Annotated in this window: 210 protein-coding genes and 3 tRNA genes; 34 read left to right on the forward strand and 179 right to left on the reverse strand. The window is 39.2% G+C overall.

Going from position 1 to position 230,686, the window contains the following annotated elements; all coding sequences use genetic code 11:
• Positions 1–42 precede the first annotated feature (42 nt).
• From VNN39_RS01430 to VNN39_RS01555, 26 genes are all read right to left on the reverse strand, one after another.
• On the reverse strand, positions 43–447 hold the full coding sequence (locus tag VNN39_RS01430; RefSeq protein ID WP_096368618.1) for a hypothetical protein: 405 nt from the start codon (positions 445–447) through the stop codon (positions 43–45).
• Between the two features lie 33 nt (positions 448–480).
• Positions 481–1,266, reverse strand: coding sequence for a M15 family metallopeptidase (locus tag VNN39_RS01435; RefSeq protein ID WP_338997734.1), 786 nt, complete (start codon positions 1,264–1,266; stop codon positions 481–483).
• Positions 1,250–1,954, reverse strand: a complete 705-nt coding sequence (locus VNN39_RS01440) for a histidine phosphatase family protein (RefSeq protein WP_165713165.1) — start codon at positions 1,952–1,954, stop codon at positions 1,250–1,252. Before VNN39_RS01440 ends, VNN39_RS01435 begins: the two co-directional genes overlap by 17 nt.
• Positions 1,955–2,067: 113 nt before the next feature.
• Positions 2,068–2,985: a lactate/malate family dehydrogenase gene (locus tag VNN39_RS01445; RefSeq protein ID WP_339007164.1), complete on the reverse strand. Its 918-nt coding sequence runs from the start codon at positions 2,983–2,985 to the stop codon at positions 2,068–2,070.
• An 87-nt stretch (positions 2,986–3,072) separates the two neighbouring features.
• Positions 3,073–3,861 carry a hypothetical protein gene (locus tag VNN39_RS01450; protein ID WP_338997736.1) on the reverse strand — a complete coding sequence of 263 codons (789 nt, stop codon included), beginning with the start codon at positions 3,859–3,861 and terminating at the stop codon, positions 3,073–3,075.
• 29 nt (positions 3,862–3,890) lie between these two features.
• Positions 3,891–4,562, reverse strand: coding sequence for a hypothetical protein (locus VNN39_RS01455; RefSeq protein WP_213495738.1), 672 nt, complete (start codon positions 4,560–4,562; stop codon positions 3,891–3,893).
• A gap of 183 nt (positions 4,563–4,745) precedes the next feature.
• A complete protein-coding gene (locus VNN39_RS01460; RefSeq protein WP_017368857.1) occupies positions 4,746–5,171 on the reverse strand; it encodes a F0F1 ATP synthase subunit epsilon in 426 nt (141 codons plus the stop codon).
• Positions 5,172–5,188: 17 nt separating this feature from the next.
• Positions 5,189–6,598, reverse strand: coding sequence for a F0F1 ATP synthase subunit beta (gene atpD, locus VNN39_RS01465; protein ID WP_004259151.1), 1,410 nt, complete (start codon positions 6,596–6,598; stop codon positions 5,189–5,191).
• A 59-nt stretch (positions 6,599–6,657) separates the two neighbouring features.
• Positions 6,658–7,539 carry a F0F1 ATP synthase subunit gamma gene (locus VNN39_RS01470; protein WP_017368856.1) on the reverse strand — a complete coding sequence of 294 codons (882 nt, stop codon included), beginning with the start codon at positions 7,537–7,539 and terminating at the stop codon, positions 6,658–6,660.
• A gap of 11 nt (positions 7,540–7,550) precedes the next feature.
• Positions 7,551–9,059, reverse strand: coding sequence for a F0F1 ATP synthase subunit alpha (gene atpA / locus VNN39_RS01475; protein ID WP_004259170.1), 1,509 nt, complete (start codon positions 9,057–9,059; stop codon positions 7,551–7,553).
• 65 nt (positions 9,060–9,124) lie between these two features.
• Positions 9,125–9,652, reverse strand: coding sequence for a F0F1 ATP synthase subunit delta (locus VNN39_RS01480; protein WP_017368855.1), 528 nt, complete (start codon positions 9,650–9,652; stop codon positions 9,125–9,127).
• 14 nt (positions 9,653–9,666) lie between these two features.
• A complete protein-coding gene (gene atpF / locus VNN39_RS01485) occupies positions 9,667–10,173 on the reverse strand; it encodes a F0F1 ATP synthase subunit B (RefSeq protein ID WP_017368854.1) in 507 nt (168 codons plus the stop codon).
• A 13-nt stretch (positions 10,174–10,186) separates the two neighbouring features.
• Positions 10,187–10,900 carry a F0F1 ATP synthase subunit A gene (gene atpB, locus VNN39_RS01490; RefSeq protein WP_339007166.1) on the reverse strand — a complete coding sequence of 238 codons (714 nt, stop codon included), beginning with the start codon at positions 10,898–10,900 and terminating at the stop codon, positions 10,187–10,189.
• 54 nt (positions 10,901–10,954) lie between these two features.
• Positions 10,955–11,170, reverse strand: a complete 216-nt coding sequence (locus VNN39_RS01495; RefSeq protein WP_003135074.1) for a F0F1 ATP synthase subunit C — start codon at positions 11,168–11,170, stop codon at positions 10,955–10,957.
• A 195-nt stretch (positions 11,171–11,365) separates the two neighbouring features.
• On the reverse strand, positions 11,366–12,142 hold the full coding sequence (locus tag VNN39_RS01500) for an alpha/beta hydrolase (RefSeq protein WP_185767510.1): 777 nt from the start codon (positions 12,140–12,142) through the stop codon (positions 11,366–11,368).
• A gap of 154 nt (positions 12,143–12,296) precedes the next feature.
• On the reverse strand, positions 12,297–14,507 hold the full coding sequence (locus VNN39_RS01505; RefSeq protein WP_338997738.1) for a DNA internalization-related competence protein ComEC/Rec2: 2,211 nt from the start codon (positions 14,505–14,507) through the stop codon (positions 12,297–12,299).
• 19 nt (positions 14,508–14,526) lie between these two features.
• Entirely contained in the window at positions 14,527–15,168 is a 642-nt protein-coding gene (locus VNN39_RS01510; RefSeq protein WP_165711419.1) for a helix-hairpin-helix domain-containing protein, read from the reverse strand.
• A gap of 57 nt (positions 15,169–15,225) precedes the next feature.
• Complete coding sequence (locus VNN39_RS01515) at positions 15,226–16,401, reverse strand: SLC13 family permease (RefSeq protein WP_017368849.1); 1,176 nt, start codon at positions 16,399–16,401, stop codon at positions 15,226–15,228.
• A 164-nt stretch (positions 16,402–16,565) separates the two neighbouring features.
• Positions 16,566–18,122 (reverse strand): ABC-F family ATP-binding cassette domain-containing protein, encoded by a 1,557-nt coding sequence (locus tag VNN39_RS01520; protein WP_017368848.1) that lies wholly within the window; start codon positions 18,120–18,122, stop codon positions 16,566–16,568.
• 298 nt (positions 18,123–18,420) lie between these two features.
• Positions 18,421–19,818 carry a Fe-S cluster assembly protein SufB gene (gene sufB / locus VNN39_RS01525; protein WP_165711421.1) on the reverse strand — a complete coding sequence of 466 codons (1,398 nt, stop codon included), beginning with the start codon at positions 19,816–19,818 and terminating at the stop codon, positions 18,421–18,423.
• Positions 19,819–19,842: 24 nt separating this feature from the next.
• The gene (gene sufU, locus VNN39_RS01530; RefSeq protein ID WP_096368628.1) at positions 19,843–20,298 is read right to left on the reverse strand and encodes a Fe-S cluster assembly sulfur transfer protein SufU; all 456 of its coding nucleotides are present in this window, start codon (positions 20,296–20,298) and stop codon (positions 19,843–19,845) included.
• A gap of 24 nt (positions 20,299–20,322) precedes the next feature.
• A complete protein-coding gene (locus tag VNN39_RS01535; protein ID WP_338997740.1) occupies positions 20,323–21,534 on the reverse strand; it encodes a cysteine desulfurase in 1,212 nt (403 codons plus the stop codon).
• Positions 21,534–22,790: a Fe-S cluster assembly protein SufD gene (gene sufD / locus VNN39_RS01540; RefSeq protein WP_165713159.1), complete on the reverse strand. Its 1,257-nt coding sequence runs from the start codon at positions 22,788–22,790 to the stop codon at positions 21,534–21,536. The genes VNN39_RS01535 and sufD overlap by 1 nt, the downstream gene beginning before the upstream one ends.
• Before the next feature lie 69 nt (positions 22,791–22,859).
• Positions 22,860–23,630, reverse strand: a complete 771-nt coding sequence (sufC, locus tag VNN39_RS01545; protein ID WP_017368843.1) for a Fe-S cluster assembly ATPase SufC — start codon at positions 23,628–23,630, stop codon at positions 22,860–22,862.
• A gap of 77 nt (positions 23,631–23,707) precedes the next feature.
• Positions 23,708–24,964 (reverse strand): glycosyltransferase family 4 protein, encoded by a 1,257-nt coding sequence (locus VNN39_RS01550; RefSeq protein ID WP_096368631.1) that lies wholly within the window; start codon positions 24,962–24,964, stop codon positions 23,708–23,710.
• Between the two features lie 3 nt (positions 24,965–24,967).
• On the reverse strand, positions 24,968–25,651 hold the full coding sequence (locus VNN39_RS01555) for an adaptor protein MecA (RefSeq protein WP_165714337.1): 684 nt from the start codon (positions 25,649–25,651) through the stop codon (positions 24,968–24,970).
• 247 nt (positions 25,652–25,898) lie between these two features.
• Between VNN39_RS01555 and VNN39_RS01560 the strand changes: the two genes are divergently transcribed.
• Complete coding sequence (locus VNN39_RS01560) at positions 25,899–26,807, forward strand: diacylglycerol/lipid kinase family protein (RefSeq protein WP_096368633.1); 909 nt, start codon at positions 25,899–25,901, stop codon at positions 26,805–26,807.
• 91 nt (positions 26,808–26,898) lie between these two features.
• On the opposite strand, the gene rpoC is transcribed toward VNN39_RS01560, so the two are convergent.
• From rpoC to VNN39_RS01595, 7 genes are all read right to left on the reverse strand, one after another.
• Positions 26,899–30,546 carry a DNA-directed RNA polymerase subunit beta' gene (rpoC, locus tag VNN39_RS01565; protein ID WP_339007170.1) on the reverse strand — a complete coding sequence of 1,216 codons (3,648 nt, stop codon included), beginning with the start codon at positions 30,544–30,546 and terminating at the stop codon, positions 26,899–26,901.
• A 319-nt stretch (positions 30,547–30,865) separates the two neighbouring features.
• Positions 30,866–34,456 carry a DNA-directed RNA polymerase subunit beta gene (rpoB, locus tag VNN39_RS01570; protein ID WP_339007172.1) on the reverse strand — a complete coding sequence of 1,197 codons (3,591 nt, stop codon included), beginning with the start codon at positions 34,454–34,456 and terminating at the stop codon, positions 30,866–30,868.
• 268 nt (positions 34,457–34,724) lie between these two features.
• Positions 34,725–35,051, reverse strand: a complete 327-nt coding sequence (locus tag VNN39_RS01575; RefSeq protein ID WP_165711426.1) for an MGMT family protein — start codon at positions 35,049–35,051, stop codon at positions 34,725–34,727.
• Positions 35,045–36,928: a M13-type metalloendopeptidase gene (locus VNN39_RS01580; protein ID WP_338997742.1), complete on the reverse strand. Its 1,884-nt coding sequence runs from the start codon at positions 36,926–36,928 to the stop codon at positions 35,045–35,047. The genes VNN39_RS01575 and VNN39_RS01580 overlap by 7 nt, the downstream gene beginning before the upstream one ends.
• A gap of 98 nt (positions 36,929–37,026) precedes the next feature.
• A complete protein-coding gene (locus VNN39_RS01585; protein ID WP_017368835.1) occupies positions 37,027–38,745 on the reverse strand; it encodes a putative polysaccharide biosynthesis protein in 1,719 nt (572 codons plus the stop codon).
• A gap of 111 nt (positions 38,746–38,856) precedes the next feature.
• The gene (locus tag VNN39_RS01590) at positions 38,857–39,435 is read right to left on the reverse strand and encodes a hypothetical protein (protein ID WP_338997743.1); all 579 of its coding nucleotides are present in this window, start codon (positions 39,433–39,435) and stop codon (positions 38,857–38,859) included.
• Between the two features lie 8 nt (positions 39,436–39,443).
• Complete coding sequence (locus VNN39_RS01595) at positions 39,444–39,944, reverse strand: hypothetical protein (RefSeq protein ID WP_165711430.1); 501 nt, start codon at positions 39,942–39,944, stop codon at positions 39,444–39,446.
• A gap of 280 nt (positions 39,945–40,224) precedes the next feature.
• Between VNN39_RS01595 and VNN39_RS01600 the strand changes: the two genes are divergently transcribed.
• Both VNN39_RS01600 and VNN39_RS01605 read left to right on the forward strand, forming a co-directional pair.
• Positions 40,225–41,112 carry an Rgg/GadR/MutR family transcriptional regulator gene (locus VNN39_RS01600; RefSeq protein WP_338997744.1) on the forward strand — a complete coding sequence of 296 codons (888 nt, stop codon included), beginning with the start codon at positions 40,225–40,227 and terminating at the stop codon, positions 41,110–41,112.
• A gap of 193 nt (positions 41,113–41,305) precedes the next feature.
• Positions 41,306–42,757, forward strand: a complete 1,452-nt coding sequence (locus tag VNN39_RS01605) for a UDP-N-acetylmuramoyl-L-alanyl-D-glutamate--L-lysine ligase (RefSeq protein WP_165711432.1) — start codon at positions 41,306–41,308, stop codon at positions 42,755–42,757.
• Between the two features lie 62 nt (positions 42,758–42,819).
• Here VNN39_RS01605 and yjeM read toward each other — a convergent pair whose 3' ends face one another.
• The 8 genes from yjeM to VNN39_RS01645 form a co-directional block, all read right to left on the reverse strand.
• On the reverse strand, positions 42,820–44,421 hold the full coding sequence (yjeM, locus tag VNN39_RS01610; protein WP_165711433.1) for a glutamate/gamma-aminobutyrate family transporter YjeM: 1,602 nt from the start codon (positions 44,419–44,421) through the stop codon (positions 42,820–42,822).
• A 337-nt stretch (positions 44,422–44,758) separates the two neighbouring features.
• Positions 44,759–46,000 (reverse strand): peptidase T, encoded by a 1,242-nt coding sequence (gene pepT, locus VNN39_RS01615; RefSeq protein ID WP_339007174.1) that lies wholly within the window; start codon positions 45,998–46,000, stop codon positions 44,759–44,761.
• Positions 46,001–46,002: 2 nt separating this feature from the next.
• Complete coding sequence (locus VNN39_RS01620) at positions 46,003–46,767, reverse strand: DUF1803 domain-containing protein (RefSeq protein WP_338997746.1); 765 nt, start codon at positions 46,765–46,767, stop codon at positions 46,003–46,005.
• Positions 46,767–47,711 carry a manganese-dependent inorganic pyrophosphatase gene (locus VNN39_RS01625; protein WP_014024319.1) on the reverse strand — a complete coding sequence of 315 codons (945 nt, stop codon included), beginning with the start codon at positions 47,709–47,711 and terminating at the stop codon, positions 46,767–46,769. The genes VNN39_RS01620 and VNN39_RS01625 overlap by 1 nt, the downstream gene beginning before the upstream one ends.
• 145 nt (positions 47,712–47,856) lie before the next feature.
• Entirely contained in the window at positions 47,857–48,651 is a 795-nt protein-coding gene (gene pflA, locus VNN39_RS01630) for a pyruvate formate-lyase-activating protein (RefSeq protein ID WP_017368825.1), read from the reverse strand.
• 66 nt (positions 48,652–48,717) lie between these two features.
• Positions 48,718–50,178, reverse strand: coding sequence for a DHA2 family efflux MFS transporter permease subunit (locus tag VNN39_RS01635; protein ID WP_270740631.1), 1,461 nt, complete (start codon positions 50,176–50,178; stop codon positions 48,718–48,720).
• A gap of 113 nt (positions 50,179–50,291) precedes the next feature.
• Positions 50,292–51,620: a hemolysin family protein gene (locus tag VNN39_RS01640; protein ID WP_338997747.1), complete on the reverse strand. Its 1,329-nt coding sequence runs from the start codon at positions 51,618–51,620 to the stop codon at positions 50,292–50,294.
• Between the two features lie 45 nt (positions 51,621–51,665).
• Complete coding sequence (locus VNN39_RS01645; RefSeq protein WP_252175594.1) at positions 51,666–52,787, reverse strand: AI-2E family transporter; 1,122 nt, start codon at positions 52,785–52,787, stop codon at positions 51,666–51,668.
• A gap of 109 nt (positions 52,788–52,896) precedes the next feature.
• Between VNN39_RS01645 and VNN39_RS01650 the strand changes: the two genes are divergently transcribed.
• Positions 52,897–53,343 (forward strand): GNAT family N-acetyltransferase, encoded by a 447-nt coding sequence (locus VNN39_RS01650; protein WP_338997748.1) that lies wholly within the window; start codon positions 52,897–52,899, stop codon positions 53,341–53,343.
• Positions 53,344–53,439: 96 nt separating this feature from the next.
• Here VNN39_RS01650 and VNN39_RS01655 read toward each other — a convergent pair whose 3' ends face one another.
• The 9 genes from VNN39_RS01655 to VNN39_RS01695 form a co-directional block, all read right to left on the reverse strand.
• Complete coding sequence (locus tag VNN39_RS01655; protein ID WP_165713143.1) at positions 53,440–54,021, reverse strand: uracil-DNA glycosylase family protein; 582 nt, start codon at positions 54,019–54,021, stop codon at positions 53,440–53,442.
• 5 nt (positions 54,022–54,026) lie between these two features.
• Entirely contained in the window at positions 54,027–54,917 is an 891-nt protein-coding gene (gene rsmA / locus VNN39_RS01660) for a 16S rRNA (adenine(1518)-N(6)/adenine(1519)-N(6))-dimethyltransferase RsmA (protein ID WP_338997750.1), read from the reverse strand.
• A 184-nt stretch (positions 54,918–55,101) separates the two neighbouring features.
• Positions 55,102–55,872 (reverse strand): ABC transporter permease, encoded by a 771-nt coding sequence (locus VNN39_RS01665; RefSeq protein WP_003134031.1) that lies wholly within the window; start codon positions 55,870–55,872, stop codon positions 55,102–55,104.
• Positions 55,865–56,788 carry an ABC transporter ATP-binding protein gene (locus VNN39_RS01670; protein WP_017368817.1) on the reverse strand — a complete coding sequence of 308 codons (924 nt, stop codon included), beginning with the start codon at positions 56,786–56,788 and terminating at the stop codon, positions 55,865–55,867. The genes VNN39_RS01665 and VNN39_RS01670 overlap by 8 nt, the downstream gene beginning before the upstream one ends.
• Positions 56,785–57,330: a ribonuclease M5 gene (gene rnmV, locus VNN39_RS01675; RefSeq protein ID WP_338997751.1), complete on the reverse strand. Its 546-nt coding sequence runs from the start codon at positions 57,328–57,330 to the stop codon at positions 56,785–56,787. Before rnmV ends, VNN39_RS01670 begins: the two co-directional genes overlap by 4 nt.
• Positions 57,327–58,100 (reverse strand): TatD family hydrolase, encoded by a 774-nt coding sequence (locus VNN39_RS01680; RefSeq protein WP_338997752.1) that lies wholly within the window; start codon positions 58,098–58,100, stop codon positions 57,327–57,329. Before VNN39_RS01680 ends, rnmV begins: the two co-directional genes overlap by 4 nt.
• A 135-nt stretch (positions 58,101–58,235) precedes the next feature.
• A complete protein-coding gene (spx, locus tag VNN39_RS01685) occupies positions 58,236–58,634 on the reverse strand; it encodes a transcriptional regulator Spx (RefSeq protein WP_003134024.1) in 399 nt (132 codons plus the stop codon).
• 160 nt (positions 58,635–58,794) lie between these two features.
• Positions 58,795–59,325 carry a hypothetical protein gene (locus VNN39_RS01690; protein WP_017368814.1) on the reverse strand — a complete coding sequence of 177 codons (531 nt, stop codon included), beginning with the start codon at positions 59,323–59,325 and terminating at the stop codon, positions 58,795–58,797.
• Positions 59,326–59,384: 59 nt separating this feature from the next.
• On the reverse strand, positions 59,385–59,762 hold the full coding sequence (locus tag VNN39_RS01695; protein ID WP_017368813.1) for a VOC family protein: 378 nt from the start codon (positions 59,760–59,762) through the stop codon (positions 59,385–59,387).
• Between the two features lie 178 nt (positions 59,763–59,940).
• Between VNN39_RS01695 and VNN39_RS01700 the strand changes: the two genes are divergently transcribed.
• On the forward strand, positions 59,941–60,540 hold the full coding sequence (locus tag VNN39_RS01700; RefSeq protein WP_338997753.1) for an ATP-dependent Clp protease proteolytic subunit: 600 nt from the start codon (positions 59,941–59,943) through the stop codon (positions 60,538–60,540).
• A gap of 100 nt (positions 60,541–60,640) precedes the next feature.
• Here VNN39_RS01700 and VNN39_RS01705 read toward each other — a convergent pair whose 3' ends face one another.
• The 28 genes from VNN39_RS01705 to VNN39_RS01840 form a co-directional block, all read right to left on the reverse strand.
• Entirely contained in the window at positions 60,641–64,060 is a 3,420-nt protein-coding gene (locus VNN39_RS01705; RefSeq protein WP_339007177.1) for a pyruvate carboxylase, read from the reverse strand.
• Between the two features lie 200 nt (positions 64,061–64,260).
• Positions 64,261–65,484, reverse strand: a complete 1,224-nt coding sequence (locus VNN39_RS01710; protein WP_165711446.1) for an FtsW/RodA/SpoVE family cell cycle protein — start codon at positions 65,482–65,484, stop codon at positions 64,261–64,263.
• 132 nt (positions 65,485–65,616) lie between these two features.
• Positions 65,617–65,763, reverse strand: a complete 147-nt coding sequence (rpmG, locus tag VNN39_RS01715; RefSeq protein WP_165713136.1) for a 50S ribosomal protein L33 — start codon at positions 65,761–65,763, stop codon at positions 65,617–65,619.
• Positions 65,760–66,950: a multidrug efflux MFS transporter gene (locus VNN39_RS01720; RefSeq protein ID WP_096368655.1), complete on the reverse strand. Its 1,191-nt coding sequence runs from the start codon at positions 66,948–66,950 to the stop codon at positions 65,760–65,762. The genes rpmG and VNN39_RS01720 overlap by 4 nt, the downstream gene beginning before the upstream one ends.
• 46 nt (positions 66,951–66,996) lie before the next feature.
• Positions 66,997–67,602, reverse strand: coding sequence for a dephospho-CoA kinase (coaE, locus tag VNN39_RS01725; RefSeq protein WP_338997755.1), 606 nt, complete (start codon positions 67,600–67,602; stop codon positions 66,997–66,999).
• Between the two features lie 460 nt (positions 67,603–68,062).
• Complete coding sequence (gene pflB, locus VNN39_RS01730) at positions 68,063–70,396, reverse strand: formate C-acetyltransferase (RefSeq protein ID WP_338997756.1); 2,334 nt, start codon at positions 70,394–70,396, stop codon at positions 68,063–68,065.
• Between the two features lie 247 nt (positions 70,397–70,643).
• Complete coding sequence (gene hpf, locus VNN39_RS01735; RefSeq protein ID WP_003134010.1) at positions 70,644–71,201, reverse strand: ribosome hibernation-promoting factor, HPF/YfiA family; 558 nt, start codon at positions 71,199–71,201, stop codon at positions 70,644–70,646.
• 123 nt (positions 71,202–71,324) lie between these two features.
• Positions 71,325–73,775: an ATP-dependent Clp protease ATP-binding subunit gene (locus VNN39_RS01740; protein WP_213495742.1), complete on the reverse strand. Its 2,451-nt coding sequence runs from the start codon at positions 73,773–73,775 to the stop codon at positions 71,325–71,327.
• A complete protein-coding gene (locus tag VNN39_RS01745) occupies positions 73,765–74,217 on the reverse strand; it encodes a CtsR family transcriptional regulator (protein WP_165711882.1) in 453 nt (150 codons plus the stop codon). Before VNN39_RS01745 ends, VNN39_RS01740 begins: the two co-directional genes overlap by 11 nt.
• A gap of 118 nt (positions 74,218–74,335) precedes the next feature.
• Positions 74,336–74,809 (reverse strand): transcription elongation factor GreA, encoded by a 474-nt coding sequence (gene greA, locus VNN39_RS01750; protein ID WP_338997757.1) that lies wholly within the window; start codon positions 74,807–74,809, stop codon positions 74,336–74,338.
• A gap of 25 nt (positions 74,810–74,834) precedes the next feature.
• Positions 74,835–76,547 carry an endolytic transglycosylase MltG gene (gene mltG, locus VNN39_RS01755; RefSeq protein ID WP_338997758.1) on the reverse strand — a complete coding sequence of 571 codons (1,713 nt, stop codon included), beginning with the start codon at positions 76,545–76,547 and terminating at the stop codon, positions 74,835–74,837.
• 104 nt (positions 76,548–76,651) lie between these two features.
• On the reverse strand, positions 76,652–77,212 hold the full coding sequence (gene rpoE, locus VNN39_RS01760; protein WP_096368662.1) for a DNA-directed RNA polymerase subunit delta: 561 nt from the start codon (positions 77,210–77,212) through the stop codon (positions 76,652–76,654).
• 126 nt (positions 77,213–77,338) lie between these two features.
• Positions 77,339–77,851: an adenine phosphoribosyltransferase gene (locus tag VNN39_RS01765; RefSeq protein ID WP_003135164.1), complete on the reverse strand. Its 513-nt coding sequence runs from the start codon at positions 77,849–77,851 to the stop codon at positions 77,339–77,341.
• Entirely contained in the window at positions 77,841–80,075 is a 2,235-nt protein-coding gene (recJ, locus tag VNN39_RS01770; RefSeq protein WP_213495581.1) for a single-stranded-DNA-specific exonuclease RecJ, read from the reverse strand. The genes VNN39_RS01765 and recJ overlap by 11 nt, the downstream gene beginning before the upstream one ends.
• 32 nt (positions 80,076–80,107) lie before the next feature.
• Entirely contained in the window at positions 80,108–80,755 is a 648-nt protein-coding gene (locus VNN39_RS01775; RefSeq protein ID WP_017369381.1) for an SDR family NAD(P)-dependent oxidoreductase, read from the reverse strand.
• Positions 80,736–81,668 (reverse strand): ribonuclease Z, encoded by a 933-nt coding sequence (gene rnz, locus VNN39_RS01780; protein WP_338997759.1) that lies wholly within the window; start codon positions 81,666–81,668, stop codon positions 80,736–80,738. The genes VNN39_RS01775 and rnz overlap by 20 nt, the downstream gene beginning before the upstream one ends.
• A 185-nt stretch (positions 81,669–81,853) precedes the next feature.
• Positions 81,854–81,925 (reverse strand) — tRNA-Arg (locus tag VNN39_RS01785).
• A 51-nt stretch (positions 81,926–81,976) separates the two neighbouring features.
• Complete coding sequence (locus tag VNN39_RS01790; protein WP_017369383.1) at positions 81,977–82,666, reverse strand: HAD family hydrolase; 690 nt, start codon at positions 82,664–82,666, stop codon at positions 81,977–81,979.
• A gap of 91 nt (positions 82,667–82,757) precedes the next feature.
• Positions 82,758–83,678 (reverse strand): NAD-dependent epimerase/dehydratase family protein, encoded by a 921-nt coding sequence (locus VNN39_RS01795; RefSeq protein WP_270231273.1) that lies wholly within the window; start codon positions 83,676–83,678, stop codon positions 82,758–82,760.
• Positions 83,678–84,355 carry a type 1 glutamine amidotransferase domain-containing protein gene (locus tag VNN39_RS01800; RefSeq protein ID WP_270264504.1) on the reverse strand — a complete coding sequence of 226 codons (678 nt, stop codon included), beginning with the start codon at positions 84,353–84,355 and terminating at the stop codon, positions 83,678–83,680. Before VNN39_RS01800 ends, VNN39_RS01795 begins: the two co-directional genes overlap by 1 nt.
• Entirely contained in the window at positions 84,352–84,684 is a 333-nt protein-coding gene (locus VNN39_RS01805) for a metalloregulator ArsR/SmtB family transcription factor (protein ID WP_339007179.1), read from the reverse strand. Before VNN39_RS01805 ends, VNN39_RS01800 begins: the two co-directional genes overlap by 4 nt.
• 157 nt (positions 84,685–84,841) lie before the next feature.
• Positions 84,842–86,125: a trigger factor gene (gene tig, locus VNN39_RS01810; protein WP_017369387.1), complete on the reverse strand. Its 1,284-nt coding sequence runs from the start codon at positions 86,123–86,125 to the stop codon at positions 84,842–84,844.
• A 154-nt stretch (positions 86,126–86,279) separates the two neighbouring features.
• Complete coding sequence (locus tag VNN39_RS01815; RefSeq protein WP_017370713.1) at positions 86,280–86,465, reverse strand: DNA-directed RNA polymerase subunit beta; 186 nt, start codon at positions 86,463–86,465, stop codon at positions 86,280–86,282.
• Positions 86,458–87,741: a UDP-N-acetylglucosamine 1-carboxyvinyltransferase gene (gene murA / locus VNN39_RS01820; RefSeq protein WP_338997762.1), complete on the reverse strand. Its 1,284-nt coding sequence runs from the start codon at positions 87,739–87,741 to the stop codon at positions 86,458–86,460. The genes VNN39_RS01815 and murA overlap by 8 nt, the downstream gene beginning before the upstream one ends.
• 72 nt (positions 87,742–87,813) lie before the next feature.
• Positions 87,814–88,602, reverse strand: a complete 789-nt coding sequence (locus VNN39_RS01825; protein WP_096368671.1) for an inositol monophosphatase family protein — start codon at positions 88,600–88,602, stop codon at positions 87,814–87,816.
• Positions 88,568–88,849 (reverse strand): UPF0223 family protein, encoded by a 282-nt coding sequence (locus VNN39_RS01830; RefSeq protein WP_096368672.1) that lies wholly within the window; start codon positions 88,847–88,849, stop codon positions 88,568–88,570. Before VNN39_RS01830 ends, VNN39_RS01825 begins: the two co-directional genes overlap by 35 nt.
• Before the next feature lie 23 nt (positions 88,850–88,872).
• Positions 88,873–89,265, reverse strand: coding sequence for a transcriptional regulator Spx (gene spx, locus VNN39_RS01835; protein ID WP_003133982.1), 393 nt, complete (start codon positions 89,263–89,265; stop codon positions 88,873–88,875).
• 136 nt (positions 89,266–89,401) lie between these two features.
• Positions 89,402–89,929 carry a DUF1273 domain-containing protein gene (locus VNN39_RS01840; RefSeq protein WP_165714304.1) on the reverse strand — a complete coding sequence of 176 codons (528 nt, stop codon included), beginning with the start codon at positions 89,927–89,929 and terminating at the stop codon, positions 89,402–89,404.
• A 258-nt stretch (positions 89,930–90,187) separates the two neighbouring features.
• On the opposite strand from VNN39_RS01840, the gene recU reads away from it, so the two are divergent.
• The 3 genes from recU to VNN39_RS01855 are packed head-to-tail and all read left to right on the forward strand — an operon-like array spanning position 90,188 to position 93,584.
• Positions 90,188–90,838, forward strand: coding sequence for a Holliday junction resolvase RecU (recU, locus tag VNN39_RS01845; RefSeq protein WP_017369393.1), 651 nt, complete (start codon positions 90,188–90,190; stop codon positions 90,836–90,838).
• Positions 90,839–90,869: 31 nt separating this feature from the next.
• A complete protein-coding gene (locus VNN39_RS01850) occupies positions 90,870–92,954 on the forward strand; it encodes a transglycosylase domain-containing protein (RefSeq protein WP_165711871.1) in 2,085 nt (694 codons plus the stop codon).
• 3 nt (positions 92,955–92,957) lie between these two features.
• Positions 92,958–93,584 (forward strand): MBL fold metallo-hydrolase, encoded by a 627-nt coding sequence (locus tag VNN39_RS01855; protein WP_096368675.1) that lies wholly within the window; start codon positions 92,958–92,960, stop codon positions 93,582–93,584.
• 97 nt (positions 93,585–93,681) lie between these two features.
• On the opposite strand, the gene VNN39_RS01860 is transcribed toward VNN39_RS01855, so the two are convergent.
• A complete protein-coding gene (locus VNN39_RS01860) occupies positions 93,682–94,608 on the reverse strand; it encodes a glucosaminidase domain-containing protein (RefSeq protein ID WP_165711870.1) in 927 nt (308 codons plus the stop codon).
• 182 nt (positions 94,609–94,790) lie between these two features.
• Here VNN39_RS01860 and cysK point away from each other — a divergent pair, with 182 nt between their 5' ends.
• Entirely contained in the window at positions 94,791–95,711 is a 921-nt protein-coding gene (gene cysK, locus VNN39_RS01865; RefSeq protein ID WP_165713119.1) for a cysteine synthase A, read from the forward strand.
• Positions 95,712–95,822: 111 nt separating this feature from the next.
• Here the strand turns inward: cysK and VNN39_RS01870 are convergent, their stop codons facing one another.
• The 5 genes from VNN39_RS01870 to VNN39_RS01890 form a co-directional block, all read right to left on the reverse strand.
• The gene (locus VNN39_RS01870) at positions 95,823–96,968 is read right to left on the reverse strand and encodes a cysteine desulfurase family protein (protein WP_338998078.1); all 1,146 of its coding nucleotides are present in this window, start codon (positions 96,966–96,968) and stop codon (positions 95,823–95,825) included.
• Between the two features lie 246 nt (positions 96,969–97,214).
• Positions 97,215–97,490: an HU family DNA-binding protein gene (locus tag VNN39_RS01875; protein ID WP_003133973.1), complete on the reverse strand. Its 276-nt coding sequence runs from the start codon at positions 97,488–97,490 to the stop codon at positions 97,215–97,217.
• A gap of 117 nt (positions 97,491–97,607) precedes the next feature.
• Positions 97,608–98,192 carry a YpmS family protein gene (locus VNN39_RS01880; protein WP_096368679.1) on the reverse strand — a complete coding sequence of 195 codons (585 nt, stop codon included), beginning with the start codon at positions 98,190–98,192 and terminating at the stop codon, positions 97,608–97,610.
• The gene (locus VNN39_RS01885) at positions 98,182–99,006 is read right to left on the reverse strand and encodes an SGNH/GDSL hydrolase family protein (protein ID WP_308003517.1); all 825 of its coding nucleotides are present in this window, start codon (positions 99,004–99,006) and stop codon (positions 98,182–98,184) included. The genes VNN39_RS01880 and VNN39_RS01885 overlap by 11 nt, the downstream gene beginning before the upstream one ends.
• A complete protein-coding gene (locus VNN39_RS01890; RefSeq protein WP_003133969.1) occupies positions 98,999–99,835 on the reverse strand; it encodes a DegV family protein in 837 nt (278 codons plus the stop codon). Before VNN39_RS01890 ends, VNN39_RS01885 begins: the two co-directional genes overlap by 8 nt.
• A 167-nt stretch (positions 99,836–100,002) precedes the next feature.
• Here VNN39_RS01890 and trhA point away from each other — a divergent pair, with 167 nt between their 5' ends.
• Complete coding sequence (gene trhA, locus VNN39_RS01895; protein WP_338997768.1) at positions 100,003–100,656, forward strand: PAQR family membrane homeostasis protein TrhA; 654 nt, start codon at positions 100,003–100,005, stop codon at positions 100,654–100,656.
• Between the two features lie 8 nt (positions 100,657–100,664).
• Here trhA and VNN39_RS01900 read toward each other — a convergent pair whose 3' ends face one another.
• On the reverse strand, positions 100,665–103,781 hold the full coding sequence (locus tag VNN39_RS01900) for a DNA polymerase III subunit alpha (protein WP_338997769.1): 3,117 nt from the start codon (positions 103,779–103,781) through the stop codon (positions 100,665–100,667).
• Positions 103,782–103,887: 106 nt separating this feature from the next.
• Here VNN39_RS01900 and VNN39_RS01905 point away from each other — a divergent pair, with 106 nt between their 5' ends.
• On the forward strand, positions 103,888–104,064 hold the full coding sequence (locus tag VNN39_RS01905; protein ID WP_017369403.1) for a DUF2929 family protein: 177 nt from the start codon (positions 103,888–103,890) through the stop codon (positions 104,062–104,064).
• A gap of 36 nt (positions 104,065–104,100) precedes the next feature.
• Here VNN39_RS01905 and VNN39_RS01910 read toward each other — a convergent pair whose 3' ends face one another.
• The 17 genes from VNN39_RS01910 to ligA form a co-directional block, all read right to left on the reverse strand.
• The gene (locus tag VNN39_RS01910) at positions 104,101–104,718 is read right to left on the reverse strand and encodes a sugar O-acetyltransferase (protein WP_213495666.1); all 618 of its coding nucleotides are present in this window, start codon (positions 104,716–104,718) and stop codon (positions 104,101–104,103) included.
• Between the two features lie 102 nt (positions 104,719–104,820).
• Positions 104,821–106,425: a CTP synthase gene (locus VNN39_RS01915; protein ID WP_017369405.1), complete on the reverse strand. Its 1,605-nt coding sequence runs from the start codon at positions 106,423–106,425 to the stop codon at positions 104,821–104,823.
• A 483-nt stretch (positions 106,426–106,908) separates the two neighbouring features.
• Positions 106,909–107,451 carry a TIGR01440 family protein gene (locus VNN39_RS01920; protein ID WP_338997771.1) on the reverse strand — a complete coding sequence of 181 codons (543 nt, stop codon included), beginning with the start codon at positions 107,449–107,451 and terminating at the stop codon, positions 106,909–106,911.
• Complete coding sequence (locus tag VNN39_RS01925) at positions 107,432–107,914, reverse strand: ECF transporter S component (RefSeq protein ID WP_165711861.1); 483 nt, start codon at positions 107,912–107,914, stop codon at positions 107,432–107,434. Before VNN39_RS01925 ends, VNN39_RS01920 begins: the two co-directional genes overlap by 20 nt.
• On the reverse strand, positions 107,911–108,744 hold the full coding sequence (locus tag VNN39_RS01930) for a pyridoxamine kinase (protein WP_338997772.1): 834 nt from the start codon (positions 108,742–108,744) through the stop codon (positions 107,911–107,913). The genes VNN39_RS01925 and VNN39_RS01930 overlap by 4 nt, the downstream gene beginning before the upstream one ends.
• Positions 108,737–109,483 carry a tRNA pseudouridine(38-40) synthase TruA gene (gene truA / locus VNN39_RS01935; RefSeq protein ID WP_017369409.1) on the reverse strand — a complete coding sequence of 249 codons (747 nt, stop codon included), beginning with the start codon at positions 109,481–109,483 and terminating at the stop codon, positions 108,737–108,739. Before truA ends, VNN39_RS01930 begins: the two co-directional genes overlap by 8 nt.
• Before the next feature lie 349 nt (positions 109,484–109,832).
• Positions 109,833–109,906: transfer RNA gene (locus tag VNN39_RS01940), tRNA-Arg, on the reverse strand.
• Between the two features lie 63 nt (positions 109,907–109,969).
• A complete protein-coding gene (locus tag VNN39_RS01945; protein ID WP_096368688.1) occupies positions 109,970–111,343 on the reverse strand; it encodes an LCP family protein in 1,374 nt (457 codons plus the stop codon).
• 94 nt (positions 111,344–111,437) lie between these two features.
• Positions 111,438–111,953, reverse strand: coding sequence for a GNAT family N-acetyltransferase (locus tag VNN39_RS01950; RefSeq protein WP_338997773.1), 516 nt, complete (start codon positions 111,951–111,953; stop codon positions 111,438–111,440).
• Positions 111,950–112,405, reverse strand: coding sequence for a tRNA (adenosine(37)-N6)-threonylcarbamoyltransferase complex ATPase subunit type 1 TsaE (gene tsaE / locus VNN39_RS01955; protein ID WP_096369373.1), 456 nt, complete (start codon positions 112,403–112,405; stop codon positions 111,950–111,952). The genes VNN39_RS01950 and tsaE overlap by 4 nt, the downstream gene beginning before the upstream one ends.
• 107 nt (positions 112,406–112,512) lie before the next feature.
• Positions 112,513–113,874 (reverse strand): phosphoglucosamine mutase, encoded by a 1,362-nt coding sequence (gene glmM / locus VNN39_RS01960; RefSeq protein ID WP_017369413.1) that lies wholly within the window; start codon positions 113,872–113,874, stop codon positions 112,513–112,515.
• 37 nt (positions 113,875–113,911) lie between these two features.
• On the reverse strand, positions 113,912–114,865 hold the full coding sequence (locus VNN39_RS01965) for a CdaR family protein (RefSeq protein WP_017369414.1): 954 nt from the start codon (positions 114,863–114,865) through the stop codon (positions 113,912–113,914).
• A complete protein-coding gene (gene cdaA, locus VNN39_RS01970) occupies positions 114,865–115,692 on the reverse strand; it encodes a diadenylate cyclase CdaA (protein WP_096368690.1) in 828 nt (275 codons plus the stop codon). The genes VNN39_RS01965 and cdaA overlap by 1 nt, the downstream gene beginning before the upstream one ends.
• A 114-nt stretch (positions 115,693–115,806) precedes the next feature.
• The gene (nifJ, locus tag VNN39_RS01975; protein ID WP_339007183.1) at positions 115,807–119,457 is read right to left on the reverse strand and encodes a pyruvate:ferredoxin (flavodoxin) oxidoreductase; all 3,651 of its coding nucleotides are present in this window, start codon (positions 119,455–119,457) and stop codon (positions 115,807–115,809) included.
• 253 nt (positions 119,458–119,710) lie between these two features.
• Positions 119,711–120,847, reverse strand: a complete 1,137-nt coding sequence (locus tag VNN39_RS01980; protein WP_339007185.1) for a sn-glycerol-3-phosphate ABC transporter ATP-binding protein UgpC — start codon at positions 120,845–120,847, stop codon at positions 119,711–119,713.
• Between the two features lie 112 nt (positions 120,848–120,959).
• Positions 120,960–121,961, reverse strand: a complete 1,002-nt coding sequence (locus VNN39_RS01985) for a diacylglycerol kinase (RefSeq protein WP_017369419.1) — start codon at positions 121,959–121,961, stop codon at positions 120,960–120,962.
• A complete protein-coding gene (gene ligA / locus VNN39_RS01990) occupies positions 121,958–123,925 on the reverse strand; it encodes an NAD-dependent DNA ligase LigA (RefSeq protein ID WP_165711858.1) in 1,968 nt (655 codons plus the stop codon). Before ligA ends, VNN39_RS01985 begins: the two co-directional genes overlap by 4 nt.
• 103 nt (positions 123,926–124,028) lie before the next feature.
• On the opposite strand from ligA, the gene VNN39_RS01995 reads away from it, so the two are divergent.
• The gene (locus VNN39_RS01995; RefSeq protein ID WP_165713110.1) at positions 124,029–125,150 is read left to right on the forward strand and encodes a PASTA domain-containing protein; all 1,122 of its coding nucleotides are present in this window, start codon (positions 124,029–124,031) and stop codon (positions 125,148–125,150) included.
• Positions 125,150–127,291, forward strand: a complete 2,142-nt coding sequence (locus tag VNN39_RS02000; RefSeq protein WP_165711856.1) for a transglycosylase domain-containing protein — start codon at positions 125,150–125,152, stop codon at positions 127,289–127,291. Before VNN39_RS01995 ends, VNN39_RS02000 begins: the two co-directional genes overlap by 1 nt.
• A gap of 39 nt (positions 127,292–127,330) precedes the next feature.
• On the opposite strand, the gene VNN39_RS02005 is transcribed toward VNN39_RS02000, so the two are convergent.
• From VNN39_RS02005 to mvk, 17 genes are all read right to left on the reverse strand, one after another.
• Positions 127,331–129,076 carry an ABC transporter ATP-binding protein gene (locus tag VNN39_RS02005; RefSeq protein WP_213495681.1) on the reverse strand — a complete coding sequence of 582 codons (1,746 nt, stop codon included), beginning with the start codon at positions 129,074–129,076 and terminating at the stop codon, positions 127,331–127,333.
• 308 nt (positions 129,077–129,384) lie between these two features.
• Positions 129,385–129,455: transfer RNA gene (locus VNN39_RS02010), tRNA-Cys, on the reverse strand.
• A 141-nt stretch (positions 129,456–129,596) separates the two neighbouring features.
• A complete protein-coding gene (locus VNN39_RS02015) occupies positions 129,597–129,929 on the reverse strand; it encodes a PTS lactose/cellobiose transporter subunit IIA (protein WP_017369424.1) in 333 nt (110 codons plus the stop codon).
• A gap of 35 nt (positions 129,930–129,964) precedes the next feature.
• Positions 129,965–130,285 carry a PTS sugar transporter subunit IIB gene (locus tag VNN39_RS02020; protein ID WP_017369425.1) on the reverse strand — a complete coding sequence of 107 codons (321 nt, stop codon included), beginning with the start codon at positions 130,283–130,285 and terminating at the stop codon, positions 129,965–129,967.
• Between the two features lie 91 nt (positions 130,286–130,376).
• Complete coding sequence (locus VNN39_RS02025) at positions 130,377–131,813, reverse strand: glycoside hydrolase family 1 protein (protein WP_339007187.1); 1,437 nt, start codon at positions 131,811–131,813, stop codon at positions 130,377–130,379.
• Positions 131,813–133,315: a 6-phospho-beta-glucosidase gene (locus tag VNN39_RS02030; protein ID WP_338997778.1), complete on the reverse strand. Its 1,503-nt coding sequence runs from the start codon at positions 133,313–133,315 to the stop codon at positions 131,813–131,815. The genes VNN39_RS02025 and VNN39_RS02030 overlap by 1 nt, the downstream gene beginning before the upstream one ends.
• Positions 133,316–133,515: 200 nt before the next feature.
• Positions 133,516–134,856 (reverse strand): PTS sugar transporter subunit IIC, encoded by a 1,341-nt coding sequence (locus VNN39_RS02035; protein WP_017369428.1) that lies wholly within the window; start codon positions 134,854–134,856, stop codon positions 133,516–133,518.
• Between the two features lie 24 nt (positions 134,857–134,880).
• On the reverse strand, positions 134,881–135,207 hold the full coding sequence (locus VNN39_RS02040; RefSeq protein WP_213495686.1) for a PTS sugar transporter subunit IIB: 327 nt from the start codon (positions 135,205–135,207) through the stop codon (positions 134,881–134,883).
• Positions 135,208–135,421: 214 nt separating this feature from the next.
• Positions 135,422–136,162: a MurR/RpiR family transcriptional regulator gene (locus VNN39_RS02045; RefSeq protein ID WP_017369431.1), complete on the reverse strand. Its 741-nt coding sequence runs from the start codon at positions 136,160–136,162 to the stop codon at positions 135,422–135,424.
• Between the two features lie 19 nt (positions 136,163–136,181).
• Positions 136,182–136,766, reverse strand: coding sequence for a YdcF family protein (locus tag VNN39_RS02050; protein WP_270264527.1), 585 nt, complete (start codon positions 136,764–136,766; stop codon positions 136,182–136,184).
• The gene (locus tag VNN39_RS02055; RefSeq protein ID WP_165713066.1) at positions 136,766–138,106 is read right to left on the reverse strand and encodes a DEAD/DEAH box helicase; all 1,341 of its coding nucleotides are present in this window, start codon (positions 138,104–138,106) and stop codon (positions 136,766–136,768) included. The genes VNN39_RS02050 and VNN39_RS02055 overlap by 1 nt, the downstream gene beginning before the upstream one ends.
• A gap of 117 nt (positions 138,107–138,223) precedes the next feature.
• A complete protein-coding gene (locus VNN39_RS02060) occupies positions 138,224–138,832 on the reverse strand; it encodes a superoxide dismutase (protein ID WP_339007189.1) in 609 nt (202 codons plus the stop codon).
• 52 nt (positions 138,833–138,884) lie between these two features.
• Entirely contained in the window at positions 138,885–139,940 is a 1,056-nt protein-coding gene (fni, locus tag VNN39_RS02065) for a type 2 isopentenyl-diphosphate Delta-isomerase (RefSeq protein WP_165711849.1), read from the reverse strand.
• The gene (locus tag VNN39_RS02070) at positions 139,933–140,874 is read right to left on the reverse strand and encodes a phosphomevalonate kinase (protein ID WP_338997780.1); all 942 of its coding nucleotides are present in this window, start codon (positions 140,872–140,874) and stop codon (positions 139,933–139,935) included. The genes fni and VNN39_RS02070 overlap by 8 nt, the downstream gene beginning before the upstream one ends.
• Positions 140,861–141,808: a diphosphomevalonate decarboxylase gene (gene mvaD / locus VNN39_RS02075; protein ID WP_338997781.1), complete on the reverse strand. Its 948-nt coding sequence runs from the start codon at positions 141,806–141,808 to the stop codon at positions 140,861–140,863. The genes VNN39_RS02070 and mvaD overlap by 14 nt, the downstream gene beginning before the upstream one ends.
• A 182-nt stretch (positions 141,809–141,990) precedes the next feature.
• Complete coding sequence (locus VNN39_RS02080; protein WP_165713064.1) at positions 141,991–142,404, reverse strand: universal stress protein; 414 nt, start codon at positions 142,402–142,404, stop codon at positions 141,991–141,993.
• Between the two features lie 153 nt (positions 142,405–142,557).
• Entirely contained in the window at positions 142,558–143,490 is a 933-nt protein-coding gene (gene mvk / locus VNN39_RS02085) for a mevalonate kinase (RefSeq protein ID WP_213495694.1), read from the reverse strand.
• Positions 143,491–143,654: 164 nt separating this feature from the next.
• Here mvk and VNN39_RS02090 point away from each other — a divergent pair, with 164 nt between their 5' ends.
• Positions 143,655–143,834 carry a hypothetical protein gene (locus tag VNN39_RS02090; protein ID WP_029343527.1) on the forward strand — a complete coding sequence of 60 codons (180 nt, stop codon included), beginning with the start codon at positions 143,655–143,657 and terminating at the stop codon, positions 143,832–143,834.
• A 29-nt stretch (positions 143,835–143,863) separates the two neighbouring features.
• Here VNN39_RS02090 and VNN39_RS02095 read toward each other — a convergent pair whose 3' ends face one another.
• The 6 genes from VNN39_RS02095 to tmk form a co-directional block, all read right to left on the reverse strand.
• Positions 143,864–144,706, reverse strand: coding sequence for a transporter substrate-binding domain-containing protein (locus VNN39_RS02095; RefSeq protein ID WP_338997783.1), 843 nt, complete (start codon positions 144,704–144,706; stop codon positions 143,864–143,866).
• 131 nt (positions 144,707–144,837) lie between these two features.
• Entirely contained in the window at positions 144,838–145,704 is an 867-nt protein-coding gene (gene rsmI, locus VNN39_RS02100; protein WP_338997784.1) for a 16S rRNA (cytidine(1402)-2'-O)-methyltransferase, read from the reverse strand.
• Positions 145,701–146,042, reverse strand: coding sequence for a DNA replication initiation control protein YabA (locus tag VNN39_RS02105; protein WP_016171014.1), 342 nt, complete (start codon positions 146,040–146,042; stop codon positions 145,701–145,703). Before VNN39_RS02105 ends, rsmI begins: the two co-directional genes overlap by 4 nt.
• A gap of 24 nt (positions 146,043–146,066) precedes the next feature.
• Positions 146,067–146,840 (reverse strand): PSP1 domain-containing protein, encoded by a 774-nt coding sequence (gene ricT / locus VNN39_RS02110; protein WP_096368710.1) that lies wholly within the window; start codon positions 146,838–146,840, stop codon positions 146,067–146,069.
• Positions 146,841–146,852: 12 nt separating this feature from the next.
• Positions 146,853–147,716, reverse strand: coding sequence for a DNA polymerase III subunit delta' (locus VNN39_RS02115; protein WP_270264533.1), 864 nt, complete (start codon positions 147,714–147,716; stop codon positions 146,853–146,855).
• Positions 147,717–147,742: 26 nt separating this feature from the next.
• Positions 147,743–148,372, reverse strand: coding sequence for a dTMP kinase (gene tmk, locus VNN39_RS02120; protein WP_017369445.1), 630 nt, complete (start codon positions 148,370–148,372; stop codon positions 147,743–147,745).
• Positions 148,373–148,582: 210 nt separating this feature from the next.
• Between tmk and yycF the strand changes: the two genes are divergently transcribed.
• From yycF to VNN39_RS02135, 3 genes are read left to right on the forward strand one after another with little or no spacing between them, the layout of a single operon-like run.
• Positions 148,583–149,284 (forward strand): response regulator YycF, encoded by a 702-nt coding sequence (gene yycF / locus VNN39_RS02125; RefSeq protein WP_003133894.1) that lies wholly within the window; start codon positions 148,583–148,585, stop codon positions 149,282–149,284.
• The gene (locus VNN39_RS02130) at positions 149,277–150,695 is read left to right on the forward strand and encodes an ATP-binding protein (protein WP_213495700.1); all 1,419 of its coding nucleotides are present in this window, start codon (positions 149,277–149,279) and stop codon (positions 150,693–150,695) included. Before yycF ends, VNN39_RS02130 begins: the two co-directional genes overlap by 8 nt.
• Positions 150,692–151,504 carry an MBL fold metallo-hydrolase gene (locus VNN39_RS02135; RefSeq protein ID WP_338997785.1) on the forward strand — a complete coding sequence of 271 codons (813 nt, stop codon included), beginning with the start codon at positions 150,692–150,694 and terminating at the stop codon, positions 151,502–151,504. The genes VNN39_RS02130 and VNN39_RS02135 overlap by 4 nt, the downstream gene beginning before the upstream one ends.
• 49 nt (positions 151,505–151,553) lie before the next feature.
• Here the strand turns inward: VNN39_RS02135 and groL are convergent, their stop codons facing one another.
• The 7 genes from groL to VNN39_RS02170 form a co-directional block, all read right to left on the reverse strand.
• The gene (gene groL / locus VNN39_RS02140) at positions 151,554–153,179 is read right to left on the reverse strand and encodes a chaperonin GroEL (RefSeq protein WP_003133890.1); all 1,626 of its coding nucleotides are present in this window, start codon (positions 153,177–153,179) and stop codon (positions 151,554–151,556) included.
• A gap of 28 nt (positions 153,180–153,207) precedes the next feature.
• Positions 153,208–153,489 (reverse strand): co-chaperone GroES, encoded by a 282-nt coding sequence (gene groES / locus VNN39_RS02145; RefSeq protein ID WP_003133888.1) that lies wholly within the window; start codon positions 153,487–153,489, stop codon positions 153,208–153,210.
• Between the two features lie 115 nt (positions 153,490–153,604).
• The gene (locus VNN39_RS02150) at positions 153,605–154,135 is read right to left on the reverse strand and encodes a ClbS/DfsB family four-helix bundle protein (protein WP_165711841.1); all 531 of its coding nucleotides are present in this window, start codon (positions 154,133–154,135) and stop codon (positions 153,605–153,607) included.
• A gap of 57 nt (positions 154,136–154,192) precedes the next feature.
• The gene (locus tag VNN39_RS02155) at positions 154,193–154,582 is read right to left on the reverse strand and encodes a single-stranded DNA-binding protein (protein ID WP_165711840.1); all 390 of its coding nucleotides are present in this window, start codon (positions 154,580–154,582) and stop codon (positions 154,193–154,195) included.
• A 69-nt stretch (positions 154,583–154,651) separates the two neighbouring features.
• Positions 154,652–155,275 (reverse strand): YtpR family tRNA-binding protein, encoded by a 624-nt coding sequence (gene ytpR, locus VNN39_RS02160; RefSeq protein WP_165714288.1) that lies wholly within the window; start codon positions 155,273–155,275, stop codon positions 154,652–154,654.
• A gap of 1 nt (position 155,276) precedes the next feature.
• On the reverse strand, positions 155,277–155,597 hold the full coding sequence (locus tag VNN39_RS02165; protein ID WP_017369452.1) for a thioredoxin family protein: 321 nt from the start codon (positions 155,595–155,597) through the stop codon (positions 155,277–155,279).
• Positions 155,594–155,881: a hypothetical protein gene (locus tag VNN39_RS02170; RefSeq protein ID WP_165711838.1), complete on the reverse strand. Its 288-nt coding sequence runs from the start codon at positions 155,879–155,881 to the stop codon at positions 155,594–155,596. Before VNN39_RS02170 ends, VNN39_RS02165 begins: the two co-directional genes overlap by 4 nt.
• A 199-nt stretch (positions 155,882–156,080) precedes the next feature.
• On the opposite strand from VNN39_RS02170, the gene pepA reads away from it, so the two are divergent.
• On the forward strand, positions 156,081–157,148 hold the full coding sequence (pepA, locus tag VNN39_RS02175; RefSeq protein ID WP_165711837.1) for a glutamyl aminopeptidase: 1,068 nt from the start codon (positions 156,081–156,083) through the stop codon (positions 157,146–157,148).
• A gap of 110 nt (positions 157,149–157,258) precedes the next feature.
• Positions 157,259–157,942, forward strand: a complete 684-nt coding sequence (locus VNN39_RS02180; protein ID WP_165711836.1) for a phosphatase PAP2 family protein — start codon at positions 157,259–157,261, stop codon at positions 157,940–157,942.
• Positions 157,943–157,958: 16 nt separating this feature from the next.
• On the opposite strand, the gene VNN39_RS02185 is transcribed toward VNN39_RS02180, so the two are convergent.
• From VNN39_RS02185 to VNN39_RS02195, 3 genes are all read right to left on the reverse strand, one after another.
• Positions 157,959–158,363, reverse strand: a complete 405-nt coding sequence (locus VNN39_RS02185) for a methylated-DNA--[protein]-cysteine S-methyltransferase (protein ID WP_096368722.1) — start codon at positions 158,361–158,363, stop codon at positions 157,959–157,961.
• On the reverse strand, positions 158,353–158,862 hold the full coding sequence (locus tag VNN39_RS02190; protein WP_165714286.1) for a methylated-DNA--[protein]-cysteine S-methyltransferase: 510 nt from the start codon (positions 158,860–158,862) through the stop codon (positions 158,353–158,355). Before VNN39_RS02190 ends, VNN39_RS02185 begins: the two co-directional genes overlap by 11 nt.
• A gap of 81 nt (positions 158,863–158,943) precedes the next feature.
• Positions 158,944–161,367 carry a transglycosylase domain-containing protein gene (locus VNN39_RS02195; RefSeq protein ID WP_339007191.1) on the reverse strand — a complete coding sequence of 808 codons (2,424 nt, stop codon included), beginning with the start codon at positions 161,365–161,367 and terminating at the stop codon, positions 158,944–158,946.
• A 136-nt stretch (positions 161,368–161,503) separates the two neighbouring features.
• Here VNN39_RS02195 and tyrS point away from each other — a divergent pair, with 136 nt between their 5' ends.
• The 3 genes from tyrS (at position 161,504) to VNN39_RS02210 (ending at position 165,524) form a co-directional block, all read left to right on the forward strand.
• Positions 161,504–162,763, forward strand: coding sequence for a tyrosine--tRNA ligase (gene tyrS, locus VNN39_RS02200; protein WP_339007193.1), 1,260 nt, complete (start codon positions 161,504–161,506; stop codon positions 162,761–162,763).
• A gap of 124 nt (positions 162,764–162,887) precedes the next feature.
• On the forward strand, positions 162,888–163,355 hold the full coding sequence (locus VNN39_RS02205; RefSeq protein WP_338997790.1) for a hypothetical protein: 468 nt from the start codon (positions 162,888–162,890) through the stop codon (positions 163,353–163,355).
• Between the two features lie 78 nt (positions 163,356–163,433).
• Complete coding sequence (locus tag VNN39_RS02210) at positions 163,434–165,524, forward strand: cation:proton antiporter (RefSeq protein ID WP_165711830.1); 2,091 nt, start codon at positions 163,434–163,436, stop codon at positions 165,522–165,524.
• Between the two features lie 20 nt (positions 165,525–165,544).
• On the opposite strand, the gene VNN39_RS02215 is transcribed toward VNN39_RS02210, so the two are convergent.
• The 3 genes from VNN39_RS02215 to VNN39_RS02225 all read right to left on the reverse strand — a co-directional run bounded on the left by VNN39_RS02215 (position 165,545) and on the right by VNN39_RS02225 (position 169,337).
• On the reverse strand, positions 165,545–166,972 hold the full coding sequence (locus VNN39_RS02215; RefSeq protein ID WP_017369462.1) for an MFS transporter: 1,428 nt from the start codon (positions 166,970–166,972) through the stop codon (positions 165,545–165,547).
• A 65-nt stretch (positions 166,973–167,037) separates the two neighbouring features.
• Entirely contained in the window at positions 167,038–168,258 is a 1,221-nt protein-coding gene (gene thiI, locus VNN39_RS02220; RefSeq protein ID WP_339007195.1) for a tRNA uracil 4-sulfurtransferase ThiI, read from the reverse strand.
• Between the two features lie 89 nt (positions 168,259–168,347).
• Positions 168,348–169,337: a YeiH family protein gene (locus tag VNN39_RS02225; RefSeq protein WP_165713292.1), complete on the reverse strand. Its 990-nt coding sequence runs from the start codon at positions 169,335–169,337 to the stop codon at positions 168,348–168,350.
• A 368-nt stretch (positions 169,338–169,705) separates the two neighbouring features.
• On the opposite strand from VNN39_RS02225, the gene VNN39_RS02230 reads away from it, so the two are divergent.
• Positions 169,706–170,392 (forward strand): hypothetical protein, encoded by a 687-nt coding sequence (locus VNN39_RS02230; protein WP_338997791.1) that lies wholly within the window; start codon positions 169,706–169,708, stop codon positions 170,390–170,392.
• Positions 170,393–170,514: 122 nt separating this feature from the next.
• Positions 170,515–171,003, forward strand: coding sequence for a hypothetical protein (locus VNN39_RS02235; protein WP_165711828.1), 489 nt, complete (start codon positions 170,515–170,517; stop codon positions 171,001–171,003).
• A 14-nt stretch (positions 171,004–171,017) separates the two neighbouring features.
• On the opposite strand, the gene VNN39_RS02240 is transcribed toward VNN39_RS02235, so the two are convergent.
• The gene (locus tag VNN39_RS02240; RefSeq protein ID WP_019294216.1) at positions 171,018–172,856 is read right to left on the reverse strand and encodes an APC family permease; all 1,839 of its coding nucleotides are present in this window, start codon (positions 172,854–172,856) and stop codon (positions 171,018–171,020) included.
• Between the two features lie 381 nt (positions 172,857–173,237).
• Between VNN39_RS02240 and lysS the strand changes: the two genes are divergently transcribed.
• Positions 173,238–174,761 (forward strand): lysine--tRNA ligase, encoded by a 1,524-nt coding sequence (gene lysS / locus VNN39_RS02245; RefSeq protein ID WP_207781118.1) that lies wholly within the window; start codon positions 173,238–173,240, stop codon positions 174,759–174,761.
• Between the two features lie 95 nt (positions 174,762–174,856).
• Positions 174,857–176,455, forward strand: coding sequence for an NAD(P)/FAD-dependent oxidoreductase (locus tag VNN39_RS02250; protein WP_270740710.1), 1,599 nt, complete (start codon positions 174,857–174,859; stop codon positions 176,453–176,455).
• 20 nt (positions 176,456–176,475) lie between these two features.
• On the opposite strand, the gene VNN39_RS02255 is transcribed toward VNN39_RS02250, so the two are convergent.
• Genes VNN39_RS02255 through VNN39_RS02270 form a run of 4 tightly spaced genes read right to left on the reverse strand, consistent with a single transcriptional unit; the run spans position 176,476 to position 180,327 of the window.
• Positions 176,476–177,459 (reverse strand): FAD:protein FMN transferase, encoded by a 984-nt coding sequence (locus tag VNN39_RS02255; protein ID WP_338997792.1) that lies wholly within the window; start codon positions 177,457–177,459, stop codon positions 176,476–176,478.
• Positions 177,428–178,024 (reverse strand): NADPH-dependent FMN reductase, encoded by a 597-nt coding sequence (locus tag VNN39_RS02260; RefSeq protein WP_338997793.1) that lies wholly within the window; start codon positions 178,022–178,024, stop codon positions 177,428–177,430. Before VNN39_RS02260 ends, VNN39_RS02255 begins: the two co-directional genes overlap by 32 nt.
• 56 nt (positions 178,025–178,080) lie before the next feature.
• Positions 178,081–178,884 (reverse strand): transporter substrate-binding domain-containing protein, encoded by an 804-nt coding sequence (locus VNN39_RS02265; protein ID WP_165711824.1) that lies wholly within the window; start codon positions 178,882–178,884, stop codon positions 178,081–178,083.
• A 12-nt stretch (positions 178,885–178,896) separates the two neighbouring features.
• Complete coding sequence (locus VNN39_RS02270) at positions 178,897–180,327, reverse strand: amino acid permease (RefSeq protein WP_017369473.1); 1,431 nt, start codon at positions 180,325–180,327, stop codon at positions 178,897–178,899.
• A 324-nt stretch (positions 180,328–180,651) separates the two neighbouring features.
• Between VNN39_RS02270 and VNN39_RS02275 the strand changes: the two genes are divergently transcribed.
• Positions 180,652–181,410 carry a peptidylprolyl isomerase gene (locus VNN39_RS02275; protein WP_338997794.1) on the forward strand — a complete coding sequence of 253 codons (759 nt, stop codon included), beginning with the start codon at positions 180,652–180,654 and terminating at the stop codon, positions 181,408–181,410.
• A 191-nt stretch (positions 181,411–181,601) separates the two neighbouring features.
• Here the strand turns inward: VNN39_RS02275 and VNN39_RS02280 are convergent, their stop codons facing one another.
• The 4 genes from VNN39_RS02280 to VNN39_RS02295 form a co-directional block, all read right to left on the reverse strand.
• On the reverse strand, positions 181,602–181,685 hold the full coding sequence (locus VNN39_RS02280; protein ID WP_255566451.1) for a putative holin-like toxin: 84 nt from the start codon (positions 181,683–181,685) through the stop codon (positions 181,602–181,604).
• Positions 181,686–181,933: 248 nt separating this feature from the next.
• A complete protein-coding gene (locus VNN39_RS02285) occupies positions 181,934–182,815 on the reverse strand; it encodes an RluA family pseudouridine synthase (protein ID WP_338997795.1) in 882 nt (293 codons plus the stop codon).
• 213 nt (positions 182,816–183,028) lie between these two features.
• On the reverse strand, positions 183,029–183,841 hold the full coding sequence (locus tag VNN39_RS02290) for an NAD kinase (RefSeq protein WP_026063808.1): 813 nt from the start codon (positions 183,839–183,841) through the stop codon (positions 183,029–183,031).
• Positions 183,828–184,508, reverse strand: coding sequence for a GTP pyrophosphokinase family protein (locus VNN39_RS02295; protein ID WP_338997796.1), 681 nt, complete (start codon positions 184,506–184,508; stop codon positions 183,828–183,830). The genes VNN39_RS02290 and VNN39_RS02295 overlap by 14 nt, the downstream gene beginning before the upstream one ends.
• Positions 184,509–184,824: 316 nt before the next feature.
• On the opposite strand from VNN39_RS02295, the gene VNN39_RS02300 reads away from it, so the two are divergent.
• The gene (locus VNN39_RS02300; RefSeq protein ID WP_017369478.1) at positions 184,825–185,421 is read left to right on the forward strand and encodes a CYTH domain-containing protein; all 597 of its coding nucleotides are present in this window, start codon (positions 184,825–184,827) and stop codon (positions 185,419–185,421) included.
• Between the two features lie 129 nt (positions 185,422–185,550).
• Complete coding sequence (locus VNN39_RS02305; RefSeq protein ID WP_017369479.1) at positions 185,551–186,069, forward strand: hypothetical protein; 519 nt, start codon at positions 185,551–185,553, stop codon at positions 186,067–186,069.
• 58 nt (positions 186,070–186,127) lie between these two features.
• On the opposite strand, the gene VNN39_RS02310 is transcribed toward VNN39_RS02305, so the two are convergent.
• Both VNN39_RS02310 and VNN39_RS02315 read right to left on the reverse strand, forming a co-directional pair.
• Positions 186,128–186,484 (reverse strand): YlbG family protein, encoded by a 357-nt coding sequence (locus VNN39_RS02310; protein ID WP_338997797.1) that lies wholly within the window; start codon positions 186,482–186,484, stop codon positions 186,128–186,130.
• On the reverse strand, positions 186,468–186,842 hold the full coding sequence (locus VNN39_RS02315) for a YlbF family regulator (RefSeq protein ID WP_017369481.1): 375 nt from the start codon (positions 186,840–186,842) through the stop codon (positions 186,468–186,470). Before VNN39_RS02315 ends, VNN39_RS02310 begins: the two co-directional genes overlap by 17 nt.
• A 204-nt stretch (positions 186,843–187,046) precedes the next feature.
• Here VNN39_RS02315 and VNN39_RS02320 point away from each other — a divergent pair, with 204 nt between their 5' ends.
• Complete coding sequence (locus VNN39_RS02320; RefSeq protein WP_165711820.1) at positions 187,047–188,411, forward strand: amino acid permease; 1,365 nt, start codon at positions 187,047–187,049, stop codon at positions 188,409–188,411.
• 34 nt (positions 188,412–188,445) lie between these two features.
• Here VNN39_RS02320 and recA read toward each other — a convergent pair whose 3' ends face one another.
• From recA to VNN39_RS02335, 3 genes are all read right to left on the reverse strand, one after another.
• Positions 188,446–189,597, reverse strand: coding sequence for a recombinase RecA (gene recA, locus VNN39_RS02325; RefSeq protein ID WP_339007198.1), 1,152 nt, complete (start codon positions 189,595–189,597; stop codon positions 188,446–188,448).
• Between the two features lie 100 nt (positions 189,598–189,697).
• A complete protein-coding gene (gene mutM, locus VNN39_RS02330; RefSeq protein WP_096368741.1) occupies positions 189,698–190,522 on the reverse strand; it encodes a DNA-formamidopyrimidine glycosylase in 825 nt (274 codons plus the stop codon).
• A 187-nt stretch (positions 190,523–190,709) separates the two neighbouring features.
• The gene (locus tag VNN39_RS02335) at positions 190,710–191,453 is read right to left on the reverse strand and encodes a MurR/RpiR family transcriptional regulator (protein ID WP_213495719.1); all 744 of its coding nucleotides are present in this window, start codon (positions 191,451–191,453) and stop codon (positions 190,710–190,712) included.
• Positions 191,454–191,787: 334 nt separating this feature from the next.
• Here VNN39_RS02335 and VNN39_RS02340 point away from each other — a divergent pair, with 334 nt between their 5' ends.
• Positions 191,788–192,585: a tyrosine-protein phosphatase gene (locus VNN39_RS02340; protein WP_338997799.1), complete on the forward strand. Its 798-nt coding sequence runs from the start codon at positions 191,788–191,790 to the stop codon at positions 192,583–192,585.
• Between the two features lie 2 nt (positions 192,586–192,587).
• A complete protein-coding gene (locus VNN39_RS02345) occupies positions 192,588–193,895 on the forward strand; it encodes a PTS sugar transporter subunit IIC (protein WP_213495724.1) in 1,308 nt (435 codons plus the stop codon).
• 24 nt (positions 193,896–193,919) lie between these two features.
• Here VNN39_RS02345 and era read toward each other — a convergent pair whose 3' ends face one another.
• From era to recR, 18 genes are all read right to left on the reverse strand, one after another.
• On the reverse strand, positions 193,920–194,831 hold the full coding sequence (era, locus tag VNN39_RS02350; protein ID WP_338997800.1) for a GTPase Era: 912 nt from the start codon (positions 194,829–194,831) through the stop codon (positions 193,920–193,922).
• Positions 194,832–194,997: 166 nt separating this feature from the next.
• Positions 194,998–197,976, reverse strand: a complete 2,979-nt coding sequence (locus tag VNN39_RS02355) for a DUF7601 domain-containing protein (RefSeq protein WP_338997801.1) — start codon at positions 197,974–197,976, stop codon at positions 194,998–195,000.
• Between the two features lie 65 nt (positions 197,977–198,041).
• Positions 198,042–199,028 (reverse strand): hypothetical protein, encoded by a 987-nt coding sequence (locus VNN39_RS02360; RefSeq protein ID WP_339007200.1) that lies wholly within the window; start codon positions 199,026–199,028, stop codon positions 198,042–198,044.
• 136 nt (positions 199,029–199,164) lie between these two features.
• Positions 199,165–200,103 carry a hypothetical protein gene (locus VNN39_RS02365; RefSeq protein ID WP_338997803.1) on the reverse strand — a complete coding sequence of 313 codons (939 nt, stop codon included), beginning with the start codon at positions 200,101–200,103 and terminating at the stop codon, positions 199,165–199,167.
• 67 nt (positions 200,104–200,170) lie between these two features.
• The gene (locus VNN39_RS02370) at positions 200,171–201,331 is read right to left on the reverse strand and encodes a signal peptidase I (protein WP_338997804.1); all 1,161 of its coding nucleotides are present in this window, start codon (positions 201,329–201,331) and stop codon (positions 200,171–200,173) included.
• 361 nt (positions 201,332–201,692) lie between these two features.
• Positions 201,693–203,303 (reverse strand): DEAD/DEAH box helicase, encoded by a 1,611-nt coding sequence (locus VNN39_RS02375; protein ID WP_338997805.1) that lies wholly within the window; start codon positions 203,301–203,303, stop codon positions 201,693–201,695.
• 251 nt (positions 203,304–203,554) lie between these two features.
• Positions 203,555–206,113, reverse strand: coding sequence for an LTA synthase family protein (locus VNN39_RS02380; protein WP_338997806.1), 2,559 nt, complete (start codon positions 206,111–206,113; stop codon positions 203,555–203,557).
• A 199-nt stretch (positions 206,114–206,312) separates the two neighbouring features.
• Entirely contained in the window at positions 206,313–207,884 is a 1,572-nt protein-coding gene (locus VNN39_RS02385) for a peptide chain release factor 3 (RefSeq protein WP_338997807.1), read from the reverse strand.
• Positions 207,885–207,991: 107 nt separating this feature from the next.
• Positions 207,992–208,435 (reverse strand): divergent PAP2 family protein, encoded by a 444-nt coding sequence (locus VNN39_RS02390; RefSeq protein WP_165711807.1) that lies wholly within the window; start codon positions 208,433–208,435, stop codon positions 207,992–207,994.
• Between the two features lie 151 nt (positions 208,436–208,586).
• Positions 208,587–209,522 (reverse strand): ABC transporter ATP-binding protein, encoded by a 936-nt coding sequence (locus VNN39_RS02395; RefSeq protein WP_017368800.1) that lies wholly within the window; start codon positions 209,520–209,522, stop codon positions 208,587–208,589.
• Positions 209,522–210,583: an ABC transporter ATP-binding protein gene (locus tag VNN39_RS02400; protein WP_338997808.1), complete on the reverse strand. Its 1,062-nt coding sequence runs from the start codon at positions 210,581–210,583 to the stop codon at positions 209,522–209,524. Before VNN39_RS02400 ends, VNN39_RS02395 begins: the two co-directional genes overlap by 1 nt.
• Positions 210,584–210,599: 16 nt before the next feature.
• Positions 210,600–211,634, reverse strand: coding sequence for an ABC transporter permease (locus tag VNN39_RS02405; protein WP_165711806.1), 1,035 nt, complete (start codon positions 211,632–211,634; stop codon positions 210,600–210,602).
• 15 nt (positions 211,635–211,649) lie between these two features.
• Positions 211,650–212,567, reverse strand: coding sequence for an ABC transporter permease (locus VNN39_RS02410; RefSeq protein ID WP_003133819.1), 918 nt, complete (start codon positions 212,565–212,567; stop codon positions 211,650–211,652).
• A gap of 73 nt (positions 212,568–212,640) precedes the next feature.
• On the reverse strand, positions 212,641–214,314 hold the full coding sequence (locus tag VNN39_RS02415) for a peptide ABC transporter substrate-binding protein (RefSeq protein WP_338997809.1): 1,674 nt from the start codon (positions 214,312–214,314) through the stop codon (positions 212,641–212,643).
• A gap of 526 nt (positions 214,315–214,840) precedes the next feature.
• Positions 214,841–216,172: a UDP-N-acetylmuramoyl-tripeptide--D-alanyl-D-alanine ligase gene (locus VNN39_RS02420; protein WP_270740721.1), complete on the reverse strand. Its 1,332-nt coding sequence runs from the start codon at positions 216,170–216,172 to the stop codon at positions 214,841–214,843.
• A gap of 104 nt (positions 216,173–216,276) precedes the next feature.
• Positions 216,277–216,543 (reverse strand): metal-sensitive transcriptional regulator, encoded by a 267-nt coding sequence (locus tag VNN39_RS02425; RefSeq protein WP_019294199.1) that lies wholly within the window; start codon positions 216,541–216,543, stop codon positions 216,277–216,279.
• Between the two features lie 237 nt (positions 216,544–216,780).
• On the reverse strand, positions 216,781–217,830 hold the full coding sequence (locus VNN39_RS02430; protein ID WP_165711804.1) for a D-alanine--D-alanine ligase: 1,050 nt from the start codon (positions 217,828–217,830) through the stop codon (positions 216,781–216,783).
• 12 nt (positions 217,831–217,842) lie between these two features.
• Positions 217,843–218,445: a recombination mediator RecR gene (gene recR / locus VNN39_RS02435; protein ID WP_017368792.1), complete on the reverse strand. Its 603-nt coding sequence runs from the start codon at positions 218,443–218,445 to the stop codon at positions 217,843–217,845.
• Between the two features lie 267 nt (positions 218,446–218,712).
• On the opposite strand from recR, the gene VNN39_RS02440 reads away from it, so the two are divergent.
• Positions 218,713–219,630, forward strand: a complete 918-nt coding sequence (locus VNN39_RS02440) for an alpha/beta hydrolase (RefSeq protein WP_338997810.1) — start codon at positions 218,713–218,715, stop codon at positions 219,628–219,630.
• Here VNN39_RS02440 and VNN39_RS02445 read toward each other — a convergent pair.
• Positions 219,593–220,435, reverse strand: a complete 843-nt coding sequence (locus VNN39_RS02445; protein ID WP_338997811.1) for a LysR family transcriptional regulator — start codon at positions 220,433–220,435, stop codon at positions 219,593–219,595. The genes VNN39_RS02440 and VNN39_RS02445 overlap by 38 nt on opposite strands.
• A gap of 157 nt (positions 220,436–220,592) precedes the next feature.
• On the opposite strand from VNN39_RS02445, the gene VNN39_RS02450 reads away from it, so the two are divergent.
• Positions 220,593–221,525 carry a TDT family transporter gene (locus VNN39_RS02450; protein ID WP_338997812.1) on the forward strand — a complete coding sequence of 311 codons (933 nt, stop codon included), beginning with the start codon at positions 220,593–220,595 and terminating at the stop codon, positions 221,523–221,525.
• 35 nt (positions 221,526–221,560) lie between these two features.
• Here VNN39_RS02450 and VNN39_RS02455 read toward each other — a convergent pair whose 3' ends face one another.
• From VNN39_RS02455 to VNN39_RS02490, 8 genes are all read right to left on the reverse strand, one after another.
• Positions 221,561–223,702, reverse strand: a complete 2,142-nt coding sequence (locus tag VNN39_RS02455; protein ID WP_270264564.1) for a penicillin-binding transpeptidase domain-containing protein — start codon at positions 223,700–223,702, stop codon at positions 221,561–221,563.
• A gap of 126 nt (positions 223,703–223,828) precedes the next feature.
• Complete coding sequence (locus VNN39_RS02460) at positions 223,829–224,530, reverse strand: phosphoglycerate mutase (RefSeq protein WP_003133801.1); 702 nt, start codon at positions 224,528–224,530, stop codon at positions 223,829–223,831.
• A gap of 97 nt (positions 224,531–224,627) precedes the next feature.
• A complete protein-coding gene (locus VNN39_RS02465; RefSeq protein WP_017368787.1) occupies positions 224,628–225,533 on the reverse strand; it encodes a LysR family transcriptional regulator in 906 nt (301 codons plus the stop codon).
• A 171-nt stretch (positions 225,534–225,704) separates the two neighbouring features.
• Entirely contained in the window at positions 225,705–225,992 is a 288-nt protein-coding gene (locus VNN39_RS02470; protein WP_017368786.1) for a helix-turn-helix transcriptional regulator, read from the reverse strand.
• Positions 225,993–226,090: 98 nt separating this feature from the next.
• Positions 226,091–227,512, reverse strand: a complete 1,422-nt coding sequence (gene pepV / locus VNN39_RS02475; RefSeq protein WP_338997813.1) for a dipeptidase PepV — start codon at positions 227,510–227,512, stop codon at positions 226,091–226,093.
• A gap of 20 nt (positions 227,513–227,532) precedes the next feature.
• On the reverse strand, positions 227,533–228,228 hold the full coding sequence (locus VNN39_RS02480) for a methionine ABC transporter permease (protein WP_213495766.1): 696 nt from the start codon (positions 228,226–228,228) through the stop codon (positions 227,533–227,535).
• The gene (locus tag VNN39_RS02485) at positions 228,229–229,305 is read right to left on the reverse strand and encodes a methionine ABC transporter ATP-binding protein (protein ID WP_165713383.1); all 1,077 of its coding nucleotides are present in this window, start codon (positions 229,303–229,305) and stop codon (positions 228,229–228,231) included.
• 21 nt (positions 229,306–229,326) lie between these two features.
• Positions 229,327–230,178 (reverse strand): MetQ/NlpA family ABC transporter substrate-binding protein, encoded by an 852-nt coding sequence (locus tag VNN39_RS02490; RefSeq protein WP_096368767.1) that lies wholly within the window; start codon positions 230,176–230,178, stop codon positions 229,327–229,329.
• Positions 230,179–230,686 lie beyond the last annotated feature (508 nt).

The following is a 230,686-nucleotide window of genomic DNA, read 5'->3' on the forward strand; positions in this document are numbered from 1 at the left end:
AAATTAGCACTCTTTTTTATAGAGTGCTAATTTTTGATCCTTTTAAATAAATCCCACTTCTTTTGCAATGAAACGAATGCTAAAGAGGCTAACAAGCATGACCGCTAGGGGAAATAATAGTGTTAAATTTTGCTGATGTATGAGATATTGATAACCCCAATCAATGAATACCAGGACAGCTGCTATCTCTAAAACCCACAACCCCACATTGAAAAAGCGAAGTATGAGTAAGATAAGGAGGAACACTAAGAGTATTTCTATTATATTCTGCCATTGGGCTACGGGAGCCAGAGTTTTATTGATAAAACCTGTTACTGTACGGCTTGTATTTTGAAAAACAGTCGTAAAAGTATTGGGTGATGCTAAAAGTCGCTGTGTAGTAATCATCAAAGTGTAGAGAAACAAGGCAATATTAGCATATAAAATCAAGTAAGCTTTATTCAACATTTGTGTGTGACTCCTTTTAAGTCCCTTTATTTTTTACTGGGGTAATAACTTCAAGTATTCTTCGAGGGTAAGGTTATGTTTCGCCATATACTTGGCATTATCCACACCTACATAGCGAAAATGCCAATCCTCATAATCGACACCGGTGGATGATTTTCCACCTTCTGGGAAACGAAGTACAAAACCATATTCGGGCGCGATTTTCTTCACTTGTGCAACTATGTCTTCAGGACTTTGGTTTAAAGCGTCCACTGTCGACATATCCACAGCTAACCCTGTTTGGTGTTCTGAGCTACCCGCGGGCTGTGAATAAGTTTTAACATTAGTTTCAGCTTCTTCACGAGATATGGGTTGCCCAGTGTTATTCACTGATCCTGCAGCTCCAATCATTTCATTTTCCACATAAGTGTTAAAAAGTTGCTCTTGATAAGCTACAGAGCGATACGCTGAAATCAAGTGTTCTGAGGGATCAATAGCTTGCGCTACTGCCAAAAATTTAACAAGAGCATCTGCAATACGTTGATCAACCTGTACACTGCCAACAGTCGTAAGTTCTGGGGAGAGTTCCTCTTTTGGATTTTCCCTATTTACTAGAACCAAATTCCAGTCAGAACGATGAGCTTTAGGTAAATCGGTGGTTTTACTTTCAGCTGTCGAACTTGAAGATGAAGTCTGGCTTGATTCAGCTGTTTGCTTCGTCCCTTGTGGTTTAAGCTTACTCACAGCAAGTACACATAGTCCAATGAGAGCCATGAGAATGATAAAACTTCCAATGACTCTTCCTTTTTTTAGTTTTCTTTTTTTAGTTCTTCTTTGCATGTTCTACAATCTCTGCTCCAAGTTTACGATACTCCATTGACCCGATATCTCCCACTTCAAAATTGCCATTTTCAAAAGTAAGATGTGTCACGGAACCATTATCCAAATTATGGGGGCGTTCTTTATCTGGTTGAAGCATCTTGATATAGCTTGCGATAGTCATACCATGACTGACTATGACGATATTCTTAGCTCCTGCAGCTTCTGCTTCAGTGGCCATATCAGAAAAGCCATTCATGATGCGGCCAGAGAGCTCTTCCCATGTCTCTGCCCATCCAGCTGTATCTACTTCATAGATTGCACGCGCCAGTTCTTCATCTGAAGGAAATTTCCCTGACTCTTGCATACCTTTTTCAGCAAATATAATAGGAAGAACGCCATCAAAAAGTTCTCCATCATAGCCCCCATCAAAAGAACCAAAGCACCATTCCCGAATACGTTTATCCATCTTATAAGGAATATCCTTATTCTCAGAGTATTCCAAGATAAAGCCCATCGTTTGTATCGTTCTCCCAGAGTCAGAAGAATATGCACGATCAAACTTCAAACCTTTGGATTTGAAACCCAGTCCCAACTCCATAGCGCCGCGCTCACCTTCTGCAGTGAGGGGCGTATCCGACCAACCTTGGGCTCTACCGATTGTATTAAACATTGTTTTTCCGTGTCTTACCAAATAAATCTCAACCATGAACTCACCTTGTCTTCTATTATATATATCCTTAATTATACTTTATTTCAAAGCAATTGAACAGAGAAAAAAACCTCTTCCTACGGAAGAGATTTTCTATCTATGTAGTATCCTTAGCTAAATTTTTTAATCTTCTCTTGAATCTCACGTGCTGAGTCTTTCAGCTTATCAGCTTCTTCTTTGCTGATACTCTCGATAAATCCTGGGTAAGCTTGTGCTCCATCACGCCCAACAAGTGCTGGCGTTGACAAATACGCATCCAATTCAGCATCGTAGTGTGAGCAGACTACAGCTGCTTTAGCATCAGATAAAATGAGATTCATCAGACTCACTGAAGCTGCAGCAATAGCGAAGTTCGTATAGCCTTTTCCTTCATAAACAATGAAGCCGCCATGACGTGCTGAATTTTCAATTTTTTCAAGGTCAAAATTGTTTGTTGCTGCAGTTTTTTCAAAGGGTACACCGCCAATGTTTACTGTTGACCATGCTGCAAACTGTGAATCCCCATGCTGACCGAGCATATAACCATTCACACTTCTCGCATCTACGCCAGCTTCTTCAGCAATATAGCGGTGCAAACGTGCAGAATCCAGATATGTTCCTGTTCCAAAAACTTGGTTTTTTGGTAAGTTAAGAGCTTGTGAATAAAGCTGTGCAATCACGTCGTTAGGGTTGGTTACGATTAAGAAAACACCATTAAAGCCTGAAGCATTGATTTCATCTGCAACTGCTTTAACCATGGGTGTATTAATTTTCAACTCTTGGAAACGATCTTGAGCATCGAGAGCTTTGATGTGACCCAAGGCAGAAATAACGACTTCTGCATCAGAAAGATCTGGATAATCACCGACTGTAATCTTAGTATGACTGTTGAGTAGACTAGCTGCATCAAGCATATCAAAAGCTTCAGCTTTAGACTTGGCAGTATTTTTATCAATAAGGACTAATTCATCAACATAGCCTGCTTGAACAATCATTTGAGCGATCATTGCTCCGACATTCCCTAACCCAATTATACCTACTTTACGCATCTGAATCTCCTTTAAATTATAGAGGGTTCTCCTCATTGTTTGTTTCATTGTATCAAAAAAAATCCCTTTTTTCAGAGATTTTTTCTTTTACTTACCCAAGAACTGTTTTAGCCAACTTGCTTTTTTTAAGATTCCTAAAAGTAATACAGATGTTGCAACTCCTGTTACTACACCTCCCGTCCCAGCTGCATGCACAGCTATAGTATGTTTACGCTCTTCGGCCTCTTTATCAGCATTTGCTGCTGAATTAGTAGAAAAATACTGTGGTGTCCATGAAACATTAGTTTCTATCCCTGTGTGCGGAAGGCGAAGAACTTCCTCTTGAGCAGAAGTTTTAACTACTGTATCTCTAGCCTCTGTCGTGGCAGTTTCTGTTTCCACCTTTTTATCATGGCTATTTGTTTTCCGATTATTTGTATCCTGAGATTTTGCTGAAGTCTCTTCTGTTTCTGGTGTTGGGAGTGACACTGTAGGAAGGCTAATATCCGGCTGCTCTGGTATTATTGGTGGTGCTGTAGGGATAATAGGAACGGGTTCGCCCACAGTTACCAAGGGAAGAGTATTGTCTGGCTTAATTGGCACTGTCGGCGTAATAGCAACAGGCTCGCCTATCGTTACTGGCGGAAGCGTGATATCTGGTTTTTCTGGCACAAGCGGAGGCATCGTTGGCGTAATGGGCTGTGGATTTTCAGGCGTTGTTGGTACTACATCTGTATTTGATCCTTCAGTTATAGAACTCCCAATATTATTATCCTGCAGCATCTGAGATTGCACACGTGCCACTGAAGCAGAATATACTTTACTCGGATTAGGAATGATGATTTGCCCTAATAATATCATGGTTGCTAAGAGCATGCAATATCTTTTCTTTCTCATTATCTTTTCCTCCTCTCTCATTATTTTTGTTAAACACCCTTTTCAAACTCCTGCTGATTTGCAATCGCTTTTTGCGCTCGAAGGGTGCTTGGTTCAGCAAGCAAGCTCTGCTCCACACGAGCATTTTTTATCTCTAACTCCAACAGCTTAACTGCTTCATATAAAGTTCGAGCATCCTCTACACTTAAAGCTTCAATAATATACCCCAAGCTCTTGGCGTTCAGATACTTTTCAGGAACATCAGTACTTGTTAATGTCTCACATGCTAACGCCTCTTTTAAGCTTTCAATCAATAATTGCCTTTTTTCATTGTATTTAGGGAAAAGTTGCTTAACTAAAGCTTTTCGACCGATAGGAAGAGTATTACTTCCGAATATTTTTTTAAAAATATCATTTAAGAAAATCCCAAGTGCACACAATGCAAAGCTTAGCATGAATGTGATTAAAAACGTCTCTAAAACCGAACGTCCTAACTGTTCATGCCCCTGTACAAATGAGAAATCATTTATAATATAAAAAGCCAAGATAAGGACAGGGAAGCTAAAAGACAATAATGCCGAGCGATGATTAATTTTGTTCTGAATTTCTTGATGAAATTCAATGTTTATAACTTCAAGCTGATGGAGCTTTTCTTCGATTGTTTCGATTGTTTCCATCAATTCTTGACAATGATCCAGCGCCACACTCTCCTCCTTTCCCATAGTTCCCTTTCTCTCTGTCATTAGATTTCCAAAACATTCCAATTTTCTATCTCGTGTAACCTTTTGTACACCAAAAAGTAAAAAAAGACTTATTGTTTACATTTTAACATTTTAATTTGCTGTTTTTTGTTACATTTATGTTAAATAAACAAAAAAAACATCCAAAGGATGTTTTTTGATTTATTAATTATGTTTCGATACATTCAATCGGTTAATCGCACGATGAAGCGCAACTTCTGCACGTTTAGCTTCATCAGTCCTATGGGCTGCTTTAGCTTCTTCAAGCTCTTTTTCAGCTCGAAGTTTTGCACGTTCCGCACGTGGAACATCGATATCACGATTACGCTCAGCAGAATCTGCAATCACTGTAATCATGCTATCTTTTACTTCGATGATACCGCCATTGACAGCAATATAATCAACGTGCTTCACATCATCAGGACGGCGCACTTTAAGTTCACTAATTTGTAAACCAGCAATTGTAGAAATCATGTTGGGTAAAATCCCCATGTCCCCACCAATCGTATGCGCAAGAATGTAGGTTGCATGGTGATCATAAATAACACCCGCGGGAGTGATGACTTGAATAGCCATGACATTTTCACTCATTTCAGCAACCTCCTATCTTAGTAACCCATTTTTTTAGCTTTTTCGAGAACGTCTTCGATTGGCCCTACACCACGGAAAGCATCTTCTGGGATTGAATCGTATTTACCATCAAGAATCGCTTTGAAATCTTCAACAGTTTTTTCGATTGGTACATATGATCCAGGTACACCAGTAAATGTTTCAGCAACGTTAAAGTTTTGTGAGAGGAAGAATTGGATACGACGTGCGCGATTAACCAATACTTTTTCATCATCAGATAATTCATCCATACCAAGGATAGCAATGATATCTTGTAATTCTTTATAACGTTGGAGCACACGTTGTACCTCCATAGCTACTGCATAGTGTTCTTCACCAACAATTTCAGGTGTAAGAGCACGAGATGAAGAAGCCAATGGGTCAACGGCTGGATAGATACCCATTTGTGTCAAACGACGTTCCAAGTTTGTTGTTGCATCCAAGTGAGCGAAGGCTGTTGCTGGCGCAGGGTCAGTATAGTCATCGGCTGGGACATAAATCGCTTGGATAGATGTTACAGAACCTTGTTTTGTAGAAGTGATACGTTCTTGAAGTTGACCCATTTCAGTTGCCAATGTAGGTTGGTAACCAACAGCTGATGGCATACGTCCTAAGAGGGCAGATACTTCTGAACCAGCTTGGGTGAAACGGAAGATATTATCAATGAAAAGCAAAACGTCTTGTTTTTCCACATCACGGAAGTATTCAGCAATTGTCAAACCAGTAAGAGCAACACGCATACGTGCTCCAGGTGGTTCATTCATTTGACCAAAGACCATGGCTGTTTTTTCAATAACGCCTGATTCTTTCATTTCCCAATAAAGGTCATTACCTTCACGTGTACGTTCCCCAACACCAGTAAATACTGAAATACCACCGTGTTCTTGGGCAATGTTGTGAATCAATTCTTGGATAAGGACGGTTTTACCAACTCCGGCACCACCGAACAATCCAATCTTACCACCTTTAAGGTATGGAGCAAGCAAGTCAATGACTTTAATCCCTGTAACGAGGATTTCATTTGCTGTTGAAAGTTCATCAAAAGATGGGGCTTTTTTATGGATCGGGCTACGTTCTGCATTTTCAGCAAATGCTTCGCCTCCATCAATAGCATCTCCAAGTACATTGAAGACACGTCCAAGTGTTTCTTGACCTACAGGAACGCTGATAGCTTTACCTGTATCGAGAACTTCAAGTCCACGTGTCAAGCCATCAGTTGATTCCATAGCGATAGTACGTACAGCACCATCACCAAGTTCCAAAGCAACTTCAAGGACGATTTTAGTTTTAACGCCGTCTACATCTTTGTAAACGATAAGTGCGTTATTAATCTCAGGAAGAGTCGCGCCTGACGCAAATTCAACGTCGACAACGGGCCCAATGACCTGAGTAATTTTACCAGAACTCAATGTTTTTCCTCCTAGTTTATTTTTCTGTCTTTAATTCTTTAAGAAAGGTTACCGTGTGTTTAAAGCGCTGAAGCTCCTGCAACAATTTCTGTAATTTCTTGTGTAATTGCTGCTTGACGCGCACGGTTATATTGTATTGTCAGATCGTTAATCACTGTCTTAGCATTATCTGTAGCTGTACGCATTGCCGACATACCTGCAGCATGTTCAGCTGTTTTAGCGTCAACAATCGCACCGTAAATCATGCTTTCGGCATACTGAGGTAAAAGCTGATCTAAAATAGCTTCACGGCTTGGTTCCAGTTCGAAACTCACCAATGATACTGGTGTTTCTTCTTCTGGTTCCTCTGATTCATCAAAAGTAATCGGAAGCATTTTTTGCATGCGAGCTTCACTTGTCAATGAATTGATATGGTGATTGTAGCAAACATAGAGCTGATCAAATTCTTCATTTTGATAGCGAGATACAGCCTGACGTACAATTTCACGAACTTCTTCAAAACTTGGTTGGTCAGTCAAACCACGTAATTCATAAGATAATTCTACATTACGTGAGCGGAAAAAATCAGCTCCTGTTCCACCTAGGGCAAGAATACAATATTCATCTGGCCCTTGGTGTTTTTCACGTAATTTATTCATGACTGACTTCAAGATATTGGAGTTGTAACCTCCCACAAGGCCACGATCCGAAGTGATAACTAAATATCCTGTTTTCTTAACTGGACGTTTTGTCATCATTGGATTTTTAGAGGGGCCACGGTCTGCAGCAACCAAGTCGGTTGTCACTTGACGCACCTTATCTGCATAAACCTGATAAGTTTTCGCAATCTTTTCTGATTTTTGCAATTTCGCTGCGGATACCATTTGCATGGCACCAGTGATATGACTTGTTTTTTCTGTTGAAGCAATTTTTGATTTAATTTCGCTAAGTGAAGCGCCCATAATGAACCTCCTTATTTAACGTAATTTGTAGTTTTCTTGAAGGCTTTGATTGCATCGTCAAGTTTTGCTTCATCTGGCAAATCTTTAGTATCTGTGATGACTTGTAAAAGTTCAGCATAGTTGACATCGAAGAAATCAAACATTTTTTCTTCAAAATCAAGAATATCTTCTACAGGAACATCATCAAGGTGACCATGTGTCAATGCATAAAGAATAAGAACTTGTTTTTCAACTGCCAATGGTTTATGTAATGGCTGTTTCAAAACTTCAACTGTACGACGTCCACGGTTCAGTTTAGCTTGTGTTGCTTCGTCAAGGTCAGAACCAAATTGTGTAAATGCTTCAAGTTCACGGAATGAAGCCAAGTCCAAACGAAGAGTACCAGCAACTTTTTTCATTGCCTTGATTTGCGCTGCACCACCAACACGGGATACAGAAGATCCGGCATCAATGGCTGGACGAATACCTGAATAGAAAAGATCGTTTTCGAGGAAGATTTGTCCATCTGTGATTGAGATAACGTTTGTCGCGATATAGGCAGAGATATCTCCGGCTTGTGTTTCAATGAAAGGCAAAGCTGTCATTGAACCACCACCTAGGTCATCGCTCAATTGCGCTGCACGTTCCAAAAGACGTGAGTGGAGATAGAAGACATCCCCTGGGTAAGCTTCACGACCTGGTGGACGACGGAGCAAGAGTGAAAGTTCACGGTAAGCCACGGCTTGTTTAGATAAATCATCGTAAACAACAAGAACGTGTTTTCCGTTGTACATAAACTCTTCACCCATAGCTGCACCCGCATAAGGTGCAATATAAAGCAAAGGTGATGGTTGTGATGCTGAAGCTGTTACAACGATTGTATAATCCATAGCTCCAAGTTTACGGAGTGCTTCAACTTGTGTACGAACTGTAGATTCTTTTTGACCAATTGCAACATAGATACAGATGATGTCTTTACCTTTTTGGTTAAGAATTGCATCGATAGCTACAGATGTTTTACCTGTTTGACGGTCACCGATAATCAACTCACGTTGACCACGACCGATTGGTACAAGTGCATCAATGGCTTTTAGTCCAGTTTGAAGAGGTTCTGAAACTGATTTACGTTGCATAACACCTGAAGCTGGAGCCTCTACAGGACGCGTTTTACCTGTATTGATGTCGCCTAAGCCATCAACGGGTTGTCCGAGTGCATTTACAACACGGCCGATGAGTTCTTCACCGACTTGGATTTCCATGATTTTACCTGTACGTTTTACTGTGTCTCCTTCGCGGATGCTAAGGAAATCACCAAGTACGATAATACCAACGTCTGTACTGTCTAAGTTTTGCGCCATACCATATACGCCGTTATCAAACTCGACAAGCTCACCGCTCATCGCATTTTCAAGGCCGTAAGCACGGGCGATACCGTCACCAACATAAGTGACGACACCAGTTTCAGCAACTTCAAAATCTGGTGTAAAATTTTCAATTTGTTGTTTAATCAGTGAGCTGATTTCATTCGCTTTGATTGCCAAATGTATTTTGCTCCTTTCTGAGTTTTCATGTTAAATGGCTGAGAATTATTTCTCAAAGGAGATTCTTAGAGAATCTCTTTGGCAATTTTTGCCAATTGTGATTTGACAGAAGCATCAATGATTTTTCCACGTGAATTTACAATAAATCCACCGACAATCTTTTCATCTACTGTGTTCACGATTGTTACTTCGTTCAAATCAAATTTTGATTTAGCGAGAGCAACAAATTTTTCGATTTGTGTTTCGGTTAATTTCACGCTTGAAATGACCTCTACGTCAGCAATCCTAAACATATCGTCTGCCGTATTTTTAACTTCAGCAAGAATTTCTGATAAATCAGCTAATCGTCCGTTTGCACGAACAGTATCAAGGAAATTTTTCATCAGTGGTGATGAATTTTCTTTGATACTGTCAATAACTTCAGATTTTGCTGCTGTAGAGTATACTTCTGTTCCGAAGAAAGAAGCAAGATCATCTTCTTTAAAAAGTTGTGTCAGTTCGTTAACCTCAGAAAGAATAACTTCCAATTGAGATTGTTCTTCTGCAACTTCAAGCAAGGCTTTACTGTATTTTTGAGAATTGACTGTTGTCATTTACAACCAACCTCCTATTCGCCAAGCTTAGCAATATAGCTGTCAATAAGTTCTGATTGTGCTTGTGAATCCAAAGATTGACCGATGAGTTTTTCAGCAATTTGTACTGAAATATCAGCAACGTCCCCTTTAACTGAACTAAGCGCTTCTTTGCGTTCTTGTTCAATATCTTCTTGGGCGCGTTTTTTAACATTCGCTGCTTCTTCGTTGGCTGTGGCCAAGATGTTTGCACGATTTTGTTTAGCTGTGTCATTGGCTGTTTGGATAATGCTTGCAGCTTCTTCCTTAGAACCTGCAAGTTCATTTTCACGTTGCGCTAATAATGTTTCTGCTTCTTTTTTTGACAGTTCTGCAGTTGTAATATCGTTATTGATTTTATTTGCACGTTCTTCAAAGATACCTGTAATGGCACCCCACGCAAATTTACGAACCAAGATCAGCAAGATGATGAATGCACCGCTGACAACGATAATGTTACCAAGAACTGTATTCGGAGCAGTTTCTAATAATGTAGTAAGCATTTCTACTCCTTTCCTAGTGTTCTGCTAAAATTTTGTGGCTAATGTAAAGATTTGTCAAAAGAACAAAAACATAAGCCTGAAGAGATGAAATAAAGATTGAGAATGCTATCCAAGCCATTGCTAAAATCCATGTCACAGGAAGAATAAACCAGCCAGAATCAATCATTCCAGCAATAATTCCCAGAAGAACTTCACCAGCAAAGATATTACCATAAAGACGAAGTCCCATAGAAAGGGCATTTGTAAATTCTTCCATAATAGTCATCGGAAGCATTGCTTTAGGTTCTTTCCAAAAGGCATTTTTAAGATAGCCTTTAAAGCCAAACTGTTTCACACCAAGAGTATTGGCGAGTACAATGACCAAGACTGCTAAAGTCAAGTCAACTGTTGAGTTTGCTGTTGGAGAACGCCATAAGCTGATGTTACCCGGTGCAGTGATTTTAGTAACTAGCCCAATAATATTCGAAATCAAAAGGAAAGAAAAGAGTGTAAAACTCATGAGGGCATACTTTGGTAACTCTTTAGCACCTAGATTTTCACGTCCGATGCCGTTAATAAAGTCAACTACCCACTCAAGGACGTTTTGCTTACCTGTAGGCTTAAGCTGCATATTGCGACTTGCCCAATAAATCAAACCAAAGACAATTAAAACGGTCAATGCTGTCATATATAGGATGACACCGTCAAAAGTCACTGGTCCAACATTAAAAGTCCATGTTGATTCCATAGCTAGTCTTCCTTTCTAAATAATTGTTGAGTATAAAAGTTAAATCAACGATTTTTAGAACAAGAAAGCCATAGCTAAGGCGATGAAGAATGTACCTTCGGCAAAGGCAACACCAAGGAACATACTTCCGCGAAGTTTTCCTTCCATTTCTGGTTGGCGTGCAACAGCATTAATAAATGCTGAAACAATAAGTCCATCACCGATAGCGGCACCAAGTGCACTAATACCAATAGCTACTGCTTTAAGAGCTTCAATTGAGATTGTTGTCATTTAATGACCTCTTTCTATGTGCGATTTTTCGCAAATTTTTATTACTATGAAATTATAGTCCTATTCAATCCGTTTGTCAAAACTTAACCTAAGATTATCAAACATTTTTCTCTAAATCGTTCGGCCTTTTTAAAGCAAACGTTTTCTTTAGGATTTGTTTAAGTTTCAAGGTTTTATATTTTAATTTTAAGCTGTTTAACTTAGGCGTTCTTCTTCCTTATAATCAATAGGAAGCCATTTTAAAACGGTCTCGATTTGTTTTGTCCAATAGTACCACTCATGTGTACCTGGTGCATTCTCATAGCGCAGCTCAAAGCCTTTTTCCTCAAGAAATTGAGCCGCTCTATTATTTCCGGAAATAAGATAATCCTGTTCACCACACCAGCTGTAGAGCTTTGGCTTTTCACCTGTATGGTGTTCTGCAAGATAGAGGATACTGTTTTCGCTGTCGTTAAAGTGATCAAGATCGCCAAAAATTCCTGTCCAATAGGCTTCGTTCTCAGCGCTCTGTTCTTTTAGATCAGTCATATCCAATGCTCCTGATAAGCTTGCTGCATAACTAAATTTTTCAGTCGCCAAGGCTAGCTTAAATGCGCCATAACCTCCCATAGATAAGCCTGCGATGAAATTCTTTTCCCTCTTAGTACTTAAGTTAGGAAAGAAATTATGAACCACCTGTGGCAATTCCTTGGCAATCGCATCAAAATATCTCATCCCATAATTGGTATTCGTATAGAATCCCAAGTCAGTTGAGGGCATAACAATCGCAAGTTGGGTATGACGAATTAAACGATCAATCCCTGTTCTTATAAGCCATGAATCTTCATTTCCAGACATCCCATGCAACAAATAAAGCACTGGAATGTCATTTCCATCTTTTACTCCCGTCTTGCTGGCTTCTGGGTAAATCACGTTAAACTTACGATTCATCCCCAGTACTTCGGAGTAATATTCAATATTTATAATAGCCATCTTTCCTCCCATCCCGTTTACTTTTATGATTCAAGTAAACGTTTCCTACTATTATAACATAAGAATTATTACATATCGCCTTATTCTCATTGCTATTCAATCAAAAAGCCAGCCTGTTTTGTCATATAGTATGTAACATTTTTGTACCCCAAACTTACTTTACTGTTTGAATGTGCCAGCTGCCTTTTTTATATAGGAGACGGATCGCTCCTTGCTGGTCTGTCCGATAAATTTTTATTCCTCGTGCAGTTAATTGGTGAAGCGTCTCTTGACTCGGATGTTTATATCGATTATTTTTTCCAGCAGAAATAAGAGCAATCTTAGGCTTAATCGCTTCTAAAAAACCTTCCTTTGTAGAAGTCTTACTGCCGTGATGTCCAACTTTTAGGATATCAACCTCTAAATGTGGATATCCTTTCTGGAGTTTAGCCTCTCCGTCTTCTTCTAAGTCACCTGTAAAAAGAAATTTCTTCCCATAAAATTCACCAAATGTCACTAAAGAATTATCATTATCGCTTTTTCCTTCACCTCCTGTCGTTAAAAATCGGAGATAGCTGTTAAATATGGGAATCTTGTCTCCCTCTTGCACAATGTGAATCTGACTTTTTAAGCTGCTTAGTTTTTTCACAAAAATTTGCTTCTCTAATGCACTAGCTGAGACATAAATATTTTTTATTGGTACTTTCTGAGCTACACTCTTCAAGTCTCCAATATGATCCTCATCTGGATGTGTCACTATCAGGGCATCTATCTTACTCACTCCACGCGCTCTCAGATAAGGGAGAAGTGTACGCTCCGCATTACTTTTATAGCTTCCTTCCCTCCAGTGCTCATCAGTTCTTATCTTTAATCTACCGCCAGTATCTATTAGGATATTTTTACTGTTCCAGCTGTCCTGCAAGAGAATACTGTCTCCTTGTCCCACATCCACCATTGTAATACTTGGGTGTTTAGGATTCTTAACCAGAAAAAAAATACAGAAAAGAACAAGTATTATGACTAAATTCCAATTTCTTTTTTTATAAAAATCCAGTATAAGTCCACTCAGAATAAAAAGTAAAAGTAAAAATATAACATCTGGTTTTCCAAACACAATTGGTTTGTCGAATAAATTCCCAACCAGCTTTACTACTGATTCTAAAACAACAAAAAAAGGATTAAGTAATGTCAGATTAGTACCAAGTAAAGAAAGGAGAAAAACAAAAAGCAAACCAGGTAAGAGTAAAAAATCAAAGATCATACTGAATAGTAAAGTCAATATGATCGATAATGGCTGAAAACTATGGAAATGAAAAATCAAAAGCGGAAGGACTCCTACAGCTAAAACAGTAGAATCAAGTAAAGACTTTTTTAATCCTTTCACTTCTTTGAATTTTCGCGATATGAACGTGATTAAGAAAGAATAGAGCATCGTCAATTGTCCCCCTGTAGTCAGTAGAAAATATGGACTGAACACTATTAAAAGGAGAAAAGTGATAGAAAATCTATCGCTTGGATTTTTAAAAGGGATATTTTTTTGTAGGAGCGCACGTAAGATTGAAAGAGATAAGCCTGTAAGAAATGCATAAAATATCGAAAAGGGAATCTGGATAAAAAAGACTAACTTTCGTGATAAGCCTAGTCTTAGTAAAACATTTCGAAGGAGTTCAATAAAAAAATTCACTTGCATACCTGACAAAGCAAATAAATGGATAATACCGAGACTAGTGTAGAGCTCCTCCATTTCTTCAAAGTCTTTATCTAGACAACCAAACAGAAGTCCTGTCATATAGGAGGACATCGGTGCTGGAAAATGTTCCTGTGTCCAAAGGATAGCTCTTCTACGTATAAGACGTAAATCAAATTCATATGTTTGTTCAAAGCCATGAATTTTTTCTATTTCGAGAAGGCGATAAATACCTTGAGTTCTTAAATACTTTCTATAATCAAAGCCAGAAAAGTTTCTCTGTCCCTCTGGAATCTCCAAAGTACCTTCAAGATATAATGTCCCCTTTACGGCAAGATTTTTAAAGTATTCTTTCTCTTTTTCAGAAGACAACGTGTAAAAAGCTTGATAATCTCTTCCATCTACTTCACCTCTAAAACTGAGCCTACTTCCATTCACTTGAAGAGTATCCATGTAGGGTGTGATTTTAGAAATCTTTGCTGGTTGTTTATTTTCTTGCAATTCATCTTCTTTTTTAACCATGTGTAAGAACAAGCTAAAGCATAGTAAAAGAGCTAACAAACCATAATATTGACGATATAAAGCAACAATAATACTGAAAAGGCTAAAAACAATGATAGGCCATGAAAAACTAAAAATAAGAAAATAAACCAAAACCAAGAGATAAACTAAATAGATAAGCGAAAATTTTTGTTTCATCTGACTAACTGTCCCTCTCCTAATCTACTGTGATTGCTTCTTTCAATTTTTCTAATGTTTTAGGGCCAAATCCACTCACCTTAGTCAATTCTTCCACTGTCTGAAAGGAACCATTTTCAGAACGGTAATCCAGTATATCTTGTGCTTTTTTTGCTCCCACACCACTAAGTTGCTGCAATTCAGTTAAATCTGCTGTATTAATATTAATTTTTGCTTTTTTGGCGGTTTTGTTGGTATTTTCTGTGTTTTCTAACAAGTGATTTGTATCTGCTTCCCCTCGCAAAGGAACATAAACTTCAGCTTCATCTTGCAACTTTTTTGCCAGATTTATTCCTTTTCTCTCCGCTTCTTCCGTAAAACCACCAGCACTTGCTACTGCATCGGATACACGGTTTTTTGAAGACAATTTGTAGATACCAGGTTTTTTAACAGCGCCTTTAACATCAACAATGATTTCATCCTCATCTACCTTTTCAGTATTTTTCTTCTCTGAACCGTCTTTTTCCTTGCTTCCCTCTACCCACTCAGGTAAATCTTCTTCTTTCTTAGGCAGATCAGGAACTTTTTTATTCCAGTAAAATATACCTAAAATAGTCAATGCTAAAACAACTCCAACAATAGTTTTTAAATTTTCATTTATATATTCTGTTAGTTTTTTCATAATTCTAAGTACGAAAAAACATGCAGTTTTTCACTACATGTTTTTACAAAACTATTTTTAAATTCCAAAACTCACAATGATTAAGCCCACAACTACTAAAACAGCTAGGAAACCTGCATTTACGAGAGCAAAGTATTTTACAAATCCTGCCGTTTCACCACGTGCTTGAACGCGAATGATTTTATAGGCAATCAATGTTGCCATTGAAGCAACCATTGTGCCTATACCACCAATATCTGCACCTATAACAACAGAAACAGCATGGGGTGTAAAAGGTGATATAAGAATTGGTGCTGCGATATTAGAAATAATTTGACTCATAAATACCGTTCCTAAGAAGGACATCTGTGGGCCAACAAAGGTATTGCTAATAAAGTCCGTAAGTACTTGAATATTTGCGATATTTCCTACAATCAAGAAGAAGAAAACAAAGGTAAGAAGCAAATGGTAATCTACACCTTTAAAGAGTTCTGGACGATAGAAAAGAACAATTACAGCTACGATAGCCACAGCAAGATAAAAATTAACATAACCAAAAACAGCTGCTGCCATTAAAATCATCAAGGCAATAAAAATTGAGGTTTCTAATCGATTAAACTTATTCACCTTTGTTTCAATTACCAAAGGTTCATTGTCAATAAATTGGCAAGCCAAGTTTAAGAGTAGAAAGCCTGCAAGCCAGAGTAATCCTGTTCCTTTAAAGAATTCCAAATTTGTCAATGATTGACCCAAATGATGCACTGGATTTTGATAAAAAGAATACAAATAAAGATTGTGTGGATTTCCTTGAGGCAAAAGACTCGAACCTGTATGGCAGGCAGGTACAATCATCGCCGCTCCAATATAAACAGACTTACGATTTTTTATTTCTCGAGTAATCGTCAAGTAGAGAGGTAAAATCGTCAATATGGTGAGGTCATTGGTAAAAAATACGGCAAAAAAGAAGGCCAGCATTGTGGTAAATCGTACAAGCTGACGCGTTGTCTTACTTCTTTTAACTAATGTTTGACCCATATAGGACAAAATACCAGTAGATCGAAAACCAGCAATAACTAACATTAAACCAAAAACGGTCACTATGACTTTGTTATCAAAAAATTCAGTTTGTATGCCGCCCATGCTCACTGAAATAACGGCGATAATAAACGATACAAGAAAGACCTTATCAACAATAAAAAACTGGGTCAACTTTTTGAAAGCATTGTCTGGCTTTCTTGTGATTTGCTGTTCCATGTTTTCTCCTTAAAAAACTGATTAATTGCACTCCTACAATTATACAACTTTTTTCCATGAAATTACGAAAAAGATTATAAAAAAAACGATTTTTTTTTGGAAGTATAAATACAGCAAGGAATATCGGTTCTAAAAACTTACTTTAAACAAATAAAAAGTACTGTTTACAGTACTTTTGTAGTCCAAGATTCACAATTCCAAGTCTCAGTTGCAACATCTTGGTAGAATTCTGGTTCATGGGAAATTAAAAGAATCGTTCCCTTGTATTCTTGCAAGGCACGTTTGAGTTCATCCTTGGCATCCACATCCAAATGGTTGGTTGGTTCATCAAGGACAAGAACATTGCTTTCAGCATTCATTAATTTGCACAAACGGACCTTGGCCTTTTCGCCACCACTTAGCACAGCAACCTTACTTTCGATGTGTTTTTTAGTTAAGCCACAACGTGCCAACGCAGCACGAACTTCCGCTTGGTTCATTGCTGGAAAAGTATCCCATATCTCTTCCAAACAGGTTTTTCCATTATCGCTTTTGACTTCTTGCTCAAAGTAGCCAATCTCTAACTTTTCACCTTTTTGAACCTCACCATCAAGTGCTTGTATTTCGCCTAGGATACTCCGCAATAGTGTTGTTTTACCGATTCCGTTTGCACCAGTGAAAACAATCTTCTGTCCACGTTCAGCTCGCAAGTTAAGCGGGCGAGATAAAGGTTCAGTATAACCAATAACTAAATCCTTCGTCTCAAAAATAAGTTTGCTTGAAGTTGGACCTTTTTTAAAGTCAAATTGCGGTTTTGGTCGTTCTGCACTTAACTCAATCATATCCATTTTATCTAGCTTTTTCTGACGAGACATTGCCATGTTACGTGTAGCTACACGTGCTTTATTTCGTGCCACAAAATCTTTAAGGTCTGCAATTTCTGATTGCTGACGCTTGTAAGCAGCCAACTCTTGTTTTTTCTTCATCTCATAGACAGATTGAAAGGCCTCATAATTCCCAACATAGCGATCTAAAGAGCCATTTTCCATATGATAAATGATGTTGATAACCGAGCTTAAGAAAGGTATGTCATGCGAAATCAAGATAAAGGCATTTTCATAGTCTAAGAGATACTGCTTAAGCCATGCAATATGTTCTTCATCCAAATAGTTTGTTGGTTCATCCAGCATCAGGATTTCGGGTTTTGTCAGCAAGAGTTTTGCTAAGAGGACCTTCGTACGTTGACCGCCCGAAAGGTCTTCAACATCTCGCTCAAAACCGATTTCATGAAGACCAAGCCCACGTCCGATTTCTTCCACTTTAGAGTTAATTTGATAAAAGTCACTTTGTTCCAAAATATCTTGCAGTTCGCCGACTTCTTCCAAAAGTTGATCCATTTCTTCTGGAGTCACATCTCCCATTTTCAAATACAGATCATTAATTTCCGCTTCAATATCAAAAAGATACTGAAAGGCACTTGAGAGAACGTCACGAATCGTTTGTCCTTTTTGTAAGACTGCATGTTGATCCAGATAACCAACACGAACTTTTTTAGACCATTCCACTTTTCCTTCATCAGGTTGCAAGGCTCCTGTCACGATATTCATAAAGGTTGATTTTCCTTCACCATTCGCGCCGACAAGTCCAACGTGTTCTCCTTTAAGGAGGCGGAAAGATACATTTTCAAAAATCACGCGCTCACCAAAGCCATGGGATAAATTTTTTACATTGATAATACTCATATTACTGCTCTTTCTTTTACATACTGTTTAATAGTTTAACACAAAAAGTTAAAAGTAGGAAGTTGTGTTATTTGTTCAGGAAATCTGATACATATCTGAGTTTCTGGTTAGAATAGCCCCTTGTAATTTAAAAAGTATAAAATAAATATGCCCCTCATAAATCACAAAGGGCATATTTACACTTATAATATTTTTTCATCGGAAAACCTGTGCCATATTTATTACCCGATACAAGCGAAGATTTTCTTACGAAAATCCCTATTTACTGATTCAATCGGGAAAAAGCCTTGCTTTTTCTTTAACCGATTGAACCCTCCATGCTATAAGAAATCAATCTGTTAAGTTCTACTGCGTACTCCATTGGAAGCTCTTTTGTGAAGGGTTCAATAAAGCCCATCACAATCATATCAGTGGCTTCTTTTTCTGTTAAACCACGGCTCATCAGATAGTATAACTGTTCTTCTGAGATTTTAGATACTTTAGCTTCGTGTTCCAAGGCAACTTGTGAGTTATGAATTTCATTAAATGGAATTGTATCTGATTTTGAAATATCATCCATAATAATCGTGTCACATTCAATATGTGATTTAGAATGTGCAGAGTTTTTATTGAAGGTTACTTGTCCACGATAGTTTACGGCTCCACCAGATTTAGAAATGGATTTAGAAATAATTGATGAGCTTGTATTTGGTGCATTATGAATCATTTTGGCACCTGTATCTTGCTCTTGATTTGCGTTAGCAAAGGCGATTGAAAGCATTGTACCACGTGCGCCAGGACCGTCTAAATAGACAGCTGGATACTTCATAGAGACACGTGAGCCTAAGTTACCATCAATCCATTCCACGGTCGCATTTGCCTCTGCTTTGGCACGTTTTGTTACCAAGTTATAGACATTATCTGACCAGTTTTGAATGGTTGAATAACGCATATATCCACCCTCTTCACAGAAGATTTCCACAACAGCAGCGTGTAAGCTGGCTGATGAATATGTTGGTGCAGTACAGCCTTCCACATATTGAATAGAAGCTCCTTCATCAACAATGATTAAAGTACGTTCAAACTGTCCTGATTTTTCGTTATTGATACGGAAATAGGCTTGGATAGGAATTTCACATTTTACCCCTTTAGGCACGTAAACGAAGCTTCCTCCTGACCAAACTGCTGAATTCAAGGCGGCTAATTTATTGTCTGTTGGAGGGACAAGTTTTGCAAAGTATTTTTTGAAAAGTTCTGGATATTCCTTCAGAGCAGAATCCGTATCGGTGAAGACGATACCGAGCTTTTCAAATTCTTCTTTCATGTTGTGATAAACAACTTCTGATTCATACTGTGCCGAAGCTCCTGCCAAGTAAGCACGCTCTGCTTCTGGGATACCAATTTTTTCAAAGGTTTCCTTAATTTCATCGGGAACTTCTTCCCAAGTACGTGCTGGTTTATCGGTGGGTTTTTGGTAATACACTACATCATCAAAATCAATGTCTGATAAATCAGGTCCCCATTCTGGAAGCTCTAATTTTTTGAAAGCTTCGAAGGACTTGAGGCGGAAATCCAGCATCCATTCTGGTTCTTCTTTTGCGGCCGACATTTTACGAATCACATCTTCTGTCAGACCTGTTCCTGTAGACATAACTAACTCAGCATTATCATGAAAACCAAATTTATATTCTTCTAATACTGGAACTTCTTCTGTCATTATTTTCCTCTCTTTATATGCATTCTAGTGAGTTTCAGATACAGTAGCAGTACCATCTGTCTCAATCGCTTTTTTCAGGGCATTCCACGCCAGAGTTGAACATTTTACCCGTTGCGGAAATTTAGAAACTCCTGCAAGGAATTGAGCGTCTCCAAGGCGCTCTTGCACAGGATCTTCGTGACCCGTCACCATTTCTGAAAAAATCCGTGCCAATTCCAAAGCTTCTGCTTTTGTCTTGCCAATCACAGCTTCCGTCATCATTGAAGCAGATGCTGTTGAAATTGTACAACCGTGCCCACTAAAGGCAATATCGCTAATCTTATCTTCTGTAAACGCAACAGTCAAGCGAATGACATCACCGCAGGTTGGATTGTTCAAGTCAACAACACAAGCCTGCTGGAGTTCACCTGCATGGCGCGGAGCAGAAGAGTGATCAAGAATTACTGCACGGTATAAATTATCTAATTTTGAAAGTGCCATTCTTTTTCTCCGTTTTTCTTAATACTATAAGCCGAAAAATTCTTTTGTCTTCAAAAGAGCATCCACAAGTTTATCGCAGTCTTCTTTCGTATTATAAATATAAAAACTTGCGCGTGCTGTTGATGATTGGCCAAGGTAATTCAACAAAGGCTGTGCGCAATGATGACCAGCGCGTACAGCAACACCCTCCATATCCAAGGCCGTTGCTAAATCGTGAGGATGAAGACCTTGAATATTAAAAGCAATCACACCACTTCGCTCTTCTACTGCTTCTGGTCCATAAATTTCTAAACCGTCAATCGCTTTTAGTTTAGGCATAACATAGGCCACAAGCTCTTGCTCATAGCGATGAATAACGTCCATTCCTATTGTTTCAAGGTAATCAATGGCTGCACCGAGCGCAATAGCACCAGCAATATTTGGCGTGCCTGCCTCAAATTTCCACGGTAACTCTGTCCATGTCGAATGACTTTCATAGACAAAATCAATCATTTCCCCACCAAACTCGATAGGGTTCATTTGATCCAGTAAAGCCTCTTTTCCATAGAGAACACCAATTCCTGTTGGACCACACATTTTATGACCCGAAAAAGCAAAGAAATCCACATCCAAGTCTTGGACATCAATTTTCATATGCGGGACAGATTGGGCGCCATCGACAACAAAGTAAGCACCGTAGTGATGGACCAACTCAGCAACTTCCTTAATCGGAGTAATCGACCCTAAAACATTTGAGGCGTGGGTTAAACTTACAAACTTTGTTTTGGCAGTCAGTTTTTCCTTTAAGTCATCAATGTCCAAAGCACCGTTTTTCAGATAAACAATCTTCAAAAGAGCCCCTGTTTTTTCAGCGACTTGTTGCCAAGGGACAAAGTTTGAATGGTGCTCCGCAACAGAAATAATAATCTCATCACCTGCTATTAAGACTTGCTCTGCAAACTTTGTAACCCAGTTTAAGCTCGTTGTTGTTCCACGAGTGAACAATACTTCTTTCGTAGACGCAGCATGAATAAACTTTCGAACCTTCTCACGTGCCGCCTCATAATCTGCAGTTGCACGCTCTGCAAGGGTATGAACCCCGCGATGAACATTGGCATTATCATGCTCATAATAGTTTATCAAAACATCCAACACCTGCTGTGGCTTTTGGGTGGTGGCTGCATTGTCCAAGTAGACTAATGGTTCATCATTAACTTTTTGATTAAGAATTTTAAAGTCTTTTTTCAAGTCAATCATTAGATTGCCAACTTTCTCTCAATAATAGAGATGAATTCATCACGAACAGCTTTAATTGGAATCTCAGTCACAACTGCACCGAGGAAACCTCGAATAACAAGACGTTTGGCTGTTGTTTCATCTAAGCCTCGACTCATAAGATAGTACATATCCTCAGGATCGACCTGACCGATAGAAGCTGCGTGTCCTGCAGTTACGTCATTTTCCTCAATCAGCAAAATAGGATTGGCATCACTACGAGCACGGTCTGAAAGCATTAATACTCGGCTTTCTTGTTGCGCATCCGCCCCTTTAGCCCCGCGCATGATTTGACCTATTCCGTTAAAAGTCAATGTGCCTCGATCAAGAATAACACCATGTTGCAAGATATGTCCTACTGAATTACGGCCAAAGTTTGTCACACGAGTATCAATCCCTTGGATTTGTTTTCCCATAGATAATCCAACAACTTTGATTTGTGAATGACTGCCATCACCTTTAAGATCACTATCAAAGTCACAAATAACGTTGCCATCATTCATTGTTCCGATAGACCAATCGATTGTGGCATTATTTGCTAAATGACCGCGGCGACTGATATAAGCTGTCACATGTTCCCCTAAACGATCAATTGCAGCAAATTTTACTTGTGCACCTTCAAGGGCAATGACTTCGATAGAAATATTTCCTGTAACCTTAACGTTCCCGTCACCGATACTCTCTAAACGTTCCAAATAATCAAGCTTACTGTTGCGACCAGCAATAATTAAGATATGCTTATTGAAAGGCAAATCTGACTCAGAATCTTGATAGAATTTTGCTTCTACAGGGACATCAATTTCGACATTATCCGGAATATACAAGACTGCACCAGAATTAAAACTGGCAACATTACTTGCTGCTAAGCGATCTTCTTTATAACTCACAGCCTTGCCGAAATAAGTTTCGACTATCTCAGGAATTTCTTCCATTGCTGAAGCAAAATCAGTGAAAATAACACCTTTTTCAGCCAAATCTGGGCGCATTTGTTCCATAACATTTTGGCTTCCCACTTGTACCAAAAGTGGATGGTTAGGCAATTCTGTAAAGCTTGGTACGTTTCCACTTGGCTCAGAATCCCCTATCTCTGTATTATCCAAGCCCCAACGATTGAATTTCACGCGCTCAATATTAGGCATCTCTAACTCTGTCATAGCTTCAAAAGCTGTTTGACGGAGTTCTGATAACCAATTTGGTTCAGCATGCATGAGCGAGAAATTTTTTATTTTTTCATTCATTTAATTGTATCTCCATGATGTGTTTGGTCATTTAAGACTTTCTGTCCTAATGACTTACACGACCTCAACTTATGCTTCTTCCTTATATTCAATCCCTAATTCTTCAGAGATTTTAGCATAACCTTCTTTTTCAAGACGTTTCGCAAGTTCGGCTCCACCTGTCATAACGACACGGCCTTCCATCATGATGTGGACAACATCTGGAGTAATATAGTCGAGTAAACGTTGATAGTGGGTGATGATAAGAGCACCAAAGCTATCACCACGCATAGCATTCACACCTTTTGAGACTACTTTAAGGGCATCAATATCAAGCCCAGAGTCAATTTCATCCAAAATAGCAAAAGTTGGTTCTAACATCAAGAGTTGGAGAATCTCATTTCGTTTTTTCTCTCCACCAGAGAAGCCTTCATTGAGGTAACGCTCCGCCATCTCTTCTTTCATGTTAAGTAATTCCATATTTTTATCCAATTTTTTAATGAAATCCATTACAGAAATCTTGTCATCTTCTGCACGTTTAGCATTGATGGCTGCACGCATAAATTCAGCGTTTGTAATACCTGGGATTTCTGACGGGTATTGCATCGCAAGAAATAACCCGAGACGTGCTCGTTCATCGACTTCTAGTTCAAGGACATTTTCGCCATCAAAGAGAATTTCTCCTTCAGTAACCGTGTAACTTGGATTTCCCATAATTGCAGCCGATAAGGTTGACTTACCTGTACCATTTGGGCCCATGATTGCATGTACTTCATTAGTGTTAATTGTAAGGTTTACACCTTTAAGGATTTCTTTGTCTTCAATACTTACATGAAGATTTTTAATTTCTAAAGTTGCCATTCTAACTCCTTCAATTCATAAGTAAAATATCTTTTACACTTCACCCTCCATTATAACAAAAAAAACAGACGAAAAGCTCATTTCCGTTCTGTTTTGTCATGTTTATATTTTCTTTTACGTTTCTTGCTTATAACTTGCTCTCGATACTCCGAACTCCCAATAAACCTCAAAACATTAAGAAAAGGTTGCCGGTCTTTACCAAGTATACCAACCAAGTCAATAAAGAGGCCTAATCCAAGCAGTAATGCAATAATTAAGAATATTCCACCAATCCGACTTGAAACTTGTAGAATCAATGAAATAAAGGCGAAAATCCCAGCTATGCCATAAATGACTAATACGGCACCACGGTGCGTAAAGCCAATGTACATCAAGCGATGATGCAGGTGCATTTTATCAGCACTGGAAATTCTTTGATTGTTCAATTTTCGACGAACCATTGCCACGATAGTGTCTGTTAATGGTACTCCTAAAATCAAAAGTGGGGTCAAGATAGCTACAGCTGTCGCATTTTTTAAACCTTGCAGCGACACAACCGATATCATGAAACCAAGAAATAAAGCTCCAGTATCTCCCAGATAGATAATCGCTGGATGATAGTTATAGGGAAAGAATCCCATAATGGCGGCTACTAAGGTAAAAATGGTAATGGGTAAGAAGATGCTTGATCCTGGTAAAAAGAAGTAAGACACAATACCCATGGTAAACAGTGAAATCACGGAGACACCACTGGCTAAGCCATCTAGTCCATCAATCAAATTAACCGCATTTGTAATCGAAACAATCCAGAAAACCGTAAAAATAAAGGATAGCCAAGTAGGAAACTCAAGAAAGGGCCCTCCAAAAGGGATTTTAAGATTATCAAAGCGTGCATGGGTAAAAAACCATGTGATTGACGCAGCGAGAAGCAACCCAGCCATCTTCATCTTAGGAGAAATTTCTTTGATGTCATCAATGAGTCCTGTTAAGACGACAATCCCGCCAGCTACAATAAAAGGTGCAATGTAGCTAATATAGGTCACTAAATGGGGCTTGATTCCTTCTGTCACCTGTTTGGGACTCATTAGCGGAAGCTGCGGGTAAACAATCATCGGAAGGATAAAAAGAGTCGCAATTGCAAAGGATGCAAAAATAGCTAAGCCACCTGCTGAGGGCATTATTTTCGTATTGACACGTCGCTTATTGGGCTTATCTACTGCTCCTATCCGGCGTGAAACAAAGGTCATTAATGGGGTAAAAACCAGGGACATTCCGAATGTCACGAAGAGCACAATGAAGAACTCAACTGTGAAGGGAATTCCCTTAATCGGGATTTCTTTTATGGTATCTATCATATCTTAAATTTTTGAGAGAACTTCCAAAGCACGAGTGTTGATCAATATCTCGCCATATTCTTGTAGTGTTTCGCGACTGTTGGCCGTTTCCTGTCCGTACTCTAACATTCGGGCACGCATGGAACTTACAGCTGTCTTTCCTTTTGATTTTTGATTATCTAAAATAATCAAGTAAAACTTGTCTTGATAGCTATAAAGTTCAGACTCTTCTGCATCGATTTTAACATTTTTTACTGCCATCAATAGTTGAGACATATTTTCAAATTCTAGGGAATAGAAGACAAAATCTGGGTCTGGTTTGTTTTCTACTTGTGTTTCTTTAGTTTCAGTTGTACTTGTATCTGCCATTGCTCCGCCATTTTGTTTTAAATCTTCCACACGTCCAAAGAAATCCGTCATGAGCTGCTCAAATTCTTCAGGATCATCTGGAAGATTATTGGGATCAATATCGATGTTTTCTTCAGTAACAATAATATTCACCCCTTTAGGGAAAGGTTGAATTTGGAAGGTTAAAAGTCCTGACGAGAACCGTTCCTCAAGTCCTAGCTCTTCTACCAACTCATAAAAAAGATTTTCCACCATTGATTGGTTCGTAAAAAAATCAGAGAGTTTGACATCATGATCAACCAAATCTTGGAAGGTTAGGCTAATCTTTATTGTTTTTTCGTTTATTTCTTCGTATTGCATATTTTTTAACCTATTATTCTTAATTCTTCCCAATGAAAACCATAACCTTTAATTTTCATTGCAGAATTATTTTTACTTATATTTAACTGTTTCTTCTAATTATAACATATAAAAGGCTGTTCGCGTTTTTTGCCATTTCATCAGAAAATTTTTTCTTCCCCTTTGTTACTCTTACGAAACTTTTTGTATCATTGGAAATTATTATGTTATTTACCTCTAAAATATATTTTTTTGATAAAATAGTGATATGATTTATTACATTCTTGCCAATCCCAATGCCGGCTCACGCAAAGGGGAGCGTTCATTGAAACTTTTATTGCCCTTTCTCGAAAAAGAGGGCCTCTCTTACAAACTCTTTGCGACCGAACATACTGGGCAAGAAGCAGCTTTTATCCAAAAAATCCTGGAAGAGAAAACAACAGATGACCAACTTATCATCTTAGGGGGTGATGGTACCATTTCTTTGGCTCTCAATGCTTTACCTGATGACCTCTCCTTTGGCTATATCCCTTCAGGTTCAGGTAATGACTTTGCCAGAAGCTTAGGGCTTTCTTTTGATCCTATTCAAGCCTTCAAGAATATTCGCCATAACAAGACTAGAGACTTTTACGTTATGCACTATAAGTCTCAATCATTCTCCGGTTATGCGCTTAATAATGTAGGAATCGGTTTAGATGCAGCCATTGTCAAGGCGACTAACGAGGGACGTATGAAAACCATCTTGAACTCCCTTAAGCTCGGTAGACTTTCTTACTTTCTGACTGCCCTTCATGTTTTGTTTACCAAGAAACCCTTTGAAATTAGTGTTTATAACATGAAAAATGCTTTTAAATTTGATAATGCTTTTCTCCTGACTTTTACTAAGCACCCTTATTTTGGTGGCGGTATTCAAATTGCACCAGAAGCAACTAATCTTAGTCAAGAAATTCATTTGGTCGAGTTGGACAGATACAGTATTCCCAAAATATTTACGCTAATCCCTAGTGTGCTTAAAGGCAAACACTTAGAGAATAATCTTTTTCACCATAGTGTTTCCACAGTAGCCGCAGTAACCTCACAGTCCGTTCAGCCTGTTCAAATTGACGGAGAGTCCTTCACGATTCAAGCCAACGACACTTTGACTCTAACTTCTGAAAAACGCAAGATTATTTGTTAATAATGAAACGGAAAATTCCCTCTTTAAAAGAGTTTCTCTTCCGTTTTTCTTTACAAAAAAAATAGCGATATCATCATCGCTATTTTTTATTTTATTTTACTTCTTCAATTTCAGTTTCTGAGACAGTTACTTCAGGAGCATTTGACAAATCTGACAACGGTTCAAGATTACGGTAACGGAACATACCTGTACCAGCAGGAATAATCTTACCGATAATAACATTTTCCTTAAGACCGAGTAAGTGATCTTCTTTACCATGGATTGCAGCATCAGTCAAGACACGTGTAGTTTCTTGGAAAGATGCGGCAGACAAGAATGAATTTGTTTCCAATGATGCTTTAGTAATACCCATAAGTACAGGACGCGCTGTAGCTGGTGTTTTACCTGAAAGGAGAGCTTCTTCATTGATTTTTTCAAAGTCAGAAATATCCATAAGTCCACCAGGTAAGATATCAACATCACCAGTATCCATTACGCGGACTTTACGAAGCATTTGGCGAACCATAACTTCGATGTGTTTATCCCCGATTTCAACCCCTTGTGAACGGTAAGTTTTTTGAACTTCACCGAGCAAGTAAGTTTCAACAGATAAAGCATCACGTACTTGGAGCAAGTGCTTAGGTTCAATTGAACCTTGGATCAATTGGTGACCACGATGGATAAATTCACCTTCTTCAACCATAAGTACATCGGCCATTGATACTGTGTATGAACGTGTATCTGTTTTACCTTTAACTGTAATTTCACGTGTACGTGTCGCAGCGTCTTCCACAATAGATTCAACCGTACCAGTAACTTCGGTAATGATTGCTTCCCCTTTAGGATTACGTGCTTCAAAGATTTCTTGTACACGAGGCAAACCTTGAGTGATATCTGAGCTTGACGCAACACCACCCGTGTGGAATGTACGCATTGTCAACTGTGTACCAGGTTCACCGATTGATTGAGCGGCGATTGTACCAACAGCTTCACCAACTTCAACGGCTTCACCTGTTGCCAAGTTTTTACCGTAACAGTGTTTACATACACCATGTGGTGTTTTACATGTAAATACTGAACGGATTGTAACTTCTTTGATACCCGCAGCAACGATTTGCTTCGCGATATCTTCTGTAATCAATTGATCATCGCCAATAATTACTTCACCAGTTTCTGGATGTACAACTGTTTTACGTGTGTAACGTCCTTCAAGACGTTCAACCAATGGTTCTACCATTTCTTTACCAGTAGCAATATCAGAAATCAAGAGTCCACGGTCTGTACCACAGTCGACTTCACGGATGATAACGTCTTGAGCGACGTCAACCAAACGACGTGTAAGGTAACCAGAGTCGGCAGTCTTAAGGGCTGTATCGGTCATACCTTTACGCGCACCGTGAGTTGAGAAGAACATTTCCAAGACAGAAAGACCTTCGCGGAAGTTAGAAATGATAGGCAATTCCATGATACGTCCGTTAGGAGCAGCCATCAAACCACGCATACCGGCCAATTGTGAGAAGTTGGAAATGTTACCACGGGCACCAGAGTCCATCATCATAACGATTGGGTTAGTCAAATCTTGTTCTTCAATCAAGCGTTTTTCAAGTGTATCTTTTGCACCACGCCAAACATCAGTAACCGCATTGTAGCGCTCATCATCAGTAATCAAACCACGACGGAATTGTTTAGTAATTTGTTCTACACGTTTGTGTGCTGCACCAATGATTTCTGCTTTTTCAGGAACCACTGGGATATCCGCAATACCAACTGTTAAACCAGCCAATGTTGATTGGTGGTAACCTAAGTTCTTGAGCAAGTCAAGGAACTCAGATGTTGTTGTTGTACGATAACGTTTGAAGACTTCAGCGATAATATTACCCAAGTGTTTTTTCTTGAATGGCAATACTGTGTCAATCTCAGCTAAACGTTTGTGAATATCTTCACCAGGTTCCATAAAGAAACGGTCATCCGTTTGAGTAGTGATATTCTCGTCGGTATTTTCGTTCAAGTAAGGCATACCCTCTGGATAAATTTCATTCCCTTCTGGCATGATTGCGTTAAACATTACTTTACCAACCGTTGTAATCAAGATTTTACCTTTTTGGAACTCTGTCCAAGGTTTATTCATTGATTGAGTTGCAATACCGATACGTGTATGTAAGTGAACATAACCATTACGCATTGCAATTTCAACTTCTTCAGGATTAGAGAAGATCATACCTTCTCCTTCACGTCCTTTTGCTTCCATTGTCAAGTAGTAGTTACCCAAGACCATATCTTGAGAAGGTGTAACGACTGGTTTACCATCTTTAGGGTTAAGGATGTGTTCAGCAGCAAGCATCAGCAAACGTGCTTCAGCTTGCGCTTCTTCTGACAATGGCACGTGAATCGCCATTTGGTCACCGTCAAAGTCGGCATTGTAGGCTTCACAAGCCAGCGGGTGCAAACGCATTGCACGACCATCAATAAGTACTGGCTCAAAGGCTTGAATACCTAAACGGTAAAGCGTAGGTGCGCGGTTAAGGAGAACAGGGTGTTCTTTAACAACTTCTTCAAGGACATCCCAAACTTCAGCATCTTGGCGTTCAACTTTACGTTTAGCCGCACGGATGTTGGCAGCCATTTCACGTTTAACCAGTTCAGACATTACGAATGGTTTGAAGAGTTCGATCGCCATTTCACGTGGGACACCACATTGGTACATTTTAAGTGTTGGACCAACTGCAATAACTGAACGACCAGAGTAGTCGACACGTTTACCCAACAAGTTTTGACGGAAACGTCCTTGTTTACCTTTCAGCATATGGCTGAGAGATTTAAGTGGACGGTTACCGGCACCTGTGATTGGACGACCACGACGACCATTGTCAATCAATGTATCAACAGCTTCTTGCAACATACGTTTTTCATTTTGGACGATAATATTAGGGGCATTAAGCTCCATCAAACGTTTCAAACGATTGTTACGGTTGATAACACGACGGTAAAGATCATTCAAATCAGATGTGGCAAAACGTCCACCATCCAATTGAACCATTGGACGAAGATCTGGTGGAATAACTGGAAGGACATTGAGCACCATCCATGCTAATTTGTTACCAGATTTTTTGAAGGCTGTTAAAACATCCAAGCGACGGATGATTTTCACACGTCGTTGTCCGCTAACATTTTTCAATTCTTCTTTAAGTTCAGCAACTTCTGCGTCAATATCAACATCGTTAAGCAAATCTTGAATAGCTTCTGCACCCATTTTTGCAACAAATGAACCAAAACCATTTTTCAAAAGTTGTTCACGATATTCACGTTCTGTCAAAAGTTGTTTCTTTTCAAGATCTGTTTCTTTAGGATCAATAACGACATAGCTTGCGAAGTAAATAACTTCTTCAAGAGCACGTGGACTCATATCAAGTGCTAGCCCCATACGTGATGGAATCCCTTTGAAATACCAGATGTGTGAAGTTGGTGCTGCCAACTCGATGTGTCCCATACGTTCACGACGTGATTTAGCTGTCGTTACTTGAACACCACAGAGTTCACAGACTTGGTTTTTGTAGAAAACGCCTTTAAGCTTACCACAAGCACATTCCCAGTCCTTTTGTGGACCAAAGATACGCTCATCGAAGAGACCTTCGCGTTCAGGTTTTTGCGTACGATAGTTGATGGTTTCTGGTTTTTTGACTTCACCAAATGACCAGTAACGAATTTTTTGTGGAGATGCGATACCAATTCGCATGCTCTCAAATTTATTTACATCGACCAATGTTTTCTCCACTTTCTTTGTATTTATTTCTTTTCTGTTGAATGTTTGTCCGTTGACATAACATTCCTGTGAAGACCGCTAGCTGTGTCTTTTTCAACACAACTTTGCCCGCAAATCTTGAATTAGCAGACAGAAACTCGTGCATTAGGCAGCAATGTAGAACTTATTTTTAAAATAGAAGTTATCCATCAAAATACAGTTCTACATTACCGCCTAGCACACTTGCACAGCGGTTTACCTTAAAAGGCTTTTATCTTAAATTTATTCTGAAAAGCTATTTCTTATTCCAAATAAACTTCGTATTCACAGAAAAGAACAATTATTTTTCTTCTTTTGCTTCGCTAATCAATGCTTGTTCAGTTTCCACTGCTTCAGTAACAATTTGCTCCTGAGCTTCAAGCATTTCTGGCGTAATGTCAATATTTTCTTGACGAACTTCAATTTCATCATCAAGTTCACGAAGATCAAGGACATTTTTCTCACCATCAAGGACTTTAAGATCCATACCAAGCGCTTGTAATTCTTTTACAAGGACACGGAATGATTCAGGAAGACCTGGTTTGGGAATACGTTCACCCTTAACAATAGCTTCATAAGCACGTGTACGTCCAATAACATCATCTGACTTGTATGTCAAGATTTCTTGGAGGACATTTGCCGCACCATAAGCTTCAAGGGCCCAAACTTCCATTTCCCCGAAACGTTGTCCACCGAACTGTGCTTTACCACCGAGCGGTTGTTGTGTAACAAGTGAGTAAGGACCAACGCTACGTGCGTGAAGTTTATCATCAACCATGTGGTAAAGTTTGATCATGTACATGACACCGACAGAAATACGGTTATCAAAGGCTTCACCCGTACGGCCATCGTAAAGGACTGTTTTGGCATCATCAGCCATTCCAGCTTCTTTAACTGTATCCCAGATATCTTCATCACTCGCACCGTCGAAGACTGGTGATGCAATGTGTATACCTAATGTACGGGCAGCCATACCCAAGTGGAGCTCCATAACTTGTCCGATATTCATACGAGAAGGGACACCAAGTGGATTCAACATGATGTCGATTGGTGTACCATCTGGTAAGTAAGGCATATCTTCCATAGGAACGATATTTGAAACGACACCTTTGTTACCGTGACGACCGGCCATCTTATCCCCAACGTGGATTTTACGTTTTTGTGAGATGAAGACACGAACCAACTTGTTCACACCTGATGGCAATTCATCACCATTTTCACGTGTGAATACACGTACATCGTGAACGATACCGCCACCACCGTGAGGCACACGGAGTGATGTATCACGAACTTCACGTGCTTTTTCACCAAAGATAGCACGAAGAAGGCGTTCTTCAGGAGTTGGATCAGTTTCACCTTTTGGTGTTACTTTACCGACGAGCAAGTCCCCATCTTCAACCTCAGCACCGATGCGGATAATACCGTCTTCGTCCAAGTTTTTAAGGGCTTCATCACCAATATTTGGAATTTCGCGTGTGATTTCTTCAGGGCCAAGCTTTGTATCGCGTGTTTCTGACTCGTACTCTTCAATCGCAATAGATGTATAAACGTCATCTTTGATCAAACGTTCAGACATGATGATGGCATCCTCGAAGTTATAACCTTCCCAAGTCATATACGCCACAAGTGGGTTTTGACCGAGCGCCATTTCTCCATTTTCCATTGATGGGCCATCACCAATGATATCGCCAGCTTCAACCTTATCCCCAAGTTCAGCAAGTGGACGTTGGTTATATGAAGTCCCTGAGTTTGAACGACGGTATTTCATGATGTTATAGATATCAAGCTCACCTGATGTACGACGTACACGGATCTCGTCAGCATCTACATATTCAACAGTACCATCATGTTTAGCAATCACAGCAGCACCAGAGTCACGGGCTGTTTGATGTTCCATACCTGTACCAATCCAAGGTGCATGCGGATCAATCAATGGAACGGCTTGACGTTGCATGTTGGCACCCATGAGGGCACGGTTGGAGTCATCGTTTTCCAAGAAAGGAATACAAGCTGCAGCTACGGCAATAACTTGCTTAGGTGAAACGTCCATGTAATCTGCAGTTGAAGCATCAACTTCGATATTGTTACCAACGTGACGGGCCATTACTGTTTCGTTGACAAATTTATTGTCATCAGTCAATGGTGAGTTAGCTTGGGCAACTGTATAGTTGTCTTCTTCGTCAGCTGTTAAGTATTCAACTTCATCTGTAACAGTCCCTGTTGCGCGATCAATACGACGGTATGGTAACATGATGAAACCATATTCATTGATTTTGGCATAAGAAGACAGGTTATTGATCAACCCGATATTTGGTCCCTCAGGTGTTTCAATCGGACACATACGGCCATAGTGAGTGTAGTGAACGTCACGTACTTCATATGAAGCACGGTCACGTGAGATACCACCAGGACCTAAGGCAGAGAAACGACGTTTGTGTGAAAGCTCTGACAAAGGATTGTGTTGGTCCATAAATTGTGACAACTGTGAAGAACCAAAGAATTCTTTAATTGCAGCTGTTACAGGACGAATGTTAATCAATCCTTGAGGTGTCATATTTTCATTTTCAGAAGATGACATACGTTCACGGATAACACGTTCCATACGTGAAAGACCGATACGTACTTGGTTTTGAAGCAATTCACCAACTGAACGGATACGACGGTTTCCTAAGTGGTCAATATCGTCAACCTTACCAATACCTTCAGAAAGACCTAACCAGTAGTTGATATTAGCAATCACATCTGCTGGCATCAACACACGGTTTTCAGCAGGAATTTGACCGTTAGAAATCAATGTCACGACACGTTCTGGATCTTTTGGAGAGTAAACTTTCAATGTTTGAAGTTCAATTGGTTCAGGGATAACAGCATCGTCAGATGGTTGATAAACTGTTGTATTGAGACCATTATCCAAAAGATTTTCGATAGAATCCAATACATCACGTGTTACGAGAGTATCAGATTCAACAAGAATTTCGCCTGTTTCAGGATCAACGATTGGTTCTGCCAATGTCAAACCAAGGATACGGTTTTTAAGGGCAAGTTTTTTATTAAATTTATAACGACCTACAGGTGCAAAGTCGTAACGACGTGGGTCGAAGAAACGTGCAATTAAAAGTCCACGAGAGCTGTCCGCTGTTTTAGGTTCACCAGGACGGAGGCGATCATAGATGTCTTTAAGCGCTTCTTCAACACGAGTGTCTGATGGGTTTTTGTGAACATCTTTACCCAATGTTGTATTGAGGAGTTCACTTGGTCCCATAAGTTCAAGGATTTCATCGTCACTACCAAAACCAAGTGCACGCAACATTGTTGTAAATGTCAACTTACGTGTACGGTCAATACGTACATAACCAACACCTTTAGCGTCTGTATCTAATTCAAACCACGCACCACGGTTAGGAATAGTTGTATGACCATAAGATTCCAAACCATTTTTATCTGTTTTAAGGTGGAAGTATGAACCTGGGCTACGTACCAACTGGCTGACGATCAAACGTTCAGAACCGTTGTTGATGAATGTACCCATTTCAGTCATAAGTGGGAAATCACCGAAGAAAACTTCTTGTGTTTTCAATTCGCCTGTTTCTTTATTTACAAGGCGGAAAGTCACATGGATTGGTGCAGAATAGTTTGCATCGTGAGCACGGGCTTCATCCACAGTGTATTTAGGGGCTTTCATTTCATATCCAACAAATTCAAGCTCCATTGTGCCCGCAAAGTTGTCAATTGGAAACATTTCTTTGAAGACGTTAGCCAAACCTTCGTCAAGGAAGTTTTGATAACTTGCTGTTTGAACTTCGATCAAGTTCGGCAAACCAATTACTTCTTTGATTCGTGAAAAACTGCGTCTTGTACGGTGTTTACCGTATTTTACGTCATGTCCTGCCAAGTTGATTCTCCTCATTCTATTTTTCCAGTTTTTCTGGATGTGTTATACAAGATTTGTCGTTTTTAAGTTTCTTATGAAAAATTCTGAAAAGTCAGTAGTTTGTCTTTTTCATTACTTTTTAGATTTTTTACAGTTCAGAAACGGCAAAAAAGCAACGAAAACTTGACGTTTCGTTGCTTACAAAACCCGTGGGGACAATATTTCCCACAGAATTTGTCGACAAACCATTACCCTATATTATATCATTTATCGACTGTATTTACAAGGTCTAAACACCTTTGAAATACTTTTCTTTCGGTCTAACTTTGCCTTTGTCCGACACTTCAACACCTTCTAATTTTAACAAACGAATTTGTTCTAGACGTCCCTCACCGTGCAAGCCTATAGTGCCATCCGATCTGATGATTCGCCACCAGGGTAAACGATGTCTCTCTGATAAACCATGAAGCACTCTTGCAACTTGCCGCGCACCATTTATAAGGCCTGCCCGCAGTGCGATATCTCTGTAGGAGCTCACTTGCCCGTAGGGAACTGCTTTGATTTCCCGAAGTATCCGCTGGGTTTCTGGCTTAAGATCTGCAAATTCTTTTACCATATTTTCACACGTTGGTCAGGTGCGCGGTACATCCCATCACTTTCTTGCACATCAAATGTCTGATAAAATTCTTCTAAGTTTGTCGGTGGAATATTTGCACGCAATTTCGCTGGAGCATGGACATCCATTGAAAGAAGCATTTGTTGAAATTCTATACTGGCTTTCATACGCCATATCTTACCCCATTGGCTAAAGAAATCTGTAAGATTAACATCTTCTTCTTTTTGCGCAGCAGTCATCGCTGCCGTGATTCCTCCTTGGTCGGCAATATTTTCTGAAACAATCAACTTACCGTTTGCTGGGCCAGCTTCGGTCGCCACGCCATCAAAAGCTGCAATCATTTCTTCTTGTTTCTTTTCAAAAGCCTCATAATCTTTGTCTGTCCACCATTTGTTGAGGTTACCATACTTGTCAAACTGCGCCCCGTTATTATCAAAAGCATGCGAAATTTCATGTGCAATTACTGCACCAATACCGCCATAGTTTTGACTGGATGATTGTTCAAGACTATAGAAGGGTGCCTGTAAGATAGCTGCTGGAAAAACAATCGTATTGCTGTCGGGACTATAATAAGCATTAACCATATGAGCCGGCATATGCCACAAGCTCTTATCAACTTCTTCGCTAAATTTTTCATAGTGACGCGCAGTGAGTAATTCATCAAAATGACAGGCGTCTTCGTAGAGACTCCCATTTCCAACTTTAAAACGACTATATATTTCTGGAAGTTTGTCCGGGTAGCCTATGAACACAGTAATTGCACTCAATTTTTCAATAGCCTTATCAATCGTTGCACGACTAAGCCATTCATTTTTATCTAAGCGTTCTTGGTAAACTTTAATCATCTCAGAAGTCATGTGCTTAACGTCTGACTTAGCTTCTTCTCCAAAATATTTTAGACCGTAATAAAGGCCAATCACTTGACTGAAATAATTCTCCGTTATATCGAGTTGATGTTTTTCTTGACTCCTTGCCTCTGATACATTCGATAAAAAACGTCCATATGCAGACCCTAAAAGTCGTAATTCATCTGAAAGTAAGCCGGTTGCCTTACGCGCGATTTTCACCAGCATCCAAGCTTTAATCAGGGGCCAATTTTCTTCGTTAATAATCTCGTCAAAAGAATCATAAAAACGATTTTCAAAGACAACTATTTTATCAGGTTCTGTGTTGACTAAACCTTTGATAAATGAATAAAAATCTATATTTTTTAAATGCTTTACAAATTCTTTAAAAGGAATTGGATTGTATAGCTCCGCATATTTAGCCCATTCTTCTGCTGTATTTGCTGATTCCACCAAAAGACTATCAAAAGCTACAGCTTTAGCTGCGATTTCTTGTGCATTTTTTTGCCCAAAATGCTCTAGTATTTCTTTGGAGTTCTCTTGCCAAAAGTTCAACAGTTCTGCTTTACGAGGATGATTTTCTTCATAGTAAGTAGTATCAGGCAAAATAAGCCCAGGACCAGTGAAGCCCAAAGAGTGATGCACTGCATCCTTCATATCTGCATCAACGCTGATTGAGAAAGGCAAAGGGGCTTGTGAATGGAAGATTAAATCAAGTAAATGTGTGCGAAAATCCTCGAACGAATCAAGACTTGTTATCTTATCCATTTCTCTAATAACGGCAGAGAAATCATTTTTATTACGACTTTCCCAATCCCCCGCTTTATTGTAAAACTTTATAGCTTCTAACAGTTCAGGATTATCTTCTGGAAGATCTACAGACATGTGCTGCAAATCAGCTGTTAAGTTTTTTTCATTTTCTAATACCAATTCATCAAAAGCAGAGATACGTGGTTTATCAGTTGGTATCTGCGCCTTTTCAAGCCATTCGGCATTTACTGTTGCAAATAAATCATCTTGTATTCGTGTCATTATAACCTCCTGAAAACGTTTTTTATATTATAACATAAAAGAAAAAGCAAACTTCCGAACAGCTCTGCATTCTGAAATTTGCTTTATTTAGATTTTTATTAAATATGAAGTTTTTGACGAAGTCTTGTACCTCGGCTCCCCATTAACTTTTCAAGTAAACCTGCCTTGGCTGCAATATAAATGTAGGTGAAGAAACCACCGCCTCCAGCTATAGCTACTACAAGTAAAGCTTTGAAATGCCCAGGAGCAAGAGGAAGTAAGATTAACGACATCAATCCATAAAGGACGAATGTAACAACAGCCATGATTGCTGTAATAATCGAGATTCCAATGATTCCTTTTAATGTACTTTTCACACGGAAACCTGTAACTTCATGAATCTTACGAATGATAATCCATGTTCCATAACCAAAAGCAATCGTTGTTGCCACAAGTGGACCATAAGAGTGGAAAATCATAATTGATGGTATTTGCAAAATCAATTTAATTACCAATGTGATAATGAAATAACGCATCGCTACCTTAGAATAATGCAAAGCTTGCAAGATTGGGGCAACCATCGTGTACAGGGCCAATAAGAAACTTTGGAGGACGGCCCAGATAAAGAGTGCAAGCTGTAAACTGTTTACCGAACCATAGAAAAGTGTATAGATTGGGGCAGCCAAAATCGTCATCCCTAAGACCGCAGGCAACATAAAGGCCACAAACAGTTGAAAATCATAAGAAATCAAATGCGCTGTTTCTTTGTAGTTTTTCTTTACAAAGTTAGAAGCAATAAGTGGTAAGGCCACAGCGCCTAAAGTCATCGCTTCACCAATGAGAATCATTGTCAACTTATCGGTATTAGCAGAAAAGTATGAGAAGAAAACCAAAAGCTGTGTATCACTATAGTCTGATACCCAACGCATTACCGTAACAAAGGTCGCTTGGTCAATAATTTTAAAGATTTGAATGGCTGAGCCAATAACAACAAACGGAATAGCTTGATAGATTGTTTGTGAAAGCAGGCGCCAAGCACTAATCTTTGTAATACTTGGGCCCGGATTAATGATCTTACCGATCATATTGTTTTTGATCAAATACCAAAGCAAGACAGCACAAGAACCGAGCATACCGATAAAGGCCGCTGTTGTAGACTGGACAACTGCTTGTGTCCAATCTCCACCTGAAAAGCCAAGCTTCATAATCATAAAGGTAAATACCAACATCCAGATTACACGGACGACTTGCTCATAAATCTGACTCAATGCTATCGGCTTCATGTCGTTTAAACCTTGGAAGTATCCCCGAATGACCGACATAGCCGGGAAAATAAGAATGGCTAGAGAAAGTGAGCGCATCACCTCTGTCAGGTTTTCTCCCCCACCAGACATGACTGCTAATGCGGGCGCACCAATATACATCACACCAGCTGCTACAACACCAAGCCCAACCATGAAAATAAAGATTTGACGAACTAAGCGGTTACTCAGATTTTCATCTCCCATCGCGTTATAGTGAGCTACTTCACGCGCAATAGCTACAGGCAAACCAGCAGTTGAAATCAAAAGAAAAAGTGCATAAATATTATACCCCATTGAGAAAAGGGCATTCGCTTCATTATTATGTTCTCCCATCCATGCAAACCACGGAATGATGTAAATTGCACCTAAAAGACGAGATAAAATATCTGCTAGTGTAAACCATAAGGTCCCACGCATCATTGTATCTTGCTGTGCTGCTTTATTGTCTCGAATCTCTTTACGCTTGGTTTCTGCATCCATTTGCTGGAGCTTTTCTTCCATGCTGAGATTATCAGTCATTTCTGTACTATTCATTTTTCTATTTTACCATGAAGTAGGCTTTTTTGACAATAAAAGTTTATAACATATCTAGGATAGACAAGCTCTATACCACGGGAAAATTTCAGATAGAGTAGTTGTGTACGTTTATTTACTTGAATCGTGATCTACAATTCGTTTAAAATTCCAGAATGTTCGACTCAAAAGAAGCATTGAAAAAAATGCCACAGTATAACGATTAAAGCAAGTTGTCAGAAGAATGAAGGCAAAACCCAAAATTCCTTCAAAAAGATAATCCTTTATCTGTCGTTCGACCTCCATTAACTTTAATATGCGAGCACTGGCAAAATAAGCCCGGATTACAGCATTCGTCACTATCAAGAAGACCGTTGTCAGGACTACAGTTAAATCCATGGACAAAGCTACAGTTAAATCCATGGACAAAGCTACAGTAAAAAAAGATAAAGCCATCAGGTAAGAAAGAGTCTGAATTTTTGGCAGTTGTTTTTTGTAATAGCTTAACTCCGCTGTTCTTTCCATGAATGCCACGTTTTGGAAGATGAAGATACCAATGTAATTCAGAATGAAACTGCTCTGAATTATCAAAAGAAGCCCTAAAAGCGAATCCAAATTCGTGAATACACTTTCCTCTGAAACAATGATAAGAAAACTAGCACCAAGGAAAATTAGAGCGCTAAAAATATAAGTTTGGTTATTTTTATTCATAAGGATGATTAATAAAAAAGCCGGAAATTCCCCATTGTATAGATAGCTGCACCTGCTGAAACACCTATCACAGCACCAAGTGCCCAATTCCATGCTGCAACAGTCGCTATTTTAGACGCAATTGCGCCATAACTATAGACATAAACACCACGCGCGAGAGCCTTAATCTGTGTCCAACCAAACCCTACCGCCGTTAAAGCCCTGCGCATCCCTGATGAACGATGCCACAAGCCTTCCAAATTCCTTCCAACCATTCGGATAGAAAAAGCACGCGGTGCCAATAATGGCACGTTTTGACTTGCCATCAATTCTTTTTCTTTTTGTTGTAAAAAAGCCAAGTCAGATTCGTCAAAGGTAATCTGTTCAAGCGAATCCCAAATTTCACTTTGTTGTTGACTTACTTGAATATCATTCGCTTGTACTAGCCCTGTCACAGACGGTCCAACTGTCGAAAATAAGAGAGTGAGCGCAATCATACCAACTATCGCTTTTTTAGTTTGTCTTTTCATTAAATTTTCCTTTCTGTGGCTATGATATTTTATGTGTGAATTTTTCAGCAAAGATACGAATAATAGTTGAAGCACTTAATCAATCCTATCCATTTATATCGCTTATAGTTAGTCTATAACAACATTACAGCTAAAGACAGTTATAACTTAGGCTTAAATTACTATATATTGACAGTTCTTTGTTAACTTAGTTAATGGAGAAATTGCCATAACCAAGCGTTTTATTGTTAATTTACCTCAGTTTTAAAGCATAAAAATATTAAAATTCTAGGAGTCATTTATGAAAAAAACATTACCCATAGGAGAAACATATCGCTATTTTCGTACTTCTAAAAATTTCGCACTTAAGGAAGCGGCGAAGGACTGCATCTCCATTTCTCAACTTTCTAATTTTGAAAACGGACGGAGCCATGTTTCCTGTCTTGTTTTGCTCTATCTCTTGAATAACATAAACGTTTCTCCTCATGAATTTTTCCATCATCTCAATGTCCAACTCAATCCCTGGGACTGGTTTGAAGAACGTCATATGGCTCACCTAAACAGTAATATGCTCCATCTTCAAAAAATTATCCAAAGATATGAAAAATCACTTATACAAAGCTCGCCTTCCACTCAAAGATTAGAATTTGATAAATTCCGATTAGAGGCGACCATGAAGCAGCTAGATTCCCATTACCACCTCTCTCCTAAAAGTCTTACTGTTATTAAACACTACTTAAAGAACATCAAAATATGGGGCGAATATGAATTTGATTTGTTGAGTGACATAGCTGTATTTCTTGACTTAGGTACCTTATCAAAGTTTAGCCATAAAATACTTAAAACAGCGCGATGCAGAAACATTTACCCTCTCACTCAAAAAGCACAATTAAGGTCCGTAATAAACGTCCTCGAGATTTTTATAAAAAAGAGGCAGAAATACTTAGCGGAAGAACTACTGTATTTTATTAGCACTTTAAATATTCCAGAAGATGATCTTTTTGATAGAGTAAATTTCATATATCAAAAAGCGTTTTTTGAAGTAAGTTTTGGAGATACAAGCGCTGTAAAAACAATGAAAAAATGTCAATATTTTTTTGAACTGTGCGGATCCTATCAAATTGCTCAGAAGCTAGAACAAGAAATTAAAAGCTTAGAGACTTTAATAAAATCAAGAAAGCCAAGATAAATACCTCCTGTTAGGGTATAGTCCCCTGTAATAGAAAATACTAAAACGTCTACCAAGTGAGAAAAACACAAGTGAAAATGGTATAATTAAGCCTACGTATAAGAAAAAGCACCTAACCACACTTAAGTGAAGTACCTTAAAATTTAGCTCTCTCCAGAGTTAAATGGTGTAAATAAAGGAGGCAGAAAAGTCCATGATCAAAATACATGATGTTTTAGAAATTCTGAAAAAAGATGATAACTTTCACGAAATCGTCTTCGAAAAAGAATATTACTATAACTGGGAGGAAGAATTAACCTTCGATCAACTAAGCTATGATAGCCGAAATACTTCTGCATCAACCCTGTTTTTTGCAAAAGGGTTAAATTTTAAAGCGGAATATTTAGAAAACTTAGCGGCACCGTTCTACATTTCAGAAACAGACTATGAAGTGGAGATTCCTGCAATCATTGTTTCCAATGTCAAACGCGCAATGAGTCTCCTCGCCCAATCCTTTTATGATTATCCACAAAATGAACTCAAAATTTTAGCTTTAACTGGTACGAAAGGAAAAACAACTTCTGCTTACTTCGCTAAATCAATCTTAGATGAAATGAACGGGCAAAAAACAGCTTTGCTTTCTACAGCAGAAACAACTCTTGATGGGAAAAATTTCTTCAAATCTGAGTTGACTACACCCGAAAGTCTTGATTTACTCAAAATGATGCGCCAAGCTGTGGATAATGGAATGACACATCTTGTGATGGAAGTAAGTTCACAAGCTTATAAAACCGAACGTGTCTATGCTATTAACTTCGATGTTGGCGTCTTCCTTAATATCTCTCCCGACCATATTGGCCCCGTGGAACATCCTACACTCGAAGATTATTTTTACTGCAAGCGACAACTTTTACATCATTCGGATTACTTTGTGGCCAACAGTGAAATGACCCACTTCAATGTGATTAAACAAGAATTAGAAGAACTCGAAATCCCGCATGATTTTTACGGCGAAATGTCTGACAATCAAATCATCGCTTCTCATGCACACGATTTTACAACAAGTGGTAAAATAGCTGACCATTTTGACATTCGTTTGCTTGGAAAATTTAACCAAGAAAACGCCTTAGCTACAGCTTTAGCAACCCAACATCTAGGAGCAACAATCGAACAAATTAAAAACGGCTTAGCGAAAGCCGTTGTACCTGGACGCATGGAGATGTTAACTACAAAAAGCGGTGCAAGAATTTATGTCGATTATGCTCACAATGGCATTAGTTTGAAAAACTTAGTATCTGTTGTTGAACCACATCATAGCGGTAAAATCGTCTTGGTTTTAGGAGCTACAGGTAATAAAGGTGAAAGTCGCCGTAAAGATTTTGGCCAAGTTATCGAAGCACATGAACGTTTAGAAGTGATCCTCACGCAGGATGATTCTAACCACGAAGATCCTAAAGCTATTGCTGATGAAATCGCAAGTTATGTTTCTCGTTCTTGTGATTTCGAAAGAGACCGAGCAGAAGCTATAAAACAGGCTATTCAACGTGTAACAGATAAAGATGATGCTGTTATTATTGCCGGAAAGGGTGCGGACAAGTTCCAGTTAGTCAATGATAAGCGAGTACCTTATCCTGGTGATAGAGCCGTAGCTGAACAATTTCTTTAAAAAAATGCCTCATCGGCATTTTTATGTTTTCCAATAAAAAAAGCAGCTTAAGCTGCTCTTTTTTATTTGGCATTATGTAATTCATCTTCAGAAAGATCTGTTAATGAAGCATATTCTGCAGGGTAACGTTTTTTGTAGCGGTTCATCATGAAGAAGGCTACCAAACCAAAGATAACTGGACCAGCAATCATTGATACCACTGTTTGGATTGTATCGCCAAGAACTGCTGAACGTTCAGCAACTGGCAAAGCAAAGTAATCTGTGATTGGTTGGATTACTGTGAAGGCATTTGCAAAAGCAACAACTAGAAATGTTACCGTTACAGCCGCCATCGCTACACCTTTAGATTTGTAAAGTGTGAATGGTTTTTCGATGTTGTCATTGAGTTTGAATTTTGCATAGGCAATGACGATAAAGAGGTAAGGTAATGTCATTGCAACATTGGCCATGTTTGTCAAGATTGCAAAGAATTTCGCTGCTGCTTCTGCACCACCACCAAGGTTAATAAGCATATTCAATAAGATGATGACAAAGACGATGACAAATTGGATAACCATCGCAAATTTAGGCATACCTGATTCTTTATCAAGTTGTCCATAACGACCTGGCCAAAGTTTATCTGGTGTACCAGAAATAATTTGTTTAACAGGGCTGTAGATCAATGTAAAGAAAGCACCCATCAATGAAAGCAACATTGCAAGACCCATGTAACGGGCAAGGATTGAACCGATAACTACCGCACCTGAATGGCTCATACCAAAGGCAGCTCCAAGCGCTTCACCAAGATATTGCATTGTTACATAACCCGCATTACCAAGGTTGATTGTTCCAGCTTTTACGCCTTCATAGAATGCGCCGCCTGTTTGGTAGTTCATGAAGAAACCAACACAGAGAATCATTACAGAATAACCAATGGCAATGATAAGTGCTGATGTTACAACACCACGAGGGAAGTTTTTCTCAGGTTGGTCTGTTTCATCAACCAAACCACCAACAGCTTCAACACCACCATAAGCAAAGATGGCAAATACCATGAAGGCAATAAAGCCAATCGCTGAACTGTTATTGAAGTTAGGGTTAAGGCTGGTTACAAAAGCTTCAGCAGTAATTGGTGTTGTTGGATGTCCATTAAGAACAAGAACTAACAGAGCACAAATCAGGAGGATCGCATTCAATGAAAGAACAGCTATACCACCAAGGGTAGCGAATTTTTTAACCGCATCCAAACCACGAAGTGCAAAGAAAGTGATTGCAGCAACCCAAATCATAGCAATGATTGAGAGAATCCATGGATCTGGTACATGAAGCGAGTTACCAAAAATCATGTTTGTGATGGGTACCATGATACCATTTGAAACGTTGACCATCCACACCAAATATGAAGCGTACCACATAAATGTTCCGACGAAGGCGAAAGTTGGACCAACTGCTTTCTCCATCCAAGAATAGATCCCACCTTTTTCTTCTTTGAACGCTGAACCAAGTTCAGTTACCATGAAGGCAAAGGGCAGGAAGAAGAATAATCCTCCTACGATATACCATGGAATCGCAGCATAACCCATCATGTAGAATGCACGTGGGATGTTGTTAAATCCATATACTGACGTGAAGATCATCAGGCATAAGCCGACAAGAGAAAGTTTCCCTTTTGCTTTATCAGACATCAAATGTCCTCCTTTTTTTATAATCAGATTGACTGATTGAAAATATTTGTAAATCAAGTAGCTTAAAGCACTTGTATAATTACCATAAGTAAAGGCGAGCTAGTCATTCTACCATAAATCTCAACAGTGAATTATACTGTCTTTTATAAAAGATAGAATAGAACAATCATAACTAGAATTCGTTATAATTGTGCGACAATTTTAAGAAAAACCTAAAACAGGCCGCCAGAAGGCGACTTGTTCATAGATTTATTTATTAGAAAACTGTAGTGCTCAAAAATTAACTTGTGGAAAGATAACCCTTCCAACCTTAAGAACTATTTTAGCTTATTATGCCTTATTTTTCAACTTTATTATTGAGTTTGAGCATTTCGAGAAGTACGTCAACTGCTTTTTCCATAGTTTGTAAGCTTACAAACTCAAAACGGCCATGCATGTTTTCACCACCCGCAAAGATGTTTGGTGTTGGCAAGCCCATGAAGGAAATTTTAGAACCATCTGTACCACCACGAACAGGTTCAATTTTTGGTTCAATATCCAAGTTTTTCATTGCTTCTTCGGCAAGATCAATGATGGACATGTCTTTCTCGATAACTTGAGCCATGTTGTAATATTGATCTTTGATTGTCGCTTTTACGCGTTCAGAACCAAGTTCAGCATTCATTTTATCAGCGATTTCTTGCATCAATGCTTTACGTTCATTAAACTTGTCTTCTGCATGGTCACGAATGATGTATTGCGCACGCGCTTCTTCGACAGTACCGTCTAATTTCAAAAGGTGGAAGAAACCTTCACGTCCCTCTGTTTTTTCTGGACGATCAAATTCTGGTAATTGTGCATGATAATCCATTGCTAATTGCAAAGCGTTAACCATTGTATTTTTGGCTGTACCTGGGTAAACATTTTTACCTTGGAATTCCAAAACAGCACCAGCAGCTGAGAATGTTTCATATTCCAATTCGCCAAGTGGTCCACCATCAACAGTATAAGCAAAGTCAACATTGAAGTCTTCAACATCGAAACGATCAGCCCCTGTACCGATTTCTTCATCAGGACCAAAACCAATCCGGATTTCTCCATGTTCAAACTCAGGATTAATATTGATTAAATAATCAGCCAAAGTCATGATTTCAGCGATACCAGACTTGTCATCAGCACCCAAAAGTGTTGTGCCGTCTGTATGGATTAATGTTTGACCTTTGTAATTTTTCAAGTTTGGGAATTCTGCTGGATCAAGACTGAAACCAGAATCACCAAGTTTAATAACAGACTCTCCATCATAGTTTTCAAGGATTTGAGGATTGATACCTTCTGCATTAAAGTCTGCTGTATCCATGTGAGAAATCAAACCAATTTTACGGACATTTTTATCTGTTGTTGCTGGGATAGTTCCTACAACATAACCGTTTGATTCAAGATAGTGTACATCTTGGATACCAATTTCGCGCATCTCATCCGCCATTTTATGAGCAAAATCGACAAGAGCAGGGACAGATGGAACTGTTGTTGAATTTTCATCTGAACGTGTGTTTACTTTGACGTAATCAAGGAAACGGGGTAACAATTTTTCGTATTTCATTTTTATCCTCCTATGGAAATGAAGTTATTTAATACCTTTGTTTGTTGGATTTGAGCAGTGATGAAGTCTTGAGGGAAATCAAAATAAATTTCTTCTAGTTGGAGTGTGTCGTCAAACGCAAGATTTGACGCAAACTCTCGTTTACCTACTGCGGAGATATAGCCGTATTTTTCTAAAGCCCTGATAAAAATATCTGGTCGCGCTTTAACAACATCTTTACGTGTAAACTTGAGCAAAAAGCTAGTCATGTATTTCAGAGCATACTCCGGATCAACATCGCCCATAAGCTGATAGACTTCCTGTTCAAGCATTGTGAGAGGCAAATGATGCGCTACCTTGTAAAAATAATTAAATAAGCTATCTGTGGACAAATCATACCGACTTGAAAAATGTAACGTAATAGCGTTGGTTTTATTTTTCAGCTTTTGCTGGACAATTGACTGTTCAAGCCTCTGCTCCACTTGACTTCCAGCTGCCACAAAAAATGGCGCTTCATAGATATTAACAGATATAGGCATTATTTTTGAAGAAAGATCAAAGTCAGCATCAGTAAAAACCTTAAAATTATTGCCATAACGTTTATCTTTACGCCAGATAAAGCCAGCAGCTATGAAGCTGTCAAGCTGGCGATCTAAGTTTCTCTCTTGCTCAAATACCTTATGAATTTGACGCAACGTTACATCTTCATGTACTTGCAGATAATTAATCAGTTTTAAGAAAAAAGGCTGACAGGTCAGCCTATTTTCATTAAAAACGCGAATAGGCATTATTTGTTAAACTCTTCAGTAAGTTGTGGTACAACTTGCTTTTTACGTGAAACGGCACCAGCTAAGAAAGCATGGTCGTCTTCCAACGTAAAGTGGAAAGCTGCTTCAACTTTATCTTTGTGACTCCCGATTTCGACAATTTCTGAGTTAGAATTTACGATATCTGTAATCATGAAGACAAAGTCATCATAATGTTCAACTTCCATTGCTTTCTTGATGGCAACTTTGACATCATGTAAGCGAGAAAGTACATCTTGAATTTCAACTGTGTTTACTTGAGCGATACGGATACGGCTGCCATTAAGTTCAAATGTTTTTGCATCAATATCAATGAGTTCATCTGCTGACTTGTTGTCCAAGTTTGTACCAGCTTTAAGCATAGCCATACCATATTCTTGGAGGTCAACACCAGCAATTTTTGCCAATTCTTCTGCAACTTTGTGGTCAGTTGCATGTGTTGTTGGTGATTTCAAAAGCAATGTATCTGAAATCAAACCTGAAAGTAAGAGTCCAGCCACTTCACGTGGAATCTCAACACCTGCTTCAAGGAATTTGCGGTAAACAATTGATGAAGCTGATCCAACAGGTTCAATTGTCATAAACAAAGGAGAAGCAGTGTTGAAGTTTGCCACACGGTGGTGATCCACAACGCCAAAGATATTTAATGAAGCGATATCTGCGATTGATTGTTGGAATTCATTGTGATCCGTCAAGATAACTGTATCCACGCCTTCAGCTGCTGCTGATGTTACGACACGTGGTGCTTCCACACCAAAATAGTCCAAAGCAAATTGTGTTTCTTCATTAGGTGTACCTAATGCAACACACTCTGTATTCAAAGCGCCAACTGGACGATGGTTGCTCAAATATGAGAAACCATAAGATGATGCGATTGCATCTGTATCTGGTTTTTGATGACCAAAGACAAAAATTTTATCTGACATTTCTTTTACCTCATTTATATATTTATATTCGCTTCATTATATCAAAAAAAGAGGATTTACGCACGCTTTCAATCTATTACTGGAAGTGTTCTTGCCTTAATCTTGGCACTGAAAAAACTTGAAAGCCAAATGTGGCCTTCAAGTTTTATCTAATTCTCTCTAAATATTCTTGATAAGTTTCTGTACCCATGATTGATTTTGCATTGGACACACGTTCTTTTGTCGGTGGTTTAACACCAGCAAGTGGATATTTCCAGCCTAGTTCGCGCCATTTGAATTCCCCCATCGTATGATAAGGTAAGATTTCAAATTTCAATACATTATCCAAGGTCTTAACAAATTCCCCTAACTTTTCTAAATCTTCGTCAATATCCGTTTCACCTGGTACAAGCACGTGACGGATCCACATGGCTTGTCCTTTATCAGAAAGGTAGCGGGCAAATTCTAAAATATTTTCATTAGGATGTCCCGTCAAAACCTTATGACGTTTTGAATCAATTTCTTTCAAATCCAGCAAGACAAGATCTGTAACATCAAGAAGCTCATCAATACGAGAAGTAATATATTCGTCTGTTCTAAATGGACGAGCCGAAGTATCTAAAGTAGTATGAATACCTAAACTTTTAGCATATTGGAAAAGAGCGATGACGAAGTCAATTTGCAACATGGCTTCACCACCCGATACAGTAATTCCACCTTTTTCACCCCAAAACCCCCGGAAACGAAGTGCTTCGTCCATCACATCTTCTACCGTACGTGTCGTTGCTTTTTCGTTTTTCAACGCCCACGTGTCTGGGTTATGACAGTATTTGCAACGCATTTGACAACCTTGCATAAAAACAATAAAACGTACGCCTGGACCATCTACAGAACCAAAGGATTCTGTGGAATGAATTAGGCCGGTTACTTTTTTGGCTTCTTCAATATTTGTATCAGTCATAAGCTTTTCCTCTTCTTCAGTATGCTTTTATCATACCTCAAATCTTACTTATTATCAACTTCTTTTCTAAGCTCTTAATTTTCCATCATCAAACAGATTTACCACAAAAGTGATTATGCAAAGAAGTAAAGCTAAGAAGAAAACATTGTGTAGAGCCCCCAGAACGATTTGTTCTAATTGCCCATGAATTTTATCTGGAACAACTGCATTCGAAGCTGTACTGATAAACTCGTTAACATTTTTAAAACTTACTTCAGGAAATTTACTTAGTCCTGCATTAATGCCTAAGGAAAATGCTAGCCCCAATATCCCGGTCATCATTGCCTGACCTAAAGTTCGTCCTAACACAACGAGAGAACTTGCTTGACCAACCATTTCAGCAGGCACCATTTTTTGCGCCAAAAGTGTTGTTGTTGAGAGTATAACACCCATGACACTTCCTGTGAAAGCTGAAATAATGTAAAAACCTTCGATTGGGAAAGCAACACTTGAAAGAACTAGGGGAATGTAGACAAGGATAAGAATACCTACTAAAACTGTATAAAGTCTCTTCGGCGCAAAACGTCGTAAAAGAAAACCAACAAAGAAACTGGTTACCATCCAAAACAATGATGTAGGTGTTAATGCAAGACCTGCAACAAAGGCTGGAACGCGGTAAATGGCTTGTAGCCAAATAGGAAAATAAATATTGAAAGCAATCAAGCAACCACTTAAAAGCATTGAAATAATAATCTGAATACTGAAAGTCCTTGTTTTAAACATTTCTAAATTAAATAAAGGATCGACTGCTTTTTTCTCTGTGCGAATAAAAATGATGCTGGCCGCAACAATCAAAAGGAGGAGCACAAGCTCTAATAGCCAATTGATTGTGGAAGCTGACATTTCTTGAAACATCAGTAATAATGAAACTAAAAGTACAGATAGAGAGACAATACCTGCCCAGTCCATCGGTTGTTTTGCTGTTTTTTCGTGTACATCCTTATAACCAAAAATTGTAAGCAAAAGTGTGATCAATCCCAAGGGCACATTGATGAAGAAAACCCAGTGCCAACCCAACGTATCAACAATCCATCCGCCAAGTAACGGGCCTACTAAAGCTGAAATCGCCCAAGCTGTATTATTCAACGCCATAATTTTTGCACGCTCTTCAAAATCAAATAAATCAGCTATAATTGTGAATGTCAGAGGCATAACCGCTCCGGCCCCCACACCTTGAAGCGCTCGAAAAATAATAAGGAATAGCATATTGGGTGCGATACCACAAAGTACCGAACCGATCACAAAAGAAACAAGTCCAAAGATAAAAATATTTTTCCGCCCCAGATTATCCGCCAACTTTCCATAGATTGGTGTGGCAATAGCTGAAATCAGTAAATAAATAGCAAAAACCCAACTTTGTAATTCTAGACCTTTCAACTGTGAAATAATCGTTGGCATGGCTGTGGTCACAATTGTAACCTCAACAGATGTCATAAATGTTGCAATAAAAATAGCTATAACAATAGCCAGATGTTCTTTTCTTTTCATATCTCCTCCTCTGTTCTATATCTTTATTTCTTTTACATTTTATCATAGTTTTTTTGAGAAAGTCAGGACAGTAAAAACAAAAAGATAGATTAAAGCTAATCTATCTTTGTTTTTTATTCAGGAAGCTCTACATCGAACTCCACACGAAGTTTTAATATACGATTTCCATCTACTTCTAAACTTGTGAGCGAGAAATGATCTTCTAAGTTATCAATCTTACACATCACTTGTTGACCTTTTTCTGGTATTTGCCCTGTTTCTGAAAGGAAGAAACCAGCCATTGTGTCTACATCTTTGTTGACCAAATGTGTGCCAAATTCATCATTAAAGTCATTGATGGTCATTTTACCTTGAACCACATACATGTTCTCACCAATCTTATGAACTTCTGCTTCTGCGATATCAGTTTCGTCTTCAATCTCTCCAACGATTTCTTCAATCAAGTCTTCAAGTGTGACGATACCTTCAACGCCCCCATATTCGTTCAACAAAATAGCCATTTGATTTTGGGTATTACGCATCTGAAGCATCAAGTCATCGACGAAGACGGTTTCTGGAACAAAGAGAGGTTCTTGCAACATCTCACGGAAATCAATATTATCGAAACCGTCAGCAAAGCCTCGAGCTAAGATACGTTTGGTGTGAATAATCCCTAAAATATTGTCTTTGTCGTCGTCATAAACAGGAACACGAGAGTAAGACTCGCTGAGCATTTTCTCAATATTTTCTCGTGGATCATCATTGATATCAATCATGAAGGCATCCGTACGTGGAACCATAATTTCCCGTGCTACAAGTTCATCAAGACTGAAAACACCTGTAATCATTTCACGTTCAGAATCATCCAAGGCAGTTTCATCGGTATGCACGAGATACTCAATCTCATCACGTGTCATGTCATCATCACTGCTGTCAAACTTGATTGGGAAGATTCTTGCAAGCCCATTTATTGTAATGGTCAACAACCAAATGAACGGTTTTAAAACCACACCAATCGCCATCAGAGGACGAACCATTTTCAAGGCCGCTTTTTCTTTAAGTGCCTGTGCGATACGTTTAGGAAAAAGCTTACCAAATACAATAGTAAAGAAAGTCAAAATAACCAAGATAATGATTTTACTTAAGGTTTGAGCAAAGCTTGTGTTACCAAATAGCGGTGCAAGCTGAACAGCTAAAGTATCAGCCAGACTTGCACCCGCCACGATATTCAAGAAGGTAATACCAACTTGAACAGTTGACAGGAAGTGTGTCGGATTATCGATTACACTTAGCAAGTATTGATACTGCTCATCGCCTTCACTCGCTTTTTGCTCTACACGCGATCGCGATAGAGAAACGAGTGCCATCTCACTTGCTGAGAAGAATGCGTTCAAAGCAGTAAGAAAAACAAGTAATAAAATCTGTAAAATTATCGAGGTGCTCTCGGGGTCAGGGTGTGCCATTTTTACTCCTATTTTTTAGTAATATGAAAACTATTATATCATAGTTTAATCGTTTTGAAATATTTTTTTCTTTTCTTGCTCACGATGATTGTGCCATAGCCCAGCAAGGAACTTCACAATTTCTTTAACCAATGAGTAGACAGGTACGGCAATAATCATACCTAGAATCCCATACAAACTTCCTGAAACCAGCATTAAAACCATGACTGTCACAGGATGGACGCGAACAGCATTCCCTACAATCTTAGGATAAACTAGATTGCCATCAATCTGTTGTAGAATCAAAACATAAGCGACAGCAAGTACAGCTGTCCAAGGTTGTGTAAACGCCAGAGTGAAAATTACTGGTAAAACGCCAATATAAGGTCCCGCATAAGGAATCAAGTTGGTAATAGCTGAAAAGCTAGCAAATAAGAAGGCATAAGGAATACCGAACAGCATATAACCTACAAAGACAAAGATGAAGACCAAAAGTGAGTCCAAAGCAACGCCCGAAATATAACGAGAAATTGTCGCATTCATCTTCTCAAGAAGTTCAACGAATCCAAGTGGATCTTCACGAAAAATCGTGCGTTTCAAAGAAGGAAGTAACTTTTCACCATCTTTTAGCATATAGTAAAGTAGGATAGGAACTAAGATAGCAACCATAACTACCGAGGAAATGATACCTACGATACTTCCAACACTGTCCGTCAAATTTTTAAGCAAGTTGTTCAGGATATCGGTATAAGATACATTAATATTGCTAATCATACTATTAATATCCAACTGGTGGTAAATGTGAGCAAATCGTGGATCGTTTTGCAACGATTCAATCCAATGGCGAAACTCAGGAAAAGCTTTTGTGCTGGCATCAATCAAGCTGCTTAACTGAGAAACGACATTAGGAATAATGGACGCAATACTCCAAACCACCAGCCCGAACAAGGTAAATAGGACAATCAAAATCGCAAAGAAACGTTTAATTTTCCAACGGGTTTCCATATAAGTCACTACGGGTTTGAAGATGTAGTAAAGAAAACCCGCGATGATGAAGGGAATAAAGAGCAGGGCCAAAAGAGTTTTGACCGGTTGGAAGAGAAATTCCAGTTGCATGAGCATAAAAATAAGCAGGGTCGCTGCTAAAATTTCTACTGTCCAAAAAAATAATTTACTGTTTTTAAACATAATATCCTACTAATAAGGGCAAAAGGCGCCCTTTCTTTTTTTTTAAAGCTATTTATATTATAATTGAAATAAGATTTTTACGCAAATTCAAGATTTCGGGAGGAAATTTATGCAAGTCAAGCAAACCCGCGACACCATGTCGGAAATATACTGTGATGCATTACGTATTCGTAATACTGTTTTTGTGAAGGAGCAAGGTGTTCCTTTTGATTTAGAAGTCGGCAGTCCTATTGATGAGGCACATTCCGTGCACTTTGTAGGTTACGAGGATAGTAAAGCCTTAGCAACTGTTCGTCTTTTGGTAGATAGCGAGGATAAGAAACACGCTGTTGTCCAACGAATGGCCATTCTAAAAGAGGAACGTGGCAAAGGCTATGCAAATGTCCTCTTACAAAGTCTTCTTGACTTTTGTAATCAAGCTGGGTTTACACTTTTAACTTTGCATGCGCAACTCAGTGCCAAAGGTCTCTATGAAAAATTCGGCTTTCAAGCACAAGGCGATACCTTCACAGAAGCTGGAATCGATCATGTCACCATGTCTTTTGAAATTAAATAAAAAAATAAGCGCTCACCTATTCACCGTCGGAGAGCGCTTTCCTTTATTTATATGCATTATATTAACAATTCCTTAAACAAAACTAAACTCCTTGCTTCAATCAAGGAGGTTGTTCACTCTTATTTTCAACTCTGGCAATACTTCCGTTTCAAACCATGGATTTTTACGCAACCAAATATTATTTCGTGGTGAAGGATGTACCAGAGGAAAATATTCCGGTAGATACTGCTCGAAATTACGAACAACATCAGTAATTCGCGTCTGTTTCGGGACATTAAGGTAGTAAGGAATAGCGTAAGAACCAATGAGGATAATCAGCTCTAGCTGAGGCATCTCTGCAATCAATAAAGGATGCCATTTTTCCGCAAAGCCTTTTCTTGGCGGTAAATCACCAGACTTTCCTTTTCCTGGAAAGTAAAAGTCCATAGGTAAGATGGCAAGCTTGGATGAGCTGTAAAATTCTTCATAAGAAATCCCAAGCCACTCACGGAGACGATCCCCAGAAGGGTCATTCCAAAAAAGGCGAGTCTCCTGTGCCCGAATTCCTGGTGCTTGACCTACAATAAGTATTTTTGCTTCTTGATGTACGGCGTAAAGTGGGTCAATACCTTGTGCCGTATATAGAGTATTTTGCGGATCTTCTTTTATCGCTTGAAAAATTTTTGACAGCTTATCCATTTTATTTATTCTCCTTCTTTGAGAGGAAGTAAAGCATCTGCTAAGCGTGCAAATTCTGGGATTGAGAGTGCTTCTGCACGTATGGTTGGCGAAATCTCAGCTCGAGCCAAAAGTTCAGTAATTTGTGGTTTTTTATCCTTACCAAAGGCAGATTGTAAGTTGTTCATCAAAGTTTTACGGCGGTAAACAAAAGTTGAGTGCATGGTTTTAAAGAAGAAATCTTCATCTTTCACAGTAACCAACGGCTGATCACGGCGTGTCATCTTCAAGATAGCAGAGTCTACATTAGGCGCTGGCACGAACACTGTGCGAGGTACAGTGAAAGCGACCTGTGCTTCCATATAATATTGCACCGCTATCGAAAGCGAGCCATAAGCCTTTGTGCTTGGTTTAGCTGCTATACGATCAGCGACTTCTTTTTGCATCATCACTACAAACTCTGTAAAAGGAATCTTGGATTCAATCAAGTGCATGAGGATAGGCGTAGTAATGTAATAAGGAAGGTTCGCTACAACTTTTATAGGTAAGTTAGGATTTTTGAAGTTCTTGATATGCTCACGCATATCAACTTTCAAAACATCAGCATTCACAAGTTGAAAATTATCATAAGGTGCCAAAGTCTCTTCCAAAATCGGAATCAAGGTTTTGTCAATTTCAAAAGCCATTACTTCTGCTGCCTCTTCAAGCAAATACTGCGTGAGCGAACCGATACCTGGTCCAATCTCGATCACATTGACTTGATCTGAAAGTTCTGCAGTAGCTGTAATCTTTGTCAAAATATTATGGTCTGTCAAAAAGTTTTGACCAAATTTTTTCTTAAAGTTAAAGTCATGCCGACGTAGAATATCCTGCGTGCGGATGACGTTTGATATACGATCTATATTTGAAGTTGTCATAGCTTTATTATAGCAGAATTACTGGAGCAACTCTAGGTTAACCTTATCTACTGAAAATATATGTTGACAGGACAATTTCTCTCCTTTAACTCCTCCCTCTGTATTCTGCTGAACTTTTATGATATTAACAAAACTTCTTAACTAAAAAGAAGCTAGCTTTCAAGAACTAGCTTCTTTTTAATTTTCAAGACCTCAAACCACGGCCACGCTCGATAAAGTAATAACAAATTGCATAGAGCACAATGACAAAACCAAGTAGCACAAGTAAGCTAATCCAAAGTGCCACATCTTGGACGCCTAAAAAACCATAACGAAAGCCCGAAATCATATAGACGATAGGATTGACTTTAGAGATATCCTGCCAGATCGGTGGCAACATAGAGATAGCGTAGAAGACGCCACCAAGATAAGTCAAAGGCTGCAAAACAAATGTTGGCACGATTGAGACATCATCAAAAGAACGCGCAAAGACACCGTTAAGAAGCCCAGCCAATGAAAAGAGAAATGCTGTCAACAATAAAGTTACAATAATCACGAGCCAAGATTTCACGACTAAAGGAACAAAGAGTAGCGAAATGATCGTCACCAATGTTCCGACAAAAATACCTCGAAGACTTCCGCCAGCTACAAACCCTAAAATAATCACATGCGTTGGTACTGGGGCAACAAGCAGTTCTTCAATATTTTTTTGGAATTTTTGCGAAAAGAAACTTGAAGAAACATTGGCGTAAGAGCTGGTGATAACAGACATCATGATGAGACCAGGCACGATAAATTGCATATAAGAAAATCCGTGCATATCACCAATTCGTGAACCAATCATTTTACCAAAGATAATAAAATAAAGTGTTGTCGTAATCACTGGTGGAACAAGAGTTTGCACCCAAATACGCATAAAACGTGTGACTTCCTTAATAGCAAGAGATTTTCCTGCGGTCCAGTAGAGTTTAAACATTTTTTTCCTCCTCATGAGTAAGCTTAACAAAAAGCTCTTCTAGACGATTTGATTTATTGCGCATGGAAAGAACTTGAATGCCTTGGGCAGTCAGTTGCTCAAAAGCAGCATTGATGCCCTGATTGCGTTCAATCTTAAGCTCCAAGGTCTGTGGGTCCACCAAGTTCATCTCGTATCCAGCAAGTTCTGGCGTTTGTCCTTCAGCTTTAATATCAAGAATAAATGTTTCCGATTGTAATTTTGATAATAGGTTTTTCATACTTGTATCTTCAATCACTTGTCCAGACTGGATAATTCCAATATTTCGGCAAAGCATTTCAGCTTCTTCCAAGTAGTGCGTTGTCAGAATAATCGTTGTGCCTGAGGCATTGAGCTGTGCGAGAAATTCCCACATTGAGCGGCGCACATCAATATCAACACCCGCTGTCGGCTCATCCAAAATCAAGAGCTTAGGTTCGTGCATCAAAGCACGCGCAATCATCAAGCGACGTTTCATCCCACCAGAAAGACGTCCGGCACGGTCATTACGCTTTTCCCAAAGCTCCAACTGCGTGAGATATTTTTCAGAACGCTTGAGTGCTTCCTTACGAGGCACACCATAGTATCCTGCCTGATTGACTAAGATTTGTTGAACTGTTTCAAACTGATTGAAGTTAAACTCTTGCGGCACAAGTCCGAGTTGTTGTTTGGCCTGTACCAGATTTTTATCAATATCGTAGTCAAAAACTTTAACTGTTCCAGACGTTTTATTCACTAACGAAGTAATGATACCAATAGTTGTTGATTTCCCTGCTCCATTAGGACCAAGTAAAGCATAAAAATCCCCTTCTTCAACCGCTAAATCAATACCTTTTAAGGCTTCTGTGCCAGAATCATAGACTTTTCTTAAATTTTTTATTTCAAGTGCTTTTTTCATTTATAGCCCTTCATTATTTCTTCTATTTGTTGGAGCTCAATTCCAAACATATTGAGTCTTTTGAGGATTTGTTTGCCATTAGCATAACCTATCCGAAGTTCTTCACAGAGATATTCACGACGTTGGCGGCTGTCTGAGCAAAGAATAAGACCAAAAGCGATAAGATCTGCTTGCGTGACAGTCGGCTCGATATTTTTACCTCCTGTCAAATGCCCTAAAGCTTTTTTCAAGTCTTCATATTTTGCATGCTCTACTCCGAGAGAACCTTTCCCTTTAGGACGTGCTTCTTCTCGCTTCAAAAAAGCATGCTGCGCCTCGGGAATAGCTTGCATAATAATCTTACGGATGCGCTCCCCTTGAAAATCTGGGTCCGTAAAAACAACAAGTCCACGTTTCTCTTGAAGGACCTTTAACCGCTCGATATCGGTCTCGTCTATACTGCTTCCTCCAGTTTCGTAGGTGTCCAAATCATAAAAATGTTTCAGGTTTCTTGTATCATCTCGTCCTTCAACGACGATGACTTTTTCGATTTTTTCTTTCATGAGGACAGACCAAACACTTTCAGTGCATTCGCATAGGTTTGCTCAGCAACTTCTTCCAAGCTAATTCCACGGAGTTCCGCGATTTTTTCTGCTGTGTAACGTGTATAACCTGGCTGATTCTCCTTACCTCGATAAGGCACTGGCGAAAGATAAGGGGCATCAGTTTCAACAAGAATACGGTCTAAAGGTAACTTAGCAGCTGCTTCTTGAACATCGAGAGCCTTTTTGAATGTCACAACACCCGAGAAAGAAAGCATCAGACCAAGCTCCATAAACTGTTGTGCTTCTGCATAAGTCCCAGAAAAGCTATGCATGATTCCTCCACGAGGGCCGACACCTTCTGACTTTATAATCTTATAAGTATCAGCTAAAGCATCACGCGTGTGTACCACAAACGGAACATTTGCTTCTTTCGAAATTTGAATCTGACGACGAAAACTTTGCTCTTGCAATTCTTTTGATTCGACCATCCAATGGTAGTCTAAACCAATCTCACCGACTGCTAACACCTTATCCTTATGCAAATTTTCTAAAAGATACTGCTCTGCAGCTTGATCAAAGCTTCCACATTCATCAGGATGCCAACCAATCGTGGCATAGCATTCTGTAAATTCTGCAGCGATTTTCATTGCCCAATCATTTGTCTTACGATCCACTCCGACAATATTCATGCGGTGAACACCTTGCTCATGTGCCTGAGTGATAATTTCCTTTTCTCTACCTATGAATTCATCTGAATTGAGGTGTGTATGCGTGTCAAAAATATCCATTCTTCTATTATAACCCAAAACAAAGTAAATCTTCTCTTAGAAAAACCGCTCTATTTTAAAAAGAAAAATTTTCTTTGCTAAAGCTAGATAGCAAAAAACACCCACTCGGGGTGTTTATAATAATTGCATTTGATTTTAGATGGCATTACGCAAACGAGCGCCGCCATTTTCTAAAATACGTACTGTACGTGGTAAGAAAGCACGGATTTCTTCTTCGTTGTATCCCACATGTAGACGTTTCTCATCCATGATGATTGGACGGCGCATGATTTGCGGATTTTCTGAAATGATTTTGATAGCTGCTGAAAGCGATAAGTCTTCAAAATCAACGCCCAATGTTTTCACAAAGCGATTACGGCTAGAAATAAGCCCTTCCACTCCATCATCGCACTTTTCGAGAATGCGACTTATTTCTTCTGCTGAAAGTGGGTCGCCAATGAGATTACGTTCTTGAAATGGAATATTGTGATAAGTAAGCCAAGTTTTAGCTTTTTTACAACTCGTACAAGATGGGGCCGTATAAATAGTAAGCATCCCTCTCTCCTTTATATTTATGGAACAATCCATGATCTTATTTATAATACCTAGCGGTATTAGCATTTGCTATTATAGCACAATTGACAGACAAAAAAAAGACCCTTTCTCCTTTTATTCTAAAAAATTCTGTCCTCTTGGACAGAATAAAAAAAAGTATTTAAATGTTGTAATACTGGCGTTTTAGCATAGATGGATAAATGTTCTTTGCTTCTTCCAACTCTTTTTTCTTGTTCTCAATATCTTCCGTAATTTCAACGGAAAAATTCTCAAAAATAGGACGTGCTTCCTTGAAAATATATCCTCCATTTTTCAAATCCTGCTCGTCTTCGAAAACAGCCAAGTGGTGAGAAAGATTTTTGAAGAAAGTACTTAAGAAATAAGCTGGGATGTACAAATTATACATGGAAGTGTAATTTTTCAAAAAGTTATAGTCATAAAACGGCACTTTTACATCACTCCGAGGATTAACGATTTCTTCATCATCTCCAATAATCGGGCGGTTCAAGATTTCGATAATTTTTTGATTTAAAGTATTTCGGACTTCAATTTCCCGTAACAGTTTCTCAACAGCTAAGCGTTTCTTATAGCGATTTTCGTCATAGCGTTTGTAAATATACATGCCGGCGATAAAAAGCCAAGCACCTGCAATCATAGCAATAATCATAGAAATAATAAGTTCTGAATTCATACCATTATTATAACAAAATGACTAATATTTTAAAACTCATTTCTCCAAAATTTTTATCTCTAAGCGGTTATTTCAATCTTGTTCCCCTCGGGATCGAGAATAACTGCTTCATAATAACCATCCCCAGTCCTCCGCGGTCCAGATAAAACTTGGAAGCCTTGGTCTAAGAAATCTTGAGTACGTTTGTCTACTTCAGACTCATCTCCCACCTGTAATGCAAGATGGGCAAGTCCCAGACCTTCTGGCAGGACTTTTTCAATATCTGCACGGTGCATGAGCTCGATACGTGCCCCTTCTTCAAAACGCAAAAAATAAGAGGTGAAGCCTGTTTTCGCGTTGTGATATTTTTGACCAGCTTTTGCTGAAAAAAATGTTTCATAAAATCTTTTCATCTTCTCTAGGTCGCTTACCCAAATTCCGATATGTTCAACTTTCATCTGTTTATCTCCTTACCTTTATTATAGTATACTCCGACAGATAAAGGTGTTCCTTTCTTTGAAACATTTTACTTTTAAAAGATATCTCTATTTCCTCCTTTTTAATCGTACTTATTTTTTGACCTTTTTTGACCTTTGATTTATAATAGAATAAAACATTGAAAAAGGAGACTTATCTATGGGATATTTAGTACCTACTGTCATCGAGCAATCAAGCCGTGGTGAACGCGCATATGACATTTACAGCCGTCTACTGAAAGACCGTATCATCATGTTGACAGGCCAAGTTGAGGATGGTATGGCCAACTCAATCATCGCACAACTCCTCTTCTTGGATGCCCAAGACAGCACAAAGGACATTTACCTCTATATTAATACACCTGGTGGTTCTGTATCTGCTGGACTTGCGATTGTAGATACCATGAACTTCATCAAGTCTGATGTTCAAACAATCGTTATGGGTATCGCTGCATCTATGGGTACAATCATTGCTTCTAGTGGTACAAAAGGTAAACGTTTCATGTTGCCACATGCAGAATACATGATTTACCAACCTATGGGAGGTACTGGTGGCGGCACACAGCAAACAGATATGGCTATTGCTGCGGAACATTTGCTTAAAACACGTCGTACTTTAGAAAAGATTTTGGCAGAAAACTCTGGTCAATCTATGGAAAAAGTACATGCCGATGCAGAACGTGATAACTGGATGACTGCACAAGAAACATTAGACTATGGTTTCATTGATGAAATCATGGAAGCCAACAGCTTGAAATAAAAATAAAAAAAAACACCTGATTGTGAGCAGAACTGCTCTCTGGGTGTTTTTTTCGTTCTATCTAAAAAAGCGTCCAACCTAAGAGTTGAACGTTTTTCTTTTATTGCTCACGTATCTCGATAAGGAGGTCTTTCGTCTGAATAGCTTCTCCTGCTACCACATGGATATCTTCAATCCTTGCATCAAACGGTGCTTCAATCGTTGTCTCCATCTTCATCGCTTCTGTAACCATTAGAGCCTGTCCTTTTTTAACCTGATCTCCTTTTTTCACTAGGATATCTAAAATAGAACCTGGCATGGTTGCACCGATTTGTTGAGGATCTGTGCTATCAGCTTTGCGTTTCGCAACAACTTGCGTTTTTATCGACTGATCTTTTACACTAATTTCACGTCTTTGACCATTTAGGTTAAAGAAGAGAACACGATTTCCTAAAACATCTGGCTCACCAATCTCATCAAGACGAATGATCAAAGTTTTACCTTTTTCAATCTGCACCTCGATTTGCTTACCCATTCGCATACCGTGGAGAAACGTTTCCGTATCTAGCAAAGTCACTGAGCCAAAAGCATCTTGCATTTTTTGATAATCCAAGAAAACTTGCGGGTACATAATATAACTTAAAACTTCATGTTCTTCAGCTGGGTAACCTAATATATCTGAAAGTTCCTTTTCCACTTGTGCAAAGTCAACGGCTGGCGCGTGAAGCCCTGGACGGTCCGTTAAAGCTTGTTTACCTTTGAGAACTAGCTCTTGGAGTTTCTCAGGAAAACCACCTACAGGTTGCCCCAAATCTCCTTGGAAGAAAGAAACAACTGACTCAGGGAAGTTTAATTCTGAACCTTTTGCATAAACATCTTCTTCTGTGAGATCATTTTGCACCATAAAGAGTGCCATATCACCCACAACTTTCGAACTTGGTGTCACTTTAATAATGTCACCAAACATCATGTTCACTTTGCTATACATGGCTTTGACTTCATCAAAACGAGCATCTAAGCCAACTGCAGCAGATTGTGCTTTAAGATTGGTATATTGTCCACCTGGCATCTCATGTCTGTAAACTTCTGTTTGCGGGCTTGTAATCCCAGCTTCAAAAGGTGCATAATATCGACGTGTATCTTCCCAATAATGGTCAATTTGTTCTGCATTAGTAATGTTCAAGGCTGCATGACGTCCGCCATGTTCCAGAGCATAATAGAGGGACTGCATAGAAGGTTGCGAAGTTCCACCAGCAAGTGACGCTGTCGCCACATCAACGATATCTACACCTGCCTTGATCGCACCCGAATAAGTGATAATACCGTTACCGGCCGTATCATGTGTATGCAAATGAATCGGTAAATCAACAGTCTCTTTCAGTGCGGTTATCAGTACATAGGCCGCTTGGGGTTTCAAAAGACCAGCCATATCCTTAATCGCAAGAATATGAGCGCCGCTAGCTTCTAGTTCCTTAGCAAGATTTTTATAATACTCCAGGTCATATTTTTGACGCGTTTTATCTAAGATATCGCCAGTATAACAAATGGTTGCTTCAGCAATTTTCCCTGTGTCACGCACAGTTTGGATAGACTTTTCCATTTGTGGCAGCCAGTTAAGACTATCAAAAATACGGAAAACATCAATACCTTCAGCTGCTGCTTTTTGAATAAACTCTTGAATGACATTATCAGGATAATTTTGATAACCCACTGCATTTGAACCACGGAATAGCATTTGGAAAAGTGTATTTGGCATCTGTTCACGTAATTTTCTTAAACGATACCAAGGTGATTCATTTAGGAAACGATAGGCAACATCGAAAGTTGCACCACCCCACATCTCCACAGAGAACAGGTCTGAAAGTCCTTGGTCTACAGATGTTGCAATCCCCTTCATGTCTTGTAGGCGTAAACGTGTAGCTAACAGACTTTGGTGTGCATCACGGAAAGTTGTATCTGTGAGTAGGACTTCATGTGATTCCTTAACAAAGTCTACTACAGCTGCAGCACCTTCTTGATCAAGGATATTCTTTGTTGTTTTTTTCTGAGTGATCTCAATTTCAGGTTGACGAGCAGGCTCAAAGTAACGCTTCTCTGTTTTATCAATACCTGGGAAACCATTTACGGTAATATTCGAAATGTATTTCAACATCTTTGTACCGCGATTACGTTTACGAGAAAATTTGAAGAGTTGCGGCGTATTGTCAATAAATGTTGTCGTTGCTTGACCACTGGTAAACTGCTCATCATCGATAACATTTTCCAAAAATGGGATATTGGTTTTAACCCCACGAATACGGAATTCACGCAAGACACGCTGCATCTTATGAACTGCCTCTTCAAAATCTGTCGCATGTGTACAAACCTTAACTAAAAGGCTGTCAAAGTAAGGTGTCACTTCGTACCCTGCATAAGCATTACCTACATCGAGACGTACTCCAAATCCACCTGGAGAGCGGTAGGTGTTAATTTTTCCTGTATCTGGAAGGAAATTATTTTCGGGATCTTCAGTGGTGATACGGCACTGAATTGCCGCACCTAAACATGGAATTTCATCCTGTGCAGGGATTTTGATATCTTGGTGCAAGTCCTTACCTTGCGCAATAAGAATTTGTGCTGTAACAATATCGACACCGGTAACCATTTCTGTAATCGTATGTTCTACTTGAACCCGTGGGTTAACCTCGATAAAGTAAAATTGATGATCTTTAACTAAGAACTCAACTGTCCCTGCATTAACATAACCCACAGCTTGGCAGAGTTGGACAGCTGCTTGACAGATTTCATTTCTAAATTCTGGATCTAAGCCTACAGCTGGTGCAATTTCAATAACTTTTTGATTGCGGCGTTGCACAGAACAATCGCGTTCATGGAGATGGACAATATTGCCGTGTGTATCCCCTAAAATCTGCACTTCGATATGCTTGGGGTTTTCAATATATTTTTCAACATAAATTTCTGCTGATCCAAATGCTGTTTGTGCTTCTGATTTCGCACGTGCATAGCCATCACGCATTTCTTCGTCATTACGTGCAACACGCATTCCACGTCCACCGCCACCGAGTGCTGCTTTTATCATGACAGGATAACCGTATGTTTCAGCAAAGGCAAGAGCCCCCTCTAAATCAACAGCGCCATCAGTTCCTGGTATACCCTGAATTTGCGCTAAATCCGCTGCTTTCTTGGCTTTAATCTTGTCGCCAAAAATATCCAAATGTTCTAAATCTGGCCCTACAAAAACTAAGCCAGCTTCACGGACCTTAGTCGCAAATTCTAAGTTTTCAGAAAGTAAACCATATCCTGGGTAAATTGCATCTGCTCCCGCATCTAGAGCAATGCGAATAATATCATCCACATCAAGATAAGCATCTATCGGTTTTTTACCTTGTCCGACTAAATATGCCTCATCTGCTTTGAAACGGTGTACAGAGTACTCATCTTCTTTTGCATAGATGGCCACAGTGGACAAACCAAGTTCATTACAGGCACGAAAAACACGAATGGCAATTTCACCACGGTTGGCAACGAGCAGTTTTTTCATACAATCCCCTATCTTTATTCCCTAATATGTTGTGTAATATGGTTGACGATACCTTATAATTCAATGCTCTTTTCGCTTCAGCCAAATAGAGACATTGAGTATTAGAAAGCATCAGCAACCAAATTACGAATTTTCACAACATACAAACTTTATAAAAAAAGCTAATTTGATTAGCTTTTTCTTAACTTTAGCATTTAATATTAAACATTTCTAGCATACGTACTTGAAAGCTCTCTGACTTCTCTACGCTTCTCATCTGCGGAAATGTTGAGTACAAAAGCAATTCCCAGTGATAACACAAGGAAAGATGACCCTCCTTGTGATAGGAACGGGAATGTTACCCCTGTTTCAGGAATAATTCCAAATGCCCCACCAATATTAATAAATACTGAAATCAGGAGGGTTGAACCAATCCCGATACAGATCATCGAATTAAATGCATTTTTTGCACGGATACCGACCATTAAGATACGCACAATCATAAAGAACAATACGCCCAGAACGATAATTCCTCCAATTAGTCCCAGCTCCTCTATAACAATCGAGAAGATAAAGTCCGTATGCGCTTCGGGCAGAAAGCCATTTTTCTCAATAGAATTCCCAAGACCACGCCCGAACCATCCACCGTTACTGACAGCGTAATATGAGTTTGCCATTTGGTGGCCATATGTTGACAAGCCTTCGAAAGGATTAACCATTGCTTTAAAACGTGCGTTGACATAGTGTCCAGGGATAACATCCCCATCTACAGCATAAAGATAGACGATAAAAGCAATCATTGCTCCCAAAATCATCTTACCGTACCCACTAAACCAACGCCATGAGATTCCACTAGAAGCAATCATCACTCCTGTAATCATCGCCATAATCGATGCATTACCCAAATCTGGCATAATGACCAGAATACCTAACATCAATAAAATCGAAAAGCGCCATCCACCAAATAGTTTTTGCCCAAGGGTTTTACCTTTGAAAATTGCTGCGATATCTTTTTCATATATTTCATCCTGTTTTTCAGAAAAGACAGAAGCCAGATACCATACAACGAAAAACTTTGCGTATTCAGCAGGTTGAATTGTACCTACACCTGGGATAGGAATCCAACCGTGAGCACCATTGGCTGAAGTGTTTGGTCCAAAGCGTGAATAAAGCATGGCTAAAACCAAAAGACCCAGAACCCAACCAATCATTTTTTTACTCTTAAATGCACGGAGCTTCATTCGGTAAATCACAGCAATCGCAACAAAACTGAGCAACATGAATGCGCCTTGGTTGATTGCCATTTTATAAGGTGAGAGTCCCTTTGCCAGCTGATATGGGACCGTTGCTGAAAAAACCATAACGATACCTACGGCTGACATTATCAGGTAGGGGATCAAAATGGAATAGTTCAGGAAGTTTGCTTTCTTCAATCCGTCTTTCATTTTAAGTTATCATTTCATTTCTATTATTTTTTAACATTTTTTATTATACCATTTTTTCAGATTCATTTTTACAGATGTGCAATTATTTTAAAAATAAATGGTTATTCTCAAATGAAAAATTCGTTCTAACACTTAAACTTCTCGGTGTAATGTAACCCTACGCTCTTTAGGACAAAATTTCATTGTTTCAACTTTATCAGGATTGCTGCTTTTATTTTTACTACTAATATAGTTTTTGCTCTTACAACTTGTGCAAGCTAAAGTTATTTTCACTCTCATTCTACGATGCTCCGTTTTCTTAGATATTTTCGGAAATTGACTAGGGACCAGAAGAAATTAACAACCACGAAAAGACTTGTCACAATAAACGCCATGCGATAAGAAATCCAACCTGCAATTGCTGAGCCAACTATCGGACCTACGACAACGCCAAAGTTAGAAAACATTTGGTTATAGGCGAAAATCCGTGACACACCTTCTTTAGGCGTAATTTTTGCTAAAAGAGAATTAACTGATGGCATCAAAGCTCCTGTACCGAATCCCAGCATAAATCTTAAGAGTCCTAATTGGAGAGGTGTTTTTACAAAAGCCATCGGTAAATACATAGCGAAACTAAAGGCTAAACCGATTAAAATCAACCGATGAGCGCCGTATTTATCTCCCAATTTCCCTAACGTACTTGAAGACATCATGGCAGACAAACCAACAGCAGAGACAATAAGCCCTGAGATAAACATTAAATTATTAGTACTTGTTGTTAATGTTTTGATATAGAGCGTAACAAAAGGTTCTATTGATTGTGTCGTTACTTGGATAATAAAGCTAGTCACCAATAAGCCAAAAAGAATTTGCTTATTACTTACGCGGTTGACAATTTCTTTTGTAGACAACATTTTATCTTTTGCCACCGGTTCAAAGTTTTCATGAACAAAAAAGACTGTCAAAATCGTTGCCAGAGCAAGTAAGCTTCCAACGATAAGGAAGACGTTTGCCATCCCGAACCACTGCGCCAATAAACCACCGATAGAAGGTCCAATCAAAGTCCCTGTAATCATCGCGGTGGATAGGACACCTAGAGCATAACCCGAGCGTTCTTTAGGCGCTTGAGAAGCAATCATTGCTGTCGAGTTAGGGATAAATCCTGAAAAGAAGCCCATGAGACTTCGCATAAGTAAAAGCCACCAATAGCCACCCATTTGGTGTGAAAAAGCAATTGCAGACATGGTAAAGGTCATGGCAAAAGAAGCCCTCACCATCATTGGTTTTCGGCCGTATTTATCCGCCAATTTTCCCCACATAGGAGCAACTAATCCTGAGACTAAAGCTGTTGAAGCAAAAGCAATACCAGAAAACAGCTCTACATTTGAGCCCGTCACCCCTAGACTTTGAATATAAAGGGGCAAAAATGGCATTACAAGTGAAAAAGATGAGCCTACAATAAAACAGCCAATCCATGTGATCCACAAATTTTGTTTCCAATTAACTTTTCTTTCTTTTGTTGATTTACTCGTTTTAATCCCTCTTTTCTACTGCTTTTAACAATTCTTTGATTTTTTCATACGTTTCAAGAATTGTTCCTGAACTGTCAATAATACGTGTTGCATACTTCTTCTTTTCTGACAAAGGCATCTGCGCTTTGATACGCGCTTCCGCCTCTTCTCTGGTCATGTTATCTCTGCTCATGATACGCTCAATTTGGATACTTTCTGGAGCAGCGACGAGCCATATCTCATCAAAGCCATCATAAGCTTGCTCGATGAGTAAAGGAATATCCATAATTATCGCCTTTTGAACCCTATCATCCTCCAAAAGTGCTTCACGTCTCTTATAGAGTTCTTGGCGAATAATATGATTTTGGAGTGATGCTAGTTTTTCTCGCGCTTCATCATCTGAGAAAATCAAGTCGCCCAATTTCCGCCGAATCAAAAGTCCTTTATCATCAAAGTACGCAGGGCCAAATTCTTGTAGAATTGCCTGATATAAGGAGCCGCCTGGGGCTTGTAATTCACGAACCACTTGGTCCGCATCAATGATCGGATAGCCCTGAGAACGCAAAAAATCAACCGCCGTTGATTTCCCAGAAGCTATTCCACCTGTCAAACCGATTACTTTCTTCATAGCTTTATTATAGCACAACTCGTGACACAATATTCAGTAATTACGACCTTGCAAAACGAACACGATTTTTCTTCCTAGCAAAAAAACGCATGATATTAGATGTAAAGCACATCAATTCATACGTTTTTACCCTATCATTCTGCCAGCTAAAGCAGATTCTCAAATTCCTCTTCGATAGTTTTTACAAGCTTAGAGCGTCCATTGTCTCCAATTAAACCATCTACAGAGAACTAAGACACGCTGGCCGTTAGAGCGGTCAATTTTTTCGTGTTGTTCTGTATAGAGTGATTATAACAAAAGTCAAATAGGAAGGTAAATTGGGAAACAATTCGTAACAATTTGACTTACGGTTTAGACGATACATACAGTTCACTTTATGACAAAAATCAAAAATACGGCTTTTAATATAAGAGCAAGAAAAAAACAACCCATCCTAAGGATAGATTGTTTCTGCATTTCATTAGATATTAGATGTGTGCATTACTTCATCATCATCTTGTGAAAGAACTTCGTGGAACACACGTTCAGTCAATTCTTGTTTTTGTTCTGGTGTGAGGTATTTAGTGTTTACACAGTAACCAGAGATACGTACGATAACGTCTTCGCCAGCCATAATTTTGCTGTAAACGTCTTTAAGGTCCATAACGTTAAGGTTAACGTGTTGTCCACCTTGTCCGAAGTAGCCGTCAAGGATTTGAACCAAGTTATCTACTTGTTCGTCACGTGTTTTACCAAGTGCACGTGGTGAAACTTGAGTTGTCAATGAAATACCATCATTTGCATGAGCAAATTCAAGTTTCGCCAAAGAATTCAAGTTTTGGAGCCATCCACCGCGCGCTTTGTTTGATGGGTTAGCACCTGGTGAGAAGAATTCTACTTTAGATTTGTTCACTGAACCATCTTCATTGAGGAATACACCTTTATGAACTGGTGAGTTACCTGTTTGTTTAGAGTAAGCCACGTTTGAAGTGATTGTCAAGAGTGAAACTGTAGCTTCAGCATTTTTGTAAAGTTTGTGTGAAGCGAGTTTTTCGTAGTACATCTTCATCAAAAGTTTAGCGATATCGTCTACACGGTCATCATCTTCACCGTAACGTGGGAAGTCGCCTTCAACTTCGTAGTCATAGATGTAACCATTTTCATCACGAATTGTTTTAACTTTTGCATATTTGATTGCTGAAAGTGAGTCAACTGTATTGGCAAAACCACAGATACCGAAGCCCATGTTCGCACGAACACGTGTTGGCAAGAAGGCCATTTGTACAGCTTCATAGTTGTATTTATCAGTCATATAGTGGATGATGTTCATTGCATCCACATAAGTATCAGTCAACCAAGTCAATGATTTGTCAAAGTTTTCCATAACTGTATCATAGTCAAGAACTTCGTCAGTTACAGGTTCGATGTCGAACACTTTGTAGTCTTTATGAACATCGTCATATCCACCGTTCAAACCAGTAAGCATTGCTTTCAGAACGTTAACACGCGCTCCGAAGTATTGGAGGTTGTGACGTTCGTTTTCATTTTCTGGATCAAGTGGTGATACACAACATGAGATACAAGACATTTCGCCGTAGCCTTCTTTAGCCATTGTTTCTACACCTTCGTATTGGATAGAAGAGTGTTTATGAGACATTGACATTGCATAGCGTTTGAAGGCATGTGGCAATTTGTCAGACCAAAGTACTGTCAAGTTTGGTTCTGGAGCGTTACCGATTGTATCCAATGTGTTAAGGAAACGGTAGTCCATTTTTGTAACACGGTGACGACCGTCATTACCCATACCAGCCATAGATGTTGTGATGAAAGTTGGGTTACCAGAGTAAAGTTCATCATAAGCAGCAGCACGCGCGAATTTCATTGTACGGAGTTTCAGTACGAAATCATCAACGAATTCTTGAATTTCTTGTTCAGTGAATGTACCACGTTCGAGGTCACGTTCAGCAAAGATATCAAGAACGATTGGCACACGTCCAAGTGAAGTTGCCGCACCGTTGATAACACGACATACAGCCATGTAAGCAATATTGATCCATTGGATAGCTTCTTTAGTGTTCAAGGCTGGACGACGAACGTCAAGTCCATAAAGATCACCAAATTTAGCAACTTGATCAAGTGCTTGGTATTGCATATTGATTTCTTCTTTAAGACGGATAGTTTCTTCTGTGATTTCAGTGATTGCATCCCATTCGCGTGCTTTTTCTTTCATCAAGTAGTCTGCACCATAAAGCGCAAGACGTGCGTAAACACCGATGATACGTCCACGTGAATAAGCATCTGGCAAACCAGTTACTGTGTGTGCGTGACGTGCTTTACGGATAGCTGATGTATAAGCACGGAAGATACCATCATTTACAGAAGTCATTGTTGTATCCAACACTTCGTGCAATTCAGGATCAACGCTGAGTCCGTGTTCTGTCAAGATTTTTTCTGCTACACGAAGACCACCTTTTGGCATGAAGTTCAAACGGAAAAGTTCGCTGTTTTGCATACCGTAGATTAATTCAAGATCTTTGTTTTCAGGATCGATATAACCAGCAGGAATTTTGTGAATAGAAGTCACACGATCTGTATCGAATGGGAATCCTACCTCTTCATAGTGCGCTTTTGTTGTTTCGATGATATCTTTTACTTTAAGCGTACGTTCTGTTGGTCCTTCGAGGAAACTTTCGTCTCCATCATAAGGTTTGTAGTTGGCTTGAACAAAGCGCGTAACGCTTGCTTTATCTTGCCAGTCTGATCCTTTGAAACCTTCCCAGGCTTGCTCAAAGATTTCTTTAGTTTCTGTTTTCATGTAGAAAATCTCCTTTGGTCTTTCTGTTTCAGATTACGCTTTTATTATATCATACAGTTTACTAATTTCAAGGGATATATGGGAATGTTTGCACTTTCTTTACTAGTACAGTTTGAATTTTAAGTTAAACTGTTATATTTATGGTAAACGATTACAGATGTAAAATGTCACAGAAGTACAGAGATAACAAAAAAAGCCAAGCTTTTTTGCTTGACTTTTTTCTTGATACAGTTTCTGTACTTAAATCTTATTTGGTTTCGATTAAACCAATGTTGCCATCTTCACGACGGTAAACGACATTAGTACTATCTGTATCTGCATCTGTAAAGATATAGAAATCATGTCCTAACATGTCCATCTGAAGGACTGCTTCTTCAGCGTCCATCGGTTTCAAGGAAACATGCTTTGTACGGACGATCTTTACTTGATCTTCATTTACTTCTTCAGCTTCATCAAGTGGTGCAAACTCGTCTCCGAAAGCTTGTCCAGTAGGAACATTAATCTTAGATTTACGGTTTACACGAGTCTTATACTTGCGAATTTGACGTTCTAGTTTTTCTTCAACAAAGTCAATAGCTGCGTACATGTCAGCTGCTGTATCTTCTGCACGCAAAGTTACATTTTTAGCAGGAACGGTAACTTCTGCTTTGTAACGTTTGTCGGAGTAAACTTTAAGATTTACATAGGCTGTTACTTCATGACCATCGTTAAAGTATTTTTCAAGTTTTCCAACCTTATCTTCAACATATGAGCGGATTGAATCTGTTAACTCAAAATTTTCACCACGGATATTATATTTGATCATAGAGTCTACCTTAACGGCTCTTGTGTTGAACCTTCACTGTTTTGCAAGGCGCTGGACAGTCAAGTTTTAAGAACCGTCCTTTCTTTATTTCTAATTTAATTATAATATATAATCGCTTACAAGTCAATCAATAACACTTATTCTAATCTTTTTATTAGAAGAACCAATAGAAATCGTATCCCCCGGATGAATTTCGCCGGCAAGCAATTGCTCACTAAGCGTGTCTTCAACCTCACGTTGCAGAGCTTTACGTAACGGACGGGCACCATATTCAGGATCAAATCCTTTATCAGCAATAACTTTCAAAGCAGCAGGTGTAAATTTCACTTTGATATTTTGATCTTTCAAGCGTGATACGAGAGATTTACTCATAATTTTCACGACTTGTTCAATCTCTTTTTCTGTCAGTGAATGGAAAACGATAGTTTCATCGATACGATTGAGAAATTCTGGACGGTACTGTTTCTTCAGTTCTTCCATGATTCTCGCTTTCATAGCTGCATAGTCTGTTGAGATTGATTTGGCACCAAAACCAACTGTTTTATCATCACGAATAGCTGTTGCACCAAGGTTAGATGTCATAATGATAATCGTATTTCTGAAATCAACTTTACGACCCTTCGTGTCTGTAACGAAACCATCATCTAGAATTTGTAACATGATATTGAAAATATCAGGATGGGCCTTTTCGACTTCATCAAGAAGGATAACAGAATAAGGCTTATTACGGACTTGCTCTGTTAGTTGTCCCCCTTCATCATAACCTACGTAGCCTGGAGGCGCTCCAATCAGGCGAGATGTCGAGAATTTTTCCATAAATTCACTCATGTCTACGCGAATCATGTTTTCTTCACTTCCAAAAACACTTTCCGCTAAAGCCTTAGCAAGCTCTGTCTTCCCAACCCCTGTCGGACCAAGGAACATAAATGAACCCAAAGGACGTCTCGTATCGGCGATACCTGAGCGTGCACGTCTTATGGCACGAGAAACAGCCGATATCGCTTCTTCCTGACCAACTACACGCTTATGTAACTCTTTTTCTAGATTAATCAGACGTTCACTTTCAGTTTTCGTCATCTGTTGGAGCGGGATTCCTGTAAGGTTGGAAACGACAGCATAAACATCGCTTTCCTCAACCAAAGGATTATCATTTTCCGATACTGTAAAGTTATCAATTTTATGCGTTAACTTTTCAATATCTTTTTCAATCTCCTGTGCTTCAACAATATCAAGTGCTACAACTGCTTTTTGTAATCTCAGCTCTTCTGCTTTTAACTCTGCTTTTAATTCGTCAAGCTTGGTGTAATTTGTTTTACTCGTAATTTTAACTTTGGCTGCGGCTTCATCAAGGAGATCAATTGCTTTATCTGGCAGACGACGACTTGGCATATAACGATTGCTCAGGCTGACGGCACGTTCCAAAGTTCCCTCTTCAAATTTGACCGCATGGTAAGCTTCAAATTTTTCTTTTAACCCTTGTAAGATTGCAACTGTTTCATCTTCTGATGGTTCTTCAACATTAACACGGGCAAAACGACGTTCTAGGGCCTCATCTTTTTCAATATATTTTTGATATTCTTGATAAGTTGTTGCCCCAATAAGTTGAAACTCACCACGTGCTAATGCCGGTTTTAAGATGTTGGAAGCATCATTAACAGAATCCATTCCTCCACCAGCACCGATAATGGTATGAAGTTCATCGATAAAGACAATCACATCTTTATCATGTGTCACTTCATCAACGATAGCTGTCAAACGATCTTCAAATTCACCACGGAATTTTGTCCCCGCAACAACCATCGCCATATTCAAGGCCATGATACGACTGCCACGTAAACCTACAGGAACATCCCCTGCAGCCACACGCGTCGCAAAGCCTTCAATAATCGCTGACTTACCAACACCAGGTTCACCAACAAGAACAGGATTATTCTTTGTCCGACGACTCAAAATGTGGATGAGGCGTTCGACTTCTCGCTCTCTTCCAATCATTGGATCAAGCTTGCCTTCACGGGCTGCTTTTGTCAAATCTGTCGATACCGTGTCTAAAGTAGGCGTTGTCGTGGTTTCGGAAACTTTCCCTGACAAGTTTCTTTTCGAAGCTGGTGTCACCGCTTTACGGCGTTCTGGTACACGTAGATATGCTTTTTGCTCTAGCTTTTTACGGAGGTTAACGATATTGATGTTTTGCTCACGTAAAAGTTGTCCTGCAAAGCCAGCATCATTTGCTAAAAGCATATACAAGAGATGCTCTGTCCCTATGCGGTTTTTATCGTTGTTTTGAGCCAATGCACGTGCTTGTTCAATAATTGTCTCAACTCTTGGGCTAAGCTTTATTTCTGATTTCTTCGTTTTCACTTGACTTGAAAAATCTTCAATGTCGATTAACATTTCTTCCAAATCAATTTTTTCTGAATTAAGTAGCGTAAATGCCAATGAAGCCGGGACCTCAGCTAAGGCAGCCAATAAGTGCGAGCTTTCAACCCAAGCGTAGTTAAACTTATGCGCATAGTCAACAGACTTCTCAAGCACTCTTATGACTTGTGGTGTATAGTCCTTTTCATTAAATTTCATCATCACGATCCAATCTCTGTAGTATTTTTATCATCATTTGTGCTCGACAACTGTTAGAAATATCACTATCAGCCAAAAGCAAAAGGAGAAGATTGCCTTCTCGTTCAGTCAAAATGTGTTCATCAAATAAAAGTTGCAAGACATCTTGAGCCATACTTTCAGTCAAGTTAGCAGGCAACTTCTGCGCTAAATCAAGCAAGAACTCGTGCTTTGCTGAATAATGGTATTTGAATATTTTGATGTAGCCACCACCACCACGCTTTGACTCAACATCAAAACCTTTTGATGGGGTGAAACGGGTTTTAATCACATAGTTAATTTGCGAAGGAACCACGTCAAATTGACTGGCTAAATCTGCACGTTTAATCTCAATCTCACGTGCCTCTTCTAGCAGTTTTCGCAAATAAGCTTCGATAATATCTGAAGTATTTTGGGCAGACATAGAACCTCCAATCTTTGACCTTTATTGACTATTATAACGAAAATTTTTATTTTTTACCAAAAATAGTGGCTGAAACACCTCTAAAATAAAAAATCCGCTAAAAAGCAGATTTTTTATTTTATTTCACATCAACAATCTTAACTTCGATTTCACCCATAGGCAATGGAATTTTTACCACATCACCAACTTTACGACCAATCAAAGCTTGGGCAATTGGAGACTCATTTGAAATCTTACCTGAAAATGGATCAGCTTCAGCAGTACCAACGATTTCGTACTCTTCCTCTTCATCATCGCCAATTTCTTGGAAAACAACGGCTTTACCAAGCGCAACTTCATTTTTATCGATGTTAGCATTGTCGACGATCTCAGCGTAACGAATCATTGTTTCAACTGTTGAGATACGTCCTTCGATAAAGGCTTGTTCATCTTTTGCTGCTTCGTATTCTGAGTTTTCTGAAAGGTTACCATAGCTACGTGCAATCTTGATGCGCTCAATAACTTCAGGGCGTTTAACCAATTTAAGGTTATCTAATTCTTGTTCTAGTTTTTCCAGACCTTCTTTGGTCATGGGGAAAGTTTTTTCTACCATTTTTTATCCTTTTTAAATTTCTAAATTAATTACCCGACGCAATCGCATCATTAACATACTTTTGAACATTGATATTTTGTTCTTCAAGTGTTTGCGCAAAGTAAATCTTACCTTCAACGTCTGCTACAAAATACAGATAATCATTTGCAGTTGGGTTAAGCACTGCTTTGATTGACGATAAACTTGGGCTGACGATTGGGCCAGGACCAAAACCTTGATACAGGTATGTATTGAAAGGTGAGTCTAATTTTGTATTAATTGCAGCTTGTTGATCAAGCGATGTATCTTTTCCAAGCTTACCTTCAGCATAAAAGATACCTGTGTTGGAATCCATTGTCATCCCCAAGTTCAAACGGTTAAAGAAGACCTGTGCAACGTTGCGACGGTCATCATCACTGTTGGCTTCTTTTTCGACAATAGCAGCTAGACTCAGAGTTTCGTTGACCGTAAGTTGGGAGGCTTCGATTTGTTCATACAAAGGTTCCAATTGTGTATTTGTTGTTGAAAGCATTGTCTCAATTAAGCTTTCAACGGTAGTTTTTTTCGTATACTCGTAAGTGGCTGGGAAGAGATATCCTTCAAGTTGATATTTCACACCACTGTCTTTACTTGGTAAGCTACCAAGAAGTTTTGGAAACTCTTGCTTCATTTTTTCAATGAAGGCTTGATCCTGAACTGTCTTCATAAACTCATCTTTTGTAAAAGGTGTTTTTTCATTTTTATCAGCCGAGTTCACTGTAACAGCTTGAGCGATTTGTTCCAATGTGTAACCTTCTGGAATTAAAATTTTACCTAGAGTTGGTTCAACAGGATGCTCAGTTCCTCCTTGCTCCAAAAGACTCGCAATATCTGATAAGCTCATGCTTGGTGCAAGGTTGTAGTAGCCACTCTTAAAGCCGCTGAAATTTTTAAATTTAGTATAGTATTGGAAAACCATACCATTTTTGATAATACCTTCTCTTTGTAAGATATCTCCGATTTGTTTACTGCTTGCTCCAGCTGGGATATTAATGGCGCGCTTGGTTGTATTTGCAGTATTGAGCGGTTGTACCCCTTCTTTGATGAAACTGTAGCCATAAAAGCCAGTTCCAGCTGCTGCCAAAATTAGAACGGCTACGATAACAGCAATAATCTTCCCAGAAGAGACTTTCTTCTTCGGTTTTTTCGCTTTCGGCTTAGGTTGGATTTCTTCAGATTCAACTTCAGCTTTTACCGCTGAGCGTCGACTTCTTTGTCTATGCTCCGTCTCTTCGACAATAGCTTCTGCTGTATCTGTCCCTTCATCTTCAGGTGCTTCATATTCATCAGCAACTTCATCAGAATTTTTTGAGTTACGTCTAAGTCGTGAATAACTTTGCCCTTGGCTCGCTTGGAGCATTTGCTCGCGAACACTTGCAAAGTCTGGACGTTCTTCTTGTGCTGGTCCTTTTGTTTTCGCTTGATCCGAAACAGTTTTTTCAGGAAGTTCTACATCTTCTGAGATATTAGGTTGTTCCTCTGCTTCAGGTTTTTCGAGTTCTTCTGTCAACTTAAACGGTGTTGGACGTTGAATATCCGAAAAATCAGCACGTTCTCGCCGAGTATGTCTACTCGGGGTTGAAGAAAGCTCTTTGTTGGATTCACGGGCATAGTTTTCAAAAGTCCCATCCGTGTTTGCTCGATTTCCTTCTTCAAGTTCACGCAAGATTTTATCTTTGAAACTTTCTCTCGAAAACTTCTCCGTATCTTTTTCTACCAAGGTTAATCCTCCTTATCACGCTTCTCTCCCTTTTGAAAAGCGAAGCGTAAGTTTGTTGGGTAATATTCACAAAAGCGAGGCCATGGACCTCACTCTTTTAGATTTTAATTCTCTTCTGAGTCGTTGTCGTCATCATCGTCGTCCTCTTCATCGAGTTCAACGTCTTCATCCACGTTATCCAGTTCAACTTCAGCAAGTTCAGCATCATAAGCTTGAACTTCATCTTTTTCGTCATCTGGATTCTCATCATCATAAGTCATGTCATCTGCATCATTACCTTTATCGATGTGTTCATCTTCAGGATCCACTTCGTCTTCGATACCAAATGCATTAACTTTTGTACGTTTTTTCGTTGTTTTCTCTTCTTCGTCATCAATTTCATCGAGGGCAATGACTTCCTCATCGATTTCGTCAATAGCGTACCATGAGCGTAATGCCCAAACATTATTTCCCAATGGAATAAAGCTTCCATCTGTATTCATTTCTGTATAAAAACGTGCAATTGTGGCTTTGATTTCGTTATCAGACTTTTTCAAGTAGTCTTGAACGGCATTCAAGATTTCCGCAAAAGCCATTTCCTTACCATTTTGTTCCAAAATTGCATGAGCAACTTCAATCATTGAAAGTTCTTCGATATTTTGTCCTTCTAATGCTTCAATTTTCAAACTTTTTTGCTCTCTTTCAGATTTTCTTTTTCTATATTATATTAAATTCGCTTCATTGTCAATATGTAAACGGATTTAAGCTGTTTCATTATATGTCGTTTTCAGTCTTGTTTGGTGAGGCTTAAATTAATAATGCATCAAGACTTTGTAATCATAGTTACCGAGTTTTTCGCGTCCTTTAAGCTCGTCAAGCTCAATAAAGAAGGCACAACCTACAACGATACCACCCAAACGTTCAATCATCTCAATCGTAGCTTTTACTGTTCCACCTGTTGCCAGGAGATCATCTACAATCAGAACACGTTGTCCTGGTTTTATCGAGTCAGCATGCATTGTCAATGTGTCTGTACCATACTCTTTTTCATAGTCTGCTGAAATGACTTCACGTGGTAATTTTCCTGGTTTACGCACTGGTGCGAAACCTACACCAAGCGCAAAAGCAACCGGACATCCAACGATGAATCCACGCGCTTCTGGGCCAACGATTACATCGATTTCTTTATCACGTGCATATTGCACAATTTCTGTAACGGCATAGTTGTAGGCATTTCCATCCGCCATAAGTGGTGAGATATCGCGGAAAACGATACCTTCTGTTGGGTAATTTTCAATCGTTGCAATGTAATCTTTAAGTTGCATGTGCATCTTCCTCTTTTAATTTTTTATAAATTTCTTTGACAGGGGATAAGGCGAAAAGTTCTTGAAATGCAACAATTTCTCGAAGCTCTTGGTAAATGTTACTTTCAGCAATATCACGTTTTTCTGCTGCTTTATTCACACTCATCATGCCATTATCAATTGTTACAAAATTCAGTTCTTCAAATATTTGAATCATCTTTATCAGTAAGATATCTGGTATCTTCAGATAATTTGCTAAATCTTTCAATTTAAAGCGTATATCAAATTCAGGATATTGATAGATTGCTTTATAGAAACGCGCAAACTGCTCACGTGTCCCTGATCCCGTCAAATAATAATTTTGTTTGATTGTATTCTTGAAATAAATCAATTCAAAATCTTGCTCATGTATTAATTCCGTTAAAGTCGATAAGGCACCCTTATCGGTTGGGGCTTCCTCAATAATAAGCACTTCTTCTATTGTACCATTTTTCACTTCATTATGGACAAAACGTATTGTATTTTTGGGCAATTCGACTTGTCGACTTCGAATATCCAGAAGTTCAACACCATTTACTCTGGCATCAGCCACCATAAGCTGAACGGTTGTTGTACCATTCCAGGTATTGCTAGACAAGGTGCCAACAAGCTCAGTATCACTTTGTTCAAATTCCAGACTTTCTGTCCCATGACCAAAGTAAACCGCATCTAAAGGTTGCCCCTTTTGTACTAACTTAAGTTTGAGATGACTGTTATCTTTTCCCATGCTCCGAGCTTGCTCAACCTGGTAATCCGTAATAAGAAAATGAGGTTTCGGATTATCCATGCCATACGGAGACAATTTTTCTAAACTTCTAATCGTCTCTAAGCTTATCTGGTCAAACTGCAGACTTCCCTGAACTTCTAGTGTGCTCTTCCCTGACATATCAATGTCGTTGTCTTGAATAAAATCAAGCATCACTTGCTTAATTGCTTCCACATTCTCCAAGGCAAAAGTCATTCCAGCAGCTTGTTTATGACCACCAAAAGCGATAAAGAGCTCTCGATGTCCATTGAGTGCTTCAAATATATTAAAGTTTTCAATCGAACGGGCTGATCCTCGGAGAATTCCCTCTTCTTCTGCCAACATTATTATAGGTTTGTGAAATTGCTCAAGCAAACGCCCTGCAACGATCCCTAGAACACCTTTATGCCAATCCTTATGATAAAGAATTTGTACAGGTTCATCTGTCATCATTGTGAGGGCTTGATTGAAGATATTCTCGACGATTACTTTACGTTCGCTATTTTTTTCATCAATCATTTGCGCGATTTCAGAGACCACTTCTTCATCCCAGCCCGTTAATAGTTCAATTGCTGGATTTGGATCATCTAAGCGTCCTAGAGCATTCAAACGAGGTGCAATTTGAAATCCAACGGTCTCCTCGTTTACCTTTTCAAAATCAGTTCCTGAGAGACGCATGAGTTCCATCAGGCCTGCACGCTCAGTATTTGCTAGCACTTTTAGCCCATGACTTACCAAGATGCGATTTTCATCTGTGAGACTAACCATATCCGCAATTGTCCCGATTGCTACCAAGTCAAGCATATCTGAAGGAATGTAGTCCAAAAGTGCTGTTGCGACTTTAAAAGCCACTCCGACTCCAGCCAAGTACTTAAATGGATAGTCTGCTCCAGGGTGTTCAGGATGCACAATAGCAAAAGCTTCGGGTAGCTCTTCTGGCATACTATGATGATCAGTAACGATAACATCAACGTCTTGGCTTTGTGCGTAAGCTATAGCTTCATGACCAGCCACCCCATTATCCACGGTAATAATCAAATCAATGTCTTCATTTTGAATGAAATATTTATAAACATCAGGATTTGGTCCATACCCATCGGTAAAGCGGTTAGGAAGATAGACTTGTACCTCCGCTCCTAATTCATCCAGTGCCGATTTCATCACTGAACTTGCCGTCATGCCATCAGCATCATAGTCACCATATATTAAGATATTTTGCCCATTTTCAATTGCAGTCAAAATTCTTTGAACGGCTTTTTCCATATCATGCAGTAAAAACGGATCATGCAACTGCTGCAAATCAGGTTTTAAGAAGGTTTGCATTTTCTCTTCTGTCCTAATACCGCGTTGCCACAAAATTTGCGCTGCCAGTGTGTCTAATTTATATTTTTTACTTAACTTGAGAAACTCATCTGGTAAGTCTGACTCAGTTAAATTCCATATATATTTTGATTTAATCAAGTTTCCTCCACTTCGACTGCCTGTTTGAAGATTTATTTATAATTAAAAAACTTATTTCCTATATTGTCTACTAGAGCTGGAAAAAGAGCACGAACTTTCGCAACAAAAGCCAGCTGAGGGGGTAAGTTCATTTCTCTTTTATTTTTACCTAAAACCTGCTCGATTTTACCCGCAACGTAGTCTGCACTAACCGCATTTTTACCTACTTTTTCAAGATAGTCAGCATTGCCTTTATGAAATTTTGTAAGGACCGGTCCTGTATTGACTGTTGTCACGATAAGACCCGGTATTTCTAAACGTAAAGCATCTGAAAAAGCAAGAACAGCAGCTTTGGACGCTGCATACACTGTTGACTTAGCTGTAGGTAATTTTCCTGCGATAGATGCAATATTAATGACTTGCAGCTGCGGTTGTAAATCACGTGTGCGCTTAATCAAATCTAACGTATTCACCTTGAACATTTCGTCAATCTGTTCATCTGATAAGTTGGTCAACGCCGAAAACTCCCCAAATCCTGCATTGTTAATAAGAATATCCACCTTATCAGGAATGACTGGCTGGGGAAGGGAACGACTGATCAAGATAAGATTATGCCCCTCTAAACGCTGAATAAGCGCCTGTGCAATATCGCCGCTAGCACCTGTAATTACTATATTCTTTTTACTCAACTTTTTCTTCATAAAAATCTTTCGCCACATAGGAGTTAGGATGGACAGCTCGTGCTTCTTGTGCGAGCTGAGCCACGAGTGGGCCGACATATCGTGCACTGATATGTGTGAGCAGCAAGCGTTTTACACCAGCTTCTTGTGCAACATCTGCTGCTTGTTTTGAAGTCGAATGTCCATGTCGACGGGCCATTTTTGACTCTTTTGCTTCATAAGTTGCTTCATGAACTAAAAGATCTGCACCAACAGCTAAACGAACAGCACTTGGTGTCCGGCGTGTATCTCCAAGGATCGTTACCACTTTGCCAAGTTTATCTGCACCGATATAGTCTTCTGGATGAAATACCTTTCCCTCATACTCTACTGTTTCGCCACTCTTAATTTTTCCAAAGAGTGGGCCAAAAGGTAGACCATCTGCTTTCAAGGCCGCTGCATCGAGTTCTCCAGGACGCTCTTTTTCGACTACACGATAGCCCAAACAAAAAATTGTATGATCCAAGGTATCAGCATATACTTCAAAACTGTCATCTTCAAAGATTTTCCCAGGCATTTCAAGTTCATGAAAATGAACCTTATACCCAAGGCGCGACCCCGACATGCGTAAAGCTGTCATCACAAAGTCTTTCAGACCTTTTGGTCCATATAATTCCAAGTCCGTATGGTCCTCATCTTTACTTGAACCTTGGAATGAACGGCTTGATAGAAATCCTGGTAGACCAAAAATATGATCGCCATGCAAATGTGTAATAAAAATTTTGGTGATTTTTCTTGGCTTAATTGATGTTTCCAAAATTTGATGTTGAGTCGCTTCACCACAATCAAATAGCCATATTTCGTTACGTTCATCGAGTAACTTCAAAGCAATAGCTTGTGTTTTTCGCGTTCGTGACGGCTGACCTGCGCCCGTCCCTAAAAATTGAATATCCATATCTTCCTCAATATTCTAATTACGTTCTTTTCTATCCATTGGTGGAGTCAAATAAAAAACATTTTCTACTTTGGTGCCCATTTCCCATGTTTCTCACTTATTGATTAAGCAAGAAATGAGAATATCAAAATGTAAAAGACATTGTGCTTCTCACAATGTCTTACAGCGCTCAAAATAAAAAATTATCCGTCTGGAGGGAATCGAACCCCCATCGCAAGAACCGGAATCTTGCGTGATATCCATTACACTACAGACGGCACTGATAACTCTATCATTTTACAGGAAAACAGAGGAAATTTCAAGTTTCTTTATTTCAAAAAGTCCTCAAGAAAGGATTGAATACTCTTATAGTTTTCATCTGCAATTTTACTGTCGTTATATCCTATATAAGCAGTAGCTAAGCCAAGCTCTTGTGCAGGAAGGATATCGTGTTCAACCAAATCCCCGACCATGAGCGTTGCTTTACGTTCAAAGTTTTCCTTTTCCAAAATATTCCGAAAGGCTGCTTGATCAGGTTTAGCAAAGCCCGTTTCAGCTGAAATATAAACAGGAAAGAGGTTTTCAAAACCAAAACGCTTAATCTTTTCTCTTTGTTCCCAACTCTCACCATTACTTAAAATAGCTATATTGTAATTCTGGGAGAGCTCTTTTATTTTAGTCAGTAAATCGTGATCAACTTCTATTTCTTCAAGCAAGGCTGTCAAAAAGATATCAAAGAATAAACGCACAAAGTTTTCTTTATAGTGAATCGCATAGTAATCTAAAACCTGGCGCACACGCTCTTCGCGCAACTGCGCAATCGTCATTTTCCCTTCATGAACCAAGGGCCAGAGTTGCTCATCCAATTCACGGTATTTTGCCATAAAATCATCTATAGAAAATCCATCTTGGAAGTCAATCAAATCTAAAAAAACTTTACGATGCGCTATTTCCCAATATTTTTTAAAAGGAAAGAGTGTGTTATCCCAGTCAAAAATAATGTTTTTTATCTCTTCCATGTCCCCCCCTTTCCACTTCCTTTAAAAGTTTATCATTTTGCCCCTTGTATATCAAATGAATTAGGGCGAGTCCTTAGTAAGTTTTAAACTTCTATTTCTCTGAAAGAACCGCTTTGATTCCTGCTTCAAAGCTTGTAATTTCAAATTTTGGAAAACGTTTTTTAAACTTGTCTGAATTAAATACATTATCTTCTGCATAACGTGGAAGAAGTTCTTGTAATTCTTTCGCTTTTTGACTGAAAAGGCTGGCTAATTTAAATTGCCACATCTTAATTGTTGTATATCGAAGTTTTTGGCCTGTGATTTTTTCCGAAAGTGTAATGATTTCCTGATAAGTCAAACTTGGTGCGCATGGCAAATGCCAAGTTTGACCATAAGCATCGACATCATTCCCTATAAGAGCCATTGCACGGCTAGCATCGGGGGTCCAAATCAATGTTCTCAAACGAGTAGCACTCAAGGGGATTTTTATTTTTTTATTCTCTTTAATAGCGTTGAAGACCATTGTATTTGTGATACTCTGCGTATGATTTGGACCATAAAACTCCGGCGCACGGCAGATCACAGCTTCGAGCGCTTGGTTTTCCATTTCCTTAATGACCATCTCTGCTAAGTGTGCACGTACTGCTGATTTTCTTCCCTGTGGTACAAATTTAGTGTCTTCATATTGCACTTCTGAATTTTTAGGATACATGTAAGTATTATCAAAGAAAACCAGTTTGCTTTGGTGTAGTTTACAAGCTTCGATAACATTTTTCATCATAAGAGGAAATTGCTCTTCCCAAAGTTCTGAATTCATAGGTAAACCTGCTGTAAAATAAACAATTTCACTACCAGCAATCGCTGCACTGGCTTCTTCAAACTTCAATAAATCTGCTGGAAATAAGTGATCTGTTGAGTTTACTTTACGAGGTTTTCTACTCACAAGTCTAATTTCTTTTGTATATTTTTTAAAAAGTTCCTTAGCCAGTTCTTGACCAATCTGTCCATTACTTCCTAGTATTGTTTGCATTATTTAATCTCCTTTATAAGCATTTTAGCAACTGACCGTACAGAAAACGGATTTTGTCCCGTTATAAGTTGCCCATCTTGGACGGCAAAATCTTTATAGAACCTTTTTTTACACCAGATTGCACCATGGCTTTTAGCAAGTTCTTCATTGAGGAAGGGAACAACGCTCTTCTTGCCTGCAATGACTTCTTCAGCTGTTGTAAATCCCGTTATTTTTTTCCCTGAGATAATATAATGACCTTCTTGATCCTTGAGATGAAGTAAACCGGCAATACCATGACATACGGAAGTGAGGTATCCATCATGTGTATAGATATCTTGCGCAATTTTTTGTATTTCTGGATTATCTGGAAAATCCCACATCACACCATGACCACCTGTAAAATATATGGCACTATAGTCTTGTGGAGCTATCTGTTCAGGTTTTAAGGTGTTTTTTAATGCTCTTTCGACAAAGTCATAATCATCATAAGTGTTCCAGATGGCTTCATCCATATACTTCATGCTTCGCGGATCAAGCGGAACATAACCTCCATTTGGACTCACAAAATCATAAGCAATACCTTCTTTTTGTAGTTCATCAACAAACTCTGCGCTCTCTCCCAGCCAAAGCCCTGTCGCTTCATTGGTATTTTTATAACGATTAACATTTGTTTCGACAATCAAAACTTTCTTCATTTTTCTTGCTTTCCTTTCATTATCCTTGTCACTTCATCTAGAAAGTGTTGCAATTTTATAATTTCTGATGTGTCGTGTTCAAGATAATAAAAATTTTTTGTTCCTTCTGACCGATAGTTTACTATTTTTACTTGACGTAGAATCTTTAAGTGATGAGAAATCGCTGGGCGAGATAAACCTGTTGCCTCGATTAAATCGCCTACTTGTATCCCTTTACAATCACTCTCTTCGAGCAATTTAATAATGATTGCTTGTCGTTTTTCATCACCCAAGGCAATTAAAAAGTCACCGACTTCACTCAATTCATGTTTTAAATGTTCAAATTTCATTCTTATCTATTCTTTCGTTTATATTTTTAAACCATTAAACCATACCCTCTCTTAGAAGTCAAAAAATTTGATTTATAAAATGCTCATCCGTTATTTAAAGAAAATAAAAAAACTCACAGCATCATGTGCTCTGAGTTTTCATTTTTGTATAAAACGATTATTTAACTTTAACTGAATCTGTGATTGTTTCAACAGCTTTCTTCATTGCGATATCGTGTTGGAGCATATCAACTGGAAGAAGTTTTTCAACTTGTTCAACAGGCATGTTGTATTGTGCAGCCAAGTCAGCAATTTCAGCTTTAACTTCTTCATCTGTAGTTTCAAAGTTTTCAGCTGCTGCAATAGCTTCGATTACAAGGTTTGTACGTACACGTTTAGCTGCATCTGCTTGGTATTGTTCGTGCAATTGTTCTTCAGTAGTACCTGTGATTTGGAAGTACATTTCTGGTGAGATACCTTGTTGTTGCATGCCTCCAAGGAATTCGTTCATTGCGCGGTGAACTTCTTCGTGAATCATTTCTTCAGGAATTTCTTTGATTTCAGCATTTGCTACAGCTGTTTCGATAGCTGCAGTTTCAACAGCATCGTTGTAAGCTTCTGCTTTAGCATCTTCAAGTTCTTTACGGAATTTAGCTTTGAGTTCATCCAATGTTTCAACTTCTTCGTCGATATCTTTCGCCAATTCGTCGTCAAGTTCTGGAACTTCTTTTGCTTTAACTTCATTAACTTTAGTTGCAAATACTGCTTCTTTTCCTGCAAGATCTGTAGCTTGGTAGTCTTCTGGGAAAGTCACTTTCACATCGATTTCTTCACCAGCTGAAGTGCCAACAAGTTGTTCTTCAAAGCCAGGAATAAATTGACCTGAACCAAGTTCTAAACTGTGGTTCGCACCTTTTCCGCCTTCAAATTCAACGCCATCGATAGAACCAACGAAGTCGATAACTACTGTATCTCCGTTTTCAGCTTTACCTTCTTTAACAGTTAATTCAGCAAGATTGTTTTGTTCTTGTGACAAACGTGCTTCAACTTCATCATCAGCAACATCTTTAGTTGCTTCTACTGAAACTTCCAAGTTTTTGTAGTCACCAAGTTCTACTTCAGGTTTAACAGTTACTTCAGCTGTCAACTCCCAGTCAGAACCTTTTTCCATTTTAGTGACATCAATTTTTGGTTGAGCAACAGGTTCGATACCTGCTTCTTTTACAGCTGCATCATAAGCAGTTGGCAATACAGCATTCAAAGCTTCTTCATAAAGAGCTTCTTCACCATACATACGGTTAAACATTTGACGGCTGATTTTACCTTTACGGAAACCAGGCACTGAGATATTACCTTTTACTTTATTGAAAGCTTTGTCAAGACCGTTTTTGATTGTTTCTTGGTCGATTGAAAATGAGAGTGTACCAGTGTTAACACCAGTTTTTTCAAAACTTGCAGTCATTAATTATTTCTCCTTATTTATGAGCCTTGAGCTCAGAAATTTCATACCTTTCTAGAATAGCATAAAAACTAAGTGAATTCAACTTTTTGAACGATTATTTTTCTCTCTTTCCTTTGAATTTAAATGATAAAAAAAGCTTGCAAAAGCAAACTTTTTATGGATTTAAACGTTGCATGACTTCTTGCCATAGGTCGCCACTAAAAACACGGGACGCTTGTCCGCCGCCTAGTACACCATAGCCTAACATCAAGCCCGCTGCACCTGCTATAAGGACAAGTACAAGAACTAAAAAGACCAATGAAAGGCGAACGCCTAATACTTTAATCGTTTTTTTAATCATCAATTTCCTCAAGTTCTGGAACACGTTCAATATCTGCTCCAAGTGATTTTAATTTTTCATGGAAGCGGTAATAACCACGATCAAGGTGACTTAATTTACGTACTGTAGTTTGACCTTGCGCAACCATACCAAGCAAAATTAATGCTGCACTTGCACGTAAATCTGTTGATTTAACTTGTGCACCTTGTAATTTTCGTGTGCCTTGGATGATGGCTGTGTTCCGTGTAATATCGATAGTTAAGCCCATACGACGCATTTCTTCTAAATGTTGGAAACGATTTTCAAAAACCGTTTCAATCATTGTTGATTTACCCTTAGCGATAGCTTGAGCCGCAGTCATTTGCGATTGCATGTCTGTTGGGAAACCAGGATGTGGTAGAGTTTTAACATTTGTAGCTTTCAAAACTTCAGGTCCAAGAACACGAAGTCCTTCATCTTCTTGGACAAACTCCACACCCATCTCAATCAATTTAGAAATTAAGGGACGGTTGTGCTCACGAACCGCATCTTTGATTAACACATCCCCATGTGTCATCGCAGCTGCTACCATGAAGGTTCCAGCTTCAATACGGTCTTGTACAACCGCATGGTTCGCACCATGCATTTTTTCAACACCCTTGATAATAATTGTATCTGTGCCAGCCCCTTTGACATTTGCTCCCATTTTATTAAGCCAATTTGCAAGGTCGACAATTTCAGGCTCACGAGCTGCATTTTCTAAAGTTGTTGTTCCTTCTGCTAGAGTTGCAGCCATCATCAAGTTTTGTGTCGCACCAACAGATGGGAAGTCCAAATAGATATGTGCACCACGTAGCTTTTCAGCCTTAGCTTCAATGTAACCCGCTTCTTGAGTAATTTCCGCCCCCATCAATTCAAAGCCACGCAAGTGGAGATCGATAGGACGCGAACCAATTGAGCAACCGCCGGGCATTGAGACACGAGCATGCCCGTTTCGAGCTAAAATTGGACCCATTACAACGATAGAGGCACGCATTTTACTCACGAACTCGTAAGGCGCTTTTGTTTTTATTTTAGCAGCTGCTTGTGCATGAACGGTCTTACTTTCTTCTGAAAACTCTAAATCCACTCCAAGATGATCCACTAAATTATTCATCATGTAGACGTCGCTCAAGATAGGAACATTACGAAGAATAATTTCTCCCTCGCTTGGCAAAAGTGTCGCTGCAAGTAAAGGCAGAACAGCATTTTTTGCTCCTTCAATTTCTACAGTTCCTTTAAGGCGGGTATTTCCACCCTTGACAATTATTTTATCCATTTATACATTCCTATAATTTCTTTATTCTGAAAGACACCCTAAATTATAGCACAATGAATCTTTTCGTCAACTTTACAGGATTATGTCTGTCCCTTGTATTAATTGTTCAACTAAATGTGCAGGTAGGCTATAAACGTACTGGCGGTCTGTAAGATTGGGTTTTTCCCCTTCAAAGGTTTTAGTCACAAAACCGAGTTTTTCGGTCAGAATACCTCCCGCGGCATAATCCCAAGGTTGCAAACGGCTAAAATAAGCAACTGTTTTTCCCTCAAGAAGGTCCGCATAAGCTATCCCAGCACTGCCTAACATCCTTACTCCTAAAGTATTCAAACTAAAGTTTGTTAGGTTATATAAATTTTTACGATAAATCATTGAATTGATTGAAAGCAGACTTTTTTCAAAAACTTGAGGTTTGTAAGAAAGTAACCGATCATTACAAAAAACTTCTTGCGCATTATTCCAATAAAGTTTGTCCGCCATTACATCAAGGATTAATCCAAATTGTGGCTGCCCTTTTTCATAATAAGCCAGCATCACAGCAAAGTTGTCTTGCTGTACAACAAAATTTATCGTGCCATCAATCGGATCCAATACCCAAAAATTTGCTTGACTGCGATCAAAATCCGCAGTATTTCGTCCTGCTTCTTCTGCTAAAATTTTATCCTCAGGATAAGACCTACTAATTTCTTCAATGATGATTTCTTGAACCTGATGATCAAAATTTGTCACCAAATCACTAAAATTACTTTTTTGCGAAACTTCCAAAGTTTGATGAATATTATCACGAAGAAAAGCACCAGCTTCTCTCACCCAAGTTTTTGCTTGTTTAAGCTTTTTCAGAGCGAACAAATTGTCTTTCACTCGCTTGTACCTCCTTGACGGCACGATAAAGCGAATAACCACTGTTTTCTTCGAATTCTCGTCCCAGCTGTTTTTCTTGCATCTTAGAAGGAACAATCTTCTTGAATGCCTTATAAGCTTCCAAAAACTCTTCCTTGTTCACTTTACTCTCATAAAAATTTTCGACTTGATTGAAAAAAGAGAGTACTGCAGTCATTTCAGCAGTACTCCAACTTAAATCAAGTGGATATTGATAATTAGCTTTCATTATTTCCACTCTCCCATATGCAGTTAGAAGTCGTTTACCGCACGTTTCATTTCCGCGCGACGATAATGACGAGGTAAGAAAGCACGAATCTCGTCTTCATTAAAACCAATTTGTAACAAACGATCATCTGTGATAATCGGCCGGCGCAAAAGGTTCGGATACTCTGTCACAAGATTAATCAACTCATTAATTGTCAACTCATCAAGATCCAAAGCAAGTTTTTGAAATATTTTTGACCGAATTGAAATAATATCTTCCGTTCCGTTTTCTGTTTTTGACAAAATTTTACGTAAGTCATCATTTGTCATCGGCTGTGTCAAAATGTTGTGCTCCGTATAAGGGACACTGTGTTTGTCCAACCATGCGCGCGCCTTACGGCAGCTTGTGCATGAAGGCGATAAGTATAAATCAACCACTTTCTTTCCCCATTCTATCTAGGCTGTAACCAATTATTAAACTTGAGCAGCGCTATTATTTGTTACTTATTATACCAAAAATTATAGATTAAAAAAAGTGCGTTTTTTTACTATTGTGTAAGATTTTATGTCTATGTTACATATTGTTCATATCGTCACAAATTTCTTGTAAATCTTCAAATCTAATCAATTCCATATTATAATTTGATGTCTTTTGCATCCTATCCGTAATAAAATGGAGCTTGGTTTCGTTTTCTTCGTCATATAAAACTAAAGAACCATCCGAATTTTCAAGCAAAAAATCGTTATACTGACGAAATTGACTTGGACTTTCGTAATCTTCGTAAGCATATTTAACATAATCTACATCTTTAAATTCACGTAATTTGTCTTGATTCGCCTCATTCCAGTTCTGTCCTTGCGTTTCAAAGGGAAATATACTAGCAATGTGAAAATTGTATTCTGTTTGTAATTCTTTAGAAACTTGCAATGCCCAATATTCAAAGCCAAGACTCCCCGTAAAAATCACCCATTTTAGTCCTTGATCCAAGTAAGCTTCCAACCTTCTTTTAAAAGCTCTCTTGATAATCGATATTTTTATATCTTTTTCATCAAAAATCCCCAGGTCAAAGGCTGTATAACCTGTAATAAGCAGCGTCTTCATAACCAAAACTTCCTTGTTAAATATATATATTCGTACTTTATTTTTATTGCCCAGATTATCCAAAGTCTATTTTCTATCAATTTATGCAATAAAATAAAGCAGCTGTCCTTAGTGCTCGCACTAAAATTTCAAGCAATAAAACTAAAAAGAATCTCTACAATAATATGTTCTTTTAACTATTACAGTCCAAAAGGCAAATAATTTGCTATAATTACATTATACAATAGAAGTAACAATTTAATATATGGAAACACACACATGCTAAAATATCCTCAAGGATTAAATAAACAAAGAAAAATATTTTCAGAAAAACAAACGGAGAAAAAAGTGGTGCATAACACTGCGAAAAGTGCTCCGAATATGGTAAAATCTAAATCGGCAGTAAAATTTGGTAAACGTGGAATGAACTTTGAAGCAGAGATTAATGCGACGAATGATTATTATCTCGCACATGATATCGCTGTGATCCATAAAAAACCAACGCCTATACAAATTGTAAAGGTGGATTATCCCCAACGTAGCCGTGCTAAAATTACCGAAGCCTACTTTAGACAGGCTTCAACGACAGATTATTCTGGCGTCTACCAAGGAAGATATATTGATTTTGAAGCCAAAGAAACCCATCAGAAGACAAGTTTTCCTCTGAAAAATTTTCATGAGCATCAAATCGTCCATATGTCTAAAGTTCTTGAACAAAAAGGGATTGCCTTTGTTCTTTTACACTTTGCGTCTTTGGGCGAAACTTACTACTTGCCTTCTGAGAATTTGATTCGTTTTTATCAAGAGAAAAAAGGTTTGAAATCTATCCCTCTTGATTACATTAAGCAACATGCTTACCAAATTTCATCAAATCAGATTCCTAGGATTCCATACTTGGATATCGTTAATCAACTTTGCGAGGTGAATTAAAATTCCTACTAATAAACGAAAAAAATCAAAAATGAATCGAAATACAAACACAACAGTCAAAAGGTCCCTCATTTCGACATTGAAATGGGCTTTAATTCTTATTTTTTCAACAATCATCCTGACTTTTGTTGCTGCTGGTGCACTCTTTATCTATTACGCTAAAGATGCCCCAAAATTAGACATGAGTAAATTACAGTCACCACCATCAACTGTAGTCTATGACAAGGACGAGAAAGTAATTGCCACCCTTGGAGCTGAACAGCGCGATTTGGTACAGACTGATAATATCCCTGTCATGCTCGTTAATGCTGTAACCTCGATTGAAGACCGTCGCTTTTTCAATACACGTGGTGTTGACCCAATACGTATTGCTGGTTCTTTAGTTAATAACTTGCGTGGCGGACATATCCAAGGTGGTTCTACCTTAGATATGCAGTTAATTAAGCTGTCTTTCTTCTCCACAGACTCCGCAGACCAAAACATGAAAGTCAAAATTCAAGAAGCTTGGCTTGCCTTACAGCTGGACCAAAAATGGTCGAAAGAGCAAATATTTACCGCTTATGTTAATAAAGTCAATATGGCAAATGGTTATTACGGTATGGGCACAGCTTCTCAAGCTTACTACAACAAACCCTTAACCGAGTTGTCTATCGCACAATTAGCCCTACTCGCGGGTATGCCACAAGCGCCAAATACTTATAATCCTTATAAAAATCCAGAAGCAGCAAAATATCGTCGTGATTTGGTTATCAATTCGATGTACCGTAATGGTAAAATTACGGAGAAGCAAAGAGATGAAGCCATCAATACACCGATCGATGATGGTTTGCAAGATTTGAAGAGTGGTGTAAATATCCCTGACTATGCCAATGACTTCATCAATGAGGCCATTAAACAAGCCAATCGAGAAACAGGGACAGACGCACCGAATGCTGGGTTAAAGATTTATACCACACTTGACAGCAAAGCGCAGGAAAATCTATTCAACATTGTCAATACCAATGATTCTGTACCATTCACTGATGACGAACTTCAAGTTGCTTCAACTTTGATTGATACACAGACAGGTGGCGTTGCTGCCCAAATCGGTGGACGTAAGCAAGAAATCGTTCCTTTTGGCTCAAATCAAGCTACAGAACCTACTCGTGACTGGGGTTCAACGATGAAACCACTCATCGACTACGCACCTGCCTTTGAAAATGGCATTTATACAAGCACTGCCCAAACCATTTCTGACTCTGGTCCCTATTTCTATCCCGATGCTCAAAATATTCAATTGAATAACTGGGACAATCAGTATCTGGGAAATATCTCCGTACGACAAGCTTTAGCACTTTCACGTAATATCCCAGCCATTAAAACTTTAGCTGCTGTAGGACTAGATAATGCGACCGCTTTTGCCAATAAACTTGGCTTTAAGTATCCTGTACAAACTGGTACGGATAGCGAAGGAAAAGCCATTTATGAGCCTGGAAATATGGTCTTCTCAAATGGGATTTCTAGTAATTCAATCAGCAAGGACTCTCAATATGGTGCAAGTTCTGAACGTATGGCTGCTGCCTATGCTGCTTTTTCGAACGATGGTATCTACACAAAACCTTACTATGTTTCAAAAATTGTGATGCCTGACGGCTCGACAAAGACTTATGAGCCAGAGCGCACACGTGCGATGAAGTCCTCAACTGCTTACCTCATTACCGATATTCTCAAAGATGTTATCAAAGGAAATGACGGAACAATACCTGCTCTTTCTACAGGTCTTTATGCGCAAACTCCTGGCCTTCCTGAAGCAGGGAAGACCGGAACTTCCAACTACGATGATGCTGAGTATCCAAAAGCACTTGAAACAGCTGGAATCACTCAAGCTCAGCTTCAAGGTGGTTCAATGGCACCAGACGAAAACTTTGTTGGTTACACACCACAATATTCTATGGCTGTATGGACAGGATATAAAAATAGACTACAGCCTGTCTATGGTGAAAATATGTACGTCGCTGCTAAGGTTTTCAAAGCAATGATGACGGATTTATATCCTGATCCAACATCAGTTGCAGACTGGCAAATGCCAAGTGATGTCGTAAAACAAGGTTCTGACCTTAGTGTAACAGGAAATTAATTTATGAAAATCGAGAAAATCGTTAGTGAAATTGCTCAGGAAAATGCTTATATCCTGAGCAATTCTGCTTTGAGTATACTTATTGATCCTGGAAGTCAACCAGAAAAAATTATTGAAAAACTCCACGAAATTGACAAACCTTTAACTGCTATTCTCCTCACGCATGCACATTTTGACCACATTATGGGACTCGATGCTCTCAAGGAAGCATATCCCAAAGCTAAAGTCTATCTGCATGCAAATGAAAAAGAGTGGCTAAAAAAACCCGAGCTCAATGCTTCAGCCTTAATGATGCCTTCGCCTGTCATTTGTAAGAGTGATGCAGATGAATATTATGACTGTGATACCCCTTATAATCTCTCTGGGCTGAGTTTCCACGTGCGTCATACTCCTGGGCATTCTACCGGAGGGATTAGTCTAGTTTTTGAAGAAGAAAAACTTGTTTTTTCTGGTGACGCACTTTTTGCCGATGCAATTGGAAGAACAGACCTCCCCACTGGAAATCACAGTCAACTACTGCAATCTATTGAGGAGAAACTTTTTACACTTCCCGAAGACTATACAGTTTATCCTGGGCACGGTCCAAGAACGACAATCGGAAAAGAAAAGCTTTATAATCCATTTTTCTAATATAAAAAGCCCATACGGGCTTTTTATTAGGTTTAATAAACTTCTAGAAATTTTACTCAATAAAAAAATAGCTCTACTTGAGAGAGCTATTTTTTTATTATACAGATAATGTTTGTCCAGGATAGATATTCCCTGTGATACCGTTTATTGCAGCAAGATCATCTGCTGTTCTTCCATAAGCAGAAGCAATTGATGTTAATGTATCGCCTGATTGGACAGTGTAAGAGCTAGAAACGGTACTTGTAGCCATCGTTGTAGCACTTGTAGTTGATGTGGTCGTTGCAGTAGTTCCAGCTGATGGAATTTGGAGGACTTGGCCTTGCATGATATGATCTGTAGCTGAGAGACCATTTTGGGAAAGAATTGCATCCATTGATACACCATAGTGCGCTGCAATATCATAGACTGTATCGCCCTCTTGAACAGTATAAGTTTGTGTACCGTATGAACTTGTATCTGTAGAAGTTGTAGTTGTCACATAGCTTGTTGTTGAAGTTGTAGCTACTTCTCCGCCATCATAAGCTGTTAAACCATATTGCGCAATAACAGCATTTAATTTTGAGGCATAATTTGGATCTGTGGCATAGCGTCCTTGCAACCAAGCCGTTGCATCTTGATAAGAGCTTGTATTTTCACGCCAAACACCTGAATACAAGAAAGAGCCACGTAATAAACGTGCTTGTGCTGCACAAGCCTCTGCAACTGAAGCATAAGCTTGGAAAGGTTCCACGACATTATGCATTTGCCCGTCAAGAAATTCTTGGGTAGGCAAATAAACTGGATTTCCTGAAGTATATTTCACTCCAAAAATATTGTTATAGTTCACAGCCAATGCACTTTGTCCCGCACTACTTTCCAAAATACCTTGGGCGATCATAACTGATGGATAAAGACCATACTCATTTGCGACTGGAGTTGCTGCTTCAGCCAATTCTTGTACTGACATTGCTTGAGCTTTTACAGCCCCAAGGCTTGTAAGAGCTACAGCTGCTGCGCCAAATAAAAATTTGTGTTTTGTATTCATTTTAAAAACTCCATAAATAAAATATTCATTATTCTTAAGTATATACTATTTATTATCTAATGTAAAACTATATAACCCTTGATATTATATTTTTATAGCGTTCATTCGCTTTTTTTATGTAAAACTGATAAAGTAGGTTTTATAATAAGAAGCAGGATCATCAAAGATAAAAGGAGAACTTTATGTCTAAAATTTATGAAAACATTACTGAACTTATTGGTCAAACACCCATTATTAAACTTCGAAATCTTCCTGAAGACAGTGCGGAAGTTTATGTTAAACTCGAGGCATTTAATCCTGGAGGCTCTGTAAAAGATCGCATTGCACTCAATATGATTCGTCAAGCAGAGCGTGATGGCCTTCTAAAAGCGGGGGGAACCATTATTGAGCCGACTTCTGGTAATACAGGTATTGGGCTTGCCTTTGTTGGCGCTGCTTTAGGCTACAAGGTTGTAATTGTCATGCCAGAAACCTTCTCACTCGAACGCCGCAAATTGATTCAGGCTTATGGTGCCGAACTTATTTTAACTCCTGCTGCTGGAGGGATGAATGAAGCCATTGCCACAGCAGAACGTCTTGCAGAAGAAAAAGGCTGGTTCCTCCCCCTTCAATTTGACAATCCGGCTAATCCAGCTGCCCACGAAACCACAACAGCTGTAGAGATACTAGAAGCTTTCGGCGAAACCGGGTTAGACGCTTTCGTGGCCGGTGCTGGTACCGGGGGTACTATTTCTGGTGTCTCACATGTGCTGAAAAAAGCTAATCCTAAGCTCAAAAGTTATGCCGTAGAACCTGCAAGCTCTCCTGTCTTAACAGGCGGTCAACCACAGCCACATAAACTTCAAGGGATTGGTGTTCCATTTATCCCGAAAGCATTGGATACTTCTTCTTATGATGAAGTAATTGATGTCCCGGTGGAAGAAGCTTTTGCTACTGCTCGCAAAATTGGTTTTAGTCAAGGTTTCCTTGTAGGGATCTCAAGTGGTGCAGCGATTTGGGCTGCCCTTGAAGTAGCTAAGGAGTTAGGAAAAGGCAAAAAAGTCTTGACCTTGTCTGCAGACAATGGCGAACGCTATCTCTCTACCGAACTGTATGATTTTTAATTCTTAAACTCTTAACTTAAGAGAAAAATCAATAGTTGTATTTTAGCCAACTCTTTGCTTAAACAACAGATAAAAAAGCTCCGACACTTAATCGGGGCTTTTATTCTTTTATCAATTCGCCACTTTAAGCATTTCTTGATAAATGTTGCGGAAGATTGTAAGAAAGGCTTCAATCTCTAACATATTATTTGTATGGTCCAGACTGACACGTACAGCGCTGGTTGCAAGATCAGGTTTGACATGCATCGCCATGAGCGTACCGGCAGCAGCATTTTTCTTAGAAGAACAGGCAGATGTTGTTGAGATGAAAATCTCATGTTTTTCAAAAGCATGAACAACAACTTCTCCTCTCACTCCGCGAATTCCAAAGGTCAATATATTTGGTGCGAAGTCATCCATTTCCGAAAAGAGGATAATTTTTTCTTGATTAGAGAGTTCTTCGAAGATGACCGCTTTCATTTGCCGAATTTTTTCAACTTTATGATCAAAATCTGACAATGCAAGACGAAGCGCCTTAGCTGTAGCAGCGATTCCTGCTACATTTTCAGTTGTCGAGCGCTTGTTAATTTCTTGACCACCACCATGTAAAAGAGGGGCTAGGCGTTTTCCTGATTTGATGTAAAGGAAACCTACTCCTCGTGGACCATGGAATTTATGTGCTGAAAATGTTGCAAAGTCCACACGTTCCACCATAAAGTCCTCAAGTGCAATTTTACCAATGGCCTGTACAGCATCTATGTGAAAGGAAATGGTAGGGCGATTTTCTAAAAGCTTAGCAATTTCTTTAATCGGTTGAATAGAACCTATCTCGTTATTTACAGCCATGACAGACACCAAAATTGTATCTTCCCGTATTAATGCCTCAAGTTCTGATACTTGAACAAAGCCTCGTTCATCAACAGGTGCTTCATCAATCTCAAAGCCTTGCGTAGCCAACCATGCTGCAGTATTTTTAACTGCGGGATGTTCGATAGCTGAGATAATAATGTGCTTACCGAATCTTTCCTTTTCATATGCCACACCTTTTAATACCCAGTTATCGCCTTCTGTTCCACCGCTGGTGAAGAAAATTTCCTCGGATTTAACATGAAGTAAATCCGCAATCTGGCGGCGTGAAGCGTCCAAAAGACGTGTTGCAGTCGTTCCTAAACTGTGCAAGCTCGAGGGATTTCCCATAATTTTAGTGGCTACATCTGTATATGTACGTAAAACTTCTGGATTTATAGCTGTAGTAGCTGAATTATCAAAGTAAATGATTTTAGTTTCCCCATTTCTGAATAACATTTAGCAGCTCCCTTAGCTTAAATAAAAGAAAGCTTTTTTCATCCTTACATTCTATCACTTTTTTCGCGCTTTTTACAGCTTGAAAATCGTTAGGAGCACAACTGTTTACCATCATTTAGTTTTCCTATAAATATCGATACGGGATGGAAAACTTTTAGAATAACATCAACAATAAAAAAATACCATGGTTAACCACGGTATCAGTATTTCTACGCTAGATTATTTAACAGCGTCTTTCAAAGCTTTACCAGCTTTAAATGCAGGAACTGTAGTTGCTGCGATTTGGATAGCTGCACCAGTTTGTGGGTTGCGTCCTTCGCGAGCTGCACGTTCACGAGTTTCGAAAGTACCGAAACCGATAAGTTGAACTTTTTCTCCTTTTGCGAGGAATTCAGTTACTGATTCACCGAAAGCGTTAACTGCTTTTTCAGCATCTTTTTTAGTCAATCCAGCTTTTGCTGCAACTTCAGCAATAAGATCTTGTTTGTTAGCCATTTTAAAAATGTCCTCCATATTTTGTTTTACCTGTTCTTATTAGGCACTTTTCATTTTATCAAATGTTGTGTCCCTTTGCAAGCCTAAACAGCGTTTTTCTGCGGTTTTTAGCTGATTTTAAGGTTGAATCATCAAATTAAAAGTAAAGTTTCCACTGACTAAATCTAGCTGATTTGCTTTTAAGTATAAGTTATCTGCTAAGGCAAGTTGTGGTAAATGTAATATGACTTGGTCCTTCGTCGGCAAAACTTCGACAAAGTTTGGAAGTTTAATACTTGACTTCACATAAGCGAGAACAGCGCTTGTAGGTAAGTTCAATGTCCCTGCCGAGACGTTCTTCACTTGAAGCGCAACAGAACCATCATTTAAAGCCAGAGGTTCGAAATAGATATAGAGCGGAATTTTTTGACCAAAAAGTTGGTACGAGGCTTCTAATACAGCTTGACTGTTCGATAAATAGAATTTGTAGCTCATCTCTGATGTCTGAAAATCTTGTAAATAAGTATTAATAAGCTGGTTTAACTGGTTACGATCCGTCGTTATTTTGGCAACTTCTGTCGTCTCTGTAGGCTTACTTCCTTGTCCTAAAGATTGTTGATCTCGTACATTAAATACGCGACTCGAAATGAAAGCAAAAGTTCCTAGATTAATTGCTAATAGGGCAAGAAAGAGCCATTTCCAGATTGTTTTTTTATTTTTCATTGATCACCTGATATTCTTTGAACACTGCATCAGCCATGATTTGATAGCCAATGTTGTTGGGGTGGAAACTATCTGCTGTATAAAGGAGGTCATTGATTTGGGATTGATTTTCAGAAATACCTTTCTCCCCTCCAATTCCTTTGTAAAGCAAATCATTAATGGCAATAAAGCTTGTACTTTTCTCTTCTTTTACAGTTTCTTCCGTCGCGATATTCCAATTATTAATGATTGTTTGCAAGGCCGTTATATTAGGAAAATTCATATAGAAAGGATTATAAATACCTAAAACATAGACATGAGCCTTAGGATTATTTAGCCGAATAGTATCAAATATTTTTTTCAGTTCCGTTTGATAATTGCGCGCAGGTTGCTCAAAATCTTTTTCTTTAAGTTTTGAAAGATGAGCAGCATTATCTCGGATGACTTTCATGACGTCATTGCCACCAACAGTTAAAGTGATAAAATCCGCATCTTTTATAGCTGCTTGAATATCTCGGCTCTGTATTTTATCGTAGATTTGTGTACTGGTATCACCCGCATGACCAAAGTTTTGTAACTCTACTTTTTCTGTGGTTTGGTTTTCTACCTCTTTTGCTAAAAGAGGGACGAAACCACCCTGGCCTGTTGCATCACCAATACCTTCTGTTAATGAGTCTCCCAACGCCACGTAATTCAAGGTATTATTTTGATTCTGTACTTCTTCTTTTAAACGGTTGCCAGCTGGAGCACTCAGCAAAGAAAGCAAACAGAATACAAGTAAACTTGCTAGCAAAAAGCCAGCAAGTTCAAGAATAATTTTCAGTTTTTTATTCATAATCAATCATAACAGCCCAAGCACCCGGTCCTGTATGAGTAGCAATGGTAGAGTTCGTATCTAAGATAGAAATAGGTTTTTCTACAAATTTTTGCAAAGCTTCCTTCGCTTTATTAGAAAAATCAAGACCCTCTACATGTGAAATACCAATCTCACGAATCTTACGCCCAGAGCTTGCGATATGTTCTACTGTTTCATCTAACCATTTTGTAAAGGTCTTATTTCCACGTCCTCGTGTCATTACCCCCAACTCACGGTTTTTAAGCTCCATCACGATACGTACATGCAAAAGACTTCCTACGATCCCTGTTGTACGACTGATACGTCCTCCTTTAACCAGGTTTTCTAGCGTCGAAATCCCAATAAAAAGTTCTGTATTTTCACGTACATGATTTATTCTCTCTAAGATTTCTTCTTTTCCGAGACCTTCTTTAGCTAATCGTGCAGCTTCCACTACTTGGAATTTTAAACCTTGGTCCGTGAAATCACTATCAAGAACTGTTACATCACGACCAGAAAGCATTGCTCCTTGACGCGCTGCTTGTACTGTACCGCTTAAACTTTCAGTGATATGGATGGAAATAATCGCATCTTCTTCGCTGGCAATTTCTTCATATTTTTCTGCAAAGACCCCTACAGGAGGTTGGCTTGTTTTAGGCAACGCCTTTGAAGCCTTCATTTTTTCCATAAATGAGTCCAAGGGTAAGTCTGAATCAAGGTAAGTTGTACCGTCAATAGTTACCGATAATGGAACTACAGTAATATCAAGTTCTTCTACTAATTCTGGTTCAATCGTTATTGATGAATCTGTCACAATTTTAATTGTCATATTTTCTCCAAATCAAAATAAAAAGACTTCGATTTCTTTTCTAAACAATCTATGTTAATATATATTAATATTATACCAAATGAACTGCAATTTCGCTAATGCTCTTTTTCAAATTTATAAATATTTTGATTTTGGAAAGCGAAATTATTGTGGAAAGAAGGAGATCAATGGAAAAGCCAGCTTCTCGTGCTTATCAAATTGTCGACCAGGTCTTTAATGCCATCACACACGGGATAGGAACTGGTCTTGCTATTACAGGACTTGTTTTACTCATCCTTAAGGGAGTAGCCAATCACTTACCGATACAGATTGTTGCCTTTTCAATCTATGGTGCCTCTCTTGTACTGCTTTTTCTCTTTTCAACTTTGGCACATAGTCTTCACTTTACACGCGCCCAAAAAGTTTTTCAAGTTTTTGATCATAGCGGTATCTTTTTACTCATCGCTGGGACTTATACACCTTACTGCCTCGTTACTTTAGGAAATTGGTTAGGCTGGGGGATGTTAGCACTTGTTTGGCTCTGTGCAATCTTAGGAATCGTCGTTACAGCTATCTATCTTCCACGATGGAACACAGTACCTCGTGGCTCAACTGTTCTTTATATCGTTATGGGATGGGTTATTCTTTTTGCTATTTACCCTCTCTGGCAACTTCTTCCTGCCTATGGCTTCTGGTTTTTAGTTGGAGGAGGGGTGATCTACTCTGTCGGCGCTATTATTTATCGTTACAAATTCCCCTTCGCTCACGTGGTTTGGCATCTTTTTGTTCTGGGTGCCGCAATGCTGATGTGGTTCTCCATCTATGGTTATGTTGGCTCATAAGAAAAACGCTATTTATAAACAGCGTTTAAGACATAGGTTTTCAACTTATTCAAAAGTAAATCATTTTCTTCCACATAGACCTGAGTCTGTGTGGTTTTTTTTGTATCAGCAAAATGCAGAATAACTTGTATCCCCCCAGGAAATTCACGTAAAATTTGAGAAACGCGTGAATTATGACTTGCATCTTCAAGATTTAGCCACAGTTTACGCTGTGTGTCTTCTACTTCAATAACACGATCAGCAAGCATTTGCAAAGCATCATTTCTTTCAGAAACTTTCCCAGAGACTAAATAAAATTTTCCTTTTTCAAGATTTGCCATAAACCGCCGATAATTTTCTGGAAAAAGAGTAATATCAAAATTTTCCTTACTGTCAGTTGTCGATAGGAAAGCCATTGTCTCCCCAGTCTTTGTACGGTGGGTACGCACGGCAAGCAGTTCGACTAGTACAGTCGCTCGCTTATTTTTTTGCAACTCGGTCAGTGCTGTAAAATTTGTTTTCAGTTTAAGCGCTAAAGATTGCAAAGGATGAGGCGTAATCCCAACGCCTAAAAATTGCTTTTCAAACTCATATTTCTCTGATTGTAGATAATCCTCTGCATCTTGAAAAGAGAATTTTAAGGCAGAATCTCGAAAAAGATCCAGTTGGATATTTTGGTTATAATCAATCAAAGTCGGTAAGTTCTGGGCAAGCTTCCCTCTGTTCCTATCTTGCTCATCAAAGGCTCCAATTTGCACAAGAGGAAGTAAATAATCTTCTTTCTGGAAATTTTGCGGTAAACTTTTTACAAGATTGGCTAAATCATTAAAGGGTCTATGTTCAACAATCCAGAATGCCATATCTCGTGGAATGGTCCGTACATTTGCTAAGCCTAAGGCAATTTTTCCATTTTCTACTCTGTCATGATAGGGCATCCGATTAATGAAAGGTTGCTCCATTTGGAAATCATTATCCAAAGCGTCTTGAATCATACTCTCTCTTTTGCGATCTCGCAGTTGGACCTCATAAAATTCATCGGGATAATTCGCCTTGAAGTAGGCAATTTGAAAAGCTAAAGCAGCATAAGCATAGGCATGGGAACGGTTAAAACCATAGTTAGCAAAACGTTCAATCAGACGGTATATCTCCATAGCTTGTGCTTCAGTATGCCCAAGCTTCAGACTACCTGCTAAAAATTCAGCTTGGAGCTCTTCAAATTCTTTTCCTTTCTTCTTTGAGATTGCACGGCGGAGCAAGTCAGCCTTACCCAAAGAGAAGCCAGCAAAGCGTTGTGCAACTTGCATGATTTGTTCCTGATAAATCATAATGCCATAAGTCGGGGCTAATATTTCTGTCAGAGTCTCGTCAACGACTTCTACTTTTTCCTGTCCGTGACGTCGAGCAACAAATTGTGGAATAAACTGTGAAGGGCCTGGACGAAAAATAGATGTCGCATCAACAATATCCTCAAACTTTGTTGGGGCTAGATTACGCAAGAAACGTCTCATCTGTGGATTTTCAAATTGAAAAATACCTAGAGTATTTCCAGCGCGAAAAAGTGCTAATGTTTTTTCATCTTCTAAATCAATGTGCAAGGGATCAATACGCACGTTTTTACGTTGTTGTACTAATTCGCACAAACGCTCAATTATCGTTAAATTACGTAAACCCAAAAAGTCGATTTTTAAAAGCCCGATTGCTTCGACATCCAGTGCCTCATACTGTGTGAGTGCCAAATCATCGGATGGTTTTAGAGGGACGTAATTGACCAAAGATTCTTGGCTTAACACTACGCCTGAAGCATGTGTTGAGGTTTGACGGGGTAATCCCTCAATCCGAGTAGCAATCTCATATACTTTTTGCAAACGGCTATCGCGCAAAACTTCAGCCTTAAGCCTAGGGTTTTCCTCGTATTCATCACGAAGGGAACCAAAACGTTGTCCAAGCATCCGTGTAAGAGAAGAGAGCTCAGCCTCATTCATTCCAAAAGCTTTTCCTACATCACGTAAAGCTTGACGTTTACCCAAGGTCGAGAAAGTTACAATCTGTGCCACGTGGTCACTTCCATATCGTCGCTTCATATAAGCAAGTAACTCGGAACGTTTGGTATCGGGCATGTCAATATCGATATCGGGCATCGCGACACGCTCTGGATTTAGGAAACGCTCAAAGAAGAGATTATTTGCCACAGGATCAACATGAGTAATCCCCAATGTGTAAGCTACTAATGAACCAGCAGCAGAGCCGCGCCCCATCCCACAGTAGATAGCATTTTCACTTGCATAGCGTAATAAGTCCGCAACGATAAGGAAATAATCATCAAAACCCATCTGATGAATGACCGAAAGTTCATGTTCAAGACGTGTGCGATAAACTTCTCCTATAGGCAGATGGGCTTCTGCTCTTTCGCGTAAGAGTTCCGCAGCATCTCTTTGTTTATCAAACTGAGGTAATCCTAACTTTTCACTAAAGTCATATGAAATATTTTCCACTAAATTTTCAAGATTATCTAAAGCTTGAGGATAATTCTTAGCATATAATTTTTCATAGACTTCTGGCCTCTGTAAAAGTTCAGCATTTGATAACGTCAACTCTTGATTGTAAGGTATTAAGTCACGTATCGCATGCAGAACTTCAAGGCTTTCATTATCGGCCTGTGACAAGTAGCGTACAGGGTTGAATGGAAGGGGGGGAAACTGAAGTGATATTTGCTCGGTGCTAGTAGGCAAGACTCCCACATATACTTCTGCCTGAATCTGTGAAAGGGCAGAGAGATTTGCATAAGACTCGGGTACCACCAAAGCCACATCTTTTAAAAAGCTCTCAATATCAGAAAAACGGTGGCGTCCGTAATTATAGCTGGAGGATATTTTTAAAAGGTTTTTATAACCCTCAGTATTTTTTGCAATAAAACTAAAGGAAACAGGTAAGGTTTCTAGCTCAAAAACAAGCTCAATTCCAATAATGGGCTGTATGTTTTTCTTTTGCGCTTTAATAGCAAAGCGATAAGCACCATGTAGATTTCCAACATCGCAAATGCCGAGTTGTTTATAGCCCATTTTTTCTGCCATATTCAGATAATCATCCACTCGGACAACACTGTCTAAAAAACTGTACTCTGTTTTGGTGTTGAGTTGTGCAAACATATGACCCCTTTCTCCCTTGTTTTTATACTTTTTTCGCATAATTCTTGAATTTTAGCTCTAATAGTATTATACTTTATTTTGAAGAAAAATCGAAAGAAGAATTATTATGAAAGTACTTGTAACTCTTTTCTGGTCAGCCGTTATCGGCGAAGTTGTAGGTTACATCATGACCGCACTCGCTGGGGTAGCTGACAAGCCGTTTAGCACTTTGGTTGTCTCACTGGTATTCGGACTTTTTGTTTTACTCATTAGTAAAGTCGGAGTTGTGGAACCAAAGCATTAATCTCTCTTTCAAAGACCGATCAAAAAAAGCAGGTTTTTAATCTGCTTTTTTTGTGTCATAATAATCCTTTTCTTGTAGCTCCCAATACTCTTGATCTGTCTCACTAATTTCTCTTAAAATACGTGCCGGATTTCCCACAGCGATGACATGTGCGGGCAGATCTTTAGTAACTACTGCTCCTGACCCTACAATCGTTCCTTCGCCAATACTAACACCTGGATTCACAATAACACCTGCACCGAGCCATACACGATCGCCAATAGTGATTGGTTTTGCATATTCAAGCCCTCGAACCCGAACAGCTGCATCGATAGGATGCAATGGTGTAATCAGGCTTACGCGAGGTCCAAACATTACATCGTCTCCAATAGTGATGGGCGCAACATCCAAAAAGGTACAATCCACATTGGCATAAAAATTTTCACCAATGTGTGTGTTAAAACCATAATCGACTTGAAGTGGCGGATTCACATAAATAGATTTTCCTGTACTCCCAAACAATTGTTTCTCTAAAGCAATAATTTCTTTTTGATCCATTAGGCTGGTTTGATTTATCTTTTGGGCAAGTACTCTTCCTGGTTGTGGATCATACTCTTTTTCAATCTTGGATGCACTGTAAAGTTGCCCTGAAATCATACGTTGATATTCTGACATTGTTTCTCCTCTCAGTATTGCAACAAGTATATCAAATTGTGATAGGAAAAAATATTAAAAAGTAAAAATAAAAATCCCCAATTTCAGTAGGGATTTTTATTTTTACATGTTTTCCACTGCAGCTTTAACAAAGGCTTGATAAAGTTCTTCTGGACGGTTTGGACGTGATTGTAATTCTGGATGATATTGACAAGCCACGAAGAATTTCTTGTCTGTCAACTCAACGATTTCAACCAAACGATTGTCAGGAGAAACACCAGAGAATGTGAAGCCCGCCGCTTCAAATTGTTCACGGTATTTATTGTTAAATTCATAGCGGTGGCGGTGACGACGTTGAACAACATCCGCATCGTTATAAGCCGCACGTGCTTTAGTATTTGCTTTAAGTTTTGATGGGTAAAGACCTAAGCGTAAAGTCCCTCCCATGTCTTCAACATCGACTTGATCACGCATGATATCGATAATTGGATATGGTGTTTCTGGGTTTAATTCGTAAGAATGCGCCCCTTTCATGCCTAAAACATTGCGTGCAAACTCCACGCAAGTCATTTGCATACCAAGACAAATACCCAACATTGGCACATCATTTTCACGGGCATAACGGATAGCCGAAATCTTACCTTCTGAACCACGTTCACCAAATCCACCAGGGACGATAATACCATGTGCATCTTTCAAACGTGCAGCAGCATTACTATCGTCTAAGTCATTTGCATTCACCCAGTCCAATTCAATGTCACTATCTGCTGGATATCCCGCATGTTTCAAGGCTTCTGTCACTGAGATATAGGCATCTGGTAACTCTACGTATTTACCAACCAAAGCGATTTTGACTTTTTTCTTAAGGTTCATCACATGGTCAACCATTGCTGCCCATTCGGTCATATCAGCTGCAGGGGCGTCAAGTTTCAAATGATCACAAACGATTTGATCCATGTTTTGCTCTTGCAAGTTTAATGGAATTTGGTAGAGATGTTCCACATCAAGAGACTGGATAACTGCTTCAGGATCAACATCACAATACATGGCTACTTTGTCGCGCATTTCGCGTGTGATTGGAACTTCTGTACGAAGCACCAACATATTGGCCTGGATACCATATTCACGCAATGTTTTTGTCGCATTTTGTGCAATTTTTGTTTTTAACTCACCAGCTGCACGCAAGTGAAGAATTGGTACAGTGTGAATATACATCACATTATCTGAACCCACTTCTGCCTTCATTTGACGTAAAGCTTCAATGAATGGCAAAGATTCCATATCACCTACTGTACCACCAACCTCAGTGATGATAACATCTGCATCAGTCATTGTTGCTGCACGCTTAATTTTTTCTTTTAATGTATCTGTAACGTGAGGTACCATTTGAACTGTGGCTCCAAGATACTCCCCTTTACGCTCTTTACGTAAAATTTCAGAGTAAACTTTACCTGAAGTTACATTTGAGTATTTATTAAGATTGATATCAATAAAACGCTCATAGTGTCCTAGGTCAAGGTCTGTTTCAGCGCCATCGTCTGTAACAAAAACCTCACCGTGTTGATAAGGGCTCATTGTCCCTGGATCAATATTAAGATATGGGTCAAATTTTTGTACAGTTACTTTAAGGCCACGGTTTTTGAGCAAACGTCCCAAAGACGCTGCAACAATACCCTTACCCATTGATGATGTACCACCACCTGTGACGAAAATATACTTAGTTGCCAATGCGAAATCTCCTCTGTTTTCTATATTAAGCCTGGGAAAATATGATGGAAAAATAGTTGCTTTTTATTTTTCCTAATGAGGCGCTTAGGCAAAGCTCCATAGAGCTTGCCGTCCATCATTTAGTGGTTTTATCCACAAATGGTGGTAGCGAAACAAAAAAATAAGCTCCCTTTTGTAAGGGAGCTTCTGACTTTACCGCAAAAAGCGGTGCCCGAATATTATTCTATATGATTTTGATTTTTTTGTCAAGGTCCTAGATTTTATCTGGAGTAAAAAAGAGGATAAGAACTCCTATCCTCCTTTTAGAAATTAGTGAATATCAGTCGAACTCGCGAGCAACTGGTTTCTCTCTGAGGTCAACTACTTCGACTTTAAATGTCATCTGCACCTCCCTCTTTAATGTTAAATTCATTTTCTCACACTTTGTCCTTATTACCAACTGATATGCAAAATTTCCAGTAAGGCACTTATCCAGACTTTTACTTACTCATAACTTGCACGTTCCCCACCAATAAGCTTAGGACGCGATTTAAGAGCTGTGACATGCGCTCCGCCAAGTTCTTTCAAGACAGGTCGCACAGGGATTTGGACATGCTTCACATGCATGCCAATAGATGTGTTACCAATATCAAGGCCAGCATATGCTGTGATATGCTCAACTTCTACTGGTGCCTTAAACAGCTTATAAGCTGCCACTTGCCCACTTCCTCCTGCATGAAGCTGTGGCACAACAGAAACAATTTCCAAGTCTTTTTTATCCGCCAATTCTTGCTCTACAAGTAAAGCACGGTTAAGGTGTTCACAAGCCTGGACAGCTAAATAAATTCCACGTACCTTGAGTGCTTCGTAAATCGTTCCAACAATTACTTCGCCAATCTCAGCTGAGGAGTTTTTGCCAATTGTGCCGCCATTGACTTCGGAACTAGATAGGCCTAAGACAAAAATCTGTCCAGCTTTTATCTCTGTTTTTGCAATAACGTCTTCAATAATTATTTTTGTTTCTTCTTTAATTTGTTTTAAGTCCATGAAGAGCACCTGATTTCTTAAGAATTTCTGTGAGAAGTAAAGCAAGGACAAAGCCAGCACTGGTTTGCACAGCATTAATTGCCATATCTGGTACTGCCACGGCCAAACTTCCAACAATAAACATATCTGCTATAAAATAACCGCCGACCATAACCACAGTAGCCAACACGTAATTAAGTACTTTGCTTTTTGTTATGACACCTAAATAACCTTGGAGTCCATGAATGACTAAAGTAAAGAACATGTATGCCGCATATCCCGCAATAAAATCATTGAGAAATCCTGCTAGTGCACCAACAATTAGACCTTCACGTTTTCCAAGAAGCATCGCTGTCGTGAAAATACCCGCATCGAGTAAGGTAAAATAACCACCAGGAATAGGTATTTTTGTGAAATAACCCAAGACAAATGTCAAAGCAGCTAACAGAGCTAACAGGGTTAATTTTTTAGTTGAGTACTTCATTGATCCTGCTTTCTTTTACTTTTTAACGTCTGTTCAAATTCTACGCCGTAACGCTTATCAGCAGACTTCGGTGTATTTTTTATTGATTTAACTACAAAGTCAACAGCTTCTCGTGTTGCTGCGGTTAAAGTTTTACCATTAGTTAATTCTGCAGATAAAACAGAACCGAAGATGTCTCCAGTGCCATGATAAGCCCCTGGCAATTTTTCTGCCAAAACATAGTCGATCTGCCCGGTGCTTCTTGCTGCAGCAGCTCCAATGTATTTTTCATCAAGCATAACACCTGTCAGAACAATATTTTTTGCCCCACGTGCTTGCAATTTTTCAATGAGCATTTCAATGAAGCCCTCTGTCTGAACCCCTTCTTGATAAGGAGTTCCTGTGAGGAGACACGCTTCTGTGATATTGGGCAAAAGGACATCTGCATAAGGCAAAAGCTTACCCATTTTTTCTACAAAGTGCATGTCAAACACACTATAAAGCTCCCCGTGGTCTGCCATAACCGGATCAATAATGGTCAAATTATTTTCATCTTTATATATATCAATTAAGCCTTTGAGCACGTCAATTTGTTCAGCAGAGGCCATAAAGCCACTGTATATTCCATCCATCTGAAGATTTAGTTCTTGCCATGCTTGAATAATGTTGCGCATTTCATCTGTAAGATCAAGATAAGTAAAGTTTGTAAAGCCACCTGTATGTGTTGATAAAAGCGCTGTTGGCAATAATCGACACTCAATACCATACGCACTAATAATCGGGAGTGCCACGGTTAAGGAACAACGACCCACGCAAGAAATGTCATGTACAGCAACAATATTTTTAGTCAAGATAAATTACCTCCTTGAGATAGAGCCCTTCTGGGGCAGCAGTCGGACCTGCTAGGTCACGATTTTTACTTTCTAAAATCTTTTTAATCTGGGAAACAGGCATCCGCCCATTCCCTATCTTGATAACAGTTCCCATCATATTACGCACTTGTTTATAAAGAAAACCGTTACCACGAAAAATAAATTTATAATTTTCATTGTCGAGTTTCACGATTTCAGCTTGAGTAATCGTTCGGACCTTATCTTCAACTGTAGCACCAGCTGCTGTAAAGCCAGTAAAATCGTGCGTACCAACCAAATCCGCTAGAGCTTGTCGCATCAAATCTTCATCAAGTTTATAACGAAAATGTGCACGATAAAGGCGATGAAAGGGGCTTCGAACTTTACTATTTTCCAGAAAATATTCATAAATTTTTTCATGCTTGTTAAAGCGAACATGAAAGTCCTCTTCAACTTGTGTGACTTCATGAAAGGCAATATCTGATGGGGTTTGCGTGTCCAAAGCAAAACGTAAACGTTCTTCATCTCGCTGCCCTTGTAAGTCGAAGTGAATCCGTTGAGCATGTGCATGAACACCTGAATCAGTACGCCCTGAACCATGCAATATTACAGGCTGATGAGAATTTAGCTTTGTCAAGACTTTTTCAATTTCTTCTTGGACAGTCCGTTGATTATTTTGAGTTTGAAAACCTGCAAAATTTGTGCCATCATAAGCAATCGTTGCCATATATCTAGTCATGCTTATATTATAGCAAAATCAAGAATATATTTGTCTAACATAATTTAGAGTTTCCTCACCATTCTACATAATCCTCACTCTATTTTGAAAGCCCTTTAGTGTCTTAGAGCTTACATTGATGAGGTTAGAGCCTATTTCACAAATGTACGCCATGTGTCTATATAACGTGTTAAAAACGCCCACGAGATTTTTACTCACTGTACTGATAATAACCGTACGACAGTTAGATTACTACTGTCGGAATCTTGCATAGAATAAAACAATATAGATTTGGCACAAATTTGGCTCAAAACACAAAAATGAGTATAAAAAATGCCCCGCCACGAAGGCGGAGCGAGGTTTGGCACCATGATCCGAGGGGGATTCGAACCCTCGACCGTTCGCTTAGAAGGCGAATGCTCTATCCAGCTGAGCTATCGGACCAAAATAGACAAGTAGAATTTTTCACTACTTGTCTAGTCTATCATATTTTTCTAATTGAAGCAATTATTGTCCTGTATAAGGATCAACATAGGCAGTTGTATCATCTGCGTTAGCACCTCCCATTCCTGGGTCAGTAGTTCCATATGCTGTACTATCGTCTACTGAAGCCCCGTAAGGGTCTGGGGTGGTTGCACCAGTCTGACTTTCCTCAGAGGAATTCGTTTTATCAGATGAGCTTGGTTTATCACTTGTCGCTGCACTACCATCTGTCGCAACATAGGTAGCAGAATTGCTGCTATCAAGATTCACAAAAGAACCATTGACATCAATACCATAAACCGTTGATTTGCCATTTTCTGTCACTGTTGCTGAAGGCATGAAATAAGCGTCAGGTATATTACCTGTTAATGTTTCATAAGTGATCAAATTATTACTCAAACTATTGCTAGTCTCTTTTTTCAGTGAGTTACGTAAAGCATTTTGAACTGCTAATGTCGTATTTGTAGACAAAAGCTGATAAGATCCACCATCTCCTGGATTCATATAATCAATCCCTTGATATTGAATCGAAACGATTTTATTAAAACAATCCTTATAACCTAGTAAAGAAGTTAATGTTGAACCGTTGATTGGAATATTTGTTTTGATGTCTTCACTAATATCATCCAAGAATTTTTGATATTGAGTAATGTTATTCAACGCTAAGAGCTTTGTCACTACTGCTGAAATAACTTCACGTTGGTGCGCTGCACGGCCGTAGTCTCCATTAGGTAAATGATGACGATCACGCGAATAAACAAGCGCTTGATCACCATTAATATGTTGTTTGCCTGGTGGAACTTTCGCAGTGTACTCCGGCTCTGTATCAGAGATATAAAGTGTCTGTCCAGTGGTATTGTCAATATCAATACCACCCACATCATTAACCAAGTTGACAAGACCATCAAAATTAATCATGAGGAAATTATCAACATTGATTCCAGCTTGTTCTCCAATCGTCTTCATGGCATATTGCACACCTGTTTCCAGTCCTCCTGCATTATACCCCATTGGATAAGCGGCGTTCATCTTCTGTGTCGAAATAGTATTACCCTTATCATCCAAAATGTTAGACATAACATCTCGTTCAAGAGATACCATCGTTGTTGTATTCGTTTTGGGATTAAGCGTCATCACAATCTGTGAGTCTGAATTTCCATCCCAGCTTGTTGATCCTCCGCGACCAGCTCCGCCAGTATCGACACCCATGAGTAAAATTGTTAATGGCTCAGTTGCCTTAATAATTTTCCCCGCATCTGTACTTCCAACTTCAGCATAGGTTTTCGAGAATGCTTTTGTTGTGCTATCTAAAACTGTCGAAACATAGACAGTGGCTGCTCCAGCCGTTAAGGCGATGATCCCAACGATCATCAACAGCGATTTTTTCCAAAGTTTCATAGTAAAATTATATCAAATTTCAACAAATAAACAACAAGAAATGAAAAAAGCGACTAAATAGACATTTTTTTCCTATTTGACCGCTTTGTTTAGCTTAAAAAAACTTGACCATTTGATACACATCTATCAGCTGTCCATCCTCATCACGTGCACCGTATTTTTGAATTGTTTCAAGATCAAAACCAAACTTTTTATATAAATGAATTGCTGCTTTATTACGCTTTTGAACAGTTAATTCAAGTCGCTTTATCACATCCATTTCCTCAATCCATTCAAGAGCATCTTCAAATAGAAAAGAACCAATACCATAACCTTGAAATTGTGAACTCACAGCAATAAAAATATCCCCAATATGGCGTATGCGATAATGAAAATCTGCTGTGATATGCAGCACACCAGCAATTTCTTGACCAACAAAGGCCAGAAAATAAGCATTATTGTCTTTCGTAAGAATCTGCGCCAAGTAATCTTGCATTTGAGTGGGAGACATAAGAATCCCAGCTTCATCTAAAGTCAAAAAATGACTTTCTTTCCCTACATGATTAAGAAAAGCAATGAGTGCTATACTATCTTCAGGAGTTGCTTCGCGTATCAGTAACTCTGTACTCATAATTCTCCTAGTAATGCTTCATAGCGTTGCCCGTGTGGAAAGAGCTCCAAGACACGTTCAGCATCTGTTGCAAAGCCCTCTGCGTATTTATCAAGCTTTACTTCTAAATACGCATCAGGTAAATTTTCACCTAGCAACTCGCCCCATTCAATAACAGAAACTCCTTCGCCAAAAAGATAATCGTCAAGGTCAAAGCTATCAGGATCATCTCCTGCACGGTAAACATCCATATGATATAAAGGTAGCTTTCCTTCGTCATATTCCCGCACAATGGTGTAAGTGGGGCTCTTAATCATCTGTGAAATTTCTAAACCTAAAGCTAAACCCTTTACAAAGGTTGTTTTACCTGCGCCAAGTTCACCTGTCAAAACAATAATATCTTGTGCCTGAAGAAGGCCACCTAAACGCTCAGCAAATGTGAGCATTTTTTCTTCATTAACTTTTAATCTCATAGCTTTATTATAGCACAACTCACAGCGTGAAATTCAGTAATCACGCCTGTCCTGTTTTGAGCGGTGAATATTGCACCAAAAAAAGATTCCTTACGAATCTTTTTCTTTTATAGTTTTACACCAATCTCTTCTTTGACTACTTCTACAATAGTATCAACTACTTCATTTACTTCTTCGTCTGTTGGTGCTTCCGCCATAACACGGAGAAGTGGTTCTGTTCCGCTTGGACGTACGAGAATACGCCCCTTACCATTCATTTTTTCTTCCATGGCTGTAATAACTTCACGAATAGCTGGAATATCCATTGCACCTTCTTTAGCAGCGTTATTTGCTACACGAACATTTACAAGTTTTTGGGGATAAATTGTAACTTCAGCCGCTAATTCTGATAATTTTTTACCTGTTTCACGCATGACTTTTACAAGTTGAATCGCTGAAAGTTGGCCATCCCCAGTTGTATTGTAGTCCAAGAAAACCATATGACCTGACTGTTCGCCACCAAAGTTATAGTTGTTTTTACGCATTTCTTCAACGACGTAGCGGTCACCTACTGCCGTTACAACCGAGTTCATACCAGCATCTTCCAGCGCCAAGTGGAAACCAAGATTAGACATAACAGTCGTAACTACAGTATCTTTTGCCAATTTTCCTTGTTCGAGGAGATACTTACCAACGATGAACATAATTTTGTCACCATCTACGATGTTACCATTTTCATCTACTGCAATAAGACGGTCTGCATCACCATCAAAAGCCAAACCGATGTCACTACCTGTTTCAACGACTGTGTCTGCTGTTTTCTCTGGATGTGTTGAGCCAACACCGTCATTAATGTTAAGGCCATTTGGATTTTCACCGATGACTGTGAGTTCGGCATTTAAATCAGCAAATACAGCACGGGCAGATGTATATGATGCACCATTAGCCGTATCGAGTACAATTTTGTAACCTTCAAAATCTCCTTCAGCTGTTGTTTTCAAGAAGGCTTGATATTTACGTACAGCTTCATTATAATCGTGTAAAATCCCTAAGCCTTCAGCAGAAGGACGCGGTAATTTATCTTCTTCAGCATCAATCAATGCTTCGATTTCTAACTCTTTATCATCATCAAGTTTAAAACCATCTGCTCCGAAGAATTTAATTCCGTTATCTAAGGCTGGATTGTGACTGGCAGAAATCATGACACCCGCAGAAGCGTCTTCTTTACGTACCAAATAAGCAACACCTGGTGTAGCGATAACACCCAAGTCATAAACTTCAATCCCTACTGATAAGAGACCTGAAATAAGGCTAGTTGAAAGCATTTGCCCAGAAATACGTGGGTCACGCGCTACATATACTTTTGGTGTTCCAATTTCGTGTTGGCTAAGGACATAGCCACCAAATCGCCCAAGTTTAAAGGCCATTTCTGGTGTTAACTCTACATTAGCTTCTCCGCGAACACCATCTGTTCCAAAATATTTACCCATTTTATTCTTCTCTTTTCTTTTTTACTTATTTATTTTTTTATTTTTTTACTGGAGTCAATGTGACTTCTACTTGACTAGGTTTTACACTTGCCCCATCTGCTTGGATATCGACATTCACTGTTTCTTTTTCTTTAATGTCAGATATGTCTACAGTCGCATCAACACTGTCAATCTTATCGAGAGCACTCTGTTCACCTGAAATTGTTACTGTTTTCTGCGAGAGCGTAGTCTTCATATCTGAGAGACTTTGATCAAGCGTGCCCGTTTTCTTCACATTAACTGGGACTGTTTTAGAGGGCTTCTCCACACTCACTTTCATTTGCACTGTCGCTGGACTGATTTGTGCGGGGAGTAATTTCCCATCAGCATCAACTGCATGTAAGGTAACTGTACCAGAGTAATCATCATTCAAGTATGCATCACTTGGCAAGGCTGCTTGAATGGCATGAATTTGTTTGATACTTGTTTCACCTGCTGTCACCTTGACTTTTTCTTGACTTAGCTTGATGTCATTAACTTTGAAACCATCTGGAAGCTGCGCTTGTTCAATCAACGGCGTAACATTAAATTCAGCACTGGCTTTCTTTTCTAGACGAACAGTCAAGGTTGTCGGTTCAATTTGTGCGTTTATACCATTAGGAAGTTGTTGAATACGCACAGGCATCGTAACTGTTCCTTCTTTTGCATTAGACAAATCCACCACAAGATAGAAGTTCCGTGAGTCAGGGTTTTCTTCTGTATTAATTTGAACACGATTGTAACTCGTCAGGTAGACATTTGCAGTATTATTATAACCACTGGCAAAATATTCATCTGAATTATACTTGATTTCAATAGGTACATTGGAAATCGTTGTTGTATAAACCTCTCCAGTTGTTGAATTTCCTTGATTTCTCAATGCAGCAGAGCTAGCATTAAAGAATAAAATCACTGCAAAGAAGATGGAAGCTAAGATTGTAAAAAGTTTTGAAGCGAAAAAACTATTTTTCATTATTTTTTGCCTCCTGTTTGTTCTGGTCCCAAAATAGCAATAAGTTTTTCATGGAACACTTCTTTTGAAATATCTGCGTACAACTCGCCATTATAAGCGATAGATATCCCTCCTGTTTCTTCCGAAACAACAAGAACTAAAGCATCTGAAGCTTCTGATAAACCAATAGCCGCACGATGTCGGGTTCCAAACTCTTTAGATATCCCAGTCTTCTCAGTTAAGGGAAGATAAGCGCTGGTCACAGCAATTTTATCGTCTTGAATAATCACAGCACCATCATGTAAAGGAGTATTAGGAATAAAGATGTTGATGATCAACTCACTGGAGATATCTGCATCTAACCTTATCCCTGTTGAAGCATACTCACTTAGTGTTTGTGTTCGCTCAATAGCAATAAGTGCTCCAATTTTCCGCTCAGACATGTAGGCAAAAGATTTTTCATATGCATCTATATAGCTATTGATAGAGCGATTGCGTCCTCCGGATAACCTATTGGTCGTCCGACCTAAGCCTTCCAAAGCTCTACGTATTTCTGGCTGGAAGATAATAACACCAGCAATTGCACCATAGGTAATCACTTGGTTAAGTAGCCACTCCAACGTGGTCAAACCTATCAAACCAGCAACTATCCTAATGAGAACAAAAATAATGACACCGCGTACTAGGCTTACCAACTTTGTACCTTGTACAAAACGCATAGCTAAATAAAGAAAAAAACTGACTATAGCGATGTCAATGATTGAAATGAACACACGCCAAGGCGATTGGTTTAGTTCTAATATCTTTTGCCAGAAGTCAAGATTAAAAATTTGACTAAAATCACTCACATACTGCCCTCCTCACTGACTTACTCTTTTTCATTATAACAAAAATCCTTTTCTTTATGTTATCTTCTACATTCAAAGAAAAAGTGACAATTTTAGCATTGCCACTTTTAGACTTTATGATTTTGCTTGACGTGCTGCTTTTCGTGCTGCTCGTCTTGCTTCACGTTCAGGATCTACCGAGCGTTCTTTTCGTTCTCTTTTTTCGCGAACCGGTTTTTCTTCATTTTTATTAGAATTCTTTGCTTCACGGGCAATAAATTTCTCGTAATCTCCCGACATTCGTGCATATCGTAGGAATTTTTTCTTCGCATCTGCTGCAGCCTTTGCATAAAGCAACTCTGCTTGCTCCGCATTGACCTTCATAAGATTGGCAAAACGAGATTGTTTTACCAATAATTCTCTGACTTGACTAAAATCTGGACGTTTAAAATCCAAAGTAAGAGGATTTTTTTCTACTTCTTCAAGTGCTGGATTATATCGGTAAAGTTGCCAATATCCACTGTTTACTGCGGCTTTTGCTTCATCAAGAACCTTGCTCATGCCCTCATAGTTCCCATGGGTTATACATGGTGTGTAGGCAATAATTAGAGAAGGACCATTATGTTTTTCCGCCTCATCAAAGGCTTTGATTGTTTGCATCATGTTTGCACCACTTGCGATTTGTGCCACATAAACGTTACCATAAGTCATGGCCATAAAGCCAAGATCTTTCTTCGCAGCAACTTTACCCCCTGAAGCAAACTGTGCAATCGCACTTGCTGGTGTCCCTTTGGAAACTTGACCACCAGTATTGGCATAAACTTCATTATCCATAACGAGGATATTTACATCTGCGCCGCTGGCAATAACGTGATCCAAACCACCAAATCCAATATCATAGGCCCAACCATCCCCACCAAAAATCCATTGTGTAGGTTTTACAAATTGGTCTTTTTCTTTATATATTTCTTGCAGGAGAGCTGAATTTTCTTTTTCTTCTTTGAGCAAAGCTTTGAACTTTTCGGCGCGTGCGCGTGTGCCTTCAGAATCCTCCAGATGCGCCACCCAATCTTCAGCTAATTGTGCTAAGGTATCCGACATCTCAGGTAGTGCTACCTTAACTTGCGCTGCAAGTTTTTGTCGTCTTGTTTGACTTGCAAACCACATACCATAACCGTATTCAGCATTATCCTCAAAGAGTGAATTTGACCATGCTGGTCCTTGACCTGCATTATTAGTAGTGTAAGGGGCAGCTTGTGTTCCACCATAAATAGATGAACATCCTGTAGCATTAGAAATCATCATACGATCACCAAACATCTGTGTGAGAAGCTTGATATAAGGTGTTTCACCACATCCAGAACACGCACCAGAAAACTCAAAGAGCGGTTGGTTAAACTGTGTAGCAGCGACAGTACCAGAGCGTGCTGGATTTTCCTTTTGCTTCAGTGTCATCCCAAAAGCCCAGTTGATAGCCTGAGATTTTTGACTCTCATAGGGTACCATTTTAAGTGCTTGACCTTTTTTCGGACAAGCTTCCACGCAAAGGCCGCATCCTGTACAGTCCTCGATAGAGACCTGAATCCGGTACTTCAAGCCGTCTTTACCACGGTAATCCATCACACTGAAGCCCTCTGGCGCCACATTCCATTCATCTTCATCTGCGAGGAAAGGACGAATGGCAGCATGAGGACAGACAAATGAACATTCATTACATTGAGTACATGCAGCACCATTCCATTCAGGAACTTCCAAAGCTATGCCACGTTTTTCAAAAGCAGATATCCCTAGCGGACTGTTTCCTGCCGTTACATTTGTAGCCACATCCTGAACAGTTAATTGATCACCTTCAAAAGCATTGACCTTGTCTAAAAAGTTAAAGACATAGCGTTTACGCGCTGTATCTGCTGGAGCAGCTTTAATAATTTTTTCTTCTGTATCCGCCCATGAGGTAGGTACTTTTACTTCATGTAAATGATGCAGAGCTGCATCCATCGCTTGTAAGTTTTGCTCTACAATCTTAGGAGATTTACGGGCATACTTCTGCGCATCCTCCTTAAGAATCTCATAAACCTTATCAAATGGCATAATATCGGTCAGCTTAAAGAAAGCCACTTGCATGATGGTATTAATGCGACGTCCTAAGCCAGTCGATTGTGCTATTTTCGCAGCATCAATTGTATAGAAACGAATTGCTTTTTCCGCAATATACTTTTTAAGCTGAGCAGGTAAATTTCGATCAAGTTGTTCATCTGTCCAGCTTGTATTGAGGAGGAAAATCCCTCCAGGACGTAAGCCTTTTGTTAAATCGTATTGACGCACATAGGTTGTATTATGGCAAGCTACAAAGTCAGGATGCGAAATCATATATTCCGACTGAATAGGACTGTCACCAAAACGCAAGTGACTTACGGTCAGGCCACCCGATTTTTTCGAATCGTACTCAAAGGCGCCTTGAACATATTTATCCGTATGGTCACCGATGATTTTAATAGCAGCTTTATTCGCACCTACAGTCCCATCTGAACCAAAGCCCCAGAATTTTGCTTGATAAGTATCTGCTGAAGTGAGGTCCAAGTCCCCTGCAAGTGGTAAGGAAAGATGTGTCTGATCATCATCTATGCCGATAGTAAAACTTTTCTTCACAGATTTATTTTTCAGCTGCTCGAAAACCGCCATGATGTGCTCTGGTCGCGTATCTTTACCACCTATGCCGTAACGTCCGCCAATAACAGAAATATTTTGCTCAAATAGCAAATCTTTAACATCAAGTAAAAGAGGCTCAGCATTACTTCCTGCTTCTTTTGTCCGGTCAAGTACAGCAAGTGAAGTTACAGTTTTAGGTAATTTTTCAAGAAAATTTTCTGATGGAAATGGACGGTAAAGATGGATATTCAAAAACCCTACTTTACGCCCCTGATGATTCAGGTAATCAACAGTTTGTTTAACTGTTCCTGCAACAGATCCCATACTTACAATAACTTCTTCGGCGTCTGGTGCTCCATAGTAATCTACCAAATCATAGTCCGTCCCACGTAAATGGTTTATTGCACGCATATATTTTTGCACACGTGCAGGAAGTTCTTCATAATAAGGATTGACCGTTTCACGCTGTTGGAAGTAGATATCAGCGTTCTGATTGGTTCCCGAAACTGTGGGATGATCTGGATTCATCGCACGTTGACGGAAAGCATTTAACTTCTCTTGGTTAATAAGTTGTGCTAGGTCTTCGTAATTTAGAACCTCAATTTTTTGGATTTCGTGTGAAGTGCGAAAACCATCAAAGAAATTTAAAAAGGGCACAGATGCTTCAAGCGTTGTCAAATGAGATACAGCTGACAAGTCCATAACTTCTTGGACACTAGATGCTGCTAACATGGCAAAGCCTGTCGATCGCGCTGCCATAACATCCGAATGATCGCCTGAAATATTTAGTGCACCTGTAGCGACAGCACGCGCTGCCACGTGAATAACCCCCGGAAGAAGTTCACCTGCCATCTTGTACATATTGGGCAACATCAGCAAAAGTCCCTGAGATGAGGTAAAAGTTGTTGCTAGAGCGCCCGCTTTTATGGCACCATGCAAAGCTCCAGCAGCACCTGCTTCTGATTGCATCTCGCTCAGTTTAACAGGTTGTCCCCAAATGTTTTTGCGGCCCGATATCGACCAAGCATCTGTATAATCAGCCATTGGTAAACTCGGCGTAATGGGGTAAATCATTGCAATTTCAGAGAAAGCATACGCAACATGTGCGGCTGCCATATTCCCATCCATAGTTTTTTTCATGATAAAGTCCTTATGTAAAAGCATTTATTTGGTTTTTCATCAGAAGAAACGGTGTCATTTGTTTTTTCTGTGGAAATATTCCTGAAAATCCAAGAGCTCTTACGCTTAAATTTTTGACTACTTCTATTTTAGCACTTTTAACTATAGGCTCCATGAGTGATGAGTGTCAAACACTTTTGACAAAAAGAGCTAGAAAAAGCAGATACCCGTAATAAGAATCTGCTTTTGTGGATAAAAAATTATCAGAACTCTATTAACCTTCCGTAATACGTATTTCGGTCTCTTTATCAAAGAAGTGCGCTTTATTAAGGTTAAGTGTAACAGTGATTTTTTCGCCAGGCTGGCGGAAGTCCCTTGCTTCTACACGTGACACAAGCTCTGTATCTCCTGCCTTAAGATAAAGTATTGTTTCAGCACCCAAAAGTTCTGAGACAGTGACTTCAGTTTCAATTTGTGCTTCAGGATAAGCCTCCTCAGCAAGAATTGAAGCTGAGATATCTTCTGGTCTTATCCCCATAATGACTTCTTTTGAAGAATAACCTTTTTCTTTAAGAAGCTTGTGTTGGCCTTCTGGAAGTGTTAAGCTAATGCCTTTCCCGATGAGTTTATTACCTTCAATCTTGAGATTTAAGAAGTTCATCGCTGGGCTACCGATGAAGCCAGCAACGAATTTTGTCGCTGGTTCATTGTAAAGTTCTTGCGGCGTTCCGATCTGCTCGATACGTCCGACAGTCCCTGATTTGTCAGCGTTCGGTGTTGAACTCATAATGACGATACGATCTGCAAGGGTCATCGCTTCAGTCTGGTCATGTGTGACATAAATAGTTGTGGCTCCTATACGACGGTAAATTTTAGCAATTTCTGTACGCATAGAAACACGGAGCTTGGCATCCAAGTTCGACAAAGGCTCGTCCATAAGGAAAACCTTAGCATCGCGAACAATGGCACGGCCCATAGCCACACGTTGACGCTGTCCACCAGACATATCTGCAGGTTTACGATCGAGTAAATCGGTCAGCCCAAGAATTTTTGCTGCATTTTCTACACGTTGTTTAATATCCTCTTTTTTATGTTTTCGCAGCTTAAGTCCAAAAGCCATATTGTCAAAAACAGTCATATGAGGATAAAGGGCATAGTTTTGGAAAACCATAGCAATATCACGATCTTTTGGTGCAACATCATTCATCAGTTTACCATCAATGGTAAATTCACCTTCTGTGATATCTTCAAGGCCTGCAATCATGCGTAAAGTTGTTGACTTCCCACAGCCTGATGGTCCAACAAAGACGATGAATTCTTTGTCTTTAACATCTAAATTAAAATCTTCCACTGAATATTGTGTAGCATTCGGATATTTTTTATAGACCTTGTCTAATTTAAGTGTTGTCATTGCTTCTCCTTTACCTTGCTGTATTTAAGCTATCTTTATTTTAATGCAAACGCTTCCGTTGAACAATGTACAAATTGCACAAAAAAACTGTACAAAATGTACAGTTTCCACTTTATTTTACTTCTTCTTTGAGCTGTTCGGCTTCCTCAGCAAATTTCTGAGCAACCACTTCAAGATCGGCTTCCTCATCTCCTAGATAGTGGTCGTTGTTGATTTCATCAAGGTTAACAAAAATTTCGATGTGCCCATGGAGGTTTCTAAAAGTCACTGGGGCATCTCCTCCATATTCTCCATCCACATTGATCATCATTTTCTTATCTGTGAGAGGCTCGACTTTGATTTGACTTGATTTCAGGTATTCAATATTGACATCATCCACGTGACTACCTTTAATCACCATGGAAATCAAAGCAAGTAATTCGAACAAATTATCGGTCTTCACCAAAATAAGGGTAAAAAGACCATCATCTAGTTTGGCATCTGGTGCGATTTTTTCAAATCCTCCAACAGAGTTGGTCAACGCTGCAAAGAACATTGAAATTTCACCTTCAAACACGCCATCATCATGCGTGACTTTTACTTTTTGCTTCCGAATTTGTGGTAATAAATCAACTCCTTTAGCAAGATAAGCCAAATAACCAAAAGCTGTTTTCAAACGACTGGGTACACTATAAGTTAGCTCTGTTAAACTTCCGCCAGCCGCAATATTAATGAAATACTCAGCATCGTTAACTTGTCCCACGTCAATATTCAAGGTCTGATTTTTACCAATCATTTCAACAGCTGCCAAGGGTCTATTGCGAGGAATTTTAAGCGCACGCGCAAAATCATTGGTTGTTCCAGTGGGGATAATAGCTAGCTTAGGTCTTTTATCAAACGGAGACATACCACTGACAATTTCATTGATAGTTCCATCACCACCAGCTGCTACGATGAGATCAAATCCTGACTCAGTAGCACGGGCTGCCTCTTTTTGAGCTGACTGTGGGGCTGGCGTCGTCTGAAAAGCAGAGGCTTCATAGCCAAAACTTTCTAACTTATCCAAAATATCTGCGACATTTTTTTTAATGATTTCTTGCCCACTGCTTGGATTGTAAATCAATCTTGCTTTCATAATTTCAGCAACTCCTCTTCTGACCAAACTTCTATACCCAAATCTTGTGCTTTAGTCAGTTTTGATCCTGCATCTGCTCCAGCTACAACTAAATCTGTCTTTTTAGAAACGGAACCGGAGACATTTGCGCCTAAAGCTTCCAACTTCTCTTTAGCCTCTGTTCGTGTCATAGCCGTTAATTTGCCTGTTAAAACAACTGTTTTTCCTGATAAAACACTATCTGTCTTTGGTTTAAGACCAAGATATTCGAAGTTCACTCCCGCTTCTGCTAATTCTTGAAGCAAAACTTGCGCACCTTCTGTTGCAAAATAACTGGTTACAGCCTTAGCAATCACTGAACCAAGGCTTGGAATTTCGGCTATTTCTTCTAAGCTCGCTTCCGACAGAGTATGAAGACTACCAAAACGCTCCATTAATAATTTGGCAGCTTTTGAGCCCACATGACGGATGCCTAAACCGAAAAGAAGCTTTTCTGCTGAGTTTTCTTTTGAAGCTTCAATAGCATTTAATAACTTGGTTGCCGATTTTTCTTGGATTTTATCTAGTGCTACTAATTCATTAAACTGCAGCTTATAGATATCTGCCACATCTTTGATTAAGTTATTTTTAAAAAGTTGCGTAACTATTGATTGTCCTAGACCAGAAATATTCATCGCACCACGACTAGCAAAGTGAATAAGTTTTTCACGATTTTGCGCTGGACAAAGTGGATTGATACAACGCAGGGCTACTTCATCTTCAAAATGCAAAAGCTCAGATGAGCATTCTGGACAATACTGAGGGATTTCCATTTCTACAGAATCCTCTGGTCGTTTCTCAAACAGAACACGTTGCACTGCTGGAATGATATCCCCCGCCTTATAAATCATGACTTTGTCCTTAAGACGGATATCTTTTTCCTTAATATAGTCAACATTATGCAATGTAGCACGCGATACTGTAGTCTGCGCCAAGGTCACAGGAACCATATTTGCTGTTGGTGTGACAACTCCTGTGCGTCCAACTGTCCAATCTACCGAGAGTATTTCCGTTTCTGCCAGTTCGGCTGGAAATTTATAAGCAATTGCCCAACGAGGAGCCTTGACTGTAAAACCTAGCTCTTCTTGCTCTGCTAGGTTATTCACTTTAATAACGACGCCATCAATATCATAGTCCAAGTCATCTCGAAGAGAAGCCACACGCTCAATGAAGGCCCAGACTTCATCAATATTTCGCGCAAAAACACGTTCTTTGTTGACGACAAGTCCAAGCTTTTCTAAGTACTCCAAAACTTCTTCTTGAGTGTCATTTGTCGCAGGACTCGCTTCTTGATAAAGGAAGGTTGCCAAGCCACGCTTGGTCACCTCTTTCGTATCTAACTGCCGTAAAGTTCCGGCTGCTGCATTACGTGGATTCGCAAACGAAGGTTTGCCTTCGAGTTCACGTTCCTTATTGAGTTTGACGAAATTCTTACGTGGTAAATAAGCTTCACCTCGCACCACAATATCGATGGGTTCTTTTAATACCAATGGGACATCTTTGATGCGTTTAACATTTTCCGTAATGTTTTCTCCTACACTTCCATCTCCACGTGTCGCAGCTACGACAAGCTTACCTGCTGTATATTTAAGAGAAAGTGAAAGACCGTCAATTTTTAACTCACAGATATATTCAGGCTTCGGAATAACTTTACGGACACGTTCATCAAAATCTTCCAGTTCTTCACGCGAAAAAGCATCTGCTAGGCTGTAGAGATTATATTCATGATTATATTTTTCAAAGCCTGATAGCACGACATCCCCTGTACGATGGGTCGGCGAATCGGCACGGACTAAGTGTGGATTATCGTGTTCTAGTGTTTCTAACTCACGATAAAGGCGATCATACTCCGCATCTTCAACCGAGGGTGTATCCAAGGTATAATATTCGTGAGCGTACTTGTTTAATAACTCCGTTAACTCTTTGATCTTTGACTCGATATTCATACTAGTAATTTTATCATATTTTTCGGTTTCCTCTGAGTAAGAAAGTTGTTATAATGGAGAAGTTCAATAGCTTATGTTAAGCTTAATTTTTATGAGGTTTTTAATGAAGAAAAAGATTTTTAATAAGGTTGTGATTGTACTGGCAGTCTTGCTCAGTATCATCATCATAACAGCTGGTATTCTGGGTCGACAGATACTTTTTCGTGATTATCCTGTTTTCCAGTCAATGTCCCAGAAAGAGATTATCGAAACAACCAATATCCTACCTGAGGATAACGACTATGTCAAAAAATTAAAAAATAATGCACTTGACATCTACCTGAGTAATGCTTCCAGTGAACTGGCAGAAAAGCTTGGAGAGAATGAAAAACGTGTTAATAGTATTGTCAATGGCGAACTTCCTGAAAATCAGTTCTCACAAAATCAAGAAGAATTACAACAAGCGCTGGGGGCAAGTGATGAGCAGATGACTCAACTCTCACAAACTTATGAGAATGCACGCCTTAATCGCGCCATTGATCAGCTCCAATCAGAGGCTAAAACTTTAAAAGCTGAGCAGTTGCCTCAGTTTATTAAAGATGCAAATCAGTTAACGAAACAAACTGAAAAGAGCATTCAGTCCTATATCGAAGATAACAATGCTGTTTCTAAGTCGACTATTTCTGCTTCTGTTCAAACGCTCCATGATGCAAACTCCCTCCTCAATAATTTCACACAGTTTGTAAACTACACAAATAATTATTCGACTATTACAAAGCTTCAATTTGATAAAATTTCTACCAATAACTCACTCATGGAAGACTTTCTTCCCGTATTTAACAAGGTAAATGCTTATCTTAGCCAGAAGGAAACTGTTGAAGCTCGTATCAAAGAGTTAACGGACTTCCAACAAAAAGTCGAAAAGTCAGAACAATTGAGAAATTCCAGCATAGAACTGCCTAATCTTAAAGGTCAAACACTTGCAGATATAAGAAAAAAAGCCGGGTCGAATTACAAAATTGAAGTGGAGCCTACTGATGAGAACAAAGACACTTCTATTGTAACCCGCCAAGTTCCTGATCCTTCTGACTTTGATCGTATTCTAAAAGGTGAAACGATTACTGTTCAAACAAAGAAAAAAGCTGAAGAAAAGAAACCTTCGTCCAATACCAACAAAAAGGATGAAGATAAAACAGACAAAAAAGGTGAAAGCAAATCAAAAGTTAAAAACAAAGGAGACAACTAATGGCTAAGAAAATAATTCTCCGCACACTTGCCGTTCTTTTTCTACTTTTATTATTTGTAGGAGCTGTCGGAGCGGTTGGGGCGGTTTATCTTCTCGATAAAGAATCACATCATGCACATACGATTGAGCTCAAACCTTCCCCTCAAGCCATCTCCCAATCCTTTACAATTACGGATATTAATGGAGAAGCGCTTCAGGATTCTTCAAATATCTATAAATATATTCCCGCACAACTCTCAGGTAAGGATAAAAACATCCCTGAACTTTACACAAAAGCTTTAGTTGCCGTTGAAGATAGCGACTTCTATTCTCGGAAAACCAAGGGTTATTCCATCAAAGGGGTGACTAATGCAGTCTTATCAGAAGTACTTACGAAATTACATCTCGCGAACGGTGCCCGTGGAGGCTCAACCCTTGATCAACAATTAGCAAAAAATCTTGCGCATGGTGGTTTTACTGCTGATAAATCACTGTCTCGGAAAATCGTGGAATTAATTGATGCCCACAGTCTTGCTGAACGCTATTCCCGTGAAGAGATTCTCACAAGTTATCTCGACACTTTGCGCCTGACACCAGAAACTATCGGTCCTGGTGCAGCTTGGAATAATCTTTTTTCGACACCAATGATTGCCTCAGAGAAAACACCTCTTTATATTGCTCAGATTGCTTATTTAGCAGGTCTCGGCCAAGCCCCTTCAACTTACGTACAAGACTTTGAAGGTGCTGGGAAACAACGCGCATTGACTGTGCTTTCTGTCATGAAGTCCAACAAAATCATCTCTGATCAAGAGTACAAAGACAGCGTAGAGGCTGTAAAAAAAGAACTCGTACTCAAACCAAGCTATACCCAAGGTATTCCACATGCGTATCAATCCTATATTGCACAAGTGCAAAAAGAACTCGGCCAAATTGCTTTACCAAGGAATGCCAAAGTAGTCGTTAAAACCTATGCAACTAAAGCACATCTGGATTATCTGGAGAGCGTGGCTAACCATACCGCGCCGGATGTCTCAAATATCCCACGTAATGATTTACCAGAAGGGACTTTGACAGCAATATCTGTTGTTGATACCCAAACAGGTCATATTTTAGCTCTAAATACAAACTCGGACAATCCACAATTGCCGATTTCCTCTGGTCGTTCTTCGGGTTCAACGATAAAACCTTTGCTCGACTATGCACCCGCCCTTGAATATGGCTATATCAGCGAAAACAGTACTTTAAATGGTAATGCTACAACTTACGCTGACGGCACTCCCTTAATGAATTACGGTGGTAATAATTATGGTCCTGTTCCTGTTGGCTTTGCCCTTGGTAACTCGTTAAACTCGGCAGCTTTACAAACTTTTAACATGACGAACGACGACCAAAAGAATAGTATTATGCAGCCATTAGGTATTGCTTCCCTCAAATATGACCAAGAATCAATGTCTATTGACTATAATTTTTCTCCTTTGCAGTCCGCTTCGGCGTATTCTGCGATTGGTAATGATGGTGTGCGCGTTACACCTACAGCTGTTGCTTCTGTCACTGTAAATGGCCAAGAGTTACCTCTTTCTCAACCTGAGTCACAACGTGCGATGAGTTCTGCAACCGCTCGGTCGCTCGTTAATCTCATGCAAAATGTTACACAGCCCAATGGATCTGAGCCTTTGGCTGCACAACCTCAATGGCCAAATGCTTTCGCCACAAAATCTGGGCTCTCCAATTTTCCCGATACTGCAACAGAACCTGCACGTAGTCAAGGTGCTCCTGATGCTTGGATGGCAGCTACTTCTACAGGTGTTTCAACCGCCGTTTGGGTCGGAAGCCCCGATATGAGTGGGAAATACTATGTTCCAGCTGCGCCCATTGAACAAGAAAACAATATGCGTGTCTATCTCTTGAACAACACAATCAGATATATGAATCAAGGAAGGAACATTCCTCCATTTAGTTATTCAGGTACAGCGATGTCCCACGAACCACTGCTGCCAAAGTTACCTCAGATTACTGCGGCACCAACGCCCCAAGCTATCCAACAAGTCAGAGACTTTAACGCTGTTACTCCAAGTGTTACTCCTGGTTTAGAAGAATTTTATCAAGTTCATCGTCAAGACAAACTCTTAGATGCAAGATCCGTTTATGGTGCCAAAGATTAATCTACATATAAAAAAGCTGCTTCTGAGCAGCTTTTTTATTTATGATGCAACGGTCAATTGTTCTTGAACATACTGTGCATAAAGTGGGTGTGTTTTTACAAGATTACTGTGTTTACCTGCTCCCGTAATTGCTCCTTTCTCAATAAAATAAATATTATCTGCATCAACAATTGTCGATAACCGGTGGGCGATGACTAAAGTTGTTCTTCCCTTCATCAGGCTGTCCAATGCCTTTTGGACCATTGCTTCAGATTCTGAATCCAGACTAGCTGTAGCTTCATCGAGCATAAGAATTTTTGGGTTACGTAAGAAAGCACGTGCAATAGCCAAACGTTGACGTTGTCCGCCGGATATTTTTACCCCACGCTCGCCCACTTGTGTATCCAATTGGTCAGGCATATTTTCGACAAAACTTCGTGCAAAAGCTAAGTCTAGCACTTCCCATAGTTGTGCATCACTGTATGTACCGTCTAAACCGTAAGTCAAGTTGTCACGAATAGTTCCTGCCATAATCGCTGAATCTTGTGAAACAAACCCAATTTGGCTACGCCAATCTTTGAGGGCTAAGTTTTCAATATCATAATTACCCATTGTCAACTTTCCTCCTGTTGGTTTATAGAAACGCTCTAAAATAGAGAAAATAGTTGATTTTCCACCTCCCGAAGGCCCTGCAAAGGCAACGATAGTATTTGGTTTCGCTTCGAAAGTAATATTTTTCAATATTTCTTCAGAGTCATCATATGAAAAACTAATATTTTCTGCACGTAAAACTTGGCCTTCAATATCTAGGTTTTCTCCAAGACTTAACTGCTCTTGTTCTTCTTCTAAAACTTCATTCAGACGAGCTGTGGCTCCCGATGCTTTAGAACTTGCGGTAAAGAAAAGCGCTAGAGTTGGGACAGACCCAATCATGTTCATAAGGTACATCAAGAAACTCATCAAAGTTGCCATTGTCATTGCACCGATGGCAACCCGATGAATCCCATAAAGCAGTAAGCCAAAGATTGTTGACATCATTAACAACATCATAATTGGTTGCATGGAACCATCAAAAATTGCTTCACGGAGACCAATTTTATAAAGTTTATTGATATTCTTCTCCGCCGAATTTGTCGCTTGAACTTCTGCATTAGAAGATTTGACCAAACGAATTTCGCTAAGCACTTCACTTGCTGTGCCAGAAAATCCTGCAAGAGCATCTTGACGCTGGATTCCAAATTTTCGGCCAAAAGTGGCCAAGGGCATAATAATCAATGTCGCAATAGGTACGGCTATCACCATTGCTACAGTCATCTGCCAATCCATACGAAACATCATAAAAATTGAGCCGACAAGAAGCAAAAGGCTTGTTAAAGTTTGAGGTACAGTATTCGCTAAAAGATCTTTCACTTGTGTTGTATCGTTGACCAAGCGACTCCCAATTTCTCCTGTTTTGACTTCATCAAAGTACTTCACAGGAAGATGAACCATCTTATTCCACACTGTTAAACGCAATCTTTTTACTACATTTTCTCCAAAAAAACCAAGAACTGAAGCACCCACCGCGCCCAGTAAAGCAGAAAGGATATAGACCAGAACGACGTTCCCTAAAAGACCATAATCAATTCCTTGTGCAAATCCTGAAATAAGTGGCTGTATCATTTGGGGCACAATAAGTTGTAATATAGCTCCTAGAATACCTGACAACATACCTATCGCAAAGTAGGAATATTTTGGTTTACTCTTAGCAATAAGCTTCAAAAAATCCTTACTTTTTATTTTATTGGCTTTTATTTCTCTTTCCATTGGTATCTCCTTTTATTATTTAGTTTACTCGTTATAAAAACTAACAAAAATGATTATAAAACTTTTAATTAGTTTTGTCAATAAAAAAACTAATTATTTTTTTTAAAAAATAGCCTTTAGACTTGGAATAGCTTTAATAGCTAAGTTCACTTCCAATCGGTAACTCATTATTTTTTAAATGCACTCATATTTTTATATACTTAGCGCGGTTCTTTAAAGTGAAAAATCGTAATAAATGCCCAACGATTTTAAAGCAAAAAAAAACTGCCGAATCCAGCAGTTTTTTGTATTATACAATCTATTGCAAAAGGCGGCAGACGGATTTGAACCGACGATCAAGCTTTTGCAGAGCCATGCCTTACCACTTGGCTATGCCGCCACAACATTAATCATTATACCGAAATTTAAGGATAAAAGCAAGAACTTTTGCAGCTTTTCAAATTTCTCCACTCAAAACTAAAGGAAAAGCCCTAAGCAATTTCTCTTAGAGCTTTTCTTTTTTCTCAAAGTGTTATCGATATTAATTTGCAGCTTTTTCTAAAGCTTGAATACGTTTTTCCTGGCTAATAACTTCTGTAGCCAAATCTTTGAAAGTAATTGCGTTCATCAAATGGTCTTGTGCGTGTACCATATAGAGATCAATCTCTGTATGAATACCTTGTGCTTCTTTTGTTAGCATATCTGTTTGAACATCATGCGCTTGGAGCAACTCTTGGTTCGACTCCTGAAGTGATTTTTCTGCTGCTTCAAAATCTCCTTCTTTTGCTTGTTGGATTGCTTGAAAGGCTAAGCCTTTGGCATTTCCACCATGCATGATGATTCCCATCACAATTTCCATTCTTTCTTCGTTCATTACATCCCCTTTTATTTCGTTATCTTTAAATTCCTTTACTTCATCAAGGCTTCTGCTGCTTCAAGAACTTTATCGCCACGCATCATACCGTAGTCTTGCATTTTGATCACATCCATTGGTACATCCACAGCTTGTGCTTTCTTTTGTACTTCTGCCTTCATGAAGCCTACTTGTGGTCCTAAGAGAAGGACATCTGGTTTAGGAGTTCCAGCAAGCATATTATCAATGTCTGCTGTTGATTTTGCGAAAATTTCGTAGTCTAATCCTTTGTCTGCTGCTGCTTTTTGCATTTTAGAAACCAAAAGAGATGTTGACATGCCTGCTGCGCAAGCTAAAGCGATTATTTTATCAGCCATAATTATTTTTCCTTCTTTTTCTTTTTATAGTCTTAAGTATACCGCTTTCATCGATTTTTTGCAAGTGTTTTCATAAAGGCAGAGAACAACTTTAGATACTGTTCCCATTCTCCTTGATGAGTGCTTGATACCAATAGTAAGAATCTTTAGGAATTCTTTTGAGACTGCCTTGCATACTTTCGTCCTGATCCACATAGACAAAACCATAGCGCTTCTGATAACCGTTCAGCCAACTGAGTAAATCAGTATAAGACCATGTGTGATACCCAATTACTTGAGCCCCATCCGTTAGAGCTTCTCTTATAGCTTTAACGTGACTTTCCAGATATTTGATGCGGTAATCATCATGAATTTTTCCATCTTCAAGCTTGTCGTATTCACCTAGACCATTTTCTGTAATCATTACAGGTATACGATAACGGCTAGTGATACGGCGTAAGGCGATACGCAGTCCTATGGGGTCAATTTCCCAATCCCAGTTGGTACGTTCAACGGCAGGATTAGTGACACGCTTGTAGAGACCTGGAATACCTTGTTTACCACCAGATCCTTTGACTCCAGTAGTATTCATTTTGCCAAGTGTGACTCCACCTTCGTGCGGATTCCAGGCATTGGCAGCTGTTTGATAATAATTAATCCCTAAAAAGTCAGGGCGGGCTGACTTTAGAAGTTCAAAATCTCCCTCTTCAGTTTCAAACATCAGACCATTTTCTTTAAGATAATTCAAAGCCACAATAGGATATTCGCCATAGCAATACACATCCATCCAAAAATTCGCAAACATTTCCTCTGCGTTTTCAGCTGCTAAAACATTAAGTGGATTAGCATCAATCGCGTAGTTTGGTGTGTAAGCAAAGGAAGGACCGATTTGGCCTAACATATCCATTTCATGAAAAGCATTGATTACAGCTGCATTAGCCAAATTTGCATGGTGATTGACTTGATAAAACAGCTTCATATCTACCTTTCCAGGTGGGTGCGTAGCCAGGATCCACCCATGTTGTGTAAAGATGTTTTGTTCATTCAAAGACACCCAATATTTCACTTTTCCTTTAAAGGCTGTAAATAGCGTTTGCGCATAATGCACAAAATCCTCAATAATCTGGCGACTTTCCCAACCTTGATATTCTTCTTCAAGAGCTTGCGGTAAATCCCAATGATAGAGAGTAACTACCGGTTCGATATGATTGGCAATCAATTCATCAACCAAATCCATATAGAATTGTAAACCTTGCTGATTAATTTCGCCCCGACCTTCAGGAAAAATACGGGTCCAAGCAATTGAAAAACGATAAGATTTTAATCCCATTTTAGCCATAAGTGCTACATCTTCTTTGTAACGATGATAGTGATCAACAGCAATGTCTCCTGTTGTCTCCTTAAAAGTTTTGCCCGGAATTCGGACAAAGTTATCCCAAACTGATGGACCTTTTCCATCTTCGTCATGCGCACCTTCAACCTGGTAAGCTGCTGAGGCCGAGCCCCATAAAAAGTTATCAGGGAAAGCTTTAAGTTTTCTGTGTTCCATTATAATTTCTCTCCGTTTGTGGCAATGACTTGACTGTACCACTCAAAAGAATCTTTCTTCGAGCGTTCCAAGCTACCATTTCCCTCATTGTCTTTGTCTACATAGATAAAGCCGTAGCGCTTTTTCATCTCTCCCGTCCCTGCAGAGACAAGGTCAATAAAGCCCCAAGGTGTATAGCCCATTAGGTCTACACCGTCGTATTCCACAGCATCTTTCATTGCCTCAATATGTGCTTTTAGATATTCCACACGGTATGGGTCGTGAATGTTACCATCTTCTTCTACTTTATCCACAGCACCAAAACCATTTTCGACAATAAAGAGTGGTTTTTCATAGCGTTCATTGAACCAGTTCATGCTATAACGTAGACCTAAGGGATCAATTTGCCAGCCCCATTCTGATGCTTCAACATATTGATTTTTTACCAAATCTCGGTTTTCAATATAATCAAAAGTCGGCGCTCCCAGATTCTCTTGATTTTCCGTTTTTTCAGCTGTGCTTGGAATGTAATTTAACTTAAGACTTGGATCAATCTTTTCTGCCTGATCTTTAATGGCAAAACTCATATAATAACTAAAGCCGATATAATCTACTTCTCCTTTGGATAAATCTTCAATATCTTCTGAGGTAATGTCCAAATCAAAGGTTTTACGTTCAAAATATTTGAGCATATAGCTTGGATAATGTCCACGCGCATGTACATCAGTAAACCATAAACGGCGTTGCATGGCAACCTGTGCTGCCATCATATCTTCGGGTTTGCATGTTGCAGGGTAAATCGGACACATCGCAATCATGCAACCAATTTGGAAATCAGGGTTAATTTTATGTCCTAGATCTACAACTTTAGCAGAAGCAACTAATTCATAGTGGGCTGCTTGATACATAATCTTTTCACGGTTCTCGCCTGCCACGAACTTCAAACCAGAGTTAGTGAAGGGTGCAAAATCCAGATCAAAATTTGCTTGATTATTTATCTCGTTAAACGTCATCCAGTATTTAACTTTATCTTTGTAGCGGGTCATTACTACTTCAGCAAATCTTACGAAAAAATCAATCAACCGACGATTACGCCAGCCGCCATACTCGGTAACTAAGTGATAAGGCATTTCAAAATGCGAAAGCGTGATAACTGGCTCAATACCGTTTTTCAAACATTCGTCAAACAAATCATCGTAAAATTGTAGTCCTTCTTCATTAGGCTCACTTTCATCTCCATTTGGAAAAATACGGGTCCATGCAATAGATGTCCTGAAACAATTCACACCCAACTCTGCAAAAAGTTTGACATCATCTTTATAACGATGATAGAAGTCAATGGCTTCATGATTAGGATAATTTTCGCCGGGCAAGGCACCATCAGTAATTCGACGCTCAACACCGTTTGCTCCAGCAGTCATAACATCGGCAACAGAAACCCCTTTGCCTCCTGCATTCCAGCCGCCTTCAAGTTGATGAGCAGCAACAGCACCGCCCCATAGGAAATCTTTTCTTAAAGTCATTTTTCTTCTCTCTTTCCTCAAATTATATTGATTTAATTTTAAATCTTTTACAAGGTTTGAACTAGCGTGTTCGTTAATTTTTAAAATCCTCCCCTTTTATAAACGCTCAGTTCTCCTCTATAATCGTGAGCTCATATAACTCTTGATGAGCTTACGATTATAGAAGAGAGATTAAGTCAATGCTTAATCTCACCTCACTGCTATGCTTGTTCAGCTCGCTCTGCTTCGTATGCTTCTTTTTCTTGTTGTACAAGAATCGCATCGTATTTTTTAGCAAATGGCCAATATATCGCACCTGTTATGAAAATCATCAAGGCTTGCCATGCTGCACCTTGCCAACCACCAACAATCAAACCAGAAAGGATCGGTGGCGTTGTCCAAGGAACAAAGATGCCATTAAACGGTGGGATAATTCCCAGCGCAATAGCCGCATAAGTTCCAAATCCTGAAACGAGTGGTGCAATTAAGAATGGGAAAGCTAAGATTGGGTTTAAGACAATCGGCATACCAAAGAGGACAGGCTCATTGATATTAAAGAAGGCTGGTGCCAATGTTAACTTACCAATGGTTTTCATTTGAACAGAACGTGCACGATAAATCATAAAGATAACGAAACCGAAAGTCATTCCTGAACCTGTAACCGTAATAAACTGATCCATAAAGGCTTGCGTAACAATATGTGCCCCATGATCAAGTGATAAGTTACCCTCTTGGAACAATTTGAGGTTATCGGCATTGTTAGCCAAGAGCAACGGTGTCATGATACCGCCAATAACTGTGGCACCATGCACCCCAAACCACCAGATAAATACAGGTAAGAATGCAATTAAGAAAACGCCAAGTGGTCCATCTGTAGCATGTTGTAAAGGTGTTTGAATTAAAGTATAAATCCATTCAATCGGTGTTTGATCTGTTGTCAATACAGATAGAGCATAGATAAGCATTGCTACAAAAGTAATAACGAAAGCTGGCACTAGAGCTCCAAATGAATCAGATACATTTGCAGGCACTTGTTCAGGAAGTTTGATACGGATATCTTTTTTCATGAACCATGAGTAAGACCAACCAACCAATAAACCAGCAAGCATGGCGAGGATCATTCCTTTACCACCAAGCCAAGCTGCATCAATAACACCATTTACTTGATATTCTCCCACAACAGCAGAACCGTCAGCAATTTTAGTCACTGTTGAAATAGTACTTGGTTGAAGCATCACCATGACAATAATAGAAGTCAAACCAGCAGATGCCCCTTCGTATCCTTCACTCTTCACCCAAGAATAAGCAATACCAAAAGCTGCAAAGAGGGCCATAATACCAAATGAAGCAGCATAGGCTTGATTAAAAATAGGGGCCCAACCAATTTGTGCAATCCAGTCCGCAACATTTTGTTGAGGGAAGTTTGCTAAGATGAGGAAGATTGCTCCAATAATAATGAAAGGTATTGGATACAACATACCGTTTTTAATTGCTGTAACGGCTTTTGTGTTCAAAAATTTCATCATCGGAGGCATTAATTTCTCATTGATAAATTTATTCATATTCTTACTCCAAAAATTATATTTTTAATTCATTAAGGCATCCGCAGCCGCAACTACATTTTTGCCATTCATCATGCCATAGTCTTGCATCTTAATCACATCACAAGGAACACCTGCAGCATTTGCTTTTTTTGTGACTTCTGCTTTCATATAAGCAACTTGAGGACCTAGTAAGAGGACATCTGGTTTGTTCGAACCAGAACCTGCTAACATGTTATCAATCTCTGCTACTGATTTAGCAAAAATTTCATAATCTTTTCCAGCTTCTTTTGCTGCCTGCTGCATTTTTGTTACCAACAATGATGTTGACATACCTGCTGCACACGCCAGTGCAATAACTTTATCTGCCATTTTTTTCTCCTTATTCTTTTGAGCTCAAGAATATTATAGCGTTTTCTGAAAAGGCTTTCAAATGAATTTATGAAACACTTTTTCTGGATTGAAACAAGATAAAAATGGCTTAAATCAAGGGTTTATGACTATAATTTTCGAAATAAATATAAAAAAACTTGCAAAAATTGCAAGTTTTTTAAAACATGTTTCACATTTTGGAACAAATCGAGCGCTAATCCTCTAAAAAATGAAGCGTTTTATGGGCCAAAACTTCGAGAACCGCAACAACAGGAAGCTGGGTCGTTAAGTTTCCTAGAGGATAAAGTTTAGACCATTCCGGCGTGAGATTGTAAAAGAGTTGCAAGTCAGCCAGTCGCCCAACTGTACTGTCTTCATTATTTGTCAATGAAATAATTTGCGCACCTTCCTGCTTAAATTCTAACTCTTTATTGATAATTTGAATCGTTTCGCCAGATGCGGATAAAATTAAAGCAATAACATTGCCTGTGCCATTGATTTGGATAGCTTGGAAAGGATCGTTAATCACAAAGGCACGCAAGCCTGCATTCACAAAATATTTACACGCATAATCAGCCAAAGATCCAGAATTCCCAATCCCCATAAAAACGGTGTAATCTGCTTTAGCAATCATCTTGGCTGCTTCAGTCAGGCGCTTTTGATAGCTTTCAGAATTCATACGACGTAAAAACATATCAAATTCGAGCATGTTGTCATAATGTTGCTCTTCTGCCGTTTTAGGTTTGCTTTGATTTTTCAAAAAGAATTTTAGCTCAGACCAACCATTGAAACCCAGCTTCGTACTCATTCTTACAATTGTTGTAGTAGAAACGTGCAACTGAGTAGCCAAGCTCCGAATCGTTGCTTTTTGAACCTTGTCAGGAGATTTAATAATAAAATCAAGGACCAAGGTTTCGAGCTCATTAAGCTTGCTTATTTGTTCAGGTTGAAACATAAAAACTCCTTTATATAGCTTAAAATAATGTATATTTGATCAAATAGTAACCCAGAGCTAAACACTCTCTAGCATAATTGCCCACAGTCTGTAAAACTGGGGTCTCACTCACCGCAGCATAACCTTGAACATCTTTATATCCTTCTTTCGAAGCTAAGTAAAGGCTCCGATAAAGATGAAAGTCGCTTGTCACGATCAGTGTCTTCCCATGCACATACTTTTGAGAAAGCGCGAAATTCTCAACAGTATTTCGCGCTTTCTTTTCTTCAATGATTCGGTCAGAGTTTATACCGTGTGCCTTAAGATATGTTGCCATTCCCTCAGCCTCAGATACAGGGGAAGCTGAACTTCGATAACCTGTGACGATGACTTGGGCTTGAGGATTTTTCTTAGCAAGTGTCAAAGCAGTATCAAGACGGTCTTTCGTGGTAGGAGCAGGCTGACCATCTGGCTCAATCTTATTGCCTAAAACTAATATTGTCTTGAAATCTTGTGCTTGCTCTCCTCGTTGACCTGCATCACTCCGTATCAAAAAGAAGCAGAAAAGGCCATAGGCTATCCCCAAAGCAAAGATTAACCCTAAAACTCGAAAGAATTTTTTCATTAGAATTTTTGTTTGCGGGCTTCACGTTGCTTACGTGCATTTTTATTGTGCTCTGCACGACGTTTTTTCGTATTTTCTTCTTCAATCGCCCATTTCAAGGCACGTTTATAGCCTGGTTTGACTTTTTTCTTACTCTTAGCCAACTGACCACGCATTTTGTTAGACAACTCTCCAGTCTTGGCTGTACGTTTTTCACGGCGATCACGATCATAAGAATCAACGATTTCTCCATTTTTCACAGCTTTTGGTTGGAACGTTACGCCCATTTTTTCAATCTCACGAATAGCTGTATCATCTGAAGGGCTATAAAGTGTGATTGCCGTTCCAGATAAACCATTACGACCTGAACGGCCGACACGGTGAACAAAGAAAGAAAGGTCACGTGGCAGTTCATCATTAATGACGTGACTTACACCCTCAATATCAATCCCCCGTGCTGCAATATCTGTTGCTACAACAAACTGATAATCTAAGTTTTTGATGCTTGCCATGATACGTTTACGTTCACGTGGCGGAATATCACCATGAATTTTCGCTGCTTTGACGCCATTGTTGACCAAGAAATGATGGATATCATCAACACGTCCCTTTGTATTGGCAAAAATCATTGCCATATAAGGATTTGTCGCCTTTGAAAGCTGTAATAAAATTTGGTTATGTGATGCGCCTTTAGTCGAAATCAACCAGTTTTCAATCGTGTCTGAAATTACAGTTTTATTCGCAATTTTTTCCATCACAGGATTATTCAAATATTTTTTAAGGAAAGGCTGTAACTTTTGTGGAATAGTTGCAGAAAAGACCAGCATCTGTACTTTTTTACCGAAGCTGGCTGCAATTTTATCCACATCTGTCAAGAAGCCCATATCCAAAGTCATGTCCGCTTCATCTACAACAAAAATAGACGCCGTATGAATAATCAAAGCCCCAGATTTAAGCAAATCTTGAATACGACCTGGCGTACCAATAACGATATGCGGTTGAGAAGATTCAAGTTTCTTGATTTGACGCGCCTTATCTGTCCCACCAACATAGTTAACCACGCGAATCGCATCGTTAAATTTGACAAATTCCTGAGCAGCATGATAAATCTGTGTGGCAAGCTCACGTGATGGTGCAGTAATGACAGCTTGGACTTCATCAAGATCCGTGTTCAATTGTTGGAAAATAGGGAGCAAGAAAGTATGTGTCTTTCCTGAACCTGTTTTTGATTCCCCTACCAAATCACGGCCTGACATTACCACAGGGATAAGTTTTTCCTGTACAGGAGTCGGCGAAACAAACTTAATTGCCTCAAGCGTTTCATTGATATAATCTTTAAAGTTAAATTCTGTAAATTTCATAGCTCCTATTATAGCATGAATAGTGCATTTATAAAACAGGGTTCGCCTTTTTAATTCCAATTCTTATTGAAAAAAGCAGAAAAGCAAAAAAAGCACCTCCGAGGTGCTCTTTTCATATTATTTAGCTTTAGCGTAAAGTTCGTTTACTTTATCCCAGTTAATTAAGCTAAAGAAAGCTTCGATATAATCTGGACGAACATTGCGGTATTTCAAGTAATAAGCATGTTCCCAAACGTCAAGACCAAGTACTGGAATTTGACCATCAGAAATTGGGTTATCTTGGTTTGCTGTAGAAACAACCTTAAGTTTACCGTAATCAAGAACTAACCAAGCCCAACCTGAACCGAAACGTCCAGTAGCAGCTGCTTTAAATTCAGCTTTAAAGTCGTCAAATGAACCAAAAGCTTCATCGATTGCTGCAGCGATATCACCTGTTGGTGCACCACCTGCGTTTGGAGCAAGCCATTCCCAGAACATTGTGTGGTTCAGGTAACCTCCACCGTTGTTACGTACCGCAACGCGAATATCTTCTGGCAAACGGTCCAAATAAGCCACTAATTCCTCAACAGTTTTATCAAAGAATTCTGGGTGTTTTTCAATCGCTGCATTAAGATTATTAACGTAAGTTTGGTGATGTTTGTCATGATGCAAATGCATTGTTTCTTCATCAAAGAAAGGTTCCAAAGCGTCATATGCGTAAGGTAATTCTGGAAGTGTATAAGCCATAGTATTCTCCTTAAATTTTAATATACTATTATTATAAAGAAATAAGAACCGTTTACAAAATTATCTGCTTATCTTTTCGCTCGTCCCGAAAATACTTCAAGTCGCGGGTATAGATAAATTCAACATCCGTTAAATCATTATACTCCCGTGCTCCGACCAAAGTATAGAGCTTTATCAAATCATCTTTCCATTGTCTAAACATTTCATCGACCGCTTGAGAACCTTGTGCGTTTAGAATGGATAAAATATGCCCAGCAGAGCTGGCTAAAGGCGCACCCAAAAGTTGAGCATGTAAGATATCTCTGGCTGATGCAATTCCTCCAGTAGCAATCAGTGGTTTAATGTTTTGTGCAAATTGAGCTTCAATAAGACTCTCAGGACCTGTAAAGCCAAAATCGTCTAAATCTAAGGTGCTGTGCCCTCGTCCACTCTCAATCCAAGCAAAGTTAGTCCCACCTTTACCACCAACGTTAATCCCTGCGACCGCTGTTTGGCTAAGCTGCTTAAACATTTTTTGACTCATCCCAAAGCCAACTTCTTTGACCACAACAGGAACATCTAATTTTTCAGCAATACGATTAATGTTTTCAAGCCAGTAAAAAGAACGATCCCCTTCGCTGTCCTTCATAACTAACTCTTGTCCAGTGTTGATATGAATTTCTAAAGCATCGGCAGAAAGCATTTCGACAGCTTTTTGCGCATTTTCTAAAGAATGACCTGCACCGATATTTGCAAAAATGAACCCCTTTGGGTTATGCTGACGCACTTGACGGAAACCTTCCTCCAATTCGGGATACTTCAAAGCAATAGATTGAGAACCAACTGCCATTGCAATATGATGATGAGCCGCAAGTTCCGCAAGCTCTAAGTTAATCTTATCGCCTTTTTTGGATCCTCCTGTCATCGCTTCTATATAAAAGGGAAATTCAAACTTATGTTCCAAAAGAGTAACAGACAAGTCAACTTCTTGCGTAGAAATTTCTGGTAAACCATTAGGAACAATCCGTAATGCAGCAGAAAACTCTGAGCGATTTCGACCTTCGCGCCAGTACTTTAAGCCAAGTGACAAATGTTCATCTTTCCGGTGTCCGTGAATTTCTTTACTCATTTTGTTTTCCTATTCTTATTTTCTCGAGCTTCATGCCTTCTGCTTCAAGAGCGTCCCTCAAATCTGCTATTTTCTCTTCATGTTCAGCAAAAAGAATAATATTTTCGCCAAAGCCTGCTCCTGAAATTTTTCCAGCAAATTCGGGGTGGCTATTCACAATATTTAGAGCCAAAGCCAGTTGATCAGTCATATAGCCTTTTGCTTGGTTCTCGATAAGTAAAAGTTGATTTTCAAGGAGTTTTTCTTTAAAAAGAGCGAAATCCTGCATATCAATGGCTGTACTTATTTCAATAACAAGCTCATCACTTTTAGCATAAAATGCATCAGAAAGTTTGTGCTTAAGTTTTTCAACAGTCTTAGCAGCCTGATTGGTTTGGACAACATAAGGTTGCCAAGGGATACTCATAGGAAGAACTCGCTCATGATTTTCATAGAAAATACTGCCTCCATACATAATCGCAGCCACATCACCACGTGATCCGCTTCCTTGCACATCATAATGTGCTTGAGCGGCAATCTCAAAGCGTTTTTTCAAAGGGAGATTAAGCTGAAAAAAAAGATTGAGCGCATTGACCACACCGACAACGACACAGGCCGATGAACCATAGCCCTTCTTGCTTTCACCAAAACCCAGACCACTTTTGATTTCCAAGTGAAATTCTCGAGACAATTCAACTTCTTTACTCACATATTCGATTGCCGTCATAACAAAATTCCACGGTCCGCTGCGTTCAGGTTTAAATTCCTTTACTGAGAAGATGTGAGCGGGCATTGCTACATTTGTCTCCAGAAGACTCTTTTCCTCTGCTTCTGAAATAACCACTTGAAAGTCACTTTCAAGACTTGTTACCAGAGCTAGCCCTCCTGGACGAGTAACCGCATATTCTCCTGCAATAAAGAGTTTTCCAGGCACTGCTATTTTATAAGTACTCAAGTCCGCCCCCCGCATGTGCAATGTCAAAAGTAATATCTGGGAAATTTTCCCGTAGTTTTGCTAAAAGGACTTTTTCTGTCGCTCTGTCTGTGATGATTTTAACGTTTGGCCCAGCATCAATAGTGACAAAAGCTAAGAGTCCTGCTTTATAGCATTCTTGCGTAAAGGAAATAATACGTTGAGTATCTTCTGTAAAGTAATCAAAAGGTTCAACACATAGACGGTTTTGTTCATGCATACCAAAGGCATTATCTTGTGCGATCAGACCAATCTTTTCAATATCTGCCTGACGAATAGCATTCTTCATTTCTTCAAGTTGACGTGCCGATTTTTCCACCCAAGCGCTGTAAGTCGGAGCAGTTTGAGCAAGCTGCATCCCACGTGTCGAAGACATTTTCTTTTGAGCGCTTGATATTTCGGCAACAATCATGGACAAGTGAATATCTTCATCATAAAAGCTTTCTGCATAAGAGGAAGCATCGTCTTCTCCTTTGTTCCAAACCGCAAAATTACCAAAAACCGAACGCGAAGCTGAACCTGAACCCCGACGTGCGATACGTGACATTTCGGTCAAATCAGCTGGTAATTCGAGGAGTCCAAACATTGCACCTGTCAACGCGGCAAAGCTTGAAGCTGAGGAAGCCAGCCCTGCAGCGGTTGGTACATGATTTTCAGAAGTGACTAAAACGCCTGGAAAAGTGCCATGTTTTGCACGAAGCATTTCTAAAAATTGATGTACACGAGTAGCATCTGTGTTCACACCATTTAAAATCAGTTGATCCTGTTCAGCAAAAGTCACAGATGTCGTCGTATAAAATTGATCCAAAGTCATTGATAAAGAACTTGTTGTAGGAATATTCAGCGCTACATCTGCTTTCCCCCAATATTTAATCAAGGCAATATTCGTATGTGCTCTAACAGTAAATTCATTCATTTATATTTTTCCTCTTGTAGGTTAATCTCTCCTATTATAACAAAGGTGGCGTAATTTAGCCATTTGTCGTTTTTAAAAGTTATTTCTCTACTACATAAAGTTCTCACAAAAAACCACCTGATAGGGTGGCTACTTTTATACATACCTCTCGAAAGAAGAAAAGAGAATCTTTGATGTAATACTTACTTCACAACTGTAACATTACAAGGTGCATGGTTAACAACATAAGCTGTTGTAGAACCCAAGGTCATACGCTCAAAGTAATTAGAACCTGTAGCCCCCATAACGATGAGATCACACTTCTGCTCCGTTGCAAATTCAACAATTTGCTTCTTAGGGATACCCACTACAACAAAGGTTTGAACTCTGACATTGTCTTTTACAATAGCCACTGCTTCTTGCAAAATCATCTCGGAAGCTTTTGTATAATTGTGCTTAAGAATAGGCAGGGCATGTCCATATAACTTCCCGTCATCTTGCACCGTTAGGACTGAGAGTTCCACGTCGTTTAACCGCGCAATTTCCATCGCCTCTCGGAGCGCTTTATATGAGTTGTCTGAACCGTCAATGGGAACCAAAATATTTTTGTAATTCATCAAGTTTCTCCTTCCTTACTTTGCCTATATTATAATGCTTTCTAAGCATAATTAAAAGTAGCATGCATTATAAACGAGTATTCATGCTAGCTTCATGAAAAAGAAAAACCTTAAGAATCATGTATACACTTAAGGTTTCGTTATTTTTTTATTTTAAACAGAGTAAATCCATGTGTTCTTGGCACCATTTTTCAAGAGCTTTTGGCTGATACGAATCGCATCTTTTTCATTAGCTGCTAGAGCAACCATTACGCCGCCTAGACCTGAGCCTGTAAGTTTTGCTCCCAGAGCACCGTTTCTCAGTGCTGTATTCACTAAGATATCTAGGCGCGGGTGTGAAACACCGAGTGAAGAGAGATTTTCATGCGCTTGGTTCATCACTTGACCCAGCTCTTTTAATTTATTCGTCATGAGAAAATCTTTTGAGGCTTTCGATAGCTGGCCTAGCTTTTCAATATGTCCTTGGGCTTTGACTTTATTCTCTGATAATTTCTCTCTGACTATGCTGATTGCTTGGCTGGTAAATCCGTGCACGCCAGAATCTCCAATAACCAGATAACCTGATAGATTAAGGTCAAAAGATTCTGCTGTTTGGCCTTTAATAAACCAAAGAGGCAACTCCGAGTTAACTGTTGCGACATCAATTCCTGACGAGCGGCCATGTGTAATATTTTCCGAGAAATTAGCAAAAGATAAGAGCATCTCATCTGTGAGCTCCGCATCAAAAAAATCATAAAATGCACGTGTGATTGCTGTTGCTAGAGCTGCTGATGCTCCAAGTCCTCGTCCTAAAGGAATATTCGAATCAATTTCCAGAGAAAATGGAAGTTTGACGGAATGGAATTTTTCTAAAAGACGTAGGATGAGTTGGCGTACCCCCTCAAATTCGTCTCCTAACACATCCAATCTGCGCCGCGATTCATTATTTTCAATATATTGTCCGTATTTGATAGAAGAAATTGTAACGGTTGTCTTCAGAATAGTAACAGGTAACGCAATTGCAGGCTGCCCATAAACAACCGAATGCTCTCCAATCAAAATTAATTTGGAATGAGCGGTTCCTGTGCCCATTTTATTTGTAGTCATAACTATAAATTCTCCATTAAAGTACGCAAAGGTACTTGACAATTTTATAAAATTTGAGAGTGAAAATCAAGTAGCAATTCTTTTTTTGCCCATAATATCTAGATAAATAGGATAAATCTGTCCTTTCTCTTCTGGTATTGTGTCAAAAAAGTTATAATAAAAACATGGACAATCTACGCAAAGCAATTGAAAAAATGGATATTGTCACTGTCGATGCTGCAGTTAAATATAGTGGGTTAAGCAGAAAAGTGATACTTGATTTTATCCATGAAAATCCTCATCTAAGAATCTTTGATGAACAAGAGCAACATTGGGTTAATGAAAATGTTGATGGACATTGTTAAATACAAATAAAAAGTGCTTCTAGCACTTTTTATTTGTATTGCTCCATTCCGGGTACCTGATCTCCCCCAAAATATTTTTGAGAAAGTTCTTTCAAGTAACCCTCTTCAGCCATCTTTTTAATCTCTTGGTTAAGATCTTTTTGAAGTTGAGTTTGACTATTATCAAGGACATAGTAAGTATATGTCTTGAATTCAGGATATTTTTCAAGATCGGTAGGTACTGTGTCTGATACACCTGTTACAGCATGTTCTTTGACCAGATTTTCCGCTGCTGATTTTGAAGCAAAGATAAAATCCATTTGACCATCAGAAAGTGCTTGTAAGCGCTCCGCAAGTCCACGTTTGGAGTAATCTACAGTAATTTTTTTATCTGGATGTGTAGTGTTCCACTGATCCATAATATCCCCGTAGTTGGTTCCTGTTGGAATTTCTGTTTTCTTCCCTACAAGTCCTTCAATGGTTGTAATCTTATCTTTATCATTAGAGAAAATTGCATTAATTCCTTGCGTTGTTGGGAAACTAAAGAGATACTTTTCTTCACGCGCCTTCGTTTTACCGTAGATATTCACACCAATATCTGCGCGTCCTGCATCTAAGGCTGCAAGAATAGCACTGTCATCATATGTTTTAAAGTCAAATTTATATTGGGGCAAATTTTCATCTGCTTTTTTGAGAATATCATATTCATAACCTGTCAGCTGCCCATCCTTCGTATACTCGTAAGGATTTGATGAGCCAGAGATTGCCACATTGACTGTGGTCGTTTTTTCTTGACCGGCGGTTGTACTTTTATTCGAATTCGAGCACGCTGCTAGTAGAGTAACACCAGCTGCACTCAAAGCCAATAAGGTTATAACTTTATTTCTTTTCATTATATCTCCGCTTCCTTTTTACTTACGTTTTGATTTTAACATAAACTAAACAATTTCCTTTTTTCTACGCTTATAAATAAGTGCTATATTGATAATATAAAAAAAAACAACCTAAAGTTGCTCTTTCTATTTTATAAATCATGATACTGTGCATAAAGATCCTGACGCACCAGCTCACGCTCTTTCGCCACTTGCTTGATGGCTACGTTAGGCTTTATTCCCGATGCAACCAGAAGTTGAACTGCTTCTAATGCTGTAGTCTCATCCTCTGCATTATCCTCAACTTCTCCATTGAAGCCAGCAACGATAATCAAACATTCTCCCTTAATCGGTTGCTCTTTTAACGAAAGTAAAATTTCAGAAATTTTACCTCGACGATATTCTTCATAAATTTTTGTTAATTCACGTACTAAGGTAACCTCTCGGTCCCCATATACCTGTGCCATATTCTCTAAAGTATCTGCAACGCGATAAGGTGATTCATAAAAAATTTGCGTTTCAGGATAAGCCATTTTGGTTTCCAAAAACTTCTTCTGTTCTCCTTTTTTACGGGGTAAAAAGCCATAAAAAATATGAGGTTGTGGGACTAAACCGGAAGCGATAAGAGCTGTTATTCCAGCTGAAGCCCCTGGCAGAGCAATCACATCGATATTTCGCTTAATAGCTTCCACAACTAAATCATGACCTGGATCAGAGATTGAAGGCATACCCGCATCAGAGACCTGTGCTAGCGATTTCCCTGACATCAAAAAATCTAAAAGCTTCGGAATTTTATCAAAGGAGTTGTGCTCATGAAAAGACTCCTGCGCCACCTTAATTTCAAAATGATTAAGTAATTTTTGAGTGTTGCGTGTATCCTCACTTGCTACCAAATCCACATTCTGCAACGTTTCCAAAGCCCGTAAAGTCATATCTTGCATATTACCAATGGGCGTTGGCACTAGGTAAAGCTTGCCTGCACTTTTTTCACCTTTAAAACTTCGTTGTATATTTATCATCTGTACAAAAGCTCCAAACAGTCTAAGCAGTTTTCACCATCTTGCAATCGTTCTGCATAGTGCAAATGGCACACATGAAAACCCTCATTAAAAATTTGAATCAGGTTTGGATTAGGCTCATCCTTTGATTTTGAGCTGGCTTTTTCTTCTTTTTTCTCAATATGCGCCAAGCGTTCTCGTAATTTTTCATTTTCCATACGAATTGTCGCATTTTCCTTTAAAGATTCATCCAATGCATCGCGTACTGTGGAAATTTGGCCTAATGTATAAGCCAAACTTTCCTCCAACAGCCCAAGTTGCACATAAATCTCATTTTTATCAATCATCATTTCCCCCATAACTTACCTCTACGTCAATCCTTCTCAAAGATTTACCTCTGAAACATCGAACTCTTTTATAGTATGATCTAAGCGAAGTTTAACTTTGTTATTCAAAATATTAAGCCCAATGACTTTCCCCTCACCCTCTGAAGTCGTAATGTATTCACCAAAATCAGGAAAATTTTTACGCGCTTCTCGGTAAAATTCATCTTCATAGGACAAGCAACACATTAAACGCCCGCAGAGTCCATTCAATTTGCTCTGCTTCAGAGAGAGCGACTGATTTTTTGCCATCTTAATAGAAACGTTAGGAAATTCGTAAATAAATTCTGAACAACAAAGCGGACGTCCACAAGGACCAACACCACCATACATTTTTGCAGCATCACGCGCCCCGATCTGACGAAGCTCAATACGCGTACGGAAAGTCGCTGCTAATTCTTTAAGTAAAGCTCGAAAATCCACTCTATTTTCCGACGTAAAGGACACAAAAAGTTGACTCTGGTTTAAATTATATGCTGCATTTGTAACCTTCATATCGATTCCACAATCTGCAACAATCTGGCGAATCTTCGTGCAGGCTTGTTGCGAAAGTTGTTCTGTCGTATGAATCAACTCTTCATCTACTTCTGTTACTGCACGAACAATCTCTCCAGATGTATCGATATTTTTATCTTGTGGGAGCTGTTTCATTACCCGGCCATAAGTCTTGCCCTTTTCATTTTGAATAATGACTGGAGTTCTGGGTGCAAATGCTTCATGACCACTTACAAAGGTATTTTGTTCTCCATGTGTAAACTCTACTTCGTAAATCATATTATCTTCTTCCTATTTCAGCACTATATATTCCAAACAAGATCCAAAGCGCACATTACTTTTCCACATTTTTTCTGCCCAAAAGGTTTTTTGAACCCAATCCGGCATCTTTTCTTGATTAAAAAGTTCCAAGAGCAGGGAAAAGACCAAACTTTGTTTCTCCTTATCCTCAATATTTTCACTCACACTTGTCAGATAAAGAAAAGCTTCTCGTCGATCCGTCTTAACTAATTTCAGTAATTGTTGCAGTTTCTTTAATGTGTCATTAAACCAAGTTGACCCACCTAACTCTTGGGCTTCTTCTGCCGAGCTGCAAACCCGACTCAGTAATTCTGCTTGTGTTTTTAAAATGCCATTTTTTTCCAATATTTCTTGCATATAGGCGCTATTTTTCGGAAAACTAAAAACTTGTGTCCGTGATTTGATTGTGGGCAACATTAAACTTTCATTTTCTGTGAGTAAAAAAACATGTGTTGCATTATCAGGTTCTTCAATGGATTTAAGTAGAGCATTTGCCGCATTGCTGTGCATTTTTTCAGCTTCCGTGATAATGACCACCTTCTGAGCGCCTTCAAATCCAGACTGACTAAAAACTTCCGACAAATCCCGAATTTGTCCTGTTTTTATAGTTTGACCTTCCGGACGAATAATGTGTAAATCGCTAAATTCATCCCTAGCAACTAAACGACAGTGACGACAGTTCTCACAAGGTAAATTGTCCTGTAAATTTTCACAAAAAATAGCCTGACTTAGCCAAATAGCCATATCCAAACTACCAAATCCCCCACTAAAGAGATAAGCATGGCTCAGTTTATTCACACGTAAAATATGCTTAAAGCGTTCAAAAAGTGCTGGTTGAATATCTGCAATTTTCATGAAAACTCCTTAAGTTTGAAATTTTATTACAAACAAAATTTCTTTTTGATGACTGTTAACGTTTCTGCAACAACTTTGTCAAGTTCTTGACTGGCATCAATCGTGACAAAGCGCTCAGGCTCATTCTTAACAATTTCTAAGTAACCTTGTCTGACTTTACGATGCATCTCAGCACGTTCGAGATCAAGTCTATTGACTTCATCTGCTCTATTTTTCATAATTCGTTCAAGTGCAACATCTGTATCAATATCGAAATATAATGTCAAATCCGGTTTAAGACCATCTGTTGCAAATTCATTAAGCCAGTTTACAGGTTCAACACCAAGTTCACGTCCGTAACCTTGATAAGCAACCGATGAATCAATAAAACGATCAACAATTACCATTTTGCCTGCAGCCAGTGCTGGAAGCATTTTTGTTTGCATGTGTAGGCGGCGTGCCGCAGCAAACAGCATCAGCTCTGTCTTACTGTCAATTTCTGTATTTTCTGTACTTAAAATTATATTTCGAATCTCTTCTGCCACACGTACACCTCCAGGTTCACGTGTCGGAAGGACTTTATAAGACGATTTTTCTAGTTCGGGAAGAATATTTTGTAAAACGGTTGTTTTACCGGCCCCATCTGGCCCTTCCAAACTAATTAATATTCCATTCATATCTTATATTATAGCAAAAATAAAAAGAAAAAATATGGGAAAAATGTTCTTTTATAAATATTGTTTACTATATAAGTTTCTTATTTTACAAATGATTTCACTTTTGTAAAAATTCTATATTATGGAAGGCTTTACCTTGCTATACTACTGTAATAATTGTATAATGAGAAAAGCAATTAATATTATATACATCTAAGCGAAAGGATTATCATGAAAAAAATTCTTGTTGTTGACGACGAAAAACCAATTTCAGATATTGTAAAATTTAATCTCGTCAAAGAAGGGTATGAAGTAGTCACTGCTTTTGATGGTGAAGAAGCTCTTGAACTCTTTGAATCAGAAAAACCCGATCTTATCTATCTTGATTTGATGTTACCAAAAATTGATGGTCTTGAAGTTACACGTCAAATCCGTAAAACTTCCGAAGTCCCTATTTTGATGGTTTCTGCCAAAGACACAGAGTTTGATAAAGTTATCGGCCTCGAACTTGGTGCAGATGATTACATCACAAAACCATTTTCAAACCGTGAACTACTTGCTCGTATTAAATCAAACCTACGCCGCATGACAAATGTTCCTGTTGAACAACCAAAAGATTCTAAAAAAGAATTGGTGATTGGTAATTTACGTATCAACCCAACACATTATGCTGCATACAAAAATGAAACACAACTTGACTTAACACATCGCGAATTTGAATTACTCTACTATCTTGCACAACATCTCGGTGAAGTTATCACACGCGAAACATTACTTGAAACAGTTTGGGGCTACGATTACTTTGGTGATGTTCGTACTGTTGACGTAACTGTTCGACGTCTTCGCGAAAAAGTTGAAGATACTCCAAGCCGCCCTCAATACGTATCTACACGTCGTGGCGTTGGATATTATATGAGCGAACCTCATGAATAATTTTTTTAATTCAATAGTACTTAAAGGAGTAGTGATTCATCTACTTCTTTTTGGCATTTTTGAGTTAGCAAATAGTACGTATTTTTTAACTCATACTACTGCACTCTTGCAGTTTTTCATTTTTTATCTGGTCACTTTAAGTCTTCTTATCTGGTATCTCAGTCGTTTGGCTCAATCCGCAGATAAGATATCTCATCAGGTAGATAATTTTTTGCATGATAATTATGAAAACCGCCAAGTTTCTAAGGAAACTAATGAACTCTCTGTGGCTTATAATAAATTGTTATTACTGGGGCAAGAAATTGAGGATCGACAAGAACATTTAGAAAATCAGCGTAACCAACTGGAGAGTATTTTAACCTATCTTGCAGATGGTGTGATCACTACAGACCGACACGGGAAAATTAATCTCGCTAATCACGCTGCCCTGGCCCTTCTTGATCAATCAAGTGAGGTAATTATTGGTGAAGACTTAGTTGATATTTTAAAAATCTCCGATAAATATTCTTTTCATGAGTTACTGCAAAAAGAGCCTGAATTAACAATTAATACTGTCAATTGTGAAGGTGCAGCTGTTACCCTCCGCGTAAACTTTATGCTCTTCCGTAGCGAGTCAGGTTATATTTCTGGGATTATTGCTGTTCTACATGATACAACAGAACAAGAAAAAACAGAAAGAGATCGCCGCCTTTTTGTTTCCAATGTCTCGCATGAGTTACGCACACCACTAACTTCTGTCAAGGCCTATTTAGAAGCTCTAAATGATGGGGCACTCGCTGATCCCGAAATTGCCAGTAATTTTGTAGATGTTTCACTTAACGAAACAGATCGAATGATTCGGATGATTGGGGAACTTTTGGAACTCTCTCGTATGGACCAAGATAAAGTTAAGCTTCATACTGAAATTATTAACTACGTTGACTTTATAAACTATGTCCTTGATCGTTTTGATCAAATTATCGAAAAAAATTACACTAACTTTAAAATTATTCGACAAATGCCTCCACAAGAAATTTGGCTTGAAATAGATACTGATAAGCTTTCACAAGTCATTGACAACATCATCAATAATGCTTTTAAGTATTCCCCAAAAGGAGGCATAATCACCGTAAGCGTTTGGTGTGAAAACAACAAAGTATTTACTTCTATTGCGGATCAAGGCATGGGTATTCCAAAACCTGCTTTAGCCAAAGTTTTCGATCGTTTTTATCGTGTTGATAATGCCTCTAGAAATAGTCAAATCGGTGGTACGGGCTTAGGTTTATCTATTGCTTATGATATTATGAAACTCCACAAAGGCGACATACAAGTCACTTCTGATGGTAAAACTGGTTCAACTTTTACCCTGTCTTTCCCTTACAGTGATGAAATTAATCAAGAAAATAACGACTGGGAGGATTTTGCTGAATGAGCACTGAATCAGCATTTAAATATTCAATTTTAGCATCAGGAAGTACCGGAAATTCTTTTTACTTAGAAACGCCAGAAAAGAAAATTCTTGTGGATGCTGGGCTCTCTGGAAAGAAAATCGAGAGTCTATTAGCAGAGATTGACCGGGATATTAAAGATATCGATGCACTTTTAATCACACATGAACACAGCGACCATATCAAAGGAATAGGTGTTCTTGCCCGTAAACATGGCATTCAACTTTACGCCAATGAATTAACATGGCAAGAACTAGATAGCAAAAACTCACTAGGAAAAATTGCGAATGACCAAAAGCATATCTTTGAGATGGGTAAAACCAAGACTTTTGGCGATATCGATGTCGAAAGTTTTGGTGTGAGCCATGATGCTATCGCGCCCCAATTTTATCGCTTTATGAAGGATAATAAATCCTTCGTATTACTTACCGATACAGGGTATGTAAGTGATCGCATGCGCGGCACAATCGAAAATGCTGACGGCTATCTTATGGAAAGCAATCATGATATTGAGATTCTCCGCATGGGGGGGTACCCTTGGAAAACAAAACAACGTATTCTTAGTGATCAAGGTCATTTATCTAACGAAGATGGTGCCGAAGCTGCTTTTAATGTTTTAGGAAATAAAACAAAGCGCATCTTCCTCGGTTACCTTAGTCTGAATAACAATATTCAAGAACTTGCACATATGACAATGGATGGATTCTTAGCTCAACATGACGTTGATACTAAACGCGACGTCCACATCATTGATACTAGCCATGAGCATGCAAGTAAACTCTATGATATTTAGACCGTATTTACAGCAAAAAAAAGACACAAACTCGTGTCTTTTTTTATTATTACATCATGCCACCCATCATTGATGGATCCATTGCTGGAGCTGCTGGTGCAGCTGGTTCTGGTTTATCAGCAACTACTGCTTCAGTCGTTAAGATGAGTCCCGCTACTGAGGCCGCATTTTGGAGAGCTGAACGTGTTACTTTAGCTGGATCTACAATACCTGTTTCAATCATTTCAACCCACTCACCAGTTGCAGCATTGAAGCCAATACCTTTTTCTGCTGATTTGAGTTTATCAATAATGATTGAACCTTCGTAACCTGCATTTGCAGCAATCTGGCGTACTGGTTCTTCAAGTGCACGTCGTACAATTGTGATACCTGTTTGCACATCGCCTTCTTCTTCAAGACTGTCAAGGGCAGAGATAACTGTAACAAGTGCTGTACCACCACCAGCAACAATACCTTCCTCAACGGCGGCACGTGTTGCATTAAGTGCGTCTTCAATCAAAAGTTTTTGAGCTTTAAGTTCAGTTTCTGTAGCGGCACCGACTTTAATTACAGCGACTCCACCAGAAAGTTTAGCTAAACGTTCTTGAAGTTTTTCACGATCAAATTCTGAAGTGGTTTGTTCAACTTGAGCTTTGATTGTTGCTACACGTGTAGCAATGGCATCTGCTGAACCAGCACCTTCAACGATTGTTGTATGTTCTTTATCAACAGTTACTTTATTGGCTTGACCAAGCGCATCTAGGCTTGCATCTTTAAGCTCTAAACCAAGTTCTTCAGTAATAACTGTTCCGCCTGTGAGGATTGCTAAGTCTTCAAGTTGTGCCTTACGGCGATCGCCAAATCCTGGAGCCTTAACAGCTACGACATTGAAAGTACCACGGATTTTGTTCAACACAAGGGTAGGCAATGCTTCACCATCAACGTCATCCGCCACAATAAGCAATGGACGATTTGTTTTCAAGATTTGTTCAAGTAATGGTAAAATTTCTTGGATATTTGAAATCTTCTTATCTGTGATCAAGATGTATGGGTTATCAAGGTTGGCAACCATTTTTTCATTATCTGTTACCATATATTGTGATAAGTAGCCACGGTCAAACTGCATACCTTCTACGACTTCAAGTTCAGTTTGCATACCTTTTGATTCTTCAATAGTAATAACACCATCGTTACCAACTTTTTCCATGGCATTTGAGATATACTCTCCGACCTTTTCTGAACGAGAAGATACAGAGGCAACTTGTGCAATCGCTTCTTTACCAGATACTGGAATAGACAATTCCTTGAGCGCTTTAACTGCAGTTTCAGTTGCCAACTCAATACCACGGCGAATGCCTACTGGATTAGCTCCGGCAGTTACGTTCTTCAATCCTTCACGAACAATCGCTTGGGTTAAAACTGTAGCTGTTGTAGTTCCATCACCCGCGACATCATTAGTTTTTGAAGCAACTTCACTGACTAATTTTGCACCCATGTTTTCAAAGTGATCTTCTAATTCAATTTCTTTTGCGATAGTTACACCATCATTCGTGATAAGTGGGCTACCGTAAGATTTTTCCAGAACAACATTGCGACCTTTAGGGCCAAGTGTTGTCTTTACTGTATCTGCTAAAATATCAATACCACGAACCATTGCTGAACGAGCATCTGATGAAAATTTAATATCTTTTGCCATTTTTTATTATCTCCTATCTTTATTTTCCTTAAACAATCGCAAGAATATCAGATTCTTTGATAATCAAGAAATCTTCGCCTTCAAATTTCACATTTGTACCAGCAAACTTTTCAAAGAGAACTGCATCACCAACTTGTACTGTTGGCGCAATAACTGTACCGTGAGGAGTTGTTTTACCTGGGCCTACTGCCACAACTTCTGCAACTTGTGGTTTCTCTTGTGCTGCTGAGGCCAAGACGATCCCACCTAAAGATTTTTCTTCTTCCTCTTTTATACGCAATACAACGCGATCCGCTAAGGGTTTCAACATGTTATTCCTCCATTTTATGTTATTTTAGCACTCTTTAAGTAGGAGTGCTAATTTATATATCTTATTTTACCGCGAAGGTCAAGATTAGTCAAGAAAAAAACTTATTTTTTTATTTTTAAATCGTTCTCTTATGTAACCTAAGCTTCTTCAAGGCCCAGTCGTAATGTGAAGCTAAAGAGGACTGAAAATACTGAGACAAGGATGTTGTCCCAGTCCAAGAGTAAAATTCTTTCGTATAAAGCTCTTTATCTGAAAATTGCTGCAACAACTGAATAGTTCTTACGTGGCTTGCCTCAAGCTTTTCTCTAATTTCTTCATAAGAAGTTGATTGATGTTTCTTCCAGATTTCTTGATTCATTGTCGCATAGTTTTTCCAAGTATAAGGCGCAGGTAAAAAGCTTTGTGTGTTTCCTGCAACATTACTTTTTACAAAATTTTGTAAAAGTACTTGCCACTCATAAAGATGGGCAAACACATCACGGATATTCTTATCTCGCCCCCAATGCGCCTCTTTCCCCTTCTCTTGTCCAAACGCAAAAGATGCCATTTGTGCTTCTAAAGGCAATGTGTCGATTAAATGAAACATCTTACGCCAGTTTTCTTCTGAAAATGAGACTAGCTCTTCTTTTGTTTTTGCCTTTGCCATTTTACTCCTCCACGATGTTCTGTTTTCATCCTATCAAAAGAAAACGCTTTTTTCAATTTAAAATGGTAATTCGTCCTCTTTTAAGTCAATGTCATTGTTTTCTATAGAATCTTGTCGCATGGCAATGGTTGCACGACTCTCTAAAAGATCAAAATTTTTCACCAGTACCTCTGTCACATAACGTTTTTGTTCATGTTTATCTACATAACTTCTGGTACGTATCTCCCCTTCCACGGCAAGTAAGGCTCCTTTTTTAGCATACGATGTACAGTGTTCCGCTAGCTTCTCCCAAAAGACCAAAGAGATAAAGTCTGTATCTTTTTCCCCGGAAGCATTTTTATAACGTCTTTTGACAGCAAGATTTATCCTCAAGAGACTTTTTCCACTGGATGTTTTATTGAGCTCTGGGTCCGCAACGAGTCGACCAACAAGTAACATTTTATTCATTTTAGCACCTCCTTATTTTTTGTACGAAAAAAGACCTCAATTTTCACTAAGATCTTTGTTATTTTATATTTAATCTTGCCACATACTTGCTGCATCAAAAGCTAATCCAGCTTCTAAATTTGCATTCAACTCAATAATTCCACGGACTTGCGGTGCATTTGGCAAGTCAAGTTCACGTGCTGAACAGAGCATACCGTAAGAAGGGACTCCACGCAATGCACCTGGCCATATTAAAGTTCCTGAAGGCATCATTGCACCTGGCAATGCTGCTACTGTTTTCATGCCAACAACAGCATTAGGCGCACCACAAACGATTTGAACAGGCGCATCTAACCCTACTTCTACTTGGCACACATGCAAATGATCGCTGTCTGCGTGATCTTCCATTGTCAGAATCTCAGCAACTACAAATTTAGGTTGACCATCATATGTAAGCTGTTCGTCAAAACCAGCAGCTTTAAGTTTTACATTAAGTTCCGCTACTTGACGCTCAGATAAATTATTTTGTCCTTGTGTCAAATCTGACCAGTCTTTTTTGATATCAAAAATGTTCCAGCCCACTGTTTGCCCTGTATCTTCACGGAAAATACGCGCAACATCTGCCTTACGTTCGTAAGTTACTTCTGCACCCTCATTATTTGCTACAATTATCATGAGAACATCACCAACATTTTTATTATACGTTGCAATCATTTTATTTATCTACACCCTTCAAAAATTCACTAACTTCTTCTTTAGTTTTACGCAGTTTATTGACTAAGCGTCCTGTTTCTTTACCATTCTCAAGTGTTACAAAGCTAGGAATTCCCATGATTCCCCATTCAATAGCTAAGTCCATGAATTCATCACGATCAACTTCTACAAAATCAAAATCTGAAAATTCAACTTCTAATTCTGGCATTTTTGGCTTGATAAAAGTACAGTCTGGGCACCAACCTGCAGTGAAAAACAGGACATGTTTACCTTCTGATTTTACAATTTCAGCCAGTTCCTCATAATTTTTTGGAATAATCATAAATACTCCTCTCCTAATTCTGTAATTTCTAAGGTTTCTCCATCAATTTCAAAATTGATGTTGTGGTTTTCTCCAAAAATCACGCCACCTTTATAAATAGCTCCGCGATCAGCATCCTCAAAGATCCATACTGTTTGAATATCTCGGTCAGCAAAAGCTTCACGTACTGCTTGAATAACCTCTGCCCGCAAATTTTCTTCAACGTGTTTGTAGCTCTGATAGAGCACACGCGCACTAGCTACACCAGCCAGCAGCCCTAAACCAACTTTCAAATATTTTTTCATATAAAAAATTTTAACATAAATTCTACTATATTAGTACTTATAATTACTGTTCTCTTCAAGATAAGTTCTCATTTTCTAAAAAAACCTAAAACTTATCTATCTTTAAAAATTATATTTATTAAATGTTACTATATCAATACTACTATATGCTGCTTTTAAATGCTACAATAAGAGAGTACAAAAAATCAAAGGAGACGATATGACTCTATTTAACAAAATTAAAGAAATAACTGAAATTCAAGCAACAAGTGGCTATGAAGCGCCAATGCGTGACTATCTTCGTGCACGTATGGTGGAACTTGGATACACACCTGAAACTGATGGTCTGGGCGGTATCTTTGTCACTAAAGAAAGTAAAACAGAAAATGCACCTCGTGTCATGGTTGCGGCCCACATGGATGAAGTCGGCTTCATGGTATCTTCAATTAAAGCAGATGGTACATTACGTGTGGTTACACTTGGTGGTTGGAATCCCTTGGTCGTTAGTGCACAACGCTTTACTTTATTCACACGTGAAGGTAAAAAAATACCTGTTGTGACTGGTGGCCTGCCACCACACCTTTTACGAGGAGCAGCTGGCGCACCAGCTATGCCACAAGTGGAAGATATTATCTTTGACGGTGGTTTCATGAGTAAAGAAGAAGCCCTAGAATTTGGGATTCGCCAAGGTGATGTTATCGTTCCTGAATCTGAAGCAATTTTAACTGCCAATGGTAAAAATGTCATCAGTAAGGCTTGGGATAATCGCTACGGTTGTCTTATGGTCTTAGAACTTTTAGACTATCTTAAAGATAAAGAACTGCCAGTAACCTTGATTATCGGTGCAAACGTCCAAGAAGAAGTTGGCCTTCGTGGTGCCCATGTTTCAACAACTCAATTTAAACCTGAAGTTTTCTTTGCTGTTGACTGCTCTCCTGCAACCGATACTTTTGGAAATGATAATGGCCGTCTGGGCGAAGGTTCACTTCTTCGTTATTACGATCCAGGTCATATCATGCTTCCTGGCATGAAGGACTTCCTTCTTAATACAGCAGAAGTTAATGGTATCAAGACACAAGCTTATATCTCAAAAGGTGGCACCGATGCTGGTGCAGCTCACTTGCAAAACGAAGGCGTGCCTTCAACAACTATTGGTGTTTGTGCTCGTTATATCCATAGCCATCAAACCATCTTCAACATGGATGATTTCACAGAAGCGCAAAACTTTATCCGGGCTATCGTTACAACTCTTAATCAAGAAAAAATTGCGGACATCAAAAACTATTAATAAAAAGAGGACATGTCCTCTTTTTTATTTTCTTTAAATTAATTATTCAGTTTTATTTCAGAAAGAAAAAGTAAAATCAAAAAGCACCAAATACGAATTTAGGGAAATTTATGAATAAAAAACTTTACTATACTACTGGTTTACTTACTCTGGTGAGTTTTATAACTCTGACTGCCATTGTAAAACTTTCTTATACACACGCGCCCATTCCAAGTATTGATTCACATTTGCAAACCGTTGCTTGGCACCTTCAAAATAATGAATTTCTTGTTCAAATATCAAGTATCATTGCTAAATTTCTTGGCGACACTATGGGCGCTGTAATAGGTCTTGTTATTGCCGGTATCATCTTTATCAAAGACAAGGTTTCAGCAATATGGTTAGCTCTTGTAGCCGCAATTGCTGTGGGAGGAAATACTCTAATTAAGTTAGTTATTGGCCGTGACCGTCCTGATATTCACCGTATTGCTGCTTTTACAGATGAACCAGGAAAAAGCTTTGCCAGTGGACATACAACCTTTGCAGTAGTGCTCTTTGGCTGTCTCTTCTTTATCCTTTTACATTCTCTTACTTCTGTATGGAGTAAGACCCTGATCGGTCTTTTCGCTATGGGATTAACTTTTTTAACGATGTTTTCACGTGTACTTCTTGGAGTTCATTATCCTTCAGATACTTTGGGCGGCTTACTTTGGGGACTTTCAGTCATCTGCCTCACCTATCCGACTTATCTTCATTATAAAAAATCAGAAAAACCGCAGCGTTACCTGCCAAAAAGCATGAGAAAAGCTGTTTAAACCTAAAAAGCTTTGACTATAGGTCAAGGCTTTTTTCATAGTTGAGTATCTTTTGCTTAATATCTACTGCTGCTTCCTGGCCCATAAAACCGCCCAAACTGCCATCTTTACGTGTGACGCGATGACATGGTAAAATGACAGGCAAAGGATTACGTGCTAAAGCCTGACCTACAGCTTGTTGTGCTTTAGGGCTCCCCACACGCGCAGCCATTTCCTGATAGCTTATCGTCGTTCCCGCAGGAATTTTGGGAAGTTCCAACCAAACAGCTTGTTGAAATGCTGTCCCTGTGGTCAAGACAAAGTTTTGGCTCTTATTAAGGGCTTCATAAGTCATCTTTTCGTGTTGGTCATCAAAAAAAACCTGGATAATCTGCCCCTTAGCATTGCGTGATACAGAAAGTGGGATACTCTCATTCATCATATGTATTTTCCTCCTCAAAGTTCAACAACCATTCTTTACGCCATAATCCCCAAGCATACCCAGCTAATTGCCCCGAACTTTTTTTCAAACGATGGCAAGGAATCACGATCGCAAAACGGTTGGCTGCATTTGCTGCGCCTACCGCAATACTGGCTTGCGGCTGTACAAGGTCTTGTGCAATTTCTTTATAAGTTCTTGTTTGCCCAAACGGAATCTTTTCAACCTCTCTCCATACTTTTTGCTGAAATTCTGTACCTTGTGTAGCTAAAGGGAGTTTAAAACTTTTTCTTTTCTTATCAAAATACTCTTGCAGTTCTTCCTCAACCTGACATGAAACCGCGGTGGGATGTTCTAATAAAGAAACATCTAGCTTTTCAAGCTTCCTCTTGAAGGCCTCAGTCTCTATAAAGTCTAAGCGATAAAGAAACTGTGCATCACTAATACTCAACATTTGACCAATAGGTGTGTCAATATAGCTTTTATAAAGAATCTTCTTCATAACATTATTATAGCATAGTACCTCAAACACATAAGCTATCCCCAGTACCCAAAAAAGAGAGCAAATATCGCTCTCTTTTTACTATTTTTTAGTTCCTAAAATTCTATTCCAGGCGTCATTATAATTCGCCTCTGTACCACCAATTCCGAACTTAAATTGTGTCACAGGGGCTCCATTTTTAGCCCAATAACTTGTGGTTGTTTCGCCCGAAACTTTAACATTTTTAAGATTGCCGCCAGTTACAGTACCTGGTTTTTGACCAGTAGACTTAAGAACAGTGCTCTTAATCACATCTGGATCTTTACTTGGTTCTGGGAATTTTTCACCAGGACCAAAGACATTTGGATCAGCTGCTGCAATAGCATTGACTAAGTTTGCCATATATGTACCATTATTGACCGCAGCGGTCTTGCTGCCCATCGACGTGTTATCATCATGACCGATCCACCCCCCAAGGGATACTCTAGGCGTTGAAAGCATGAGCCACCCGTCTACATAATCATTGGAAGTACCTGTCTTACCTGTCCAGTCTACGCTACTTGCAAGCGTTGGATTAATGGCCTGTAAGTCCTGTAAAAAGTTTGTTGTTCGGCGACTCACATCATAGGTTAAAACATTACGTAAAAGATCCTCAGTAATGGTTGAAGTTGCTTGTGAGAAGACTCTTTCTGCTTGACTCTTATGCTCGTAGATATCTTTACCCGAGTCATCTTTGATACTTTGGACAACATAATGTGGCTCATAAACACCACCATTAGCCAAGGCTTGATATCCATTGGTATGTTGCACCACGGTTGGCTCAATACCACCACCGAGTGGAAGAGATTCGACACTGTAATCTGGCACAGAATAGCCCATTTTCTTCATGTAAGGTTCCACGCTATTGCCAGAGTCAAGAATGGCTTGATAGGTCCAATGCGCAGGGATATTCCATGATACGCCTAAAGCTTCATTAAGGCTTACCATTCCGGTTCCTGTTTCGCCAACGTGCAAGATTGGAGTACCGTCAGAGAAACTTGTTGGATAGTTACTCAGCATACTTGCTGACCCAATCAATCCCAAATCAATTGCTGGTGCATAAGCTAAGATTGGTTTAATCGAAGAACCTGGACTACGCTTCGTATCAAAAGCATGATTATTTTGATTGGTTGCATAGTCTAGGCCACCAATAAAGCCAAGTACCGCCCCTGTTTTATTGTCCATGAGGACATTCCCGGTCTGCACTTCACCTGTACCATCTTGTAAAATACCGCCATACTGCGCTACTGCATTTTGCATAGCATCGTACACACTATGATTAATCGTGGTTGTGATGGTGTATCCACCAGTTTGTAAGGCTTGCGCGGCTAATTCACGATATTTTTGCTTGGTGCTATCATTTCCTTGTTCTGTTGCCGAAACCTTGTCCCTCTTAATCAGATAATCATAGACGTGATTAAGGGCTTCACTGTACACAACATTATAAAGATAACCATGTGCTACAGAATCTTGTGGCTGTGAAGGCAGAAATGCTTGCGAGATATCCACAGCACTATATTTTTCGTAATCTTTTTGAGTCAAATATCCTGCACGATACATGTTAAACAGGACATTTTGTTGACGTGCTAAGCCATAAGAGAGTAGTTCTTTTGATTTGAGCGAACCGTCCACATTATAAGGAGAATAAACAATAGGACTTTGTGGCAACCCAGCGATGAATGCTGCTTCTGGCACCGATAAATCTTTAGCAGACTTGCCAAAAATACCTTTCGCTGCGGCTTGAACACCTGCAATATTTTTCCCTTGGTTATTACGTCCAAAAGGTGAAACATTAAGGTAATCCGTTAAAATCTCATCTTTACTCAAATATTGGTTGAGTTGGAGCGCATACACAATCTCACTTGCCTTACGTTGAAAAGTGACACTGTCTCCAAGAGACTGCTGTTTTACCAGCTGTTGCGTAATTGTTGATCCTCCAGAACTTGTCCCTCCACCTACGGCACCCAGAACACCACGAATTACTGCTTTTGGTACAACTCCTCTGTTATCCATAAATGTTTCATCTTCTGTTGCAATCAAGGCTTTTTTCACATTTTCGGAAATTTGGTTGCTCGGCACATTTACCCTTACTAAATCACTGGAAATGTCAGAGATATTTTCACCATTGCTATACTTCATGACGGAGACACCATGGATATTATTGATCTGTTCGAGAAGTTGCTCCTTATCTGGGACCTTCGTATTTTCAACAAGACGAGCAAAATACCCCACGCCTGCTGCAGCTCCAAATACACCAACTAAAAGTAAAAGCACACCAAAAATGACAACTACTCCACGCACGACTGAAAAAATAGTCTGAAGTGTTGTTTTCCCTTCTTCTACATCTGCTTGAACTTTTTTAGGTTTTTGAGGCTTTTTCGGAGAATTTTTACGACTTTCCTGCGTTTTGCTGGCACGCTTTTTCTCCATTTTAGCCTGCAAACGTGCCTGTGCACGTTCCTTCGACTGTTCTTGATCTTTTTTCATAATACATATTATACCAAACTTAGGCTCTTTTTTCGCCCCTATTTTTCCTTTTTTTTTGATATAATGAGAACGTTAATCTAATTACTGAGAGAAACTATAATAAAACTGTCAGTATTAACTAAATTTAGGAGGTAACATGAATATTTTTGACGAACTAAAAGAACGTGGTCTGATTTTCCAAACCACTGATGAAAAAGCTCTTCGTGAAGCTTTAACTGAGGGCATGGTAAGTTATTATGTTGGTTACGATCCTACTGCTGACAGTTTACACCTTGGTAATCTGGTCTTAATTCTTACAATGAAGCGTCTACAAATGGCTGGGCACAAACCTTATCCACTGGTTGGCGGTGCTACTGGACTTGTTGGCGATCCATCTTTCAAAGATGCCGAGCGCGGTTTACAAACTAAAGATACCGTTGTGGCTTGGGCGGATAAAATTCGTGCTCAGTTGGAACGTTTCCTTGACTTTGAAAATGGCGAAAATAAAGCTCAAATGGAAAACAACTATAATTGGTTCGAAAATTTATCCTTTATTGATTTCCTTCGTGATGTCGGTAAATATTACACAATTAACTACATGATGAGTAAGGATTCAGTGAAGAGTCGTATCGAATCAGGTATCTCTTACACCGAGTTTGCTTACCAAATCATGCAGGGTTACGACTTTTACGAGCTTAACCAACGTCATGGTATTACATTACAACTCGGTGGTTCTGACCAATGGGGCAATATGACTGCAGGAACTGAACTGCTCCGTCGTAAGGCTGGAAAAACTGGACATGTCATCACTATTCCATTGATTACAGACTCAACAGGTAAAAAATTTGGTAAATCAGAAGGAAATGCCATCTGGCTTGATGCAGATAAAACATCTCCTTTCGAAATGTACCAGTTTTGGTTGAATGTCAACGATGATGATGCTGTAAAAATGCTCAAAATTTTCACTTTCTTATCTCTTGAAGAAATCGCTGAAATTGGTAAGAAATTTGAGGCTGCACGTCACGAGCGTTTAGCTCAAAAAGTCTTGGCACGCGAAGTTGTGACTCTTGTCCATGGGAAAGTCGCTTACGAGCAAGCTGTAAAAATCACGGAAACTTTATTTGGCGGCGGTGATTTGAAAGCTCTTGATGCTAAATCAATTCTTTCTGGCCTCAAAGATGTACCAACATATCAAGTCAAGGCAGATGATAACCTCAATATCGTTGAACTCTTGATTTCTGCAGGAATCGAAAACTCAAAACGGCAAGCACGTGAAGATGTAACAAACGGTGCGATTTATATCAATGGAGAACGCGTTCAAGATTTGGACTACAGCTTCTCCGATGCAGATAAAATTGACAATCAACTTACTGTTGTTCGCCGTGGTAAAAAGAAAAATTTCATCTTAACTTATTAAGTTAATGTATAATATTTAAGTAGCAACAGGGAATTCTCTGTTGCTTTTTTAATCCAAACGCATTATTTTTCTAATTAAATCATGATATAATAGAGTTTAAGAACAAGATTATAAGGATAATAGGATGTCTGATAAAGATTTTGAACAAATGCTGAGAGATTTACGTGAACAGTATTTAGAAAAAGAAGAAATGACAGAAGAACCCTCTGATTCTGAAAAAAGTGAGATTTATACTCCAGTTTCACAAGAGGAAAAAAGACACAAAATACTTGAATCACTTCATCTTCTCGAAGAGAAGAAACTTTTCTTGTCTCAAAAACTTAAGGATTTCCATCAGCAAGATGCTAGTTATGAACAAATTTCAAAGCTGAAACATCAAATTGAGGCTCTCAAGTATAAACAATCTCTTCTGCAGCAAAGGCTTGAATATATCGACAGCGGTGAATCAGACTTCACTAAAAAAGAGAAGCTTAAACGTCAATTAACAGAACTTGAGCTCAAACGCTGTCGCGCGCTCTTAAGTAAAAAGAGCTGTGCCAAAATCGATCAGAAGATTAATCAAAAAAAGGACCTTTTCAAAAAGATAAAGTAACCTTTTAACCTTATAACCAATATGCTGTACTTTTAATGCAGCTTCTTGCTCTAAAATAGACGAAAGAAAGGAAAATTTGTGCTCCATACTATTTTTTATGTCATCATTTTTCTTCTTGCTCTAGTTATTTCAAATATCATCAATAAAGTTTTCCCAAAGTTGGCTCTTCCGCTGATTCAAGTTGTGATTGGGCTATGTTTGGGCTTTTTAGGTGCATCAAAACTTTTGCAGGTTGACCCAGAATTCTTCTTGGGCTTCATCATTGCTCCTTTGCTTTTCCGTGAAAGTGAAGAGGCAGATGTCAAACATATCTTTAAACATACTCGAACAATATTAATGCTTATCTTCCCCTTAGTTTTCATCACAACTATTGGTTTGGGCTATCTAACGCATTTCTTTTACTTATCTGTACCTTTGGCTGCTTGTTTTGCCTTAGGGGCTTCTTTAGCACCGACAGATGCAATCGCTGTTGCTGCTCTATCCGAAAGATTCAGTTTCCCCAAGCGGGTCATGAGTATTCTTACAGGTGAAGGTCTTCTTAATGATGCTTCTGGTATCATCTCCTTCCAGATTGCCGTTCTTGCACTGGTCACTGGAGAATTTTCCCTGACACACGCTTCTGCTGACCTTGTAGTCTCTGCAATCGGTGGTGCACTGGTCGGTTTCATTCTGGTTTGGATGAAGTCCTTTATTCTCAGAATTCTTGAAGATGTCGATGCTCGAGATGTTACAGGTTACCTTATTTTGGAGCTTATGCTTCCTTTATCTGCATTTTTAATTGCTGATATGCTTGAGGTTTCTGGGATTATTGCTGTCGTCGTCGCCGGAGTCATGCAAGCCAACGGTCTTAAAAGGACAACGCTTTTCGATGCCCAAGTCACAAAAGTGAAAAATACAATCTGGAATTTGCTGACCTTCGTTTTAAATTCAACGGTCTTCCTTTTCCTTGGGATAGAGTTACATCAACTTGTCTTTCCGCTCATTGCGGATCCGCTTTACTCTACGACATCCCTTTTGTTCATGGTACTACTTTTAACAATCGGTCTCTTTACCCTGCGCTTTTTGATCTTGGCTATCTACTATCGTTATGTTTCTCTACGCCGTAATCAAAGCTTTACTGCTTACTGGAATGATATCTTGTTACTTACTTTTGCTGGTTCCAAAGGTACCGTCAGCATCGCTACTGTCCTTCTATTGCCACGGACAGTGGATATTCCTCATAGCTTGATTATCTTCCTCTGTGCGGCAGTTACGGCACTCAGTTTCTTAACCGGACTATTTGTTTTACCTTTAATTGCTGCCAAGAAGGTTGTCAAAGTTGACAATCTAGTAAAAATTTCTATCTTAGCCGATGTTATTCGTGAGTTAGAAAATGACTTAAAGCAAGTCACGAAAGAAAAAGCCCGTCTTGGTTATAATATCGCCATCGACAGTTATCAAGATCGCATCCAAAAACTCATCATCGAGCAAGAAAGCTCGAATACTTCAATTGACTTTAATGAATTACAACTGCTTATCGTCCGACTTGAAGCTGAGGGATTGGAAAATGCTTTGAGACAAAATGAAATCTCCATGTACACCTACCGTACCTATCAGCGCTACCTTCATTCGATGGAACAGTCTGTAGCGCATAATTTGGTTTCAAGTATCCAGTTTGCTTCGGCTATTTCCATTCGTGTGCTTCATTTTCTCTTCTCAAGAATCATTCGTTTAGACTTCAGTTTCCGTAAAACACGGCCAGATAATGCTACAGCACATCGTGAAATTACCGAACTTTACTTTTCTAATACAGAGTTGGTCCTTCAAGCTTTAGATAATCTTGAATCTGTTTACGATGACCGTTTGATTCATTACTTGCAAGCAGAACGTTTACGTTCCGCAGAATTTGTTGCCCGTGGTGGCTATATTACTGGTATTTTGCATCGTGCGCAGCCCAATAATCTAAAAGAAATGATGCGCGCTTACTACCTAGAACGTAAAGCAATCTTTGAGTATGAATCCCGTGGAGAGTTAACAATTGGTGAAGCAAAGGTCTTACGTCAAAATGTGAATACCCTAGAGGATTATTCCCTTGCAAGCAACCATCATACATTACTCTACGACTTTATTGAAAAGAGGCGTAAAAAAGTTCAAAGAAAAACAAATAATGAACTTTCAGCAAATAAATGAAAATAAAAAAACACCGAGCTTTAAACTTTGCTCAGGTGTTCTTTTATTTTTTTACGGCCTAAAAGACGAATTCCCGCTAAAGCCCAAGAAATACTTGTTAGAACAAGCGAACATACGAAAGCCATATGCATTCCCTGCAGAAAAGTATCTGGATGTTCAGGAAGATAAGTCCTTACATTATAGCCAAGTTGACTAGACATAGAGAGGAACAGGATAATGGTTGCTACAGAGGTTCCTAGAACAAAAGCCATATTTCGAATCAAGGAATTTACAGATCCTGCTATCCCTAGATACTTACGCTCTACTGTCTCCATAATCAGAGCATTATTAGGACTTTGGAAAGCACCCATCGAGGCACCTTGGAGTAAGAGAACTGCAACTACCCACCATTGTGGCGAGTCTGCTCGAATCAGAAGATAACCAACCTGAGAAAGAACAATCCCTGATATCCCCACAAAAGTAATTACTTCCTTATCTATTTTATCTGCAAGTGCACCCGCTATTGGACTCACAATAAGCATGGCAGCTGGATAAGCCATCATGATAAAGCCAGCTGCACCAGGTGCATAATCCCGATAATCTTGTAAATAGAACGGAAGCAAGATGCTAGCAAACATCGCAACAGTGAAGTTTAAAAGTGACATCAGCAGACTCAAAGAAAAGAGTCTATTTTTAAAAATCCCCAAGTCAAGTAATGGTTTTTCCTTTCGGCGCTCCGTAAAAATAAAGCTAACAAAAAGTATAAAGCCAAGAGCCACGCCGAGAAGTAAGAGCGGATTATTCCATCCTAAAGTTTGGCCAAAATTCAAAGCCATGAATAAAAGAACGATTACAGCAGTCATTTGTAAACCACCTGATAAGTCAACTTCTTTTATAGAGCCTTGACCTTCATCTTCTGGTAAAGCCCGACTTCCAAAAATCCAAGCCAATATCCCTATCGGAACATTAATCCAAAAAATATAATTCCAAGAGGCAATCTGTAAAATTAGCCCCCCCAAAGCTGGTCCTGCAATCGAGCCGACAGATACAAACATGGAAGTGATAGACATCGCACGCGCTCGACTCTCCACTGGAAAAACCTGCGCCACAATACCGAAGCTTGTTGCCATAAACATGGAAGCTCCGATAGCTTGGACTACACGTGCAAAAAGTAGGAATGGCAAGCCTAAGCCGATGTTTAGGCCAGCCAATAACGAGCCGACAATAAAAATCGTCCAGCCCCATCTTGTTACGGTTGTTTTCCCAATCAAGTCTGCAAGTCGTCCAAAAATAAGGATGATTGCACTGATAACGATCAAATAAATTGTGACCACCCACGTAATCTGTGAAGTTGACACATTTAGCTCACGCGCCATTGTTGGTAAGGCAATATTTACAATCGAGCCGTCTAAAGTTGACATGAGTGTAAATAAACCAATGGTGAGCAGCACTTTCGTTCTATTTTTCATTTATTTCCTTTCTATTTACCTACAAAGAGACTAAAAACTGCATCTAATGATACAGTTTTCAAAAATCAAAGTAAATCGTCAAATTCATTGGTTTCTGCTTTGTCCCAGTTTTCGCCTGTAATACGGCTAATCATGATACCTTCAACTGCACGATCAACCATACCTTCAACGTCCAAACGTTTTTCATAGGCTAAAACATTATCCAATTTGGGATTTGTTTTTGGTGAGGGTGGGGCAAATACAGTACAACAATCTTCAAATGGCAAAATTGAAAGATTAAAAGTATCAATTTTTTCAGCAATATCAATAATTTCGATCTTATCCATTGTGACCACAGGTCGAATAACAGGAGTGTTTGTAACTTCATTAATCACAGACATTGAACCTAAAGTTTGCGAAGCTACTTGTCCTAAACTTTCGCCATTAATAATAACCTTTCCTCCACGGTCTTCACGAATGCGGTCTACTACACGCATCATAAAGCGGCGAGTCAAAGTCATCAAATAAGCTTGTGGTGCTTTAGCTTTAATTTCTTCTTGAATCTCAGTAAAAGGAACTTCAATAAAAGTAATCGTTCCACCAAAAGCTGTTAATTTTGCTGTTAAATCTTTAGCTTTTTTCAAAGCACCTGGACTTGTATAGGGTGGAGAAGCAAAGTGAACAGCCTCAATTTCTACACCTCGTTTAAGAGCCAAGTAACCTGCAACTGGAGAATCAATCCCACCTGAAAGCATCAAGTGACCGCGGCCGGCTGTTCCTACAGGCATTCCTCCTGCACCTTTAAGTGTTTCGAAACTAAGATAAGCACCTTCAAGACGAATTTCGACACGGAGAGTGATATCTGGATTTTTCATTTGTACTTTGGCATAGTCAAAATTATCAAAGACAACATCACCTAAAGTCATATTTAGCTCTGTTGAATCTTGTTCAAAACTATGATCCGCACGACGTGTTGCAATTTTGAAAGTCATACCCTCATGGTAAATTTCTTTCATCAAATCAACAACTGCTGCTTTGAGACCTTCAATTGATTTTTCAACTTTGATGGATGCTGAAAAATTTTGAATTCCAAAAACTTTAGTTAGACGTCGCGAAACTTCTTCGTAATCCGTGCCATTTAACTCGATATGGGCGCGATCTCGTTGCGCTGTAATCTTCAAGTCTGTCAAATCAGCAAGAACTTCTTTGATATTGTTGGCTAGACGATTGATAAAAAAGCCACGATTTTTTCCTTTTGTTGAAAGTTTACCATAGCGAACCATAATTTCATCGTATACGATAGTCATTTTATTTTCCTTTGTTACTTAATATAAGGTTATCTTTTTATTCTTGATAGAATTTCAGTACAGGTTATTATACCACATTAGCTATTTTTCTAGGTTAATAATAGACGAATCAAAGCCAATGCAATCCCCACTTGGAAAACGAGCACAGCTAAGCCATAGATTGCTAACTTTCTTCCCGCGCGGACAAATTCTACTAGATTAAGACGTAAACCAATAGCTGCTAAAGCAATAATTTCGCACCAACTACTGATAAAACGTGCCATTTCCGTAATCACTTTTGGAAATTGGAAGACTGTATCCAGACTACACAGAATAATAAATCCTAATACATACCAAGGAAGAAAGGATTGACGCTTGATTTTGAGCTGACCTTCCTGCCCTGCCGGTGCTTTCTCTATGCGACGCGTTTGAAAAGAAAAATAGAGCACAACAAAGACGAGCATAATGATACGCATGATTTTAAACAAGGTAGCCATTGTTGTTGTTTCGGCATTTACCATAGTTGCTGAAGCGACAACCTGTCCCACAGATTGAATGGTCCCCCCGATCAAAGCTCCACGTAGGAAATCATTTGCTCCAAAGAACCACGTACCTAAAACAGGTAATAGAAGCATTAACACAGTCCCCATCAGGTTAACCATTGTTATCGCTGTCCGCTTGTCTTTGTCTTCTGCTCCAATGACTGGTTCAACTGCTGCGATGGCGGAAGAACCACAAACGGCATTACCAGAGGCCATCAATGCATTTACTTTCGATGAAAATCCAAGTTTCTTTCCAATAAACATGACAAAAACAATTGTAAGCACCATTTGTAGAAGAATAAAACTTATACCATTCCAGCCTAGCTTTTGTATCGTTTGAAAAGTGACAGTCGCTCCTAAAAACATCACTGAAAATTCAAGAAGTTTCTTTTCTGACCAAGCTGTACCAGCAAAGAGGACTGGTTGTTTAAAGTAAACATTCCCCAAAATAATTCCCAACAAAATAGCAATCGTGGCTGCACCCATCCCTTTAAAAACATAGAGATTTAAAAAGTAACTGACTAAGGCAACCACAAAACTGAGCCCTAAACCTGGCATAATCTTCTTATTTAACATGACAACTATTATAACAAAAAACAAAAATTAATTTGTGTATTCATTTGCATCTAAAAGAGAGCTGGGCAAATTTGGCACACTTATAATCTAATTTTAAAATAGCCACCTATGTAGTCTATACAAGGAAAAATTAGCTTTCTACATTTTTCTAATTATGGTTTCAACCTTAAGAAAAGTACACATAGTGTAGCACAAATTTTGACTTAAACGTCTTATGGCTTTTATAATTAAGAGAGTTATAAATATACAAGAAAGGAGTTATATAGTTTCCCTTCACACTTTTAAATATTGGCTTGCATAGAAAGTAGCCAATATTATCAGTAAACAAATAGAGAAAAGAGGCTTTGCTAATGAAAAACATTAAATTTATGATTATAATTTTATTCTTTGCAGTCTTGCTTGGCTGTGGCGTGAGGACTAAAGCAGAGAATACTGTCGCCCCAGATATAAAGTTAGATAAAGATGGTGATGTTCATCTTTTTGTTCCAAAGGATGCAGATAAAGTATTTACCAATGAAAGTGATAAAGTTAAATATGAAGTTGAAAAAGGGGCTACTCTAAGCGCAGAGACAAATCAAGCAGAGACTTTTACTGTACCTGTTGTTGTTGAATCTGAAATTACTAATGATGGTGAGGAGGTCACAGAAGGAACCACTACTTATACCTCAGAGTTAAATCAAGCTGAACAAGATACAAGCCAGTCAATAGACAACTTCTCCCTTACCTCTACTTTACCAAATATTTTTGGCAAAAAAGTCTCTGCCGCTAGTCAAAATAGAGTGATGTGGGATCGAACTGCGGCTGTAAGATTTCATGTGACAATAACTTGGGTAGTTTCAGGGGGGAATGTTCGCCTTACACGAGTTACAGGTGGTTATACAAATTATGATAATAGAACCTTAGTCACTCGTTCTAGCGTCATGACTGCAAATAATGGGCCGAGAGGAGCAGCTACAGGTGGATTCATACAACAGATAAATACGACTAATCTTGGTTCAAGCCGTTCTGGGCTGTCAATCGAAACTATTCTTATGTGAAAATTTTATCTAGCTCCACTCAAATCCGAGCAACTTACAGTGCAACTTTACGGCGTGGAAACTCAACATGGAGCTTTTCTACAATCAACAGCGCCTATTAATCCAAAAAGTGAGAATAAACCATGAATAATATTAAAATAAAGTCTGGACACCTCATCTTCTTGTTCCTCGCTTGGTTTGCTTCCATGTTTTTACCAAGCACACTCAACAGAGTAAAGTTTTCTGAAACTTTAAGCTTGGAACAAGTATATGAAAATTTCTTTTACCTGCTCTTTCATCAAGAAATGGCTGTAGGTCTTGCCCTCCTTCTACTTCTATTCCTCGCTTTCTTTCTCTCCTTTAAAAAAGAAAGAGGGACACATTTCATAGTTCTAGCTTGTCTCATCTTATATGCTTGTTATTTCATTATATACCTCCCTCTAGTTATGGCCATTGACAATCATGTTCAGCCCCATCAACTTCGAGGATTTGCTGAATTTTTCTGGCTTTTCTATGATTACGGTTATATAGCATCAGTCTGCCTTGGTCTTCTCTTCTTGCTCTGTTTCTTTAAGTATTCTCTTGACTCCAAAGAAAAAAGTGTTCCGACTAGCCAAAAGTTACTAGGGTGAACACTTTATCTTATTTATTTTTTCAAATGATAGTTGTAGCTTGATAGTATGATATCTTCATGAGCATTCAGGTAGTAACGGAGGCGTAAACCGGTCTGATTGTGGAAGATATTTTGCCATGGCTTCGACGGAATGAAAGTCGGAATCAAAACAGTTGTTGTATAGTTGTGCGCTTTTGCTTGTTTTGCAGCGAGATTAATAAAGCGAACAGCTGGCGTGATGATGCTACGATAGCTGGTATGAACAACGGTCAACTTAATATCTGGGAAGGTTTCATTGAAATCACGTTCGATTTCTGCTTCTTTTTCCGTATCTTCTTTTGTAGACACGTGAAGTGCAATCAGATAGTCTCCCACAGACCGGGCATAGTTAATCGCCCCAACATCGACATTTGTTACATTTCCGACCAAGACGATAACTGTGTTACCATCAAACTTGTGCTCCGCAGTTTCTTTGCGCAAGCGCAATTGTTCCGCCACATTCATATAATGACTGTGGATACGGATAAAGCAGAAAATCAAAATCGGTAAAACAATAAAGAATGGCCAAATTTCAGCCGTACGGAAAATAAGCAAAATCATTACCACGACAAAAGAAATGATTGCCCCAATAATGTTAGGGATAGAACGGAGCAGAAACTTACTGCCCAGCTTCTTGCGCCAATGGACAACCATACCGATTTGAGCCAACGTAAATGGTGTAAAGACCCCAATAGCATAGAGTGGAATAAGGCGATCTGTTTGTCCATCAAAGATAAACAAGAGAATGACCGCACCGATAGCCAGGCTGATAATTCCGTTCGAATAACTCAAACGTGTTCCACGCGCAGTAAATAAGTGAGGCATGTATTTTTTCTTTGCCATATTAAAGGCAAGCATTGGAAAGGCGGAATAACCTGTATTTGCTGCTACTGCCAAAATGAGAGCTGTAGCAATTTGGAAGATAAAGAAGAATGCGTGTCCGAAAACACTGTCTCCAAAAATCTGTTGCGCCATTTGGGCGATAATGGTCACATCACCACGTGGTGTTAATCCAAGCCAATAAGCAAAGAAGATAACACCACTAAAGAACACTGCCAAAATAATTCCCATCATCACCAAAGTCTTAGCGGCATTTTTTTCTTTTGGTTGCTTAAAGAACGGCACAGCATTTGAAATTGCTTCTACCCCTGTCAGCGATGAAGAACCTGTTGAGAAGGCTTTAAGCAAGAGGATAAGTGACACGCCTCCTACTGTTGTACCAATATGAGCCGGTGCTTGGTAGGGTAAACTTCCAGATAAAATACGGAAAACTCCAACACCTAGGAGGGCAACGGTCGTTACAATAAAAGTATAAACAGGAATCATGAGAAAGGCCGCCGATTCTCGCAACCCTCGAAGATTCATCAGCATGAGCAGTAAAGCAAGCGCCACTGCAATTTCCAAATTGTACTGATGAAGTTCAGGTAAGGCCGAAGTTATGGCGTCTGCTCCCGAAGCCGTAGATACAGCAACTGTCAACATGTAGTCAACTAAAAGCGAGCCCCCGGATATTAATCCTGGAATTGTACCAAGGTTTTCTGTTGAGACCAGATAAGCTCCACCTCCTGATGGATAGGCATGAATAACCTGTGTATAACTTCCAATCAGCGCAAACAGTAAAACTAAAATAATTAAGGCAATAGGTATCGAATACCATGAAGCGCCTGCACCTACTGCAACCAATACCAAAAGAATTTGTTCAGGTCCATAAGCAATTGATGACAAGGCATCTGACGATAACATGGCTAAGGCCTGTAATTTAGTCAGCAGGTGTGAATCTCCTACTGTTGACTTTAAAGATTTACCAATTAAAAGCTCTTTGACTTTTTTCAAAACGTAACTCCTGTATCATAAAATCTTTAAGTTGGATTTATCCGGCTTAATTCAGTCTAGGCTTGACTTTCCTAGCATAAAGAGGCCTCTCCAAGATAACTCAACTATTGTAGCATTTTTTTATTAATTTTAGTAGTATTTTTATGTTTGGTTTCAGTAACAAATGCAATAGAAAGACAAAGTGCTTGAAAGTCTTTTAAAATAAGCTTTCATGAGCTCCATATTTCGCCAATATTTCTCCGTTTTTGTGTTAAATGTAATATTTCAAGAGAGTAAATGACGTCATTTCACTTTTCTAAAAATAAAGTTCAACTTTTCTTTCATAAGATTTTTCAAAAACATGATTATAAGCTGTCAAAAGCCGTAAAATTATGCTAAAATATGGTTGATATAAACTTTTTTATAGGAGAAAACATTTTGGCTGAAATTATCGAAGAACTTAATGACCAAATGAAAGTCCGTCGTGAAAAAATGGAAACACTGCGTGAATCAGGCATTGATCCATTCGGACATAAATTTACTCGTACACACAACTCTGCAGAATTACATGCGGAATACGATGAAAATACTAAAGAAGAATTACACGAAAAAGACTTGCATGCAACAATCGCGGGACGTCTGATGACAAAACGTGGTAAAGGTAAAGTTGGTTTTGCTCACATCCAAGACCGCGAAGGACAAATTCAGATTTACGTGCGTAAAGACGAAGTTGGCGAAGAAAACTATCAAATTTTCAAACAGGCTGACCTCGGTGATTTCCTTGGTGTTGAAGGACAAATCATGAAGACAGATATGGGCGAGCTTTCTATTAAAGCAAGCAAGTTGACTTTCTTGTCTAAAGCACTTCGTCCATTGCCAGAAAAATTCCACGGCTTGACAGATACTGAAACACGTTACCGTAAACGTTATTTGGACTTGATTTCAAACAAAGAAAGCTTCAATCGTTTCGTGACACGTTCTAAAATTATTAGCGAGATCCGTCGTTATATGGATGGTCGCGGATATCTTGAAGTTGAAACTCCTGTTTTGAACAACGAAGCCGGTGGTGCAGCAGCACGTCCCTTCTATACACACCATAACTCATTAGACATCGACATGGCGCTCCGTATTGCAACAGAATTGCACTTGAAACGCTTGATCGTCGGTGGTATGGAAAAAGTTTACGAACTTGGGCGCGTCTTCCGTAACGAGGGCATGGATATGACACACAATCCTGAGTTTACAACCATGGAATCTTATGAAGCTTATGCTGACTTTGAAGATATCATGGATTTGACTGAAGGAATTTTCCAACACGTGGCACACTCTGTCCTTGGCAAAGATGTTGTTGAATACGATGGTAAAGAAATCAATGTGGGCGGTAAGTTCGCTCGCATCCACATGGTTGATGCGATTAAAGAGCAAACAGGCGTGGATTTCTGGAAAGAAATGGATTTTGAAGAAGCTGCTGCTTTGGCGAAAGAACATGATATTTATGTGGAAAACCACTTCACAAGCGTTGGCCACATCATCAATGAATTCTTCGAGAAATACGTAGAAGATACATTGATCCAACCAACATTTGTTTTTGGACATCCAAAAGAAATCTCTCCTCTTGCGAAGATGAATGCTGAAGATCCACGTTTTACTGATCGTTTCGAACTCTTCATCAATGGTAAAGAATATGCCAATGCCTTCTCAGAATTAAATGACCCAATCGATCAGCTTGAACGTTTCGAAGCCCAAGCTAAAGCGAAAGAACTCGGTGATGATGAAGCTACTGGTGTAGATTACGATTACGTTGAAGCATTGGAACACGGTATGCCACCAACTGGTGGTCTGGGTATCGGTATCGACCGCTTAGTCATGCTCTTCACTGGTACAACTTCTATCCGTGACGTCTTGCTCTTCCCAACAATGAAATAAAAACAAAAATCCAGTTCTCAGGGCTGGGTTTTTACAATCAAGAAGTGTGCGATATCTTTTATCTGCAACACTTTATCTAGATAAGAGAACAAACTATGTTAAGAATATCTCAAATAAAAACTTCAATTGATGAGCCTGTGGAAAAAGTTAAAAGCTTACTTTTGAAAAAATTAAAAATTCAAGAGTCCGACTTGATTGACTATCGTATTTATAAGGAATCAATCGACGCGCGACACCGGGGAGAAATCAACTTTATCTACACGGTTGATGTCCAAATCAAAAATGAAGCCAAACTCCTCAAGAAAAAAATAAAAAATGTTTCCCTCTCACCAGACTTGAAATATAAAGAACCACAAAGCGGAACAGAAGCCATGAAACATCGTCCTTTAGTCATCGGTTTTGGTCCTGCTGGTATGTTTTCTGCTTTACTCTTAGCGCAAATGGGTTACCGACCTATCGTTTTAGAACGTGGTCAAAAAGTTGAAGAACGTGTGAAATCCATCGATGATTTCTGGAAAAAAGGAAAACTTAATCCTGCTTCAAACGTCCAGTTTGGTGAAGGCGGTGCAGGTACCTTCTCCGATGGAAAACTTACTTCCCGTGTACGTGACTTGCGCGGGCGCAAAGTTTTAGAAGAATTTGTAAAAGCGGGCGCACCGGAAGACATCCTCTACAAAGCGCATCCGCACGTAGGAACAGATTTACTTCGTGATATTGTCAAGAATATTCGTGAGCAGATTATTGCCTTAGGTGGAGAAGTTCTATTTGACAGTCAAGTCGCTTCCTTTATAATTGACAAAAATGAACTTCAAGGTATTGTTCTCAAAAACGGGCAAGAAATCCTCTCCAATCATGCCATTTTAGCCATTGGACACAGCGCACGCGATACCTTTGCTGAGCTGTATGATAAGGGAATTAATATGACAGCTAAGCCTTTTGCTGTCGGTGTTCGCATTGAACATCCTCAGAGCTTGATTAATCAAGCACAGTACAAAGAATTTGCAGAACATCCTCGTCTTGGCGCAGCAGAATATCGTTTGACACACAAGGCCAGTTCTGGGCGTGGTGTTTATACATTCTGTATGTGCCCTGGAGGTCTTGTCGTGCCTGCCGCGTCGGAAGAAGGCCGTTTGGTAACCAATGGTATGAGCGAACACGCCAGGTCTGAAGAAAATGCCAATAGTGGTTTATTGGTCCAAGTCTTTCCGGAAGATTTCGGTCAAGATCATCCTCTTGCTGGTGTTGAATTCCAACGAAAACTTGAAGAAAAAGCATTTGTTCTTGGTGGTGAAACTTATCAAGCCCCTGCGCAATTAGTTGGAGATTTTCTTGCAGATCGTCCGTCTACTGATATTGGTGAAGTTACACCTTCTTATGCTTTAGGTGTCACTCCAACAGACTTAAGGCAACTCTTCCCTGAATATATTACATCTTCTATGAAGGAAGCTCTCCTTGGCTTTGACAAAAAGATTCAAGGTTTTGCCATGAACGACGCAGTTATGACTGGTGTTGAGTCACGCTCCTCTTCTCCTGTTCGAATCAATCGTGATGAAGAAAGTTTCCAATCTATCTCCACAAAAGGTATTTATCCATCTGGTGAAGGAGCAGGATTTGCTGGTGGGATTGTTTCTGCAGCCATTGATGGCCTTAAATGCGCCGAGCAAATGATTGCCTCTTTTGCACGACCTGAATAAAGAAAAAAACTGAGCAATGCTCAGTTTATAATCTTAAAATGTTTATCAATCAAACGTACATCCTTGGGCTTAAGTCCAAGGATTTTTATTTCCTTATCTTTGGTAATAAGCACTGCCGCTTGGATCACGTGTTGTCTTTTCGCAAAGACTTTTTCAGGTTCTTTCGAAAAGAACAACCTCTTCGCCTCAATCTCCCCATCTAATGACTTTTCAGAAAATATTGTCACGCTGGCTAAGTTGTTCACATGAGGATAACCTGTTTCAGGATTGAGAATGTGATGATAGCTCTTTCCGTCTCGCTCTAAATAACGCTGATCAATTCCAGAAGTCACGACAGATGTGGACGCGGTAAGCACTTGAAGTACCAAAGATGACCCATGAGTAAGTGGATTACGAATTCCGACACGCCAATACCCTTTTAGGGGCCGGCCCAAAAACCGAATATTCCCCCCAAGATTAACAATGCCTGTGGAAAGACCAGTTTCTTTCCAAAATTCTACAACTTTATCAGCAATGTATCCTTTGGCTATACCCCCTAAGTCTAAGGACATTCCTTTTTGAGGGAGAAAAACAGTCTTTTGCTGATCATCCAGAACAATATCATCAGGACTTACCATACCAATCATTTTTTGAATTTCTTGCTCAGAAGGAACACGGGCATCAGTAAAACCGATATGCCAAAGGCTTACCAAAGGACCGATGCTTGCATTGAAGCCAAAGTGTTCCTGACTGACCTGTACAGCTTTTTTCGTTAAATCATAGACTTCTTCCGACAAGGCAACGGCTTTTACTCCTGCAGCTTGGTTGACTGTCATTAACTCCGATAACGCTCTGTTGACTGTGAATAAATCTTCATAATGAACAATTTTTCTATATGCCTGATCAAGTCTTACTGTAGTTTCTGAATTCTCCACATCAAGTAAGCTCAGCTCAATAACTGTACCCAAGCCTCGATATTTTTGAGATAAAAAATCATTCATACTCCGATGCCCCAGTATCTGCATCTGTTTCTATCAGCGCGCGTAAAGGCTGCAAATGTGCACTGTAGCGGCAAAAGTTTCTGAAGCAATGTTCCAGCCAAGAAATCGTTTGTCTATCTATTAGATTGCCTGAAACGTCGAACGCATCCGCAGCATGACTCAGTAAAAATTGGTTAGCCGGTAAGACAAAAGCTTCCAACCCTGGTAACTGAAGGATTTGTCTGAGATTTTCCTGTGCAAAAACGGAGCCTTGCTTCCCTAGAGAAGCGCCAACAATCATAACTGGCGTATTAATAATGGGTTGCAAAGCCCCCCAAGAGAGCCATTCGAGCAAAGACTTCAAGGCTGCAGTGATGGCATGATCGTACTCAGGAGTGGAGATAATCAAACCATCTGCGGCTTCAATGGCTTCAGCGATTTCGCGGACTCTCTCAGGCAAGTCCATACTGTCTTCCGAAAACAAAGGTAAGCCTGTAATCTCGATGACTTCAATCTCAGCCTCGTCAATAAAATGTTTTTTCATATACCAAAGCAACTTTCTATTATAAGAAAAGCTGGCATTGGTTCCTACTATTGCAATAAATTTCATCTTTATTCCTCTTCACTATAAATAAAAAGAGCTTTCGCTCTTTTTATTTTAACACCTTAGTGTAGAAACCACTGCTTAGAGAGCTTGCTAAATTTGCCAGACTGCTGAAGGGCCTGCAAACCTTGGTTGACTTTATTCATTAATTCAGTATCACTCTTTCGTGCTGCTACAGCATATTCAACTTGTGGATAGGGCGTATCTAGCATACTATATAAGCCTTCAAGCTGATGACTACGGAGATACGCTTTAGTATAATCCTTATCTAAAAGAACAGCTTGAATTTCCCCTGCTTGCAAGGCTGCGATTGCATCGCTCGGTTGGTTATAGAGAAACATCAAATTTTCTTTGGCAATATTTTTTAAAATCTGCGGATAATCGCTAAACAAATCATAAGCTGCTGAAGCTTTTTGCCCGCCAACTGCTTGATTATGCATATCGCCAATATTGTAAAGCTCTGCCTCTTTAGGAACAAGCAATACTAAACTTCCAGTATGATAAGGTTGACTAAATAAAATGGTCTTTTCCCTTGTCTTATTTGCTGTATAGGGTCCCCAAATCAGGTCGACTTCTCCTTCTTTCAAGGCTTTTTCTTTGGATGACCAATCCAATGCTTTCCAGTCAATCTTTATATTATAAGAAGCAAAGATTGACTCTGCTAAAGCTACATTAAAACCATCAGGTTTTCCACTCTCTTGCATTGAAGTTAGTGGCGCAAAGTCTGCCTCATAACCGATAGTGATCGTCTTGTCTTCTTCAATCTTTTGCCATGTATTTTTCTTCGTGTTCACTTCACAAGCGGTCAAGCTCATAAAAATAAATAACAGGAGGAAGGGAAACAGGTAGAATTTGATTTTCTTCATGTTTTCATTCTATCATTTCTCTCGGCTCAAATCTACCGCTTTGAGTGGCACTAATTTTGTATTGTACTTCCATTTATATCCAAAATATAGGGCTAAGAAAAGTGGTATCGCGGCATACATAGCCAAGCCTTCGCCCCAGTGACTGCTGAAAAGCAGCGCTGGATCTAAATTAACAACAATCATTGCCGTCATGATTAGAGACAAAATTGGTCCAAAGGGGAACCATTTTGCTTGATAAGGCAAACTGCTCAAATCACCGCCTTGAGCCAAGAAGGCGCGACGGAAACGAATGTGACTGATCGATATCCCAAGCCATGCAATAAACCCCGTCAAACTTGACAGATCCACAAGCAAAAGGTAAATTTGTGTGCCGAAAATTCCTGTTAAAAATGCGACCACACATACCGCTGTCGTTGCCAATAAAGCATTGATAGGGATGCCATTTTTGGCTATCTTTGAAAACTGACGGGGCGCGCCTTCTTTTTTACCTAAAGAATAAAGAATACGAGTTGAAGCATACATGACAGAGTTTGCTGAGGAGATAACTGAGGTTAAAATCACGGCATTCATTAGACTCGCTGCTACGGCTAAACCAATATTCTTAAAAACAATAGTAAAAGGGCTCATAACCGCTGTCGAATCAGGATTAAGTAAGCGTGGGTCTTGGTAATTGATAATAGCTGCAATAACAATAATCGTAAAGATGTAGAAAAGTAGAATACGCCAAAAAATAGAGTTCATTGCTTTAGGAATACTTTTCTCCGGATTTTCCGACTCTCCCGCTGTAACTCCCAGAAGTTCTGTACCTTGAAAAGAAAAGCCAGCGATGAGTAAAACACCGACAAATCCTGTAACGCCACCAGTAAAGCCGTGATTGCCTGCTGTGAGATTACCAACAACATCAATATTATTTCCAAAAATTCCGATAATCGTTAACACACCAACAGCCAAAAAGACAATAATCGTAATCAATTTGATAATGGAGAGCCAATATTCTGTTTCCCCAAAAGCGCGTACTGCCATGATGTTAATTGCAAAAATAAGGACTGTGGCCACACCCGAGAATATCCAAGAGGGAACCTGAGGAAACCAAAATTGAGTGATTAATCCTGCCGTTGTCAAATCGACCGCAATAGTAATTGCACCGTTTATCCAATAGTTCCAGCCCAAAGCAAAACCAAAAGCTGGATCCACAAAGCGTGCCCCATAATCTGTAAAAGAACCCGACGTGGGTAAATAAGTGGCCATCTCTCCTAAAGAGGTCATTACAAAATAAACCATGATTCCGACAAAGACATAAGCCAGTACCGCCCCAAAAGGTCCAGCCTGACTAATGGTCGCTCCTGAGGTCAGGAACAATCCTGTTCCTATCGTTCCACCGAGCGCAATCATCGTGATGTGTCTTTGTTTTAAATTGCGTTTTACCTGATTTTCATTTTTCATATTTTTTCTTTCTCTAATACTTCTTCGTTCATTTACAGCATAATTTTGCCCAAAAGAAAAGACCGTATAGCCTAGCCATCCGGTCTTTCTGAGAATCACCGGCATAGATGTCTTTCGAGCGTACTCTAAAGTTGCATCTATACCAAAGTATGACACAACTCTTATCTATGCGCATGATGATGTTGAGATTGTAGGTCAAACTTAAACATATGTGATTCTCCTTCCTGATATTTTTTATTTAGTATAGTCCTTTATTTTTAAATTTGCAAGTATAAACTTCTTATCGTCGTTTAGTCTTCGAAACTTTTATGTTAAAATATAGGAATGGAAAAGAAAAAAAATACGAATATTATCTTTGGAGGATTGTTAGTCCTCATCGTTGTTATCGTTGGTGGTCTTCTTTACTTTGCGAACAGTTCTGACAGCAAGACAGACGCAAAAAATGACTTACAAAATGTTGAACTCCCTCAGTTATCGAAAGAAGTTGGCAAGGATGAAGCTGAAGTTCAAATTCAAACAACAGCTGGGAACATTAACATCAAGCTCTTCCCTAAACTTGCACCAATGGCTGTTGAAAACTTCTTGACTTTGGCTAAACAAGGTTACTATAAAAACAATGAATTCTTCCGTGTGATTAATGATTTCATGATTCAAACGGGTAACCCAAGCAATAAAGGAACTGGAAGCAAATCCGTCGTAAACGACAACAAGCCATTTGCGACTGAGATTTCTAATCAGCTTTATCATATTCGTGGAGCAGTATCACTAGCAAACAGTGGCCCCGGAGAAACAAGCAGTTCGCAATTCTTTATTGTTCAAAACCCACAAGCATCTGAGCAAGGTTTGAGCACAAGTAAATATCCCCAAAAGATTATTGATGCCTACAAAGAAGGGGGATCGCCTTTCCTTGATGGCCAATATACTGTTTTTGGACAAGTGATTTCTGGCATGGATGTTGTTGATAAAATTGCTGCAGGAAAAGTGGAAGCTAACCCAAATAACCCACAAGAAGAATCTTCACCTGTAAATCCAGAAAAAATTACCGGCGTTAAAATTATCAAAGGTTGGGACTTTAAAAAATAAAAAAATCTTCTGTGTAGGCAGAAAGTTTTTTAGCGCTAGTCCCAATTTCATCTGCCTTGCTATCCTCTGATGTTGATGATATAATGAAAATAAGTAAAAAGGCTTGCACAAACAAGCCCTTTGTAGCCGTATGAAGAACGGTAGCCAAATATTTGATAGATAACTGTCGTTACTCAGCTAAAGTTGGACAGTTATTTTTTATTGTTGCTATTATTCAATGTCAACACCAGCATTGCAAAAGCAAGCATGAGTGACAAAGCTTCATAAACCGACAAAAAATGTCGCCTTTCTGTATTTTGAGGTTATAGCCTACGAAACGTCATAAGCATCACCTCACAGTTAGGCTACCGTCCTTTAACTTCTACTCCGTTATTATAACATGTCCAAACTCAAAATGAATCTAAAAGAAAAAGCTGTGTCCCTACAAGATTCAGCTTTATTTTATTGTTTTTTTAGGAAAAATGGCTCTATAGCGTACTTTTTAGCTTGAAATTGTTGTGCGGCCAATAATGGCACATAGCTTTTACTCACGCATCAATTTTTGCATGTCTTCAGGCATTTCTAATTCAATATCAATCAATTCGTCTGTAAAGGGATGGACAAATTGTAAATGATGACAGTGGAGCGCTTGGCGATCAATAAGGTCATGATTACCTCCATAAAGTTCGTCGCCGACAAGAATATGCCCTAGATGTGAAAAATGAACACGAATTTGGTGTGTACGTCCGGTATGTAAAACGACATCTAACTGCATCAAGCCATTTTTCTCTGCCACAACTTCATAACTTGTTTTGGCTTCTTTTCCTTCAGGATGCACACGACGCTCAATGATTGACGTTTCCACTCGACCAATTGGCAAATTAATTTCCCCTGTTTTGGGCATTTTTTCATCTGCATGAATAATAGCATAATAACGTTTGGTAACGCTATCCTTATATTTAGGATGCACGATAAGAGAGTGAGCCAAACTGTGTTTAGCAAAAATCATCAAGCCACTCGTATCACGGTCCAATCGTGTAATAATGTGTACGGTTTGGTCTTCATATTTCTTTCGCACAATATAACCCTTTACGATATTAGACATTGCTCCTGTTGGATGTAGACGTCCAGTAATCGAAGTTCGTCCTGCGGGTTTGTTCACAATCAAATAATGATCGTCTTCAAAGACGACTTCTGGATCAATGTCTTCAGGAATCAACAAATCTGTACCTTGCTCGATAGGCGTGATGATCGTGACAACATCATCGACTTGCAAAGGAAAAAGAACATTGCGCTCCATACCGTTCACTAAAATCTTACCACCATCAAATTTGATATGTGAAAGGAAGCGTTTGGAAACGCCATGACGTTTAAGTAAGGCTTTTACCGTACTTCCATCAATTGTATTTGTAAATGAAAATTCCACTGTTTAACTTCTCCTTTTAAGTCTGCTCTTGACATTGATTACCTTACTTCTGAAGGGTTCTTCCACTTCATAAACTGAATTTTTTCCATCTAAAAACTCCAACATATGTCGGAGTTTGCCTAGAACAGAACTTTATTATACCATATTTGCTCGCTCTGTAAATATAATTATGCCAAGAAAGACTCTACACCCAAACGAAAAGTGTTTGCAGCATTATTCAACTTCGCCGATAAATGCGTTTTTGACACGTTCCCAAAAGCTTGTATGGGCGCAATTTGCAAAAGCGATTGTTTTACCATCCATGCTGTACTCGATGGCTTCGATTTTTTCGTAGTTGAATGTCAGCTGGTCAACAGTAACACTGTAATCCTCAACATCTTCTGGACAAATAATAATACTGTCTTTCTTAGCCACAACCATCGGTGCCCCTAAGGTACGATACACAATATTATTTAGACTGGCTATCTCGGCCATCTGCATAGCTTCGACACGAGGGTGTAAAACAGCGCCCCCAATAGATTTATTATAAGCTGTTGACCCCGTTGGTGTAGACACAGATAAACCATCTCCTCGAAATTTTTCAAAAAGAAAATCGGAAATTTTGATATCCGCAACTAAGGTCTTAGAAGTTCGGCGAATCGTTGACTCGTTAAGTGCATAATGTAGCATTTCTGAACCATCCTGAAATTTCACACGTATCCGCAAAAGTGGATAATGTACTGCATGCTCGGCTGTTTCAGACTCTAAAGCAAGCGCCACCTTATCGAGATCTGTATTCATAAAGTCGGTATAAAAGCCCAGATGTCCCGTATGAACACCTACAAAGCGAATTTTATCCAGCTTATTTTCATAGAGGTGCATGGCTTTGAGAAGTGTCCCATCTCCCCCAACCGAAATAACAATTTCTGGATTTTCTTTTTCAAACTTGAATTTTTTAGACCTCAAAAGCGCTGTTAGTTCTAACAGCGTTTTTTGCGATTTTTCACTTGAATTCCCTACCAACCAGATCTTTTTACCAGAGCTCATTGTCTTCTCCGTTTTCTTTCTTATAGTCCAGTCTTGCCTGCGGATCATCGAAAAGTAATTGGGCTTCTTGGATATCTTCTCGAATCGCACCCATTTCCATATCCAATTGCGCAGCCATATGCGCCGCAGTCGTTAGACGTTCTCGAACTTCATCTGGTATAACACCACCGTACTTATAACTTAAGGAGTGTTCTATTGTTGCCCAAAAATTCATCGCCAAGGTTCGGATTTGAATTTCGGCAAGCACGACTTGGGCCCCCTCAATCATATCAATTGGATACTCAATGACTACGTGATAAGAGCGGTAACCGCTCGCTTTTTGGTTATGGATATAATCCCGCTCTTCAATAATTTTTAAATCTTTACGTTTTCGTAAAAGCTCTAAAACATCCCAGACGTCATCAACAAACTGCACCATGACACGAACACCAGCAATGTCTTCCATTTCTCGAATCGTTTCTTGCGTATATCCTCGCATGACTGCCTTCTTCCGAATCGAATCACGTCGCTTCACGCGCCCCGTGACAAACTCAATCGGTAAGTAAAGTTTTTTCTTTAAAAATTGCTTGCGCACACCACGAAGTTTGATTTTTAGTTCCCCAACCGTTTGGACATAAGGATCAAGAAATTCTTCCCAGTTAAATTCAGTTGCTGTACTTTCAGTCATATGCTTATCCAAATTGACGCTCGTCAATTCTCCTTTGTATTTTATTACAGGTCTTTCTCAATTATACCATATATCCCCCCTATTCACTAGACAGCTTGACTAAATTACGACTATGAAAAAGAAGCGAAATGCTGTTTTAATAGCACTGTAGACCGTAAGAAAGGAGCCTCTTCTTCTTTTCTGGCTTTACTTAGATACAGGCTTTTGATATACTTTTAGATAATAGATCAATCATCATTTCAATAAGAAGGGAGGATGCCTCTCTTGGAGATCTTGTAAAGAGTAATCTAAACAGAGCATCTTTTTATACATAAAAATGTCAACAAATTTAGAAATTGAGCATAAGACGATGCTCTCTATGCCGGAGTATGACCGATTGAAAACTCTATTTTCACACGTCACTCCTGTCCGACAGACTAACCACTATCTTGATTCTCAAGATTATACACTGCGTAAGAAAAAGCTAGCTCTGCGTATCCGTACCTTTGATCGTTCAGCAGAAATGACCCTCAAAGTTCCTCAACAGGTCGGAAACATCGAACATAATATTGACCTTACACTTGAAGAAGCACAATATTTGCTCGCGCAAAAAAGTATCACTTGTGGTAAAACTGACCTCAGTGAAATCTGCGATATTTTAGTTGAGCGTGGGGTAGATCTGGAGAGCATTACTCTGATTGGAAGTTTAACCACAATCCGTTACGAACAACATCTCCCTATCGGCCTTGCTGCCCTAGATAAAAACGACTACCTTGGCCATACTGATTATGAGTTAGAATTAGAGGTTACTGATAGCGAACAAGGCAAAAAAGATTTCCTTGCTTTCTTGAAAAAAAATCATATCGAATTTCGTTTTTCAAAATCAAAAGTTGTACGCTTCTTAGATTGTTTGCGTCACCTGAAAAAACAATAAAAAGTGCTGTTTCAGCACTTTTTGCATATAATTTGGTCTCCTATATAAAATTTGATACACTATACAACGTGGATACACAACTGATAAACAATAATATTAAAGATTTTAACAAGGAAAACAATAACTCTCATGTATGATATTCATCATTTTTTCACGCCAATTCTCAATCAATTTTCCGAATTTGATGCGCACAGCTGGTACCTCTACCCAATAGCTACACTTGCTGCAGCTAAAGAGTTACGTGACAACAGTGAACTTCCCAAAAACATCGAAAATCTTAACGCGAGCTTTGATCGCCTCCAAAAAATTTCTTCCGATTTCTTGACGATAAATCTACACGGGCGAAAGTATGGGCGAAAATTCATCTTAGCTTTACAGGAGAGACTGGACAACCTCAGCATACTGGATTATAACAATCAAATGCGCCACGAAATTCTCTGCGAAATAAAGCTCACAACTGCTGACTTTATTACTCATCGTCAGTTCGCTAAAAAACAAATGATTAAGAATGCTCAGGAATTTTATAAAAATGAGTTTACCCAAGTACCTTCTACTTTAATTTATACTGACACTGAATGTTTACACATCGAAAATTGCTCGCAAGTCCTTATTCAAAATTATCTTCGTCATATTGAAAAAACTGCCTGAAGGCAGTTTTTTTGTAGAGCAGAATTTTTAAAGCTGTGTCTATAATGTCGCATCTCCATTACAATTTATCTAAAGCAGCTTCCAGTTGTCCTTTAATTACTTCATTTGTCTCCGCAAAAGCTTCAGAGAAATTCTGGTTGAGATCTTTCAGATGACTTGGGCGTACTCGTTTCACAAATTTAAGTGCTTTAAGTTTCTTGATTGTCTCCGAAACTTCTTCTTCATTCACATAAAGCAAGCTATAATGTGCCTTACGACTTGTATATCCAAGATCTCCATAGTGACTAAGCTGTCTATTCCCTTTGTAGGAGTTGCAATAGACAAACAGTGCAATCCTTCCTTGCTTTTCGAGCGGGCGAACTGTCTTATCTTCTATCTTTGGCCTCACTATTTCTTTATCAATGATGGCGTCCATGACGGCTTCCTCCTTTCAAGGGTAAATTTTCATCTACAAAAATGTGTTCTGAAATTGCTGATGTGATATCTTTCGTTAACTCAGATAGAAGTTCCTGTAAGTCATTTTCAGCCACACGAAGCTGGTAGACCTTTTCATTGAGTAAGAGCTCTTTTCTGAGCTGGACCAGTTCTGGTCTAAAGGCGATATAATCTTGATTGTCCGTAAGAAGCTGAAGCTTAGACTGCAAGTCTTCATCTTCTTCAAAAGCCTTTTTCAAGGCGCGATAAGCATTAACTTCTGGTAAGTTCAAAAAATCCTTAATTACCTCATCAATTAAATCATCAATTTCAAATAATTGTTCATTTATGATTAACATAATCTTATTATACCAGAAAAGCAACTTGACCGCTTTTTCTCAACCTTCTTCAGTAAACTTTCTCTGTTTTTTCATGTACCATAAATGACATTTTTTCTATGTCTGTTCTAAACATGTAGCACATCATCTTGCTAAATTAATTCAAAAAAGATATAATTAACTGATAATGTCTATAATTGTACATAAAATTACAGAAAGGTTTTTATGAATAATGAAAACAATCAGACCCAAAGAGGTCTGAAAAATCGTCACATCCAGCTTATTGCAATAGCAGGAACTATCGGAACAGGTCTTTTCTTAGGGGCAGGTCAATCTATCAGCATGACTGGCCCATCCATTCTTTTGATTTATATCATTATTGGTGCCTTGATGTTCATCTTGCTCCGTGCAATCGGTGAAATGCTCTATATGGACCCTGAGCAACACTCTTTCCTTAACTTCGTCAGCCACTACCTTGGTAATAAGGCGGGATATTTTATTCAATGGTCCTATTGGCTTGTTGTTATCTTTATGGCTATGGCTGAGTTAACCGCTGTCGGGGTCTACATCCAGTTTTGGTTACCAAGTGTTCCTGTCTGGCTTACTGAAACCGTTATCCTCTTGGCCTTAACTGCTTTAAACACACTCAATGCCAAATTCTTTGGTGAAACAGAATTTTGGTTTGGGATGATAAAAATCGTTGCTATCGTTGGTTTGATTGTTACTGCAATCATCATGGCCTTCAGTGGCTTCCAAGCAGACGGTACAACTGTTAGCTTAAGCAATGTGACTAAGGACTTCTCCTTCTTCCCTAATGGCATCACAAACTTTATCGGAAGCTTCCAAATGGTGATGTTTGCCTTTGTTGCGATGGAATTTATCGGAATGACCGCTGCTGAAACATTGGATCCACGTCCAACACTAAAAAAAGCGATTAATCAAATTCCGATTCGTATTTTAATCTTCTATATCGGAGCACTTACTGCGATTATGTCCATCTACCATTGGACGGATATCCCTGCAGACCAATCCCCATTTGTTATGGTCTTTGATCTTATCGGCTTCAAATGGGCAGCAGCAGTGATTAACTTTGTCGTTTTGACTTCCGCAGCTTCAGCACTTAATTCAGCACTCTTCTCAACAACACGCAATCTTTTCTCTCTCTCAAAACTACATGGAGATAAAGCATTGCAGCCCTTCACGAAACTTTCAAAGAACGGGATTCCTACAAATGCTCTTTTCTTCACAGCAGCACTAATCTTCTTAGCTCCATTTATCTCACTTATTCCAGGTGTGTCTAACGGTTTTGTCTTTATCACAAGTGTTGCGACTAATCTTTTCTTGATTGTCTATATCATGACTTTGATTGCTTATACAAAATATAGAAAATCAAGCGAGTATCTTGAAGATGGCTTCAAGGTTCCAATGCCAAACGTCTTAGTTCCAATAACAATCGTCGCATTTGGTTTAATCTTCATCTCACTCTTCTTCTTTAAAGATACACGTATACCAGCCATTGGTTCAGCAATCTGGATTGTTGTTTTCGGGATTATTTCTTATCTTCGTAAAGAAAAAACAGTTGACTTATAAATAAAAAAACTTCTGAGTACAGAAGTTTTTTTATTTATTCTAATTCAAGCTCGATTTCTTCTACTCCAGCAGCTTCAACCTTTACTTTTTCATCTGCTTTTGCTGGTTTAGCATCTTCTTTTTCATTTTCTTCATCACTTTCAATCAAACCGTGATTTTGACGTACTTTACGGTCGATTTCATTGAAAATTTCAGGATTATCTTTAAGGAAAGCTTTTGCTTTCTCCGCACCCTGACCAATTTTTTCGTCATTATAAGAGAACCAAGCACCTGCTTTCTTCACAATGCCTTCTTCAACGGCAATTGTTAAGAGTTTACCTGTTTTAGAAATACCTTCACCAAACATGATATCTACTAAAGCAACTTTAAATGGTGGCGCAACTTTGTTTTTAACAACTTTAATCTTCGTCAACTTACCGATGGCTGTTTTGTTGTCACCAGAGCCTTCTTCGATTTTTGTGCTACCACGAACGTCTAAACGTACAGAAGCATAGAATTTCAAAGCACGACCACCAGGCGTTGTTTCTGGGCTACCAAACATAACACCGACTTTTTCGCGCAATTGGTTGATAAAGATCGCTGTTGTTTTTGTTTTGTTGATGCCTGCAGCAAGCTTACGCATGGCTTGACTCATCATACGTGCTTGCAAACCAACTGTCGAATCTCCGATTTCACCGTCAATTTCGGCACGTGGTGTCAAAGCAGCAACAGAGTCGACAACAACAAGGTCCACTGCACCAGATTCAATCAATTTCTCAGCAATTTGCAAGCCTTGCTCACCATAGTCTGGTTGTGACAAAAGAAGCTGGTCAATATCTACGCCGATCGCTGCTGCATAGACGGGGTCCAAAGCATGCTCTGCATCGATAAAGGCAGCAATACCACCTTCGGCTTGCACTTGAGCAACCGCATGCAGCGCAACTGTTGTCTTACCAGAACTTTCCGGACCATAAATCTCGATGATACGACCTTTAGGGTAACCTCCTGCACCAAGCGCAATATCCAAGGCCAAACTACCTGAACTTGTCACTTGAACTTTTTGACTCGCAGCTTCCCCTAAACGCATCAAAGAACCTTTACCAAAATCTTTTTCGATGAGGTCAAGTGCATCTTTTAATGCTTTTTCACGTTCTGCACCATATTTTTTTGTGATATCTTCTAATTTTTTCTTTTTCTTTGTAGCCATTATTTTCTCCGTTAATCTCTTGCTCTTTATATTATAGCATTTTTAATTTTGTTTGAAACTGATTGCACCGCATATTTTAGTACGTAAAAAAATTAAGTTTTCACTCTATTTTTTGACAATATGGACAAAAATGTGATCCACGTCCTGCAACTTTTATTTTTTCAATCGCCACTTGCTGGCAATGCGGACAAAGCTGTCCTTGTTTGCCATAAACCATGAGCAACTCTTGCATACTTCCTTCTTTACCCATTGCATTTTTATAAGTCCGAATACTTGAACCTCCGCGTTCAACTGCCGTTTGAAGGACCTCAATCGTATAATCATGAATACGATGAATTTGTGCTTCGCTCAAGTCTGAAGCCAACATTTCAGGGTGCACTTGTGAACGCCAAAGTACTTCATCAACATAAATATTTCCTAAGCCTGCAACCAAGGTTTGGTCCAAAAGATAAGGCTTTATCTTTTTTTTCGATTTTCTCAGTTTTTCAGCAAAAATTGCCTCATCAAAAGTTTCAACGCTCGGTTCTGGACCAATCTTTTTCGAAAGAAAATAACGTTCGACATCTTGACTTTGCAATAATTCCCAAGTCCCAAACTTACGGACATCGGCATAAACAAGGGTCGCATCTGAAAATCTCACAAAAATATGATCGTGCTTTTGCTTGTCGAAGACCAGCGGTTCCACACGATACTTTCCTTCCATGCGGAGATGCGAAATCAATGTCCACTCACCAAAATCAAAAAGCAAGTACTTGCCACGACGCTGGATATCTTTGATGACTTGACCTTCAAGTTCTTTTTTTAACTCCTCGAATCCTGTTAAAACCATTCGTGGATATGAACTTTCAATCTCCAATATTTTTTTATTTCTCACCAGCTTTTCCAAGCTTTGGCGAACATTTTCAACTTCTGGTAATTCAGGCATCTGCTTTAGTATCCTATCCTATTATTGGGGCTGATTAGTGGGGAGCACCTAACAAGTTGTCTTGTGCTTTTTTCACACACCAAATATTGAACCTATCAATATTATAGCCTATTTCATTGTTAAAATCAACAGATTATATTGGTTTTTTCGATATACAACTAGTTTGTTTGGCTATGAAAGCAGCTTGCTATAACGCTTTTTCAACAAGATAATTAATGAATAAACTACTCAAACCTAATCTATAACGAGAAAGCGAGGGAAGGTGCGAAGGAAAGTTCATTGCCAGAAGGAGTTTGACCTCTTTTTCTAAAGCATCGTTCGAATGTTGGGTAATTAATATTGTGGAAATTTCTCTTTTATTTAAATTCAATATGGCACTACGAACTACTGTAGATTTAGCATTTGCTGAGAAAAAAATCACGAGTGATTGTCTAGAAAGACGTTCAAAAACCATTGTAGTAAGTTCAGAGGCTAAGGTAATCCGAATCCTAGAGGTAGGAAATCCCTTTTTTAGGAGCAAGTATGAGAAAAGTTCCATTAAAATATACTGACTCTCCGAAGTAGCACAAAGATAAATAGATGACGAGCTGTGCACCAAAGCTTTAAATTTTGTCAATAAACTTCTCGTTAGCGCCGCATCTAAACTTTGTGTAGCCTGTCTCAAGTCAAGTTCAATTTGTGATATTTCCTTATATGGTAAAGCCCAATCTAGAGAATACTTAAAATCGGCTACACCTTTAAATCCCAGTTTCTGAATAAAGCGTAAAAGGGTCGACTTAGAAGTGTAAATACGTTCTGCCATTTGAGTTAAACTAAGGTTAGGAATATCCCGTCGATGTTCAAGTAAAGCTTGGTAAGTTTGTTTCTCGTTATCAGATAGCTGATTCAAATATGGTCCTATAACTTCTTCTAGGGTTGTCAATATCTTCATCCTCCTCATCCAGATATTACTGGGTTTTCTACTTTTATTGCTTCACATTTTCTTCTAGCTTAACAAAATTTTCCACGTTCTCGTTCTACGCTCTCTCTATTAGGAAAATTTTATGTACAATATTTTATTTTTTAAGGCTAATAAATTGTCCTACAAAGACCGTAACCTCCTAGCTTAGTGTTACTTTACTGTCATCTCATATTCTAAGCCAAAATCGCCCATAAAATATTTAAGAAAAATCCCCTAAATTTGGGAAAAACTCTCAACCTTAGCATATCCTATATACTATGTGCCCAATTTTTTTTATACTGGATGTTAAAAGAAAGGGGGAAAAATGAAAGATTTTCACTTTGAGCAGCTTTATAATTTTCGAGACTTTGGAGGTTACCAAACCATAGATGGGAGAAAACTAAAAAGAGGACTTTTATATCGTTCTGATGAACTCAGCCACTTAACACAAAAAGATAAACAAGTGCTAAAAAACTTAAACATAAAGACAGTCATCGACTATCGTAATGAAGCAGAGCGTCTAGAGAATGAAAATAAAAACTTTGGTCAGAAAAAAACTTTTTACCTCACTCCCGTTGCTGATATAGCAGCCTTAGCTTCTGCAGAATATGGTGACATCGACATGGCAAATCAAAGTAAATTAACACCTGAGTTGGCTGAGTTTTTAATGATTGAACAAAACCATACTTTTGTAACGGATTCTCACTGCAAAAAAGTTTATAAAAAGATGCTAGAAATTTATTTAACACCTGATAGTGGTATCATCGTTCAGCACTGTCGTGGTGGGAAAGACCGTACAGGTTATGGTGTAGCCCTTTTGCAGGGGTTGCTTGGTGTAGAGAAAAAAGATATTATTCGAGACTACCTCTTGACAAATCTCTATAAAAAAGAAAGAAACCAACAAAGCCTTGAAAAGATTAAGGAAGAGACAGAAAACCCTTCACTTGTTAAAGCGATACGTTACTTCAAAATGGCAGACACACGTTTTCTTGACACAGCATTAAGTTATATTGAGGAGCATTATCAGACTATTGAAAACTATGTAAAAGAAAATCTCTCAATTACAGAAGAACAAATTCAGTATCTTAAGGAAAGATATTTAGAAAACAAGGAGAAATTTTAAGTATGAGTAATATTGTAAAAAAAATGAAGCAGCAAAAATTTGATAAGATCAAACAGATTCTTGCTCTAAGCGCAGGGAAAATATCTCATAATTTATATATGCGGACTATTTCCGAGGCGATGATGGGTATGATGCCTATCATGATGATTAGCTCTGTCACTTCTTTACTTAATGCAATTGACTTTTGGGGCATCAAACTCTTCTTCCAAAATATCGGTTTAACTAAATTATTTGAACAGATCAATGCGATGACAATTAGTATTGTGGCAATTTACGTTGCTGTCTTGACTTCTTATAAACTCGCAATAAATCTCAAACATGAACCTCTCAATGCTACTATCGTAGGCTTGATGTCTTTCTTTCTCTTGACAAATTTATCCATTGAGGGCAAGACGCAGTTTTTAAGTATTATTGATTTGGGCTCTGCTGGGATATTTGTTGCAATGATTGGTGGACTCCTTGGCACACGCCTCTACATCTTCTTCATCGAGAAAAAGTTAACCATAAAAATGCCTGAATCCGTCCCTCTAGTAGTTCAAAAAACTTTTGAATCTATTATCCCCGGCGTTTTAGTAGCTTTATTTATAGGTATTATATTTTCCCTTGTCTCACTTACTTCTCAAGGAAATATGATTACACTCATCAACACACTTTTGCAAAAACCTCTCCTCTCTCTGGGTTCAAATATTTTTGCAGCTATGTTTATTGTTGCCTTTATTGAATTAATTTGGTTTTTCGGTATTCATGGAGTTCTGGCTGTATACCCTGTCTTGATGATGATTTACCAGCAACCTCAGATGGCTAACCTTGAAGCTTATGGCGCAGGCCAAACTCTCCCTTACTTATTCACAACTGGTTTTATCCTTAATAATCGTGGGGCTAGAAGCTTTGCTGTCGCCTTACTCGCAATTTTCAAGTGTAAATCGCAACAACTCCGATCTGTTGGAAAACTGGCTGTCATACCTTCATTATTTGGGATATCTGAACCAGTAAAATTTGGGCTTCCACAAATCATGAATGTGCGTATGCTTATCCCTCTCATGCTGACTCCAGCAGTTTCTGTCCTCTCTGCGTGGCTGTTGACCATCATTGGCTTTCTTCCTTATCAAAACGGTGTTAATCTGCCTTCTGGCTTTCCCATTATTTTCGGTGGTTTAATCACAAATGGTTGGCAAGGGCTCATCGCCCAACTACTACAGCTTGTTCTTTGTATCCTCATCTATATCCCTTTTATGAAGTCTCAAGACATGGCTTATATTACAGAAGAAAACAAGAATAGACCCGATAAAGAGTCCAAATATTTCTCATAAAAAAAAGCTCCTCAGAGCTTGATTTTACATATAATCTTCTTTTTTATAGCCAAAGTCCGAGAGATCCATTTTTCGGTCACGCCAGTCATTTTTAATTTTGACCCATGTTTCAAGATAAACTTTATCACCCAGCATTAGTTCAATATCACGGCGGGCCATTTTCCCAATCTTACGAATCATATCGCCACCTTTACCAAGAATTATGCCTTTTTGGCTCTTACGTTCAACAATGATAGTTGCCATGATATGAATTTTACCTGTTTCTTCGTCACGTTTCATCGAATCTGTTGTTACTGCAATGCTATGCGGCACTTCTTCACGTGTCAAAAGTAAGATTTTTTCACGAATCATTTCACTAACTAAAAAGCGTTCTGGATGGTCTGTCACCATATCTTCTGGGAAGTATTGTGGGCCTTCTTCGAGCTTGTTGCTCAATGTTCCGAGTAAACGTTCTGTATTATTGCCTTGTAGCGCCGAAATTGGCACAACTTCCGCAAAATCCATCTGTGAAGTATAGTCTGAAACAGTTTCAAAAAGTGCATCTGGGTAAACTTTATCAATCTTGTTAACAACCAAAATAACAGGGACATCTGCAGTTTTCAAACGTTCAATAATCATGTTTTCCCCAGTGGAGCGGGGCTCATCAGCAGCAACCATGAAAAGGACCATGTCACACTCACGAAGCGTGGAGTAGGCAGATTGCACCATAAAATCGCCCAAGGCATTATGCGGTTTATGAATACCCGGCGTATCGATGAAGATAATCTGTTCCTTATCGGTCGTATAAATCCCTTGAATTTTATTGCGGGTTGTTTGGGGCTTGTCGCTCATGATCGCTATCTTTTGGCCCATCACATGATTTAGAAATGTTGATTTTCCAACATTGGGACGGCCTAAAATGGCTACAAATCCTGATTTAAATGTATTATTTGTCATAGTGCTATTCTATCATATTTCAGATGGATATTCTCTCCTTCTTATCTTTTACTTAATAAAATCCTCCTAACCTTTTTCCTACAAACCACCTTGAAAAGTAATTAAGGAAATGAAAATGGATGAGCTTTGTGCTTCATCCATTCTCAAACTTCTTTCGAGTCAGTGCTTAACGTCCTTTACTTTTTGTTTCCCTATAGAGCAAGTAAGCGATACGGATACACACCAGCCCTAAAATAACGGCTGTCAGTGTTAAGCCATCCCCAACATCCGGCAAGCGTCCCGTAGTACTTGGCTTATCTGGTGTTTGGCTCGGTGGATCTTCCATTCCAACGTAAGTATTGTGAATTATGAAGCCCTTTTGTGCATTGCCGCTTATTTTTGCACTATAGCCATTGACTTCACTCTCTTTGACCCGATACTTAATTTCTCGTCCTTCGGAATCATACCGTGGCATTTTCTGAAACAGTGTTTGCCATTCCATATCTGCCGTCAGCTCCCGACGGCTTACTTCCTTATTATCAGCCATTAATTGTACGATAATACTTTCCGGCTGTAAGTCTGCCGTCAATTCTTTATGGTCCCAAACTTTGTTCACGGGGATGTCCAGTGTTTCTTCAAGTAAAGCAGAGTCATCAAAACGGTTGGTAAAGACAGGGATTAAGTCATCAATCCGTTCTCCATTTTTGGTAAGCCATTGGTCTGTTAAAGAGAGTAAGCCATCTGTGCCTTGCTCAACCTTAACAAACCATCTGTACTCAGCATTGTCGTAAATCCAGCCTAAAGTGTTGCCTCGTGTTTCATGAACCGTAAATTCGAAGGTTCCTGGTCGATCAAAGGAAATTTCAGGGAAGTGTACTTGCCCACTGTTCGTGATATTCACAACATGACCACCAGGATTCATAACAAACTCAAATTGCTCGGCATTCGGTGCCGCATCTCCAGTAATCAGTTTCTCAATCTCAAGGCTAGCTGTCACTGGATCTACCCATACATTATGCAGGTTGATATTCTCTGGATTCGTCTCTGCACGCCAACCTGAGACGGGAATTTCTCGGATAGTATAGTGGATTTCATTGCCTTCGTTATCAAACTTTGGTAAGTTATCAAAACTGTAGGTCCAGTTTGGTCCTTCAACATTGACTTGACGAACCGCAATGTCTCCTTGCATCAGCTGAACCGTGATATGTCGAGGCGTTTGGACACCTTCTGGCATTTCCCAAGTCTTTGTCCCTGACAAGCTAATCGTGTCGCGAACATAACGGTTGGTCTGGCGCACATAGACATTACGTCCGATATGCTCCAGTTCAATGGTTCCTGTCCCGTTACTGATACCTTCTTGACTAAAGCCATTGTCATAACTGTCATGTTCGACAACACGCCAGCGATCGCCAAGTTTAAGTACGATGGGGAGGGAGGTCTTACCACTTCTCAGGCGAATCACTCCATCTTGCTTGATATCGTTGATATAGAGGTCAAACAGGAACTCATGTTCCGCATCATAACCTACACCTTCTACACGCTTTTCAATAATCAGCTGAGCTGAACCATTAGGGATTTCTCGGTTGACAAAGGTATGATGGGAACCATTTCTATTTCCCGTTTCATCGCCATTCGAAGTGCTACTTACGGTTTGTCCTCCAACAGTGGTTAACGCTTCAAGGAATCGGTCGATTTCTATTTCACGAATACGGTAAGTCAAGCCCGGTGGCAAGTCTGCAAAAAGTACTTTCTGACCATGCCGCAGACGGATGATATCACCAGACACAAAGTCTTGTAACTCTCCTTCAATGCCATTCTCAATGATTCGGTACTGGAAAGTTTGCCCTTCATCAGGTTCAAAAGTGACTTCAAAGTCAAAGTATTCTTTAAGTGCAGCTTCGTCATCTGAAATCACCTGCTTTTCAAAGGAAAGAAAAGTCAGAACAGGCTCTCCACCATCGACTTGATAACTGTTGATAAACAGATGTCGATTATTCGCATCTTGAACAATGTTCCCCTCTACATCACGCGTGCCAGAAACAAAGTTAGGCATCTCCACTTCCCGAATCTGATAAGACGTGCCGACAGGGAGGTCATGAATGGTTAAAATTTCGCCATGACGGAGAGTCAAAGTATCACCATCAGCAACAGTGCCCTCGCGGGTATCGTCATCGTTATCAGGATCATCATCGATTTGATAGCGGTTAGTTGTAAAGCGGAAAGAAGCACCGTCAGGTACATCTGACAGTTGTACTTCAAATTCAAAATCAATCTCTTTTTGTTCATTGGTCACGGCAGAACCGTCTGAATTAACAACTTCTTTCTCTAAGATGAGATTACCTAAACGTGTCATGTCACGGTTGGTAAAGTCTACTATCGATGGGTCTGAACTAATATTTCCCGATGAGTTATTGGCTTGGCCGTGTTCCATCCCTACCTCTTCAACGATGTAGTGTACTCCCACAGGAATATTCGTAAAGACTGCACGTTGCCCGTGGCGAAGCTTCAAGGTTTCTCCTGAAGCTAGCTCATGACTGTCGCCATTGCCATCGATTTGATACGCATAAGTCCCACCGTCAGAAAAAGTTACCCGAAACTCAAAGAGCTGAGCGAGTTGTTCCTCTGACAGCTCTGTGCCATCATCATTTACCAAGGTCTTCTCGATTATCAAATCGCCCGATAAGCGACGGTTATAAGCAGTCACTATGGGACTGTCATTTGTCGTAGCCGTTGTGACGGTAAAGTCATAACGACGAATGGGTTGATTTTCCGCATCCAAATCTGGTGCAAAACCATAAGGCAGACGAATTTCTTGGAAGAAATAACGTCCCGGTGGAAGGGAGACTGTAATCCGTCCCTCTTGGTCCGTTGTAAAAGTACTTTGTACCTGCACAGGATTTTCAGGATCTTGGGCATTATAAAGGACAAAATCTGCGCCTGGAACAGGTACTGTTGTTTGGTTTCCTTCCGTATCTCTCTCTAGCTTCAACAAATGAACGGGACGTGCTTCTGTACTTGTTTGCCCTTGATTCAGTGCACTTTGTCTGCCACTGTTCCAAGCCAAGGTTCCTGTAATTCCTGTGGCTAGAAGTGTCACTAAAAGAGCAGAAAGGAGGACACGATGCCTCACATTCAACTTACTGAAAATGTACTTGAATCTGTTCAACACCTGTCCTCCTTTCTTTAATTTTTTTAAGAATTATAAAGCTCTAATCTTTGAATGCTTGACTATTATGGCGCAGGAGTATGTACAGCTAGAATTGCGTCAATGATTGCTTCACCATTTGTTGTATCAAGGTCTCCCTCGTTGTCATCTTCCCAAAAATCTGCAACATCTCCTTCAGAGGCAAACTGTCCAATGACATGGAGTTGATAAGACCAGTTACCCTCAAAGCCTTCCAGCGCTGTAGTTTGTGGGAGTTTACTGTCCAAGAGGAAGCTTGTTGCTGCGCCACCGGCTAAGAAGTCTGCCCAGTAAGCCCAACCTGTCTCTTGGTCGATAACCCAGAAGTTACCAACACGGTCGTCAGCATTAAGCGCTAGCCATTGCAGATATGTTACTGGCGCGCGGTCTTGGTCAAGTACTTGACGTGTTGCATGCTCTTCTGGCGAGTCTCCTGTTACCGGAAGTGCGAAGGAGAGGTCCCCTGATCCCCAATAGCCGTCTGTACCCTCACCTGGGTAAGTCACGCCTTCATGCTCCATATCAAAGGCTGTACCTGCAGCAGCAGTCATCATTGAAACTGGGTCTAAGTTAAAGGTAGGCATGAACCACGGACGGTCGTCACCATGCGTTGCTTGTCCTAGAGCCAGATGGAAATACGTATTAATCGGCTCATTAGCCCCGATACGCGTTTCCGCTGCACTACCCGTTGGACTACCAGCAGGTCCTGGAATCCAAGTCGGCCAAGTCTCTGGGTCATTAATATCAATATCTGCATCATCAACGATAGATACGCCATTTTTAGTAAAGAGTTCTGTAAACTTCACACGTGTTAGGATTTCATCCGTCCCAAAGTTTTCGGCGAAAACATCTTTGTTTCCTGATTCATCATCAAAATAGTCATGGACACGACCTCCATGTTCAGGACGATTAGTTCCCTCTGTTATATTGAGGACCCGTTGACCGAAGCTCGTAAAAGCGAAAGTCCCTCCGATAAGAGCTAAAGCTGAAGCGAGTACGCCGATTTTGATAAGATTTTTTGTTCTCTTTTTCATAATTTCCTTGTTTTCCTTTTTTATTTTTTGACTTACCATAGGTAAATGCGTTCTTTTTGTTGAGCGGCTGTAATTTATTTCAATTAACCACCCCCCTTCATTTTTTATTCTTTTATAGTAAAAATATTTATTCACTCTAGTGTGTAATGCGATGAAGTAAGTCTTGAGCTGATGTTGTCACACCCGTCCAACTCTCTGCATCTTCTGCAGTCGCCAAGTCTGACTCAGCATGCATAGCATAATACGCGTCTTGTGTTTCAAACTTGATCTCTAAAGCATCCAGTAAAAGGCTCGTTGCACCATTCTTAGGAAGCCAGTTTGCCCAATAGAGCCATCCATCCGTATCATGTACCCAAAAGTTTCCTGTCGGACGTCCCATAGCGATCCACTGACTCATGGTCATATAACCTCCATGCTCGGACTCCACCGTCTCTTGCGCTGTATGTGTCACCTCAGGTGTCTGAACTTCTACATTACTCGTGTCGTCCCAAGTACGTAAGGTTGAAGTATGTGTTTGCCCCAATGTCCACTGATCATGCGTACCTGGCATCATGATACCTAAGTTAGTATTATAGGTACCAGTCAGCAGCTCCAGACCTCGTCCTGTTGTGTTAGATTCACTGTTCTGATTATTTCGGTTGAAGGTAGGCATGAATATTTTAGGACGGCTATTATCATCACCAAGATAAAGACCGACATAGTTGCGTAAAGTGGAGACTGTCGCTCCATCTGAGAGGTATCCATCGGGTCTGACGATAGCCCACGAGTTTCTATCTGTTAGACTTGCTTGCTCTTGCCCTGCTCCACTGGGCGGACTTGCTTGATTTGCCGCAACATCTTCACCAGCTCCCTGCCCCATCTCGAGATATTCACTAAGCCGAACTCGAGCTAAGATATTTCTAGAAGAATAGTTTTCCACAAAAATATCCTTATTCACTCTGCCACGACCATGACTAATATGATCTAAACCCTCAAAATCATCATGAAGGCGTCCCCCAGGAGCACCCCCATGCCGTGTTTCATTAATAACTCGCTGGTCCAGGGATGTCCAAGTAAAAGTCCCTGTTGTACTCAAACTCAGAACCACCAGTAACAGAGCGGGAATTATATATCGCTTTTTTATACTCCATTTAGAGAAAAAGTTATACCGCTTCATGAGACAGATCCTTCCCTTCTGTCACATCACGACGTGTTCGCTTTCTTTTATTTCCCGATTTGAACTGTTTATGTTTAATCGCCATAACGATGAAGTTCATAACCTCATGAAGCAAGAGCATTGTAATCAACATCACGATGACAGACACAATAAGATTATTTCGAATAAAGTGAATGGCTCTACCTAGAGGGTAACTTGAAAAAATTACCTGACCAATGATATTGCTTGCATGTACCATATCACTATCCTCTCTTTGGTTATCCACTCCCTTAGTTGTAAAGCCTCTCTCACGTGTCCGAAGATGATTTTCCTCAATTCCAGTGATGCGGTGTGTAACCACACGGTCTGACTCCGTGATAAAGGTAATATCATCACCAATATCCAGAGTATTGGCATCAACCTGACGTGTTAATAGAAAGCTATTTCTCGGATAAACGCTCCTCATTGAATTAGAAAGAACCGTCATTGGGGAGAAGCCACCTATATTGATTGGTTTACTTGCTTCATCCTGCAAAATCAAACGCGATTCTACAAAAATTAAGAGCACAATAACGATGAGGTAAAAGAAGGCATTACTCAGGAGACTTGCTCCCTTTGATTTTGACTTAGCCGGCCGTTTGTCCTGATAATTATCGAAATACAACTCTGGACTGCCCGGATGGTAGAAATCCGAACGTACTGCGGGTGTTGCTGTCAGCTTACTGACGATCAAAGTTGGATACTGTTTCGCTTCTTGTGGGAAAGCATTATAATAATGGTAGGAAGAGGTATCTGATACTTCTTCCTTACCTTCCATTCTCTGATTAGGAGTTTCTGAGACGAGCTCCTTTTCTTCTCTATGATTTATTTTTGAAGTAACGTTTACTTCCTTCTCTATGATCACTTCATTTCTTAAAGCATCTACTAATGGTGTATCTACTAATGGTGTATCTACTAATGGTGTATCTACTAATGGTGTATCTACTAATGGTGTATCTACTAATGGTGTATCCTCTCGCTTTGCTTCGCTTGCTGCGAGGATTCTTTTTACTTCATTGAGTTGCGCTTGAATATCTTGTGAAAATTCAAGAGCGGATAAGGTAAAACCGCCGCCACCACTAAGATCCCAATCTTTTATATTATCTAACTGAGACTGAGCCTTGCCCATTGGCTTCCCCCCTTTCTAAGTGAAATTACCACTCAAAGCATATCTAAAATTACATTAAAATTCTTTTCAGGTTTCTATTATTTCTATAATTACATTTTAGTTACACAACAATTATATAAAAATTATTTTAAAAATAAAAAAGATATGAGGAATTTAAAAGAAGGATTCTTAAGTACTACTTAATATCTAATATGTTCATCTTATCTACGATTGAGCACTTCTCAGAATCCTATATCTCATGGAGCGCAAACTAATTACATTGTTGCATAATAAAGTCCACTTCATTTAAAACAAAAAACCTCAGCATTAAGCTGAGGTTTTTATCATCATTAGATAAACACAAGTTTTCTCTTGGGATATTTTATTTATCGCCGCGGTTACGCATTACAAAGCCAGCTTGTTTTTCACTGCCTTGTGTTTTTGGTTTGCGGTCTTTTTTGTAGTAATCACGTTTTTTATCGTCACGGTCACGCCAATTGCGCTTTTTGTCATCGCGATCGCCGCCTTTACCACGGTAACCGCCCTTACCATCACGATCGCCGCCACGGCCGCCGCGATTGTTGTTACGGTCACGTCCATAACGGCCGCCACCTTTTCCGCCTTTACCTTTGCCCTTAAAGCCTTTGCCCTCACCATTAAACGGTAATGGACGTTCAGCTGTAATTTGTACTTCTGGCATTGTGTCAGGATCTTTCACACGGCTTTGAATAAGCATTGCAACTAATTCTTTGACATCGTATTCTGCCATGAGTTGCTCTGCATCTGCATCAAATTTTGCTAATTTACCTTTGAGGTTGCCATCTTGGAGATCACGTTTAATTTCATCCATAGCAACAGAAAGACTGGCTTGGTAAGCATCTTCTTTTGTTGGTGGACGCATACCTTTCATTTCTTTCTTGGTCAATTTTTCAATGGCACGGAGATAGCCCATTTCATTGTAGCTTACGAAGGTTACAGAGCGACCTGACTTACCAGCACGGCCTGTACGTCCGATACGGTAAACGTAGCTTTCTTGGTCTTGTGTAATGTCATAGTTGTAAACGTGAGTTACACCTGAGATGTCAAGTCCACGGGCTGCAACGTCAGTAGCAACCAAGATATCCAAGTGACCGCCTTTAAAATCGCGTAAAACGCGTAAACGTTTGTTTTGATCCAAGTCGCCGTGAATGCCTTCGGCACGGTAACCACGTAATTTCAAGCCTCGTGTGATTTCGTCAACACGACGTTTTGTACGCCCAAAGACGATAGCAAGTTCTGGACGTTCCACATCAAGCAAGCGTGTCAAAACATCGAATTTTTCAAATTCTTTTGTTTTGATAAAGTATTGATCAATACGGTCAGCTGTCATTTCTTTAGCTGCAACTTTGATATGCTCAGGATCTTTCATGAATTTGACACCGATTTTTTTGATGTCATTTGGCATTGTTGCTGAGAAGAGTAAAGTTTGACGTTCTGCTGGTGTTTTACCAATGATGAATTCAATATCATCAAGGAAGCCCATATTAAGCATTTCATCTGCTTCATCAAGAATCAATGTTTCAAGGTGTGAAAGGTCAAGTGCTTTACGTTTAAGCAAGTCAACCATACGTCCTGGTGTGCCGACAACGATATGGGCACCTGAACGCAAAGCTTTGATTTGTTTTTCGATGCTTGAACCACCAAAAACAGTGCGAACTTTAAGTCCTTTAGATTTACCAAAGCGGAAGAGTTCTTCTTGACCTTGAACAGCGAGTTCACGGGTTGGAGCAATTACAAGAGCTTGAATTGCTTTATTTTCTGGATTAATTTTTTCGATTGTTGGAAGGCCAAAAGCGGCTGTTTTACCAGTACCTGTTTGAGCTTGTCCAAGGACGTCGCGTCCTGAGAGCGCAAGTTGAATCGTTTGCTCTTGGATTGGAGTTGGTTGCTCATAACCGATAGCTGTAAGCGTCTCGACAATGCCTTCTGAAAGGCCGAGTTCGTTGAATTTCAATTGTTTCACCTATAATTTTCTAAATTTGCCACTGGCAAATATGACGACCAAGCTCGAAAGCTCAGTTACAGGCGAAAAAATCTTTGTCTTAACTCGCCTGAATATATAACTTTACTATTATATCATACTTTTAAATATGTAAATGCTTACTATTTTTTTCTTTTTAAAATATTTTTTTAAAGAGGTAAAACTAAAAAAAATCATTTGGAACTCCTCTTATAGTCATTCACAAACGATTTTTTACTTTTTTATTATTGGATTTGGAAAAACGGTAAACTTTCTTCCAAATAATGTTTACCAGAAGTTAAATCATACTGGATAATTTTTAAATCTTCTGCAAGTTTTTTCTGTTCCTCATTTAAGTCAACTTGAGTTGAAAGCGAAGAATTATATTCTGCTGGCAAGCTCCACATCACTTCTGACAAGAGAGCATAGTAAGGCGATACTTTTGAACCAGTTGCCTCAAACAAAGCAGGAATAAATTCTGCTGAATTCAAGTCTTCTTGTTTATCATTTTTGTTTCCTCTATTGCTCCAGATAAAATAATCCGTTTGATACTGCTTGCGCACATCATCTGCGAAGTTTTCAGAAGGATTAGGGTAGATATTAGGCAAGTGATCTCCATAAAAGACAACTGTGATTTTTTTATCTATTTTCTCTAACTTCTGGATAAACTCCTGTGTCGCTAAATCGCTCTCATTGATTTTTCTTACATAATTTTGCAACAGGTTATTGCTTGTAGGACTATAACCTGCACCTGTAGCTGTGATTTGTGAAGTTCCTCCATAGCGTGTATAAGGCATATGATTTTGCATCGTTAAAACGCTGAAAAACTGTGATTCTTCTGGATTTATTTTTGATAAAACATCTTCATACACTTGTGCATCAGAAACAACACCATCAAGTCTTTTTTGATTTTTCAATATATCCCCATCCTTGGTGTTAGAAAGTGCATAGAAGTGGTCGAAATCCAACTTTTTGTAAACCTTATTTCGGTTATAATTAGCAGCATTTTCTGGATGAAGTGCTATCTTATTCGTAAAATGATCAGAAATTGATGGAATAAAAGGCATATTGGGTAAAACATCGGAATTAATAATCGACACATCGCTTGAATAATTAACCTTAGGCAATCCCGTCAGTGTTTGTGCTTCCATATTTGCTGTACCGCCGCCATAGCCATCAGCATACATGAGTCCCCCAGACGCAGAGTTTTTGAGTTGATCAATATTTTGAAGAGGATTTTCGGAAAGTGTAATACCATTGACACGATTTGGATTAGCTAAAGACTCGCTCAAAATATAGATAACTGTTTGCTCATTAATCTCTTGTTCACGTGAAGTGTTAATATCCACAGCTAGTTTGCTGTATTTTTCTGCTATTTCCTTAACTTTTTCTTCACTATAACCTAAAGGCTCCTCCATAGCTGCTCCATAAATTTGTCTCAACCAAAGATAGGATAAAGATTTCGTCCTTGCTGTATGAGTAGAGCCTTTCCATAAAATATCTCCATTTGATACATTCATATAGCGTGTCAGTATAGGAACCTTCACTTGATTCGCAGGTTTTGTAAAAGTTTTAAAATTTTGAGATATCGGAAGATAAACCAAAACCAAAGCCATAAGAGTTAAACCACGTGTTTTCCAAGTCAGTAATTTACCCGGAAAGAACTTTCTACTTAGAAAAATAACAGCTAGGGTCACAACGACTCCTAAGCCAATCACAAGTACAATACTTTTCACATCAACAAAAGAAAGTAAGGTTTGAGGGTTAGACAGCCAAGAGAGTTCAGAAACATAAATAGGTTCTTGGCGCTCAGAAAACTTAATCCCATTGGCAAAACTAAAAAGCGAGGCTGCAACAATGTTTAGTGCTGTCGCTGCCAAGTATCGATTAATAAGCAGATATGCAAGTATAAAAAGTAAAGTTAAAACGAATACTTGAAATGCTGTCGCTCCCGTAGCTATCGTCCCATGGAAGGTAACAAAAGTATCTGACTTTATCGAAACTTGGATAAAATAATTAAAAATGATGGCTAAAAACAAGCTACTTACAAAAACCAAGGCAAAGTTCTTTTGTTTTTTGTAAAAAGCAGATACGCCTTTAAAAACCAAATAACTCAACGTAAAAACAACAATAAAGATAAACAGATAAGCGCCGACTAACCTCATGAAATCTTGACGTGCCAATATTTTTTCAGAAGCATACTGCAGTTGATAAACTCCTCGAGAATTATGAGGTCCAAAGCTTGTCTTCCAAATCAAATCTCGCAGCAAATAATCACTAAAGGCTAAAAAACTTAAGAGAGAGACAAAAATATCTTCACGTTTTAGTGTAGGTACCCACTCTAAAATTCTCCAAGATTTTTTTCCTTTCTTATCCGCGATTTTTTCCAGCAAAAGGATCCCTACTATTATAAGTAACGTCAATGGTACATAACGTTCTACCAACAGGTTTAAATTTAAAGAAATGTAAGTCCACTCAAAATTACCATTACTAATATTCTCTGTTAAAATCATGAAGACATGAAAGACAAAATAGACAATGAAAATTATCGGGAAAAGTAAAAGTTTATTCCATTCCACAAATTTTCTATTGTTTAACTGGTTAAACCATAACCCATTATTTTTAAACAATATAAGTAAAAGATAGAACAGACTAACACTTCCCAATAAACTGTAAGCACGGAGCGCAATATCCACGGGCTGGGAAATGTTTATTACTTCTGGGATAATCTTGGTAATACTTAAACTGGAAAGAGAAAAAAATAAAGCTATAAGCCCTACTACTTTCAAAATATTATTCTTCATTTCATTTTATTTCCTTTGTTTTTCCTTTGTTTATCAAACATATATCATTATACTATACTTTTGAAAAATATACCTTGAATATGCAAGATATTTAAAGCCTTGCATAATACAATAAAATACAATAAAGGTCTATAAAAGCCCGGCACTCTCTCGTCAACATAAAAAAAACCCACCGGGGGCTTTTTTTTTTGATTATCTCTTAAACAGAAAATTGCTCCATCAACTCAACATCGGGGTATTTGTCTTTAAACCAACGCATAGCAAAGTCGTTTTCAAAAAGGAAGAGAGGATGGTCAAAGCGATCTCGTGCTAAGATATTACGGCTTGACGACATTTTTTCATCTAAATCTTCGGGTTTAATCCAACGGACTGTTTTGCTGCCCATCGGTGTCATGATGATTTCTGAATTGTACTCATTCTCCATACGGTGTTTGAAAACTTCAAATTGCAGTTGACCAACCGCGCCAAGCATGATTTCACCTGTCGTATAGGTTTTATAGAGCTGAATTGCTCCTTCTTGCACCAGCTGCTCAATACCTTTTTGGAATGATTTTTGCTTCATGACGTTTTTAGCAGTCACGCGCATAAAGAGTTCTGGTGTGAACGTTGGTAAGGGCTCAAAAGCCGTTTTGAGTTTACCTGTAGTCAGCGTATCACCGACCTGATAAGTTCCTGTATCGTAAACCCCAATGATATCACCTGCTACCGCATTTTCGACATTTTCACGAGATTCTGCCATGAACTGAGTCACATTTGAAAGTTTGACTTGTTTCCCTGTACGAAGGAGTTTTACGCCCATTCCTCGTTCAAATTCTCCCGATACAATGCGTACAAAGGCAATTCGGTCACGATGACGAATATCCATGTTGGCTTGAATCTTAAAGACAAAACCTGAAAACTCTTCACGTAATGGATCAATGATTTCATCTTCGACAGTCTTATGTCCATTTGGCTCTGGCGCATAAGTTAAGAAGGTATCCAAGAAAGTTTCAACACCAAAGTCCGTCAAGGCCGAGCCAAAGAAGACAGGTGTTAACTTACCAGCAAGCACTTCTTCCTCGTTAAATTCATTCCCTGCATCAAGTAAGAGCTCCGCATCTTCCATAGCTTGTGCATAGAAAGGGTTGCTTGTCAGCGGATGGCTGGCATCGATTTCTCCATTTTCCTCAAACTCAATGAAACGCTCGCCATTTTCAGGTTGATAAACTTCGATACGTTTATTATAGAAATCATAGAGACCTTGAAAATTTTTCCCCATCCCGATTGGCCAGTTCATAGGCACAGAAGCGATACCCAAGATATCTTCCAATTCACTCAGTAAATCAAGAGGTTCACGACCATCACGGTCCAATTTATTAATGAAGGTAAACACAGGAATGCCCCGACGTTTTACAACTTGAAAAAGTTTTTTGGTTTGGGCCTCGATACCTTTGGCGCTGTCAATAACCATAACAGCAGCATCAACGGCCATCAAGGTACGGTAAGTGTCCTCAGAGAAGTCCTCGTGCCCTGGTGTATCCAAGATATTCACACGCTTGCCCGCATAGTCAAATTGCATAACAGATGAAGTCACGGAAATTCCCCGTTCTTTTTCAATGTCCATCCAGTCCGATTTTGCAAAATTTCCTGTTTTACGTGCTTTGACCGTTCCGGCCTCACGGATTGCTCCACCAAATTTAAGGAGTTGTTCTGTTATTGTTGTTTTACCAGCATCCGGGTAACTGATGATGGCAAAGGTACGACGTTTTTTTATTTCTTCTGCTCTATTCATTTTTTAACCTATTCTTATCAAAATATATGCCTTATTATTATAGCAAAAAAACAAGGAAACTGTTCTTTATCAATTGCTATATGGCTTTTAGGAGGTTTGTTATCTCTTTAATTCATTAAAAGGGCCACAATAATTCCTAAAATTGCTCCCCCCAAGACTTGAAAAGGTGTATGACCTAGAAGTTCTTTCAAGGCTTTTTCTGCATTTATCTTGGGGTTTTCGATTGTTTTGATAATGATATTTAAAATATAAGCATGTGTCCCTGCTTGACGCCTTATTCCTTGCGCATCATACATCACGACAAATGCAAAAACAGTGGCAACAGCAAATACCGCAGAGTCAAAACCTTGCGAAAGACCTGTCGCTGTGGTCATAGAAACCACTAAAGCACTGTGCGAGCTCGGCATACCGCCTGTAGCAAAAAGCAATCGCCAATCCAGTTTACGGTACCGAAACATATCAACAATAATTTTGATAATTTGTGCAGCAAACCATCCCACGATGGCCGTGATTAAAATTTGGTTACTTATAATTTCAGTAAAAAAGTTCATTATCCTTCCTCTCTCCTCTTTCGTTTATAAAAATAATGTGTCTCACCTTAACTTCATTTTATACCATTTAAGATAAATTCAGTAATAAAATAGTCCTTAGATACTTTTATGATTTATAAAAAAACTACACCTTCCAAGGTGCAGCTGTTTTTTATGCCATTGCAATTTTTCTGTATTTTTCGGCTTCTTCTTCAGTTGAAAGCACAAAGTGTCCCGGTGTGATTTCACGCAGTTCACGTGGCTGTCCATCCAACTCTGTTGTTGGATCGTAAGCTTGTGGAATACGACTACGCTCTGAAATTGGATCCGGTGCAGGAATGGCACTCAACAAAGATTGCGTGTAAGGATGTAAAGCATTATTGTAAACCTGATCAGATGTTCCGATCTCAAGAATTTTACCCCAGTGCATCACTCCAATACGGTCAGAGATATATTTTACCATCGATAAATCATGGGCGATGAACAGATAAGTCAAGCCTTCTTTTTCCTGAATATCACGCATCAAGTTAACAACCTGTGCCTGAATAGAGACATCCAAAGCTGAGATGGGCTCATCAGCCACGATGAATTTAGGATTTACCGCCAAGGCACGGGCAATACCGATACGTTGACGTTGACCACCTGAAAACTCATGAGGATAACGTGTCATGTGGTCTTGGTTAAGACCAACGAGTTTGAGAAGCTCTTTGACCTTTTCTGTACGGTCTTCGTTATTCTTAGCCAACCCATTGACATCAATACCTTCAGCAATAATGTCTTTGACCCGCATTCTGCCATTCAATGAGGCTTGGGGGTCTTGGAAAATCATTTGTACTTTTTCACGGAATTTTTTCAGCTCAGCACCTTTAATCTTGCTGACATCATTGCCATTAAAGTGGATTTCTCCTTTATTGATGTCGTAAAGCTTCATGATCGCACGGCCGATTGTTGTTTTACCTGAACCAGATTCACCTACAAGACCAAAGGTTTCTCCCTCATAGATATGAAAGGAAACGTCATTAATGGCTTTGTTAACATTCTTTTTTCCTTTGTTGAAAACCAGGTCAACACCTTTGAATTCGACAAGTTTTTTTCTTTCTTCAGTCATTATTCAGCATTTCCCTTCATTTTCATTTTTTCCCAACGTGTCCAGCGTTGTTGGATATTTTCAGATGGCAGAACTTTTGGTAAGCGTTCATCTAAGAGCCATGATTTTACTTGATGTGTTGGTGACACTTCAAAATAAGGTGGCTCTTCTTCAAAGTCAATTTCGAGAGCGTGTTGGTTACGCAAGGCAAAAGCATCTCCTTTTGGTGGATTGAGCAAGTCTGGAGGTGTTCCTGGAATGGAAACCAAACGTTCAACATCAGTATCCACCGTTGGCATAGAATCGAGAAGCCCCCATGTATAAGGGTGTTGTGGGTTGTAGAAGATTTCTTCTACTGTCCCATACTCCACAATCTCTCCTGCATACATCACGGCAACACGATCAGCAAAACCAGCAACGACCCCCAAATCATGGGTAATAAAGATAATCGATGATTCGATACGCTGTTGGAGCTCTGACATCATTTGCATGATTTGTGCTTGGATAGTAACATCCAAAGCTGTCGTTGGTTCGTCTGCGATAAGAATTTCTGGATCAGCTGCAAGCGCGATGGCAATAACTGCACGTTGGCGCATCCCACCCGACCATTGGTGCGGGTAGTCGTTGATGTGCTGCTCACTTTGAGGGATTCCTACAGCCTTCATCAATTCCAAAGCTTTCACCAAAGCTTCTTTCTTCTTCATCCCTCTGTGCTTAATCAATGGTTCAGCAATTTGGTTACCGATACGCATGGTTGGATCAAGGGAAGTCATCGGATCTTGGAAAATCATCGAGATTTCGTTACCCCGAATCTTTTGCCAATCTTCTTCTTTGATGTCGAGGAGATTACGTCCTTTAAAGAGAATCTCTCCTTTAGGGATTTCGGCATTTGCAGCATTGAGGCCCATAAGCGTTTTTGTGGTTACAGATTTTCCCGAACCTGATTCACCAACGATAGCTAAGGTTTCCCCTTTTTTCAAATCAAACGAAACGTCACGGATGGCTTTAACCTTCCCAGCATATGTTTTGAAATGAACATGCAGATTTTTTACTTCAAGTACTTTTTCTTCTTTTTCAGTCATTTTACTTCCTCATTTCTTAATCTTGTCCTGATTTTGGATCGAAAGCGTCACGTAAGCCGTAACCAAAGAGGAAGAAGGCGAGTGACAAGAGAGACAAGACTACTGCAGGTACTGCAACTTGGAATGGATAGAATTGCAAGCTTTGAATACCATCTGATATCAATGAACCTAGCGATGCTGTTGGTGGTTTAACCCCCAAATTAATCGCTGAAAGAACAGCTTCAAAGAAAATTACCGATGGAATATCAAACATAATTTGTACGATAATAACACCTAACATGTTTGGAATAAGGTGTTTAACCATGATTTTGAATGGGCTAGCACCTAATGTCTTCGCGGCAAGAACAAATTCACGTTCCTTGAGTGACAAGGTCATATTCCTTACCTGCCGGGCAATTCCTGTCCAAATAAAGAGACCAATAGCAAGGACGATTGAAACGATACCTTGCCCAAGTAAGAGTCCAAACATGGTTACAATAACCAAACTTGGGATAGAGCTGATAATCTCAATGATACGTTGCATGACAGTATCTACTTTTCCGCCAATCCAGCCAGAGATTAATCCATAAGTAATCCCAATCAGTACGTCAAAGACGATAGAGGCAAAAGCGATAATCAATGAAATACGTAAACCAACAATAGTACGTTTCGCAATCGAACGTCCTAAAGAGTCTGTACCAAAGATAAAAGATTCGCCTTCTGGTACATTTTGCACTTGGTATAAGTCTTCTGCGATTGTGCTTCCTGGTGCTGCAAAATTACCGTTCCAGCCAGGAATATTGACATTTCCTAGCTTAGGAGGTAAGTTTTTATAAGTTTGAACCGCATTAGGGTCAAAGTTATTCGCTGCTGATTGCGGGACAAAAACTGTTGAAACCACTGAAAACAACAAGGTGAAGATAACGACAACCATCGCTACCATTGCTACTTTATTTTTCTTAAAACGACGCCATGCATCTTGCCAGAAAGTGAGGGCGGGTTTTGCGATCATTTCACTCGCTTCAAAATCACGATTTGTTACAAGTTTAAATTTACTGTTAATATTTTCCATTTTCTCCCCTCCTTTCTAGTCCAAACGTACACGTGGGTCAACAAATGCTGTAATAATATCGGTGATCAAAATCATCGCCATCAGCATTACGGCATAAACAACTGTGGTACCCATGATGACAGGGAAATCTTTTGAAGGAATCGACTGTACAAACTGTTGACCGATACCAGGAATCGAGAAGATCGACTCAATAAGAACAGATCCTGTCAAGAGCCCGGCACTCATTGGGCCAATAAGCGTCAACATTGGAATCAATGAGTTACGAATAGCATGTTTCCATAGAACTTCACGGTCAGAGAGACCTTTGGCACGTGCCAGAAGGATATAATCTGATGAAAGTGACTCAATCATCTGTGCACGGACGAAACTCATGACCTGTGACATTGGAGCAAAGGAGAGCGCAAGTGACGGTAAAATTGTTTGCGCAAATGTTCCCCAACCTGATACTGGAAGAAGTTCCCAAGTGTAACCAAAGTAAAGAAGGAGTAAAGTACCCACGATGAAGGAAGGTACAGAGAAGAAGACTGTAGAGATAATACTTAAAAGTCCATCTACCCATGTGTTTTTAAAGCGAGCAGCAACGACACCAAAGAATGTTCCGACAACGACACCGATAATCAAAGCTTGGAAACCAAGTTGAGCTGAAACCGGAAGACGTTGTGCGATCATTGTGCTTACAGGTTGGTTGGCAAAGGTAAATGATGTACCAAAGTTACCCGTGAAAGCATTTTGGAGATAAATGAAGTACTGCACGATAAGAGGTTTATCTAAACCATATGCAACATTTAATTGTTGGATTTGCTCTGGAGTTAATTTGGGGTTATTAAAGGGTGTTCCTGGCATTACCTGCATCAAGAAGAAAGTCGCTGTAATAACTACAAATAATGTCAAGAGCATCAATAAGATACGTTTTACAAGATATTTAGCTAACATATAAAAATTCCTTAATAAAAACACGAAAAGTAGGCCTAATAAGCCCTACTTATTCGTTTGATGTTAGTGCCTACTATTTTTCGATGTAAACACCTTTGAGATCGTAAGACAAACCTGTTGAGTTGAATTGCAAACCTTTAAGGTGTGGGTTACGGAGTGCTGGTGTTGCACGGTAATACAGTGGGTTGATGCTTGATTCATTAAAGAGTGCTGCTTCAGCATCTTTATATGCTGCATCACGTGCTTTGTCATCCAAGACCACTGGCAATGTTGATGCTTTTGTCCATGCTGCTTGATATGCAGGATTTACAAATTTACCATCGTTATAACCTGAGCCATCTGCAAAGAGTTGCAAGAATGTTGATGGTTCAGCGTAGTGACCACCCCAGAGAGAGAGTACCACATCAAAGTTTTGGTTTTGTGAATCTTTCAAACGTTGTTGGAAAGGTACGATTTTTTGAGTAAGTGTCAAGCCTGGCAATGTTTTAGAAAGTGAGGCTTGCAAGAAGTCAGCAACAGATTTTGAAACTGGCGCATCTGCATCGGTTGTGTACTGAATGTTCAGTGATGTCACACCAATTTCTTTCAGACCTTTTTCCCAAAGTTCTTTAGCTTTTGCAGCATCAAAGTTGTAATCTTGTTTTGCAAACTCGGCAAAGTCTTTACCATCTGCTGTGACAGACATACCTGCTGGTGTGAATGTTTGTGCTACTGTACCCGCTGGAATGAACTGATCAACGATACTCTTACGGTCAGTCGCAAGATTCAAAGCGTCACGGATATTTTTATTTTGCAATGCTTTAGCCACTTCTGGGCTTGTTGTACCACCGCCAGATTGGTTATATTGAAGGTAAGCTGTAGTTGCTTCTTTCAAGACAACAAGGTCTTTACCATCATTGTAGCCTTTATTGGCGTTGTACAAGTCCATCGTACCTAAGCTGGCTTGGTCCAATTTTCCTTGTTTGAAGAGTTGAACTGCTGTGTTAGGGTTAGATTGAACAGTGTAATCAATTTCGTCTGATTTTACATTGTCTTTGTCATAGTAATCTGGGTTTTTAACAAGGGAATAACTGTTGTTTGTCCCTGTCCAACCTGCATCTTTTTTGAAGATGAATGGTCCAGAGTAAACGACTTTATCAGATGAAGTTCCGTATTGTTTACCAAATTCTTCTACTGCTGCTTTGTTTACAGGATAGTAAACACTATTTGCCAAGAGGAATTTAAAGTATGGCGTTGGTTGTGTCAAAGTAATCACCAACTCGTGGTCGCCATTAGCTTTTACACCCAACTCGTTAAGGTCTTTAATCTTACCTGTGTTAATTTCATTGGCATTCTTGATGTTACCAAGCAAGTACGCGTATTGTGAACCTGTTGCAGGGTTTACAGCACGTTGCCATGAATAAAGGAAGTCTTTTGCTGTCAATTCATCGCCGTTTGACCATTTCAAGTCATCACGCAAAGTGATGGTATATGTTAAGCCATCATCAGAGACTTTAATATCTGATGCCATCGCGTTTTGCGCTACACCTTTGTCATCTACACGTGTCAATCCTTCTTGGGTATTCCCGATGAAGAGGTTTGAGTAAGTGTCTGTAGCCAAGCCTGAATCCAATGTAGCAATATTTGTCGGAACGGAAAGTTGTGGGTTAGCTGTCTTAGAGCCACCTCCGCCATTTCCACATGCTGCCAAGAGCCCGACCGAAGCCAGGGCAAGTGTTCCTAATGATACTTTTTTCCAATTATCCATGTAACATCCTCTTTCTGTTTGACTTATCCGACAATTTTCATTTGTTTATTATTGTCTGAAAATTTATTATGTTCTCTATTATACTTAATTCAATCTGAATTGTAAAGACTTTTCTACATATTTTTTCTAAATTTTTGCCATTTAATTTTTTTATACGTCATTTCCGAACGTTATCTGAAAATTTCACAATATAATTTTGCTCTTAGCACAATATTTATTATGAAAAAGAAAAAAAGTAAGGCTAATTCTCCTCGCACTCTTTGTGTATTATCATTCTAATCTGCTAAGCAGAAAGAATAGTGGGAGGATCACAACTCGCTTCGCTCCCTGCGTATTATCATTCTAATCTGCTAAAGCAGAAAGAATAGTGGGAGGATCACAACTCGCTTCGCTCCCTGCGTATTATCATTCTAATCTGCTAAAGCAGAAAGAATAGTGGGAGGATCACAACTCGCTTCGCTCCCTGCGTATTATCATTCTAATCTGCTAAAGCAGAAAGAATGATAATAAAAAAGCACTTACGTGCTTAGTTTTGTAGTTCTTCAACAATTGTCCCTAATTTCATGCTGTTAGAGCCTTTAAGTAAGAGTTGATCTTGAGGCTGAAGTGTGCTTTGAAGCTCCTCAGTCAATTGCTCAAGATTTCCAAAGTATGATACTTTATCTTCTGGTAATTCTGCTAGAAGATACTTCATCAAGTCGCCATAGAGGTAAACGTGATCCATTTTCGAGAAATCAATTGCTGCGGCAATGCTTGCATGAAGTTCTGGAGCTTGATCACCCAACTCAAGCATATCGGCAAGAACTGTGAGTTTACGACCCCCTTCATTTTTCGGAATGGCTTGAAAGGTTTCTAAGATAAGTTTCATGGCTGTTGGATTAGCATTGTACACATCACTAAGGATATCTGCACCATTACTTGCTTTCTTCCACTCTGTCCGGTTACGGGTTAAGGAAACATGGGATAGAGCATGTCTGATCTCGTCTTCTTCAACGTCTAGCAAAGTCCCAACATAGGCGGCGAGCATTGCATTAGTTGCATTAAATTTACCCGGCACCGGAATTGTAATTTCTTCGTCTAAGAAGTTTGTTGTAAAACTGAGTTGATTCTTGTGTTCGATAAGCTGTGTGACAAAAATATCCTCATCTGGTCCAAAACGGGTAATTTTTGTGTCTGCTGGTAAATACTTATTGATAATTTTATCAGCAGGTACGATTAGTTCGCCACCTGAGCGCAAACCTGCTTTGATACCTAGCTTTCCTTCAGCAATCTTATCACGTGTACCAAAAAATTCTAAATGCGACTCACCAATAAGCGTGACGATTGCAATTCTTGGCTTGGCTATTTTAGACAGAAGATCAATATCCCCCAGACGATCCATGCCCATCTCCAATACAATTTTTTCAGTATCGTCAGGCATATGAAGGACGGTGTACGGCATTCCAATTTCGTTATTGTAATTTCCTTGGGTCTTATAGGTCTTATATTTCTCCGAAAGTACAGCATGAATCATGTCTTTCGTCGTCGTTTTACCATTTGATCCCGTCACAGCAATAACTTCTACTGCTGTTTTTTCTAGATAATACTGAGCTAATTTTTGGAAGGCTTCCAAACAATCCTCAACACGTAAGTGAGGCTGAGCTACTTCTTGTTCAGCGAATGTCGCAAGAGCGCCTTGCGCAAAAGCTGTATCAATAAATTCATGACCATCTCTTGCACCTTTAAGTGGCAAGAAGAGATCGCCTTCTTGGATCTTACGGCTATCAAACTCAATGTTATGAATTTCTGTATCTGCCAATTCTGACCAGTTATTTGTTGCACCGACAATATGGGCTATTTCGTGTAGTGTTAGTTTCATGATGAGTTTATTATACCAAAAGTCCTTTCATAACGCACCAATTCTCCATAAAAATACAGTGCATGGTTACCAACTGGAATCTTACAATCTTCTGCTCAAAACCATTACTTTTTAATAATCATTTTTATTGCCTGACTTATTTTCTTCTCACGTTCTTTTTCATCGTCATCTTCTAATAAAAGAAGACAGTTTTGTAAATTTTCAGCTACAATCAAGCCGATGAGACTGTCTAAGCTTGAGCGTACTGCTTTAAGTTGTGTCACTACTGCATCACAATCTTTTTCTTCTTCCAGCATACGCAACACGCCTTGCAGCTGGCCATCGGCTCTTTTCAATCTATTTTTAGTTTTGCTGTCGTAAATTGTTCCCATATGTATCTCCTCTTTCCTCTCATTATATAGAGCTACTCATAATTTGTCAAAAAGAGTGAGCTCATCCCATACCACTCGCTTCGCTCCCTGCGTATTATCATTCTAATCTGCTAAAGCAGAAAGAATAGTGGAAGGATCACAACTCGCTTCGCTCCTTGCGTATTATCATTCTAATCTGCTAAAGCAGAAAGAATGATAATAAAAACTTCAGGTTTGTGGCCTGAAGTTGTTCCAGTTTTATAAAAGATGACTTTCACGAATTTCGAAGGCTTCTTGAGCGAGATGAACAAGCTCTTCAATCAACTCACTGTAAGAAAGTCCCATATTTTCCCAGAGTAACGGGTACATTGACCATTGTGTAAATCCTGGAATTGCATTGATCTCGTTAAGATAGATATCTCCTTTTTGATCATAGAAAAAGTCACAACGTGAAAGACCAGCACCATTCATTGCTTGATAAGCTTTCTCTGCATAGTTGCGCATTTTATGTGCGACTTCTGCTGGAATATCTGCAGGAATTGCCATTTCGATTTTATTATCAATATATTTTGAACGGTAATCATAGAAGTCAACATCTTTAACGACTTCACCAGGCAGTGTGGAACGTACTTTGCCACCATTGCCTAAAACAGCACATTCAATTTCTCTTGCATCAACGCCTTGTTCAATCACTACACGGTTATCATATTTGTAAGCTTCTGCAAGACCTGCCTCTAGTTCTTCTAATCGGTTAACTTTAGAAATACCGACACTTGAGCCCATATTGGCTGGCTTAACAAAAACAGGGAAAGTCAGTTTTTCGTGAACTTCTGCATGAATTTTTTCTTGATTTTCATCAGCATATGCTGCAACATAAGGCACTTGCGGTACACCTACAGCGCTAAACACATGCTTAGCTAAAAGTTTATCCATTGTACTGCTGGCCGATAAAATATTGGGACCAACATAAGCGAGGCGCATAATTTCTAAGAAGCCTTGAATTGAACCATCTTCGCCCATTGGCCCATGTAAAACAGGGAAAACAACTGCATCTTTTTCGTAAATATCCGATGGTGCAACTTTTTGTTCTGGCTTGACCGTTTCATTGGTCATTAATTTTTCATTTTCTGCAGGTGTTTCAGTAAATTCTTGTGTTTTTATAAAATCACCAGTTTGACTGATGAAGTAAGTTTTCACTCTGAACTTGTCATAATTCACTGCACGCATTACGCTTTCAGCTGAAAGAACGGATACTTCTCGTTCTGCACTTCGGCCGCCATATAATAAAATCAATGTTTCTTTTGACATAATTTTCTCCACTTAAATTTCCATACGATTTTCAACTGCTTTGGATAAGGTAACTTCATCCGCATATTCAATATCTGAGCCAACTGCAAGGCCACGCGCTAAGCGCGTCACTTTGATTCCTGCGGGCTTAATCATTCGTGAAAGGTACATCGCCGTTGCTTCGCCATCAGATGTTGCATTAGTCGCGAGGATAACTTCTTCTACCTCACTGTCACCCATGAGACGAGTTAGAAGGCTTTTCACATTAATCTCGTCCGGACCGATACCATTCATCGGACTAATCGTCCCATGTAAAACATGATACAGACCTCTGTATTCGCGGATTTTCTCCATTGCTAAGACATCTTTACTTTCTTCAACAACCAATATGGTTGTACGATCACGGAGAGGATCTTCACAGATAGCACAAGGATCACTTTCTGTCAGATTGCCACAGACCGAGCAAAAACGTAAATCACGTTTTGCCGAAATGAGGTTTCGGGCAAATTCATTGACATCCTGATCATCCATCCCAATCGTGTGAAAGGCTAGACGTGTTGCTGTTTTTTGTCCGATACCGGGCAGTTTGCTAAAGCTTTCTATAAGTTTAGCGATTGGTTCTGGATAGTATACCATGCGTTCCTTTCTTCTTTCAGTGTGATAAAGTCATAACTATTATACCACACCTTCTACACTGAGGATTATCCCTTATACTCTGTGGAAATAGTTCTGCCTTGTGAATGTGAGATATTGTGTATTATACCATAACTTAGATTTCTGTACATTTAAGACCAAAATGCTTCCTAAGAGCGCTAAATTTTCTCCAAGCAACAGCAGCTTGACTGCTTTTTTGTTATAATAAATTTCAATCCTGATAAAGATTTACTGAAAGAGGACTTCTCAATGGTTGAACAATACACTCTGCAATCTAGCGATAAGCAAACTGATTTACATCTTCTCTACTGGCCGATTGATTATCCAAAGGCGATTATCCAGCTCGTCCATGGCATGGCAGAAAATATCGAACGTTATCATGCTTTTGCCCTCTATCTCAACAGTTTGGGTTTCGCAGTTGTCGGCCATGATCACTTAGGACATGGTCATTCCGTGCGACAGAACGATCCACTTTACGGTTACTTTGGTGCAGATGGTCCCAAAAATGTCATCTCTGATATTTATAAGGTTAAAACTTGGACCAAAGAAAAGCACCCTAAGCTGCCTTATTTCATGATGGGACACAGTATGGGCTCGTTTGCTTTGCGTAACGTTCTCCAAGATTATCCTGTTGATATTCAAGGAGCAATCTTTATGGGGACTGGGACAAGTCCTCTCCATTTGAACTTCTTCCTGCCCTTCATTAAGAAAATAAGCAAAAAAAACTCGAAAGCTATCGCTCCTTTGATTGACAAGCTTGCTTTTGGTAGCTATAGCAAAAAATTCCCTGAAGCTGGGAATTTCAACTGGCTTTCCAAAAACCAAAACAATGTCTCTACCTATGAAAATGATCCACTCCTTGGTTTTACTTTCACACGGAATGGTTTTGCGACACTTTTCTCACTGGTCCATAGAGCTAATCAAAAAAACTGGATGCGCAATATTCCCACAAGCCTGCCAATACTGATTATCAGCGGCGCTGATGATCCAGTAGGCGACTGGGGTAAAGGGCCACAAAAAGTATATCACAAACTCCAAAAATCAGGGTTTAATAACCTCCAACTCCAACTTTTCCCTGAATTACGCCATGAAATCCTCTTTGAGGCAGAACATGAAGAAGTCTACCACACTATTGGTAACTGGTTAATGCGACATCTCCCACGATAGATTCTCTGATATGCTGCACAATTTCTAGCATAAGAGGGTCTTTTTCTTCTGCATAAGTGATGCTCGTAAAGCTCCGCTGATATTTGCTCCCTAAACTTTGATACGGCATCCCTTCTGAAATAAAGCGTTTTGAAATTAAAGAAACACCTAATCCGGCTTTTATGTGGGCAATAATCATGTCATTATTGTTCATCCTTACCAAGTAACGTGGCTTAAAGCTTTCTTCTTGAAGATATTTCTTGATATAATGCCCCACACCTGAGCCAACTTCTCTTGTAAAGAAAGTTTCGCTCTCCAAGTGTCCGGCAAGCACCAACTCATCTTTAAACATCGGAAAAGCTTCTACTTGCTCACTTGCTAACGGTTTTTCGATAATACCAAAATGTAGATCATGATTTTCCACCATATTAAAAACTTTTTCTGAATCATACATCGATATTTTCAAATCAATCTGATTCAAGTACGGAGCAAGTTTAGGGTATAACAAAGGCACAATTCCAATGGCTGCACTCTGTGATACCCCAATCCTAAAAGGTTTCTTGGCAAGCGTGGTTTGATTGAGCTCAGATTGCAAATTTTCCCAGTCTTGAACATATTGGACCGCTTTCTTATACAATAGTTTTGCTGCTTCCGTAGGAATAACTTCACGGTTTTTCCCACGGATGAAAAGAGAGCTTCCTACTTCTTCTTCTAACTTCTTTATTCTAACTGTCACTGTGGGCTGGGAAATAAACAAGTACTGTCCTGCTTTAGTAAAACTCCGCGTTTCATATATGGCGATGAAGGTTTCAAACAGTGAAAACATCATATCTCCTTTGTTTTTTATTAATTTTTTCTATTACTATAATTACAATAATTCATTTTACAAATTAAATCAAGTGTTTTATACTTAAAGCAGTGATTGAACTGTTATATCCTCTACAGCTCATACTCAATAATTATATAAATACTAGGAGTTCTCGATGAAACAACTATTTTTAAATTTTTTGAAAAAAATTCCTATCCCTATTTGTGGTTTAATTTTAGGTATGGTATCTTTGGGAAATCTACTTTATTCCAAAGGATTCGCATTTTTAGGAAACTTCTTTGACCTTGTTGGTCTCTTTTTTATGTTTCTAATCATGTTGAAACTTATCTTTACAATGCACCATCTGCTGGAAGCTCTTAAGGACCCTATCATTGGGTCAGTTTCCCCAACTTTCACTATGGCTTGGATGGTCATTTGTGTCTTTCTCAATAGGATTTTTCCCCACTCAAGTCTGGTTTACTTCATTTGGCTACTTGCGATTTTCTTACATTTTATCTTGATGGCTTATTTTATCGCTCTTCACATCCTACCGCAAAAAGTCGGAATGATTCATGTCTACCCGAGCTGGTTTATTACTTTTGTAGGTTTGGGTGTTATCCCCAATACAGCAACGGTCTTTAACGTAGAAATCGGGCGCATCGTACTGTGGCCTGCACTTCTCTTCTACTTGATTTTGCTTCCGATTATTACTCATCGTATCTTTATTTTCAAAAAAATGCATGAGTCGACTCTCCCCCTCATCACTATTCTTACAGCACCAGGTTCTCTCTGTTTAGCAGCCTATCTTACTGTGACAGAAAACAAGTCCAATCTTTTTGTCTTCTGTTTATTCTTGCTTTCACAATTGATTTATCTTGCAACTGTACTCCTTGTTACCCCTCTGCTCCGTTTACCTTTCTACCCAAGCTATGCTGCCTTTACCTTCCCTTTGGTCATTTCTGCCACTGCGGTTCATCTTCTGGCTCAAAGTTACCCTAGCTTCAGCGCCTTACTCACTCCTCTATCCCTGATAGAACTTGTGATTGCCTTCTTAGCAGTCACTTACGTTTTAATTCGTTATAGCTATTTTTTAGTCAAAAAAGCTTAAAATAAAACCAACTCTAATTGAGCTGGTTTTTTATTTTATTTAAAGTGATACATTGAGTTATAGAGGTTAGTAATCTCACGGGTGATATTTTGGCTAATTTTTGAGGTTACTCCACCTTCTTTAATCGTTGTTTGTGGGACCATGACACCGATAGAAATTTGGGGATTTTCTGTTGGAGCATAGGCAACAACGTTATTCACTGTTACTGGAACACCCTTGTAGGTCACTTCGGCAGTACCTGTTTTAGCGGAAATTGAAACTTGAGCACCTTGTGAAGGACGCATATAGTAACCTGTAGCACCGATTTGTCCATTTACAAAATCATTCCCGTGAACAACTTGATACATCCCGTTATGTAGGACATCCATATTTTCTGGTGTGATATTCACTTTGTCCATGATTTTAGGGGTGATATTTTTAACGAGTTTACCCATGCCACCTTCAGAGTTAGTTTCATAGATACCCTCTACAATATGTGGTGCTAAACGTTCGCCATTATTCGCTAAAGTCATACCATAAGTTGCAAGTTGCAGCGGCGTGTAGGTATCGAACTGTCCGAAGGATTCCATGAGCAAGTCAGAAACCGTTATTTTATCTGCAGCTGTAATATAGCCTGGCGTTTCTCCAGGAATATCAAAACCTGTTGAGGTTCCCATTCCATAAGAAGCAAAGGCCTCACGCAGCTTTTTGAAAGCAGCTACACGGTCTGTACCATCGACAGCCATGTTAGGGACATAAGGCTGCCCAAGCATCTTGAGAGCTATTTGAACCATGTACGTATTAGAAGAATATTCTAAGGCTTGGACAGCAGTGATTGGAAGAGCTCCATTGGTAAACCAGGATTCGATCAAACTTGATCCTGCTATCTGGATAGGCATATCATTAAGAATTTGATTGCCAGCTATAACATTGGCGTTCCAGCCTGCCGTCAGCGTTGCTGGCTTAACAACCGATCCTGGCACAAAAGCAGATTGGAATGTTCCATTGGCGTTACTCTCCATTGCTCCTGTTTCTTCATCACGGTGGATACCAGACAAAGCCAGGACTGCGCCTGTCTTAGAATCCAAAACAACAGCATAGGCCCCTGTAGAATAAGTACCAAAACCATCGGCAATCATATTGTTCATTTCGGTTTCTAAAATCTTATCAACAGCATTTTGGAATTTTAAATCAACCGTAAGTTTGAGATTATCTCCCTTACTTCCTTTTTGCTTCACTTCCGTTCCGGTCACATTTCCTTGTTTATCTGTCAACACATTACTAATCGTATGCGTTCCCTGCAAGTACTTTTCATAACCTTGCTCTAAAAAGGCAGTCCCGACACGATCATTCCGTTGGAAACCTTCTTTAAGATATTCCTCTAGTAGCTCTTCTGGAACACCTTGCTTCTGAGTCGTTACTGTACCCAATATAGGTTTAAGCGCTGTATCTGCATATTTGCGGTTCCAGCTGGTTCCTACAGAAATACCCTGTAGTTCACCTTCATGTTCTCCAATATAGGCTTGTTGCTCCGCTGTAAGGTTACTTGTTGTAATAATCGTTGTATTAAAGATGGTAGTCGAATTCATCTCTTTAAAGAGCTTAACCGCAAACATTTGCTGCTCATTAAAATTGATATCAGCATCCGTTACCTTACTAAGTTGGACATTATAAATTTCAGAGCCCGAAAGCGAGTTGCCCTTTTCATCTGTTTTTTCTTCTTTGGTTAGACTTTTAGCAATTTTCTCCAGATTATTGGCATCAGCCAAGAAATAGTCTTTTTTATCTCGCTCGGTAATTTGTCTAAAATCATTATCCAAAGTCAAGACACTGGCGAGTCGATCCGCAATTTTGCGCATATCATCTGCTGTCGTATTTTGCCCGCGCGTGTACTCGATTGCTTCAACAGGTTCTGTTGTTGCTAAGGGAACACCTTTCGCGTCATAAATATTCCCACGTGGTGCACCTTGAACAATTTGTAACGAGCCTGCACCACCTGCTTGTTTGCTTTCATAAAAGCTTTGATTCATGATTTGCATATGGTACAGCTTACCAATCAGAACCAAAAAGAGAACCGTGATGACAAAAAAGAGAAGCTTAACGCGCCCAGATGCCAGCATGGTTGGGTTTTTCAATAACTTACGTGTTTTATCTTTTTTTCCGTTTAATTCGTTTCGTGTTTTTCTTTTTTCTGACATGGAACCCTATCCTAATTTTAACTCGTCATATTTATACCTAAACATTTTACCACATTAAGCTGTATTTTACCTTACATTTTTTAAAGAAAAGAAAAAACCTGCTTGATGCAGGTTTTATCGTATTAATTACGCTTGTTTTGGTGCAAGGTAGTATTCCTTAACAAGGTTCAAATTATCATCAAATTCGAACACGAGTGGTGGGAAGTTAGGGATTTCAACATCCATGATTTCATCATCTGAAAGTTGTTTGATATGTTTTACCAATGCGCGGATTGAGTTACCGTGCGCACCAACAAATACGTTTTTACCATCTTTCAAAGCTGGAGCGATTTGATCTTCCCAGAATGGCAATGAACGTTCAAGTGTAACTTTGAGGTTTTCAGCATCAGGAATAAGGCTGTCTTCAAGGTTAGCATAACGACGGTCAGCATGTGCTGAGTATTCATCGTCACGTGGCATTGCTGGTGGCAACACATCATATGAACGACGCCAGATGTGAACTTGCTCATCACCGTGTTTTGCAGCAGCATCAGCCTTGTTCAAGCCAGTCAAACCACCGTAGTGACGTTCGTTCAAGCGCCAAGTTTTAACAACTGGTACCCAAAGTTGGTCAGAGTATTCAAGTGCATAGTTTGTAGTTTTAATCGCACGTTTCAATACAGAAGTGTAAGCAATATCAAATTCGATACCTGCAGCTTTGATGAGTTTACCTGCATCAATTGCTTGTTGTGTTCCGTTTTCTGAAAGGTCTACATCAGCCCAACCTGTGAAAAGGTTAGCCAAGTTCCATTCTGATTCACCGTGACGTGCAAAAACTAATTTTACCATTATGTGAGTTCTCCTATGTTAAATGTTTTACAAAATTTGTATACTGCTCTATTTTACACTAATTTTCGTATTTTTTCTAGCCCAGACTCTGAGGAGACTAAAACTTATAATTCTCAAAATAAACTTCCAAACTGCGCTTATAAGACTTAGCTGCATCTGTTAAAAGTTGCCCTTTTTGTTTAACCAAAATTAAGCTGTTTACATTGTCTCCATCCATTGGGATAACTGTAACATTGTGTACACTTTCCTTATCAATAAATCCTAAACCTGTCGCATAAGCATCTGTACGTTCTAAGATACCATTTAATGTTGCGCGGTCCGTTACATTATAAATAAACGTATTTTCAAAAGTTTCTACGAGATCTTCTGAGTAATAGAGAAATTGTTCATTTTCTTGAGTAAAACGTACGCGGTCCAAAGCTTTTAAATCACTTGTTTTGATACTTTCCTTACGTGTCAAAGGATGATTTTTGCGCAAATAAATATGCGTTTGTGAAATAAAAAGCTCTTCATAATCTAGCTCCAGCTTATCCAACATACGTAAGATACCAGAACGATTATGCTTATTCAAGTACACAACACCAAGCTCGCTATGACCTTGAGCCACTTCTTGTAAAATATTATAAGTTGTTGATTCAAAGACGCGGAAATTCTTGATTTCCGGATTTTTCTTTGAAAATTCAACACCTACAGGTGCAAGAAAGTCATAGTGCTGACTTGCAACTGAAAAATGACGCTCTGCTTCTTTTGGCTTAGCGTATTTCGACTCAAAAGCTTCAAAGTCTCGTAAAATCCCTTGAGCTTGCTCATAAAAACGCTCGCCTTCAATCGTCAAGCTAGCTCCTGTATTCGTCCGTTCAAAAATTTGGAAATTAAGCTCTTGCTCCAAATCCTTCACCGCAATTGACATGGAAGGCTGACTCACAAAGAGCTGCTCACTGGCCTCACGAAAGGTTCCACTGTTAGCGATTGCCACAACATAACGAAGCTGTTTGATGTTCATTTTTGCACTCCTTGATATTTCTTTAGCACTAATTAATAAGTATTGTATACGGGAACTCTTCTCACTCTCCCTTTTTGGTTTCATATTAGAGATGAGATCCGCCACCGCATAAAAAAAAGCCTGTAGTTCAATTATACACTATTGACTAGGCTTTTTATTTTATTTTATGATTTAGTTTGCTCTTTTTTCGACATCGGCACGCTTCCAAAGCACACATTGGTATTTTTCGCACCAGAAGACATCTTCTTCTTTTTTCTTCACATGGCTAAGCTGAAAAATAAAGAGATCATCTACTTTAGTTCCCAGAATTTCAGCCAATTTAAAAGCAAGCAGAAGTTCGGGATCGTATTTATCATTTTCGATAGCATTGACGGTTTGTCGACTCACGTGAGCGATGCGTGCCAAATCTTCCTGAGAAAGTTTTTGAGCTTGTCTAAATTCACGAATTCTGTTTTCCATGCTTCCTCCTGATGATTTTGTTAAATCTGTGTTACTTTTACTATTTAATCATCTTTTGAGGCTTTTTGCAATATTTTTTTCCCAAAAATCACTGATACCTAAGCGTTTTTCTCGTCTTTTACACAAACCAAACGATAGATGGCATCTGTGTAGATTTCAATAGCTTTATAAAGTTCTTCAAGTTTCATATGCTCATCTGTTTGGTGCATAGTAAATGCAGAATCAGGGAAAAGAGCCCCATAAGCTACACCGCGTTTCATTAATCGCCCATATGTTCCACCACCTACTGTTTGTGGTGGACTATCATCACCCGTGTGTTCGCGATAAGTACTCAAAAGCACTTGCACTAGCGGATCTTCTGGTGAAAGATAGTGCGGTTGGTAGTTAATAAGCGCACTAATGCTTACTTTCTGTACAAAAGCAGTCAAATGCTTGCCAAGTCGTTCTTGGATATCTTGCTCTGTCAAACCTTTCGGGTGACGGATATTGAGTGCAATCTTATTTTCCTGTCCATCCTCTGCAAAGTGAAAGACAGAAGGATTAACCGACAGTTTACCCATGTCCTCATCCTCATAAGCAATTCCAATACTCTTTCCTTCAAAATCTTGGTGAAGCTTCTGACCAGCCACTTCTAGAAACTTTTGTGCATCTGCTCCAAAATCATATGCAGCAAGGAACTTGGCTAAATATGTTGCAGCATTTTCTCCAACTTCTGGTGTGGAACTGTGTGCTGACTTCCCTTTAATTTGTAAGGAAGTTTTTGCTCCTGTTTTCGCAAATCTTCCTTCTAGCCTGTTCTTCTTCAGGTATTTTTCAAAATCGACTTTCAAGTCGAGAGGACTCGTAAGCAAAGCCTGGGCCTCTTCTGGCACACAGTTTTCTTGTATGCCGCTCCTAAAATCATGAAGAACAAAGTCACCGTCATTTTTATGTCCAAAGTGCAGATACTCGGTAAGATTGCTTTTTTCACCATTTACTACAGGAAAGCGTGCATCTGGCGAGAAGCCGAAATCTGGCAATTGTACTTTGGGAAGGTAATAAGCCATATCCTTCCAACCACTCTCCTCATCTGTTCCAATAATAAAGTTTACCTTTTTATAGAAAGAAACACCGACCTCTTTCAAAATTTTCAGAGCATAATAGGCAGCCAGTGCGGGGCCTTTATTATCTAGAACACCGCGAGCATACAACCGTCCTTCTCTAAGTGTTGGTTCATAAGGAGGATTTGTCCAGCCTTGACCTGCTGGAACAACATCAGCATGAACAAAAATCCCCAATGTTTCTTGACCATGACCACAATGTACTTCTCCAACATAATTATCAAAATTTGCTGTTTTGAAACCATCTTTGTGGGCAATCTTTAGAAACTCCAACATAGCAAGACTCGGTCCTGGACCAAAAGGAAATTCTTCGTTAGCCTCTTCATCATTTCGCTCAGAGTTTATTTTTAGTAACGCAATAAGATCTTGTAAAAATACCTCTTTACGTTTTTCTACTTCACTTTTAAAATCAATCGTCATACGTTGTCCCCCAGTTTACATTATTTGTGTGTCACACTCTTCGCCCATGTATCGCCAATAACCTGAACCAAAAGGACCAAAATCAGGATAAGTAAGGTTGCCAAGAAGGTCACATCATTAGAAAAGCGATTGTAGCCGTATGCGATGGCTGTGTTCCCTAATCCTCCTGCTCCAATCGCACCCGCCATAGCTGTTAAACCAATCAAGGAAATAATCGTAACGGTAGATACCCGAATCAAACTACCAAGTTCTTCACGAAGATAAACTGTAAAGACAATATCCCAGAAATTAGCGCCTACAGTCTGTGCTGCTTCAACCGTCCCTTTATTTACACTTTCTAAAGCAACTTGAACTTGACGTGCATAAAAAGGAAAGACACCAAGTGTCAATGGGACCAAAGCTGCTGTTGTTCCAATCTGTGTACCCACAATTTTTTGAGTGACAGGAGCAATAATAGCAAGTAAAACAATAAAAGGTACAGCGCGGAAAATAGATGTAAACTTATCCAAAAATGAGTAAAGCCCACGATGGGGTGTAATTCCTCCTTCGTTAGTCACAACAAGAGCGACACCAAATACCAATCCGAGAATCCCCCCAAAAAGCCCTGACCAAAAAACCATAAAGAGTGTTTCTGTGATTGAAGTGACCCAACCTGTATCTCCGTGTAAACCTAAAGCTACAACATTTGGAAAATGTTCTGTAAACCATGCTGTCATCTATTTCACCTGCGCTTTCAATACTGTAAACTCAATATTTTGGCCTGCCAAATATTCTTTAGCAGCCAAACGATTTTCTTCTGTTCCTTTTAGAGACACAACTAAGGAACCAAAACGTGTATTTTGTAAAACCTCAACATTTCCATAGAAGATGTTCGTTGAAACATCAAATTTACGGGTAATTTCTGACATAGCCGGCTCTCCTGATTGATTGCCATAATAAGACAAATAGATCAGTTCTTCATCGTCTGCCAAATCACTGAATGTGTCATTTTCAGTCAATGAATGAATGAAGCGTGAAACATTGGAGGTTGTATCAATGAATTGTTGTGTCAGTTGCTCTTGAGGATGAGCAAAGATTTCTAAAAGATTATTTTGCTCAATCACCTCGCCATTTTGCATCACTGCAACTTTATTGGCGATTTCTTTTACCACATGCATTTCATGAGTAATTAAAACGATAGTGAGACCCAGACGTTTTTGGAGATCCTTCAATAAGTCCAAAATTTGATTAGTTGTTTTTGGATCCAAAGCAGATGTTCCTTCATCAGAAATCAAAATTTCGGGATCATTCGCCAAGGCACGCGCAATAGCTACACGTTGCTTTTGTCCACCTGATAATTGGGCTGGGTACTTTTCTTCAAACTCTGACAAACTAACAAGATTAAGCAAGTCACGAATTTTTTCTTCCTTCTGTTTATCAGATAAAGGGCTATGTAAAAGTGCAAATTCAATATTTTCAAAAACCGTTTTTTCATTAAGGAGATTGAAATGTTGGAAAATCATTCCTATTTTTTGACGTTCTTTACGGAGCTCTGCTGGCTTAATTTTAGCTTGATCCTTACCATCAGATCCCGCTTTAAAAAGAACTTTACCGTTAATTTTCACCTCACCAGCACTTGGTTTTTGCAGAAGATTAATCGTACGGACAATCGTTGACTTGCCTGCACCTGAGTAGCCGATAATTCCAAAAATATCGCCTTTTTCGATATGGATTGTTGTATCTTTTACTGCATCCACCTTATTTTTCTTGGTCTCATAGGAAACTCTGATATTATTTAGTTCAATAATTGCCATCTTCTTCTCCATTATTTATGATTATTTCAATTTCAAATTCCAAGCAGGAATTGTTCCTTTTTCAGGGTACAATTTTGCAAATAATTCTTCTGTTTCTTTAGTTTGATAGGCTTTAACGACATCTTTATAAAGTTGGTTATCTTTATCGTCTTTTCGTGCCACAATAATGTTAATCCATTGTTTCGAATTTTCATCTAAAGGTTCTGTTGCAATAACTTCCTTGTTTGTCAAACCTGCGGGAACAGAAAAATCATTATTTACAACTGCTGCGTCGACTGAAGACAAAGCTGAAGCTGTTTGTGAGCCGTCCAATTCTTTGATCGTCAATTCTTTTGGATTTTCAGTAATATCCTTAACTGTTGCCAAGGCCCCAGCCTTTGTATCTAACTTAATCAAGCCAGCACTTTCTAAAACGTAAAGGGCACGACTTTCGTTAGAGGTATCATTAGGTACCGCAATAGTACCTTTATTAGGAATATCCTTCACATCTGTATGCTTCTTCGAATAAAGGCGAATTGGTGAAATTAAGATATCGCCAATAGGTTGTAAATCAGCATTATTGGCATCATTCCATTCTTTAAGGAAAGCGTAATGTTGGAACGCATTAATATCTACATCACCGTTAACTAAGGCTGTATTTGGTTGGTTATAGTCCGTGAAGCGGACAAATTTTAGATTAATACCATATTGATCTTTTGCTGTCTTCGCCACAGAGTCCCAGATCTCAGTACTCTCCTTTGAACCTGACATAATACCGACCTTAACGGTTTTATCCGCAGCAACATCCTTCTTGAAGAATGAGAAGTAACCGATAAGTACGACAACGACGAGCGCTACAACAGTAATAATTTTATTTCTTGTTTTCTTTTTCATAATAAGTCTCCCCTTTATTAACAACAATAATAACAGTATAGTCAAAAGTAAAAAAAATAATCCGCCTCTATAAATAGAAACGAATTATCGTGGTACCATTCTAATTTCACGTAAAATACCAAAAAAGGATGTCTTACGTCTTGCTAATCATCTTTGGGAACAAGCAAGACTGTCCCAAAAATAATGTGTTCAATAACGAGAACCACTCCGTTAACAGTTTATTTAGAAAGTAAACTCACTGTTACACGATTTCTAGGCCATTTTCAAAGTTTCCGTTAGTCTTGCTCTCACTAGCTGCAAGCTCCCTGTGCTAACTTTCGCTTTTACTCTCCTAGTCGCTTTCTTTGCTTTTTGACTATGAATTTATTCTATCAAATTAATTTTAGGTTAGCTTTACAAATTTTTAATATCCACTTTTAAAATAATAAAACCCTCATCCAAAGATGAGGGTTAATGCGCTGCCAACATTTGTGGATAAGCCACTAATTGTTAGATGGAAAGTCCCTGA

It is taken from the genome of Lactococcus formosensis, assembly GCF_037892375.1.
GTDB classification, from domain to species: Bacteria; Bacillota; Bacilli; order Lactobacillales; family Streptococcaceae; genus Lactococcus; species Lactococcus formosensis.

Bases quoted from the DNA above. Each gene is read 5' to 3' on its own strand.
- VNN39_RS01430 (WP_096368618.1), bottom strand. From the start codon at position 447: ATGTTGAATAAAGCTTACTTGATTTTATATGCTAATATTGCCTTGTTT.
- VNN39_RS01435 (WP_338997734.1), bottom strand. From the start codon at position 1,266: ATGCAAAGAAGAACTAAAAAAAGAAAACTAAAAAAAGGAAGAGTCATT.
- VNN39_RS01440 (WP_165713165.1), bottom strand. From the start codon at position 1,954: ATGGTTGAGATTTATTTGGTAAGACACGGAAAAACAATGTTTAATACA.
- VNN39_RS01445 (WP_339007164.1), bottom strand. From the start codon at position 2,985: ATGCGTAAAGTAGGTATAATTGGGTTAGGGAATGTCGGAGCAATGATC.
- VNN39_RS01450 (WP_338997736.1), bottom strand. From the start codon at position 3,861: ATGAGAAAGAAAAGATATTGCATGCTCTTAGCAACCATGATATTATTA.
- VNN39_RS01455 (WP_213495738.1), bottom strand. From the start codon at position 4,562: ATGGGAAAGGAGGAGAGTGTGGCGCTGGATCATTGTCAAGAATTGATG.
- VNN39_RS01460 (WP_017368857.1), bottom strand. From the start codon at position 5,171: ATGAGTGAAAATGTCATGGCTATTCAAGTCATCACTCCCGCGGGTGTT.
- VNN39_RS01470 (WP_017368856.1), bottom strand. From the start codon at position 7,539: ATGGGCGCTTCACTTAGCGAAATTAAATCAAAAATTGCTTCAACAGAA.
- VNN39_RS01480 (WP_017368855.1), bottom strand. From the start codon at position 9,652: ATGACAACAGTCAATTCTCAAAAATACAGTAAAGCCTTGCTTGAAGTT.
- atpF (WP_017368854.1), bottom strand. From the start codon at position 10,173: ATGCTTACTACATTATTAGAAACTGCTCCGAATACAGTTCTTGGTAAC.
- atpB (WP_339007166.1), bottom strand. From the start codon at position 10,900: ATGGAATCAACATGGACTTTTAATGTTGGACCAGTGACTTTTGACGGT.
- VNN39_RS01495 (WP_003135074.1), bottom strand. From the start codon at position 11,170: ATGACAACAATCTCAATTGAAGCTCTTAAAGCAGTAGCTATTGGTATT.
- VNN39_RS01500 (WP_185767510.1), bottom strand. From the start codon at position 12,142: ATGGCTATTATAAATATTGAATATTACTCCGAAGTACTGGGGATGAAT.
- VNN39_RS01505 (WP_338997738.1), bottom strand. From the start codon at position 14,507: ATGAAACAAAAATTTTCGCTTATCTATTTAGTTTATCTCTTGGTTTTG.
- VNN39_RS01510 (WP_165711419.1), bottom strand. From the start codon at position 15,168: ATGAAAAAACTAACAGAATATATAAATGAAAATTTAAAAACTATTGTT.
- VNN39_RS01515 (WP_017368849.1), bottom strand. From the start codon at position 16,401: ATGGAACAGCAAATCACAAGAAAGCCAGACAATGCTTTCAAAAAGTTG.
- VNN39_RS01520 (WP_017368848.1), bottom strand. From the start codon at position 18,122: ATGAGTATTATCAATGTAAAAAATTTATCCCATGGCTTTGGTGAGCGC.
- sufB (WP_165711421.1), bottom strand. From the start codon at position 19,818: ATGACAGAAGAAGTTCCAGTATTAGAAGAATATAAATTTGGTTTTCAT.
- sufU (WP_096368628.1), bottom strand. From the start codon at position 20,298: ATGGCACTTTCAAAATTAGATAATTTATACCGTGCAGTAATTCTTGAT.
- VNN39_RS01535 (WP_338997740.1), bottom strand. From the start codon at position 21,534: ATGATTGACTTGAAAAAAGACTTTAAAATTCTTAATCAAAAAGTTAAT.
- sufD (WP_165713159.1), bottom strand. From the start codon at position 22,790: ATGAATGAAAAAATAAAAAATTTCTCGCTCATGCATGCTGAACCAAAT.
- sufC (WP_017368843.1), bottom strand. From the start codon at position 23,630: ATGGCAACTTTAGAAATTAAAAATCTTCATGTAAGTATTGAAGACAAA.
- VNN39_RS01550 (WP_096368631.1), bottom strand. From the start codon at position 24,964: ATGATAGATACCATAAAAGAAATCCCGATTAAGGGAATTCCCTTCACA.
- VNN39_RS01555 (WP_165714337.1), bottom strand. From the start codon at position 25,651: ATGCAATACGAAGAAATAAACGAAAAAACAATAAAGATTAGCCTAACC.
- VNN39_RS01560 (WP_096368633.1), top strand. From the start codon at position 25,899: ATGATTTATTACATTCTTGCCAATCCCAATGCCGGCTCACGCAAAGGG.
- VNN39_RS01575 (WP_165711426.1), bottom strand. From the start codon at position 35,051: ATGGTAAAAGAATTTGCAGATCTTAAGCCAGAAACCCAGCGGATACTT.
- VNN39_RS01580 (WP_338997742.1), bottom strand. From the start codon at position 36,928: ATGACACGAATACAAGATGATTTATTTGCAACAGTAAATGCCGAATGG.
- VNN39_RS01585 (WP_017368835.1), bottom strand. From the start codon at position 38,745: ATGAATAGTACAGAAATGACTGATAATCTCAGCATGGAAGAAAAGCTC.
- VNN39_RS01590 (WP_338997743.1), bottom strand. From the start codon at position 39,435: ATGAATAAAAATAACCAAACTTATATTTTTAGCGCTCTAATTTTCCTT.
- VNN39_RS01595 (WP_165711430.1), bottom strand. From the start codon at position 39,944: ATGAAAAGACAAACTAAAAAAGCGATAGTTGGTATGATTGCGCTCACT.
- VNN39_RS01600 (WP_338997744.1), top strand. From the start codon at position 40,225: ATGAAAAAAACATTACCCATAGGAGAAACATATCGCTATTTTCGTACT.
- VNN39_RS01605 (WP_165711432.1), top strand. From the start codon at position 41,306: ATGATCAAAATACATGATGTTTTAGAAATTCTGAAAAAAGATGATAAC.
- yjeM (WP_165711433.1), bottom strand. From the start codon at position 44,421: ATGTCTGATAAAGCAAAAGGGAAACTTTCTCTTGTCGGCTTATGCCTG.
- pepT (WP_339007174.1), bottom strand. From the start codon at position 46,000: ATGAAATACGAAAAATTGTTACCCCGTTTCCTTGATTACGTCAAAGTA.
- VNN39_RS01620 (WP_338997746.1), bottom strand. From the start codon at position 46,767: ATGCCTATTCGCGTTTTTAATGAAAATAGGCTGACCTGTCAGCCTTTT.
- VNN39_RS01625 (WP_014024319.1), bottom strand. From the start codon at position 47,711: ATGTCAGATAAAATTTTTGTCTTTGGTCATCAAAAACCAGATACAGAT.
- pflA (WP_017368825.1), bottom strand. From the start codon at position 48,651: ATGACTGATACAAATATTGAAGAAGCCAAAAAAGTAACCGGCCTAATT.
- VNN39_RS01635 (WP_270740631.1), bottom strand. From the start codon at position 50,178: ATGAAAAGAAAAGAACATCTGGCTATTGTTATAGCTATTTTTATTGCA.
- VNN39_RS01640 (WP_338997747.1), bottom strand. From the start codon at position 51,620: ATGGCACACCCTGACCCCGAGAGCACCTCGATAATTTTACAGATTTTA.
- VNN39_RS01645 (WP_252175594.1), bottom strand. From the start codon at position 52,787: ATGTTTAAAAACAGTAAATTATTTTTTTGGACAGTAGAAATTTTAGCA.
- VNN39_RS01650 (WP_338997748.1), top strand. From the start codon at position 52,897: ATGCAAGTCAAGCAAACCCGCGACACCATGTCGGAAATATACTGTGAT.
- VNN39_RS01655 (WP_165713143.1), bottom strand. From the start codon at position 54,021: ATGGATAAGCTGTCAAAAATTTTTCAAGCGATAAAAGAAGATCCGCAA.
- rsmA (WP_338997750.1), bottom strand. From the start codon at position 54,917: ATGACAACTTCAAATATAGATCGTATATCAAACGTCATCCGCACGCAG.
- VNN39_RS01665 (WP_003134031.1), bottom strand. From the start codon at position 55,872: ATGTTTAAACTCTACTGGACCGCAGGAAAATCTCTTGCTATTAAGGAA.
- VNN39_RS01670 (WP_017368817.1), bottom strand. From the start codon at position 56,788: ATGAAAAAAGCACTTGAAATAAAAAATTTAAGAAAAGTCTATGATTCT.
- rnmV (WP_338997751.1), bottom strand. From the start codon at position 57,330: ATGAAAGAAAAAATCGAAAAAGTCATCGTCGTTGAAGGACGAGATGAT.
- VNN39_RS01680 (WP_338997752.1), bottom strand. From the start codon at position 58,100: ATGGATATTTTTGACACGCATACACACCTCAATTCAGATGAATTCATA.
- spx (WP_003134024.1), bottom strand. From the start codon at position 58,634: ATGCTTACTATTTATACGGCCCCATCTTGTACGAGTTGTAAAAAAGCT.
- VNN39_RS01690 (WP_017368814.1), bottom strand. From the start codon at position 59,325: ATGAATTCAGAACTTATTATTTCTATGATTATTGCTATGATTGCAGGT.
- VNN39_RS01695 (WP_017368813.1), bottom strand. From the start codon at position 59,762: ATGAAAGTTGAACATATCGGAATTTGGGTAAGCGACCTAGAGAAGATG.
- VNN39_RS01700 (WP_338997753.1), top strand. From the start codon at position 59,941: ATGGGATATTTAGTACCTACTGTCATCGAGCAATCAAGCCGTGGTGAA.
- VNN39_RS01705 (WP_339007177.1), bottom strand. From the start codon at position 64,060: ATGAAAAAACTGCTCGTTGCCAACCGTGGTGAAATTGCCATTCGTGTT.
- VNN39_RS01710 (WP_165711446.1), bottom strand. From the start codon at position 65,484: ATGAAAGACGGATTGAAGAAAGCAAACTTCCTGAACTATTCCATTTTG.
- rpmG (WP_165713136.1), bottom strand. From the start codon at position 65,763: ATGAGAGTGAAAATAACTTTAGCTTGCACAAGTTGTAAGAGCAAAAAC.
- coaE (WP_338997755.1), bottom strand. From the start codon at position 67,602: ATGAAGAAAGTAATCGGTTTGACAGGTGGAATAGCTTCTGGGAAATCA.
- pflB (WP_338997756.1), bottom strand. From the start codon at position 70,396: ATGAAAACAGAAACTAAAGAAATCTTTGAGCAAGCCTGGGAAGGTTTC.
- hpf (WP_003134010.1), bottom strand. From the start codon at position 71,201: ATGATCAAATATAATATCCGTGGTGAAAATTTTGAGTTAACAGATTCA.
- VNN39_RS01740 (WP_213495742.1), bottom strand. From the start codon at position 73,775: ATGAAATTTAATGAAAAGGACTATACACCACAAGTCATAAGAGTGCTT.
- VNN39_RS01745 (WP_165711882.1), bottom strand. From the start codon at position 74,217: ATGTCTGCCCAAAATACTTCAGATATTATCGAAGCTTATTTGCGAAAA.
- greA (WP_338997757.1), bottom strand. From the start codon at position 74,809: ATGGTAGAAAAAACTTTCCCCATGACCAAAGAAGGTCTGGAAAAACTA.
- VNN39_RS01765 (WP_003135164.1), bottom strand. From the start codon at position 77,851: ATGCAACTTAAAGATTACATTGCAACGATTGAAAATTACCCAACAGAA.
- VNN39_RS01775 (WP_017369381.1), bottom strand. From the start codon at position 80,755: ATGAAGAAAAAGTTGAGTAAAAAGAATATAGTAATTACAGGTGCTAGC.
- rnz (WP_338997759.1), bottom strand. From the start codon at position 81,668: ATGGATATTCAATTTTTAGGGACGGGCGCAGGTCAGCCGTCACGAACG.
- VNN39_RS01790 (WP_017369383.1), bottom strand. From the start codon at position 82,666: ATGGAAGAGATAAAAAACATTATTTTTGACTGGGATAACACACTCTTT.
- VNN39_RS01795 (WP_270231273.1), bottom strand. From the start codon at position 83,678: ATGCAAACAATACTAGGAAGTAATGGACAGATTGGTCAAGAACTGGCT.
- VNN39_RS01800 (WP_270264504.1), bottom strand. From the start codon at position 84,355: ATGAAGAAAGTTTTGATTGTCGAAACAAATGTTAATCGTTATAAAAAT.
- VNN39_RS01805 (WP_339007179.1), bottom strand. From the start codon at position 84,684: ATGAAATTTGAACATTTAAAACATGAATTGAGTGAAGTCGGTGACTTT.
- tig (WP_017369387.1), bottom strand. From the start codon at position 86,125: ATGACTGCAAGTTTTGAAAAAACTGGTGTTAACACTGGTACACTCTCA.
- VNN39_RS01815 (WP_017370713.1), bottom strand. From the start codon at position 86,465: ATGATTAAAAAAACGATTAAAGTATTAGGCGTTCGCCTTTCATTGGTC.
- murA (WP_338997762.1), bottom strand. From the start codon at position 87,741: ATGGATAAAATAATTGTCAAGGGTGGAAATACCCGCCTTAAAGGAACT.
- VNN39_RS01830 (WP_096368672.1), bottom strand. From the start codon at position 88,849: ATGAAAGCTAATTATCAATATCCACTTGATTTAAGTTGGAGTACTGCT.
- VNN39_RS01840 (WP_165714304.1), bottom strand. From the start codon at position 89,929: ATGAAGACGCTGCTTATTACAGGTTATACAGCCTTTGACCTGGGGATT.
- recU (WP_017369393.1), top strand. From the start codon at position 90,188: ATGCTAAAATATCCTCAAGGATTAAATAAACAAAGAAAAATATTTTCA.
- VNN39_RS01850 (WP_165711871.1), top strand. From the start codon at position 90,870: ATGAATCGAAATACAAACACAACAGTCAAAAGGTCCCTCATTTCGACA.
- VNN39_RS01855 (WP_096368675.1), top strand. From the start codon at position 92,958: ATGAAAATCGAGAAAATCGTTAGTGAAATTGCTCAGGAAAATGCTTAT.
- VNN39_RS01860 (WP_165711870.1), bottom strand. From the start codon at position 94,608: ATGAATACAAAACACAAATTTTTATTTGGCGCAGCAGCTGTAGCTCTT.
- cysK (WP_165713119.1), top strand. From the start codon at position 94,791: ATGTCTAAAATTTATGAAAACATTACTGAACTTATTGGTCAAACACCC.
- VNN39_RS01875 (WP_003133973.1), bottom strand. From the start codon at position 97,490: ATGGCTAACAAACAAGATCTTATTGCTGAAGTTGCAGCAAAAGCTGGA.
- VNN39_RS01880 (WP_096368679.1), bottom strand. From the start codon at position 98,192: ATGAAAAATAAAAAAACAATCTGGAAATGGCTCTTTCTTGCCCTATTA.
- VNN39_RS01885 (WP_308003517.1), bottom strand. From the start codon at position 99,006: ATGAATAAAAAACTGAAAATTATTCTTGAACTTGCTGGCTTTTTGCTA.
- VNN39_RS01890 (WP_003133969.1), bottom strand. From the start codon at position 99,835: ATGACAATTAAAATTGTGACAGATTCATCAATAACGATTGAACCAGAA.
- trhA (WP_338997768.1), top strand. From the start codon at position 100,003: ATGGAAAAGCCAGCTTCTCGTGCTTATCAAATTGTCGACCAGGTCTTT.
- VNN39_RS01900 (WP_338997769.1), bottom strand. From the start codon at position 103,781: ATGTTTGCACAACTCAACACCAAAACAGAGTACAGTTTTTTAGACAGT.
- VNN39_RS01905 (WP_017369403.1), top strand. From the start codon at position 103,888: ATGAAAGTACTTGTAACTCTTTTCTGGTCAGCCGTTATCGGCGAAGTT.
- VNN39_RS01910 (WP_213495666.1), bottom strand. From the start codon at position 104,718: ATGTCAGAATATCAACGTATGATTTCAGGGCAACTTTACAGTGCATCC.
- VNN39_RS01920 (WP_338997771.1), bottom strand. From the start codon at position 107,451: ATGGACTTAAAACAAATTAAAGAAGAAACAAAAATAATTATTGAAGAC.
- VNN39_RS01925 (WP_165711861.1), bottom strand. From the start codon at position 107,914: ATGAAGTACTCAACTAAAAAATTAACCCTGTTAGCTCTGTTAGCTGCT.
- truA (WP_017369409.1), bottom strand. From the start codon at position 109,483: ATGACTAGATATATGGCAACGATTGCTTATGATGGCACAAATTTTGCA.
- VNN39_RS01945 (WP_096368688.1), bottom strand. From the start codon at position 111,343: ATGAAACTTTGGAAAAAATCGCTGTTGATGATCGTTGGGATCATCGCC.
- VNN39_RS01950 (WP_338997773.1), bottom strand. From the start codon at position 111,953: ATGAGTACAGAGTTACTGATACGCGAAGCAACTCCTGAAGATAGTATA.
- tsaE (WP_096369373.1), bottom strand. From the start codon at position 112,405: ATGAGATTAAAAGTTAATGAAGAAAAAATGCTCACATTTGCTGAGCGT.
- glmM (WP_017369413.1), bottom strand. From the start codon at position 113,874: ATGGGTAAATATTTTGGAACAGATGGTGTTCGCGGAGAAGCTAATGTA.
- VNN39_RS01965 (WP_017369414.1), bottom strand. From the start codon at position 114,865: ATGAAAAATAGTTTTTTCGCTTCAAAACTTTTTACAATCTTAGCTTCC.
- nifJ (WP_339007183.1), bottom strand. From the start codon at position 119,457: ATGAAAAAAACTATGGATGGGAATATGGCAGCCGCACATGTTGCGTAT.
- VNN39_RS01980 (WP_339007185.1), bottom strand. From the start codon at position 120,847: ATGACAACACTTAAATTAGACAAGGTCTATAAAAAATATCCGAATGCT.
- VNN39_RS01985 (WP_017369419.1), bottom strand. From the start codon at position 121,961: ATGAAAGCAAGATTGATTTACAATCCAAGCAGTGGGCAAGAAATCATT.
- ligA (WP_165711858.1), bottom strand. From the start codon at position 123,925: ATGAATATCGAGTCAAAGATCAAAGAGTTAACGGAGTTATTAAACAAG.
- VNN39_RS01995 (WP_165713110.1), top strand. From the start codon at position 124,029: ATGAAGAAAAAGATTTTTAATAAGGTTGTGATTGTACTGGCAGTCTTG.
- VNN39_RS02000 (WP_165711856.1), top strand. From the start codon at position 125,150: ATGGCTAAGAAAATAATTCTCCGCACACTTGCCGTTCTTTTTCTACTT.
- VNN39_RS02005 (WP_213495681.1), bottom strand. From the start codon at position 129,076: ATGGAAAGAGAAATAAAAGCCAATAAAATAAAAAGTAAGGATTTTTTG.
- VNN39_RS02015 (WP_017369424.1), bottom strand. From the start codon at position 129,929: ATGAACGAAGAAAGAATGGAAATTGTGATGGGAATCATCATGCATGGT.
- VNN39_RS02020 (WP_017369425.1), bottom strand. From the start codon at position 130,285: ATGGCTGATAAAATAATCGCTTTAGCTTGCGCAGCAGGCATGTCAACA.
- VNN39_RS02025 (WP_339007187.1), bottom strand. From the start codon at position 131,813: ATGGAACACAGAAAACTTAAAGCTTTCCCTGATAACTTTTTATGGGGC.
- VNN39_RS02030 (WP_338997778.1), bottom strand. From the start codon at position 133,315: ATGACTTTAAGAAAAGATTTCCTATGGGGCGGTGCTGTTGCTGCTCAT.
- VNN39_RS02035 (WP_017369428.1), bottom strand. From the start codon at position 134,856: ATGAATAAATTTATCAATGAGAAATTAATGCCTCCGATGATGAAATTT.
- VNN39_RS02040 (WP_213495686.1), bottom strand. From the start codon at position 135,207: ATGGCAGATAAAGTTATTGCACTGGCGTGTGCAGCAGGTATGTCAACA.
- VNN39_RS02045 (WP_017369431.1), bottom strand. From the start codon at position 136,162: ATGTTTCAACCTGAACAAATAAGCAAGCTTAATGAGCTCGAAACCTTG.
- VNN39_RS02050 (WP_270264527.1), bottom strand. From the start codon at position 136,766: ATGAAAAAATTCTTTCGAGTTTTAGGGTTAATCTTTGCTTTGGGGATA.
- VNN39_RS02055 (WP_165713066.1), bottom strand. From the start codon at position 138,106: ATGAAATTTACAGAATTTAACTTTAAAGATTATATCAATGAAACGCTT.
- VNN39_RS02060 (WP_339007189.1), bottom strand. From the start codon at position 138,832: ATGGCTTATACACTTCCAGAATTACCTTACGCATATGACGCTTTGGAA.
- fni (WP_165711849.1), bottom strand. From the start codon at position 139,940: ATGAGTAAAGAAATTCACGGACACCGGAAAGATGAACATTTGTCACTT.
- mvaD (WP_338997781.1), bottom strand. From the start codon at position 141,808: ATGAATGAATTTACTGTTAGAGCACATACGAATATTGCCTTGATTAAA.
- VNN39_RS02080 (WP_165713064.1), bottom strand. From the start codon at position 142,404: ATGAATTACAAAAATATTTTGGTTCCCATTGACGGTTCAGACAACTCA.
- mvk (WP_213495694.1), bottom strand. From the start codon at position 143,490: ATGACTACAAATAAAATGGGCACAGGAACCGCTCATTCCAAATTAATT.
- VNN39_RS02090 (WP_029343527.1), top strand. From the start codon at position 143,655: ATGGACAATCTACGCAAAGCAATTGAAAAAATGGATATTGTCACTGTC.
- VNN39_RS02095 (WP_338997783.1), bottom strand. From the start codon at position 144,706: ATGAAAAGAAATAAAGTTATAACCTTATTGGCTTTGAGTGCAGCTGGT.
- rsmI (WP_338997784.1), bottom strand. From the start codon at position 145,704: ATGATAAATATACAACGAAGTTTTAAAGGTGAAAAAAGTGCAGGCAAG.
- VNN39_RS02105 (WP_016171014.1), bottom strand. From the start codon at position 146,042: ATGGGGGAAATGATGATTGATAAAAATGAGATTTATGTGCAACTTGGG.
- ricT (WP_096368710.1), bottom strand. From the start codon at position 146,840: ATGATTTACGAAGTAGAGTTTACACATGGAGAACAAAATACCTTTGTA.
- VNN39_RS02115 (WP_270264533.1), bottom strand. From the start codon at position 147,716: ATGAAAATTGCAGATATTCAACCAGCACTTTTTGAACGCTTTAAGCAT.
- tmk (WP_017369445.1), bottom strand. From the start codon at position 148,372: ATGAATGGAATATTAATTAGTTTGGAAGGGCCAGATGGGGCCGGTAAA.
- yycF (WP_003133894.1), top strand. From the start codon at position 148,583: ATGAAAAAAATTCTTGTTGTTGACGACGAAAAACCAATTTCAGATATT.
- VNN39_RS02130 (WP_213495700.1), top strand. From the start codon at position 149,277: ATGAATAATTTTTTTAATTCAATAGTACTTAAAGGAGTAGTGATTCAT.
- VNN39_RS02135 (WP_338997785.1), top strand. From the start codon at position 150,692: ATGAGCACTGAATCAGCATTTAAATATTCAATTTTAGCATCAGGAAGT.
- groL (WP_003133890.1), bottom strand. From the start codon at position 153,179: ATGGCAAAAGATATTAAATTTTCATCAGATGCTCGTTCAGCAATGGTT.
- groES (WP_003133888.1), bottom strand. From the start codon at position 153,489: ATGTTGAAACCCTTAGCGGATCGCGTTGTATTGCGTATAAAAGAGGAA.
- VNN39_RS02150 (WP_165711841.1), bottom strand. From the start codon at position 154,135: ATGGCAAAGGCAAAAACAAAAGAAGAGCTAGTCTCATTTTCAGAAGAA.
- VNN39_RS02155 (WP_165711840.1), bottom strand. From the start codon at position 154,582: ATGAATAAAATGTTACTTGTTGGTCGACTCGTTGCGGACCCAGAGCTC.
- ytpR (WP_165714288.1), bottom strand. From the start codon at position 155,275: ATGATTGCAACGTATAATAAAAATGTTGGTGATGTTCTCATGATAATT.
- VNN39_RS02165 (WP_017369452.1), bottom strand. From the start codon at position 155,597: ATGATTATTCCAAAAAATTATGAGGAACTGGCTGAAATTGTAAAATCA.
- VNN39_RS02170 (WP_165711838.1), bottom strand. From the start codon at position 155,881: ATGAAAAAATATTTGAAAGTTGGTTTAGGGCTGCTGGCTGGTGTAGCT.
- pepA (WP_165711837.1), top strand. From the start codon at position 156,081: ATGACTCTATTTAACAAAATTAAAGAAATAACTGAAATTCAAGCAACA.
- VNN39_RS02180 (WP_165711836.1), top strand. From the start codon at position 157,259: ATGAATAAAAAACTTTACTATACTACTGGTTTACTTACTCTGGTGAGT.
- VNN39_RS02185 (WP_096368722.1), bottom strand. From the start codon at position 158,363: ATGATGAATGAGAGTATCCCACTTTCTGTATCACGCAATGCTAAGGGG.
- VNN39_RS02190 (WP_165714286.1), bottom strand. From the start codon at position 158,862: ATGAAGAAGATTCTTTATAAAAGCTATATTGACACACCTATTGGTCAA.
- VNN39_RS02195 (WP_339007191.1), bottom strand. From the start codon at position 161,367: ATGAAAAAAGATCAAGAACAGTCGAAGGAACGTGCACAGGCACGTTTG.
- tyrS (WP_339007193.1), top strand. From the start codon at position 161,504: ATGAATATTTTTGACGAACTAAAAGAACGTGGTCTGATTTTCCAAACC.
- VNN39_RS02205 (WP_338997790.1), top strand. From the start codon at position 162,888: ATGTCTGATAAAGATTTTGAACAAATGCTGAGAGATTTACGTGAACAG.
- VNN39_RS02215 (WP_017369462.1), bottom strand. From the start codon at position 166,972: ATGAAAAATAGAACGAAAGTGCTGCTCACCATTGGTTTATTTACACTC.
- thiI (WP_339007195.1), bottom strand. From the start codon at position 168,258: ATGACTATCGTATACGATGAAATTATGGTTCGCTATGGTAAACTTTCA.
- VNN39_RS02225 (WP_165713292.1), bottom strand. From the start codon at position 169,337: ATGCCAGGTTTAGGGCTCAGTTTTGTGGTTGCCTTAGTCAGTTACTTT.
- VNN39_RS02230 (WP_338997791.1), top strand. From the start codon at position 169,706: ATGAAAAACATTAAATTTATGATTATAATTTTATTCTTTGCAGTCTTG.
- VNN39_RS02235 (WP_165711828.1), top strand. From the start codon at position 170,515: ATGAATAATATTAAAATAAAGTCTGGACACCTCATCTTCTTGTTCCTC.
- lysS (WP_207781118.1), top strand. From the start codon at position 173,238: ATGGTTGATATAAACTTTTTTATAGGAGAAAACATTTTGGCTGAAATT.
- VNN39_RS02250 (WP_270740710.1), top strand. From the start codon at position 174,857: ATGTTAAGAATATCTCAAATAAAAACTTCAATTGATGAGCCTGTGGAA.
- VNN39_RS02255 (WP_338997792.1), bottom strand. From the start codon at position 177,459: ATGCAGATACTGGGGCATCGGAGTATGAATGATTTTTTATCTCAAAAA.
- VNN39_RS02260 (WP_338997793.1), bottom strand. From the start codon at position 178,024: ATGAAATTTATTGCAATAGTAGGAACCAATGCCAGCTTTTCTTATAAT.
- VNN39_RS02265 (WP_165711824.1), bottom strand. From the start codon at position 178,884: ATGAAGAAAATCAAATTCTACCTGTTTCCCTTCCTCCTGTTATTTATT.
- VNN39_RS02270 (WP_017369473.1), bottom strand. From the start codon at position 180,327: ATGAAAAATGAAAATCAGGTAAAACGCAATTTAAAACAAAGACACATC.
- VNN39_RS02275 (WP_338997794.1), top strand. From the start codon at position 180,652: ATGGAAAAGAAAAAAAATACGAATATTATCTTTGGAGGATTGTTAGTC.
- VNN39_RS02290 (WP_026063808.1), bottom strand. From the start codon at position 183,841: ATGAGCTCTGGTAAAAAGATCTGGTTGGTAGGGAATTCAAGTGAAAAA.
- VNN39_RS02295 (WP_338997796.1), bottom strand. From the start codon at position 184,508: ATGACTGAAAGTACAGCAACTGAATTTAACTGGGAAGAATTTCTTGAT.
- VNN39_RS02300 (WP_017369478.1), top strand. From the start codon at position 184,825: ATGTCAACAAATTTAGAAATTGAGCATAAGACGATGCTCTCTATGCCG.
- VNN39_RS02305 (WP_017369479.1), top strand. From the start codon at position 185,551: ATGTATGATATTCATCATTTTTTCACGCCAATTCTCAATCAATTTTCC.
- VNN39_RS02310 (WP_338997797.1), bottom strand. From the start codon at position 186,484: ATGGACGCCATCATTGATAAAGAAATAGTGAGGCCAAAGATAGAAGAT.
- VNN39_RS02315 (WP_017369481.1), bottom strand. From the start codon at position 186,842: ATGTTAATCATAAATGAACAATTATTTGAAATTGATGATTTAATTGAT.
- VNN39_RS02320 (WP_165711820.1), top strand. From the start codon at position 187,047: ATGAATAATGAAAACAATCAGACCCAAAGAGGTCTGAAAAATCGTCAC.
- recA (WP_339007198.1), bottom strand. From the start codon at position 189,597: ATGGCTACAAAGAAAAAGAAAAAATTAGAAGATATCACAAAAAAATAT.
- mutM (WP_096368741.1), bottom strand. From the start codon at position 190,522: ATGCCTGAATTACCAGAAGTTGAAAATGTTCGCCAAAGCTTGGAAAAG.
- VNN39_RS02335 (WP_213495719.1), bottom strand. From the start codon at position 191,453: ATGAAGATATTGACAACCCTAGAAGAAGTTATAGGACCATATTTGAAT.
- VNN39_RS02340 (WP_338997799.1), top strand. From the start codon at position 191,788: ATGAAAGATTTTCACTTTGAGCAGCTTTATAATTTTCGAGACTTTGGA.
- VNN39_RS02345 (WP_213495724.1), top strand. From the start codon at position 192,588: ATGAGTAATATTGTAAAAAAAATGAAGCAGCAAAAATTTGATAAGATC.
- era (WP_338997800.1), bottom strand. From the start codon at position 194,831: ATGACAAATAATACATTTAAATCAGGATTTGTAGCCATTTTAGGCCGT.
- VNN39_RS02360 (WP_339007200.1), bottom strand. From the start codon at position 199,028: ATGAAAAAGAGAACAAAAAATCTTATCAAAATCGGCGTACTCGCTTCA.
- VNN39_RS02370 (WP_338997804.1), bottom strand. From the start codon at position 201,331: ATGGGCAAGGCTCAGTCTCAGTTAGATAATATAAAAGATTGGGATCTT.
- VNN39_RS02380 (WP_338997806.1), bottom strand. From the start codon at position 206,113: ATGAAGAATAATATTTTGAAAGTAGTAGGGCTTATAGCTTTATTTTTT.
- VNN39_RS02385 (WP_338997807.1), bottom strand. From the start codon at position 207,884: ATGAATAGAGCAGAAGAAATAAAAAAACGTCGTACCTTTGCCATCATC.
- VNN39_RS02390 (WP_165711807.1), bottom strand. From the start codon at position 208,435: ATGAACTTTTTTACTGAAATTATAAGTAACCAAATTTTAATCACGGCC.
- VNN39_RS02395 (WP_017368800.1), bottom strand. From the start codon at position 209,522: ATGACTGAAGAAAGAAAAAAACTTGTCGAATTCAAAGGTGTTGACCTG.
- VNN39_RS02400 (WP_338997808.1), bottom strand. From the start codon at position 210,583: ATGACTGAAAAAGAAGAAAAAGTACTTGAAGTAAAAAATCTGCATGTT.
- VNN39_RS02405 (WP_165711806.1), bottom strand. From the start codon at position 211,634: ATGGAAAATATTAACAGTAAATTTAAACTTGTAACAAATCGTGATTTT.
- VNN39_RS02410 (WP_003133819.1), bottom strand. From the start codon at position 212,567: ATGTTAGCTAAATATCTTGTAAAACGTATCTTATTGATGCTCTTGACA.
- VNN39_RS02415 (WP_338997809.1), bottom strand. From the start codon at position 214,314: ATGGATAATTGGAAAAAAGTATCATTAGGAACACTTGCCCTGGCTTCG.
- VNN39_RS02420 (WP_270740721.1), bottom strand. From the start codon at position 216,172: ATGAAACTAACACTACACGAAATAGCCCATATTGTCGGTGCAACAAAT.
- VNN39_RS02425 (WP_019294199.1), bottom strand. From the start codon at position 216,543: ATGGGAACAATTTACGACAGCAAAACTAAAAATAGATTGAAAAGAGCC.
- VNN39_RS02430 (WP_165711804.1), bottom strand. From the start codon at position 217,830: ATGTCAAAAGAAACATTGATTTTATTATATGGCGGCCGAAGTGCAGAA.
- recR (WP_017368792.1), bottom strand. From the start codon at position 218,445: ATGGTATACTATCCAGAACCAATCGCTAAACTTATAGAAAGCTTTAGC.
- VNN39_RS02440 (WP_338997810.1), top strand. From the start codon at position 218,713: ATGGTTGAACAATACACTCTGCAATCTAGCGATAAGCAAACTGATTTA.
- VNN39_RS02445 (WP_338997811.1), bottom strand. From the start codon at position 220,435: ATGTTTTCACTGTTTGAAACCTTCATCGCCATATATGAAACGCGGAGT.
- VNN39_RS02450 (WP_338997812.1), top strand. From the start codon at position 220,593: ATGAAACAACTATTTTTAAATTTTTTGAAAAAAATTCCTATCCCTATT.
- VNN39_RS02455 (WP_270264564.1), bottom strand. From the start codon at position 223,702: ATGTCAGAAAAAAGAAAAACACGAAACGAATTAAACGGAAAAAAAGAT.
- VNN39_RS02460 (WP_003133801.1), bottom strand. From the start codon at position 224,530: ATGGTAAAATTAGTTTTTGCACGTCACGGTGAATCAGAATGGAACTTG.
- VNN39_RS02465 (WP_017368787.1), bottom strand. From the start codon at position 225,533: ATGAACATCAAACAGCTTCGTTATGTTGTGGCAATCGCTAACAGTGGA.
- VNN39_RS02470 (WP_017368786.1), bottom strand. From the start codon at position 225,992: ATGGAAAACAGAATTCGTGAATTTAGACAAGCTCAAAAACTTTCTCAG.
- pepV (WP_338997813.1), bottom strand. From the start codon at position 227,512: ATGACGATTGATTTTAAAAGTGAAGTAGAAAAACGTAAAGAGGTATTT.
- VNN39_RS02480 (WP_213495766.1), bottom strand. From the start codon at position 228,228: ATGACAGCATGGTTTACAGAACATTTTCCAAATGTTGTAGCTTTAGGT.
- VNN39_RS02485 (WP_165713383.1), bottom strand. From the start codon at position 229,305: ATGGCAATTATTGAACTAAATAATATCAGAGTTTCCTATGAGACCAAG.
- VNN39_RS02490 (WP_096368767.1), bottom strand. From the start codon at position 230,178: ATGAAAAAGAAAACAAGAAATAAAATTATTACTGTTGTAGCGCTCGTC.